The sequence below is a fragment of the Nonomuraea sp. NPDC049649 genome (assembly GCF_040675175.1).
Lineage (GTDB): Bacteria > Actinomycetota > Actinomycetes > Streptosporangiales > Streptosporangiaceae > Nonomuraea.
The window spans coordinates 1-227,466 of record NZ_JBFAOH010000006.1 but is presented as its reverse complement, the minus strand read 5'-3'; the positions used below and the strand labels follow the sequence as shown (position 1 = coordinate 227,466).

General features: G+C 71.5%; 205 protein-coding genes, 1 tRNA gene, 1 other RNA gene and 2 pseudogenes (1 of these 209 only partly in view). 132 read left to right on the top strand and 77 right to left on the bottom strand.

The genetic code is table 11. From position 1 onward, the window contains the following. The 3 genes in view from AB0J42_RS11480 to AB0J42_RS11470 are tightly spaced (at most 8 nt apart) and all read right to left on the bottom strand, a layout consistent with a single transcriptional unit that may run on beyond the window. Window positions 1-80: the start of a DivIVA domain-containing protein gene (locus AB0J42_RS11480; RefSeq protein ID WP_364291695.1), read on the bottom strand. Its footprint begins 559 nt before the window's first position; only the first 80 of its 639 coding nucleotides appear in the window; the start codon lies at window positions 78-80; the stop codon falls past the left edge of the window. Between the two features lie 8 nt (window positions 81-88). After that, window positions 89-1,210 (bottom strand): globin domain-containing protein, encoded by a 1,122-nt coding sequence (locus AB0J42_RS11475; RefSeq protein WP_364291692.1) that lies wholly within the window; start codon window positions 1,208-1,210, stop codon window positions 89-91. Continuing rightward, complete coding sequence (locus AB0J42_RS11470; RefSeq protein ID WP_364291689.1) at window positions 1,211-1,594, bottom strand: group 1 truncated hemoglobin; 384 nt, start codon at window positions 1,592-1,594, stop codon at window positions 1,211-1,213. Window positions 1,595-2,098: 504 nt separating this feature from the next. Here AB0J42_RS11470 and AB0J42_RS11465 point away from each other — a divergent pair. The 5 genes from AB0J42_RS11465 to AB0J42_RS11445 all read left to right on the top strand — a co-directional run bounded on the left by AB0J42_RS11465 (window position 2,099) and on the right by AB0J42_RS11445 (window position 6,928). Next, window positions 2,099-3,121 carry a DUF4331 family protein gene (locus tag AB0J42_RS11465; RefSeq protein WP_364291686.1) on the top strand — a complete coding sequence of 341 codons (1,023 nt, stop codon included), beginning with the start codon at window positions 2,099-2,101 and terminating at the stop codon, window positions 3,119-3,121. 265 nt (window positions 3,122-3,386) lie between these two features. Next, window positions 3,387-4,355 (top strand): YafY family protein, encoded by a 969-nt coding sequence (locus AB0J42_RS11460; protein WP_364291683.1) that lies wholly within the window; start codon window positions 3,387-3,389, stop codon window positions 4,353-4,355. Between the two features lie 58 nt (window positions 4,356-4,413). Beyond that, window positions 4,414-4,917, top strand: coding sequence for a VOC family protein (locus AB0J42_RS11455; protein ID WP_364291680.1), 504 nt, complete (start codon window positions 4,414-4,416; stop codon window positions 4,915-4,917). 553 nt (window positions 4,918-5,470) lie between these two features. Beyond that, on the top strand, window positions 5,471-6,115 hold the full coding sequence (locus AB0J42_RS11450; RefSeq protein WP_364291826.1) for a phosphotransferase: 645 nt from the start codon (window positions 5,471-5,473) through the stop codon (window positions 6,113-6,115). Between the two features lie 9 nt (window positions 6,116-6,124). Beyond that, window positions 6,125-6,928 carry an alpha/beta hydrolase gene (locus AB0J42_RS11445; protein ID WP_364291677.1) on the top strand — a complete coding sequence of 268 codons (804 nt, stop codon included), beginning with the start codon at window positions 6,125-6,127 and terminating at the stop codon, window positions 6,926-6,928. On the opposite strand, the gene AB0J42_RS11440 is transcribed toward AB0J42_RS11445, so the two are convergent. Together AB0J42_RS11440 and AB0J42_RS11435 are read right to left on the bottom strand one after the other, a co-directional pair. Then, window positions 6,906-7,361, bottom strand: coding sequence for a hotdog domain-containing protein (locus AB0J42_RS11440; RefSeq protein ID WP_364291674.1), 456 nt, complete (start codon window positions 7,359-7,361; stop codon window positions 6,906-6,908). The two genes, AB0J42_RS11445 and AB0J42_RS11440, sit on opposite strands and share 23 nt — an antisense overlap. After that, window positions 7,362-7,994: a TetR/AcrR family transcriptional regulator gene (locus AB0J42_RS11435; protein ID WP_364291671.1), complete on the bottom strand. Its 633-nt coding sequence runs from the start codon at window positions 7,992-7,994 to the stop codon at window positions 7,362-7,364. Between the two features lie 92 nt (window positions 7,995-8,086). Between AB0J42_RS11435 and AB0J42_RS11430 the strand changes: the two are divergent. From AB0J42_RS11430 to AB0J42_RS11415, 4 genes and pseudogenes are all read left to right on the top strand, one after another. Then, window positions 8,087-8,167: pseudogene (locus AB0J42_RS11430) on the top strand (hypothetical protein); the annotation flags it as partial. A gap of 202 nt (window positions 8,168-8,369) precedes the next feature. Further along, window positions 8,370-9,023, top strand: a complete 654-nt coding sequence (locus tag AB0J42_RS11425) for a hypothetical protein (protein ID WP_364291835.1) — start codon at window positions 8,370-8,372, stop codon at window positions 9,021-9,023. Between the two features lie 8 nt (window positions 9,024-9,031). Beyond that, window positions 9,032-9,649 carry a TetR/AcrR family transcriptional regulator gene (locus tag AB0J42_RS11420; RefSeq protein ID WP_364291668.1) on the top strand — a complete coding sequence of 206 codons (618 nt, stop codon included), beginning with the start codon at window positions 9,032-9,034 and terminating at the stop codon, window positions 9,647-9,649. Between the two features lie 61 nt (window positions 9,650-9,710). Next, entirely contained in the window at window positions 9,711-9,878 is a 168-nt protein-coding gene (locus AB0J42_RS11415) for a hypothetical protein (RefSeq protein WP_364291665.1), read from the top strand. 11 nt (window positions 9,879-9,889) lie between these two features. Here AB0J42_RS11415 and AB0J42_RS11410 read toward each other — a convergent pair whose 3' ends face one another. The 4 genes from AB0J42_RS11410 to AB0J42_RS11395 all read right to left on the bottom strand — a co-directional run bounded on the left by AB0J42_RS11410 (window position 9,890) and on the right by AB0J42_RS11395 (window position 13,509). Further along, a complete protein-coding gene (locus tag AB0J42_RS11410) occupies window positions 9,890-10,609 on the bottom strand; it encodes a DUF4097 family beta strand repeat-containing protein (RefSeq protein ID WP_364291662.1) in 720 nt (239 codons plus the stop codon). 168 nt (window positions 10,610-10,777) lie between these two features. Further along, entirely contained in the window at window positions 10,778-11,611 is an 834-nt protein-coding gene (locus AB0J42_RS11405; protein ID WP_364291659.1) for an LLM class flavin-dependent oxidoreductase, read from the bottom strand. An 83-nt stretch (window positions 11,612-11,694) separates the two neighbouring features. Further along, window positions 11,695-12,042 carry an STAS domain-containing protein gene (locus tag AB0J42_RS11400; protein WP_364291656.1) on the bottom strand — a complete coding sequence of 116 codons (348 nt, stop codon included), beginning with the start codon at window positions 12,040-12,042 and terminating at the stop codon, window positions 11,695-11,697. Between the two features lie 33 nt (window positions 12,043-12,075). After that, on the bottom strand, window positions 12,076-13,509 hold the full coding sequence (locus AB0J42_RS11395) for an LCP family protein (RefSeq protein WP_364291653.1): 1,434 nt from the start codon (window positions 13,507-13,509) through the stop codon (window positions 12,076-12,078). 77 nt (window positions 13,510-13,586) lie between these two features. Here AB0J42_RS11395 and AB0J42_RS11390 point away from each other — a divergent pair, with 77 nt between their 5' ends. Beyond that, the gene (locus AB0J42_RS11390; RefSeq protein WP_364291650.1) at window positions 13,587-14,603 is read left to right on the top strand and encodes a glycosyltransferase family 2 protein; all 1,017 of its coding nucleotides are present in this window, start codon (window positions 13,587-13,589) and stop codon (window positions 14,601-14,603) included. A 67-nt stretch (window positions 14,604-14,670) separates the two neighbouring features. Here the strand turns inward: AB0J42_RS11390 and AB0J42_RS11385 are convergent, their stop codons facing one another. After that, complete coding sequence (locus tag AB0J42_RS11385) at window positions 14,671-16,074, bottom strand: SDR family oxidoreductase (protein ID WP_364291647.1); 1,404 nt, start codon at window positions 16,072-16,074, stop codon at window positions 14,671-14,673. Window positions 16,075-16,168: 94 nt separating this feature from the next. Between AB0J42_RS11385 and AB0J42_RS11380 the strand changes: the two genes are divergently transcribed. The 6 genes from AB0J42_RS11380 to AB0J42_RS11355 all read left to right on the top strand — a co-directional run bounded on the left by AB0J42_RS11380 (window position 16,169) and on the right by AB0J42_RS11355 (window position 21,923). Then, window positions 16,169-17,602: a CDP-alcohol phosphatidyltransferase family protein gene (locus tag AB0J42_RS11380; RefSeq protein WP_364291644.1), complete on the top strand. Its 1,434-nt coding sequence runs from the start codon at window positions 16,169-16,171 to the stop codon at window positions 17,600-17,602. Next, window positions 17,599-18,222, top strand: coding sequence for a DUF5941 domain-containing protein (locus tag AB0J42_RS11375; RefSeq protein ID WP_364291641.1), 624 nt, complete (start codon window positions 17,599-17,601; stop codon window positions 18,220-18,222). The genes AB0J42_RS11380 and AB0J42_RS11375 overlap by 4 nt, the downstream gene beginning before the upstream one ends. Before the next feature lie 77 nt (window positions 18,223-18,299). Next, window positions 18,300-19,034 carry a phosphocholine cytidylyltransferase family protein gene (locus AB0J42_RS11370; RefSeq protein ID WP_364291638.1) on the top strand — a complete coding sequence of 245 codons (735 nt, stop codon included), beginning with the start codon at window positions 18,300-18,302 and terminating at the stop codon, window positions 19,032-19,034. An 11-nt stretch (window positions 19,035-19,045) separates the two neighbouring features. Further along, window positions 19,046-20,104, top strand: a complete 1,059-nt coding sequence (locus AB0J42_RS11365; protein ID WP_364291635.1) for an iron-containing alcohol dehydrogenase family protein — start codon at window positions 19,046-19,048, stop codon at window positions 20,102-20,104. After that, window positions 20,082-20,849 carry a CDP-alcohol phosphatidyltransferase family protein gene (locus AB0J42_RS11360; RefSeq protein ID WP_364291631.1) on the top strand — a complete coding sequence of 256 codons (768 nt, stop codon included), beginning with the start codon at window positions 20,082-20,084 and terminating at the stop codon, window positions 20,847-20,849. Before AB0J42_RS11365 ends, AB0J42_RS11360 begins: the two co-directional genes overlap by 23 nt. A gap of 189 nt (window positions 20,850-21,038) precedes the next feature. After that, the gene (locus AB0J42_RS11355) at window positions 21,039-21,923 is read left to right on the top strand and encodes a glycosyltransferase (RefSeq protein WP_364291628.1); all 885 of its coding nucleotides are present in this window, start codon (window positions 21,039-21,041) and stop codon (window positions 21,921-21,923) included. Between the two features lie 9 nt (window positions 21,924-21,932). On the opposite strand, the gene AB0J42_RS11350 is transcribed toward AB0J42_RS11355, so the two are convergent. The 5 genes from AB0J42_RS11350 to AB0J42_RS11330 all read right to left on the bottom strand — a co-directional run bounded on the left by AB0J42_RS11350 (window position 21,933) and on the right by AB0J42_RS11330 (window position 28,258). After that, window positions 21,933-22,646, bottom strand: a complete 714-nt coding sequence (locus AB0J42_RS11350) for an acetoacetate decarboxylase family protein (protein WP_364291625.1) — start codon at window positions 22,644-22,646, stop codon at window positions 21,933-21,935. 88 nt (window positions 22,647-22,734) lie between these two features. Beyond that, window positions 22,735-23,721, bottom strand: a complete 987-nt coding sequence (locus AB0J42_RS11345; RefSeq protein ID WP_364291622.1) for a glycosyltransferase — start codon at window positions 23,719-23,721, stop codon at window positions 22,735-22,737. 56 nt (window positions 23,722-23,777) lie between these two features. Beyond that, complete coding sequence (locus AB0J42_RS11340; RefSeq protein ID WP_364291619.1) at window positions 23,778-24,938, bottom strand: acyltransferase family protein; 1,161 nt, start codon at window positions 24,936-24,938, stop codon at window positions 23,778-23,780. A 152-nt stretch (window positions 24,939-25,090) separates the two neighbouring features. Next, window positions 25,091-26,722, bottom strand: a complete 1,632-nt coding sequence (locus tag AB0J42_RS11335; protein ID WP_364291616.1) for an LCP family protein — start codon at window positions 26,720-26,722, stop codon at window positions 25,091-25,093. A 141-nt stretch (window positions 26,723-26,863) separates the two neighbouring features. After that, window positions 26,864-28,258 (bottom strand): hypothetical protein, encoded by a 1,395-nt coding sequence (locus AB0J42_RS11330; protein ID WP_364291613.1) that lies wholly within the window; start codon window positions 28,256-28,258, stop codon window positions 26,864-26,866. Window positions 28,259-28,547: 289 nt separating this feature from the next. Between AB0J42_RS11330 and AB0J42_RS11325 the strand changes: the two genes are divergently transcribed. The 3 genes from AB0J42_RS11325 to AB0J42_RS11315 all read left to right on the top strand — a co-directional run bounded on the left by AB0J42_RS11325 (window position 28,548) and on the right by AB0J42_RS11315 (window position 32,619). Continuing rightward, a complete protein-coding gene (locus AB0J42_RS11325; RefSeq protein WP_364291610.1) occupies window positions 28,548-30,572 on the top strand; it encodes a hypothetical protein in 2,025 nt (674 codons plus the stop codon). Window positions 30,573-30,661: 89 nt separating this feature from the next. After that, complete coding sequence (locus tag AB0J42_RS11320; protein ID WP_364291607.1) at window positions 30,662-31,558, top strand: glycosyltransferase family 2 protein; 897 nt, start codon at window positions 30,662-30,664, stop codon at window positions 31,556-31,558. A 2-nt stretch (window positions 31,559-31,560) separates the two neighbouring features. After that, a complete protein-coding gene (locus AB0J42_RS11315; protein WP_364291604.1) occupies window positions 31,561-32,619 on the top strand; it encodes a glycosyltransferase family 4 protein in 1,059 nt (352 codons plus the stop codon). Here the strand turns inward: AB0J42_RS11315 and AB0J42_RS11310 are convergent. Genes AB0J42_RS11310 through AB0J42_RS11300 form a run of 3 tightly spaced genes read right to left on the bottom strand, consistent with a single transcriptional unit; the run spans window position 32,523 to window position 35,683 of the window. Next, the gene (locus AB0J42_RS11310; RefSeq protein WP_364291601.1) at window positions 32,523-33,479 is read right to left on the bottom strand and encodes a lysylphosphatidylglycerol synthase transmembrane domain-containing protein; all 957 of its coding nucleotides are present in this window, start codon (window positions 33,477-33,479) and stop codon (window positions 32,523-32,525) included. The two genes, AB0J42_RS11315 and AB0J42_RS11310, sit on opposite strands and share 97 nt — an antisense overlap. Window positions 33,480-33,507: 28 nt before the next feature. After that, entirely contained in the window at window positions 33,508-34,566 is a 1,059-nt protein-coding gene (locus AB0J42_RS11305; RefSeq protein ID WP_364291598.1) for a hypothetical protein, read from the bottom strand. 34 nt (window positions 34,567-34,600) lie between these two features. Further along, window positions 34,601-35,683 carry an SPFH domain-containing protein gene (locus tag AB0J42_RS11300; protein ID WP_364291595.1) on the bottom strand — a complete coding sequence of 361 codons (1,083 nt, stop codon included), beginning with the start codon at window positions 35,681-35,683 and terminating at the stop codon, window positions 34,601-34,603. A 94-nt stretch (window positions 35,684-35,777) separates the two neighbouring features. Here AB0J42_RS11300 and AB0J42_RS11295 point away from each other — a divergent pair, with 94 nt between their 5' ends. From AB0J42_RS11295 to AB0J42_RS11265, 7 genes are all read left to right on the top strand, one after another. Further along, a complete protein-coding gene (locus tag AB0J42_RS11295) occupies window positions 35,778-36,605 on the top strand; it encodes a class I SAM-dependent methyltransferase (protein ID WP_364291592.1) in 828 nt (275 codons plus the stop codon). Window positions 36,606-36,715: 110 nt separating this feature from the next. Beyond that, window positions 36,716-37,561: a lysylphosphatidylglycerol synthase domain-containing protein gene (locus AB0J42_RS11290; protein ID WP_364291589.1), complete on the top strand. Its 846-nt coding sequence runs from the start codon at window positions 36,716-36,718 to the stop codon at window positions 37,559-37,561. Window positions 37,562-37,641: 80 nt separating this feature from the next. Next, complete coding sequence (locus AB0J42_RS11285; RefSeq protein WP_364291587.1) at window positions 37,642-38,760, top strand: glycosyltransferase family 1 protein; 1,119 nt, start codon at window positions 37,642-37,644, stop codon at window positions 38,758-38,760. Window positions 38,761-38,779: 19 nt separating this feature from the next. After that, entirely contained in the window at window positions 38,780-39,871 is a 1,092-nt protein-coding gene (locus AB0J42_RS11280) for an NDP-sugar synthase (protein WP_364291584.1), read from the top strand. A gap of 453 nt (window positions 39,872-40,324) precedes the next feature. Beyond that, window positions 40,325-41,221 carry a DNA-3-methyladenine glycosylase 2 family protein gene (locus tag AB0J42_RS11275; RefSeq protein WP_364291581.1) on the top strand — a complete coding sequence of 299 codons (897 nt, stop codon included), beginning with the start codon at window positions 40,325-40,327 and terminating at the stop codon, window positions 41,219-41,221. Window positions 41,222-41,388: 167 nt separating this feature from the next. After that, on the top strand, window positions 41,389-43,965 hold the full coding sequence (locus AB0J42_RS11270; protein WP_364291578.1) for a bifunctional FO biosynthesis protein CofGH: 2,577 nt from the start codon (window positions 41,389-41,391) through the stop codon (window positions 43,963-43,965). A 61-nt stretch (window positions 43,966-44,026) separates the two neighbouring features. Continuing rightward, window positions 44,027-45,775, top strand: a complete 1,749-nt coding sequence (locus tag AB0J42_RS11265; RefSeq protein ID WP_364291575.1) for a substrate-binding and VWA domain-containing protein — start codon at window positions 44,027-44,029, stop codon at window positions 45,773-45,775. Window positions 45,776-45,818: 43 nt separating this feature from the next. Here the strand turns inward: AB0J42_RS11265 and AB0J42_RS11260 are convergent, their stop codons facing one another. The 3 genes from AB0J42_RS11260 to cofD all read right to left on the bottom strand — a co-directional run bounded on the left by AB0J42_RS11260 (window position 45,819) and on the right by cofD (window position 48,923). After that, window positions 45,819-46,571, bottom strand: a complete 753-nt coding sequence (locus AB0J42_RS11260) for a lytic polysaccharide monooxygenase (RefSeq protein WP_364291572.1) — start codon at window positions 46,569-46,571, stop codon at window positions 45,819-45,821. Between the two features lie 125 nt (window positions 46,572-46,696). Then, window positions 46,697-47,989, bottom strand: a complete 1,293-nt coding sequence (locus AB0J42_RS11255) for a coenzyme F420-0:L-glutamate ligase (protein ID WP_364291569.1) — start codon at window positions 47,987-47,989, stop codon at window positions 46,697-46,699. Next, complete coding sequence (cofD, locus tag AB0J42_RS11250) at window positions 47,979-48,923, bottom strand: 2-phospho-L-lactate transferase (RefSeq protein ID WP_364291566.1); 945 nt, start codon at window positions 48,921-48,923, stop codon at window positions 47,979-47,981. Before cofD ends, AB0J42_RS11255 begins: the two co-directional genes overlap by 11 nt. A gap of 148 nt (window positions 48,924-49,071) precedes the next feature. On the opposite strand from cofD, the gene AB0J42_RS11245 reads away from it, so the two are divergent. The 4 genes from AB0J42_RS11245 (at window position 49,072) to AB0J42_RS11230 (ending at window position 56,428) form a co-directional block, all read left to right on the top strand. Next, complete coding sequence (locus AB0J42_RS11245; RefSeq protein ID WP_364291563.1) at window positions 49,072-51,099, top strand: hypothetical protein; 2,028 nt, start codon at window positions 49,072-49,074, stop codon at window positions 51,097-51,099. A gap of 319 nt (window positions 51,100-51,418) precedes the next feature. Further along, window positions 51,419-51,679, top strand: coding sequence for a WhiB family transcriptional regulator (locus AB0J42_RS11240; RefSeq protein WP_049564653.1), 261 nt, complete (start codon window positions 51,419-51,421; stop codon window positions 51,677-51,679). Between the two features lie 114 nt (window positions 51,680-51,793). Then, window positions 51,794-55,006: a glycosyltransferase family 2 protein gene (locus AB0J42_RS11235; RefSeq protein WP_364291560.1), complete on the top strand. Its 3,213-nt coding sequence runs from the start codon at window positions 51,794-51,796 to the stop codon at window positions 55,004-55,006. 117 nt (window positions 55,007-55,123) lie between these two features. Next, on the top strand, window positions 55,124-56,428 hold the full coding sequence (locus AB0J42_RS11230) for a DUF5719 family protein (protein WP_364291557.1): 1,305 nt from the start codon (window positions 55,124-55,126) through the stop codon (window positions 56,426-56,428). Between the two features lie 49 nt (window positions 56,429-56,477). Here the strand turns inward: AB0J42_RS11230 and AB0J42_RS11225 are convergent, their stop codons facing one another. Further along, window positions 56,478-56,906 carry a metallopeptidase family protein gene (locus tag AB0J42_RS11225; RefSeq protein ID WP_364291554.1) on the bottom strand — a complete coding sequence of 143 codons (429 nt, stop codon included), beginning with the start codon at window positions 56,904-56,906 and terminating at the stop codon, window positions 56,478-56,480. A gap of 149 nt (window positions 56,907-57,055) precedes the next feature. Between AB0J42_RS11225 and AB0J42_RS11220 the strand changes: the two genes are divergently transcribed. From AB0J42_RS11220 to AB0J42_RS11200, 5 genes are read left to right on the top strand one after another with little or no spacing between them, the layout of a single operon-like run. Then, on the top strand, window positions 57,056-57,424 hold the full coding sequence (locus AB0J42_RS11220) for a DUF3499 domain-containing protein (protein WP_364291551.1): 369 nt from the start codon (window positions 57,056-57,058) through the stop codon (window positions 57,422-57,424). Window positions 57,425-57,465: 41 nt separating this feature from the next. After that, window positions 57,466-58,809 (top strand): phosphomannomutase/phosphoglucomutase, encoded by a 1,344-nt coding sequence (locus tag AB0J42_RS11215; RefSeq protein ID WP_364291548.1) that lies wholly within the window; start codon window positions 57,466-57,468, stop codon window positions 58,807-58,809. After that, window positions 58,806-58,973 carry a Trm112 family protein gene (locus tag AB0J42_RS11210; RefSeq protein WP_364291545.1) on the top strand — a complete coding sequence of 56 codons (168 nt, stop codon included), beginning with the start codon at window positions 58,806-58,808 and terminating at the stop codon, window positions 58,971-58,973. The genes AB0J42_RS11215 and AB0J42_RS11210 overlap by 4 nt, the downstream gene beginning before the upstream one ends. Further along, on the top strand, window positions 58,970-60,076 hold the full coding sequence (locus AB0J42_RS11205; protein WP_364291542.1) for an SIS domain-containing protein: 1,107 nt from the start codon (window positions 58,970-58,972) through the stop codon (window positions 60,074-60,076). The genes AB0J42_RS11210 and AB0J42_RS11205 overlap by 4 nt, the downstream gene beginning before the upstream one ends. 50 nt (window positions 60,077-60,126) lie before the next feature. Further along, window positions 60,127-61,053 (top strand): cation diffusion facilitator family transporter, encoded by a 927-nt coding sequence (locus AB0J42_RS11200; RefSeq protein ID WP_364291539.1) that lies wholly within the window; start codon window positions 60,127-60,129, stop codon window positions 61,051-61,053. Between the two features lie 4 nt (window positions 61,054-61,057). Here AB0J42_RS11200 and AB0J42_RS11195 read toward each other — a convergent pair whose 3' ends face one another. Together AB0J42_RS11195 and AB0J42_RS11190 are read right to left on the bottom strand one after the other, a co-directional pair. Next, entirely contained in the window at window positions 61,058-61,537 is a 480-nt protein-coding gene (locus AB0J42_RS11195; protein ID WP_364291536.1) for a GerMN domain-containing protein, read from the bottom strand. Further along, on the bottom strand, window positions 61,534-61,893 hold the full coding sequence (locus AB0J42_RS11190) for a MerR family transcriptional regulator (protein WP_364291533.1): 360 nt from the start codon (window positions 61,891-61,893) through the stop codon (window positions 61,534-61,536). Before AB0J42_RS11190 ends, AB0J42_RS11195 begins: the two co-directional genes overlap by 4 nt. Before the next feature lie 101 nt (window positions 61,894-61,994). Here AB0J42_RS11190 and ahcY point away from each other — a divergent pair, with 101 nt between their 5' ends. After that, complete coding sequence (ahcY, locus tag AB0J42_RS11185) at window positions 61,995-63,422, top strand: adenosylhomocysteinase (RefSeq protein ID WP_364291530.1); 1,428 nt, start codon at window positions 61,995-61,997, stop codon at window positions 63,420-63,422. A 64-nt stretch (window positions 63,423-63,486) separates the two neighbouring features. Next, the gene (locus tag AB0J42_RS11180) at window positions 63,487-64,722 is read left to right on the top strand and encodes an adenosylhomocysteinase (RefSeq protein WP_364291527.1); all 1,236 of its coding nucleotides are present in this window, start codon (window positions 63,487-63,489) and stop codon (window positions 64,720-64,722) included. On the opposite strand, the gene AB0J42_RS11175 is transcribed toward AB0J42_RS11180, so the two are convergent. Then, window positions 64,719-65,351 (bottom strand): DUF305 domain-containing protein, encoded by a 633-nt coding sequence (locus tag AB0J42_RS11175; RefSeq protein ID WP_364291524.1) that lies wholly within the window; start codon window positions 65,349-65,351, stop codon window positions 64,719-64,721. The genes AB0J42_RS11180 and AB0J42_RS11175 overlap by 4 nt on opposite strands. A gap of 167 nt (window positions 65,352-65,518) precedes the next feature. On the opposite strand from AB0J42_RS11175, the gene AB0J42_RS11170 reads away from it, so the two are divergent. After that, window positions 65,519-66,724, top strand: a complete 1,206-nt coding sequence (locus AB0J42_RS11170; RefSeq protein WP_364291521.1) for a hypothetical protein — start codon at window positions 65,519-65,521, stop codon at window positions 66,722-66,724. 33 nt (window positions 66,725-66,757) lie between these two features. After that, window positions 66,758-68,143: a hypothetical protein gene (locus AB0J42_RS11165; protein WP_364291518.1), complete on the top strand. Its 1,386-nt coding sequence runs from the start codon at window positions 66,758-66,760 to the stop codon at window positions 68,141-68,143. A gap of 1 nt (window position 68,144) precedes the next feature. Here the strand turns inward: AB0J42_RS11165 and AB0J42_RS11160 are convergent, their stop codons facing one another. Beyond that, window positions 68,145-69,113, bottom strand: a complete 969-nt coding sequence (locus tag AB0J42_RS11160; RefSeq protein ID WP_364291515.1) for an RDD family protein — start codon at window positions 69,111-69,113, stop codon at window positions 68,145-68,147. A gap of 51 nt (window positions 69,114-69,164) precedes the next feature. Here AB0J42_RS11160 and AB0J42_RS11155 point away from each other — a divergent pair, with 51 nt between their 5' ends. Further along, window positions 69,165-70,157, top strand: a complete 993-nt coding sequence (locus AB0J42_RS11155) for a stage II sporulation protein M (RefSeq protein ID WP_364291512.1) — start codon at window positions 69,165-69,167, stop codon at window positions 70,155-70,157. A 93-nt stretch (window positions 70,158-70,250) separates the two neighbouring features. On the opposite strand, the gene AB0J42_RS11150 is transcribed toward AB0J42_RS11155, so the two are convergent. The 5 genes from AB0J42_RS11150 to AB0J42_RS11130 all read right to left on the bottom strand — a co-directional run bounded on the left by AB0J42_RS11150 (window position 70,251) and on the right by AB0J42_RS11130 (window position 75,769). Beyond that, window positions 70,251-71,627 carry a DUF58 domain-containing protein gene (locus AB0J42_RS11150; protein ID WP_364291509.1) on the bottom strand — a complete coding sequence of 459 codons (1,377 nt, stop codon included), beginning with the start codon at window positions 71,625-71,627 and terminating at the stop codon, window positions 70,251-70,253. Beyond that, complete coding sequence (locus AB0J42_RS11145; protein WP_364291507.1) at window positions 71,627-72,589, bottom strand: MoxR family ATPase; 963 nt, start codon at window positions 72,587-72,589, stop codon at window positions 71,627-71,629. The genes AB0J42_RS11150 and AB0J42_RS11145 overlap by 1 nt, the downstream gene beginning before the upstream one ends. Beyond that, entirely contained in the window at window positions 72,579-73,736 is a 1,158-nt protein-coding gene (locus AB0J42_RS11140) for a DUF4350 domain-containing protein (RefSeq protein ID WP_364291504.1), read from the bottom strand. The genes AB0J42_RS11145 and AB0J42_RS11140 overlap by 11 nt, the downstream gene beginning before the upstream one ends. A 138-nt stretch (window positions 73,737-73,874) precedes the next feature. After that, entirely contained in the window at window positions 73,875-74,492 is a 618-nt protein-coding gene (locus tag AB0J42_RS11135; RefSeq protein WP_364291501.1) for a DUF4129 domain-containing protein, read from the bottom strand. Then, complete coding sequence (locus AB0J42_RS11130) at window positions 74,489-75,769, bottom strand: glycerophosphoryl diester phosphodiesterase membrane domain-containing protein (RefSeq protein WP_364291498.1); 1,281 nt, start codon at window positions 75,767-75,769, stop codon at window positions 74,489-74,491. Before AB0J42_RS11130 ends, AB0J42_RS11135 begins: the two co-directional genes overlap by 4 nt. A 287-nt stretch (window positions 75,770-76,056) precedes the next feature. Between AB0J42_RS11130 and mtrA the strand changes: the two genes are divergently transcribed. The 7 genes from mtrA to AB0J42_RS11095 all read left to right on the top strand — a co-directional run bounded on the left by mtrA (window position 76,057) and on the right by AB0J42_RS11095 (window position 83,442). Beyond that, window positions 76,057-76,734 (top strand): MtrAB system response regulator MtrA, encoded by a 678-nt coding sequence (gene mtrA / locus AB0J42_RS11125; RefSeq protein WP_090763607.1) that lies wholly within the window; start codon window positions 76,057-76,059, stop codon window positions 76,732-76,734. Between the two features lie 18 nt (window positions 76,735-76,752). Next, window positions 76,753-78,489: an MtrAB system histidine kinase MtrB gene (gene mtrB, locus AB0J42_RS11120; RefSeq protein WP_364291495.1), complete on the top strand. Its 1,737-nt coding sequence runs from the start codon at window positions 76,753-76,755 to the stop codon at window positions 78,487-78,489. Then, window positions 78,476-80,239, top strand: a complete 1,764-nt coding sequence (locus AB0J42_RS11115; protein ID WP_364291492.1) for an LpqB family beta-propeller domain-containing protein — start codon at window positions 78,476-78,478, stop codon at window positions 80,237-80,239. Before mtrB ends, AB0J42_RS11115 begins: the two co-directional genes overlap by 14 nt. Before the next feature lie 505 nt (window positions 80,240-80,744). After that, window positions 80,745-81,302: a phosphoribosyltransferase family protein gene (locus tag AB0J42_RS11110; protein WP_364291489.1), complete on the top strand. Its 558-nt coding sequence runs from the start codon at window positions 80,745-80,747 to the stop codon at window positions 81,300-81,302. Window positions 81,303-81,897: 595 nt separating this feature from the next. Continuing rightward, a complete protein-coding gene (gene raiA / locus AB0J42_RS11105; RefSeq protein ID WP_364291486.1) occupies window positions 81,898-82,569 on the top strand; it encodes a ribosome-associated translation inhibitor RaiA in 672 nt (223 codons plus the stop codon). Window positions 82,570-82,615: 46 nt separating this feature from the next. After that, a complete protein-coding gene (locus AB0J42_RS11100) occupies window positions 82,616-82,747 on the top strand; it encodes a hypothetical protein (RefSeq protein WP_364291484.1) in 132 nt (43 codons plus the stop codon). 47 nt (window positions 82,748-82,794) lie between these two features. After that, the gene (locus tag AB0J42_RS11095) at window positions 82,795-83,442 is read left to right on the top strand and encodes a response regulator transcription factor (protein ID WP_364291823.1); all 648 of its coding nucleotides are present in this window, start codon (window positions 82,795-82,797) and stop codon (window positions 83,440-83,442) included. Between the two features lie 209 nt (window positions 83,443-83,651). Here the strand turns inward: AB0J42_RS11095 and AB0J42_RS11090 are convergent, their stop codons facing one another. Further along, window positions 83,652-85,055 (bottom strand): crosslink repair DNA glycosylase YcaQ family protein, encoded by a 1,404-nt coding sequence (locus tag AB0J42_RS11090; RefSeq protein ID WP_364291481.1) that lies wholly within the window; start codon window positions 85,053-85,055, stop codon window positions 83,652-83,654. Window positions 85,056-85,228: 173 nt separating this feature from the next. Then, complete coding sequence (locus AB0J42_RS11085; RefSeq protein ID WP_364291478.1) at window positions 85,229-85,489, bottom strand: HGxxPAAW family protein; 261 nt, start codon at window positions 85,487-85,489, stop codon at window positions 85,229-85,231. Between the two features lie 225 nt (window positions 85,490-85,714). Here AB0J42_RS11085 and secA point away from each other — a divergent pair, with 225 nt between their 5' ends. Next, a complete protein-coding gene (gene secA, locus AB0J42_RS11080) occupies window positions 85,715-88,513 on the top strand; it encodes a preprotein translocase subunit SecA (protein WP_364291475.1) in 2,799 nt (932 codons plus the stop codon). Window positions 88,514-88,562: 49 nt separating this feature from the next. Here secA and AB0J42_RS11075 read toward each other — a convergent pair whose 3' ends face one another. The 3 genes from AB0J42_RS11075 to AB0J42_RS11065 form a co-directional block, all read right to left on the bottom strand. Beyond that, on the bottom strand, window positions 88,563-88,940 hold the full coding sequence (locus AB0J42_RS11075) for an Rv3235 family protein (protein ID WP_364291472.1): 378 nt from the start codon (window positions 88,938-88,940) through the stop codon (window positions 88,563-88,565). Between the two features lie 224 nt (window positions 88,941-89,164). Continuing rightward, window positions 89,165-90,493 carry a PTS transporter subunit EIIC gene (locus AB0J42_RS11070; RefSeq protein WP_364291469.1) on the bottom strand — a complete coding sequence of 443 codons (1,329 nt, stop codon included), beginning with the start codon at window positions 90,491-90,493 and terminating at the stop codon, window positions 89,165-89,167. A gap of 24 nt (window positions 90,494-90,517) precedes the next feature. After that, window positions 90,518-91,258: a GntR family transcriptional regulator gene (locus AB0J42_RS11065; RefSeq protein ID WP_364291466.1), complete on the bottom strand. Its 741-nt coding sequence runs from the start codon at window positions 91,256-91,258 to the stop codon at window positions 90,518-90,520. A gap of 103 nt (window positions 91,259-91,361) precedes the next feature. Here AB0J42_RS11065 and AB0J42_RS11060 point away from each other — a divergent pair, with 103 nt between their 5' ends. The 9 genes from AB0J42_RS11060 to AB0J42_RS11020 all read left to right on the top strand — a co-directional run bounded on the left by AB0J42_RS11060 (window position 91,362) and on the right by AB0J42_RS11020 (window position 97,637). Then, window positions 91,362-92,405, top strand: coding sequence for an SIS domain-containing protein (locus AB0J42_RS11060; protein WP_364291463.1), 1,044 nt, complete (start codon window positions 91,362-91,364; stop codon window positions 92,403-92,405). Window positions 92,406-92,453: 48 nt separating this feature from the next. Then, window positions 92,454-92,690, top strand: a complete 237-nt coding sequence (locus AB0J42_RS11055; RefSeq protein ID WP_364291460.1) for a PTS glucose/sucrose transporter subunit IIB — start codon at window positions 92,454-92,456, stop codon at window positions 92,688-92,690. Between the two features lie 11 nt (window positions 92,691-92,701). Continuing rightward, window positions 92,702-93,148: a PTS glucose transporter subunit IIA gene (locus AB0J42_RS11050; protein WP_364291457.1), complete on the top strand. Its 447-nt coding sequence runs from the start codon at window positions 92,702-92,704 to the stop codon at window positions 93,146-93,148. Between the two features lie 38 nt (window positions 93,149-93,186). Then, window positions 93,187-93,447, top strand: a complete 261-nt coding sequence (locus tag AB0J42_RS11045; RefSeq protein WP_364291454.1) for an HPr family phosphocarrier protein — start codon at window positions 93,187-93,189, stop codon at window positions 93,445-93,447. 119 nt (window positions 93,448-93,566) lie between these two features. Then, the gene (gene nagZ / locus AB0J42_RS11040; protein ID WP_364291451.1) at window positions 93,567-94,865 is read left to right on the top strand and encodes a beta-N-acetylhexosaminidase; all 1,299 of its coding nucleotides are present in this window, start codon (window positions 93,567-93,569) and stop codon (window positions 94,863-94,865) included. 152 nt (window positions 94,866-95,017) lie between these two features. Beyond that, a complete protein-coding gene (locus tag AB0J42_RS11035; protein WP_364291448.1) occupies window positions 95,018-95,662 on the top strand; it encodes an HAD family phosphatase in 645 nt (214 codons plus the stop codon). 31 nt (window positions 95,663-95,693) lie between these two features. Beyond that, a complete protein-coding gene (locus AB0J42_RS11030; RefSeq protein ID WP_364291445.1) occupies window positions 95,694-96,212 on the top strand; it encodes a hypothetical protein in 519 nt (172 codons plus the stop codon). An 8-nt stretch (window positions 96,213-96,220) separates the two neighbouring features. Further along, window positions 96,221-96,847: an HAD hydrolase-like protein gene (locus tag AB0J42_RS11025; RefSeq protein ID WP_364291442.1), complete on the top strand. Its 627-nt coding sequence runs from the start codon at window positions 96,221-96,223 to the stop codon at window positions 96,845-96,847. Window positions 96,848-96,929: 82 nt separating this feature from the next. After that, the gene (locus AB0J42_RS11020) at window positions 96,930-97,637 is read left to right on the top strand and encodes a haloacid dehalogenase-like hydrolase (protein WP_364291820.1); all 708 of its coding nucleotides are present in this window, start codon (window positions 96,930-96,932) and stop codon (window positions 97,635-97,637) included. A gap of 163 nt (window positions 97,638-97,800) precedes the next feature. On the opposite strand, the gene AB0J42_RS11015 is transcribed toward AB0J42_RS11020, so the two are convergent. Next, a complete protein-coding gene (locus tag AB0J42_RS11015; protein ID WP_364291439.1) occupies window positions 97,801-99,315 on the bottom strand; it encodes a penicillin-binding transpeptidase domain-containing protein in 1,515 nt (504 codons plus the stop codon). Between the two features lie 176 nt (window positions 99,316-99,491). Here AB0J42_RS11015 and AB0J42_RS11010 point away from each other — a divergent pair, with 176 nt between their 5' ends. The 3 genes from AB0J42_RS11010 to AB0J42_RS11000 are packed head-to-tail and all read left to right on the top strand — an operon-like array spanning window position 99,492 to window position 103,282. Next, a complete protein-coding gene (locus tag AB0J42_RS11010; RefSeq protein ID WP_364291436.1) occupies window positions 99,492-100,409 on the top strand; it encodes a LysR substrate-binding domain-containing protein in 918 nt (305 codons plus the stop codon). Next, window positions 100,406-101,263 (top strand): serine hydrolase, encoded by an 858-nt coding sequence (locus AB0J42_RS11005; RefSeq protein WP_364291433.1) that lies wholly within the window; start codon window positions 100,406-100,408, stop codon window positions 101,261-101,263. The genes AB0J42_RS11010 and AB0J42_RS11005 overlap by 4 nt, the downstream gene beginning before the upstream one ends. A gap of 57 nt (window positions 101,264-101,320) precedes the next feature. Next, on the top strand, window positions 101,321-103,282 hold the full coding sequence (locus AB0J42_RS11000; RefSeq protein WP_364291430.1) for an acetoacetate--CoA ligase: 1,962 nt from the start codon (window positions 101,321-101,323) through the stop codon (window positions 103,280-103,282). Here AB0J42_RS11000 and AB0J42_RS10995 read toward each other — a convergent pair. Continuing rightward, window positions 103,272-103,832, bottom strand: a complete 561-nt coding sequence (locus tag AB0J42_RS10995) for an NAD(P)H-dependent oxidoreductase (protein ID WP_364291427.1) — start codon at window positions 103,830-103,832, stop codon at window positions 103,272-103,274. The genes AB0J42_RS11000 and AB0J42_RS10995 overlap by 11 nt on opposite strands. A 291-nt stretch (window positions 103,833-104,123) precedes the next feature. Between AB0J42_RS10995 and AB0J42_RS10990 the strand changes: the two genes are divergently transcribed. Further along, complete coding sequence (locus tag AB0J42_RS10990; RefSeq protein ID WP_364291424.1) at window positions 104,124-105,071, top strand: AraC family transcriptional regulator; 948 nt, start codon at window positions 104,124-104,126, stop codon at window positions 105,069-105,071. Window positions 105,072-105,147: 76 nt separating this feature from the next. Then, the gene (locus tag AB0J42_RS10985) at window positions 105,148-105,777 is read left to right on the top strand and encodes a GNAT family N-acetyltransferase (protein WP_364291421.1); all 630 of its coding nucleotides are present in this window, start codon (window positions 105,148-105,150) and stop codon (window positions 105,775-105,777) included. Window positions 105,778-105,791: 14 nt separating this feature from the next. Here AB0J42_RS10985 and AB0J42_RS10980 read toward each other — a convergent pair whose 3' ends face one another. The 4 genes from AB0J42_RS10980 to AB0J42_RS10965 form a co-directional block, all read right to left on the bottom strand. Next, window positions 105,792-107,273 carry an NADH-ubiquinone oxidoreductase-F iron-sulfur binding region domain-containing protein gene (locus AB0J42_RS10980; protein WP_364291418.1) on the bottom strand — a complete coding sequence of 494 codons (1,482 nt, stop codon included), beginning with the start codon at window positions 107,271-107,273 and terminating at the stop codon, window positions 105,792-105,794. A 28-nt stretch (window positions 107,274-107,301) separates the two neighbouring features. Beyond that, window positions 107,302-108,081: a hypothetical protein gene (locus AB0J42_RS10975; protein ID WP_364291415.1), complete on the bottom strand. Its 780-nt coding sequence runs from the start codon at window positions 108,079-108,081 to the stop codon at window positions 107,302-107,304. 78 nt (window positions 108,082-108,159) lie between these two features. Further along, window positions 108,160-109,662: a DUF1996 domain-containing protein gene (locus tag AB0J42_RS10970; RefSeq protein WP_364291412.1), complete on the bottom strand. Its 1,503-nt coding sequence runs from the start codon at window positions 109,660-109,662 to the stop codon at window positions 108,160-108,162. Next, complete coding sequence (locus tag AB0J42_RS10965) at window positions 109,659-110,291, bottom strand: DUF4142 domain-containing protein (protein ID WP_364291409.1); 633 nt, start codon at window positions 110,289-110,291, stop codon at window positions 109,659-109,661. Before AB0J42_RS10965 ends, AB0J42_RS10970 begins: the two co-directional genes overlap by 4 nt. Before the next feature lie 129 nt (window positions 110,292-110,420). Between AB0J42_RS10965 and AB0J42_RS10960 the strand changes: the two genes are divergently transcribed. The 3 genes from AB0J42_RS10960 (at window position 110,421) to AB0J42_RS10950 (ending at window position 116,349) form a co-directional block, all read left to right on the top strand. Continuing rightward, window positions 110,421-110,966 (top strand): sigma-70 family RNA polymerase sigma factor, encoded by a 546-nt coding sequence (locus AB0J42_RS10960; protein ID WP_364291406.1) that lies wholly within the window; start codon window positions 110,421-110,423, stop codon window positions 110,964-110,966. After that, the gene (locus AB0J42_RS10955; RefSeq protein ID WP_364291403.1) at window positions 110,966-111,163 is read left to right on the top strand and encodes a zf-HC2 domain-containing protein; all 198 of its coding nucleotides are present in this window, start codon (window positions 110,966-110,968) and stop codon (window positions 111,161-111,163) included. The genes AB0J42_RS10960 and AB0J42_RS10955 overlap by 1 nt, the downstream gene beginning before the upstream one ends. Before the next feature lie 311 nt (window positions 111,164-111,474). Continuing rightward, a complete protein-coding gene (locus AB0J42_RS10950) occupies window positions 111,475-116,349 on the top strand; it encodes an NAD-glutamate dehydrogenase (RefSeq protein WP_364291400.1) in 4,875 nt (1,624 codons plus the stop codon). Between the two features lie 40 nt (window positions 116,350-116,389). On the opposite strand, the gene AB0J42_RS10945 is transcribed toward AB0J42_RS10950, so the two are convergent. Beyond that, window positions 116,390-117,400: a hypothetical protein gene (locus AB0J42_RS10945; protein ID WP_364291397.1), complete on the bottom strand. Its 1,011-nt coding sequence runs from the start codon at window positions 117,398-117,400 to the stop codon at window positions 116,390-116,392. Window positions 117,401-117,447: 47 nt separating this feature from the next. Between AB0J42_RS10945 and prfB the strand changes: the two genes are divergently transcribed. After that, window positions 117,448-118,563, top strand: coding sequence for a peptide chain release factor 2 (prfB, locus tag AB0J42_RS10940; protein ID WP_364291394.1), 1,116 nt, complete (start codon window positions 117,448-117,450; stop codon window positions 118,561-118,563). Window positions 118,564-118,566: 3 nt separating this feature from the next. Here prfB and AB0J42_RS10935 read toward each other — a convergent pair whose 3' ends face one another. Further along, the gene (locus tag AB0J42_RS10935; RefSeq protein ID WP_364291391.1) at window positions 118,567-118,758 is read right to left on the bottom strand and encodes a hypothetical protein; all 192 of its coding nucleotides are present in this window, start codon (window positions 118,756-118,758) and stop codon (window positions 118,567-118,569) included. Between the two features lie 203 nt (window positions 118,759-118,961). Between AB0J42_RS10935 and ftsE the strand changes: the two genes are divergently transcribed. The 5 genes from ftsE to ssrA all read left to right on the top strand — a co-directional run bounded on the left by ftsE (window position 118,962) and on the right by ssrA (window position 123,599). After that, a complete protein-coding gene (gene ftsE / locus AB0J42_RS10930; protein ID WP_364291388.1) occupies window positions 118,962-119,651 on the top strand; it encodes a cell division ATP-binding protein FtsE in 690 nt (229 codons plus the stop codon). Between the two features lie 21 nt (window positions 119,652-119,672). Then, entirely contained in the window at window positions 119,673-120,581 is a 909-nt protein-coding gene (gene ftsX, locus AB0J42_RS10925) for a permease-like cell division protein FtsX (RefSeq protein ID WP_364291385.1), read from the top strand. Window positions 120,582-120,604: 23 nt separating this feature from the next. After that, window positions 120,605-121,072, top strand: coding sequence for an SsrA-binding protein SmpB (smpB, locus tag AB0J42_RS10920; RefSeq protein WP_364291382.1), 468 nt, complete (start codon window positions 120,605-120,607; stop codon window positions 121,070-121,072). Window positions 121,073-121,116: 44 nt separating this feature from the next. Then, window positions 121,117-122,925, top strand: coding sequence for a penicillin-binding transpeptidase domain-containing protein (locus AB0J42_RS10915; RefSeq protein WP_364291379.1), 1,809 nt, complete (start codon window positions 121,117-121,119; stop codon window positions 122,923-122,925). A 290-nt stretch (window positions 122,926-123,215) separates the two neighbouring features. Continuing rightward, window positions 123,216-123,599: a transfer-messenger RNA gene (gene ssrA, locus AB0J42_RS10910) on the top strand. Between the two features lie 69 nt (window positions 123,600-123,668). On the opposite strand, the gene AB0J42_RS10905 is transcribed toward ssrA, so the two are convergent. Continuing rightward, window positions 123,669-124,037: a peptidase inhibitor family I36 protein gene (locus AB0J42_RS10905; protein ID WP_364291376.1), complete on the bottom strand. Its 369-nt coding sequence runs from the start codon at window positions 124,035-124,037 to the stop codon at window positions 123,669-123,671. A gap of 167 nt (window positions 124,038-124,204) precedes the next feature. Next, window positions 124,205-124,822 (bottom strand): class I SAM-dependent methyltransferase, encoded by a 618-nt coding sequence (locus AB0J42_RS10900; protein WP_364291373.1) that lies wholly within the window; start codon window positions 124,820-124,822, stop codon window positions 124,205-124,207. Window positions 124,823-124,909: 87 nt separating this feature from the next. Between AB0J42_RS10900 and AB0J42_RS10895 the strand changes: the two genes are divergently transcribed. From AB0J42_RS10895 to AB0J42_RS10875, 5 genes are read left to right on the top strand one after another with little or no spacing between them, the layout of a single operon-like run. Further along, window positions 124,910-126,682, top strand: coding sequence for a serine/threonine-protein kinase (locus AB0J42_RS10895; RefSeq protein ID WP_364291370.1), 1,773 nt, complete (start codon window positions 124,910-124,912; stop codon window positions 126,680-126,682). 4 nt (window positions 126,683-126,686) lie between these two features. Next, the gene (locus AB0J42_RS10890; protein ID WP_364291367.1) at window positions 126,687-129,362 is read left to right on the top strand and encodes a BTAD domain-containing putative transcriptional regulator; all 2,676 of its coding nucleotides are present in this window, start codon (window positions 126,687-126,689) and stop codon (window positions 129,360-129,362) included. 60 nt (window positions 129,363-129,422) lie between these two features. Next, window positions 129,423-130,070: a hypothetical protein gene (locus AB0J42_RS10885; protein WP_364291817.1), complete on the top strand. Its 648-nt coding sequence runs from the start codon at window positions 129,423-129,425 to the stop codon at window positions 130,068-130,070. Continuing rightward, window positions 130,054-130,635 carry an OmpA family protein gene (locus tag AB0J42_RS10880; RefSeq protein WP_364291364.1) on the top strand — a complete coding sequence of 194 codons (582 nt, stop codon included), beginning with the start codon at window positions 130,054-130,056 and terminating at the stop codon, window positions 130,633-130,635. The genes AB0J42_RS10885 and AB0J42_RS10880 overlap by 17 nt, the downstream gene beginning before the upstream one ends. Before the next feature lie 2 nt (window positions 130,636-130,637). Continuing rightward, complete coding sequence (locus AB0J42_RS10875) at window positions 130,638-131,228, top strand: hypothetical protein (protein ID WP_364291361.1); 591 nt, start codon at window positions 130,638-130,640, stop codon at window positions 131,226-131,228. Between the two features lie 59 nt (window positions 131,229-131,287). Here AB0J42_RS10875 and AB0J42_RS10870 read toward each other — a convergent pair whose 3' ends face one another. Then, window positions 131,288-131,923 carry a TetR/AcrR family transcriptional regulator gene (locus tag AB0J42_RS10870; RefSeq protein ID WP_364291358.1) on the bottom strand — a complete coding sequence of 212 codons (636 nt, stop codon included), beginning with the start codon at window positions 131,921-131,923 and terminating at the stop codon, window positions 131,288-131,290. Between the two features lie 110 nt (window positions 131,924-132,033). Between AB0J42_RS10870 and AB0J42_RS10865 the strand changes: the two genes are divergently transcribed. Beyond that, complete coding sequence (locus AB0J42_RS10865) at window positions 132,034-133,077, top strand: medium chain dehydrogenase/reductase family protein (RefSeq protein WP_364291355.1); 1,044 nt, start codon at window positions 132,034-132,036, stop codon at window positions 133,075-133,077. A gap of 40 nt (window positions 133,078-133,117) precedes the next feature. Further along, window positions 133,118-133,714, top strand: coding sequence for an ABC transporter permease (locus AB0J42_RS10860; protein WP_364291352.1), 597 nt, complete (start codon window positions 133,118-133,120; stop codon window positions 133,712-133,714). 428 nt (window positions 133,715-134,142) lie between these two features. On the opposite strand, the gene AB0J42_RS10855 is transcribed toward AB0J42_RS10860, so the two are convergent. Continuing rightward, window positions 134,143-135,210: a trypsin-like peptidase domain-containing protein gene (locus tag AB0J42_RS10855; protein ID WP_364291349.1), complete on the bottom strand. Its 1,068-nt coding sequence runs from the start codon at window positions 135,208-135,210 to the stop codon at window positions 134,143-134,145. A 124-nt stretch (window positions 135,211-135,334) separates the two neighbouring features. On the opposite strand from AB0J42_RS10855, the gene AB0J42_RS10850 reads away from it, so the two are divergent. Beyond that, window positions 135,335-135,823 carry a hypothetical protein gene (locus AB0J42_RS10850; RefSeq protein WP_364291346.1) on the top strand — a complete coding sequence of 163 codons (489 nt, stop codon included), beginning with the start codon at window positions 135,335-135,337 and terminating at the stop codon, window positions 135,821-135,823. 90 nt (window positions 135,824-135,913) lie between these two features. Further along, window positions 135,914-138,091: an acyl-CoA dehydrogenase gene (locus tag AB0J42_RS10845; protein WP_364291343.1), complete on the top strand. Its 2,178-nt coding sequence runs from the start codon at window positions 135,914-135,916 to the stop codon at window positions 138,089-138,091. Between the two features lie 7 nt (window positions 138,092-138,098). On the opposite strand, the gene AB0J42_RS10840 is transcribed toward AB0J42_RS10845, so the two are convergent. After that, entirely contained in the window at window positions 138,099-139,910 is a 1,812-nt protein-coding gene (locus AB0J42_RS10840) for a hypothetical protein (protein WP_364291340.1), read from the bottom strand. 106 nt (window positions 139,911-140,016) lie between these two features. Between AB0J42_RS10840 and AB0J42_RS10835 the strand changes: the two genes are divergently transcribed. From AB0J42_RS10835 to AB0J42_RS10815, 5 genes are all read left to right on the top strand, one after another. After that, window positions 140,017-141,801, top strand: coding sequence for a hypothetical protein (locus AB0J42_RS10835; protein WP_364291337.1), 1,785 nt, complete (start codon window positions 140,017-140,019; stop codon window positions 141,799-141,801). A 128-nt stretch (window positions 141,802-141,929) separates the two neighbouring features. Then, complete coding sequence (locus AB0J42_RS10830) at window positions 141,930-142,064, top strand: hypothetical protein (RefSeq protein WP_364291334.1); 135 nt, start codon at window positions 141,930-141,932, stop codon at window positions 142,062-142,064. A 12-nt stretch (window positions 142,065-142,076) separates the two neighbouring features. Beyond that, window positions 142,077-142,871 carry a glycosyltransferase gene (locus tag AB0J42_RS10825; RefSeq protein WP_364291331.1) on the top strand — a complete coding sequence of 265 codons (795 nt, stop codon included), beginning with the start codon at window positions 142,077-142,079 and terminating at the stop codon, window positions 142,869-142,871. A gap of 7 nt (window positions 142,872-142,878) precedes the next feature. Then, entirely contained in the window at window positions 142,879-144,000 is a 1,122-nt protein-coding gene (locus AB0J42_RS10820) for a glycosyltransferase family 4 protein (protein WP_364291328.1), read from the top strand. Beyond that, window positions 143,997-148,067 carry an alpha-(1->3)-arabinofuranosyltransferase family protein gene (locus AB0J42_RS10815; protein ID WP_364291325.1) on the top strand — a complete coding sequence of 1,357 codons (4,071 nt, stop codon included), beginning with the start codon at window positions 143,997-143,999 and terminating at the stop codon, window positions 148,065-148,067. Before AB0J42_RS10820 ends, AB0J42_RS10815 begins: the two co-directional genes overlap by 4 nt. Here the strand turns inward: AB0J42_RS10815 and AB0J42_RS10810 are convergent. Continuing rightward, entirely contained in the window at window positions 147,991-149,142 is a 1,152-nt protein-coding gene (locus tag AB0J42_RS10810; RefSeq protein WP_364291322.1) for an acyltransferase, read from the bottom strand. The two genes, AB0J42_RS10815 and AB0J42_RS10810, sit on opposite strands and share 77 nt — an antisense overlap. A gap of 155 nt (window positions 149,143-149,297) precedes the next feature. Here AB0J42_RS10810 and AB0J42_RS10805 point away from each other — a divergent pair, with 155 nt between their 5' ends. Next, window positions 149,298-150,206, top strand: coding sequence for a DUF3068 domain-containing protein (locus tag AB0J42_RS10805; protein WP_364291319.1), 909 nt, complete (start codon window positions 149,298-149,300; stop codon window positions 150,204-150,206). Between the two features lie 165 nt (window positions 150,207-150,371). Beyond that, window positions 150,372-151,478 carry a nitronate monooxygenase family protein gene (locus AB0J42_RS10800; protein ID WP_364291316.1) on the top strand — a complete coding sequence of 369 codons (1,107 nt, stop codon included), beginning with the start codon at window positions 150,372-150,374 and terminating at the stop codon, window positions 151,476-151,478. Here AB0J42_RS10800 and AB0J42_RS10795 read toward each other — a convergent pair. Beyond that, window positions 151,475-152,284, bottom strand: a complete 810-nt coding sequence (locus AB0J42_RS10795) for a crotonase/enoyl-CoA hydratase family protein (RefSeq protein ID WP_364291313.1) — start codon at window positions 152,282-152,284, stop codon at window positions 151,475-151,477. The two genes, AB0J42_RS10800 and AB0J42_RS10795, sit on opposite strands and share 4 nt — an antisense overlap. A gap of 124 nt (window positions 152,285-152,408) precedes the next feature. Here AB0J42_RS10795 and AB0J42_RS10790 point away from each other — a divergent pair, with 124 nt between their 5' ends. Genes AB0J42_RS10790 through AB0J42_RS10770 form a run of 5 tightly spaced genes read left to right on the top strand, consistent with a single transcriptional unit; the run spans window position 152,409 to window position 158,625 of the window. Then, window positions 152,409-153,956, top strand: a complete 1,548-nt coding sequence (locus AB0J42_RS10790; protein WP_364291310.1) for an acyl-CoA synthetase — start codon at window positions 152,409-152,411, stop codon at window positions 153,954-153,956. A gap of 18 nt (window positions 153,957-153,974) precedes the next feature. Beyond that, window positions 153,975-154,868: an OB-fold domain-containing protein gene (locus AB0J42_RS10785; RefSeq protein ID WP_364291307.1), complete on the top strand. Its 894-nt coding sequence runs from the start codon at window positions 153,975-153,977 to the stop codon at window positions 154,866-154,868. 1 nt (window position 154,869) lies between these two features. Beyond that, window positions 154,870-155,889: a thiolase domain-containing protein gene (locus AB0J42_RS10780; RefSeq protein ID WP_364291304.1), complete on the top strand. Its 1,020-nt coding sequence runs from the start codon at window positions 154,870-154,872 to the stop codon at window positions 155,887-155,889. Further along, window positions 155,890-157,038 (top strand): thiolase domain-containing protein, encoded by a 1,149-nt coding sequence (locus AB0J42_RS10775; protein WP_364291301.1) that lies wholly within the window; start codon window positions 155,890-155,892, stop codon window positions 157,036-157,038. Then, complete coding sequence (locus AB0J42_RS10770; RefSeq protein ID WP_364291299.1) at window positions 157,039-158,625, top strand: acyl-CoA synthetase; 1,587 nt, start codon at window positions 157,039-157,041, stop codon at window positions 158,623-158,625. Between the two features lie 32 nt (window positions 158,626-158,657). Here AB0J42_RS10770 and AB0J42_RS10765 read toward each other — a convergent pair whose 3' ends face one another. The 3 genes from AB0J42_RS10765 to AB0J42_RS10755 all read right to left on the bottom strand — a co-directional run bounded on the left by AB0J42_RS10765 (window position 158,658) and on the right by AB0J42_RS10755 (window position 166,411). Then, on the bottom strand, window positions 158,658-164,780 hold the full coding sequence (locus tag AB0J42_RS10765; protein WP_364291296.1) for a hypothetical protein: 6,123 nt from the start codon (window positions 164,778-164,780) through the stop codon (window positions 158,658-158,660). Window positions 164,781-164,893: 113 nt separating this feature from the next. Next, complete coding sequence (locus AB0J42_RS10760) at window positions 164,894-165,520, bottom strand: LysE family translocator (protein WP_364291293.1); 627 nt, start codon at window positions 165,518-165,520, stop codon at window positions 164,894-164,896. 21 nt (window positions 165,521-165,541) lie between these two features. Further along, the gene (locus tag AB0J42_RS10755; RefSeq protein WP_364291290.1) at window positions 165,542-166,411 is read right to left on the bottom strand and encodes a LysR family transcriptional regulator; all 870 of its coding nucleotides are present in this window, start codon (window positions 166,409-166,411) and stop codon (window positions 165,542-165,544) included. Between the two features lie 95 nt (window positions 166,412-166,506). Here AB0J42_RS10755 and AB0J42_RS10750 point away from each other — a divergent pair, with 95 nt between their 5' ends. Continuing rightward, window positions 166,507-167,031 (top strand): cysteine dioxygenase family protein, encoded by a 525-nt coding sequence (locus AB0J42_RS10750; RefSeq protein WP_364291287.1) that lies wholly within the window; start codon window positions 166,507-166,509, stop codon window positions 167,029-167,031. Window positions 167,032-167,037: 6 nt separating this feature from the next. Here AB0J42_RS10750 and AB0J42_RS10745 read toward each other — a convergent pair whose 3' ends face one another. Then, the gene (locus AB0J42_RS10745; protein ID WP_364291284.1) at window positions 167,038-167,355 is read right to left on the bottom strand and encodes a hypothetical protein; all 318 of its coding nucleotides are present in this window, start codon (window positions 167,353-167,355) and stop codon (window positions 167,038-167,040) included. A gap of 141 nt (window positions 167,356-167,496) precedes the next feature. Between AB0J42_RS10745 and AB0J42_RS10740 the strand changes: the two genes are divergently transcribed. From AB0J42_RS10740 to AB0J42_RS10730, 3 genes are all read left to right on the top strand, one after another. Further along, on the top strand, window positions 167,497-168,054 hold the full coding sequence (locus AB0J42_RS10740; RefSeq protein ID WP_364291282.1) for a winged helix-turn-helix transcriptional regulator: 558 nt from the start codon (window positions 167,497-167,499) through the stop codon (window positions 168,052-168,054). Between the two features lie 64 nt (window positions 168,055-168,118). Beyond that, a complete protein-coding gene (locus AB0J42_RS10735; protein WP_364291280.1) occupies window positions 168,119-168,715 on the top strand; it encodes a hypothetical protein in 597 nt (198 codons plus the stop codon). A 24-nt stretch (window positions 168,716-168,739) separates the two neighbouring features. Then, window positions 168,740-169,042 carry a hypothetical protein gene (locus tag AB0J42_RS10730; RefSeq protein WP_364291278.1) on the top strand — a complete coding sequence of 101 codons (303 nt, stop codon included), beginning with the start codon at window positions 168,740-168,742 and terminating at the stop codon, window positions 169,040-169,042. A 115-nt stretch (window positions 169,043-169,157) separates the two neighbouring features. Here the strand turns inward: AB0J42_RS10730 and AB0J42_RS10725 are convergent, their stop codons facing one another. Next, on the bottom strand, window positions 169,158-170,498 hold the full coding sequence (locus tag AB0J42_RS10725; protein ID WP_364291275.1) for a dipeptidase: 1,341 nt from the start codon (window positions 170,496-170,498) through the stop codon (window positions 169,158-169,160). A 232-nt stretch (window positions 170,499-170,730) separates the two neighbouring features. Here AB0J42_RS10725 and AB0J42_RS10720 point away from each other — a divergent pair, with 232 nt between their 5' ends. Both AB0J42_RS10720 and AB0J42_RS10715 read left to right on the top strand, forming a co-directional pair. Next, window positions 170,731-172,113, top strand: a complete 1,383-nt coding sequence (locus tag AB0J42_RS10720; protein ID WP_364291273.1) for an aspartate aminotransferase family protein — start codon at window positions 170,731-170,733, stop codon at window positions 172,111-172,113. A 121-nt stretch (window positions 172,114-172,234) separates the two neighbouring features. Next, entirely contained in the window at window positions 172,235-172,603 is a 369-nt protein-coding gene (locus AB0J42_RS10715) for a VOC family protein (protein ID WP_364291271.1), read from the top strand. On the opposite strand, the gene AB0J42_RS10710 is transcribed toward AB0J42_RS10715, so the two are convergent. The 5 genes from AB0J42_RS10710 to AB0J42_RS10690 form a co-directional block, all read right to left on the bottom strand. Continuing rightward, window positions 172,560-173,936: a sel1 repeat family protein gene (locus AB0J42_RS10710; protein WP_364291269.1), complete on the bottom strand. Its 1,377-nt coding sequence runs from the start codon at window positions 173,934-173,936 to the stop codon at window positions 172,560-172,562. The genes AB0J42_RS10715 and AB0J42_RS10710 overlap by 44 nt on opposite strands. A 101-nt stretch (window positions 173,937-174,037) precedes the next feature. Next, the gene (locus AB0J42_RS10705) at window positions 174,038-174,901 is read right to left on the bottom strand and encodes a sulfite exporter TauE/SafE family protein (protein WP_364291266.1); all 864 of its coding nucleotides are present in this window, start codon (window positions 174,899-174,901) and stop codon (window positions 174,038-174,040) included. Between the two features lie 96 nt (window positions 174,902-174,997). Then, window positions 174,998-175,369 carry a VOC family protein gene (locus AB0J42_RS10700; RefSeq protein WP_364291264.1) on the bottom strand — a complete coding sequence of 124 codons (372 nt, stop codon included), beginning with the start codon at window positions 175,367-175,369 and terminating at the stop codon, window positions 174,998-175,000. Window position 175,370: 1 nt separating this feature from the next. After that, window positions 175,371-176,018 carry a response regulator transcription factor gene (locus AB0J42_RS10695; RefSeq protein WP_364291262.1) on the bottom strand — a complete coding sequence of 216 codons (648 nt, stop codon included), beginning with the start codon at window positions 176,016-176,018 and terminating at the stop codon, window positions 175,371-175,373. Continuing rightward, window positions 176,015-177,124, bottom strand: coding sequence for a sensor histidine kinase (locus AB0J42_RS10690; RefSeq protein WP_364291260.1), 1,110 nt, complete (start codon window positions 177,122-177,124; stop codon window positions 176,015-176,017). The genes AB0J42_RS10695 and AB0J42_RS10690 overlap by 4 nt, the downstream gene beginning before the upstream one ends. A 94-nt stretch (window positions 177,125-177,218) precedes the next feature. Here AB0J42_RS10690 and ggt point away from each other — a divergent pair, with 94 nt between their 5' ends. After that, window positions 177,219-179,213, top strand: coding sequence for a gamma-glutamyltransferase (ggt, locus tag AB0J42_RS10685; RefSeq protein ID WP_364291257.1), 1,995 nt, complete (start codon window positions 177,219-177,221; stop codon window positions 179,211-179,213). 59 nt (window positions 179,214-179,272) lie between these two features. Here ggt and AB0J42_RS10680 read toward each other — a convergent pair whose 3' ends face one another. Next, window positions 179,273-179,449 carry a hypothetical protein gene (locus tag AB0J42_RS10680; protein ID WP_364291254.1) on the bottom strand — a complete coding sequence of 59 codons (177 nt, stop codon included), beginning with the start codon at window positions 179,447-179,449 and terminating at the stop codon, window positions 179,273-179,275. Window positions 179,450-179,555: 106 nt separating this feature from the next. Here AB0J42_RS10680 and AB0J42_RS10675 point away from each other — a divergent pair, with 106 nt between their 5' ends. Continuing rightward, window positions 179,556-180,338, top strand: a complete 783-nt coding sequence (locus tag AB0J42_RS10675) for an SURF1 family protein (protein WP_364291252.1) — start codon at window positions 179,556-179,558, stop codon at window positions 180,336-180,338. A gap of 2 nt (window positions 180,339-180,340) precedes the next feature. Beyond that, window positions 180,341-180,649 (top strand): DUF3817 domain-containing protein, encoded by a 309-nt coding sequence (locus AB0J42_RS10670; RefSeq protein ID WP_364291249.1) that lies wholly within the window; start codon window positions 180,341-180,343, stop codon window positions 180,647-180,649. 19 nt (window positions 180,650-180,668) lie between these two features. On the opposite strand, the gene AB0J42_RS10665 is transcribed toward AB0J42_RS10670, so the two are convergent. The 3 genes from AB0J42_RS10665 to AB0J42_RS10655 all read right to left on the bottom strand — a co-directional run bounded on the left by AB0J42_RS10665 (window position 180,669) and on the right by AB0J42_RS10655 (window position 182,921). After that, complete coding sequence (locus AB0J42_RS10665) at window positions 180,669-180,860, bottom strand: hypothetical protein (protein WP_364291246.1); 192 nt, start codon at window positions 180,858-180,860, stop codon at window positions 180,669-180,671. Between the two features lie 104 nt (window positions 180,861-180,964). Beyond that, window positions 180,965-182,086 (bottom strand): protein kinase, encoded by a 1,122-nt coding sequence (locus AB0J42_RS10660; protein ID WP_364291243.1) that lies wholly within the window; start codon window positions 182,084-182,086, stop codon window positions 180,965-180,967. Then, window positions 182,079-182,921 (bottom strand): arylamine N-acetyltransferase, encoded by an 843-nt coding sequence (locus AB0J42_RS10655; protein WP_364291240.1) that lies wholly within the window; start codon window positions 182,919-182,921, stop codon window positions 182,079-182,081. Before AB0J42_RS10655 ends, AB0J42_RS10660 begins: the two co-directional genes overlap by 8 nt. Before the next feature lie 143 nt (window positions 182,922-183,064). Here AB0J42_RS10655 and AB0J42_RS10650 point away from each other — a divergent pair, with 143 nt between their 5' ends. From AB0J42_RS10650 to AB0J42_RS10625, 6 genes are all read left to right on the top strand, one after another. Then, window positions 183,065-183,349, top strand: coding sequence for a hypothetical protein (locus tag AB0J42_RS10650; RefSeq protein ID WP_364291237.1), 285 nt, complete (start codon window positions 183,065-183,067; stop codon window positions 183,347-183,349). 365 nt (window positions 183,350-183,714) lie between these two features. Continuing rightward, on the top strand, window positions 183,715-184,752 hold the full coding sequence (locus tag AB0J42_RS10645; RefSeq protein ID WP_364291234.1) for a DUF4173 domain-containing protein: 1,038 nt from the start codon (window positions 183,715-183,717) through the stop codon (window positions 184,750-184,752). 15 nt (window positions 184,753-184,767) lie between these two features. Further along, a complete protein-coding gene (locus AB0J42_RS10640) occupies window positions 184,768-186,303 on the top strand; it encodes an amidohydrolase family protein (protein ID WP_364291814.1) in 1,536 nt (511 codons plus the stop codon). A gap of 29 nt (window positions 186,304-186,332) precedes the next feature. Then, a complete protein-coding gene (locus tag AB0J42_RS10635) occupies window positions 186,333-187,421 on the top strand; it encodes an alanine racemase (RefSeq protein WP_364291231.1) in 1,089 nt (362 codons plus the stop codon). Continuing rightward, window positions 187,418-187,798: a Rid family detoxifying hydrolase gene (locus AB0J42_RS10630; protein WP_364291228.1), complete on the top strand. Its 381-nt coding sequence runs from the start codon at window positions 187,418-187,420 to the stop codon at window positions 187,796-187,798. Before AB0J42_RS10635 ends, AB0J42_RS10630 begins: the two co-directional genes overlap by 4 nt. A gap of 13 nt (window positions 187,799-187,811) precedes the next feature. Then, window positions 187,812-189,008 carry a hypothetical protein gene (locus tag AB0J42_RS10625; RefSeq protein ID WP_364291225.1) on the top strand — a complete coding sequence of 399 codons (1,197 nt, stop codon included), beginning with the start codon at window positions 187,812-187,814 and terminating at the stop codon, window positions 189,006-189,008. Between the two features lie 9 nt (window positions 189,009-189,017). Here AB0J42_RS10625 and AB0J42_RS10620 read toward each other — a convergent pair whose 3' ends face one another. Continuing rightward, window positions 189,018-189,635: a LysE family translocator gene (locus AB0J42_RS10620; protein ID WP_364291222.1), complete on the bottom strand. Its 618-nt coding sequence runs from the start codon at window positions 189,633-189,635 to the stop codon at window positions 189,018-189,020. 103 nt (window positions 189,636-189,738) lie between these two features. Between AB0J42_RS10620 and AB0J42_RS10615 the strand changes: the two genes are divergently transcribed. Then, a complete protein-coding gene (locus tag AB0J42_RS10615; protein ID WP_364291811.1) occupies window positions 189,739-192,477 on the top strand; it encodes an AAA family ATPase in 2,739 nt (912 codons plus the stop codon). Here AB0J42_RS10615 and AB0J42_RS10610 read toward each other — a convergent pair. Next, window positions 192,467-192,844, bottom strand: coding sequence for a response regulator (locus tag AB0J42_RS10610; RefSeq protein ID WP_364291219.1), 378 nt, complete (start codon window positions 192,842-192,844; stop codon window positions 192,467-192,469). The two genes, AB0J42_RS10615 and AB0J42_RS10610, sit on opposite strands and share 11 nt — an antisense overlap. 115 nt (window positions 192,845-192,959) lie before the next feature. Between AB0J42_RS10610 and AB0J42_RS10605 the strand changes: the two genes are divergently transcribed. Next, window positions 192,960-193,031, top strand: a tRNA-Arg gene (locus AB0J42_RS10605). A 238-nt stretch (window positions 193,032-193,269) separates the two neighbouring features. Here AB0J42_RS10605 and AB0J42_RS10600 read toward each other — a convergent pair. Next, window positions 193,270-193,398 (bottom strand): hypothetical protein, encoded by a 129-nt coding sequence (locus AB0J42_RS10600; RefSeq protein WP_364291216.1) that lies wholly within the window; start codon window positions 193,396-193,398, stop codon window positions 193,270-193,272. 207 nt (window positions 193,399-193,605) lie between these two features. Between AB0J42_RS10600 and AB0J42_RS10595 the strand changes: the two genes are divergently transcribed. From AB0J42_RS10595 to AB0J42_RS10560, 8 genes are all read left to right on the top strand, one after another. Continuing rightward, window positions 193,606-195,555: a hypothetical protein gene (locus AB0J42_RS10595; protein ID WP_364291213.1), complete on the top strand. Its 1,950-nt coding sequence runs from the start codon at window positions 193,606-193,608 to the stop codon at window positions 195,553-195,555. Then, on the top strand, window positions 195,552-196,112 hold the full coding sequence (locus AB0J42_RS10590; RefSeq protein ID WP_364291210.1) for a hypothetical protein: 561 nt from the start codon (window positions 195,552-195,554) through the stop codon (window positions 196,110-196,112). The genes AB0J42_RS10595 and AB0J42_RS10590 overlap by 4 nt, the downstream gene beginning before the upstream one ends. A 4-nt stretch (window positions 196,113-196,116) precedes the next feature. Next, window positions 196,117-196,419 carry a hypothetical protein gene (locus AB0J42_RS10585; protein ID WP_364291207.1) on the top strand — a complete coding sequence of 101 codons (303 nt, stop codon included), beginning with the start codon at window positions 196,117-196,119 and terminating at the stop codon, window positions 196,417-196,419. Between the two features lie 270 nt (window positions 196,420-196,689). Further along, a complete protein-coding gene (locus AB0J42_RS10580; RefSeq protein WP_364291204.1) occupies window positions 196,690-197,496 on the top strand; it encodes an LLM class flavin-dependent oxidoreductase in 807 nt (268 codons plus the stop codon). Window positions 197,497-197,587: 91 nt separating this feature from the next. After that, window positions 197,588-198,145 (top strand): dihydrofolate reductase family protein, encoded by a 558-nt coding sequence (locus AB0J42_RS10575; RefSeq protein ID WP_364291201.1) that lies wholly within the window; start codon window positions 197,588-197,590, stop codon window positions 198,143-198,145. Between the two features lie 487 nt (window positions 198,146-198,632). After that, the gene (locus AB0J42_RS10570; RefSeq protein ID WP_364291198.1) at window positions 198,633-198,983 is read left to right on the top strand and encodes a type II toxin-antitoxin system RelE/ParE family toxin; all 351 of its coding nucleotides are present in this window, start codon (window positions 198,633-198,635) and stop codon (window positions 198,981-198,983) included. A gap of 2 nt (window positions 198,984-198,985) precedes the next feature. Further along, window positions 198,986-199,333 carry a helix-turn-helix domain-containing protein gene (locus AB0J42_RS10565; RefSeq protein ID WP_364291195.1) on the top strand — a complete coding sequence of 116 codons (348 nt, stop codon included), beginning with the start codon at window positions 198,986-198,988 and terminating at the stop codon, window positions 199,331-199,333. Window positions 199,334-199,487: 154 nt separating this feature from the next. After that, window positions 199,488-200,756 (top strand): glycosyltransferase, encoded by a 1,269-nt coding sequence (locus AB0J42_RS10560; protein WP_364291192.1) that lies wholly within the window; start codon window positions 199,488-199,490, stop codon window positions 200,754-200,756. Between the two features lie 484 nt (window positions 200,757-201,240). On the opposite strand, the gene AB0J42_RS10555 is transcribed toward AB0J42_RS10560, so the two are convergent. The 4 genes from AB0J42_RS10555 to AB0J42_RS10540 form a co-directional block, all read right to left on the bottom strand. After that, entirely contained in the window at window positions 201,241-201,633 is a 393-nt protein-coding gene (locus tag AB0J42_RS10555; protein ID WP_364291189.1) for a TraR/DksA C4-type zinc finger protein, read from the bottom strand. Between the two features lie 35 nt (window positions 201,634-201,668). Continuing rightward, window positions 201,669-202,766, bottom strand: coding sequence for a winged helix DNA-binding domain-containing protein (locus AB0J42_RS10550; RefSeq protein WP_364291186.1), 1,098 nt, complete (start codon window positions 202,764-202,766; stop codon window positions 201,669-201,671). Window positions 202,767-202,957: 191 nt separating this feature from the next. Beyond that, on the bottom strand, window positions 202,958-204,811 hold the full coding sequence (locus tag AB0J42_RS10545; RefSeq protein ID WP_364291183.1) for an N-6 DNA methylase: 1,854 nt from the start codon (window positions 204,809-204,811) through the stop codon (window positions 202,958-202,960). Window positions 204,812-204,872: 61 nt separating this feature from the next. After that, window positions 204,873-206,588: a serine/threonine-protein kinase gene (locus AB0J42_RS10540; RefSeq protein ID WP_364291180.1), complete on the bottom strand. Its 1,716-nt coding sequence runs from the start codon at window positions 206,586-206,588 to the stop codon at window positions 204,873-204,875. A gap of 195 nt (window positions 206,589-206,783) precedes the next feature. Here AB0J42_RS10540 and AB0J42_RS10535 point away from each other — a divergent pair, with 195 nt between their 5' ends. The 4 genes from AB0J42_RS10535 (at window position 206,784) to AB0J42_RS10520 (ending at window position 210,346) form a co-directional block, all read left to right on the top strand. Further along, the gene (locus AB0J42_RS10535) at window positions 206,784-207,422 is read left to right on the top strand and encodes a DUF4352 domain-containing protein (RefSeq protein WP_364291177.1); all 639 of its coding nucleotides are present in this window, start codon (window positions 206,784-206,786) and stop codon (window positions 207,420-207,422) included. 340 nt (window positions 207,423-207,762) lie between these two features. Further along, window positions 207,763-209,136: a methyl-accepting chemotaxis protein gene (locus tag AB0J42_RS10530; protein WP_364291174.1), complete on the top strand. Its 1,374-nt coding sequence runs from the start codon at window positions 207,763-207,765 to the stop codon at window positions 209,134-209,136. Continuing rightward, complete coding sequence (locus AB0J42_RS10525) at window positions 209,133-209,678, top strand: hypothetical protein (protein ID WP_364291171.1); 546 nt, start codon at window positions 209,133-209,135, stop codon at window positions 209,676-209,678. Before AB0J42_RS10530 ends, AB0J42_RS10525 begins: the two co-directional genes overlap by 4 nt. Continuing rightward, entirely contained in the window at window positions 209,675-210,346 is a 672-nt protein-coding gene (locus AB0J42_RS10520) for a VWA domain-containing protein (RefSeq protein WP_364291168.1), read from the top strand. The genes AB0J42_RS10525 and AB0J42_RS10520 overlap by 4 nt, the downstream gene beginning before the upstream one ends. 51 nt (window positions 210,347-210,397) lie before the next feature. On the opposite strand, the pseudogene AB0J42_RS10515 reads toward AB0J42_RS10520, so the two are convergent. Further along, window positions 210,398-211,495, bottom strand: a pseudogene (locus tag AB0J42_RS10515) (transposase); the annotation flags it as partial. Between the two features lie 104 nt (window positions 211,496-211,599). On the opposite strand from AB0J42_RS10515, the gene AB0J42_RS10510 reads away from it, so the two are divergent. The 7 genes from AB0J42_RS10510 (at window position 211,600) to AB0J42_RS10480 (ending at window position 219,661) form a co-directional block, all read left to right on the top strand. After that, window positions 211,600-212,478: a protein phosphatase 2C domain-containing protein gene (locus AB0J42_RS10510; protein ID WP_364291165.1), complete on the top strand. Its 879-nt coding sequence runs from the start codon at window positions 211,600-211,602 to the stop codon at window positions 212,476-212,478. Between the two features lie 84 nt (window positions 212,479-212,562). Next, entirely contained in the window at window positions 212,563-213,963 is a 1,401-nt protein-coding gene (locus AB0J42_RS10505) for a hypothetical protein (RefSeq protein WP_364291162.1), read from the top strand. After that, entirely contained in the window at window positions 213,960-215,285 is a 1,326-nt protein-coding gene (brxD, locus tag AB0J42_RS10500) for a BREX system ATP-binding protein BrxD (RefSeq protein WP_364291159.1), read from the top strand. Before AB0J42_RS10505 ends, brxD begins: the two co-directional genes overlap by 4 nt. Beyond that, window positions 215,282-217,411, top strand: a complete 2,130-nt coding sequence (locus AB0J42_RS10495) for a DEAD/DEAH box helicase (protein WP_364291156.1) — start codon at window positions 215,282-215,284, stop codon at window positions 217,409-217,411. Before brxD ends, AB0J42_RS10495 begins: the two co-directional genes overlap by 4 nt. A gap of 37 nt (window positions 217,412-217,448) precedes the next feature. Next, window positions 217,449-218,198 (top strand): DUF899 domain-containing protein, encoded by a 750-nt coding sequence (locus tag AB0J42_RS10490; protein ID WP_364291153.1) that lies wholly within the window; start codon window positions 217,449-217,451, stop codon window positions 218,196-218,198. A gap of 111 nt (window positions 218,199-218,309) precedes the next feature. Then, entirely contained in the window at window positions 218,310-218,762 is a 453-nt protein-coding gene (locus tag AB0J42_RS10485) for a VOC family protein (protein ID WP_364291150.1), read from the top strand. 14 nt (window positions 218,763-218,776) lie between these two features. Next, the gene (locus AB0J42_RS10480) at window positions 218,777-219,661 is read left to right on the top strand and encodes a pyridoxamine 5'-phosphate oxidase family protein (RefSeq protein ID WP_364291147.1); all 885 of its coding nucleotides are present in this window, start codon (window positions 218,777-218,779) and stop codon (window positions 219,659-219,661) included. Here AB0J42_RS10480 and AB0J42_RS10475 read toward each other — a convergent pair. Beyond that, entirely contained in the window at window positions 219,639-220,634 is a 996-nt protein-coding gene (locus AB0J42_RS10475) for a CHAT domain-containing protein (RefSeq protein WP_364291145.1), read from the bottom strand. The two genes, AB0J42_RS10480 and AB0J42_RS10475, sit on opposite strands and share 23 nt — an antisense overlap. 287 nt (window positions 220,635-220,921) lie before the next feature. Between AB0J42_RS10475 and AB0J42_RS10470 the strand changes: the two genes are divergently transcribed. Both AB0J42_RS10470 and AB0J42_RS10465 read left to right on the top strand, forming a co-directional pair. Further along, window positions 220,922-221,188, top strand: coding sequence for a hypothetical protein (locus AB0J42_RS10470; RefSeq protein WP_364291143.1), 267 nt, complete (start codon window positions 220,922-220,924; stop codon window positions 221,186-221,188). Between the two features lie 72 nt (window positions 221,189-221,260). Continuing rightward, window positions 221,261-221,485 carry a hypothetical protein gene (locus AB0J42_RS10465; RefSeq protein ID WP_364291141.1) on the top strand — a complete coding sequence of 75 codons (225 nt, stop codon included), beginning with the start codon at window positions 221,261-221,263 and terminating at the stop codon, window positions 221,483-221,485. 175 nt (window positions 221,486-221,660) lie between these two features. Here AB0J42_RS10465 and AB0J42_RS10460 read toward each other — a convergent pair whose 3' ends face one another. The 3 genes from AB0J42_RS10460 to AB0J42_RS10450 all read right to left on the bottom strand — a co-directional run bounded on the left by AB0J42_RS10460 (window position 221,661) and on the right by AB0J42_RS10450 (window position 224,669). Next, the gene (locus AB0J42_RS10460) at window positions 221,661-223,073 is read right to left on the bottom strand and encodes a CATRA conflict system CASPASE/TPR repeat-associated protein (RefSeq protein WP_364291139.1); all 1,413 of its coding nucleotides are present in this window, start codon (window positions 223,071-223,073) and stop codon (window positions 221,661-221,663) included. Continuing rightward, window positions 223,060-223,380: a CATRA system-associated protein gene (locus AB0J42_RS10455; protein ID WP_364291137.1), complete on the bottom strand. Its 321-nt coding sequence runs from the start codon at window positions 223,378-223,380 to the stop codon at window positions 223,060-223,062. The genes AB0J42_RS10460 and AB0J42_RS10455 overlap by 14 nt, the downstream gene beginning before the upstream one ends. 68 nt (window positions 223,381-223,448) lie before the next feature. Continuing rightward, window positions 223,449-224,669 carry an NAD(P)/FAD-dependent oxidoreductase gene (locus AB0J42_RS10450; protein WP_364291135.1) on the bottom strand — a complete coding sequence of 407 codons (1,221 nt, stop codon included), beginning with the start codon at window positions 224,667-224,669 and terminating at the stop codon, window positions 223,449-223,451. A gap of 431 nt (window positions 224,670-225,100) precedes the next feature. On the opposite strand from AB0J42_RS10450, the gene AB0J42_RS10445 reads away from it, so the two are divergent. Further along, a complete protein-coding gene (locus tag AB0J42_RS10445) occupies window positions 225,101-226,222 on the top strand; it encodes a serine hydrolase domain-containing protein (RefSeq protein ID WP_364291133.1) in 1,122 nt (373 codons plus the stop codon). A 184-nt stretch (window positions 226,223-226,406) separates the two neighbouring features. Continuing rightward, a complete protein-coding gene (locus tag AB0J42_RS10440; protein WP_364291131.1) occupies window positions 226,407-227,423 on the top strand; it encodes a glycoside hydrolase family 11 protein in 1,017 nt (338 codons plus the stop codon). Window positions 227,424-227,466: the final 43 nt, after the last annotated feature.

The window sequence follows — 227,466 nt, the reverse complement described above, 5'->3', positions numbered from 1 at the left end:
GTGCGCGAGAACTCCTGCTTGCGGATCCGGTCCGGGGTGAGAGGCTGGCGTTCGCGGTCCGGGTGATCCCCCCAAGACATCTCTGCCGTCATGACTCTCCGCCTTTGTCGCTGGTGAACTCGTCGAAGTGGATCTGCTCGGAGGGCACGCCCGCGTCCAGCAGTCGTCCGACAGTGCTCTGAGCCATCTCCGTGGAGCCGCAGACGAAGACCTGCTGGCCACGCCATGCCTGCAGCGCGACGTCCACGGCGTTGCCGCGGGTGCCGCGGTAGTAGGGGTCGTGGGAGACGGCCGGGACGACGGTCAGCCAGGGATGCTCCGCCGCCATCTTGGACAGCGACTCGAGGTCGTACAGCTCCCGGGAGGTCCGGGCGCCGACGACGAGGTCGACCTTCCGTGAGGCGCCCTCGTGCATCACCTGTTCCACCAGTGCCTTCAGCGGTGCGAGGCCCGTGCCGCCCGCGATGAGCAGCAGGTCGCCGGGCGTGTCGGGGGAGAGCTTCAGCTTGTCGCCGACCGGCGCTCCCACGCGCAGTACGTCGCCGCGCCGCGCGCCCATGACCAGGGCGGCGCTCAGCACACCGCCGTCGACCATGCGTACGTGCAGGTCGATGGTGTTGTCCGGGCGCGGCGCGTTGGCGAAGGAGTAGAAACGCCAGACGCGCGGCCGCCTGGGGTGCGAGATCGACGCCGACTGGCCGGGACGGAAGGCGTACTGGTAGTTCAGCCGCGCCCGGATGACCGCGATGCCGAGGGCGGGGGTCTCGTGGCTGATGATCTCACCCTCCCACCAGGGCGGGGTGGTCTTGGACGCGTCCGCGGCGGCGTCCGACATCACCTGGGCCACCAGGCCGTACGCCTTCGTCCAGTCCTCGGCGAGGGCGGGCGTCCAGCGGTCGGCCAGGAAGTGCTCCAGGGTGGCGAGCAGCGCCCTGCCGACGGCCGGGTAGTGCTCCGCGACGACGGCGAACTTGCGATGGTCCCGGCCGAGCTGCTGCAGGTACGGGACCAGTTCCTCCACCCGGTCGACGTTGCTGACGATGCGCCCCAGCGCGTTGACGAGCCGGTCGCGCTGGCTCGCCATCGACACGGGGAACATGTCCCTCGTCTCCGGGCTGATCAGAAACAGGGCCGAGTAGAAGTACAGCGGCACCTGGTCGCCTGACCGGGCGACGAGGCGCCAGCTGTCCTTGAGAGCTTGCGCGTTCACTCAGTCGGCCGTCTCTACGGGCCCGGCCACAATGGACGACTTGACCTTGTTCAAGGTCAGCTCGACGTGCCGCAGAATCTCGTCCCCCACGCCGGCTCCCCGCAGCACCGAGAGCAGGATCTCGCCGACCTTCGCGTAGTGGTCGGCGGTGATGCCCATGCCGCGGTGCGCCTCTGCCAGGTCGCGGCCCTCGTACGGCTCGGGACCGTCGAGGACGGAGCACAGCAGCACCACCATGTGCCGCTTCAACCTCGGCATGTCGACCCCGGCGAAATAGGGCTTGAGGTCGGCGTCGTCGAGGACTCGCACATAGAAAAGGTCGACGACGTCGCGAACAGCCGACGCGCCGCCGACCTGGTCATAGTAGGACGGCGAGATTGTCACAAATCCTCCAAGTGAGCCCACGCGTAGGAGGACCGGCTGCGGTGTTCCTGGTTCGCAGCGGTCACGACGCGAGGCATGGTGAATGGACGCACCCTGGCGCTCTGGACGCCGAAAGCCCGGGCGCCCGCGAGAGGGTGAGGTGGGTGATGGTCGTGGGGTTTTCGGCCGTCACCCTTTCCTTCGTGCCAGAGCAAAAGGCACCGAGCCGGATGTCGTGACGCAGGGTCACGGCCTGTCACGGCCTCAGGTGCCTGGGCCTATCTAACCACGACACTAACGTCCCATGAACCCCATTCTGCCCTTTTTTGACTCCATTTTCTCACGACCCGCCAACCTCTGCTGTCCGACCTGGGGCGGGGCGACGGGCGTCCCGGCTCCGGGGGCTTTCGCTCCCGCGGCACCCCGCGCCAGAACCCCCATCTCGCGCCTAACCTGCGCAAACGAGGTTCATGCGGCGCGCCTCAGGGAACGGGCCGTTCGAGCGAGCGACAGAAGGACCTGATCATGTCGAACCACTTCACCGGCCTCAGCCTCGGACCGCCACTCGGCGACCAGCGCCTCGACCTGTGCGACCTGTACGCTTTCCAGGCGCCCGGCGACGCGAGCAGGACCGTCCTGATCCTCAACGCCAACCCCAACGCGGACGCCCTGCACCCCGACGCCGTCTACCGCATGAACATCGACAACGACGGCGACTACCTGCCCGACATCGCCTTCAGCTGGGCCTTCAGCTCACCCGGGTCGGACGGCTCCCAGACCTTCAGCGTGTTCAAGGCGACCGGCGCGGAGGCCCGCAACCCCGAGGCCACCGGCACCAGAATCGTGTCGGACGCCGCCGTCTCCTTCGGCCCCCAGGCCAACGTGATCAGTACGGGCGACTACAAGATCGCCGCCGGCAGCCGCAGCGACGCCTTCTTCTTCGACTTCGACGGCATCAAGAACCTCTTCGACACCAGCGGCAAACGCAACTTCACCGCCCCCCACCTGGGCGGCAAGTCCCCGTGGACAGGAGTCGACTCCAACACCCGCGCCAACGTCTTCTCCATGGCCATCGAACTGCCGACCGCCGAGCTGTCGCCCCAGCCCGAGCTGAGCATCTGGGGCCGGTGCAGCGTCCTGCGCGACGGCGAACTCGTCCACGCGGACCGCGCCGGGCACCCGTCGATGAGCAGCTTCTTCAACACCGACGACACGAAACCCGAGTACAACGCCGGCGAACCGGCCGACGACCGGGAGAAGTGGACAGACCAGTTCGTCCACCTCCTGGGCCACACCGGCGGCTACTCCCGCGAGGAGGCGATCGCCGCGATCGAGCAGCACGGCCTCCTGCCGGACGTCCTGCACTTCGACCCGTCCAAACCCGCCTCCTACCCCAACGGCCGCACCTTCAAGGAAGACGTCATCGACATCCGCGTCGCCTTCCTCACCAAGAACGAGGCCCCACCCACCGGCCTGTCACCCCACACCGACACCCTCGACCACTTCCCCTACCTGGGGAACCCGCACCCGGCAGCCGCTTCGAGTTGAGGAAGCTGCGGCCGTCCATCAATCCGAGCGCCTGGTCGTACTCCATCCCCAGGCGTCACTCACCGATGGCCTCTAGTCGTGCGGATGTCATGATCTCGGAGATTTCCGCCAGAACCGAGTGCAGCTTGGCGCGGGGGTCAGCGGCGGGCGCGGGATCAGTGCCTCGTGATGCGGGGTGGACATCGCCGGCCTCCAAGCTGTGGCTTCGCCACTGGTACCACAACCGCGGACGCGTGGGTTCCTGGTTAGGCGGCAAGCTTGCGGTATGTCGGACACCACCGCACGTGCGCTCGCCCTCCTCAACCTGCTTCAGACGCACCGCCACTGGACGGGGCCCGAGCTGGCGGAACGGCTCGGTGTGTCGGAGCGTACGGTGCGACGGGACGTGGAGCGCCTGCGTGACCTCGGCTACCGGATCGAGTCGGTGCCGGGCCTGGCCGGGGGTTACCGGCTGGAGCGCGGGGGTGTGATGCCGCCGCTGCTGCTCACCGACGAGGAGGCCGTCGCGATGGCGGCGGGCCTGCGGCTGGCGGCGACGCGGCAGCTCACCGACGGCACGGAGACGACGATCCGGGCGCTGGCCAAGCTCGAAAAGGTTCTGCCCGCCGTGCTGCGGGAACGGGTGAACGCGCTGGCCGCCGCGGTGCGCCCCGCCGGGGCCGGACCCGGGTCAGGAGTGTCCCCGGCCGTCCTCACCGCACTGGCGCTGGCCTGCCGGGACCACGAGCGGGTCCGCTTCACCCACACCTCGGGATCCGGGCCGTCGCCGCGCCGGGTCGAGCCGCACCACCTCGCGCCGTCCGAGCGGCACTGGTACCTCCTCTGCTGGGACCTCGACCGCGACGACTGGCGCACGTTCCGCATCGACCGGATCGCCGACGTCCACCCCACCGGGGTGTTCTTCGAGCCGAGGCCGCTGTCGCAGCGGCAGGTCGAGAGGTTCCTCGCCGTAGCCAGGTCATGGGCCAAGGAGGCGTACGACGCGACGGCGACGATCGACCTGCCGATCGACCGGCTGCGCCACCTGTTCGGCGAGTGGGCCCAGGGCGCCGAACCCGTGGACGCCGGCACCACCCGCTGGCCGGTCGGCGGCGCCGACTTCCGGGAGACCATGTACGCCCTGTCATGGATCCCGCCAGGCGTCCCGTACAGCGTCGACCTCCCCGACCCCGCCCGCACGGAGCTGCGCGAGACGCTGGAACGGATGCTGCGCGCCCTTGAGGACAGAAGCTGACCGGATCTGCTGCCAGCATGCGTGCACCGCCCACCAGGAAGGGGACCGCATGCCAGGCATGAACACCGTGAACCCATTCATCATCACCGACCGAGCCGCCGAGCTCATCGACTTCCTCATCGACGTGTTCGGCGCCACCGACGTGCCCGAGGCCCGCACGCTCGACCGGGACGGGCTCATCCTCCACGCCGAGCTCCGCGTCGGCGACTCGCTGCTGATGCTCGCCGACCGCAAGCCCGACTGGCCGTTCACCCCGGCCCTCACCCGCGTGTACGTGGACGACGCGGCGGCGACCCTCACCCGCGCGGAGTCCCGTGGAGCCCGCATCGTGACCCGCCCCACCGACTTCTTCGGCGACACCCTCGCCCGCTTCCAGGACCCCTCGGCGAACCTCTGGTGGGTCTGGCAGCACAACCCCCAGCCCCCTCAGGACTGGCCCGAATCAGAAGGCGACGACTGGTCCGGCTTCGCCACCCCCGAACTCCACTACATCCACGGAACCCTGCTGGAAGCGATGCGCACCCTCCAGGACCCGAGAGATCACCGAACCGGCCAGATCTGAACGGCCGGCGGAAGGTCCTCGATGCCGCCGCCCTCCGGGATCATGCCCCAGAGGAAGGGGACCAGGTAGCGGGGCGGCTCGCCGACGAACGCGGTACAAGCATGGTCTTCGCCGCAGGGGCGCTCCGCGCCTCCAGCTCAGGCTGTTCTATGCGGGGGCAAGCCCCCGCACCCCCAGGCGAGGGGCCCGCCCCTCGCGCTCCCCGGCCTTGACCGTCATCAACACCCCGGTCACTAGGGACCCCACGACCTCAATAAACACAACGCTACGCCGCATACCGCGCCGAGAAGGAGAAGGAGGAACAGTGATGAGCGTAGGTGAGGTCGCGGCCGGCTTCGAAGATGGCGGCAGCTCCCGGGCGACGGCCTCCCCGATGGTGCCGAACGAGACGTCCGTGACCTGCCCTCCGCCGGGTCCGGGGTGCTCCTTGCTAGGCACGGCCGGCGTGGCGGGGCATGGCCGCTGGGCCGAGGTGTGCCAGGTCAAATGACGTAGCGCGTCGGAAAACGGGTTGCGGGTCAAGATCCGGGCGGGGAGGCTGCCTCGGGTGAGGATGCACGACGGCCAGCTGACGGTGTCCCCCGAGACGGTGCGTACGCTGCTCGACGAGCAGTTCCCCGAGTGGCGCGGCCTGGAGGTCAGGAGTGTCGACTCCGCGGGGACGGTCAACGCCATCTTCCGGATCGGCGACCGGTGGACGGCCCGGTTCCCGCTGCAGCCGGGGGACGTCGAGGCGACGCGGCTGAAGCTTCAGGCGGAGGCGCGGGCGGGCCGGGAGCTGGCGGGACGGACGCGGTTCCGCACGCCGGAGCCCGTGGCGCTGGGGGAGCCGGGGGCGGGATACCCGCTGCCGTGGTCGGTGCAGACGTGGCTGCCCGGGGTGGTGGCCGGTGACGAGGACCCGGGGGAGTCGGAGGCGTTCGCGCGCGACCTGGCCGAGCTGATCAGGGAACTGCGCGCCGTCGAGACGCGGGGGCGGACGTTCGCCGGGGGTGGGCGGGGTGGGGATCTGAAATCCCACGACGGGTGGATGGAGACCTGTTTCAAGAAAAGCGAGGGGCTCCTCGACGTCGGCGGGTTCGGGCCGGCCGACCCCGCGCTGGATCTCGTGAGCGCGTGGCACCTGCTGGAGGAGGGGCCGCCGGACGCTGGATCGGCTGAGCCGTCAGTCGTAGTACCGTCCAGCTTTTCCGGATAAAGGAGGATCATGGTGGGCACGGTTCGTTCCAAGGACGGCACGGTCATCGCCTTCGAGGTGGTGGGTGAGGGGCAGCCGTTGATCATTGTGGACGGCGCCACCGCTCATCGCGCGGTCAACCCGCTGGGGGCCGAGGTGGGGGAGTTGCTGCGTGACGGGTTTCGTACGTACACCTATGACCGGCGAGGGCGCGGTCAGAGCGGCGACACCGCCCCGTACGCGAAGGAGCGCGAGATCGAGGATCTCGCGGCCCTGATCGCCGAGGCCGGAGAGCCCGCCGTGGTCTGCGGATTCTCCTCGGGAGCGGCGCTGGCCCTGGACGCGGCGGCGGCCGGGCTGCCGATCAGCCGGGTGGCGGTCTGGGAGCCGCCGTTCATCGTGGACGACACCCGGCCGCCGCTGCCGCCCGACTATGTCGAGCGGCTGGACGAGGCGGTCGCGCAGGGGCGGCCCGGTGACGCGGTGGCGCTGTTCTTCACCGTCGCGGTCGGGATGCCCGCCGAGATGGTGGAGGGGATGCGGCAGAGCCCGTTCTGGGCCGCCGTCGAGGAGGTCGCGCACACGATCGCCTACGACGGGCGGTTCGTGGCGGACGCGATGGCGGGCACGCCGCTCGACAAGGGCCGGTGGGCGGCGGTCGACGTGCCCGTGCTGGCCCTGCACGGCGACGGCACCGACCCGTCGCTGATGGTCGGCGCCCGGGCCGTCGCCGAGTTGCTGCCGACCGCGACGCTGCAGGTCGTCAAGGGGGAGCAGCACACCGTCGCGGCCGAGGTGCTCGCCCCCGTGCTCAGGGAGTTCGCCCGGCGCTGAGCGCTGTGGCGCGGAGGAGGAGGGGTTCGGCGGCGGCGCGGGTCTCCTCGCTGATGGGGGCGGGGCGGAGCGTCGCCGGGTGGAGGTTGACGTTGGCGCGGTAGCCCTCGGCGTGCGTGACCTGGTGGTCGGCGGAGAGGATGAGGAACCCGTACACCACGCTGCTCCGCCCCACCCGCTCGATCCAGAGGCGCACCGCCAGCTCGCCCGCCCCCATGACGGGCACGGCATAGGAGATCTTGAACTCGCGCACGGCCAGGAACACGTCCTTGAACGCCGACGTGGCCGGGTCCGGCGACCACCCGAGCCTGGTCCAGTACGCCGCGATCGCGCGCTCCACCAGCAGGGCGTAGCGCGAGTTGTGCAGCAGGCCCATCGCGTCGAGGTCGTCGAAGTGGACCTGGACGCGCTCGTAATGTCCCTCGTCGGGCATTCAGTCCTCCGGTAGCAGGGAAGGGTCGGGGCTAAGAGCGCGCAGCCGCTGCAGCACGGCGCGGCGGGCGTGCTCGACGGCGCGCTGGTCGTCGAGCAGCCGGGAGTGGGTGACGGCCAGCTCGCCGAGGGCTTCCATCTCGTACGCGAGCTGGTCGGGATCGACGTCGGCCCGGAGCTCGCCGCACGAGATCGCCTCGGCGGCGAGGCGCCGGACGAACGCCAGCCAGTCACGCATCGCCTTGGAGACCCGTTCGCGCACCTCCCCGGGACGGTCGTCGAACTCGGTCCGCACCGCCAGGAAGAAGCACCCGCCGGGGAGCACCCGGTCGGCGTAGAAGCGCAGCCGGGCCTCGTGCAGCGCGAACAGCCTCCGCACGCCCGCCGGGGCGCGCAGCGCCGGGGTGATGATCTGCTCGGTCCACTGACGGACGGCCCAGTCGACGGCGTCGAGCTGGAGCTGCTCCTTGTCGCGCCAGTGGGCGAAGAACCCTGACTTGCTGATGCCCAGCGCGGCGGCGAGTCGGCCGAGCGAGAGCCCGTCGAGGCCCTCCACGGAGGCGAGGCTCACGGCCTGGCCGAGGATCGCCTCCCGGCTCCTCTGTCCGCGCAGCAGGCGTCCGTCGTGCGTCATGCCGTCAGAGTATATGAACGACCGGTCGTTTATCTACTCTTGAGCGGTCGCTCAAATCCCGGTTACCGTTGAGCAGTCGCTCAAAATGAGAGGTGATCTCGGTGGCGGAGGCGGTCGTGGTCGGGGGCGGCATCGGCGGGCTGGCGGCGGCGGTCGCCCTGCACCGGGTCGGGTGGCGGGTGACCGTGCTGGAACGGGCCCCCGAGTTCACCGAGATCGCGCCGGGCTGGCGGTCTGGCCCAACGCCATGCGCGCCCTCGCCGCGCTCAGGCCGGCCGGTGCGGTGCGTGATGTCGCCGGAGTCGAGACCGTCGGCGGGGTGCGGGACCGCGCCGGGCGGTGGCTCTCCCGTACGGACAACGCCCCGGTGGGGGGATGCGGCGCGGGTGGCCGTGGGCGCGGGAGGTGTACGCGGTCTCGGGGTGGGTCGGGTTCGGCGCGGTCTTCTACCTCTTGGTTCACGGGTACGTGGAGCCGCTCCATGTCGTGCTGGCCGTGATGGTGGTTCCGATGTTTCTGGCCGCGGTGCGGAGAAGGCCGGTCACGCCTCGGTGGGGACGCCTTGAGGAGGGGCCCGAGCGGGAGCGGCGGCGGGCGCTGACCGGGCAGTTGCTCATGGTGATCACCGGGGTGGGGCTGTTCGCGGGCGGGGTGGCGGTGTCGGCCGTCGGGCTTACGGAGGTCTTCGTCGCGAGCGACCTGGCCTACCTGGGCACCGGTCCGGACGAGCTGCGGGCGTCGAACGCGCGGCTGCTGCCGTTCATCGCGCACGACAGGGCCGGGTTCGGCGGGGCGCTCATGGCGGCCGCCGCGGCGATCACGCTGCTGAGCGCCTGGGGGTGGCGGCGCGGCGAGCGGTGGGTCTGGTGGTCGCTCGGGGCCGCCGCCGTCGCCGGGTTCCTGCCCGCGGTCGCCGCCCATGCCGCCATCGGGTATCTGGATCTCTGGCATCTGGCGCCGGTCTTCGTGGGGATGGCGCTCACCGCCGCCGCCCTCACCCTCTCTCGCCCGTACCTGTGTGCCCGATGATGGTCGGCATGGCCGACACCCGACAGCGCCTGCTCGACGGCGCGATCGCGACGCTGCGCGAGCGCGGCATCACCGGAGTCTCCGCACGCACCATCGCCGCCACCGCCGGCGTCAACCAGGCGCTGGTCTTCTACCACTTCGGCAGCGTGCCGGAACTGCTCAAGCAGGCGTGCCTGGCCGAGACCGAGGCCAGGGTGGCGCCGTTCCTGGCCCGGATGGAGCAGGTCGGCAGCCTGCGCGAACTGCTCGACCTGGGCCGGGAAATCCACGCCGAGGAACGGGCCGCGGGGAACGTCGCCGTGCTCGCCCAGTTCCTGGCGGGCGCGCAGGCTGACCCGGACCTGGCGGAGACCACCGCGGCCGCGCTGAACCTGTGGATCGGCGGGCTGGAACGGACGCTGGAACGGCTGCTGTCCGGGTCGCCGGTCGCCGAACTGGCCGAGGTCGAGGGGCTGGCGCGGGCCGTGGCGGCGGCGTTCATCGGGCTGGAGCTGTTCGAGGGGGTCGACCCGGCCGGCGGGCGGGCGGCGCTGGACGCGCTGGAGCGGCTGGCGGTGCTGGCCGAGGTGGTGGACGAGCTCGGGCCGATGGCTCGCCGGGCGCTGCGGGCGAAACTCCGCCGTTAAACCGGGGTGGTGGGGGATACGGGGAAAAGGTCGGCAAAGACGTTGATCTAGGGAGATGTGCATGTTGCGTCGGAGGAGTCACAGGGCGATGCTCGCCGCCGCCGCGATGGTGGCCGTGCTCGGAGTGACCGGTGCCTGCGGGGGCGACGACGGCGGCGACGACGACCCGGACGTCGTCAACACCAACCAGCAGAACGACGACCACGACGACAACCACGACGACGACTGACGGCCGGGCGTTTAGCTGGTACGGATGCGGACATTTCCTGATCCGCTTCTGGCGATGATCGTCCGGTCGCTCTTGGCGCTCTTCAGCTCGGAGCGCTGCGACCCCTCGGCTGACTCGGCGGTGATCGCGTACTTCTCGCGCGGCACCGCCAGCGTCACCCCGCCCTCGCCCGACTGCGCGTCCAGCTTGTCGGGTGCGGCGGTGAAGGCCAGCGAGATGGAGCCGCTCGACGTGCGGGCCCGGACGTCGGCCGACTTCAGAGCCTTGCCCTTGATGGACGCGTCGCGGGCCAGGAGGCGGAGCCTGCCCGACGTGCCCTCCAGACTGATGGGGCCGTCGGCCGACACCTCCGCGTCCTGGTCCAGGTTCTTCAGGATGACGCCGTCCGCGGCGTTGACCACGAGCTTCGTCCCCGGCGGCACCCGTACGCGGTAGCGGGCGCCGCAGGTGCCGAAGACCATCGTGCAGTCGGCGCTCAGCCGGAGCGTGCCGTCCCGGAGCGACCAGGAGGCGTTGCCGTCCCGGGCCGCCTTGCCCTCCAGCCAGCGGTCCACCCGGACCTCGCCTTCCTTGCCGGGCAGGATGCGCAGGCCGCCCACGGAGGCTCTGATGGTCAGGGTCTCTCCGGAGTGCGGGAACGCCTTTCTGGCGTGCGTCTCGGTCTCGTCGAACGTCGCGCCGCAACCTGCGAGAGCGGCGATCATCGCTGTCGCTGCCACTATCCGCTTCATGCCTCCGATCGTGGCCGCGCGCCGGTCCACGGGGATCGGCCATCCGGCCGACCCGCGTCCGCCGTTCGGCCAGTCCTTCGTGCAGGAAGGGTTGGACCGGGGGCATCCCCCACCACCGGTAGGGGTGGAATCGGGCGTTTCTCTTCTTTGCGTGTTTCTCGTACGAGGTCAGAGTGCGGAGAGAAGAGCTGTCACGTGGGGGAGGGGGTCGGGTGTGACGGGGCGGACCAGGACCGTGTTGGCGCCTGCCGACCACAGGGCCTTGACGTGGGCCGCAGCCTCCTCGGCGGTGCCTGAGGCCATCGCCACCTCCTGCGGGGATACGCCCAGGAACTCGGCCTGACCGGCCAGAACATGGTCCGGGAAGCCCGATCCGATGTGCAGGTGTGTGAAGACGACGAGTTCGTGGTCGCCGGGGGCGGCGATCTGGTCGAGCGCCTGCCGGACCCGGTCGGGGCCGAAGCCCTCGGGCAGGACGGTGCCCTGGGCCACCCGTCCCGACAGGGCCAGCGAGCGTGGCCGGACGACGCCCGCGAGCACCGGCGGGACCTCGCGCGGTGGGTGTACCAGCGACAGCCCATCCAGCCGGACCGACCGGCCCGTCATGGTGACCGTCTCGCCCCGCAGCAGAGCCCGTACGGCGGTGATCGTCTCTTCCAGGAGGGCGAGCGGCGACGGCGCGGCGGCCCCCGCCTGGGCCATCCACGCCGGCACCCCGTGACCGATCCCGGCGGCCAGGCGGCCGGGATGCAGCCGGGCCAGGTTGGCCAGCTCCATCGCCAGCAGCATCGGGTTGCGCAGCGGCGCGGGGGCGATGCCGATGCCGACCCGCAGCCGGGAGGTGACGGCCAGGGCGGTCGCGGCCGAGGAGATGCCGCCGGTCCAGCCCAGGTCCTCCACCACCCAGAGGTCGTCCAGCCGGTCCAGGTCGTCGAGCGCCCGCGCCACCGGCACGAGCTGCTCGGGCGGCAGGTCCCTGTCGAAGATCACACCAAGTCTCACGGATCAAGAGTAGGCCCGCACCAGGCCTTGGTGGGTGCTGCGCGTCGGCGAGCGAGGGGGTCGGGTCGGTTCAGGAGTCTGGGTCAGGCGGCGGTGCTGAGGGCTGCTTGGGCGTCCGCGAGGGAAGGGCTGGTCTCGAAGTGGTGGTCCAGGTTGGTGATGGTCAGCAGGTGGCTGATCATGCCTTCCTGGAGGACGAGGATCAGTCGTCCGCCGGTGCGGCGGGCGTGGTTGAGCGTCGAGACCAGCACGCCCAGACCCACCGAGTCGCAGAACGGCACCTCCGTCAGGTCGAGCACGAGCCGGAGCGGGCCGGGAGTGGACAGGACGGGCTCTAACTCGGCGCGGAGGCGGGGAGCGCTCGTCACGTCGAGGTCGCCGCAGAGGCGCAGAACCGTGCAGAGATCCTCCTGCCAGCACCTGACCACCATGGGTAAAAGTTGCCCTGCCGACCGATCGTTAATCTACTTCTTGCAGATGTTCTGGGTCGCGGTTTGCGCGAGCGGGGTACCGGTGGGCTTCGCCGAGGGCGACGACTTGGGCTTGGCCACCTTGGGCTGGTCGGTGCCGAGGACGACCTCGATGCCCTCGATGTCGACCTGGCGCAGGTCGGACTTGGGGATGACGGCCGCAACCGTGCGCGCCGCGGCCTCCTGGCCGGGGCCGTAGCGCACCACCGTCTTCTTGTGGTCCTTGCGCGCGGTGTTGCCCGCCTCCTCCGGCACCTTGAACCCGTACTGGATGAGGGCGTTCCGCGTCCGGGCGCCGAGCCCGGTGATCAGGGTGCCGTTGAGCACCTTGAGCGTGACCTGGTCGGGCGGCAGCGTCGGCGGCGTGGACGGCGACTTCGACGGGCTCGCCTTGGGGCTGGGCTTGACCAGGTCCTGGTCGGCTTCGATGGCCCGGAACAGTTCGCGTGCCTTCTGCTTGTCCCACAGCACCGCCGACTCTCCGGTGGGCGTGCGGTAGTCGACGTCGGCCAGCGGCACGTCGGCGAACTGCACGTTGTCGAGCTTGACGTCCCTGAGCTGGGAGGCCAGGCCGAGCAGGCCGTCGTCGGGGTCCACCTTGATGGTGCGGAGCGTGGTGTTGACGAACGACGCGAGTTTGGCCGGGTTGGCGAGCGTGTCGGCGCTCAGCGCCCGGTTCATCAGGGCCGAGATCACCTGCTGCTGGCGGTCTATCCGGTCGAGGTCGGAGCGGGCGGTGGCACGGGTCCGGGCGTAGCCGAGGGCCTGGGCGCCCTGCAGTTCGTGGGTGCCGGCGTCGAGTTCGAGCCCGGTCTTCGGGTCGTTGATCGCGACGGGGGTGCAGACGGTGACCCCGCCGAGCGAGTCGACCACGTCGATGAAGCCCAGCACGTTGACCTCGATGTACCGGTTGATCTTGAGGCCGGTGACCTGCTGGACGGTCTGCACGGTCAGCTTCGGCCCGCCGAGCTGATAGGCCGCGTTGATCTTGTGTTCGCCCTCGCCGGGGATCGTCGTCCAGGTGTCGCGGGGCAGGCTCACCACCGTGATCCGGCTGTGGTCCTCCGACAGGCGGATCACCATCATGGTGTCGGTGCGCTGGCCCGCCTCGCGGCCGAGCTTCAGCTCGTTCTGCTTCTTACGGGTGAGGTCGTCGCGCTTGTCGACCCCCACGAGCAGGATGTTCTCCGCCCCGCGCGGCGCGGACTCCGCCACGCCCGCGTCGACCGTGCCGATCTGCCGGGGCGTCGCCCACACCACGCCGGTGCCGACGAGGACCGCCGTGGACAGGAGACCTGCGATGACCGCGTTGCGCCGCCGCGCCCGGGCGCTCCTGCGCGGCCTGCGTCTGGCACCGGCGAGCCTGACGCCGCCGTAGGCGTCGCCGCCCACGATCACCCCGGCGTCCTCCTCGCTCGGGTCGCGCATGCCGGTCCCCCTCCGTGCTGAGGATTGGGCTTTCGATTGCCGTCCTCCCGTGGTCGTACAGTAGCGTGAGCCCCGCCATGAAGCAGTTCCCCGACTCGCCGCACGCGCCAGCGGAGACGCGTGGCTGGCCCCCCATCTCCGTCGTCATGCCGGTCCTGAACGAGGAGCGCCATCTCCGCGAAGCCGTCGACCAGGTCCTCGCCCAGCAGTACCCCGGCGAGATCGAAGTCGTCCTCGCCATCGGACCGTCGCAAGACCGCACACAAGAGGTCGCCGACGAGATCGCCGCCGCCGACCGCCGGGTGATCGTCGTCCCCAACCCCACCGGCCGCACGCCCAACGCGCTCAACGCCGCCATCGCCGCCTCCCGCAACGGCATCATCGCCAGGGTCGACGGCCACGCCATGCTCCCGCCCGACTACCTGCGGGTAGCGGTCGAGACCCTGTACGAGACAGGAGCCGACAACGTCGGCGGCGTGATGGCAGCCGAGGGCATCACCCCCTTCGAGAAGGCCGTCGCCTGCGCGATGACCTCCAAGATCGGCGTGGGCGCCGCGGCCTTCCACGTCGGCGGCACCGCCGGGCCCGCCGACACCGTCTACCTCGGCGTGTTCCGGCGCTCCGCGCTGGACCGGGTCGGCGGCTACGACGAACACTTCCAGCGCGCCCAAGACTGGGAGATGAACCACCGCATCCGCCAGACCGGCGGCCTGGTCTGGTTCCAGCCGCGGATGCGCGTCTCCTACCGGCCCCGGCCCAACGTCAAGGCACTGGCCAAGCAGTACTTCCACTACGGCCGATGGCGCCGGGTGGTGGCGCGCACCCACGAAGGCACCATCAACCTGCGCTACCTCGCGCCGCCGGCCGCCGTGCTCGCCATCCTGCTCGGGCTGGTGGTCTCGCCGTTCTTCCCGCTCGGGCTGATCATCCCCGGCGGGTACGTCGCGGCCATCCTGGCGGGGTCGGCGGTGACCGGCAGCGGGCTGCCCTGGGCGGCGAGGATCCGGCTGCCGCTGGTGTACGCGACCATGCACATGTCCTGGGGCTGGGGCTTCCTCACCAGCCCCCGCAAACTGGCCCACCCCTCACGCTGACCTGCGACCCCGCGCCGCCTCGCCCCGCACGGCGAGGCGGCGCACCTGTGCCGGTGCCGTTCTTCGATCAGGCTTCCACGACCTGGCCGGTCAGTCCGGAGACGATCGCGTCCAGGCAAGCCCGGGCGGTCGTGTCTGTCCTTCCGTACTCCGCGTCGGTGGGTGGGTCTGCCTCATGCTTCGTGTCCGCTCGCGGCTGGTCCGGGGGTTCGGCGTTCGCCGGGCTCGTGGGGGAGGGGAACATAGGCGCGAGGACGGCGTTGACGCGGATTCCGTCGGGTGCCCATTCGGCGGCGAGCGCGCGCGCCAGCTCGGCGGTGGCGGCTCTGGCTGGGGCGGCGAGGCTGCCGTCGCCCCCGCCGGACTGGAGGACGAGCGTGCCGCCGGTCTCACGCAGCACGGGGTAGGCCGCTCTGGCGACGTGGGCAGCCCCGAGGTAGGCGAGCGCCAGCGCGTCGGGGTCGGTCGTCACCAACTCGCCATGCTGGGGTGAGCCGGGGTCGCGGTGCTGGGTCGGGCCGGGATCGCCGCTTTCCACGGAGAAAGCTCCCGCGAGATGGATCACGCAGTCCACGGGGCCCGCTTCGGCAAGCGCCTTGGCCGCCTGCTCCTCCGTACGGGCGAGATCCGCGGGGAAGGACCGTACTGTCGCGCCGTGGCGGGACGCCAGGGCGGCGAGTTGTGCGCCGTCGCCGAAGACCGCGACCGTACGGCCGGAGAGAGCCTGCCGGTAGTCCGCCGGGGCGGGCGGCGCGTCGGCGGCGGCCTGGCGGAGCAGCCGGTCGGCGATGGCCAGGTCGATGGGGTGGGTGACCTTCATGTTGCGCTCGCTGCCCGGCACCAGGTGGATCGGGACGTCCGGCAGGTAACGCAGCACCACGCCGCAGTCGTCGGTCGCCTGGCGGGTGGCGAAATCGGGGTCGGCCATCGCCCGCCGGTACGCCTCGCGGATCACCGACAGGCGGAAGCCCTGAGGTGTCTGCGCCCGCCGCAGCCGCGACCGGTCCAGGACCTCGCGGACGATGTCGTCCTCAGCCACCAGCACGGTGTCGGAGCTGGGGATCGCCACCTCGACCGCCTCGTACGTCCGCAAAGCACGCACGCAGTCGGCGATGATCCGCGGTTCGAGCAGCGGGCGGACGGCGTCGTGCAGGAGCACGTCGCAGTCGCGGTCGCCGACCGCCTGGAGGGCCCGCCAGGTGCTCTCGGTCCGGGTGGCCCCGCCCTCGACGATCGCGGTCACCTTGCCGAACCCGCACCGCCGCACCAGCTCGCGCACCGGCTCCACGAACCCGGGCGTCATCAGCACGATCACCTCGTCGACGTCGGGTGAGGCGTCGAACACCGCGATCGTGTGTTCCAGGATCGTCCGCCCGGCGAGCTTGATGAGCTGCTTCGGCTCGCTGTGGCCGACCCGCTGACCGACGCCGCCCGCGAGCACCACACCGATGGAGGGCCGCCGAGAAATCATAGTTCGAGGGTAACGGTCCAGGTCCGTGCTATCGCGTGGACGGATCGCTACGCTGTGTCCACGCGCTCCCTCATCAAACGGGAGGATCCGCGCTTTGACCGACTCTCCCACGGCCCTCTCGGCGGTGCTGCTCGCCACGACCCCGGCGAGCCGGCTCGGCTGCGCCGAGGGCACGCTCCTCGACCGGCTCACCGGCCAGCTCGCGAGCACGCCCGTGACCGACGTTCAGGTGCTGACCTCGGCCGGCGGGCTCGCCGCCGACCTGCGCGGCCTCGCCAAGCTGGTGCGCGTCGCGACCGGGACGGTCGCCCTGCTCCCCGCCGACCTGATCGCCCACACCGAGGCGCTCGCGCTGCTGCTGGAACATCCGGCCCGTGACACGCGGGCGCTGGTCGCCGGCGAGGACGCGGCGGGCCCGATGCGGCCGCCGCTCCGGGTCGAGGGCGGGCGGATCACCGCGGCGGGCAGCTCGTTCCACACCGTGCCGGAGGCCAACGCCGCGTTCGCGGGCGTGCTGCAGACGGGCGAGGCCGACCTGGGGGCGCTCGCCGACGTCGCCGAGGAGCTGGCCGAGCTGGCGGAGTCGGGGCGGCTCGGCCCGGTCACGCCGGTGGAGGCGGCCGACCTGCTGCTGGTCGGGCTGGTCCGGTCGGGGGTGCGGGTGCGCGCCGCGGAGCTCGGGCCGCTGCACGCCGTGCGGGCCACCGGCCAGGCCTCCGCCGACGCCGCGATCGGGCGGCTGGCCGAGGTGGACGAGGACGAGGTACGGCTCGACGGCGCGGTCAAGTCCGACGACGGCTTCGTGACCTCGTACTTCGTCTCCCCCTGGACCCGCCACCTGATCAGGCCCGCGCACGCGCTCAACCTCACCCCGAACACCGTCACCGGCTTCTCCATCGGGCTGGCGGCGCTGGCGGCGGTCTGGTTCTCGGCCGGTACCCGGGGCGCGCTGGTGGCGGGCGCGGTGCTGTTCTTCCTGTCGTTCGCGCTCGACTGCCTCGACGGGCAGCTCGCGCGCTACACGCGCGGGTTCACGCCGCTCGGCGCGTGGGCCGACGGGATGGGCGACCGGCTCAAGGAGTACGCGGTCTATGTCGGGCTGGCGTTCGGGTACGCGGCGGCGCACGGCGGCGGCAACCCGGACGGGATCTGGTATCTCGCCGCCGGGGCCATGATCCTGCAGACGCTCCGCCACTCGATCCAGTTCTCGTACGCGGGGTCGGTGTACGACGCGGGCCAGGCCGCCCCGCCGACGGGCAGGCCGGGGCGGTCGCTGCTGGAGCCGGCCGACGACGGGCGGCGGCGTCCCCGGCAGGGGCTGCTCAGGGTCGCCCAGCGGGTGCGGCGCGGCTCGGCCGTCCACTGGCTGCGCAAGATGGTGGTGCTGCCGATCGGCGAGCGCACGGCGCTGATCGCGGTCACGGCGGCGCTGGCCGACGCCCGGGTGACGTTCCTGGCGCTGCTCGGCTGGGGCGGCCTGGCCGCCGTCTACCAGCTCGGCGGCCGGTTCATGAGGGCGGTGGAATGACTTCCCTGGAGATGGTCCCGGTGCCCCGCGGCAAGGTCGCCGCCTACCGCGACGACGGGCCGCTCTCGCGCGTCATGGGCATGCTGGTGGCCGGGCAGCTCCCGCCGCTGCCGCCGCTCGTCGCCGCCGCGTTCGTCACCGGGATCCTGCTGCTCATGGGGGTGGCGGGGGCCGGCGGGCTGGCGGTGTTCGCGCCGCTCGTGCCGCTGCTGCTGGCCGGGCCCGGCAGCTCACACCCGCACGACGGGCGGTTCGACTGGCTGGCGCCGCCGATCCTGCGCGCCATCGAGTACGCGTTCATCGCCGCCTGCGGCTTCGCCCACGGCGTGCCCCCGGTGCTGATCTTCCTGCTGCTCGGGGCCGCGGCCTTCCACCACTACGATCTGGTCTACCGGCTGCGCCAGCGCAGGTACCCGCCGCCCTGGCTGGCCACGCTCGGCCTCGGGTGGGAAGGTCGGATGCTGGTGCTCGGCCTGTTCGCGCTCATGGGCTGGGTGACGGCCGGGTTCGTGCTGCTCGGGGCCTACCTGTGGGGCGTGTTCGGCTGGGAGAGCCTCACCTGCTGGCTCGCCGCGCCCCGCATCGGGACGCGGGCGGCGGACACGGGAACGCAAGACTAACGGCGGATTACCCGCACGAGGCCCAAAGCCAACTAACCTTTGGGCCTACGTAGACATGCTCGACTGAGGAGTGCACGTTGCTGGGAATGGTGCTGGCCGCTGGAGCCGGACGACGCCTGCGGCCGTACACCGACACGCTGCCTAAGGCGCTCGTGCCGGTCGACGGCGAGACCACGATCCTCGACATCTCGCTGCGCAACCTGGCCGCCGTCGGCCTGCGCGAGGTCGTGGTCATCGTCGGTTACGCGGCGCAGGCCGTACACGACCGCAAGCGCGAGCTGGAGGAGCGCCACGGCGTCGAGCTCATCCTCGTGCACAACGACAAGGCCGAGGAGTGGAACAACGCCTACTCCCTGTGGTGCGCCCGCGACTACTTCTCCCGCGGCGCGCTGCTGGTCAACGGCGACACCGTGCACCCCGTCTCGGTCGAGAAGACCCTGCTGGCCGCGCCCGAGACCAGCGACATCCTGCTCGCCGTCGACAACGTGAAGAAGCTGGCCGACGAGGAGATGAAGGTCACGCTCGCCGAGAAGGGCGAGCTGCGCCGCATCACCAAGCTGATGGACCCGGCCGACGCCTACGGCGAGTACATCGGCGCCACGCTCATCCGCCCCGGCGCCGCCGAGCGGCTGGCCGACGCGCTCAAGACCACCTTCGAACGCGACCCGCAGCTCTATTACGAGGACGGCTACCAGGAGATGGTGGAGCGCGGCGAGACCATCCACGTCGCCCCCATCGGCGAGGTCGACTGGGTCGAAGTGGACAACCACGACGACCTGGTCAAGGCCCGCACCATCGCCGTCCGTTACTGAGAGGGGCCAGGATGCCGCTTCTTGCGAGGATGCTGCCCGCGCCGATCCAGATGGAGGTCAGGCGCGGCGCGGTCGCGGAGCTCGGCGCGCTGCTCGCCGACAGCAGGGTCGCCACCTCCGGCCGGGTGGCGGTCGCCGTCGGCCCCGGCCAGGGCGACCACATCGAGACCCTGATCACCCCCACACTGGGCGAGGCCGAGGTCTTCCGCGTCTCCGACGGGAGCGTGGAGGCCGCCGTCTCCCTCGGCGGCGACCTGCGGAAGGGCGCCTTCGAGGTGGTGGTGGGCGTGGGCGGCGGCAAGACCATCGACACGACCAAGTACGCCGCCTCGCTGGCCGGCATCCCGATGGTCGCGGTGGCCACCAACCTGTCCCACGACGGCATCTGCTCGCCGACGGCCTCCCTCGTGTACGAGGGGGGCAAGGGCACGTTCGGTGTGCCGATGCCGCTGGCGGTCCTGGTCGACCTCGACTTCGTCCACAAGGCGCCGCAGTCGCTGGTCCGCTCGGGCGTCGGCGACGTGCTCGCCAACCTGTCGGCGTGCGACGACTGGCACCTGGCCAACGTCGAGCTGGGCGAGCCGCTCGACGGGCTGGCCTGCTCGATGGCGCGCACGGCCGCCGAGGCGCTGCTCGGCCGGCCCGACTCGGTGGAGACCGACGCCTTCCTGACGGTTCTGGCCGAATCGCTGATCCTGTCGGGCATGTCGATGGTCGTCGCCGGGTCTTCGCGGCCCGCGAGCGGCGGCGACCATGAGATCATGCATGCCGTGGACCAGCTCTTCCCCGGCACCTCCAACCACGGCGAGCTCGCCGGGGTCGGCACCGCGTTCTGCTACTTCCTGAGAGAGGACGAGGACCGGCTCAAGCAGGTGATCCGCTGCCTGCGGCAGCACAGCCTGCCCGTGACGCCCGGTGATCTCGGGCTGACCACCCAGCAGTTCACCGAGGCGGTCTCGCTCGCGCCCGCCACCCGTCCCGGCCGTTACACGATCCTGGAACACCTGAACCTGGGGGACTCCGAGATCCGCGATCGGGTGGAGGACTATGTCCGGGCCTTCGGTAGCTGAGCTGCGCGGGGTCGCCCAGCCCCCCGGTCACCTGGAGCGCCGCAACGGCGAACACTGGGCAGGCGTGCTCTACATGCGCCGCCTGTCCATCTACTTCACCTGGCTGATGACCAGGACGCCCGTCACGCCCAACCAGCTCACCTACGTGATGACGGCGGCGGGCGTGGCGGCCGGGGTGGTCGTGGCGTTGCCGGGGCTGTGGGCGGCCGTGGCGGCCGCCTTACTGGTCCAGGTCTACCTGCTGCTCGACTGCTCCGACGGCGAGCTGGCCCGCTGGACGGGCAAGACCTCGCTGGCGGGCGTCTACCTCGACCGGGTCGGCGCCTACTTCACCGAGGCGGCGCTGCTGGCCGGGCTGGGGTGGCGGGCGTCGGAGGTGCTGCCCGACTGGTACACCGTGCTGGGTTTCGCGGCGGCGCTCGGCGCGATCCTCATCAAGGCGGAGTCCGACCTGGTGGAGGTGGCGCGGGCCAAGGGCGGCCTGCCGCCCGCTTCCGAGTCGGCGGCCGTGCAGTTCCGCTCGGGGCTGCTGGGGCTGGGCAGGAGGGTGCTGGCGGCGACCCGGTTCCACCGGATCGTGCAGCCGATCGAGCTGTCCCTGCTGGCGCTGGCGGCGGCGGTGATCGATGTGGTGCGGGGCGATCTGGCCGCCACCCGGGTGCTCGTGGTGGCCTGTGTGGTAGCGGCTGGGCTACAAGTCGTTCTGCATTTGGTCAGCATTCTCGCGTCGAGGCGGCTGGCGTGATGCGATTCTCGGAACCGGCGGGGCCGCTCGTCCGTCCTAGTGGTCAGACATTCGCGGTTCGGTGGGGGTTCACTACCGGTTCCGATACGCTTAGCCCCACAAATATCAGGAAATATTGCGACCCAGCAGACTCGGTGATCATGAAAGATTGCTCCGCCCGTGCTCTCAACGCGTCAGGACGATGATTCGTTGAAGATCTCGTGCGTCATCCTCACCATGGGTAACCGGGTCGCGGAGCTGGACCGGGCGGTCGAGTCCGCGCTCAACCAGATCGACGGCGACGTCGAGGTGGTGATCGTGGGCAACGGCGCGGACGTCCCCAAGCTGACCGCGACGCCCCCCGCTGGCTCGTCGGCGACGGTCAAGACGATTCGGCTCGACCACAATACGGGCATTCCCGCCGGCCGCAACCGAGGTGTCGAAGAGTGCACCGGTGACGTCGTGATGTTCCTCGACGACGACGGCTGGTACGCCAACCAGAAGGTGGCCGCGCACGTCCGCGACCGCTTCGCCACCGAGCCCGACCTGGCCGTCATCTCCTTCCGCGTGATGGACCCCGACGGCGGCATCGGCCAGCGCCGCCACGTCCCCCGCCTGCGGGCCGGCGACCCCGAGCGCAGTTCGCCGGTCACCACGTTCCTGGGCGGCGCCTCGGCTGTCCGCCGCTCCGCCTTCCTCCAGGTGGGCGGGCTGCCCGAGCGGTTCTTCTACGCCCACGAGGAGACCGACCTGGCCTGGCGGCTGCTCGGCGAGGGCTACCGCATCGAGTACGACGCCGAGACCGTCATGTACCACCCCCAGGTCCCGCCCACCCGCCACGCCGACTTCTTCCGGCTGAACGCGCGCAACCGGGTCTGGCTGGCCCGCCGCAACCTGCCGTGGCCGCTGGCGGTGCTCTACCTGCTCGACTGGGTGGTGCTGACGCTGATCAGGGAGCGGGGCTCCAAAGAGTCGCTCAAGGCCTGGTTCACCGGCTTCTTCGAGGGCCTGCGCACGCCCGCCGGCGAGCGCCGTCCGATGGCCTGGAAGACCGCCTGGCGCATGGTGAAGCTCGGCCGCCCGCCGATCGTCTGACGGCCCGCCCTAGACGAACTCGGCCTCGTCCAGCGTCATCATGGCGTGCGCGACCGTGCCCGTCATCAGCGGGCGCTTGGGCAGGCCCAGCTCACTCAGCTCCTTCGCGATCGGATGGTTGCCCAGCCGGATCAGCGCGCCGCCGGGACGCAGCCGCAGCCCCCGCGTCCGCAGCGCCCACGGGATCCGCCGGGTGCGGCCGTCGAGATGCGTGTAGGCGTCCAGCGACATCAGCGGGCCGGGGCCCGGCAGCGGGGTGCCCGGCTTGACCAGCATGTCCAGCACGAGCCGGCCGTCCCGGCGCAGGATGCAGCGCTTGTACGGGGAGTCCAGCCGCAGGTCGATCTCCGCCAGCTCCTTCGGCACACCCCAGAGCGTCCGCCCCGCCTCCAGCGTGAAGCCCTGGTCGACCGGCATCCAGTGGACGAACGCGGCCGCGTTCCGGAGATCGCCCAGCCCCACCGAGCCCGTCGCCCCCGGCCGCCGGATCAGGAACGCCATGCCGAACTCGTGGTAGGCGTCGAGATCGCCGTCGCGGTAGTCGGCGAAGACCAGCACGCACACGGCCTTGCCGGGCAGCACCTCGGCCACGTCCTGCCCCGAGTACGTGAGCACGGCCCGCGCGGCGTCGGCCCGGACCAGGTAGAGAGCGCCGCACACCATCACGTCCCTCACCCGGACGGGGAACCTCACCGTCCGGCCCTGGATCAGTTGCGATGCCATGTCTCCAGTACATCAACCTCGGAACGCGCCCGCCATCACCCGGCGGATGCGCTCTGTAACGGGAAGGACGGGGTGGGGGCCAACGCAATCACCCCGCCGATCGGCTCTGTACTGCGAAGGACGGGGTGGGGGCCGGGGCGTCTGCCCAGCTCTCCATGCGCGCGACGAACGCCGGTGCGTGGTCCGGCCAGTGGTGGTGGGCGCGGGCGTGGGCGTGGCCGCGCGCGCCGAGCGTGCGGCGCAGTTCCGGGCTCTCCTTCAAGTCCAGTACGGCGTCGAGTGCCGCCTCCACGTCCAGGGGGACCACGAAGCCGCAGCCGGCCCGGTCCACGACGGCGGCGCCCTGGGGCGTGGTGACGACCGGGAGGCCGCGGCCCAGGTAGTCGAGGACCTTGGTGGGCAGGCCGGTCACCTCGGGAGCGGCCAGCGACAGCCCCGCCAGGGCGCCCTCGGCCATGCGCAGCGCGTGCCGGAGCGGCACGTGGCCGAACCAGTCGAGCAGCCCGACCCGCTGGGCGTCGCGGAGCAGCGGGCGCGCCGCCGGGTCGGCGGGGCCGATGAGGTCCATCCGGATGCCGTGCGGGACCAGCCGCCGGGCCAGCCCGATCAGCTCGTGCACGCCCCGGCCGGCCGACAGCCGGCCGATGTGGACCACCCTCCTGTCGCCGGGCGGGGGAGGGGCGGGCGACACGAGGGTGGCTTCGGGCACCACGTCGGGTGTGATCACGTGGCATCTGCGGGCCGCCCGGGCCAGCCTGGCGCCGGTGACGTCTTCCCGTACGTCCCAGACGACCGGCGGGCGGCGGAACGGCAGCGCGCGGAGCAGCCGGTGGTCGTGCACAACCAGCAGGTCGGCGTCGCGCGCGCCGCGCCGCAGAGCCTTGCGGGCCCGGCCGGAGCCTGGGTCGCGGGCCACGTCGACGGCGGTGAGCCGCGGGGCCGGGGTCACGTTGTAGTGGGTGAACGGCGCGACGTAGGTCACCTCGTGGCCCGCGTCGAGCAGCGCCCCGATCTGCCGATGCATGATCCGGGCGTCCTCGGGATGATGGACGACGGTGGCAACGCATACCCGCATGCGTCGATGCTCCGGGTTTGCCGGGTCAGCGGCGTGAATGCGGGGGGAACGGCCGCTTAACTTCTGGAGGGGCGGCGATAGAGCCAGGTCAGGCGCGGCTCAAGCATCCACTTGAAGACCGTCCGGGTCTCCGGCAGGCAGAGCACGATCGCCAGCGCGAAGCAGCTGGCGCTGATCGCGAGCGCCCCGAGCGGGCCGTGCAGCCAAGGCAGGTTGAGCCAGCCCTGCTCCTTGGCGATCATCACCGGGACGCCGTGGAGCAGGTAGCAGTAGAGCGTGCGGGTGCCGAGATCGGAGTACCACGTCTCGCCCCGGGGCACCAGCGCCAGGATCGAGAAGATGAGCGCCAGGGCGCAGATCAGCAGCGCGGTGCGCAGCCCCAGCCCCATGTACCAGGACAGGTCCATCTTCTCGTAGCTGTTCTTGTAGTAGAACGGCGCGAGCTTGGTCCGGGGCGCGACGTAGATGGCCACGGCGGCCGCGGAGAGGATGACGAACACCCCGCAGATCTTGATCCAGAGCCGGTCGAGCATCTGGAAGTGCTCCGGCTGCATGACCAGGCCGATCACGAAGAACGGCATCAGGCCGAAGAACCGGTCCATGCTGAAGTCGCCGGAGAGGTTGGAGAACCCGGCGAACAGGTAGATCGCGATCGACACCGGGACCGGGTACTTCATCCGCTTCCACACCGGCGTCGACAGCCGCCAGAACAGCAGCGCGATCAGGTACCAGTTGAGCCAGGCCGGGTCCATGATCGTCAGGCTCCACTTCTGCCCGAGGGAGAAGCGCAGCGCCGCGTAGCCGACCTCGACGATCACATACGGCACGAGGAACGTGTCGACGAGCTTGTTGGTCTTGGCGTTCGAGTTCCAGAAGTTCCTGGACAGGTAGCCGCTGATCAGCACGAACGCCGGCATGTGGAAGGTGTAGATGAAGACGTAGAGCGCCCGGTTGGAGTGGGCGTCGAGCGTCGGCACCAGCGAGTGACCCACGACGACGAGCGAGATGAGCACGAACTTGACGTTGTCGAGGTACGGGTCGCGCTTGCGCTTCGGCGGCTGCTCCGCCTTGGGCTCCGGCGCGGGCGTGGCCTGGCCTTGGCCGCGCCCGGCGAAGAGGTTCTCGCCGGGGAGCGGCCAGCGGGCTCCCGTGTTCGCTGGACCTGCGCTCTCTTCGCCGGGAGCCTGGACCGGTGGGGAGAACTTGGTGTCAGACACAGGGACGTCGCTCAGCTTCGCTCGGGGGCCGGGGAACACGACAGGCGGCAAGGCCGCGGGGGCGAGCCGCGTCGCAGACCCGCACCACCCTAGCCGGGCGGTGCGGGTCCTGTCTCACAGCGTGACTGTTACACAGGGAACTTGCAGGTGACCTACACGCACACGTTCTTCTGCTGGGAGGCGGTGATCGTGTGCTTCTCCACGTCCTCCGAGAGCTTCGTCACCTTGACACCCTTGAAGTCGGTGCCGATGACGAGCTGGAGCACCGGCCCCTTCTTGGCGCCGGCGTTCTTCTTCGCGGCGGTGGGGGCGGTCTCCGGCACGTAGGGCTCGGTGGTGGTGGGCTTGACCTTGCCCGCCTCCACGCCGGGAGCGGGGTTGAGCTTCTTGCCCAGGACGTCGCCGTGGTCGGAGCCGGTGGCGGCGCCCTTCGGGAAGCGGATCTCGGTGGCGCCCACCGGCTGGCCGTCGGCCTCGGCGTAGTTGCCGAGCCCGGTGACCTGGAAGCCCTCCTGGGCGAGCTGGTCGGCGACCTCGCGCGCCTTGCCCGGCTCGCCGGTGGCGTTGAGCACCTGGACCCGCACCTGCTGGGGCTTGACGGTGACCTTCGGCTTGTCGGCCGCCGCGCTCGCCTCCGGCTCGGGGAGCTCGGTGTCGTTGATGATGGAGTTGAACAGCTCGGCCGAGGCCTTCGGCTGCCAGACGACGCGGTTCTCGTCCTCGGGGTCGGGCTGCCAGGGAACCGTGGTGAGCTTGACGCCCTTGGCGGTGAGGTCCTTGGCGCTGGTGGCGATGTCGATCAGCTTCTGCGGGTCGTTGGCCAGGTCGGGGTCCATGGTGACCGACTGGGCCGCCGCCTTGATGAAGCCGGTGAGCTTGACCGGGTCGGTGAGCAGGTCGCTGCTGGTGGCCTTGGCGATGACCTTGCTGAGGAAGATCTGCTGGCGCTTGATGCGCTGGATGTCACTGCCGTCGCCGTAGTTGCGCAGCCGCACGTAGCCGAGCGCCTTCTCGCCGTCGAGCAGGCTCTTGCCGGGGGGCAGGGTCAGCTTGGCCTTCTTGTCGTCGACGCCGTTCTGGAGACAGATCTCGATGCCGCCGAGCGCGTCGACGATGTTCTTGAAGCCGCTGAAGTCGACCTCGACGAAGTGGTTGATGCGGATGCCGGTCAGCGTCTCCAGGGTCGACATCGTGCAGGCGATGCCGCCGTGGTTGTACGCGGCGTTGATCATGTCGCGGTGCGGCGGCATCTCCTGCTTGGTCGTCTCGTTCTTGCACTTGGGGATCTCCACCATCGAGTCGCGCGGGAAGCTGACGAGCCGCGCCTGGTCGCGGTTGGGGGAGATGTGCAGGAGGATGATGGTGTCGGTGCGTTTGCCGCCGCCGTCGGCCAGCCGGGCCGTCTCCGCTCCGTACTTGGCGTTGCCGTCGCCCGCCCGGGTGTCGGAGCCGACCAGCAGCACGTTGAGCGCGCCGGTGTCGCGGGGGCGGGGGGTGATGATGTCTTCCTTGAAGTCCTTCTTGTTGATCGCGCCGAAGGCGTCGCGGTAGGCGACGTAACCGGTCAGCGATCCCACGACCATGAGGGCGGTGGCCGCGACGCTGATCCAGGCCAGCACGCGCATCTTGCCCCCGCCGCCGCCGTCGTCGCGGCCCCGGTGGCCGCGCGGGGGGTCCTTCGGGGGAGGCGGCGCCGAGGCGGCGAGCCTGCGGGCCATCCTGCTGCCGGGCTGAGGCGGGGCGGACCTGCGGTCCTCTACGGACACGCCTCTGTAGTCACTCATGCGCCCCCTAGCCTCGTCGCTTCATCACACGCCGGCTCGGTCGTTCTGCGCCATGAGACTAGGTGACTCACGGCGGCGCCGCAGCAGGGACCGGAGGAATCTGCTAGGACCCAGGCGTGATGATTTGAGGGCAAATCATACTCAGACCTGGACATTTCGTGGGGTGTCATCCGCCAACTCTTCGCTGTTTCCGCAGGCCAGCGCCGCCGCCAAACAGGCGAGCGGCACCGCCGGTAGGACATACCGGTAGTCGAACTCGGCCGCGGCCGCCGGTGTGATCAACAGCACGGCGGCCACCGACCAGGGTAGAAGCCAAAGGGCAGGACCGGAACCCCTGCGTCGGCCGTACCGGAACCTCCGCCAGGCGGCGGCGACCGGCGGCACCAGCAGAATCACGAGCAGCACCGTGCCGGGCATGCGGGCCACATCCTGATATACGCGCATCCACCCGGCGTACGGTTCGACGATCCAGGTGCCGATCGGGCCCTGCTCGTAGCGCTCCGCGAACTCCACCCCCACCCGCGCCGGATAGCGGCCCGGCGGCCCCGGCCGGGTCTCGGGGAACTGGTAGTAGTCGTAGATCTCCTGGTCGGGGTAGACCGGCCGGCCCCAGACGAACGAACGGCCCAGCTCCGTCAGCAAGGCACCGGCGTAGTCGAGCGGCTGCGTCCGGATCGCCAGCAGCGCGAACCGCATCGCCAGGTCGTCGGTCTCCTTCGTGAACGTGATCCCCGGCAACTGCACGATCGGCGCGTCCTTCGCCCAGACGTACTCCTGCGACGGCGGGCGCTCCTCCGCCGGGCGCGGATCGCACAGCACCCGCAGGTCCGGCGGCGCCGCCATCCTGTCGCAGTCGGCGAACGACATCGTGCGCGCGTACAGGAACACCCCGTTGGCGCCGATGATGCCGACCCGCTGGTAGGTGGCGTAGAACCAGCCCCCGTACGCCAGAACCGGCACCAGCGCCGCCACCAGCATCACCCACGCCGGCTTGACCCGGCGGCGCAGCAGCAGCCACGCGGCCACCAGCACGATCAGCGGCAGCCCCACGGTCCTGGTCAGCGCGGCGGCGGCCAGCAGCAGCCCGATCGGCACCGCCCGGGGACGATCCGACAGCCCCAGCGCGACGGCGGCGACCACCAGGAACATGAAGAGCGTGTCGGAGACCAGCAGGTGCTCCAGATGAATCTGGTACGGCTCCAGCAGCACCGGGACGGCGGCCAGGGTCGCGATCCAGCGGCGGGTGCGCCGCACCGCCACCCCGTAGATCAGCGCCCCGGTCGCCAGGCCCAGCAGATGCTGCGCCGCCGCCACCGCCGCGAACGAGTGCAGCGGCTCCAGCAGCTTCATGAACATCGAGTAGCCCGCCGGGCGCACCAGGTCAGGCCGGGGGCGCAGGACCGTGACCACGTAGGTGTAGGTGTCGGGGAACCACAGCGCGGGGCGGTAGCCGAGCATCGTCACCACCCGCAGCGCGACGCCTAGCCCCAGGACCACCAGGAACCAGCCGTGCCGCGCGCCCCGATCTTTCACCACGCGGGTACGGTACCGGCCCTCGCCGCGAACGCGGATCTCGCCGTCCTGCCCGCCGTAGGAGGTTCCGCTCCAGAACCTCCAAGATCAAAATCTACAAGCTCTTTTGGGCAACCCCTCGGGCTGGGCGCCGTTAGCAAGCCTTCGGCCTGCCCGGCCCGCCGCAGCCCGGGGAAACCCGGTCCGGCAACCGCACCCGGGAAGCCTGCGGGTTTTTCAAGAGAGGTTTTGCGGACGATCTCGCTAGTGGGCGGCATGGCGGCGGGGTGAGGTTGGATACGCTCGCTCACCGATGAGGATCGCCTGGGACCCGACGCGGAGGCCGGCGGCGGGCCGGGTGCTCGCGGCGCTGTCGGTGCTGCCCGCGCTGGCCGTGGCGGGCTGGCTGCTGGCCGCGCTGCCGCTGCTCGGGCTGGGCGTCTACCGGCCGCTGGTGGCGGTGCCGCTGGGGCTGGCGGCGGCTGGGCTGCTGTGCTGGGCGGGGCTGCGCGGGCCGGTCAAGACGGTGGAGGCGACCGGGCGGCAGGTGGCGGCGGTGGTCGCGGTCGCGGCCGGGTCCGGCGTGTTCAACGCGATCATGCATGGGGAGCAGCTCGCCGTCCGGCGCGACCCGGCGACGTACGCGCAGTACGCGATCTGGCTGGCACGTGAGGGTTCGCTGCCGATCCCCACGCAGGTGGAGGCGTTCGGCGGCGCCGATCCGTGGCTGATCTTCAAGAGCGTCGGCTTCTACGCCTGGGACGGCGCGGTGGTGCCGCAGTTCATGCCGGGCGCCCCGCTGATCTACGCGCTGGGGGAGTGGCTGGGCGCGCTGTTCCTGACCCCGGCCGTGCTGGGGGCGCTGGCGGTGCTCACGCTGGCCGGGCTGGCGGCGCGGCTGGCCGGCGCGCGCTGGGCGCCGGTCGCGGCGCTGGCGTTCGCCTGCTGCATGCCGATCATCTACACCTCGCGGGCCACGTTCAGCGAGATCCCGTCGCTGCTGCTGCTGTTCGGCGGGCTGACGCTGGTGCACGACGCCCTGTACGGGCAGGGGCGCAGGCTCGGGGCGGCGCTGGGCGGGCTGACGCTCGGGCTGGCCGTGCTGGTGCGGGTGGACGCGCTGCGCGACGTGCTGCCGGTGCTGGCGTTCGCGGGCCTGCTCATCGCGATGGGCCGCCTGTCGCCGGGACGCCCGGGCAGGCTGGGGCCGCCGCTGCTGGCCGGGCTGGCCGCCGGGGTGGGGGTCGGGCTGGCCGGAGGTTACGGGCTGTCGCGGCCCTATCTCACGTACCTGTCGAGCTCGCTCCGCCCGCTGCTGCTGATCTGCGGCGTCGTCGTGGTGCTCACGCTCGCCATTACGGTGGCCGCGCCGCTGCTGGCGAGGCTCCGGCCGCCCCGATGGCTGCCGGTGGCCGGGGCGGCGCTGGTGGTGGTGACAGTGGCGGGGCTGGCCGCCCGGCCGTGGCTGCAGACCGTGCGGAGGATCCCCGACAACGTCGGCGACCAGCTCACCGCGACGTTCATCGAGCAGATCCAGAAGGCCAACGGCCTGCCCGTCGACGGCACCCGCCTGTACTTCGAGAAGACCCTGCACTGGGTGGCCTGGTACGTCGGCGTCCCGGTGCTGGTGCTCGCCACGCTGGCCGCCGCCGCGCTGACGCACCGGCTGCTGCGCGGCCGGAGCCTGCCGTGGCTGCTGCCGCTGGCGGTCGTCGGCTGGGCCACGATCACCGTGCTGCTCCGCCCGGCGATCACCCCCGACCACCCGTGGGCGGCGCGCCGGCTGGTGCCGGTGGTGCTCCCGGGCGTGATCCTGCTGGCGGTGTGGGGGGCGGAGCTGCTGCGCCGGTGGCGTCCCCGAGCGGGGGCGAGCAGGTGGCGGCGCTGGGCCGGGCCCGCCTGCGCGCTGCTGCTGATCGTGCCGCCCGCGGTGACGTCGATCGGCACCGCGTTCACGCCGGTCGGGCGGGGCGAGGCGGCCGCGGTGGCCGCGATGTGCGCGCGCATCCCGCCGGACGCCACGGTGCTCGTCGCCGAACGGGTCACCAGCGACCGGTTCACCCAGGTCGTCCGCGGCACCTGCGGCGTCCCGACGGCGGAGGTGAAGAGGCGCGTGGGCGACACGGCGTCGGAGTCCGACGTGCGGCGTCTCGCCGAGCGGGTGCGGGCCGCCGGGCGCACCCCGGTCGTGCTGGCCGCCGAAGAGGAGCAGGTGGCCCCGTACGGGACGCCCGTGCAGCTGATCGGGCTCGTCACCAGGCAGGACGAGCGGTCGCTGACCGAGCCGCCCGACGGCACCTGGTCGCTGCGGATCAACGTGTGGATGGCCCTGCCCTGACCGGGGATGTGCGCCCGGTCGCGGGCGGGGCAGAGTACTCTCGTCCCACGTGAGGACGCTCAAGGCCCCCGCAGCAAGGTGGATCCGCCGTGGATGAGGAAACCCCGTACGTCACCATCGTCCTGCCCTGTTACAACGAGCAGGACCATGTCATCGACGAGGTCGACCGCATCACCAAGGCGATGGACGCCAGCGGCTACACCTACGAGCTGGTCGCGGTCGACGACTGCTCGACCGACGAGACGCTGGCCAGGCTGAAGGAGGCCGCGCCGCTCTACCCCCACTTGCGGATCCGGGCCTTCCACCGCAACGGCGGCTCCGGCACCGTGCGCCGGATCGGCACGCAGGAGGCCAGGGGCGAGATCGTCGTCTGGACCGACGCCGACATGACCTACCCCAACGAGCGCATCCCCGAGCTGGTGCGGATCCTCGACAAGGACCCGACGATCGACCAGGTCGTGGGGGCGCGCACGAGCGAGGAGGGTTCCCACAAGCTGCTGCGGGTGCCCGCCAAGTGGGTCATCCGCAAGATCGCCGAGTGGCTGGCCGGGCAGCGGATCCCCGACCTGAACTCGGGCCTGCGGGCCTTCCGCAAGTCGGTGGCCAGGCCCTACCTGCGGCTGCTGCCGCCCGGGTTCTCCTGTGTCACCACGATCACGCTGTCGTTCCTGTCGAACCAGCACGACATCCACTACCTGCCGATCGACTACGCCAAGCGGGCCGGCAAGTCGAAGTTCGGCTTCGTCTCCGACGCCTACCGCTACATCCTCCAGGTGCTGCGGATGATCATGTACTTCAACCCGCTCAAGGTGCTCATGCCGCCCGCGCTCTGGCTGGTCGGCATCGGGTTCCTGAAGGGCGTGTGGGACATGATCCAGCACCCGTTCTACTTCCCCGCCAACACCGTCATGATCTTCCTGTCCGGGTTGCTGATCGGGTCGGTGGCGCTGCTGGCCGACCTGATCGTGCGGTCGCGGGGCGAGTGAGCGTGCGGATCGCCATCGTCGGCCCCACCTACCCCTACAAGGGCGGCGGGGCGCAGCACACCACCGAGCTGGCGCACCGGCTGGCCGGGCTCGGCCACGACGTGGTGATCGAGTCCTGGCGGGCGCAGTACCCGTCGTTCCTCTACCCGGGGCAGCAGACCATCGACGCGCCGGAAGGCGTCCCGTACTCCAAGGTGCTGCGCGAGCTCGACTGGCGCCGCCCCGACGGGTGGCTGGCGGCCGGTCGGCGGCTGCGCGCCGCCGACCTGGTGGTGCTGGCCGTGCTCAGCCCGGTGCAGGTGCCGCCCTACCTCGCCGTCCTGGCGGGGCTGCGCGACAGGGCCCGTACGGTCGCGCTCTGCCACAACGTGCTGCCCCACGAGCGCAAGCCGTACGACCGGCCGCTGATGAAGGCGCTGCTGCGGCGGGCCGGGGTGGTGCTCACCCATTCGGAGCAGCAGGCCGGGCTGGCCCGCGAGCTGACCACCAGGCCGGTCCGGGTGGCCGCGCTGCCGCCGCATCTGCCGTCCTCCAACGCCGTCCGGCCGGGCGGGGTGCACCGGCGGCTGCTGTTCTTCGGGATCGTGCGCCCGTACAAGGGTCTTGACCTGCTGCTGCGGGCGCTGCCCGCGGGGGTGTCGCTGACGGTGGCCGGCGAGTTCTGGGGCGGGCTGGACGAGACCAGGGCGCTGATCGATGAGCTCGGCATCGCCGGCCGGGTCGACCTGCGGCCCGGATACGTCGCCGCGGAGGACGTGCCGGGGCTGTTCGCCGAGGCCGACGCGCTCGTGCTGCCCTACCGCAGCGCCACCGCCAGCCAGAACGTGTGGCTCGCGCACGAGCACGGCGTGCCGGTGATCGCCACCCGGGTGGGGGCGCTCGCCGACCACGTCACCGACGGCGTCGACGGGCTGCTGGTCGAGCCGGGCAGCGTGGAGGCGCTGCGCGGCGCGATCGAGCGGTTCTACGCGTCCGGCGAGCCCGAGAGGTTGCGGTCGGGCGTCAAGGCGGTCGACCCCGAGCCGTTCTGGGCCTCGTACACCGCCACCTTGCTCGGCTGACGGCCCAGCAGGAACGCCAGCCCCGCCGCGGTCACGTCGGCGAGCGTGAACGCCAGCCTCGACACCACCGCCACCGCCAGCGCCGCGCCGGTGCCGATGATCGGATGGAGCACCAGCACCAGCGCGCCCTCCCGGACGCCCACCCCGGCCGGCACCAGGAACGCCAGCAGCCCGGTCGACCAGGCGAACGCGTAGGCGCCGGTGGCGACCACGTACAGGTCCCAGCGGCCCGCCAGCATCCACGTGTGGAGCCCGTACACCAGCCAGCCGAGCACCGTCCACGCCAGCGCGGCCAGCACCCGGCGGCCGGGCAGCACCGTGTCGAGCGTCTCGCGGCGGGCCAGCCGCAGCGCCACGTTGAGCCCCCAGGTGAGCACCTTCGGATGCATGCAGACGGCGATCACCGGCAGCAGGAGCAGCAGGTACCACGACTGCCGCACCGCCTCCTGGGTGGCCAGCGTGGCGGCGGCGATCGCGATGCCCACGCCCAGGTTGATCACCAGCGCCAGCGAGATGCAGGCGAAGGTGCGGCGCGGCGGGCTGCCGTGGTCGCGGCCCAGGTCCATCATCGCGGCGTAGGCCCAGATGGCGCCCGGGATGTACTTGCCGAGCTGGCCCACGAACATGATCCGGCCCGCCACCCGGACCGGCAGCGGCGAGCCCAGCCCGGCCAGCACCTGCCGCCAGGCGAGCAGCATGCAGAACTGGCCCAGCAGCACCGCGCCGAACGCCCCGGCGACCGCCCACGGCGAGATCCGGGCGACGGCCGCCGCCGTCTCGTCCCAGTTGGCGGCCAGGCCGTAACCCAGGAACCCGAGCGCGACCAGCGCCAGGACGACGCGCAGCAGGCGGCGGAACATCCCGACAGGCTACCGCGCGGGTGAAGCCTCACCGCATGAAGTACACCGCCACGAGCGTGAGCATCAGCACCGCCGCCAGCACCGCGAAGGTGATCTTCACGGCGCTGTACGGGCGCTCGCCCTGCACCACGCCGTCCACCCCGTTGATCAGCACCTGGTACGGCTTGCCCCCGTACAGGTAGGCGCCGACCCAGACCGGCAGCATCACCAGCTTGAACGTGACGTCCGCGTACCGGGTGTCGACGTGGTGCACGCGCTGCTCGTCGCCGCCGATGTCGCGCCTGCAGTCGTCCTCGATCACCTCGGCCATCTTGGCCTTCGCCTGCTCCAGGCCGGTCTCGGGGCCGGCGTCGTAGCGGAGGCTGTGGTGACCGGCCACGTAGGCGGGCGTGAACGCCACCGCGCGCTCCAGCGGCCACGGCGCCAGCGCCTCCAGCCGGGCGGCCGGCACGTGCTCAGTGGCCGGGACCAGCACGTCGTCGAACCACCGGGACACCGACCCGCTGGCCGAGTACCAGCGGGTCTTGCGCACCCGGCGGGTCTTGGTCTCGCCGTTCTCGACGTAGGTCTCGGTCTCGTAGTAGTACTCGCCGCGCTGGCCGGTGTAGCGGGAGTACGTGCTGGCGTCGAACGTCCAGTGCGGCAGGTAGGTGCTCTTCATGGACTCCGCCTCGGTGACCTTCTTGAGGCGGTTCGGGGCGAACCAGCGGGACTTCGTCCAGGTCTGGAGCGCGTCGCGGGCGGCCGACTTGTCCAGCGCGAACGGCACCACCGCCTCCGGCGCGATCTCGTCGCCGGTGCTGCCCGCCACCAGGGCGGTGCCGCAGAACTGGCAGTCCTTGGAGATCGCGTCGCTCTCGGTGCGGGCGCCGCAGCCGGGGCAGGTGAACTGGTTCGGCGCCAGGGACTGGACGCGGGGCTTGGCCAGGAACGCGTCGTAGGAGTGCTCCTGGACCTGCCGGGTGGGTGCGGCGACCTGCTGTTCGAAGCCGCAGTACGGGCAGCGCAGCACGGCGGTGCCCGGTGCGTACTGGACGCTCGCGCCGCAGCCCCCGCAGGGGTGGGTGGTGGGAGTGGGAGAGGTCATCGCCGATCTTCCGGGTCGCTCGTGACGGGCGGGGTCAGGACGGGGGAAGCGGCGGCGGGGTGCTGCGCAGCAGCGCGGCCAGCTCGGGGACGTCGCGGGCGGGCGCCCACTGGGCCATGCCCGCCCGCCAGACCAGCGCGTCCGGGGTGAGCCCGGCGGCGGCCAGCCCCGCCTCGTCGAACGGGCCGCGGCGCTCGCCGCCGACGCCGAGGAACCACTGGTGCTGCTGGGGGAGGGGCGGCGGCTGCTGCTGCGGGGCGGGCTGCTGCATGGGCTGCTGGCTCATGGCGGCGGCCATCTGCTGCCCGGCGGCGATGCCCATGCCGAGCCCCATGCCGTCGCCCGCGCCGCCCGCGTTCTCCAGCGCGTTCGCCGCCTGGAACCGCGTGTACTGGCCCATGTCGCCGACGATGCCCATCTGGGCGCGCTTGTCGAGCGCCTGCTCCACTTCCGGCGGGAACGAGATGTTCTCGATGGAGAAGTTCGTGATCTCCAGCCCGACCAGCGACAGGTCGGCGGAGAGGATGTCGGCCAGCCGCTGCCCCATCGCGTACTGGTCGGCGGCCATGTCGAGCACCGGCACCTGCGCCGCGCCGAGCGCGCCGGCCAGCCGGCCCACGATCATCTGCCGCAGGTAGCCCTCGACCTCCTCGGTGCGGAACTGCTGGTCGGTGCCCGCCAGCTCGCGCAGCAGCCCGGTCGGCTCGGTCACCCGGATCGAGTACGAGCCGAACGCGCGCAGCCGCACCGGCCCGAACTCCGGGTCACGCACCATGACCGGGTTCTGCGTGCCCCACTTGAAGTCGGTGAACTGCCGGGTGCTGACGAAGTACACCTCGGCCTTGAACGGCGAGTCGAAGCCGTACTTCCAGCCCTTGAGCGTCGACAGGATCGGCATGTTCCGGGTCTGCAGGGTGAACGTGCCGGGCGGGAACGCGTCCGCGATCTGCCCCTCGTTGACGAAGACCGCCACCTGGGACTCGCGGACGATCAGTTTCGCGCCCATCTTGATCTCGTTGTCGTGCCGGGGGAAGCGCCACACGATGGTGTCGCGGCTGTCGTCGAGCCACTCGATGATGTCGACGAACTCGCCACGGATCATGTTGAGGAAAGCCATAGAGCACCCGCTTACTGGTGGTTCGCAATGGCGGGCACGGTACCAAAGGCGGGTTGACGGCTGGTTGCAGCGGTCGCGGGTACTGTTGGGCGGCGTGGGAAAGCAACGGGTCGCGCAGCTGGCCTACTCGGAGCTCCAGTCCGCGATGCTGGACGAGGAGAAACGCCGCCGCAAGGCCGCGAAGATCATCGCGGTGCTGGAACACTTCCACGGGCCGCTCGGCGGGCTGACCGTCGCCGACATCGGCTGCTCCGCCGGGTTCATTGCCGACGAACTGGCCGCGGCCGGGGCCAAGCGCACCCTCGGCATCGACATCGACGTGCCGGGGCTGCGCCGGGCGGCCGACCGGTTCGGCGAGCGGGTGGCGTTCGTCTGCGGCGACGGCACCGCGCTGCCGTTCCCCGACGGGTCGATCGACGTGCTGGTGTTCAACCACATCTACGAGCACGTGGTCGACCCCGACGCGGTGGTCGCCGAGATGCGCCGGGTGCTCTCCGACGACGGCGTGCTCTACCTGGGGCTGGGCAACCGGCTGGGCGTGATGGAGCCGCACTACAAGCTGCCGTTTCTCTCCTACCTGCCGCCCGCGCTGGCCGACCGGTACGTGCGCGCGACCGGGCGGGCCGACCACTACTACGAGCGCTTCCGCACCCGGCGCGGGCTGCGCCGGATGCTCCGGGCCTTCCACCTGTGGGACTACACGCTCCCCGTCCTCGCGACGCCGGAGCGGTTCGCGGGCGGCGAGCTGTTCCCCGGCGTCCTGGGCCGCGTGGCCCGCGCCCTTCTGGCCCGCACGCCTCGCGCGGTGCTCCGGCTGCTGCTTCCCCTCGTTCCCACGTACCTCTGGGTGGCGACGAAGACGCCGCGCGCGCCCGCAGGGCCCACGCTCCCGCAGCCCCCGGAGAGGGTCCGGCCGCTGTGACACCCCCCGACGACGGCCCGGGCCCGCCGGCGGTTCCGGAGCCGGGTGTCGGACGGCCCCAGGAAGCGGGGACCGGCGGGCGCGCCGCGAGGCGTGGGTGGCGCAAGGCCGTGCGGGGCGGGTTCCTCGCCGTGGCGCTGGGGTTCGGCGCGTGGGCGGTGGCGTCGCGGTGGGACGAGGTCGCCGCCGGGTTCCGGGAGCTGACCCCCGCCATGGTGGCCGCGTCGCTCGCCGCCGTGGTGGGGGCGCTGCTGGGCGCCATGCTGACGTGGCGGACGCTGCTGGCGGACCTGGGGTCGCGGCTGCCGGTACGGAGCGCCGCCCGGGTCTTCTTCGTGGGCCAGCTCGGCAAGTACATCCCCGGCACCGTCTGGCCGCTGATCGCGCAGATGGAGATGGGCCGCGACCTGGGGGTGCCGCGGGCCAGAAGCGCGGCGGCGTTCTTCCTGATGATGCCGGTCCAGCTCGCCACCGGGCTGCTGGTGGCCTTCGGGACGCTGGGGTGGGACCGGTTCGGGTGGCTGCTGCTCCTGGTGCCGGTGCTGCTCGTGCTGCTGGAGCCCAGAGTGGTCAACGCGGTGATCGGCTACGGGCTGCGCCGGTTGAAACGGCCGCCGCTGGAAAGGCCGCTCACCCGTAAGGGGATGCTCGCCGCGCTCGGGTGGGCGCTGGTGGGCTGGGTCTGGTACGGGGTGCACCTGTACTTCGTCGCCCCGCAGGGCGGGCTGGTCTTCGCGATCGGGGCGTTCGCGCTGTCGTGGTGCCTGGGGATCATGACGTTCGTGGTGCCCGCCGGAGCCGGGGTCAGGGAGGTGGCGATGGTCGCGGTGCTGGCGCCGGTGATGGAGAGCGGCCCGGCCATCGCGGTCGCGCTCAGCTCCCGGGTGGTGATCATTCTGGGCGATCTGCTCTGCGCCGGTGCGGCGGGATTGTCGGCGCGGCGGCGCTCTGTGTGATTCAGCGCACAATTCCGGGGACCCTGGTCATAAGGTGGAAAGCAGAGCCCCACGTTGATCTTGAGGGGAGAAGATCACGTATGCCTCGAGTGCTCGTCGACGCCGCGGCGGTCCCCGCCGACCGCGGCGCTCTGATCAGGTACGTCGACGGATTAGTCGCCGCCCTCGACCGGGCGGGCGCCGACCTGGCGGTGGTCTGCCAGCGCGCCGACGCCGCCCGCTACCGGAGCCTGGCACCGTCGGCCCGGATCATCCCCGGTCCCGTCTCCATCACCAACCGCGCGGCCCGGCTCGCCTGGGAACAGACCGGCCTGCCGCTGCTGGCCCGCCAAGCAGGGGCCGACCTGATCCACGCCCCCTACTACTCGATCCCGCTCCGCTCCGGCCTGCCGACCGTGGTGACCGTGCACGACGTCACCTGGTTCACCGAGCCCGAGCAGCACAGCCCCGTCAAAGCGTCCTTCTTCCGCTCCGCCACCCGCACCGCCGTGCGCCACGCCAACCGGGTCATCGTGCCGTCCAAGGCGACCAGGGACGAGCTGGTGCGCGTCCTGGACGCCGACCCCACCCGGATCGACGTCGCCTACCACGGCGTCGACCAGAGCCAGTTCCACCCGCCCTCCGAAGAGGAGACCCGCCGGGCGGCCACCCGGTGCGGGCTGCACGACCGGCCCTACGTGGCGTTCCTCGGCGCGCTGGAGCCGCGCAAGAACGTGCCCAACCTGATCCGCGGCTTCGCCCGCGCCGTCAGAGACCTGGACAAGCCGCCCGCGCTGGTGCTCGGCGGCGGCATGCACGAAGACGACGTCGACGCCGCCTGCCGCGAGGTGGAGGCCACCGTCAAAGTGGTGCGGACCGGGTTCCTGCGCGCGCCCGACCTGGCCGGGTTCCTCGGCGGCGCGCTCGTGGTGGCGTTCCCGTCGCGGGGCGAGGGGTTCGGGCTGCCCGTGCTGGAGGCGATGGCCTGCGGCGCCCCCGTGCTCACCACCCACCGCACCTCGCTGCCCGAGGTCGGCGGCGACGCCGTCGCCTACACCGAGCCCGACGCCGGCAGCATCGCCCGCGCGCTCGCCGACCTGCTGGCCTCGCCCGGCCGCAGGCGGCGGCTCGGCGAGGCGGGGCTGGCCAGAGCCCGCGAATTCACCTGGGACGCCTCAGCCGAGGCGCATCTCAGCTCCTACCAGCGCACGATCGAATAGTTCGGTAGCCTGCCGGAACATGGACAGCTCTTTGCCGGACCTCGAGGCGATCCTCCTGGTCGGAGGGCGTGGCACGCGCCTGCGGCCGCTGACGCTCGGCACGCCGAAGCCGCTGCTGCCGACCGCTGGAGTGCCCTTCCTGGCCCACCAGCTCGCGCGTGCCCGCGCCTTCGGGGTGCGCCGCATCGTCTTCGCGACCTCGTACAAGGCGGCGATGTTCGAGCCGGTGTTCGGCGACGGGGCGGCGCTGGGGCTCTCGATCGAATACATGACCGAGGAGACGCCGCTCGGCACCGGCGGGGCGATCCGCAACGCCGCCGAAGCCCTCAACTCCGGGCCGTCCGACCCGGTGCTGGTGCTCAACGGCGACATCCTCTCCGGCCACGACATCGGCGAGCAGGTCCGCCTCCACCTCGCGCGGCGCGCCGATGTAACGCTCCACCTGACCGAGGTGGAGGACCCGGCCCGGTTCGGCTGCGTGCCCACCGACGACGAGGGGCGGGTCACCGCGTTCCTGGAGAAGACGCCGAACCCGGTCACCAACCGGATCAACGCCGGCTGCTACGTGTTCACCCGCTCCGTCATCGACCGGATCCCGCGCGACGAGGTCGTCTCGGTGGAACGCGAGACGTTCCCGGGGCTGATCGAGTCGGGGCGGCCCGTGCTCGGGTACGCCACCCGCACCTACTGGCTCGACGTCGGCACACCCGCCGCCTTCGTGCAGGGCTCGCGTGACCTGGTGCTCGGCCGGCTGGAGTCGCCGGCGCTGCCCGGGCCCACCGGCGAGTATCTGGCGCTGCCGGGGTCGTCGGTGTCGCCGGAGGCCAAGGCGCAGGGCGGCACGTCCGTGTGCGCCGGTGCGGTGATCGGGGCGGGCGCCACCGTGACCGGCTCGGTGCTGTGCGAGGACGCCGTGGTCGAACCCGGCGCGGTGGTCACCGACTCGGTCGTGGGCCGAGGCGCACGGGTACGCACGGGCGCGGTGGTCAACGACTCGGTCATCGGCGACGGCGCGGTCGTGGGGCCGGGCAACGAACTCTGCGACGGCGTACGCGTCTGGCCGGGCATCGAACTCCCGGAACGTGCCATCCGCCACTCCAGCGACGAGTAACCGGGTCGCGGTTTTTGGTACGCGCCGCACCCCTCCAGCGTCACCTCGTACGGCGCGCGTCCTGTCGGGCGCGCCTCGTACGCGGCCGTGGCCCCTGGCGCCACCCCACACCTTCAGCGTCACCCCCGTATGGCGCGCGTCCTCTCCGGTGCGCGCCGTACGCGGCCATGTCCCTTCAGGCCCCACCCCCTACCCTTCAGCGTCACCCCGTACGGCGCGCGTGTCCCCTCCGGTGCGGCCACCTCGGTAGATGGAGGGCGGCGCGATGGGTTGCGGGATGGAGGCTGGGGAGCGCGCGGCGCGGTGGGTTGCGGGGATGGGGGCTGGGGAGCGTGCCGCGCGGTGGGGCTGTGGGGATGGAGTCTGGGGAGCGTGCCGCGCGGTGGGCTGTGGGGATGGGGGTTGGGGAGCCGGGCGGCGCGGTGAGCTGCGGGGACGGGGCACACTGGACGGGTGAGGCAGCGTACCTGGGTCCCCGACGGGCCGCTCGACGTGAGCCTGGCGCTGGCGCCGCACAAGCGGGGCGGCGGCGACCCGGCGTGGCGGCAGACGCCTGACGGTGCGATCTGGCGCACCTGCCGTACTCCGGAGGGGCCCGCCACGATGCGGGTGTCGGTGGCGGGCGGGCGGGTGCGGGGGGACGCGTGGGGGCCGGGGGCCGAGTGGATGCTCGACGGGCTGCCCGCGCTGCTCGGCGCTGAGGACGACACGTCCGGGTTCGAGGCCAGGCACGACATTCTGCGCGAGGCCGTGCGGAGGCACGCCGGGCTGCGGATCGGCAGGACGGGCCGGGTCATGGAGGCCCTGGTCCCCGCCGTACTCGAGCAGAAGGTCGTGGGCCGGGAGGCGTGGCGGGCGTGGCGGTGGTTGCTGGCCCGCTATGGCGAGCCCGCGCCGGGCCCGGCGCCCGAGGGCATGCGGGTGGTGCCGGAGCCGTCGGTGTGGCGTCAGATCCCGGCCTGGCACTGGCACCGGTCGGGCGCGGAGACGGTCCGCGCCAAGACGATCGCGACCGCCGCCTGGCACGCGGCCAAGCTGGAGGCGGCGGCCACGAGTGAGGAGCTGGACCGGCTGCTGCGGGCGCTGCCGGGGATCGGGGTGTGGACGTCGGCCGAGGTGCGTCAGCGGGTCTTCGGCGATCCGGACGCGATCAGTGTCGGCGACTACCACCTGGCCACGATCGTGGGTTACGCGCTGACGGGGGAGAAGACCGACGACCCGGGCATGCTCCGCCTGCTGGAGCCGTACCGGGGGCATCGTCACCGGGCGAGCCTGTTCCTCACGCTCACCGGCCGCCGCCCGCCGGCCAGGGGTCCCCGGATGGCGGTCAGGGACTACCGGTCGTTCTGAGTCGGCGCCCGTTCCGCGAAGACGTTCTAGGCTCGGCGTCCGTTTCGCGAAGCGGGGGCCGGCGGTCGTTCTGAGCCGGCGTCCGTTGCGCGAAGCGGGGGCTGCTGAGAACCGCTTGACCGCACCTGGCGTCCGCTTTGCGAAGTTCCCCTGAGTAGGGTCTGCCTATGACCGTTGTCAGTGAGTCCGCCTTCCGCCGAGCTCTCGCCCGCGCCCGTGACGGCAAGGCGCTCGACCTCACCGAAGCCACCGTGCTCCTGCACGCGCGCGGCGAACAACTGGACGCCCTCCTCGGGCACGCCTCCCGGGTACGGGACGCGGGACTGGAGGCCGTCGGCCGCTCCGGGATCATCACCTACAGCCGGAAGGTGTTCATCCCGCTGACCCGGTTGTGCCGGGACCGCTGCGGCTACTGCACGTTCGCCACCGCCCCGAACAAGCTGCCCGCGGCGTTCCTGTCCCCGGACGAGGTGCTGGAGATCGCCCGCCAGGGCGCCGCGATGGGGTGCAAGGAGGCGCTGTTCACGCTCGGCGACCGGCCGGAGGACCGCTGGCGCCAGGCCCGGGAGTGGCTCGACGCGCACGGCTACGACGACACGCTCTCGTACGTGCGCGCGATGGCGATCAGGGTGCTGGAGGAGACCGGGCTGCTGCCGCACCTCAACCCGGGGGTGCTGACCTGGCGTGACCTGCAGCGGCTCAAGCCGGTGGCCCCGTCGATGGGCATGATGCTGGAGACCACGTCGCGCCGCCTGTTCGAGGAGAAGGGCCAGCCCCACTACGGGTCGCCGGACAAGGACCCGGCGGTGCGGCTGCGGGTGCTGGAGGACGCGGGGCGCAGCAACGTGCCGTTCACCACGGGCATCCTCATCGGCATCGGCGAGACGGTCGAGGACCGGGCCGAGTCGATCTTCGCGATCCGGCGGGTGGCCCGCGAGTACGGCGGCATCCAGGAAGTGATCGTGCAGAACTTCCGCGCCAAGCCCGACACGGCGATGCGCGGCCTGCCGGACGCCGACCTGGAGGAGCTGGCCGCGACCATCGCCGTGACGCGGCTCGTGCTGGGGCCGAAGGCGCGCGTCCAGGCGCCGCCGAACCTGGTCGGCGACGAGCACGCGCTGATGATCCGGGCCGGGATCGACGACTGGGGCGGCGTGTCGCCGCTGACCCCGGACCACGTGAACCCCGAGCTGCCGTGGCCGCAGATCGAGGCGCTGGCGGACCGTACCGCAGAGTCGGGGTTCCGGCTCAGGGAGCGGCTGACGATCTACCCCGAGTACGTCCGGGCGGGCGAGCCGTGGCTGGACCCGCGGGTGGCCGCGCACGTGGCCGCGCTGGCGGACCCGGAGACCGGGCTGGCCAGGGAGGGCGCGATCCCGGAGGGCCGCCCCTGGCAGGAGCCGGACGGCGGCTTCGCCCCGGGCGGGCGGGTGGACCTGCACGTCGAGGTGGACACCACGGGCCGCACCGGCGACCGGCGCGACGACTTCGACCACGTGTACGGCGACTGGGACGCGCTGCGCGACCGGCTCCCCACGGCGGGGAACACCGCCGGGACGCCCGCCGAGATCCGTCAGGCGCTGAACAAGGCCGCGAGCGACCCGGCCGGGCTCAGCGACGAGGAGGCGGTGGCGCTGCTGTCCGCCGACGGCGAGGCGCTGGACGAGCTGGCCGCCATCGCCGACGCGCTGCGCCGCGAGGCCGCGGGCGACGACGTGACGTACGTGGTCAACCGGAACATCAACTTCACCAACGTCTGCTACACCGGCTGCCGGTTCTGCGCCTTCGCCCAGCGGCGGACCGACGCCGACGCGTACACGCTGAGCCTGGAGCAGGTGGCCGACCGGGCGGAGGAGGCCTGGCAGGCGGGCGCGACCGAGGTGTGCATGCAGGGCGGCATCCACCCCGACCTGCCCGGCACCGCCTACTTCGACATCGCCAGGGCGGTCAAGGAGCGCACGCCGGACATGCACGTGCACGCGTTCTCGCCGATGGAGGTCATCAACGGCGCCAGCCGGGCGGACCTGTCGATCGAGGAGTGGCTGCACGGCGCCCGCGAGGCCGGGGTCGACTCGCTGCCCGGGACGGCCGCCGAGATCCTCGACGACGACGTCCGCTGGGTGCTCACCAAGGGCAAGCTGCCCGCCGCCGAGTGGATCGACGTCATCACCACCGCCCACCGGGTGGGCATCCCGACCACGGCCACGATGATGTACGGGCACGTGGACAACCACCTGCACTGGGTGCGGCACATCAAGCTGATCAGGCGGCTGCAGGAGGAGACGGGCGGCTTCTCCGAGTTCGTGCTGCTGCCGTTCGTGCACACCAGCGCGCCCATCTATCTGGCGGGCGTGGCCCGGCCCGGCCCCACCGCGCAGGAGAACCGCGCCGTGCACGCGCTGGCCCGGATCCTGCTGCACGGCGCGATCCGCAACATCCAGTGCTCCTGGGTCAAGCTCCAGGACGAGCTGTGCCGCCAGGTGCTCCAGGGCGGAGTGAACGACCTGGGCGGCACGCTCATGGAGGAGACGATCAGCCGGATGGCCGGCTCCGAGAACGGCTCGTACAAGACGATCAGCGAGCTGCGCGCGATGGTGGAGCCGACCGGGCGGCCGGTGCGGCAGCGCACCACCGAGTACGGGACGCCGAGCGAGGAGCGGCTGGCCGCGTCGGCGGCCAGCGACGGCGTGTGCCAGAGCGTGCGCAGGCTGCTGCCCACCCTCGATATAACCAGTTCTAGTTAGACTTGCGGGCGTCCTGAGAGGCACTGGGAGAATCGGCACCCCCTTCGGAGAGAGGTTCACCGTGCGTTTGGGCCGACACCGGGCCGCGCTGTCTCCCCAGCAGAGACGGAGCAGGGCGCTCCGGCGAGGCATGCTGGCCGGCGGCACCGTGGTCGCCGTGGTCGTGGCGTCGGTCGTCGTCTTCTTCGGCGGCGGTCCGGCGCTGTGCGCGACCCGGGAGCCTGTTCTGGTCAGCGTGGCGGCGGCGGTGGACGTCGCCCCCGCCGTCATGGAGGCGGCCGGGCGGTTCAACGAGACCAAGACCACGGCCGGCGGCCGGTGCGTGCTCGTCCAGGTGACCGAGCAGCCCCCGGCCACGGTGTTACGGACGCTCATCGGCGACAAGGTGGGCGTGCTGCGCGAACGGCCGGACGGCTGGGTGGCCGACTCGTCCGCCTGGATCCGGCTGGCGCGCAACCAGGGCGCCGAGGCGCTGCCGGGCGGAGAGACGGTGGTGGCCACCTCGCCGCTGGTGTTCGCCACCCGGTCGTCGCTGGCCGAGCGGTTCGCCATCGGCAAGACGGAGATGAACTGGCGGATGGTGTTCCCGGCCACCGCCCGCGGCCGGCTCGCGCCGACCGAGAACGAGCCCGACATCGTCCGCGTGCCCGACCCGTCGCTGGCGGGCGCCGGCATCGCCACCGTCGCCGCCGCCCGCGATGTGGTCGGTACGGGACCGGACGCGGACAAGGCGCTGACCGCGTTCGTCCGCTGGGCGCAGGCCGGGTCGGCGCCCGACTACCGGAGCATGCTGGCCGCGGTGGACGACCGCACGTTCTGGCAGCGGCCGGTGGTGATCGTGCCCGAGCAGTCGGTCTGGAGCCACAACCGCGTCCCGTCCGACGACCCCGTCGTCGCGCTGCATCCGCGTGAGGGCACGATCTCGCTCGACTACCCGTACGTGGTGACCGCCACCGACCCGAAGGTGGCCGCCGCGTCCAAGGCGTTCGCCGACTGGCTGGGCGGCGCCGAGGCCCAGGAGATCGTCCGCAGGAGCGGGTTCCGGTCGGGCGACGGCGCGCTCGGCCCGATCTCGCCCGGCCCGGAGATCCCGCAGGCGGCGCCCAAGGTGCGGCCCTCGGTGTCGCCGGAGGACATCGACGAGGCCCTGCTGGCCTGGAGCAGGCTCGCCCCGCCTACTAACATCCTGGTGCTGACCGACACCTCAAAGCACATGGCCGGGAAGCTCAACGGCACCACCAAGGTCGAGGTCGCGCTGGAGGCGGCCCGGATCGGGCTGCAGCTCTTCCCCGACTCCACGCACATGGGGCTGTGGGAGTTCGCGCACCGGCTGGGCGGCATCCACGGCTACCGCGAGCGGGTCGGCATCGGGCCGGTCGACGAGCCGGAGTCGGGCCAGGTGGTCCGGCGCGGCGAGCTGAACCGGCTCACCACCACGATCAAGGCCGACCCGCGCCGCGACAGCTCCCTCAACGACGCGATCCTCAGCGGGTTCCGCGAGGTCCGCGACGAGTACCGCGAGGACATGAACAACGTCCTCCTGGTGATCACCGCCGGGAAGGACGACGGCCGCGGCATCACGCTGCAGGGCCTGCTGCAGCGGCTGCGCGCCGAGTGGAAGCCGGACCAGCCCGTGCAGATCATCGTCATCGCCTTCGGCGACAAGGTGGACCGCGACGGCCTGGCCGCCGTCGCCGCGGCCACCAACGGGTCCCTGCACGTGGCCCGGGAGCCGGGCGAGATCATCGACGTGTTCCTCGCCGCCCTGGCGCGGCGGCTGTGCCACCCCACCTGCAAGCCGACGACATGAGGAAGGGGGCGCCCGGTGCGGGCGCCCCCTTTTTCTTGTTACGTCAGATGCGCTGCCAGAGGGCGGGGACGATCGGCGGCTCCCAGCCGGTGAGCGCGGTGTGCGCCTGGATGCAGCGGTAGGTGGCGCCGCCGTAGGTCACGGTGGAGCCGACCGCGTAGTGGGTGCCGGCCTTCCAGGTGCCGCCCGGGGCCGGGTTGGTGGGCGTCGGGCTCGGGTTGGTGGGCGTGGGGGTCGGAGTGGGGGTGGGGGTCGGGGTCGGAGTGGGGTTCGGGTTGCCGCTGCCGCCGCCGATCTGGAGGTCGAGGCAGGCGTAGAAGGCCATGGGCGTGTCGGCGATGTTCCAGATGGCCAGGACCTTCTGCTTGCCGCTGTAGCCCGCGAAGTTCACGGTGTGGTGGACCGTGGAGCCGGGCCGTCGGCCTCCGTCGTTGAAGACGGCGACGCGGTCGCTGCCGATGTAGTACTCCCAGGTGCTGGTGGCGTGGCTGGCGGTGAGCGTCCAGGTGAAGTCGACGGTGCTGCCGACCGAGGTGACCGGCCAGTTCTTGCTCTCGTCGCTGAGCTGGGCGAACCGGGGCACGCCGCCGTGGCAGTTGCGCTGGCCCTTGGGGCCCTCCACGCTCTGCGGCTCGTAGACGATGTCGCCGCAGCCGGTGACCTTGCCCTGCGCGCAGTGGGCCTGACGGCTGGGCGGCGAGCTGACGTACCCGTGGGCCAGGGCGGGGGCGGCGGAGACGACCGTGGTGGCGGAGGCGAGCGCCGCCACCGACAGGACCGTGAGCAACCTTCGCATCGAGAGGCTCCTTTACCTTGGGGGTTGGCCCAAATGTAAAGGAAAGTTTCCTAACAGTCTGCCCTTTCGTGACTTTCGATGAAAAGGTCAGTCAGAGAGAGGTACGCGCCCGCCGCCCTTCCGGATCACCGCGTCACGATGAAGTCCGCCGCGTCGCGCGGCGCCCGGTCACGCGGGGGAGCGGCGGCATGCCCGACCGCCACGCAGCCCATCGGGTCCCACGTCTCCGGCAGGTCCAGCACCTCCCGCACCACCGGGCGGCAGAACATGGTCGACGACACCCACGCCGACCCCAGCCCCTCCACGGCGAGCTGGACCAGGAAGTTCTGCACGCCCGCGCCCATCGCCACCACGAACATCTCCCGCTCGGCCGCGTTCCGCCGCTCGTCCGGGTACGTGTGCGAACCCTCCATCACCAGGCACGGCACCACCAGATAGGGGGCGTTGTAGAGCACGTCGCCGCGCCGGATGCGCTTGGCGATCGACTCCTCGCTGAACCCGTCGCCGCGCAGGTCGGCGATCCACGCCTGACGCATCGCGTCCAGCAGCCGCAGCCGCGTCTCCGCGGACTCCAGCAGCACGAACCGCCAGGGCGTCGTGTGGTGCGGCGCGGGCGCGGCGATGCCCGCCGCCACCGCCCTGCGCACCGCCTGCGGATCAACCGGCCGGTCCGAGAACTCCCTGATCGTCCGGCGGGCGAACACCACGTCGCGCGACCCGTACCGGAACATGTCCTCGTCGGCCGGCCGCACCAGCGGCCGGACCCCGGGACCGTCCTCCTCCGTCACCAGGTGGGACAGCCCGCGCACGACCGCCACCGGAATCCCGTCGAGCTTGCCCTTGACCAGCTCGGCGGCGGAGGCGATCTCGTCGGCCAGAGCCGTCACGGTGGCGTGCAGCGGGTTGCCGTGGGTGTCGGCGGCGCCGCGGAAGTCGGCCAGCGGGACCACCCCCGCCGCGCCGATCGCCACGTCGGTCAGCCCGTTCCGCCACGGCCGGCCGAACGTGTCGGAGACGATCACGCCGACCCGGCGGCCCAGCCCGGACCGGATCCGGCGCGCCGAGGCGTCCGGGTCCTCGGGGAGCAGCAGCACGGTGCCCGCGTCGGTGTTGGAGGCGTCGACCCCGGCCGCGGCCATGACGAAGCCGTGGCGGGTCTGCGTGATCACCGTGTCGCCGCGCCGGGCGACCATCCGCACGGTCTCGTCCTCGATCGCCTTGGCCCGGTCGGGGGCCTCGCGGACGCGGTCCTCCGCCTTGCTCACGATCTTGGAGGTGACCACGAGGATGTCGCCGTCGCGGATGTCGGCGCCCGCCAGCAGGGCGGCCAGGTCGTCGCCGGGACGGACCTCGCCGAGGCCGGTCACGCCGAACACCTCCACGCGCTCGGCGGCGGTACGGATCGAATCAGCGGTCATCGGCGAGCTCCAGTGCGAGGTCGAGCGCGGCGCGGGCGATCTGCGCCGTCGCGTCCTGGTCGGTCATGAGCAGGGGGCGGCTCAGCACCCGGACGCCCTCCAGGGCCACCCCGGAATCCGCCGGCGCCACCAGCCAGCCGTCGATCAGCGCCGGCCCGTACAGCTCCAGCACCGCCTGGGCGCTGGTCTCCACCCCGATCGCGCTCAGGCAGGCGTCGGCCATGCCGCGCACCGGGGCGCCGCCGATGATCGGCGAGACGCCCACCACGGTCTTCGGCTCCAGCGCCTCACGGATGCCCGGAACCTGGAGGATCGTCCCGATGCTGACCACCGGGTTGGACGGCGGCAGGAGCACCACGTCGGCGTCCGCGATCGCCTCCAGCACGCCCGGCGCCGGCTTCGCCGAGTCGACGCCGATCAGCGGGAACGACTCCGCCGGGACCGAGGCGCGCATCCGCACCCACCACTCCTGGAAGTGGACGGCGCGCCTGCCCCGCTCGTCATCGATGATCACGTGGGTCTCGCACCGGTCGTCGGTCATCGGCAGCAGCCGCACCCCCGGCTGCCAGCGGGTGCAGAGCGCCTGGGTGATCTGGGAGAGCGGATAGCCCGCCTCCAGCATCTGGGAGCGGACGATGTGGGTGGCGAAGTCGCGGTCGCCGAGCCCGAACCACTGCGGTTCGACCCCGTACGCGGCCAGTTCCTCCTTGACCACGTGCGTCTCGTCGGCCCGGCCCCAGCCCTGCTCCTCGTTGATGCCGCCGCCCAGGGTGTACATGACGGTGTCGAGATCGGGGCAGACCCGCAGGCCGAACAGCGTGATGTCGTCACCTGTGTTGCCGATCACGGTGATCTGGTCGTCGGGGGCGGTCGCGCGGAGTCCCCGCAGGAAGCGGGCGCCGCCGATACCGCCGGCGAGGGTCACGATGTGCATGCGGTCAGTCTCGCATCGAGCCTTTTCCGCCCTTCGGGCGAGCGGGGGGTGAGCGCTCATTGAGACCAAGGCGCGACCTGTGGCCGGAGCGGCCGTTGCGGCGATATGGCAAACTCCCTTCGGGCTAAAGGGTCTGTTAGGGGTACTTGTGAGCAAACTTGACGTCACCCGGCTGAGAGAGCCGGCCGCCTGGATCATGCTGGCCGCCGGGGGGCTGGACATCCTGCTCGCCCTCGGCCGGATCCTCGTCGGCTCGACCCGGGGCTTCACCATCACCGAGCGCGCGGCGTCGTACCTCGGCAGCCTCACCAGCCCCGTCGTGACCGCCCTGCTCGTCGGCGCTGTGCTGTTGCTCACCAAGACCAGCCCGCCGTCACCCAAGGCCAAGATCGTCTCGGTCGTGTCCGCGGCGTTCCTGGCGCTGGCCACCCTCTTCGGGACGCTGTCGCTGCTGTTCGGGCTCTTCGCGGACCGGGACGCGCGCGCCACGATCGAGTTCTTCCTCGGCGGCGTGCCCACGCTCGCGCTGACCGCCATCGCGCTGGTCTACCTGCTGCCGCAGGTCCTGCCCGCGCGCCGGCCCGCCGCCCCCGGCTACCCGCAGAGCTTCGCGCCGCAGCAGGGGTACGGGCCGCAGGGCTTCGGCCAGCCCGGGTACGGTCAGCAGCCGCCGCCCCAGCCCGGTTACGCCCAGCAGCCCCCCGCCCCCGGCCAGGCCCCCTACGGTCAGCAGCCGCCCTCGCAGGGGCCTGCGCCTGGGTACGGGGCGCAGCCTCCCTCGCAGGAGTACGCGCCGCAGCCGCCGTCCCAGGAGTACGCCGCTCCTCCGCAGGAGTACGCTCCCCAGCCGCCTTCTCAGGAGTACGCGCCGCAGCCCCCTTCCCAGGAGTACGCGCCGCAGCCTCCCTCCCAGGGCGGACCCGCCTTCGGGCAGCAGGCGCCCGAGGCACACCAGCAGCCCCCGGCCCCGCAGCCCGCCGCCCCCCAGCCGAGGGCCGCGCTCCCGGCCGCCCCCGCCCGCGAGGGCCAGGAGCAGGACCAGGGCTTCGCGCAGCCTCCCGCCCAGGACCCGTACGCCGCCCCCGCCCAGGCCCAGGACCAGTACGCGCCGCCCGCGCAGGCTAACGACCAGTACGCCCCGCCCACCCAGGAGCAGTACGCGCCTCCCGCGCAGAACCAGGACCCGTACGGCCAGCAGCCCGTCCAGGGGCAGGACTCCTTCGGTCAGCAGCCTCCGCAGGGTCAGGATTCGTACGGTCAGCCCATGCAGGGCGGTCAGCAGCCCGTCCCGGGTCCGGACGCGTACGGTCAGGGTCAGGACCCGTTCGGCCAGCAGCCTGTGCAGCAGCAGCCGTCCGGTCAGCAGCCGGTTCAGGGTCAGGACTCGTACGGTCAGCAGGCCCCGCAGGCGCAGGACCCGTTCGGACAGCAGCCCGCGCAGGACGTCTATGCCACGCCCGCGCAGGACCCCTACGCCCAGCAGCCCGCGTACAACTCGGGGGAGACCTCGCCGGACGCCGGGTTCCAGCCGCAGGAGTACCAGCCCGCCCCCTACGTCCCCGCGGACAGTCAGCCCGGCGTCGGTCACCAGCCCAACCCGTACGCCCCGGCGGACAGCCAGCCCAACGTGTACGGCTCGTACGGCGACGGCCAGGCGCAGGGGTTCGGGCAGTCCTACCCCTCGGGCGAGACCTCGCCGAACGTCCCGTACCCGCCGGCGGAGCAGCCCTACTACGAGCAGCAGCCGGCGTTCGGTCAGCAGCCCTCGTCGGCGGGCCAGCCGTTCACGGGGTACTCCGGTCACGACTTCGCCGCCCAGGAGCCGGACGCCCCGGTGGACCCGCGTTCGCAGCAGCTGCTCGACGCCTACCAGCAGGCGGAGTCGTACCAGTCGGGCATCGGCACCCAGCCCGACCTGCGCGTACCGGATTACACCAACCAGCCCAGACCGTACGACGACCCGTTCGGCCACCCGCAGCAGCCCCCCGCGCAGCAGCCGCAGCCGAACCCGTACCCGCAGCAGCAGCCCTACCAGCCCACCCACCAGGCGCCCGGCGGCTGGAGCGGCGAGCAGCCGCCGGCCGACTCGACGGTCAGGCTGGACCCGAACGACTACCGGGGCGACGACCCGATCGACCCGACTGCGATTTACACCCCCAACGAACCTCGCAGGTAAGAGACCCGCAAAGTACGGCTAGAGAAGAGGTGGCTGAAGGGCGGAGCTCTATCCCGCCCTGATACGGTTCCGACCGCTGCCAGCGTGAACACGCCCGTCCACGCCGGTAAGCGCAGCGGCGTAAACATGCTCGAAGCACACACGCGACGCTGGACCGGGGCGAGAGCAGGTCTTTCCCCGGATACCGGCATGCCGCTTGACGTCGCGTACGGCACACGCGTGTAATTACAACCATGTTGTTACGCCTTCCAGCGGGTGGGTACTAAGGAAGGCGTTCCATGGGGGGCTCCATTGCGGGCGGGCGGCAGGGAGGTGTGCAGTGACCGATCTGGTCATCGCACAAGATCAGCTTGACGCTGAAGAACTGGGCTGGCAGGAGCGCGCACTGTGCGCGCAGACTGATCCAGAGGCGTTCTTCCCGGAAAAGGGCGGCTCCACCCGAGAAGCCAAGAAGGTGTGCCGATCGTGCGAAGTTCGTGCCGAGTGCCTGGAATACGCGCTCGAACACGATGAGCGCTTCGGCATCTGGGGTGGGTTGTCCGAGCGGGAGCGCAGAAGGATCAAGCGCCAGGCCGTTTAGCCGATATGCGGTGCGAGGGGTCATGCGGGGTTCCCGCATGGCCCCTTTTCCATGTGGATGACCCGGTTCGCCGGTAAGGTAAGCGCGCCTGATCATCCGCCCCTTGGAGCATGATTGTCCCGTCCCTACGTCACCGTGGTCGTCGTCTCCCATGACGGCGCTCGCTGGCTCGGGGAGACCCTGAGTGGCCTGCTCGGGCAGAGTCACCGGCCGGACCGGGTCATCGGGGTCGACAACGGCAGCCGAGACGGCTCCGCCGACCTGCTCACCGACGCGCTCGGCCCCGCCGGCGTGCACCGGCTGCCCCGGTCGGCGAGCTTCGGCGAGGCCGTGACCGAGGCGCTGCGCAACGCGCCCCCCGCCGGCGAGAACGAGTGGATCTGGCTGCTGCACGACGACTGCGCCCCCGACCGGCGGGCGCTGGAGGCGCTGCTGCGCGCCGCGAGCCAGGACCGCAAAGCGGGCGTGCTGGGCCCGAAGCTGCGCGACTGGATCGACCGCCGGCGGCTGCTGGAGATCGGCGTGACCGTCGGGCTCACCGGCCGCCGCGACACCGGGCTCGAACCCCGCGAGTTCGACCAGGGCCAGCACGAAGGCACCCGCGAGACGCTGTCGGTGTCCACCGCCGGGATGCTCATCCGGCGCGACGTCTGGGAGGCGGCCGGCGGGCTCGACCCCTTCTTCCCGATCTTCCGGGACGACCTCGACCTGTGCTGGCGGGTCTGGAACACCGGCAACAAAGTGCTGCTCGTCACCGACGCGGTCGCCTGGCACGCCGAGGCGGCCGGTCGCCGGCGGCGGCGCATCACGGTCAGCGGCGACCACCCGCGCCGCCTCGACCGGCGCAACGCGATCTTCGTGGTGATGGCGAACCTGCCGTTCCCGACCATGCTGTGGGCGCTGGTCAGGAACCTCGTGGGCTCGTTCGTACGGGCGACGCTGCTCCTGGTGGGCAAGCAGCCCGCGAACGCGCTGGACGAACTGGTCGCGCTCGGGTCCATCCTGGTGCACCCCGGGCGGCTGCTGCGGGCGCGGCGGGCCAGGAGCGCGGGGCGCAGGAAAGGGTACGTCAAGGTCCGATGGCTGCTCACGCCCCGGGGCGCCGGGGTGCGGCGGGCGATCGACATGGTGCGCGGCTTCCTCAGCGGCGACCGGCCCGTCGAGTCCGCCGGGCGGCACCACCACGCCAACCCTGACGAGGACCCCGACGAGTTGCCGGAGGAGGGCCACGGCGCGGTCAGGCGCTTCCTCGGGCGGCCCGGAGTGCTGCTCGTCCTGGCACTCACGCTGGTCACGCTGGTGGCCGAGCGGTCGCTGCTCGGCGGAACCCGGTTCGGCGGCGGCGCCCTCGTCCCGGTGATCGGGGGCGCGGGCGACCTGTGGGCCTTCTACGCCGACGGCTCCACCGGCTGGACGCCGCCTTACGTCGCGGTGGTGGCGGCGCTGTCCACGCTGGCGTTCGGGCAGACGTGGCTGGTGGTGGCGGTCCTGCTGCTCGGCTCGGTCCCCCTGGCGGGCGCCGCCGCCTACCTGGCCACCCGCCGCCTGCCCACCCTCCGCTCCGCCGTTTCACGCCCTTCCGCCTCCTCTTCATCGGACGCGGACCGTCCTTCTCTCTTCGCGCCTTCTCCTGGTACGGATCGCCCTTCAGCTTCTGCCTTCACCCCTGCCTCGGCCACGGACGGCACCTCCCCCTCGGCGCGTGCGGCCATCGCGTCGGCGTTCGGCCGTTCTGCGAGGACGGGCGCGGTGGCTTCCGGCTCTTCCACGGGTGTGATCTCTTCACCGGTGGACGCAGGCTCCGAGCTCTTCGTCGCTCGTACAGACATTCCAGCGACCGAAGCCGCTGATCCGACTGGTGACCAGGTCTCCTCGCCGGATTCGAGCAGGATGGGGAGGCGGCGGGCCGGTCGGCGCGGACGGAACGCCGACCCCGCCACTGAAACCGAGGAGACCGACTCCGGCCTCGGCGGAAACCGGGCCGGGGTGGCTGTGCGGGTGTGGATCGCCGCCACGTACGCCCTGTTGCCGGTCGCGACGGGAGCTGTCGCGGCGGGGCGGCTGGGGACGGCGGTGGTGTTCGTGCTGCTGCCCGCGTACGCGGTGCTCGCCGGGCACATGCTGTTCGGCGACCCGCGCCCGGCGCGCCGCGCCGCGTGGGGTCTCGGCCTGCTGCTGGCGGTGGGGACCGCGTTCGTGCCGCTCGTCTACGCGCTGGCCGCCGTGCTGGGCGGGGCGACGGCCGGGCTGCTGCGCAAGAGGAGGCCCGGCGTCCTGACCTCCGTCGGCATCGCGCTCGGCGTGCCGGTCGCGCTGCTGCTGCCGTGGCTGGTGAGCCTGGTGCAGGACCCCGGCAGGCTCCTGCTGGAGGCGGGGCTGCACGGCCCGGCGCTGAGCGACGCCCGGCTCGCGCCGGAGTTCCTGCTGGCGCTGAACCCGGGCGGTCCCGGCGTGCCGCCGTTCTGGGTGACCGGCGGCCTGGTCGCGGCCGGGCTGGCGGCGCTGCTCGTGCGCGGACGCCGGAGGGCGGTGGCGGCGGGCTGGGCGGTGGCGCTGCTCGGCGTGCTGGTGGCGATCGTGGTCGCCCGGGTCAGCGTGTCGGGCGCGCCGGGCTGGCCGGGGGTGCCGCTGGCGCTGGCCGCCGCCGCGCTGCTCGTGGTCGCGGGCCTGAACGCCGGGAGACTCGCCGCAGCCGCGACGAAGCTCCGCCAGGCGCTGGCGCTGCTGGTCGCCGCCGTGGCGTTCGGCACGCCGGTGCTCGCCGCCGGTATCTGGATCGTCCAAGGAGTACGAGGCCCGCTCAGATCCGACGTGCCCGACCCGCTGCCCGCACTGGCGGCGGCCCACTCGGGCGGCGGCGAACGGACCCTGCTCATCAGGGGCTCGGAGTTCACCGTGCTGCCCGGCCGCGCCCCGCTCCTCGGCGAGTCAGAGCTGCCCGCCGACCCGGAGGGCAGCGCCCGCGTCCGCACCGCCGCGGAAGGTCTCGTCGGCGGCCGAGGCGGCACCGACGCCGCCACCCTCGCCGAACAGGGGATCGCCATGATCGGGGTAGCGTCCCCGGTGCCGCCCGGCGTCGCCGAGACCCTGGACTCCCAGCCGTCGTTGCAGCGCATGAGCCTGTCGGACGCCGGCGGTCTCTGGCGGGTGGTCGAACCCATCACCCCCGCCCAGCCCGGATCCAGGCACTTCCTCTACACCCCGTGGCTGTGGCTGCAGGGCGCGATGGTGCTGACCGTCCTCGTCCTCGCCTCCCCAGGCCGCCGCGACCCGGCAGAGGACCCCGAACCATCCCGCCCCTCCCCGGCCCTGGCAGGCGCCCGATGACCCCGCCACCCGGCAGCAGCCCTGGTACGGGGTCGCTTCGAAGTGCTGGCTCGTCCGTTCCTCGCAAGTCCCGATGACGGATGGGTGCGATGGGGAGCTGCGTCTGGGAGGTGCGGGGTGAGGAGGTTCGTCGGCGGCCGGTTCGGGCTGGTCACGTTGGTGGTGGCGGCGCTGGCCGGACTGTACGGGGTCGCGTACGTGACGAGGCCCGCCCCGGAACCGCACGCAGCGGCGCAGCCCAGGAAGGTGGCGGTGGAGGCGGCGACCGCGGTCTGCCCGGCCACGCGCGGCGAGGACGTGAGCGTCTACCTGCCCGGCACGCTGTCCCGGGAGCCGATGAAGGAGGGCGAACCGTACACCGTGACCGGGCCCGGCGGCCTGGAGGCCGGTTACGTCACGCGCGCCACTCGCGGGGCGGCACGCGGGCTGGCCGGGCTGCGGTGCGTCGAGCCCGCCGCCGAGAGCTGGCTGATCGGCCCCGGTCCCGCCCGCGCATCCGTCACGTTGCACCTGGTCAACGCCGACAAGGCGCCCGCCTTCGCCGACGTCGAGGTGTACGCGGCGGAGGGGCCGGTCTCCGGTGAGAAAGGGCTCGGGCTGGAGATCGCGCCCGGCGAGCACCGTGAGATCGACCTGCGCACGCTGGCCGACTCCGCCGACATCATGGCGGTGGGGGTGACCACGTTCACCGGGCGGGTGGCAGTCTCGGCCCGGGCGGTGCTGGAGACGGGCGGGGTGGACTGGCTCCCGCTGGCCACGCCACCCGCCACCGAGGTCGTGGTGCCCGCCGTCCCGGGCGGAGGCGGCAAGCGCGAGCTGCTGGTCGCGGCGCCGGGTGAGGATGACGCGACCGTGAACGTCAAGGCGGTGACGGAGGGCGCGGCGTACGCGATGCGCGGCCGGGAGTCCGTCGAGGTGCCCGCCGGGAGCGTGGTGCCGATCGACGTGACCACCGGCATCGGCGGCGAGTCGGCCGCTCTGGTGCTCACCTCGACGGCGCCGATCGTGGCGGGTGTGGTGATCACCGGTACGGGACAGCAGCCGGACGTGGCGTTCACCGCCGGTACCCCCTCGCTCGACCTGGGCAGCGCGGTGGCCGCCAACGGCCCGGGCTCCCGGCTCGTGCTGACCGCGCCGGAGGCCGAGGGGAAGGTGCGGGTGCAGGTGATGCCGGAGAGCGGCGAGGCGCCGGAGCCGGTCGAGGTGGCGGTGCCCGCGGGCCGGACCAGGAACGTGCCGCTGGAGGGCACCGGCTCGTACGCCGTGGTGGTCACTCCGGTCTCAGGCCGCGTGTACGGAGGACGAGTTACGGAGCAGAGACTCAAGAGCGGCCTCCTGATCACGGCTCAGCCTCTGGCCCCCGCCCGGCTCTGGACGGTGCTCCACCCCCTCACCGACACCCCGCGCGCCGTCCTCCCCTGACTCCACGCCGGCAGCGTGCGTCTGAAGAGAACCCGCGCTGGCCTCGGTGTCAGTGGCGGTCTTCGTAGCCCGGGTCGACGGTTTCGGGGGAGAGGCCGAGGAGGGAGGCGACCTGTTCCACCACCGTGTCGTGGACCAGGGCGCCCAGGGCGTCGCGGTCGCGGGCGCGGGCTTCCAGCGGGCGCCGGTAGAGGACGATGGAGGCGGGGTCGTGGCCGCGGGCGCTGTCGGCGCGGCCGAGCGGGATGGGGTCGGCGCCGAAGCCGGGGCCGTCGCCAAGCTCGCTGAGCGGCGGCACCTCCTCCACCGCGAACTCCACGGCCGACAGCTGCCGGTCCCACTTGGGCCGGAGCCGGTCGACCGCGTCGAGCACCAGGTCGTCGAAGCGCTCGCTGCGGGCCTTGGCCATCGGGACGTAGGAGGGGGCGAGCGGCCCGCGCAGGCCGCGGCCGTGCCTGTCGCGCCGTCGGAAAGTCACAGGGCCAAGTCTAAGGGGGTCCGCTGAAGAGCACAGGCATCGGTGCATGTGGGTGGAAAGCCTGCGACAGGTGTCCGAATTGTGGCGACACGCTCTTTAAGAGCGCTCAGATAGTGGCGTCCCGCCCCCTTACCAGATACGGTCCCTCCGTGAGCCCCGTCCGCCGCTGTTCCCGCACCGCCTGCAGTCAGCCTGCCGTCTTCACGCTCACGTACGTTTACGCCGACTCGACCGCAGTTCTCGGCCCCCTGGCGACGTACGCCGAGCCGCACTGTTACGACCTGTGTGCCGAACACGCCGAAAGGCTCACCGCCCCCAGGGGGTGGGAGGTGGTGCGCCTGCCCACCGACGGCGCCACGCCGAGCACCGACGATCTCGAGGCGCTGGCCAACGCGGTCCGCGAGGCGGGCAGGCCCAGCGGCTCCAGTGTGGGCGAGCCCGTCGGCCAGGGCGTGGAGGTCGGGCGGCGGGGGCACCTGCGGGTTCTGAGGTCCGCCCAGCAGCACCGCGACCGGTAGGCTCGGCTCTAGCCGGAGTGACGACCTAGGGGCGGAGCTGGATGGGCGACCTCGCCAAGATCTTCAAGGCTTACGACGTTCGCGGTTTGGTGCCCGACGAGTTCGACGAGCCGGTCGCCGAGGCGGTGGGGGCCGCGTTCGCCGAGGTGACGGGGGCCGCGTCCGCGGTGGTGGCCCATGACATGCGCGAGTCTTCGCCGGTGCTGGCCGACGCGTTCATCCGGGGCGCCCGTTCGCGCGGGGTGGACGTGGTCCACGCCGGGCTGGGCTCGACCGACCTGCTCTACTACGCCAGCGGCAGCCTGGGGCTGCCGGGGGTGATGTTCACCGCCAGCCACAACCCGGCCCAGTACAACGGGATGAAGATGTGCCGCGCGGGCGCGGTGCCGATCAGCGGCGACACCGGGCTGACGGAGATCCGCGACCGGGCGGCCGAGCTGATCGGCGTCCGGGGCACGCCCACCGGTTCGCTGATCGAGAAGGACCTGCTGCCCGGCTACGCCGACCATCTGCGCAAGCTGGTCGACCTGTCCGGCATCCGGCGGCTCAAGGTCGTGGTCGACGCGGGCAACGGCATGGGCGGTCACACCGTGCCGGAGGTCTTCGACGGGCTGCCGATCGACCTGACCCCGCTCTACTTCGAGCTCGACGGCTCGTTCCCCAACCACGACGCCAACCCGCTGGAGCCGGCCAACCTGGTCGACGTGCGGCGGGCGGTCGTGGAGACGGGCGCCGACATCGGGCTGGCCTTCGACGGCGACGCCGACCGGTGCTGGGTGATCGACGAGCGCGGCGAGTCCGTCTCGCCGTCCTCGATCACGGCCCTGGTGGCGGTGCGCGAGCTGGCCAAGCACCCGGGCGCGACGATCATCCACAACCTGATCACGTCGCTGAGCGTGCCGGAGATCGTCCGCGAGCACGGCGGCGAGCCGGTCCGCACCCGCGTCGGCCACTCCTTCATCAAGGCGGAGATGGCCCGCACCGGGGCGGTCTTCGGCGGCGAGCACTCCGCTCACTACTACTTCCGCGACTTCTGGTTCGCCGACTCGGGCATGCTGGCCGCGCTGCACGTGCTGGCCGCGCTCGGCGAACAGGACGAGCCGCTGTCGCGGGTGGTGTCGGCCTACTCCCGCTACCACTCCTCGGGCGAGATCAACAGCACGGTCGCCGACCAGGACGCGGCCCTGCGCCGCGTGCGCGAGGCGTTCGCCGGCCGGGGTGAGCCCGACGAGCTCGACGGGCTGACCGTGAACGGCGCCGGCTGGTGGTTCAACCTGCGCGCGTCCAACACCGAACCGCTGCTGAGGCTCAACGCGGAGGCGGCCGACCAGAGCACGATGACGGCGGTCCGGGACGAGGTTCTCGGCCTGCTGAGAGAGGTATGACAGTGAAGATCGACGACTGGCTGCTGGAGATCCTGGCATGCCCGGCGTGCAAGGCGTCCCTGCGGGTGCAGGACGACGAGCTGGCCTGCACCGGCTGCGGGCTGGTCTATCCCGTCCGTGACGACATTCCCGTCCTGCTCGTAGACGAGGCCAGGAAGCCGTGATCTGGGAGCCCGAGCGGCTCGACGATCAGCATCACCTGAGTGAGGCCGATCCCGGCGGCATGCTCCGCGCGGTCGCGGCCTCCGCCGCCCACGTGCGCACCGGCCACCGGTGCGCGGTCGAGGCCGGCGTGGACCGGCTCTCGGCGGCGATCCGGCCCCGGGCGGTCGTGGTCGCGGGCGTGGGCGGCTCCGCTCTCGCCGGTGACCTGCTGGCGGCGGTCTGCGGCCAGGGCGCTCCGATCCCCGTGGTGACGGTGCGCTCCTACCAATTGCCCGGCTGGGTGGGCGCGACCGACCTGGTGATCGCCGTGTCCTGGTCGGGCGAGACCGGTGAGACGCTCGCGATGGCGGGCGAGGCGGTGCGGCGCGGCTGCTCGCTCCTCGCGATCGGGCCCGCGGGCTCGCCGCTGGAGGCGGTGGCCGTCCAGTCGTCCTCGGTGTACGTGCCGATCCCGACGGAGGGCCGGCCCCGGGCGGACTTCTGGCTGGTGGCGACCCCGCTGGTGGTGGCCGCCGCAGCGCTGGGGCTGGGCCGGGCCGAGCCGACCGACTACGAGCGCGCCGCCAGGGTGCTGGAGGACCTCGCGCATCGCTGCCGGCCGTCCAGCGAGTCGTTCATCAACCCCGGCAAGTCGCTGGCGATGGAGCTGGCCGAGACCGTGCCGATGATCTGGGGGTCGTCTCCGCTGGCCGCCGTGGCGGCCGCGCGTCTCGCCGCCCGGCTCCACGAGAACGCCAAATATCCCGCCATGGCGGGCGAGCTGCCCGAGGCCTGCCACGACCAGCTGGCGGTGCTCGACGGGCCGCTGGCCCAGCGCGACATCTTCGCCGACACCGCCTCGCGCACGCTCCGGCTGGTGCTGCTGCGCGACCTCGAAGAGCATCCCGCCGTGACCGGCGCCCGGGAGGCCGCCGTACGGATCGCGCAGGATCGCAGCGTGCCCGTCACCGAGCTGGCGGCCGACGGCGCCCATCCGCTGGAACGGCTGGCCTCGCTGATCGGGCTGGCCGATTTCGCCGGCACCTATCTGGCGCTGGGGTATGGCGTGGATCCGACTCCGGTCGTGCCGATCACCGAGTTGAAGGCCCGGACTTCCCACTAGGATCTCATCCCGTCCGGGCGTGAATATAACCGTATGAGCGGAGACGACGGGTGAGCGCGAGCGGCGGAACCAAGGCGATTCTGGCGGCCCTGGCCGCCAACACGGCCATCGCGGTGGCCAAGTTCGTGGCGGCGGCCTTCACCGGGTCTTCGGCGATGCTGGCGGAGGGCATCCACTCCGTCGCGGACTCGGGCAACCAGGCACTGCTGCTGCTGGGCGGCAAGCGGGCGCAGCGGGCCCGGACCCGCGAGCATCCGTTCGGCTACGGGCGCGAGCGTTACTTCTACGCGTTCGTGGTGGCCGTGGTGCTGTTCGCGATCGGTGCGCTGTTCTCGCTGTACGAGGGATACCACAAGCTGACCCACGCCGAGCCGCTCACCTCGCCCGGCTGGGCGTTCGGCGTGCTGATCTTCGCGATCGGCGCGGAGGCGCTCTCGTTCCGTACGGCGATCAAGGAGGCCAACGCGGTCCGCGGCGACCAGGGCTGGATGGCGTTCATCCGCCGGTCCAAGGCGCCCGAGCTGCCCGTCATCCTCCTGGAGGACCTGGGGGCGCTGTTCGGCCTGATCTTCGCGCTGTTCGGCGTGACGATGGCCGTGGTGACGGGCAACCCCATCTGGGACGCCGTCGGCACCCTCATGATCGGCACGCTGCTCGCCATCATCTCCGTGATCCTGGCGGTGGAGACGAAGTCGCTGCTGCTCGGCGAGAGCGCCGCCCCGGAGATGGAGAAGCGCATCCGCGCCGCGCTCGACGCGACGCCGCAGGTCGACCGGGTCATCCACATGCGGACGCTGCACCTGGGCCCGGAGGAGCTGCTGGTCGCCGCGAAGATCGCGGTGACCAGCTCCGACACCGCGCCGGAGATCGCCGCGGGCATCGACGAGGCCGAGCGGCGCATCCGCGAGGCGGTGCCGATCGCCCGCGTCATCTACCTGGAACCGGACCTCGACCGGGCGCTCAGCAGCACGACCTGACCGGTCATTCGCGGCCGGTGATGCACGACGTGCCCCGGTCGGTCTGGTCGAACAGGCAGCGGCCGTTCTTGTCCAGCGTCACGACCTTCTTGACGCCGGGGAACTGCTTGAGCGTGACCTCGATCGTACGGAGGGCCCGGGCGTCGCCGCCGAGGCCCGAACCCCACACCGTGCGGCAGAAGCGGAGGGTAGCGGTGCCCTTGCGGATCCGCAGCGAGAAGTCGGCGCCGCAGTCGGAGCGGCCGCGGAGCTTGCCGGTCAGCTCGGAGTGCAGGCCGCGGCGCCGCTCGGCGGCGGTGGGGCCCTTGATCAGCTGCTCGACGGCGAAGCGGGCGACGCCGGCGTGCGGGGAGGTACGGGAGACCGGCACGACCTTGCCGGGGATGCCGTACCCCTGGGAGAAGTAGACCTTGACGGGGGCGGCCTGTGCGGGGGTGAGGGCCAGCCCCGCGGTCAGGGCGCCGGCCAGCAACAGCGGCTTCATGCTCTGTTCGACGTATCCGGGGCCGGCGGGGTTCGGAGCAGGCGCAGGGCCTTCTCCTTCTCGAAGTCCAGCGCGCGGCGCGGCACCTGGATGCGGCCGATCCGCACGCCCAGGTCGCGCACGGCCGCGGCGACCGCAGGCTCGCTGAGCGCGCGCAGCGCGAACGCCAGCTCGGCGGGCGAGACGTCGAACCGCTTCTCCAGCTCCACGCCCTGGGCGACGGCGGCCAGCTCCTCGGGGCCGAAGCGGCGGTGCGACCCCCGCCCCCGGACCGGTGGCAGCAGCCCCAGCGACTCCCGGTATCGGAGCATCCTGGGGGACATGCCGAGCCGCTTGGCCGCTTCCGTGATACGCATTCTTACATTCTTACGTCAACTTCGGGGTCCTCGGGGTGCGACCTCGGCGGAGCGACGCCTAGACTCGTCGGCGACCATACGATGACGCGAGGGGTAATCAGATGGACTTCAAGGTCGCCGACCTGTCTCTGGCCGAGTTCGGCCGCAAGGAGATCCGGCTCGCCGAGCACGAGATGCCGGGCCTCATGGCGGTGCGCGCGGAGTACGCCGACAGCAAGCCCCTGCGCGGCGCCAAGATCATGGGCTCGCTCCACATGACGATCCAGACCGCGGTCCTCATCGAGACGCTGGTCGCGCTCGGCGCCGAGGTGCGCTGGGTGAGCTGCAACATCTTCTCCACCCAGGACCACGCCGCCGCCGCGGCGGTCGTCGGCCCCGACGGCACGCCCGACGACCCCAAGGGCGTGCCCGTGTTCGCCTGGAAGGGCGAGACCCTCGAAGAGTACTGGTGGTGCACCGAGCAGGCCCTCAACTGGCCCGGCGGTGACGGCCCCAACATGATCCTCGACGACGGCGGCGACGCCACGCTCCTGGTCCACAAGGGCGCCGAGTACGAGAAGGCCGGGTTCGTGCCCGACGCCACCGCCGACGACCCCGAGGAGTGGCACGTCGTCATCGACCTGCTCAAGCGCACGGTCGGCGAAGAGAAGCGGTGGACCCGGATCGCCGAGAACATCAAGGGCGTCACCGAGGAGACCACCACCGGCGTGCACCGCCTCTACGAGATGCACCGGAACGGCCAGCTGCTGTTCCCGGCGATCAACGTCAACGACTCGGTCACCAAGTCGAAGTTCGACAACAAGTACGGCTGCCGCCACTCCGTCATCGACGGCCTCAACCGCGCCACCGACGTGCTCATCGGCGGCAAGGTCGCCGTGGTCTGCGGCTACGGCGACGTCGGCAAGGGCTGCGCCGACGCGCTGCGCGGCCAGGGCGCCCGGGTCATCGTCACCGAGATCGACCCCATCTGCGCCCTCCAGGCCGCGATGGACGGCTATCAGGTCACCACGCTGGAGGAGGTCGTCGGCATCGCCGACATCTTCGTGACCGCCACCGGCAACTTCAACATCATCACCGCCGAGCACATGGCGCAGATGAAGCACCAGGCGATCGTGTCCAACATCGGCCACTTCGACAACGAGATCGACATGGCCGGCCTGGCAAACACCCCCGGCATCGAGAAGCGCAACATCAAGCCGCAGGTCGACGAGTGGGTGTTCCCCGACGGCCACTCGATCATCGTGCTCGCCGAGGGCCGCCTGATGAACCTGGGCTGCGCCACCGGCCACCCGTCGTTCGTCATGTCGAACTCGTTCACCAACCAGGTGATCGCGCAGATCGAGCTGTTCACCAAGACGGCCGACTACCCGATCGGCGTCTACACGCTGCCCAAGCACCTCGACGAGAAGGTCGCCCGGCTGCACCTCGACGCCCTCGGCGTCAAGCTCACCGAGCTCACCAAGGAGCAGGCGGCCTACATCGGCGTCCACGTGGAGGGCCCGTACAAGTCCGACCACTACCGCTACTGATCTCCGCGTGTCCGATGCTCCGGAGGGGCGCCGCCTCTCCGGAGCCTTGTCGTACGAGGCTTGCATGGATCTGTGGGAGAGCGGCGAGCGGCACATCTCGTGGGCCGCGCGCTCGATGCCGGTGCTGACCGCGCTGGGCGAGCGGTTCGCCGCCGAGCGCCCGCTCGACGGGCTGCGGGTGGCCGCGTGCCTGCACGTGACGGCCGAGACCGCGGTGCTGATGGGGGCGCTCAAGGCGGGCGGCGCGGAGATCGCGCTGGCCGCCTCCAACCCGCTGTCCACGCAGGACGACGTGGCCGAGACGCTGCGCGGCTACGGCATCGCCGTGCACGCCAGGGCGGGGGTGGACCGGGCCACCTACTACCGGCACATCAACCAGGCCCTCGACGTCCGGCCCGACCTGGTGCTCGACGACGGCTGCGATCTGGTCAACATCCTGCACACCGAGCGCACCGACCTGCTCGACGGGGTGTCCGGCGGGTGCGAGGAGACCACCACCGGCATCATCCGGCTCCGCCAGATGGCCGCCGAGCGGGCGCTGCGCTTCCCGATGGTGGCGGTCAACGACACCCGGACGAAGCGGATGTTCGACAACCGCTACGGCACCGGCCAGTCGACCTTCGACGGCATCATGCGGGCCACCAACACCATGCTGGCCGGGCGCACGGTCGTGGTCGCCGGGTTCGGCTACTGCGGGCGCGGGGTCGCCGAGCGGGCCAAGGGGCTGGGCGCGCGGGTGATCGTGACGGAGATCGACGCGGTCAAGGCCCTCGACGCGACGCTCCACGGGTACGAGGTGCGCCCGATGGCGGAGGCGGCCCCGGCGGGCGACGTGTTCATCACCGTCACCGGCAACCGCGACGTGATCACCACCTCCCACGTCGCCGCCATGAAGGACGGGGCGATCCTGGCCAACGCCGGCCACTTCGACGTGGAGATCGACGTGCGGGCGCTGGAGGAGCTGGCGAGCGAGGTGCACCGCGGGATCCGGCCCAACACCGACGAGTACGTGATGCCCGACGGCCGCCGCCTGCTGCTGCTGGCCGAGGGCCGGGTGGTCAACCTCACCGCCGCCGAGGGGCATCCGGCCGCGGTGATGGACATGTCGTTCTCCGCTCAGGCGCTCGCCGTCGCCTGGCTCGCCCGCGAACGGGCGGGGCTGGAGCCGGGGGTGTACGACGTGCCGGCGGAGATCGATCACGAGGTGGCCAGGCTCAAGCTGGCGGCCGCCGGGATCGGCATCGACGCGCTGACCGGGGATCAGGAGGCCTATCTCCACTCCTGGCGGAGCGGGTCCTAGCCCACCGGCTGCATCTCGCGCATCCGCCGGATCTCCGCGAGCTGGGTGACGCCCACGTCGTTGGCGAACTCCTCGATCCGCAGGTGGGCGCCGTTCTTGAGCACCTCGGTGGACATCGCGATCGCGCCCTCGTGGTGCCTGATCATCAGCTCCAGGAACAGCCGGTCGAACTCCGGGCCGGAGGCCGCCGCCAGCCGGTCCATCTCCTCCTGCGTGGCCATGCCCGGCATGCCGTCGTGCGCGGCGTGGTGGCCGGGCACCCGCTGGCCCTGCTGCTGCAGCCAGGTGCGCATCCACTGGATCTCCGGGCCCTGGCTGTCCTTGATCCGGGACGCCAGGCTCTTGAGCCGGGCCGACTCCGCCCGGTTGGGGGCGAGGATGGCCATGTCGAGCGCCTGCCGGTGATGGAGGATCATGTCCTGCATGTAGGTGATGTCGGCGGCGTTGGCGCTCGCCTGGGGCACGGCGGTGGCGGCCTCTTCGGGGGAGAGCGTCCTGGCCTCCTCGCCGGGGCGGCCGGGGGCGATGACCGGAGCCGTCGAGTCGGCCCGCGGAGCCTGCGAGGCGTCGGACGTACAGCCGGAAAGGGCGATCACCGCGATGCCGGTGACGACGAGCGCGACGCGCACTCGGCCTCCTGACGGTTCTGGTTGGGAAACCTGCATTTTAGGAGTAAGAAAAGATCATTCATAGAGGTCAAAGTGCTCTAACATTTGACAATTTAGGTGCTGGTCGCGAGAGGGCTGAGGAGTGAAGATTTCACCATTTATGCCCTCTTTATAGGAGGTTCCCTCCCGTGCCGCCCACCCGCAGGTTCCTCGTCCTCGCGGGAGCCGCCCTGGCGTTAGCCCTGGCCGGACTCCCGGCGCAGGCGGCGGACATCCCGGCTCCCGGCGAAATCGTCATGAGCCCGAACATCGAGCACGTCACCAACGTGCCCAAGCCCGAAGCCCTGGCCGACATCAACACGGACATGGCTTTCCAGGGCGATTACGCCTATGTCGGCAACTATCACGGATTCTCGATCTACGACATCAGGAATCCGAAGCGGGCCAGGGTCGTCAGCTCGGTCGTCTGCCCCGGCGGCCAGATGGACGTGAGCGTCTACGGCGACCTGCTCTTCGGGTCCGTCGACTCCTCCCGCAGCGACGACTCGTGCGGCAGCACCGGGCAGAGCGCCTCCGTGAAGGAGTCGTGGGAGGGCGTGCGGATCTTCGACATCCGCGACAAGCGCAACCCCCGCTACATCAAGTCGGTCGAGACCAGCTGCGGCTCGCACACCCACACGCTCGTCCCCGACCGCCGCGGCAAGAACGTCTACCTCTACGTCTCCTCGTACAGCCCGAACGCGGCCTTCCCCGACTGCCGGCCGCCGCACGACCTGATCTCCATCATCAAGGTGCCGCTGCGGAACCCGCAGGCGGCGTCGGTGATCGCCACCCCGAACCTCTTCCCCGACGGCGGCTTCCCCGGCGTGCCCGGCCCGTTCCCCGACGGCAAGTCCGCCACCACCGGCTGCCACGACATCACCGCCTACCCGGAGAAGGGCATCGCCGCGGGCGCCTGCGGGCCGACCCGCGGCGCCAACGCGTACTACGACATCGTCCGCGACCGGATGGTCTTCCGCGGCTACTTCAAGATCCCGCGGCACCAGTCCGACACCGAGAACTGCGTCGCCCACAACGGCTCGCTGATCCCGGTCAAGGGCAAGGACATCATGGTCCAGGCCTGGTACCAGGGCGGCATCTCGGTCGTCGACTTCACCGACCCGGGCGACGTCCAGGAGATCGCCTACTTCGAACGCGGACCGGACACCACCCCGCTCTTCGGCGGCCACTGGTCGGCCTACTACTACAACGGCCACATCTACGGCTCGGACTTCCACCAAGGGCTCGACGTGCTCAAGCTCAACGACCGGCGGACGAACCAGGCCAACGGCGTGAAGTTCGACATCCTCAACGCCCAGACCCAGCAGTCCTACCCGGACCGCCGGCACCACTGACCCACCGTGCGAGATCGAGGAGGACTCTCCCGTATGAGCCGCAAATTACGCGCGCTGGCCGCGGCCGGCGCCGCCGCCGCGTTATGCCTGACGGCGCTGCCCGCCACCGCCGACGACATCCCGCCCGCGGACACGGTCGTCACCAGCCCGAACGTGACCCACGTACTCAACGTCCCCAAGCCGGCGCCCCTCGCCGGCACCATCAACACCGACATCGCCTTCCAGGGGCACTACGCCTACGTCGGCAACTACGGCGGCTTCTCCATCATCGACATCAGGAACCCGAAGCGGGCCAAGGTCGTCAGCTCCGTCGTCTGCCCCGGCGCCCAGATGGACGTCAGCGTCTACGGCGACCTGCTCTTCGCCGCCGTCGACAGCTCCCGCAGCGACGACTCGTGCGACAGCACCGGGCAGAGCGCCACGATCAAGGAATCCTGGGAAGGCGTCCGGATCTTCGACATCCGCGACAAGCGCAACCCCCGCTACATCAAGTCCGTCGAGACCGACTGCGGCTCCCACACGCTGACCCTGGTGCCCGGCCGGGGAGCGGACCGGCACAAGAACGTCTACCTCTACGTCTCCTCGTACCTGCCGGCCCCCGAGCTGCCCGACTGTCAGCCGCCGCACGACAAGATCTCCATCATCAAGGTGCCGCTGCGCGCCCCGGCCCAGGCGCACGTGGCCGCCACGCCGGTCGTCTTCCCCGACGGCGGCAACGAGACCCAGCCGGGACTGCTCGTGCCCACCACCGGCTGCCACGACATCACCGCCTACCCGGAGAAGGACATCGCGGCCGGGGCCTGCATGGGTGACGGCGTCCTGTTCGACATCCGCAACCGGCTCAGGCCTCGGGTCACCGCCAGGACCACGGACGAGAACTTCGCCTTCTGGCACTCGGCGACCTTCACCAACGACGCCAAGTCCGTCCTGTTCACCGACGAGCTCGGCGGCGGCGGCGCGGCCACCTGCAACGAGACCATCGGCCCCAACCGCGGCGCCGACGCCGTCTACCGCATCCACCGCGGCGAGCTCGTCTTCCAGGGCTACTTCAAGATCCCGCGGCACCAGGACGACAGCGAGAACTGCGTCGCGCACAACGGCTCGCTGATCCCGGTCAAGGGCAAGGACATCATGGTCCAGGCCTGGTACATGGGCGGCGTCTCGTTCGTCGACTTCACCGACCCGGCCAACCCGCGCGAGTTCGGCTACTTCGAGCGTGGCCCGAAGGCGAACGGCGGTGGCGGCGGCATCTGGTCCGCCTACTACTACAACGGGTACGTGTACGCGGCCGACTTCGACCACGGCCTCGACATCCTCAAGATCGACGACCCGCTGACCAACGGGGCGGCGCGCGTCCACAGCGACATCCTCAACGTCCAGACCCAGCAGTCCTACCGCGAGCGGGGCTACAAGCACTGACTCACTGAGGAGGCACGAACCCGCCGGGGCCGTCGCCGCTCCTCTCCTCCGCCACCGGCGGCCCCTGAGGAGGCGCGGTCGGCCCGGGTGGCGCCTGCACTGGTCCTGAGGGCGTCCGTGGCGGGCTGTACGGTCCGGTCTGGGGCGGTGCCGGGGCCGGGCCGTAGGAGGCGGTCTGGGCCGGTCCTGGGGCTGCCGAAGGGCCCTGCCAGGCGGGCTGGCCCGTCTGGCGCATCAGGCGGGCCTCGTCGCGGCGGCGGCGCTCGGCCAAGACGGCGCTGAGGTAGGCGTGCGGCGGCACCCCGGGAGGCGCGGCGGGCGACACGTACGACGCAACCTGGCCGGCGATCCGCACCCCCATCTCGTGCCGCATCTGCGGCGTGAGGTCGTGCCAGCGCAGAAGGTACTGCCGGGCCGCGGTCGCCACCTCCTCCGGCAGCTGCGACAGCTCCAGCGACGCCGCCCAGGACGCCAGCGGCGGCGGCATCGCGATGACGTCGGAGTCGTCCCGCGGCCCCCGCTCCGAGATCACGATCGTCCCGGCGAACAGGTCGCCCAGCCGCTTGCCCTGCTGCGACACGAGCGAGGAGATCAGCGCCGGAGCCCCGGAGAGCATCCAGAATTCCACCACCCCGGCCAGCCCGCGGAAGAGCGCCTGCCGGAACCGCTCAGGGCTGCCGTCGTCGCTCACGACCCGCAGCCCGAGCGCCAGCTTGCCGAGGCTGCGCCCCCGCGTCGCCGTCTCGAGGATCACCGGATAGCCGACCATGACCAGCACGACGAGGGAGATCACCACGGCCGTCAGCATCGCCACGTCGGTGAACGCCGCGAACCGCGTCACCACGAAGAGCCCGGCCACGAGCAGCACGATCTGGACGGCGAAGTCGATGAGGATCGCCAGGGCGCGCGACGGGAACTGCGCGACCCGTACCTCCAGGACGACGGCGTCGCCGGTCACAACCTCGGACATACGTGGAGCCTAACGGCAATGACCGCGTGCGTGAGCGGCCAGAATGGTCGGGTGGACATCGACGCGTTCGTCTCGGCTCACCGCCCGACGTGGGACAGGCTGGAACATCTGGTCAGGCACCGCTCCTCGCTGACGGGGGCCGAGGTGGACGAGCTGGTGGAGCTCTACCAGCGGGTGTCCACCCACCTGTCGATCGTACGGTCGTCCACGGCCGACGCGACGCTGGCCGGGAGGCTGTCGGCGCTGGTGGCCCGCGCCCGCTCGGCCATCACCGCCACCCACCGCCCGGCCTGGCGGGAGGTGGTCCGGTTCTTCACCGTGTCGTTCCCGGTGGTGGCCTACCGGGCGCGCTGGTGGTGGCTGGCCACGTCGCTGGCGTTCGTGGCGGTGGCCTGGGCGCTCGGCGCCTGGGTGGCCGGGAACCCGCAGGTGCAGGCCACGATCGCCACCGAGGAGGCGATCACCCAGCTGGTCGAGCACGACTTCGCCGACTACTACTCGGAGAACCCGGCGGCCTCGTTCGCCGGCCGCGTGTGGATCAACAACGCCTGGGTGTCGCTCCAGGCCATCGCGTACTCGGTCCTCCTGGGCCTGCCGATCCCGTACATCCTCTGGCAGAACGCCGCCAACGTCGGCATCTCCGGCGGCCTCATGGCCTCCCGGGACAAGCTGGACATCTTCTTCGGCCTCATCACCCCGCACGGCCTGCTGGAGCTCACGGCCGTGTTCCTGGCCGCCGCCGTGGGCATGCGGCTCGGCTGGACGGTCATCGCGCCCGGCCCGCGCCGGCGGGTCGAGGTCCTCGCCGAACAGGGCAGGGCGGTCATGGCGGTCGCGCTCGGGCTGATCGTGGTGCTGTTCGTGTCGGGGCTGATCGAGGCGTTCGTCACGCCGTCGGGGCTGCCCACCGCCGCCCGCGTCGGCATCGGGGTGCTCGCCGAAGTGATCTTCCTCGCGTACGTGGTCGTGCTCGGACGCCGGGCGGCCCGCGACGACCAGACCGGCGACCTGGAGAACGCCCCCGACGTGGCCCCGAGCGGCTAGAGCCGCCCGGCCGCCTTGAGAGGACACCCCGACCTGGCTCCGAGCTAGGGTCTCCCGAGGGTCTTGAGAGGACGCCCCCGACCTGGCCTCTAGCTAGAGTCGCCCGGCCGCCTTGAGCGCGAGGTAATGGTCGGCCAGCGCGGGCGCGATGTCGTCCGGCAGCGCGTCGACCACCTCGACGCCGTGACGGCGCAGCCGGGCCGTGATCCGCCGCCTTTCCAGCCGGGCACGCTCCGCTGCCGCCGCGTCGTACACCTCCTCGGCCGTGCCCCGCCGGGCGGCCATCGCCGCCACCCGCGGATCCGACACCCCCGCCACCAGCACGAGGTGGCGCGAGGAGAGCTGCGGCAGCACCGGCATCAGGCCCTCTTCCATCGCGGCGCCGTTCAGGTCGGTGAGGAGCACGACCAGGCAGCGCCGCTTGGCGCGGGCCAGGATCGCGGCCACCATGCCCTGCGCGTCGGCCTCCACCAGCTCGGCCTCGATCGGCGCCATCGCGTTGACCAGCGACGACAGCAGCTCGGTGCGGGAGGCGCCGCTCAGCCAGGCGCGCACCGACCGGTCGTAGGCCAGGAAGTCCACCCGGTCGCCCGCCCTGGCGGCGAGCGCCGCCAGCAGTAGCGCCGCGTCCATCGACCAGTCCAGCCGCGGCCAGCCCGGCTCGGGACGCGTGGCGGGGTTCACGAGCAGCCCGCCCTGGCCGTCCGCGGCCTGCCCGGCCAGCGGGATCGGCGCCGCGCCCACCCGGCCCGCCGAGGTGCGGCCGGTGTCGAGCACGATCAGCACCCGCCGGTCGCGCTCCGGCCGCCAGGTGCGCACCACCACGTCGTGGCGGCGCGCGGTGGCCCGCCAGTCGATCGAGCGCACGTCGTCGCCGATCACGTACTCGCGCAGCGAGTCGAACTCGGTGCCCTGCCCGCGCACCAGCGCCGGATGGCGGCCCTCCAGCTCGCGCAGCCTGGCCAGCCGGGCCGGCAGGTGCTTGCGCGACAGGAACGGCGGCAGCACCCGCACCGACCAGGGCGAACGGTGACTGCCCTGCCGGGCGGCCAGCCCCAGCGGCCCGCGCGAGCGGACGGTGACCGCCACCGGCTCGCGGTCGCCGCGCCTGGTCGGCGTGAGCGTCACCACCAGCTTGCGGCGCTCGCCGGGCGGCACGTCCAGCGCCAGCTCACGCGGCTCCGCCCCGGCCGAGGGCGGCCAGGCGTCGCGCAGCACGCCGCGGACCCGCCTGCGCCCCGGGTTCTCGACCGTCAGCTCCACCGTCGCCTGCTGCCCGAGCCGCACCAGCCGCTCACCCGACCGGTGGAAGCGCAACGGCCGCACCGAACCGGCCAGCGCCAGGTCCACGACGATCCCCACGGCCAGCACCAGGCACACCCCGGCCACCGCGGGGCCCGGCTGCGGCGCGAACAGCACCACCACGATCCCGAGCGCCGCGACCAGACCGGCGCGCCCCGTCAGCGCCATCAGCGCGGAACCGGGACCGAGGACAGGATGCCGTCGAGCAGGCCGTCGGCGGTCGCGCCCTCCAGCTCCGCCTCGGGCCGCAGCTGCACCCGGTGCCGGAGCGCCGGCCTGGCCAGCGCCTTGACGTCGTCCGGCGTCACGTACGGGCGGCCCGACAGCCACGCCCACGCCCGCGAGGCCGCCAGCAGCGCGGTCGCCCCGCGCGGCGAGACGCCGAGCTGGAGCGACGGCGAGTTCCGGGTGGCGCGGGCGACGTCCACGATGTAGCCGAGGACTTCGGGGGAGACGTGCACCTGCGCCGCCGCCGCCCGGCCCGCCGCCAGGTCGGCGGCCGACGCCACCGGCTTGACCTCCGACAGGTCACGCGGGTCGAACCCGGCCGCGTGCCGCTCCAGCACCGCGATCTCCTGGTCACGCGGCGGCAGCGGCACCGTCAGCTTCACCAGGAACCGGTCGAGCTGGGCCTCGGGAAGCTGGTACGTGCCCTCGTACTCCACGGGGTTCTGGGTCGCGCACACCACGAACGGGTCCGGCAGCGGGCGGGCCGCGCCCTCCACGCTCACCTGCCGCTCCTCCATCGCCTCCAGCAGCGCCGCCTGCGTCTTCGGCGGGGTCCGGTTGATCTCGTCGGCGAGCAGCAGGTTGGTGAAGACCGGGCCCTCGCGGAACTCGAACTCCGCCGTCTTCGCGTCGTAGATGAGCGAGCCCGTCACGTCACCCGGCATCAGGTCGGGGGTGAACTGCACCCGCTTGAAATCGAGCGACAGCGCCGCGGCGAGCGTACGCACCATCAGCGTCTTGGCCACGCCCGGCACGCCCTCCAGCAGCACGTGCCCCCTGCACAGCAGGGCGATGACGAGCCCGGTCACCACCGCGTCCTGCCCGACCACGGCCTTGGACACCTCGGCGCGGAGCGCGCTCAGCGCCTCCCTGGCCGCCTCCGCCGAATGCTCAGAGCTCACTGACCTTCCTTTCGATCTGGTCCACGTATCCGGCCAGGGCGACCATGCCCTCGTCGTCCTCCGGCGGCGGCCCGTACAGCGCGGCGCCGACCCGCTGCGGGTCCTCGCCCGTCCGTGCGGCGATCGCCGCCACCACCTCCTGGCCGTGCGCGCCCGGCCCCAGCCCGAGCCGGGGCGTCAGCCGGTCGATCGCGCCCGCCCGCAGCGCGTCGGCGGACCTGGCCCTGGCCTTCCTCGCGCGGTACAGCCTGCCCCGGCCCTCCACCGTCTCGGCGGCCCGCACCACCACCGGCAGCCGCTCCACCACGACGGGGCCGAGCCGCCTGCCGCGCCAGAACGCCACCAGCGCCACCGCCACGCACGCCATCACCAGCGACCAGCCGATGTTCGGCGGCAGCAGATCGTAGAACGACCGGCCCCCGGAGCCCGCCAGGTCACCGGGGGGCGGGTTCTCCGGGCGCACCAGCCACGTGACGGGCTTGCCGGTGTCGAGCAGGTTGATCGCCAGCGCGGCGTTGCCGTCCTCGGGCAGGCGCATGTTCGTCATGAACGTGGCGCTGCCGACGACCGTCGTGGTGCCCGTCCCGTGCGGGTAGCTGACGAGCGCCCAGCCCAGGCGCGACGGGTAGCAGCCCGAGCCGCCCGGCGGGATCCGGAACGCGACCCCGCCGATGTAGGCGCTGCCCGCGGCGGTCGCCGCCGGCAGCGAGCACTCCGGCGCGCGCGAGCGCTCCCGCACGGGCTCCGGCACCTCGCGGACCTGCGGCGCGAGCTCCGACAGGCTCCACCGGTCCACCAGCAGCCGGTCGCCCGGGAGTTCCGCCAGCTCGTGCTCGTCGACGTACACGGTGTCGGTGACGAACAGCAGCCGGTCGCCGCCCAGCGCCCTGGCCGCCTCCACCGAGTCCACCCGGTCCACCTGCACGCCCCTGGCCCGCAGCAGCTCGGCCAGCGCCTTGGAGCCCTGGAGCGAGGTGTCGGCCGGGTCGAGGTACCGCTCATTCCCATCCTCGGGCCCCAGCAGCACCACGGCGGTCGCGAGCGCCACCATGAGCAGCCCGAGCAGCACGAACAAGCGGCTGCCCCGCCACATCGACCGCGCCGTCGGCGAAACCGGCCGGCTCTCCGGCGCCTGCGCCTCAGTCACGACAACCCCCTCCGGCCCAGACGTACGCGCCGTAGCGGGCCTGGGTGTGAGGGCGGCACCGGCGTGAGACGTACTCGCCGTAGTGGGGTTGATGTGCGGTGAGGGGGTACGGAGCCATATCCGTGTCGTTCTGAAGGGTCATGGGGTGGCTCCGAGGGGGGCCGGGCGGGCGGCGGCGAGCCGGACGTCGAGGCTGGTCATGGACTCGTAGGCGGCCCGGGTGCCGGGGACGTCGCCGTAGGTGACGTCGTCGAAGGAGCGGGCGGCGGCGGCCAGGTCGGCGGCGAAGGGCGGGAGAGCACGCCCGGCCTCGGCGGCGAGCTCGTCGGCGGTGCGGCCGGGCATGCCGTCGACCAGGGCGCGGTCCTCCAGGTCGCGGGCGATGGCGCGCAGCCGCTCCTGGATCGCCTCCGTCCACCGGCCGTCGGCGGCGTGCTGCTCGGCCGCCTGCCGGTGCTCGGCCGCCGTCAGCCGCCGGGTGCCGAACAACTCGCCGGGCACGGCGGCCCGGAGCCGGCGGCCCCGGCGCACCTGCCAGTAGATCACCGCGGCGACGGTCAGGAGCAGCAGCAGGATGAGCACCGCGGCCACGATGCCGCCCGCGCTGCCGCCGCCGGCCGCCAGGTCCAGCAGGTCGCCGACGAACTCGTTGAAGTAGCGCAGCATCCGGTCGATGAACGACTCGCGCGCGTACTGGGATCTGAGGAGTTCGCGCGCCGCCTGCTCGGCGGCCTCCTCCCTGCCGATCGGGCTCACGACTCGGTGGAGTCGGTCGGTCGCCAGAGCTCGTCGGCCGACCCGTGCACCCAGCCTTGGCGCTGCTGCTCGATGGCCGCCGTCTGCAGGACGAGGTCGAAGGCCTCCGCCCGCATGCGGCGGTCCGCGTACAGGAGCCCGGCGACGCCCGCCTCGAACGGATAGGTGATCATGGCGCCGATCGTGGCGCCGAGGGCGACCAGGATGGAGCCCAGCACGATCGCGCCGAGCGCCCCCCGGCTGAGCGTCCCGACGATGGTGCCGATGAGCGTGAACGGCACCTGGAGGATGCTCGCGATCAGCCCGACGATGAGCGTGGTCAGGAACAGGATGCCCAGGACGCGCCAGAAGTCGCCGGTCACCAGGTTCCACGAGCGGCGCATCGCGTCGAGCGGCTTCCTGCCCTCCAGCACCACGGCGGCCGGCGCGAAGGCGAAGCGCGTGCGGAAGACCAGCACGTAGCCGATGTAGAGCACGAGCAGCAGCAGGAACAGCAGGATCATCCCGCCCGCCGCGGCGGGGGAGCCGGCGGCGTCCGCGCTGATGGCGACCACGAGCACCGCGACCATGACGGCCACCGGAGCCAGCATGATGAGGGCCATCAGCCCGACGACGCCGAACAGGGCGGGCAGCCGGCCCTTGGTCCGCTGCCACGCCTCCTGCGTGGTGATCTTGCCGCCGAACACGGCCCGGCCCAGGATGCGCGTCAGCACCCCGGTCAGCACGGTCACGGCCACGAAGCTGATCGCGTACGAGGCGAACGCGCCGCTGTACTGGGCCGCGAGCGAGCCGTAGAGGTCGGCCGGGTTCTCGGCGCCCGCCGCGGAGGGGTTCTCCATCAGCGGGCTCAGGGTGCCGAACAGGAAGCCCTGCGCGACGGCCAGCGGGATGGCGCCGAGCAGCGCCGCGATGGCCGACAGCCCGAGCACGGCCTTCGGGTTGGAGCGGATCAGCTTGATGGTGCCGTCGTAGATGTCGCCGAGGGCGAGCGGGCGCAGCGGGATGATGCCGGGCCGCAGCGCGGGCGGCGCTCCGTACGGGGCGTGACCGTACGGAGAAGGACCGTACGGGGGAGGACCGTGCGGCGGCTGGCCGTGCGGCGGCTGGCCGGGCGGAGGCGGCGGGGGACCCCAGGGCGGCTGCCCGCCCCCGGATGGCGGAGCGGAGTCGCCGCCAGGGGCGGTCCACGGGGAAGCGGAAGGCCCGCCGTAGGGCGGGGGCTGCTCCGCGGCCCAGCCTGGCGGCCTCTCTGACGTGGGACCCTGACCGTCTGACATATCCCAATCCTGGCACGCTGGGCGGGTGGGTGGCGTCCCGCCGTCGATCCGATCGTCTCTTGCCCCCCATTCCACGCCATTCTGTGTGTTCCTGCGCGTTTCGGCGTGGCGGATCCGGTCCAGGGTGGCCGAGAAGCCGCCTGTTACCGCAGACTGAAGGGGAGCGGTCGTGGTGCGAGCCTGGTATTCGCCTTCCGCGGGTCTCATGTCACACTCATGGGCCGAGCGGGGGTAACCTTCACCGACCGTGCAGGTATGTCCCAAAATGCGTAAACGAATGAGGGGCCATGAAAGGTCGCGTGCTGGTCGTCGACGACGATGCCGCTCTCGCCGAGATGCTGGGCATCGTGTTGCGTGGAGAGGGCTTCGAACCATCCTTTGTCAGTGACGGCGACAAGGCACTGGACGCGTTCCGTGACACGCGTCCGGATCTCGTCCTGCTCGACCTGATGCTGCCCGGCGCCGACGGCATCGACGTCGCCCGGAGGATCAGGGCGGAGTCCGGCGTGCCGATCGTCATGCTGACAGCCAAGAGCGACACCATCGACGTGGTGCTCGGGCTGGAGTCGGGCGCCGACGACTACATCGTCAAACCCTTCAAGCCGAAGGAACTGGTCGCGCGGGTCCGCGCGCGCCTGCGCCGCACCGACGAGCCGACCCCCGAGATCCTGCAGATAGGGGATATCACGATCGACGTGGCGGGCCACTCGGTCAAGCGCGGCGACGAGACCATCAACCTCACGCCGCTCGAGTTCGACCTGCTCGTCGCCCTGGCCCGCAAGCCGCGCCAGGTCTTCACCCGCGAGGTCCTGCTGGAGCAGGTCTGGGGCTACCGCCACGCGGCCGACACCCGCCTGGTGAACGTGCACGTCCAGCGCCTCCGCGCCAAGATCGAGAAGGACCCCGAGCACCCCGAGATCGTGGTGACGGTCCGCGGCGTCGGCTACAAGGCCGGCCCCGCCTAAATCAGGCAGCCCCCAGCCATGCCCCCGACGAATACCAGACGTTCGCGCCGCCGGACGTTCCGCCAGATCCTCGGCGGCGTCCGGCGGCGGGCTCGGCGTGCGGTGGGCACGGCACGGCGGATCTGGCGGCGCTCGCTCCAGCTCCAGGTCGTCACCAGCACCCTGGTGATCTCCCTGATCGTGGTGGTGGTGCTGGGCATCTTCCTGTCCGACCAGGTCAACAACTCGGTCATCGAGCGCCGCCAGCAGTCCGCCGCGAGCGAGGCCGCCGCTGACAGGCTCCAGATCACCGACGCGCTCTCCCGGCGCGACGACGACCAGGCCAAGTCCTCCGACCCGGGCAAGAGCGTGCCGCCCGACCCGCTCGACGAGGTGATGGACAACATCATCGGCACCGGCAGGGACGGCTGGAAGAAGCGCTACGAGGTGCTGATCCTCAACGTCGACCAGCCGGGCAGGTCACGCGCGTCGGGCAACGTCAGCCAGGCGAACATCCCCGAGGCGCTGCAGCAGATGCTGCGCCGCCAGGCGGAGAAGTTCATCGACCGGCCGCAGCGCTACACCGAGCCGATCAAATTCCCCGGCGAGAGCCACCCCCGCCAGACTCTGGTCATCGGCGCCATCATCCACGTCAACGGCAGCTACGAGGTCTACCACTTCTTCCCGTTCGACGAGGAAGAGCAGATGCTGTCGAACGTCCGGCTGGCCATCGTCGCGGTCGGCTTCGGGCTGGTGCTGCTGCTCGCCGCGATCGCGTACCTCGTCGCCCGCCAGGTCGTCACCCCGGTCCGGCTCGCCCGCCAGGCCGCCGAGCGGCTCGCCGCAGGCAAGCTCGACGAGCGGCTCAAGGTACGCGGCGAGGACGACCTGGCCAGGCTGGCCACCTCGTTCAACGAGATGGCCGCCAACCTCGCGCTCAAGATCCACCAGCTGGAGGAGCTGTCGCAGGTGCAGCGGCAGTTCGTCTCCGACGTCTCGCACGAGCTGCGCACCCCGCTGACCACCGTCCGGATGGCCGCCGACCTGCTGTACGACGCGCGCGAGGACTTCGAGCCGATGGCCGCCCGCTCCGCCGAGCTGATGCAGGCCCAGCTCGAACGGTTCGAGTCGATGCTCGCCGACCTGCTGGAGATCAGCCGGTACGACGCGGGCGCCGCCACCCTGGACCTCGACTCCGTCGACATCCGCGACGTGGTGCTGCGCGCCATCGCCGACTCCGAGGCGCTGGCCGAGCGCCACAGCACCCGCTTCGAGCTGCGGCTGCCGAACGAGCCGTGCATGGCCGAGGTCGACAACCGCCGGGTCGAGCGCATCCTGCGCAACCTGCTGTTCAACGCCATCGAGCACGGTGAGGGCCGCGACGTCGTGGTCACCGTCGGCGCCGACAGGGACTCGGTCGCGGTCGCGGTGCGCGACCACGGCATAGGGCTCAAGCCCGGCCATGACACGCTGGTGTTCGACCGGTTCTGGCGGGCCGACCCGTCGCGGGCCCGGACCATCGGCGGCACCGGGCTCGGCCTGGCGATCTCCCGCGAGGACGCCGGGCTGCACGGCGGCTGGCTGCAGGCGTGGGGCCAGCCGGGCGAGGGCTCGCAGTTCCGGCTCACGCTCCCCAGGAAGGCCGGGGCCGACCTCAAGGGCTCCCCGCTGCCGCTGGTCCCGCCCGAGATCGAGATGCGCCGCACCTGGCGCGGCGGGATGACCCCGGTCCTGCTGCCGGCGACGGGAGACGGAGGCGGGCATGAGGAGGGTTAGACCGCTCTGCAGCGCCGCCGCCTTCGCGCTCGCCCTGCTCCTGGCCGTCACCGGCTGCGCCGTCATCCCCGTGGGCGGGCCGTTCCCGGTGGACGAGGCGGGCAGCGGCGACTCCGTCAGCGTGCCGTTCCAGCGCATGGTCGCCGTCGCGCCGCAGCCCGACTGGGGGCCGCAGCAGGTCGTCGAGGGCATGCTGGCCGCGATGGCCGCCTACCACGACGACCCCTCCGTACTGCCTCAATACCTGACAGAGGAGGCCCGGCGGGTCTGGAAGCCGGACGGCGCGATCACCGTGATCGACAACTCGTTCCGCTTCGGCGACCTGGTCGAGAACAAGGACAAGCAGGAGACCATCGTCACCATCCAGGGCAACAAGACCGCCCAGATCAACGAGGACGACACGTACGTGCCCGTCAGCCCCTCGGACGACAACAAGATCAACCGCCCGGTCACCCTGGTCAAGGACGCCTCCGGCGCCTACAAGGTCAACGCCCTGCAGCAGGGCCTGCTGCTCACCGACGCCGACGTGCGCCGCGCGTACCGGCCCACCAACCTCTACTACCTCAACGGCACCTCCGGCGCCGACCCGCAGCCCGACAGACTGGTCGTCGACCGGGTGCGGCTGCGCATAGACGCCGACAAGAGCTTCGCCCAGACCATCATCGAACGCCTCATCGAAGGGCCGACCAGCGGGCTGCAGGGCGCGGTCGGCAACGAGTTCCCCGAGGGCGCCAGGGTGCGGTGGATCCGGTCCAGCGACGACCGCGTCGTCATCAACCTGGGCGGGCCCTTCGACCCGGGCCGGACCTTCACCCAGGGCCTCCAGGCCCAGCTCAGGGCCAGCCTCAGCGGCAACAACCTGGCCACCGGCCGCACCCTCGAAGTGCTGCTCGACGGCGAGCAGTTCTACTCGTCGAGCCCGCTCACCGTCCCGGCCACCCTGCCGGAGAGCTGGCTGGGCAACGACGACCGGCAGGTGTTCTACTCCAGCGGCGGCGCCGTCTTCAAGCTCGTCAACGACGGCGAGGGCCAACCGGTGGCCGGCCCCGCCGGGCAGCCCAACCACGGCTACACCGGCTTCGCCATGTCCAAGAACGGCGACCGGATCGCCGCCCGCTCCGCCGCCGGCGGCATCTGGGTGACCAGGCACGCCCTGGACGGCCGCTGGGAGGAGTCCATCCCCGGCGCCGACCTCACTGACCCGTCCTGGCACCGCGACGGCAGCCTGTGGACGTTCGACCGGCAGAACGGCGAGGTGATCCGCTCCCACCCGATCACCGGCGGCGGCCCCGAACGCGTCGCCGCCCCCGCACTCCAGGGGCTGAACGTCACCTCGCTGCGGATGGCCAGGAACGGCGTCCGCGTCGCGGTCACCGTCGGCTCCAGCCGGGTCCAGGTCGGCGCTCTCACGGGCGGCGGCGGCAACGCGATGCTCAGCAACTTCCAGACGCTCACCACCGTCTCCGGCAGCGACGAGATCCTCGACATCGCCTGGAGCGACGGCGGCCACCTCCTGGTCCTCGTCCAGACCAAGGCCGGCCAGGTCGTCAAGGAGATCAACGTCGGCGACGGCGAGACCGCCCAGCTCCCGACCACCAACAAGCGCCTGGAGCGCCTGGCCGCCCTCGGCGACATCATCCTCGCCACCACCGAGGACAGCAACGAGATCCTCGAATACAGCCGCGACAAGCAAACCTGGACCCCCAAGCCCGCCACCGCCGTAGACCACCCCCTCTTCGCCCTCGGCTGACCCCTCCCGCCTCCATCGGCCGGTCGCGTGTTCCGGGGGAGTGCCTGGGGGATGGTCGGTCGGCCTTTCCCCTGTGTGGTGCCGAGGTCGGTCGGTGCGCGGACCTCATGGGGTGTCACTGGAGGACGGCCGGGCACCCTTCCTCTGCGCTGTGCGGGGACGTCGGCTGATCTTTTGCAGTCGGCCACCCCCTCATTACGCCACGCCGACGTCGGCGGCTGGTGTCCTGAGAATGCGGTAGTTGTCGGTTTTTGTGGATCTTTGAGTGATCGGGCGGGCACGGAAAGTGTCGGTGGCGTTGGGCATGCTGGGGCGCGTGTTCGCTGCTCTGCTCGACGTCGTTCTGCCGCAGCCGTGCCTCGGCTGTGGCGTGCCCGGTACGCGGTTGTGTGAAGACTGTTTGGCGGGTGTCGCCGCGCCTGCTCCTCGCAGGCCCGCTCCTTGTCCCGACGGTCTGCCCGTGTGCTGGTCCGCTGCTCCGTACGAGGGGACGGTCCGAAGAGCGGTGATCGCCTACAAGGAACGTGGTGAAGCGGTCCTGGCGGCGCCTCTGGCCGATCTCCTGGCATTCACCCTGCTCGCCGCTCTCAACCGCGCCCGGCAGGCGAATGAGGGCCCGCTGGAGGGCATTCAGCCTGTGCTCGTGGTGCCGGTGCCGAGCAGGCGGGCCGCCGTCAGGGGACGCGGACACGATCACGTGAGCACGCTGGCGGATGGGGTGGTGCGCCGCCTGCGCCCGTACGGGGTCTCGGCCCGCCTCTGGCCCGCGCTGCGGCAACGACGGAAGGTGACCGACCAGGCGGGGCTCAGCTCATCCGACCGGGTGGCGAACCTGGCGGGATCCTTCTCCGTACCTGAGGGTGCAGCCCGTGACCAGGGAGGTGCCGCTCGTGTGCCGTCACCCGCCGACCGGGTGGTCATCGTGGACGACGTCGTCACCACGGGGGCCACGCTGGCGGACGCCGCGCGGGCGTTACGAGACGCGGGGGCGACGGTCCCGCTGGCCGTCACCGTCGCGGCGACACGCCGAATCTCACGGAATGATTACGGTCACCGTCAGTGAAGATGACACCCGCCTGCCAAAAGATCGCCTGTTACTACCACACAGGATCGGAGCGCAGCTCATGAGGTCACAGATCCCCTGCCTGCGACAGCGCGGCGGACCTGCCAAGACACCGGACCCGCCGCCACGGCCTGAGAAAATCACGGAAAGTGATCGTTTGAGCCGCCTCCCGGCTGACATTCGCCGCCGATCCGGATAGCGTCTGAACATGGCACCCGTTCGGGTCCGTGGTTGCGCAGAGCCGGGGCTCCCGGCTCCGCTAGCCGATGCCAGCCGCAGGCGAAACGGCCCACGTAAGGCGACTTTTCGTCGACCGATCACGGTGCGGCTTAGGGGTAAGTCCTGCCTTCCCGGAGGTCCAGATGTCCTCCGTAAGAGGAGAAGGGCGGTAGTGGCATCAGAGCTGCGAAACCCTCAGCAGGCGAATGTGGGGTCGAAGACCAGGTCGGCCGGGCGGGTGCCGCCTGCGTTCCCGGTGACGAGTAGTCGGAAGAGGGTAACGGTGAGAGAAAGGCAGACAGCAGAAGACCCCGCCCGGCACCAGGCGAGTCGTCGGGCGCTCTATCTCAGTCGTTAGACGAAGGGGGGCTGTTGCATGGACATCATCGTCAAGGGCCGGCACACGGGAGTGAGTGATCGGTTCCGAGACCAGGTGACGACCAAGCTGGCCAGGATCGAGCGTCTGGACAACAAACTCATCCGAGTCGATGTGGAGGTCTCGAAGGAGCGCAACCTGCGCGCCGCCGACCAGCGAGAGCGGGTCGAACTGACCATTCTCACCCGCGGCCCCGCGATCCGTGCTGAGGCCTGCGCCGACGACCGGTTCGCCGCCCTCGACATCGCGATGGACAAGCTGGAAGGGCGCCTCAGGAGGCTCGCCGACCGGCGCAAGGTCCATCACGGCAACCACAAGCCGCCCTCCCTGGCGGAGATCGCGTCGAGCCCCGAGCTGTTCGCGCCCGCACCGCGGAAAGCCGAGCCGCGCAGAGCGGAGCCGGCCCCCGAGGAGGCCGAGTTCGAAGACCGGCTGCCCGACGACAAGCAGTACGACGACATCGTCCCCATAGAGATGGACGGCGACGGCCCTCTGATCGTCCGGGAGAAGCACCACAAAGCAGAGCCCATGACCATCGACCAGGCCCTCCTCGAGATGGAACTGGTCGGACACGACTTCTATCTGTTCCGAGACAAGGAGAGCGGCCTGCCGTCCGTCGTCTACAAGCGCCGTGGGTACAACTACGGTGTGCTGCGGCTCGTAGAGCACTGACGGACCGCGAAAAGATCTTCTCGACCACCCGAGAACCGCGGCACACGTGCCATCATGGCGGTTCGACGGCTCTGGCCCCCGACGAGGAGGAGACGTGAGCGAGCTCAGTCAGGTGAAGATGGGCGAGCGCATCGAGGAGGACACCACGGTCGCGAGCCGCATCGAGGAGGCCGCGTGACGCACTCCGGCGAGGCGCGCGCCTCCGGCGGCGAGCCGATCCGCGTGATGATCGTGGACGATCACGAGCTGATCAGGCGCAGCCTGGCGTTGGCGCTGGCCGCGGAGCCTGACATCGAGGTGGTCGGGGAAGCGAGCGACGGGCAGGAGGCGGTCGAGCTGGCCGACCGCCTCATGCCCGACGTGGCGCTGATGGACGTCCGCATGCCGCGGCAGGACGGGATCGAGGCGACCAAGGGCATCAAGAGCTCCGTGCCGAGCACCCGCATCATCATGCTGACGGTGAGCGACGAGGAGGAGGACCTCTTCGAGGCGATCAAGGCGGGAGCGACGGGCTACCTGCTGAAGGACGTCCAGATCAACGACGTGCCCGCCGCGGTGCGCGGCGTGCACGAGGGTCAGTCGCTGATCAACCCGGCCATGGCGGCCAAGCTCATCAGCGAGTTCGCCAACATGAGCCGCAAGGAGACCGAACGCCCGCCGCAGCTGCCGGTGCCGCGGCTGACGGAGCGCGAGATGGAAGTCCTGCGGCTCGTCGCCAAGGGGATGAACAACCGGGAGATCGCCAAGCAGCTGTTCATCTCCGAGAACACGGTGAAGAACCACGTCCGCAACATCCTGGACAAGCTGCAACTGCACTCGCGGATGGAGGCCGTCGTCTACGCGGTCCGCGAACGCATGCTGGAGATCACCTGAGACGCCCGCCCGCCGCCCGCCACTCCGTTGAGAGGGCGGGCGGCCGGACCCGGGTCATCGAACCGACACCGAGTAAGGCTCCTACGGCGGGCGGGTCAGCGGCCCACGTCGAGTTGAACCTCGTAGCGCGCAGGTCAGCAGACCGACGCTGAATAGAGCGCTGGCGGCGCGGGGGCAGCGGCCCACGCCGGGGCGAGTTCTGGTGTTGGTTAATGGATCGGCGTTGCGTTGAGTGCTGCGGCGAGTTCTGGGGGGTCGGTGTGTTCGACTCGTACGTTGTCGCAGCCCACCCATGCGGCGGCCGACCAGAGGGCCTCGCGCATGGCCTCGACCCAGCGGGCGCTGGTCAGGCCCGGCTCCAGGCTGAGCTTCCTGGCCACCAGCGTGGTGCCTTCGCGGGCAGGGTCCACCCGGCCGATCAGGCGGCCACCGGCCAGCACCGGCATCGTGTAGTAGCCGTGGACGCGCTTGTGTTTCGGCACGTACAGCTCAAGCTGGTAGTTGAAGCCGAAGACGCGCTCGACGCGGCTGCGGTACCAGATCAGCGAGTCGAACGGGGAGACCAGCGTCGTGCGGTGACGCCCGCGCGGCTCCGACTCCAGGGCGGCCGGGTCGGCCCAGGCGTTGGCTCCGCCCGTACCAGTGCCGCGCGCCCGGGTGGTGGCCCCGCTCGTGCCGTTCCCGTACGCCTGGGTGCTGGCTCCGCCCGTGTCGTTCCCGCGCGCCCCGCCGGTGCCGTTGCCGTGCGCCCCGGTGTCGGCCCCGCTGGTGCCGGAGCCGGTGCCGGTGCCGGTGCCGGTGCCGGAGCCAGAGTCAGAGCGCGTGCCGGAGTTGGTGCCGTTGCCGCGGGTGCGGACTTCGGGCCAGCCGTGGACGCGGACCGGTGTCAGACCGGCGGCGCCGCTGGCCAGGGCCTCGTCGAGGATCGCGGCGTGGCTGCCGCGCAGGCGGAGGAAGTCGATCAGGTCGGAGCGGGTGGCGACGCCCAGGGAACGGCCCGCGATGGTGGCGAGCCGGGTGATGCACTCCTCGTCGGAGAGGTCCTCGGCCAGCAGGTCGGCGGGCACCACCCGTTCGGCCAGGTCGTAGACGCGGCGCCAGCCCACCCGGCGGGTGCAGACGATCTCGCCGATGTCGAGCAGCCATTCGAGGCCGATCTTGGCGTCGGACCAGTCCCACCACGGGCCGCCGTTCTTGGCGCCGCCGACGTCGGCGGTGGTGAGGGGGCCGCTGTCGCGGACTTGCTGGAGCAGGTCGCCGACGCTGTCGGGCACCTGGTGCCAGCGGTAGCGGCGCTCCCGGTAGGCGCGCCGCCGGAACGCGTAGAGCGGCCAGTGCTCGATCGGCAGGAGGCAGGCGGCGTGGCACCAGTATTCGAAGCTGCGGGCGGGAGAGTCCCAGTAGGCCCGCTCGACGGCGGGCCGGCCGACCGGGCCGAGCCGGGCGTAGGCGACGAGTTCGTGGGAGCGGGCGAGCACCGAGATGGTGTCGAGCTGGACGGCGCCGAGCCTGCGGAGCATGGCCGGCACCCCGCCCCGGCGGCTGTCGGAGCCGAGCAGCCCTTGGGCGCGCAGGATGATCCGGCGCGCCTCGTCGGGGGTCAGGTCGATCATGCGTGTGACTCCGTACGGGAGGGCATGGCCGGAATGCTAGCCACGGCCACCGACAAAAAAGCCGCCCGGGAATCAGTCGCGACCGGCTCGCGTTGAAACGCTGTGAGCCGGTTGTCATCGAGGATGTTCTCGGAGGGGCCGCCGCGAGGGGTGCCCGCTCCGAGGAGGGAACGTCAGCGGTGGTCTTCGGCGCGCAGCCCCGACCGGGGTGCGTCGATCACCACGTCCGTGAAGATGTCGAAGACGAGGGCGAGGATGCCGCCCACGACGAACACGCCGGCGCCGATCCAGACGACCATCCAGTTGTCCAGGGTCAGGCCCACACCGGCGATCACCGACCCGATCAGCATCACCGTCACGGCGAGCCACGAGGACGCGCGGCCGCCGTGGCTACCGAGATTTTCGGTCTGTTCCGACTTCTGGCCTTCGGCCATGACAAATCCCTCCTTGCCCGGATATCCCGGTTACCGGGGCGAACCGGTCCTTGACCGGCGTACCATCCGCCCTCTCAGTATTCTCCCAGACGACTCCTGTGCCCTTGTCGGCACGGTGGCTGTGTCTGGTGGGAGAACCGCCTACGATGGCACCGGGGAAGTTTTGTCTCGGCCTCTCCTCCTGGCGGCGCCGCCGGGGTAGACCTGCGAGGAGCTTTACATACAGTGGTAGCCATTCTCGACAAGATCCTACGCGCCGGCGAAGGCAAGACTCTGCGCAAGCTCAAGCGAATCGCAGACCAGGTCAACTCCATTGAAGACGACTTCACGAGCCTGACCGACGCCGAGCTGCGCGCCCTGACAGACGAGTTCAAAGAGCGCCATGCCGACGGTGAGTCGCTCGACGACCTGCTTCCCGAAGCGTTCGCGACCGTACGCGAGGCCGCACGCCGCGTGCTCGGCCAGCGTCACTTCGACGTGCAGATCATGGGCGGCGCCAACCTCCACATGGGCAACATCTCGGAGATGAAGACCGGTGAGGGCAAGACCCTCACCTGTACTCTCCCCGCCTACCTCAACGCCCTGTCCGGCAAGGGCGTCCACGTGATCACGGTCAACGACTACCTCGCCAAGCGCGACGCCGAGATCATGGGCCGTGTCCACCGCTTCCTCGGCCTCGAGGTCGGTGTGATCCTCTCCGGCCAGTCCCCCGACGAGCGCCGCAGGATGTACGCCGCCGACATCACGTACGGCACCAACAACGAGTTCGGCTTCGACTACCTCCGCGACAACATGGCGTGGACGCTCGACGAGTGCGTGCAGCGCGGCCACAACTACGCCATCGTCGACGAGGTCGACTCGATCCTCATCGACGAGGCCCGGACCCCGCTGATCATCTCCGGCCCCGGCGAGCAGTCCGGCAAGTGGTACCAGGAGTTCGCCAAGATCGTCCCGCGCCTGCGCCGCGGCGTCGAGGCGAAGAACCCGGGCGAGGAGAGCACCGGCGACTACATCGTCGACGAGAAGAAGCGCACGGTCGGCATCCTCGAGTCCGGTGTCGAGAAGGTCGAGGACTGGCTCGGCATCGACAACCTCTACAAGCCCGAGCACACCCACCTGGTCGGCTTCCTGAACAACGCCCTGAAGGCCAAGGAGCTGTTCAAGAAGGACAAGGACTACATCGTCTCCGACGGCGAGGTCCTCATCGTCGACGAGTTCACCGGCCGCGTCCTGCACGGCCGCCGCTACAACGAGGGCATGCACCAGGCCATCGAGGCCAAGGAAGGCGTGCCGATCAAGGACGAGAACCAGACTCTCGCCACGGTCACCCTGCAGAACTACTTCCGCCTCTACACCAAGCTCGCCGGCATGACCGGCACCGCGACCACCGAGGCCAACGAGTTCCACCAGACCTACAAGCTCGGCGTCGTCCCGATCCCGACCAACCGGCCGATGATCCGCAAGGACCAGCCGGACGTCGTCTACAAGACCGAGGACGCCAAGTTCAACGCGGTGGTCGAGGACATCAAGGAGCGCCACGAGCTCGGCCAGCCGGTCCTCGTCGGCACCACCTCGGTGGAGAAGTCCGAGCGGCTGTCGAAGGCGCTGCGCCGCCGCGGCATCCCGCACGAGGTGCTCAACGCGAAGAACCACGCGCGTGAGGCGTCGATCATCGCCGAGGCGGGCCGCAAGGGCGCCGTCACCGTCGCCACCAACATGGCCGGCCGAGGCACCGACATCATGCTCGGCGGCAACCCCGAGTTCCGCGCCGACCAGGAGCTGCGCCAGCGCGGCCTCGACCCGGTCGAGACGCCGGAGGAGTACGAGAAGGCCTACCCCGAGGCGCTGGAGAAGGCCAAGGCCGCGGTGAAGGCCGAGCACGAGGAGGTCACCGAGCTGGGCGGCCTCTACGTGCTGGGCACCGAGCGCCACGAGTCGCGCCGCATCGACAACCAGCTCCGCGGCCGTTCCGGCCGTCAGGGCGACCCGGGCGAGTCCCGCTTCTACCTGTCGCTCGGCGACGACCTGATGCGCCTGTTCAACTCGGCCCGGGTCGAGATGATCATGACGCGGCTCAACATCCCCGACGAGCAGCCGATCGAGTCCGGCATCGTCTCCAAGGCCATCGCCTCCGCCCAGCACCAGGTCGAGCAGCAGAACTTCGAGATCCGTAAGGAAGTTCTGAAGTACGACGAGGTGATGAACCGCCAGCGCAAGGTGATCTACGCCGAGCGCCGGCGCGTGCTGGAGGGCGCCGACCTGCACGAGCAGGTGCGCGGCTTCATCGAGAACGTCATCGACGGCTACGTCGACGGCGCCATCGCCGACGGCCTGCCGGAGGAGTGGGACCTCGAGAAGCTGTGGAAGGCCTTCAGCGGCCTCTACCCGATCTCCGTCAAGCTGGAGGACCTCCTGGAGGAGGTCGACGGCCAGCAGAACCTGAGCGACGATGTGATCAGGGAGCGCGTGAAGAAGGACGCGCTGGAGGCGTACGCCAGGCGTGAGGAGGAGTGGGGCCCCGAGGCCACCCGCGACCTGGAGCGGCGGGTCATCCTGTCCGTCCTCGACCGCAAGTGGCGCGAGCACCTCTACGAGATGGACTATCTCCGCGAGGGCATCGGCATGCGGGCGTACGCGCAGAAGGACCCGCAGATCGAGTACCAGCGCGAAGGCTACGAGATGTTCAACGCGATGCTCGAAGGCATCAAGGAGGACTCCGTAGGCTTCCTGTTCAACCTGGAGGTGGAGGTTCAGGAGAACCCCATCGTCGAGGAGCAGCAGGAAGACCCGATGCTGGCCGAGACGCGCTCCATCATCGCGCGCGGCCTGCGCGGCCCCGACCGTCCGGCGGAGCTCGAATACACCGCGCCCGGCGAGCAGGGCGAGGTCGAGCACACCCGGGTCCGCACCACTCCGGCCGAGCGCGCCGCCTACGGCAACGTCGAGCGCAATGCCCCGTGCCCGTGCGGCTCGGGCAAGAAGTACAAGCGCTGCCACGGCGACCCGAAGAACGCGAACAACTGACGCGCTGACGGAGCCCCCGCCCGGGAAACGGGCGGGGGCTCCCGCGTTCTCAGGCCGTCTCGAAGTCCGTGCAGAGCCACTGCACGCCCCGGCGTTCCAGGCGGAGCGCCAGTACGTGGTCGCGCTCGCCGCCGTGGACCATCAGACACATCTCCACGGCGCCGTCGCGGGGCTCCTTGACGTGGGGGACTCCGACGAAGGGCGGGCGCGGGGTGTCGATCATGCGGCCGGCCCGTACCAGCTCGCGGTAGGCCTGGTCGGTGAGCCGGTCGGCGACCGTCTCCGGAGGCCGCCGGCCGGACAGCACCTCGGCCAGCGCCTGGCCGAGGTGGCGGAGCCGGCGCTCGTCGGGGAGCGTCCCGGGCGGGCCGAAGACGAGGGGCGCGTCGAGCGCGAGCGAGCCGTGGACCTCGGGAAAGGGCGACATCGGAGCCTCCGGGGGTCGGGGGTGAGGGACGGTACTGAGAGGTTCCGGCCTCGGCCCGGGATACACGGGACGCCAACTTCCCCGCTTCCCGCCCCGGTTCGCGGTGGAAGGCGAAGAAGATCACCGCGAGTTGGAGTGGTCGCCTGCGGCGCGGCCCCGGGTTGCGGTCCTCGGGACGCGGCGCGTGGTCATGACCGAATCGGACCTCGGGACGCGCCGTGCGGTCATGACCGCATCGGGGTCGCCTCGCCCGAGTCCACGTCCGGTTCGGGCTCGCGGCCGGGGGTCATGATGTTCAGCCGCCGGATGAGGAAGCTGAAGACCAGGTAGTAGACGGCCCCGTACACCACGCCGAGCAGGAGGATGCCCGGCAGGTTCTGGGTGTTGGACTTGCTGGCGTTGAGCAGCAGGTCCAGCAGGCCCGCCGAGAAGCCGAAGCCGAGCTGCCCGCCGATCAGCGTGGTCAGCGCCATCGCCAGCCCGGTCAGCACGGCGTGCACGGCCAGCAGCAGCGGCGCGACGAAGATGAACGCGAACTCGATCGGCTCGGTGATTCCGGTGACGAACGAGGCCAGCGCCGCCGACAGCATGATGCCGCCGACCGTGGCCCGCCGGTGCGGGGGAGCGGCCCGCCACATGGCCAGCGCGGCGGCCGGCAGCGCGAACATCATGATGGGGAAGAACCCGGCCATGAACTGCCCCGACTCGGGCGCGCCGCCGAAGTAGCAGTTCCAGTCGCCGCTGAGCACCCGCCCGTCCACCTCGCAGGTGGGCACCACGTGCCAGACGATGGAGTTGGCGAAGTGGTGCAGCCCCAGCGGGATGAGCAGCCGGTTGATCAGCCCGTACAGGCCGGTGCCGAGCGGCCCGAGCGTGGTCAGCGCCTCCCCGGCGCTGCCGATCCACTCGCCGAGGATCGGCCAGACCCAGCCGATGAGCACGCCGAGTCCGAGCGCCACGAACGCGGTGAGGATGGGCACGAACCGCCGGCCGCCGAAGAACGCCAGCCACGCCGGCAGCTTGATCCGGTGGAACCGCTGCCACAGCAGCGCGCTGACCAGCCCCATCAGGATGCCGCCGAGCACCTTGGTGGGGTTCTGCAGGCCGTGGTCGATGATCTCGATGATGCCCTGGTCCTGGACCGCCCGCAGGGTCACGGTCTCGCGGATGGTCGACCCGGCGAACATCACCTTGCTCACCCGGTCGAACACCAGGTAGCCGACCATGGCGGCGAGCGCCGTGGTGCCGTCGGACTTGCGCGCGAAGCCGATGGCCACGCCGACGGCGAACAGCAGCGGAAGGTTCTCGAACAGGGCCTCGCCGGCCGCCGCCATCACGGCGGCGACCTCGGTCATCCAGGCGAAGCCCGGCACGTCGGCCAGCCCGCCGGGCTCGGCGCCGTTGGAGCCCAGCATGTCGGGCTGGCCGAAGCGGAGCAGCAGGGCGGCCACGGGGAGGGCGGCGATGGGCAGCATGAGCGAGCGTCCCAGCCTCTGCAGCACGTTCATCAGGCGGGAGAACGGCGAAGGCCGGGCGGCGGTGGTCTCGTTCACCGGGTGTTCCTCCGGGTCGGGCCCTCAACCCCGTCTTGCGGGCATTTCCAGTACGGTGCGTAGCTGGTAGCGGTCCGCCCGGTAGGTGGACACTCCCAGTTCGGCGCAGATTCCCCCGGAGAACGATCTGCGCTGGAGCAGCAGCACGGCGCCGCCGCGGGGCAGTTTGAGCAGGTCGGCGTCGCTCGGGTCGGCGATGCCGCCGTCGATGGTCAGCTCGCCCGCGTCCATGACCAGCCCGTAGCGCTGCTCCAGCAGCTCGTACAGCGACCTGTCGGTCAGGTCCTGGTCGGCGAGGTCGGGGGCGAGCTTGACCGGGATGTGGGCGCGTTCGATCGACAGCGGCTCCCCGTCGGCGGTGCGCAGCCGTTCGATGAAGTGGACGTCCTCGCCCGGCTGGATGCCGAGCTCCCTGGCCAGGTGGGCGCTGGCGCGCATGGTGCGCCGGTCGAGGTCGCGCGCGCCGGGCACCATGCCCCTGGAACGCATGTCCTCGGTGAACGAGGTGAGCTGGAGGGCCAGCTCGATCTTGGGCCGGGCGACGAAGGTGCCCTTGCCCGGCACCCGGTGCAGGCGGCCCTCGGAGACCAGGTGGTCGACCGCCTGGCGCACGGTCATCCGCGACAGGCCGAAACGCTGGCAGAGCTCGCGCTCGGACGGGATCGCGGCGCCGATGCTCAGCTCGTCGCTGTCGATCAGGTCGAGCAGGATCTCGCGGAGCTGGAAGTACTTGGGCACCGGGCTGTCCGGGTCGATCTGGGCCACGGGATCCTCCCCTCGCTCGGGCCTGTCTGATGAGTTATGGTTCTCACTGGTCTAGTCCGGACTAGACCACATGCCCCGAAACAGGGTCAAGTCTCCCCTAGGAATGAGCCCCCTGATGACCAAGATGCGCAGCGAGATCGCCGAGCAGCCGGAGGCGCTGCAGGCTACGCTCGACTCCCTGCTGCCGAGGATCGACGAGGTACGCGCGCTGGGCGAGCGGACCCGGCAACTGCTGTTCATCGCGCGTGGCACCTCCGACAACGCGGCAGTCTACGGCCGGTACCTGATGGAAGCGCACACCGGGCGGCTGTCCGGGCTCGCCGCCCCCTCCATCGCCACCGCCTACCGCAGCAAACTCGACCTCGAAGGCGTGCTGGCCGTCGGGATATCGCAGTCGGGCCGTACCGAGGAGATCGTGGAGACCCTCGCCTGGGCCAAAGACTGCGGAGCCGTCACCGTAGGCATCACCAACGGCGGCCCGGACAGCCCGCTCGCCGCCTCCGCCGACCTGGCCTGGTGCACCGTCGCCGGCAAAGAGGAGGCGGTCCCCGCAACCAAGACCTACACGACCGCGCTCGCCGCGCTGGCCGTGCTGGCGCTCGGGCTCGGCGCCGACGTGGACCGGGACGACCTGCTGCGGGTGCCCGAGGCCGTGGAGAAGCTGATCGCCGCGCCGGGCGACCTGGACGCGATCGTCGAAGGCCTTACGGACAAGCACGGCATGGTGGTCTCCGCCCGCGGCCTGGCCTTCTCCACCGCCCTGGAGACCGCGCTCAAGCTCAAGGAAGCCTGCTACCTGCACGCGATGGGCCTCTCGTACGCCGACCTGCTGCACGGCCCGATCGCCGTCGTCGACCGCGACACCCCGGCGCTGCTGATCGCCGCCGAGAGCGGCCCCACGCTGCAGGGCACGGTCGCGCTGGCCGAGCGGGTCGTCGCGGCGGGCGCCGCGGCGTTCACGATCGGTGGCGGCAGGGCCCTGGCGGAGGCGGGCACGGCCGCGATGAACGGCCCCGACCTGCCCGAATGGGTCGCCCCGATGGGCCTCGTCATCCCGGGGCAGCTGATCACCGAGGCGCTCGCCAGGAGGCTGGGCATCGACCCCGACGCGCCGCGCGGCCTGAACAAAGTGACCCAGACGGACTGACCCCCGCCTGAGTAGCCTGGTCGCACAGCGACGGACGAGGAGGGCCTGATGGCGGCTGACGTGCACGCGCTCATCGCCGGACTGGGCGGCGCCGGCAACATCATCGACGTCGAACCCTGCATCACCCGACTGCGCACGGAGGTCCACGACGCGTCCAAGGTCGACCAGGCGGCGCTCCGGGCCGCGGGCGCCCACGGGGTGATGTCCGCGGGGAACGTGGTCCAGGTCGTCGTCGGCCCGGAGGCGGACACGATCGCGAGCGACATCGGGGACCTCATCGGCTAGAAGGCGAGGCCATGACGACTGTTCTCGCCCCGGTGGAGGGCGCGGCGGTGGGGCTGTCCGCCGTGCCCGATCCGGTGTTCTCGGCCGGGATGGTGGGGCCGGGAGCGGCGATCGACCCCTGCAGGGGACCGGGCGCGGCGGTTGCCCCCATCAGTGGAAAAATCATGAAACTGCATCCGCATGCGTACGTCATCGTGGGAGATGACGGCAGAGGCGTGCTGGTGCATCTGGGCATCGACACGGTCCAGCTCAGAGGGAAGGGGTTCCGGCTGCTCGCGGCCGAGGGCGACCGGGTCCGCGCCGGCCAGCCGGTCGTGGCCTGGGATCCCGCCGAGATCGAAGCGGGCGGGCGCTCGCCCGTCTGCCCGGTGGTGGCGCTGGACGCGCTCGACGGCACGGTGACGGCCCTGGCCGAGGGCGCCGTACGGGCCGGCGACAAGCTGTTCCAGTGGACGTGAGGTCCGGCTGGTCCGGACCGGAGACTGAGGAGGAGCGGATGGGGGAGCGGAAGGCCAGGGTGGCGGCGGAGGTGGGGCTGCACGCCCGGCCCGCGGCCACGTTCGTGCAGACGGCGATGAAGGCCCCGATGGACATCACGGTGGCGCGGACGTCCGGCGGCGACCCGGTCAGCGGCAAGAGCATCCTGCAGATCCTGGCGCTCGACGTGCGCCAGGGCGAGGAGGTCGTGATCAAGGCCGAGGGCGAGGGATCGGAGGAGATCCTCGACCGGCTCGCGGAGATCGTCTCCACCCCGTAAGAAGGTGGGCGCTGCGCTGGCGGGATCTGGATGAGGGCGGTGTACGGGCGAGATCCGGATGAGGGGCGGGACCTGCACAAGTGGCGGTACCCCGGGGGGACCCGGATAGCGTGGGAAGCATGTTGCGACGGATCGGAACGGCAGGTCTCCTGGCGATGGCGCTCACGGCGTGCGCCGGCGGAGCGGCGAGCGTCGCGCCCGCCGCGAAGCCGCCCGCGTCCGAGGCGACCCCGGCGGAGCCCGCCGTCCAGCCCACGACGGCAGGCACCGCGGTCGAGGCCCCGACCCGCGACCCGGTGCAGCGGACGCTGGCGAAGATGACCGTGCGGGAGAAGGTCGGCCAGCTGTTCATGCCGGTCATCTACGGCACCGCGGCCGGCACCGTCTCCGGCGAGAACCAGGCCCGCTACGGCGCCCAGACCCCGGCCGAGGTCATCGGCAAGTACCACCTGGGCGGTGTCATCCTCTTCCCGGCCAACGTCAAGAACGTCCGCCAGGTCGTCGGGCTCACCAACGGGCTGCAGAAGTCGTCGGAGATCCCGCTGCTGATCGGCACCGACCAGGAGAACGGCCTGGTGTCGCGGATGTCCGCGGTCATGACCCGCTTCCCCGGCGCCGCCGAGATCGGCGCCACGGGCAAGCCCGCGCTGGCGCGCGACGTGGCCCGGGCCACCGGCGCGGAGCTGCGGGCGCTCGGCGTCAACCTCGACTTCGCGCCGGTGGCCGACGTCAACATCGACCCGAAGAACCCGGTGATCGGCAAGCGCGCGTACGGTGACGATCCCGGCGAGGTGGCCAAGATGGTCGGCGCGGCCGTCAAGGGCTTCGACCAGGCGGGCGTGGCCGCCACCGCCAAGCACTTCCCGGGCCACGGCGACACCCGCATCGACAGCCACACCGGCCTGCCCGTGATCAAGCACACCCGCGCGCAGTGGGAGCGGCTGGACGCGCCGCCGTTCAAGGCCGCCATCGCCGCCGGCGTCGACGCGATCATGACGGCGCACATCGTCTTCCCGAAGCTGGACCCGTCGGGCGACCCGGCCACGCTGTCCAAGCCGATCCTGACCGGGCTGCTCAGGAAGGAGCTCGGCTTCAAGGGCGTCATCTCCACCGACGCGCTCAACATGGCGGGCGCGAGGGTGAAGTACGACGACGGCGAGGTCGCGGTCCGCGCCGTGCTGGCCGGGGCCGACCTGCTGCTGATGCCGAACGACATGCCGGAGCAGTACAAGGCGGTGCTGAAGGCGGTCGAGTCGGGGCGGATCTCCCAGAAGCGGCTGGACCAGTCGGTCACCCGGATCCTCACCCTCAAGAAGGACCGCGGCCTGCTCGGCAAGACGCCGGTCGTCTCCGCGGAGAAGGCCGCCCAGGTGGTCCGCTCGGCCGAGCACCGCAAGGTCGCCGAGCGCGTCCGCTGAGCCCGTGACAGGGGTGAGTCCGGCCGCGGTCCGTCGCCGGGCGTGTCCACCGAGCCCGCGACAGGGGTAGGCCCGTCGCCGGGCGCGTCCGCCGAGCCCGTGACCCTCTACCCTGGATCTGGTTCCGTCACGGGAAGCGATGTGGAGGGTCTGTGGTCACCGGGCTGCTGATCGACTGGGGTGGCGTGCTGACCACCAGCATGAACGACGCCATCGCCCGATGGATCGCCGCCGACCGGATCGACGGCGATCACTACAAGGAGGTCATGCGCGAGCTGGTCGACGCCGCCTACAACGGCGAGGGGGAGAACCTCATCCACGGCCTGGAGCGCGGCGAGATCGACGGCAAGGCGTTCGAGCAGGATCTGGCGGCGCGGCTGCTGACGCTCGACGGGCTGCCGCCGGTCGCCGACGGCCTGCTGGAGCGCATGTTCGCCGGTTTCGAACGCGTCGAGGCGATGTACGACATGCTGCGCGAGGTGCGCGGCCACGGCGTCAAGACCTGCCTGCTCTCCAACTCCTGGGCCAACACCTACGAGCGCGACGGATGGGACGAGATCTTCGACGCGGTCGTCATCTCCGGCGAGGTCGGCATGCGCAAGCCGGAGCCGCGCATCTTCCACCACGCGCTCGGCCTGATCGGCAAGCCGGGCGAGTCGTGCGTGTTCATCGACGACATCAAGGCCAACATCCGGGCGGCCCGCGCGCTCGGCATCGCCGGGATCCACCACCGCGACGCGGACACCACCATCCTCGAGCTCGAGTCTCTCCTCCGGCTCCCGTTGCGGCGGGCATGATGGTGCCCGTGCGAACTGCGAAAGGTGCCTGATGCGCGTCTACCTGCCGTGCACGCTGCCCGCGCTGGCCAAGGCCGTCGAGGCCGGTGAGCTGGGCCCCGCCCCGCTGACCGGTTACGCGGTGACGCCCGCGCTGATCGAGTGGTACGCCTCCGGCGACACCGAGGAACTGGAGTACGTCGCGCTCACCGAGGCCGCCCGCGCCTCGCTGCGCATGCTCGCCGCCGACCTGGCCGACGGCGTGCCCGGCGGGCACCGCCGCGTCGTGGTGGCGGCCGAGGTGCCCGACAGCGCCGTCGAGGCGGGCGCCGCCCTGGAGGACAAGGGCCGCGTACGGGTGACCGCGCCGATCCCGATGGCCAAGGTGGCGGCCGTGCACGTCGACGACGAGTACGCGGTCGCGGACGTCAAGGCGGCCATCGCCGCGCTGCCCGACGCCGACAAGGGCGACGACGACGCCCGTTTCACGGTCGACGGCGCCGAGGCCCACGAGCTGATGTGGTACGCGACACAGGAGATCCCCGATCTGCTCCGCTCGTCACTAGGCTGAACGGCGATATGACTGAACACATCGTCTGGGACTGGAACGGCACGCTCCTGCACGACCTCGACGCCGTCGTCGGAGCCACCAACGAGGTCTTCAAACCGTACGAGCTGCCCCCGCTCGACGCCGACGCGTTCCGCGCCGTCTACACCAGGCCCATCTGGGTCGCGTACGAACGACTGCTCGGCAGGCCGCTGACCGAGGGCGAGTGGGAGCTGCTCGACAACGGCTTCCACGAGGCCTACTACAAGCTGAGCGGCGTCTGCGGGCTGGCCGTCGACGCCGAGGTGGCGCTGACGACCTGGGACGGCACCCAGTCGATCTGCTCGATGGCGCCGCACGCCCAGCTCGTGCCGCAGGTCGACTCGTTCGGGATCACCCGTCACTTCACCCGCGTCGACGGGCTGATCGGCATGACCGGCGGGGAGAAGGCGGCCCACATGGCGGCCCACATCGCCTCGATCGGCGTGCGCCCCCGCGACGTGCTGGTGATCGGCGACAGCGTGGACGACGCGGTGGCGGCCCGCCACGTCGGGGCCCGCGCGGTGCTCTACACCGGCGGCATGTCGAGCAGGGCGGAGCTGGAGTCGACCGGCTTCCCGGTCGTCGACACGCTGGCCGCGGCGCTCGACCATACCTGAACCGGACAGAGCGGTGCCCCGGCGGCGCCGTTGGCCGTAACCTGGCGGGGTTCGCTTTCAGGAGGCTGCCATCAACCGCTTGGTGCTGTGGAACGTCGACCTCACGCTGGTCGACGTGTCGATCGTGACCAGGGACGCCTACGTCGAGGCGTTCCGCGCCGTGACGGGGCGACCGCTGGTCAAGCTGGTGCCGCCGATGGGCCGGCCCGACTCCGAGATCATCTTCGAGACGCTGGCGGTCAACGGCGTCGTCGCCGAGGACGATCACCTGCCGCGCTTCCTCGACGCGCTGGCCGCGGCCTTCGCCGACCGGCGCAAGCGGATCGCCAAGGAGGGCCGGGCGATGGCCGGGGCCAAGGACGCGCTCCGGTCCGTGGCCCGGCTCGACGGCGTCACCCAGACGGTGCTGACCGGCACGATCAAGAGCAACGCGATGCTCAAGCTGCGGGCGTTCGGGCTGGACAAGTACGTCGACTTCGAGCTGGGCGGCTACGGCGAGGAGCCCTACTCGAAGGCCAGCCTGCTCCAGGTCGCCCAGGGCCGGGCGCGGGACCGTCTGGGCGTCCCGTTCACGGCGGACAACACGGTGCTGATCGGCGACTCGACCCGTGACGTGCAGACCGCCCGCATCGGCGGGGCCAAGATGATCGCGGTGGCTTCCGGCCGCTCGACGGCGGCCGACCTGCGCGAGGCAGGCGCCGACATCGTCCTCCCCGACCTCTCGAACGCCGCCGAGGTGGTGGCGGCCATCGCCACCCTGACCACCCCGCTCGATCGCAAGGCCGTCTGACCAGGCCGACCGCAAGCACCGGAAAGGCCCAGGGCGGCTCGCAGCAGCCCGGGGCGGGCGGGCATTGTGGTCGGGGTGGCCCGGGAGGAACAAGCAGGCGCAGGCTGGGTGGGGTGGCCCGGGATGGACAGGCAGGCGCAGGCTGGGGGTGGGCGCGGGTTGGTCAGGTGAGTTGGCGGAGGAAGCGGGCGGCGATGGGGGCGGCTACTGAGGCGCCGGCGCCTCCGCCTTCGACGACGACGGCGAAGGCGAGGTCGCCGCGGTAGCCGATGAACCAGGCGTGGGAGGGCGGCTCTTCGCCTGAGCCGTACTCGGCGGTGCCGGTCTTGCCGGCGGTGCCGGGCGGGAAGCGGACGGCGTGCGCGGTGCCGTCGGTGACGACGGCGGGCATGAGGTCGCGCAGGGCGGCCACCACGTCCTTCTCCAGCGGGCGCGGCCGGAGCGTGCGGTCGGGCACCATCTCCTCGGCCACCACGCGGGGCGGCCGCCAGGCGCCGGAGGAGATGGCGGCGGCCACCGAGGCCATGTTGAGCGGGCTGGCCAGCACCCGGCCCTGGCCGATGGAGGCGGAGGCGAGGTCGGTGTCGTCCTTCGGGGCGGGGAACTCGGCCCGGACCGCCGGCACCCCCGGTGCGATCTTCTCGCCGAAGCCGAAGCTCCGCGCCACCTCGGCCAGGCGTCCGGCGCCGAGCCGGGACACGGTGAGGTCGCCGAAGGTGGTGTTGCACGAGTGCGCGAAGGCGTCGCGGAACGACAGGGTGCCGAAGTCCTTGTATCCGGCGTTGCGGAACGGGAAGCCGCCGATGTTCTGCTGGGCCGGGCAGGACACCTGGGCGTCCGGTTCGGCCCCGCCGGCGACGAGCGCGGCGGCGGTGACGACCTTGAAGGTGGAGCCCGGCGGGTACTTGCCGAGCAGCGCCCGGTTGAACCCGCCCGGCTTGTTCACCACGGCCAGCACTTCCCCGGTGGAGGGCCGTAGTGCCACGAGCGCGGCCGGTTTGCCGACGTTCTCCAGCGCCGCGGCTCCGGCGGCGTGCACTTTCAGGTCGATCGTGAGGCGCACCGGTTCCTTCTCGCTGGTGCCCGACAGGGTCTCGATGGGCCTGCCGCCCTCGTACAGCCGGACGTGGTTCGTCGCGCCCTCGTGGAACCGGTCGGGGTAGGTCTCGCGCAGGCCCTCGACGAGCTGCTGCACGGAGCCGGGGGCGTCGGGGGTGTCGACGCGGGTGCCGTCGGCGGCGAGCACGGGCGTGGGCTCGTCCTTGACGCGGACGGCCCGGATCGTCCGGTCCGCGGTCAGGTCGGGGTGGAGGGTGGCCGGGCTCCAGTCGATCTTCCAGGTACGGTCCCGCTCGACGAACTTGAGTTCCCCCTCGTACCGGAAGTCGGCCGCGCCCTGCACGGCGGCGTGGAAGTGGACCGAGCCGGTGGAGGCGCCGCTCGCGGCGAAGACGCCGGTCGGGACGTGGCGCTCCAGGGCGATCCGCTCGGCCTTGAGGTCGGCGAGGAAGCGCCGGTGGATGCGCTCGAAGTCGGCGGGCGGGTCGGCGACGAGCTCCCGCATTTCCGCGTAGGCGCCGCCCTCCCACGCGCTGAGGTAGGCGTCGGCCACCTCTTCCGGCGAGCCGGTGGTGCGCAGCGCCCATACGGCCCCCGCCGCCGCGAGTACCGGCACCATGATCGCCGCGCCGATCCACGGCCATCGGCGTCTGCGCCGGAGAGGAGCCTCCGGCCGAAGTTGTGAAAGTTCCCCCAGTGGTGAAGACATGAGGCGAGGACAGCAGAGGCCGACACGACCTGTCCAATACCGATATATCCCATGCATTGATATGGGTCCCGATATAGTAGCTGGTCATGGACCTGGTCCGGCACCTCCGGTACTTCACCGTACTCGCGGAGGAGCTCCATTTCGGCAACGCCGCGATCCGGCTCGGCATGGCCCAGCCGCCGCTCAGCCAGCGCATCAAGCGCCTGGAGGAGGAGCTGGGCGTGCGGCTGTTCGACCGCGGCGGGCGCCAGGTCCGGCTGACCGACGCGGGCCTGCGGCTGCTCGGCGAGGCCAGGGAGATCGTCGACCGGGTCGACCGGCTGCACGAGCTGGCCAGGCACGGCGAGGGCGCCGTGCTGAAGGTCGGTGTCCCGCCCGACCTGGCCGCCGCCGTGATCGCCGCCCTGGTGGAGGGCTTCCGCGAGGCCAACCCGGAGGTACGGCTGTCGCCGTCGGAGATCTGGACGGCCGACCAGGTGACGGCGCTGACCGGCGGCACGATCGACGTGGGCCTGGTGCGCCACCCGGTGAACGCCCCCGGGCTCGGCTTCGGCCCGCTGCTGGTGCAGCCGCAGGGCGTGCTGCTGGCGGAGAGCGACCCGCTGGCCGGCTCGGGCGAGCTGCACCTGGCCGACCTCGCCGGGCGCGAGCTGGTGATGCCGCCCAAGGAAGGGGAGCCCGGGATGCACGCCGAGGCGCTGGCCGAGTGCCGCCGCCACGGCTACGTGCCCGGCCGGATCCACCAGGGCGCCGGGCTGGGGCTGGTGCTGGCCGGGATGGCGGTGGCGTTCGCGCCCAGGACGGAGGTGCCGGGCCTGGCCTGGCGCCCGCTGCTGGGCTCGCCCATCGCCTACCGCGTCTCCACGGCCTGGCGCGCCGAGACGGACGCGGTCAAGGACTTCTCCGCGCTGACCGTACGGATTCTGAAGGAGCGGGCGGGGATGACGGACGAGGCGGCGGCCCCCGTGCGGCGGGTCAGCCGGAGGCCGGGGATGCTGGCATGATCGGGCCGGTGTTCGGTGAGCTGTTCCGGGTGGCCGGGGTGACGGGCTGGCTGTTCGCCACCGACCTCGACTCCGGGCGGGAGGTCGGCCACGACCCCGACGAGTGGCTGCCGATCGCCTCGATGTTCAAGGTGGCGCTGCTGGTCGAGCTCTGCCGGCAGGCGGACGCCGGGCGGCTCGACCTGTCCGGCCGGGTGACCGTGAGAGGCGCCGAGCGGGTCTCCGGGCCGACCGGGCTGTCGGCCATGCTCGACGACGTCACCATGTCGCTGCGCGACCTGGCCTACCTGATGATCGCGGTGAGCGACAACACCGCCGCCGACGCGCTGCTGGCCAGGGTCGGCATGGACGCGGTCAACGCCATGCTGGAAGGCTTCGGGTTCGAGGCCACCCGGGTGCTGATGGGCGCTGGGGAGACCAACGCCAGCATGGCCGAGGACACCGGGCACGGCTGGCCGTACCTCGACCCGGAGGACCTGGCCCGGATGCGGGCGCTCGACCCCCGCCGCACCAACCGCAGCACGCCGCGCGAGCTGGCCCGCCTGCTCGGGCTGATCTGGCGCGACGAGGCCGCCTCGCCCGAGTGCTGCGCGTGGATGCGCGCCGTGCTCAACCTCCAGGTCTGGCCGCACCGGCTCGCCTCCGGTTTCCCGTACGACGACGTGGCGGTCAGCGGGAAGACCGGGACGCTGCCGACGATGCGCGGCGAGGCGGGCGTGGTCGAGTACCCCGACGGGGGGCGCTACGCGGTGGCGGTCGTCACCCGATCCTTCAGCCCCGCGCTCAACCAGCCGCGCGCCGACGCGGTGATCGGCACCGCCGCCCGTATGGCGGTGGACCACCTAAGGCGCTAGCAAGTTATGTGGGCTCGCGGGTATGAAACCCGCCCGGCCTGCCGACAGGATGGGGACATGGTTGCTGAAGGTGCACTTCTCTGGGAGCCGACCGGCGAGATCGTGGCCCGCGCCCATCTCACGCGGTATCTGGAGTGGCTGGGCCGCCCGGGTGCGGCCTACGAAGAGGTGTGGCAGTGGTCGGTCGACGACCCGGCCGCGTTCTGGTCGTCGGTCTGGGACTACTTCGGGGTGGTCGGCGAGCGCGGCGACGGGCCCGTCCTCTCCGGGACGATGCCGGACGCCACGTGGTTCACCGGATCCAGCCTCAACTACGCGGAGAACGCGCTGCGGCGCACCGACGGCACCGCGCTGGTGTTCGTCTCGGAGGACGGCGCCCGCCGGGAGATGTCGTACGCGGAGCTGCGCGAGGAGGTCGCCCGGGTCCGCGCCGGCCTGGTGCGGCTCGGCGTCGGGCGCGGCGACCGGGTGGCCGCCTACCTGCCGAACATCCCGCAGGCGCTGATCGCGTTCCTGGCGACCGCCTCGCTCGGCGCCATCTGGTCGGCGGGCTCGCCCGACTTCGGGGTGCCCAGCGTGATCGACCGGTTCAAGCAGATCGAGCCCAAGGTGCTCATCGCTGTCGACGGCTACCGCTACAACGGCAAGGACTTCGACCGCACGGCCGCGGTCAACGAGATCGCCGCCGGGCTGCCCAGCCTGCGCGCCACCGTCTGGATCCCGTACCTGGCCGCCGCGGCGGAGGGACGGCCGCCGCAGGAGGCCGAGCCCGCGACGCAGACCACGCGCGAGCTGCCGCACGGCGACGTGATCGGCTGGGAGGGGCTGCGGGCCGAGGAGGGGCCGCTGGAGTTCGAGCGGGTGCCGTTCGGCCACCCGCTCTGGATCCTCTACTCCAGCGGCACCACCGGGCTGCCCAAGCCGATCGTGCACGGCCACGGCGGGATCGTGCTGGAGCACCTCAAGTCGCTCTCCTTCCACCAGGACCTGGGCGAGGGCGATGTGTTCTTCTGGTACACCACCACCGGCTGGATGATGTGGAACTACCTCGTCGGCGCGCTGCTGGTGGGCGCCACCCCGGTGCTGTACGACGGCTCGGCCGGGTATCCGTCGCCCGCCGTGCTCTGGCGGATCGCCGCCGCCGAGGGGGTGACGTACTTCGGGACGGGCGCGCCGTACATCATGGCCTCGATGAAGGCCGGGGTCGTCCCCGAAGGGCTGGAACGGCTGCGCGGGGTCGGCTCGACCGGGTCGCCGCTGCCGCCCGAGGGGTTCGCCTGGGTGGCCGAGCAGCTGCCCGGGGTGCCGGTCGGGTCGTTCTCCGGCGGCACCGACGTGTGCACCGGGTTCGTCGGCGCCACCCCGCTCCACCCGATCAGGGCCGGGGTCATCCCGTGCCGGTCCCTCGGGGCGAAGGTGGAGTCCTTCGACCCCGAGGGCAGGCCGGTGGTGGGCGAGGTGGGCGAACTGGTCCTCACCGCGCCGATGCCGTCGATGCCGGTCATGTTCTGGAACGACCCCGGCGGCGAGCGCTACCGCGACAGCTACTTCGACGTCTACCCGGGCGTCTGGCGCCACGGCGACTGGATCAAGCTGAACGACGACGGCAGCTGCGTCATCTACGGCCGCTCCGACTCGACCCTCAACCGGGGCGGGGTGCGGATGGGCACCAGCGAGTTCTACCGGGTCGTGGAGCGGTTCGGCGAGGTGGCCGACAGCCTCGTCATCGACACCGGCCAGCTCGGCCAGGAGGGGCGGCTGCTGCTGTACGTGACGCTCGCCGAGGGGGCCGAGCTGACCCCCGAGCTGGAGCAGGAGCTCCGTACGACGCTGCGCAAGGAGTTGTCGCCCCGGCACGTGCCCGACGAGATCCACGCCGTCCCCGGCATCCCCCGCACGCTGTCCGGCAAGAAGCTCGAAGTCCCCGTACGCAAGATCCTGCTCGGCACCCCCGTCGAGCAGGCGGCCAACCCGGACGCGATGGCCAACCCCGAAGTGCTGCGCTACTTCACGCCCTGACCGGCCGGAGCGCCTTCGCCCAGGCGCCGACCTGGTCGAGCATGGTCGTGACCCGCTCCTCCTGATGCGGGCCGGGGCAGAACCTGCTCATGTCCTCGAAGTCGGTGTAGAGCGAGAGCGTGACCTGGGCGGGCACGTCGGCGACCTTGAGCCGGCCGAGCACCTGGCGCAGGTGCTCGGCCGCCCGGGCGCCGCCGTCGACGCCGTAGCTGACCAGCCCTGCCGCCTTGTCGGACCACTCGTGGTACAGGAAGTCGATGGCGTTCTTCAGCGCCCCGGTGATCGAATGGTTGTACTCCGGGGTGACGAACACGAAGCCGTCGAACTCCGTGATCCGGTCGGACCACGCCCTGGTGTGGGCTCGCTCGTACTGCTGGCCGGCGGCGGCGGGCAGCGTCTCGTCCAGGTGCGGCAGCGCGAAGTCCGCCAGGTCGACCAGCTGGTAGTCGGCGTCGCCGCGCTTGACCGCCAGGTCGTGCACCCACCGGGCGACGCTCTCCCCGGAACGGCCCGGCCGCGTGCTGCCGATGATGATGCCAATCTTGATCATGAAAAAACTCCTCAGAGAGTGATGATGATCTTTCCGCGGATCTGTCCCGCCTCGGACCTGCGGTGCAGGGGTAGTCAGCCCGGCCACGGGGACCGCGGCGCGGGCCTGGGGGCGTCCTCGATCCGGATCACGCCGGGGTCGCCGTACTCGTGGATGCGCGCGGCGCGCATCAGCGTCGTGACCAACAGGCACTCCTTTCGCCGCGAGCAACAGTAGGAGGGACGGGTGCGACTTCCAATGTGTCAAGATCCAGGTTTTTTACGTGAGCGTCTACGGGCTTAGACTCCCGGCGTGGACGTACTCAGTGATGTGATCGCGGGCATGCGCATCGGCCGGCCGCACTCGATGCGCGTCACCTGGCAGGCTCCGTGGGGGCAGCGCTTCGCCGTGATGCCGGGTTCGGCCGGGTTCCAGGTGATCCTTCAAGGGTCCTGCTGGCTGATCCCCGACACGGGGGAGCCGGTCCAGCTCCACGTGGGCGACGTGCTCTTCTTCCCGCACGGCCACGGCTACGCGCTGGCCGACTCGCCGTCCACCCCGATCCCCGACTGGGTCTGCGAGCCCGGCGACGACATCGAGCTGTTCGCCTCCGCCTCGGCGGGCGGGTCCGGCGCGGTCACGGCGACGCTCTGCGGCGGCTACCGGCTCGACCGGGCGAACGGTCACCCGATCCTGCGCGAGCTGCCGGAGACGATCCACCTGCCCGCGCGCCTGGGGGAGCGCCGGGAGCTGCGGGCGGCCGTCGACCTGCTCGCCGCCGAGATCGCGAACCCGGGGCTCGGCGCCGACACCGTCGTGGCGTCCCTGCTCGACACCCTGCTGCTCTACATCCTCCGCGCCTACCTGGACCTGGAGTCCGAGTACTGCGAGGCCGGCGGCTGGGCCGCCGCCCTCGCCGATCCCGGCATCAGCGCCGCCCTGGAGGCCGTCCACCGCGACCCGGCCCATCCGTGGACGGTCGCCTCGCTCGCCGGGCTGGCCGGGCTCTCGCGGGCCGCCTTCGCCCGCCGCTTCGCCGCGCTGGTGGGGCAGCCGCCGCTCGGCTACCTGACCTGGTGGCGGCTCAACCTCGCCTCGCGGCTGCTGCGCTCGACGGACGCGCCGCTGAGCGAGGTGGCCCGGCGGGTCGGGTACGGCTCGGAGTTCGCGTTCGCCAACGCGTTCAAGCGCGCGTTCGGTACGCCTCCGGGCAGGTTCCGGCGTGAGGCCTGCCCGCTGGCGCCTGCTCTCGCCCGATGACCACTTGTGTTCGGATACTTGACACTCAGAGAAAATGGCTCGCTAGCGCGATTTATTGGTGGGAATATGCGGCATCATGCGGAATTGGCCGTTTTTCCAGCTCTCCATCACCACACCGCGCCTCGAACTCCGCTACCCCTCGCTCGACGACCTGGACGAGCTCGCGGACCGCGCGGCCGAGGGCGTGCACGAGGCCGGCGTCATGCCGTTCGTGTTCCCCTGGTCGGAGGCGGCCCCGGCCGAGCGCGCCCGCAGCGTCGTCCAGTACCACTTCGCCAGGTGGGGTGAGCTGTCCCCGGACAAGTGGAGCCTCGACTTCGTGGTGCTCTTCGAAGGCCAGATCGTCGGCACGCAGGGGCTGACGGCCGAGGACTTCACGATCCTGCGCGAGGTGTCGTCGGGGTCCTGGCTGGGCCGCAGGTTCCACGGCATGGGCATCGGCACCGAGATGCGCGCCGCCGTCCTCCACCTGGCCTTCGCCGGGCTCGGCGCCGTGTACGCGACCACCTCGGCGTTCGAGGACAACCACTCCTCGATCGCGGTCACCCGGAAGCTCGGCTACCGCGACGACGGCATCACGCTGCACCGGCGGCAGGGCAGGCCGGTCGTCACGCGCAACTTCCGCCTGCCCCGCGCCGCATGGCCCCCTGCGGAGGGGATCGAGATCCACCACCTGGGCCCGTGCCTGCCGCTGCTCGGCCTGTAGTCACCCGTCCCCGATCACCGGGCCTCGGCCAGCCGCAGCGCCAGCGCCGGGCACATGTCCACGGCCCGGTTCGCCTCCTTGAGCATCCACCCGGGCACCGGCTTGAACGACGGGAACCCGTAGTCGTCCAGCTCCACGAACTCCGGCAGCAGGTGGGCGCAGAGCCCGTGCCCCTGGCAGCGGGTCCAGTCCACGTCCAGGCGGTACTCCGGCTCGTCCTCGCGCTCCGGCAGCGGCAGCACGCCGCGCACCGGCCGCCCGCACGAGCCGTGCTCCAGGTGGAGCGCGATGTCCTCCTCGAACGCGTCCAGCGACGACAGCACGAACCTGGCCGTGCCGTCCGGGTGGAAGCAGGCCCCCCGCCGCTCCACCACCCGCACCGAACGGCGCACCGCGTCGATCGAGCCGGTGCCCTCCGACAGCGCCGTCAGGCCCCTGGCCACGTCGGGCAGGCCCAGCCGGCACGGCCCGCACTGGCCGGACGACTGGGCCGCGAGATAGGCGGCCACCCGGGCCGCCTCGCCCACCGGGCAGGTCGACTCGCCGAGCGGCACCACGATGCCCGCCCCCAGGCTGCCGCCCGCCACCTTCATGCCCTCGCGCGAGACGATCGCCGACATCGCCGTGCGGGCGTCCAGCCAGGCGCCGTGGTAGCCGCCGATGAGCACGCCGTCGCCGATCTCCGCGTCGCACACGTCGAGCACGTCGATCAGCCGCGTGCCCGTCGGGGCCTCCACCACCGCCGGGTTCGCGGCCCCGCCGCTCACCGTCAGCAGGATGGTCCCGGGCTCCCGGCTGGTGCCGACCTTCGCGTACTGCTCGGCGCCGAGCTCGATCAGCACCGCGAGCTGCGCGAACGTCTCGGTGTTCGACAGCAGGGTGGGCAGGCCGTCCACGCCGCTGGTGCTCGCCCGCCGCTTGCGGCCGGGCGGCACCGGCTCCAGGCCGTTGACGGCGCGTACCAGCGCGCCGCCCTCGCCCGAGATGAACCGCTCCTGCAAGCCCACGACGCGGATCCCGATGCGGCTCTCGGCGGCGCCCGCCACGTTGGCGGCGCGCCGCTCGGCCACGGCGGCCTTGATCGACGACTCGGCCACCTCGCCCGCCACGGTGGCGACCACCACCTCGCGGGCGTTGAGCGCCTCCGCCGCCAGCACGGCGCCGTCCAGCACCAGATGCGGGTTGCGGACCAGCAGCATCGCGTCCTTGGAACTGGCGGGCTCCCCCTCGGCCCCGTTCACCAGGACGACGCACTCGCCCGAGCCGGCGGCGTCGGCGACCGCCCGCAGCTTGCGTGCGAACGGGAACGCCGCGCCGCCGCGCCCGCGCATGTCCACCGCCTCCACCTGGGCGATGATGTCGTCGAGCGTGCGGGGCACCTGGTCGCCGTGGAGCGTCCGGTGCGCCGGCAGATCCAGCCTCCTGGTGTGGTCGAGTCCGGCGGTGAGCCGGGCCGGCCCCAGCCGCAGCACACGCGGCACCGAGTGGGGGATCACGACTTCTCCTGGTCGATCATGGGCGGGATCATCCCGCCTCCCGGAACTTCCGCCGGGCCTCGGCGAGGCTCACCGGCGCGTTGACCCCCGCGGGCACCCCGACGGGTGCCTCACTGGCCTCGGGCGCGTCGACCCACTCCGCGACCTGCGGCGGTCTCAGCATCGTGGCCAGCAGTCTTACGAGCAGCGCCGACGCGACGGCGGCCAGGCTCGCGATGTACGACCAGGCGACCCAGGCCGCCGCGAACCGGCCCGCCGTCAGGCCGTGCAAGATGGCGACCGGCCAGGCCACGTAGGCCGAGGCGTGCATCAGCCGCCACACCCACGGCCTGCCGGTCACCGCGAATCTCCCCCGTACGATCCCCGTGATCACGACCACGACCATCGCGTCGAAGGCGAGCGTCCCGAACCCGACGTAGAGCCCCGCGACGGGGATCACGGCGGCGGCCGGCGGGACGTGCTTCAGCGAGATCATGAGCGCTACGTGCGTGAGCAGGAACGCCGTCCCGGCGAACGCGGCGGCCCGGTGCGCGAGCTGCGCACGGACCCGGTTCGCCGGGGACAGGAAAACCCGTTCGGTGGTGAGCAACCCCAGCGCGACCGTCGCCGTCAGGGATACCAGCGCCAGCACGCCCGCGTAGAACTCGAGGAAGCTCACCGCCCGGCCGATCATCTCCACGCCGCGGTCCGTCAGCGTCAGCGCGAACACTGACAGCAGGACCGCGGCGATCGACGCGCTCGCCCCCAGCCGGATGTTCCTGGTGTCCAGCTGAGTGGGGGCGTGCCGGGGGTGTCGTCTGTGGAGCATCCATTCCCTCCAAGGTCAGATGAGGGTGCGACTCGGGAGGGCCTCACTCTGCCTCGTTGCCGTTCCCGGGGACGGAGGTCAGCAACGGCGGCCTCGGTTGATGCAGTCGACGACCTGCGCCATGAGCCGGTCCGGCATCACGTTCACGAAGTCGCCGTGGTCGGTGACGGGGTTGTGCAACTGCTCTGGGAAGGCGTCGAGGGCGAACGAGGGCCCCCGCGGCACCGAGTAGGCCAGCGTCATCCGGAGCTGCGGCACCGCCCTGGTGCCCTGCGGGCACACGCCGTTCTGGTCGGGGAAGACGATGTGCGTGCGGTGGTTGGCGCTGTCGGTGTTCTGGCCGTCCCAGCAGCTCGGGAAGTCCATGATGCGCAGCACCTGGCTGCCGCGCGGGCAGAGCGGGTACTTGTCGGGGCTGATCCGGTTGGTGAAGCCGGAGCAGGACCAGCCGGCGCGGGCGTTGGCCGTGCCGTTGGTGGCGGCCTTGGCGTCACCGGTGATGATCCGCAGGAAGCGCGGCATCGCCACGACACGGGAACGCGGGTTGCCGCGGAACTGCAGGGTCACCGACCGCGGACGGAGCACCTTGCCGACGTTGCGGTCCGGGTCGTCCTTGTTGTCGTCGACCGTGCGGTCGCGCAGGACCGGCCAGAAGTACGTGGACTTGTCGCCCAGACGGCACGTGGTGTCCGCGGCCTCCAGGCTCTCGTCGGTCGAGAAGGCGTCTGTCGACAGGTTGCCCACGTAGTCGTGCAGGTGGTGTGCTCCATTGCGCACTCCGGGAGCGACGATGAAGTTGTCCGGGTTGAAGTGGCCCTCGCCGTTGGTGCCGCAGCGCGACACGAACGAGCCGCGTGAGCCGCCGCGGCCGGCGCGGGGGTCGGGCCGGCTGCGGCCGATCTGCCTGATGTCCACGAAGTCGGAGACGAACGGGCCGATGTCGTTGCAGTCCGACGCCTGGCCGCCGGTGGGCGAGGGCGACGGGGACGGCTGCCGGGGGTTGTTCCGGCCGCGGCGCGGGTCGCGGAAGCGGTCCCGGAAGCGGTCGCGGTCGCTGTCCCGGTCGCGGAAGCGGTCCCGGTCCTGGTCGCGCCGGCCGAAGGTCTCGGCCGTGGCCTCGGGGGCGGCGTCCGGGTCGCGGACGAGGGCGCCGCCCTGGTTCTGGCCCTGCTGGTTCTGCTGGGCCCCCTGCTCCTGGTCCTGGCGGCTGTCCTGGCGCCGGTCGTCCTGGTCCTGCCGGATGTCCCGGCGCTGGTTCTCCTGGTTCTGCTGAGCGTCGTCGTTCTGGCCCTGCCGGCCCTGGTCCTGCTGGTCCTGCCGGGCCCCCTGGTTCTGGTCCTGCTGGTCGTTCCCCTGACCCTGGTCACGGGGGTCGCGGTCCCGCTGCTGTGGCTGATCCTGGGGCTGGTCTTGAGGTCGGTCCTGAGGTTGGTCCTGCTGGGCGCCGGGGGGACGCTGGTCGGTGATCTCGCAGTCGGCCGCGAAAGCCGGTTGAGCGCCGCCGACGACCACTGCGGACACCAGCCCGCCGGCCACCACCGCTAAGGCGGACATGGCCGCGGCCATGCGTCTGGATCTCATGGTTGTCTCCTCGGGTCGACCGCCGCTGGGGCGGGTGCTGCGGGTGAGGGCGTCGGAGGCTCGGGGAGTTCGTCGTAGTTGACGAGCCCGGTGGACTCCAGCAGCGTCATGTGCCGCATGACCACCGTCACGGCCGTTCCCGAGAACTTCCTGACCTCGGCGTTGCGGGTGCCTGCCCTCACGTTCGCCACGAGGGCGAACACCTTGCCATGCGCCGCACGGAGCAGCCTGGCGAAGTCCCGATCGAAGGCCGGACCGGTCTCGGCGGCGAGCTGCGCCATCCACCGTTGCTGGTCAGGGCTGGGCCGATCGGGCAGCGGGACGTTCAGCCGGGCCGCCACCCGGCGTACCTGGGCGTCCAGCTTGAGGTGATCCTCTACGAGATGAGCCCCCACGTCTCTGACGCGCTGGGAGTCCCCGCGCTCTTTGGCCCACTGGCCGACGGGGATCTCCCAGAGGCCGGCTTGCCGCACCTTGACGAGGAAGTCGCGGTCCGCGGGCCCGAGCGGGCCCGAGGACGTCTGCGTCACCTCGGTGAGCGCGGCGGTGCTCGCCTGCGGCATGACCAGGAAGATCGTGACCGCTGCCGCGAGGGCGAAGGCGCCGAACATCACTACTTCGCCACGCAAAAGCCTGTGCATGGTGGGAGGTACGCGGACTTATCGCCGCCGGTTCACCCATCCCTAGGAATAGTCACAAATAACTGGAGTTATCGGAGTTGCTACCAACCTGATAACGAAGGTGTAAAGATGTGCCCCGTGCTAAGTCACCTCGACGGCAGGTTCGAGAGTGCTGATGCCGAGGCTGAGCACCGCATCGCGGTGCTGTATCAGGAGTTCGGCGGCCCTCTACTGCGCCACGTACGCAAGTCGACCGGTAACGATCTGCAGTGGGCTGAGGATGTGGTGCAGGAGACGCTGGTCCGTGCCTGGCGGAACTCGGCCAGACTGCAATGGGAACCGGGCCTCCTCTGGGCGTGGCTGCTCACCGTGGCCCGCCGGATCGTCATCGACGGACGTCGGCGAAAGAGTGTTCGGCCTCACGAGGTCGAACCGCCTGAAGTCGACATGATGGCGGTGCCCGACGGCTCCGACAGAGCGCTGTCCGCGATCGTCGTGGCGGACGCTCTGCGCAGGCTGTCGGACGAACACCGCCAAGTTATTGAGCAGACCTACCTACGGGACCGTACGATAAGTGAAGCGGCGGAGATTCTGGGGATTCCGCCGGGCACGGTGAAGTCCAGGCTCTACTACGGCATCAGGGCTCTCCGTGAACTGCTGCGGGACAAGGGGGTAGCCGGCTGATGCATGACGGGGTGGCCGCCTACGTCCTCGGCGTGCTCGATGAAGCGGAGCACGAGGCGTTCGAGCGCCACCTCGAGGTATGCGAGCAGTGCCAGGCCGAGCTCGTCGAACTGGCCGAAGTGCCGGTCCGGCTCGACGAGCTCAAGCAGGCGCCCTCCGCATCCGAAGACGACCCGCCGATGTCGATGTCGCGTTGACGTCATTGCCCTTTTCGGGTGGTATCGGTACGGCGAGGCGTGCGCCCGGTTGCGCCTGACCGGGGATGTGTGGGGGAGGTGTGCGGTGGCGTCGAGCACGCTGCGACCGGCCCCCACGACAGGCAGTCCGGTGAGGAGGGTCACTGGCTGCTGTCTCATTTCGGCGAGCCCGCTTTCAGCGCTTGCCGCTCTGGCGGCTACGGTGCCCGTAGCACACATGCACTACTCCCCTGCTGCGGGAACGCAGGGTAAGGCTGTGATCCGCCACGGCGCTCCCGCGCAGCGAACCCTCACTAAGGAGTGAGAGCTGAATGCCGCTCGATGAGGCCAAGGACGAGCTGCTCCAGCGCGCCGCGCAACGGTGCGCCGCGAGCGGCGACCGTATGAGCCCCGAGGAGGCACTGGCCTTCCTGCGCGTCTACTACCGGCACGTGGACGCCGACGACCTGCTGGATCGCAGCCCGGCGGACGTGTACGGTCCCGCGATGGCGCAGCGGAAGATGGCCGAGACCCGCCCCCAGGGCAGGCCCGTCGTCCGCGCCTTTACTCCCACTCTGGACCACGACGGCTGGGGCCTCGGCCGCTCGGTCGTCCAGGTGGTCACCGACGACATGCCGTTCCTGGTCGACTCGGTCACCATGGAGCTCGAACGGCACAGCATCGGGATCCACCTGGTGGTCCACCCGCAGATCCGGGTCCGCCGCGACCTGACCGGCAAGATGCTCCCCGGCGGCGAGGACGACGTGACCGGGATGGAGCTGGTCGAGTCGTGGATGCACTTCGAGATCGACCGCCAGCCCGACCCCGCGGCCCTCCGGTCCCTGGAGTCCGACCTGCGGCGGGTGCTCACCGACGTGCGTCACGCCGTCGAGGACCACACCAAGATGCGCGAGCTGGCGCTGCGCACCGCCGAGGAGCTGGCCGGGACCCCTCCGCCGTCGCTGCCGTCCGCGGAGGTCGAGGAGAGCGTCGACCTGCTCCGCTGGCTGGCCGACGGCCACTTCACGTTCCTCGGCTACCGCGAGTACCGGCTGGAGAGCGGCGAGCGGGGCGACACCCTCCGCACGCTGCCGGGCGCGGCGCTCGGCATACTGCGTGACGACAAGGTGCACTCCGAGAGCTTCTCCTCGCTCCCGGCCGAGCTGCGCGCCCGGGCCCGCGAGAAGCAGCTGCTCATCATCACCAAGGCCAACTCGCGCGCCACCGTGCACCGCGCCAGCTACCTCGACTACATCGGCGTCAAGCTCTTCTCCCCCGAGGGCGAGGTCATCGGCGAGCGCCGCTTCCTCGGCCTGTTCACGCACGTCGCCTACAACGAGTCGATCTCCCGCATCCCGGTGCTGCGCAGCAAGCTGGAGTCCGTGATAGAGGCCGCCGGGCTCACCTCGGAGAGCCACGACGGCAAGGACCTCATCGAGATACTGGAGACGTTCCCCCGCGACGAGCTGTTCCAGATCTCGGTCGGCCAGCTGCTGCCGATCGCGCTCGGCGTGCTGCGGCTGCGCGAGCGCAAGCAGGTCAAGCTGTTCCTGCGCCGCGACGACTACGGCCGCTACATCTCCTGCCTGATCTACCTGCCGCGCGACCGCTACACCACCAAGATCCGCCTGCGGATGCAGGACCTGCTGACGGAGGCGCTGGGCGGCAGGGGGCTCGACTACAGCGCGTCGATAGGGGATTCCGCGCTCGCCCGGCTGCACGTGGTCGTCCGCGGCGAGCGGGGCAGGCAGCTCCCGCAGCCGGCCGTGGACGTCGAGGAGCTGGAGGCGCGCCTGGCCGCCACCACCCGCTCCTGGGAGGACGACCTCGGCGCGGCCATCCGCGAGCTGACCTCCGAAGAAGAGGCCCCCGGGCTGGTCAAGCGCTACCACGACGCCTTCCCGGAGGGCTACAAGGCCGACTTCCCGGCCGAGGCGGCCGTGGCCGACCTGCGCCGCCTGGAGCGGCTCGAAGGCGCCGGCGACGACGAGATCGACCTCGACCTGTACGAGCCGCGCGACGCCGCGGACGGCGAGCTGCGGCTGAAGGTCTACCGGCTCGGGTCGCCCATCTCGCTGTCGAAGATCCTGCCGCTGATCCAGCGGCTCGGGGTCGAGGTGGTGGACGAGCGCCCGTACGAGATCGACCGCGACAACGACCCGGCCACCAGGAACGCCTGGGTCTACGACTTCGGGCTGCGCTGCACCCCGCCGGACGAGCTCGGCGCCGACGACTTCAGGCGGCTCTTCGAGGACGGGCTGCGGGCGCTCTGGCACGAGGTCGTGCCCGCCGACGACTTCAACCGGCTCATCCTGAAGGCCGGGCTGACCTCGGAGCAGGTCGAGATCCTCCGCGTGTACGCCAAGTACCTGCACCAGGCCGGCAGCGCCTTCTCCCAGCCCTACCTGGAGCGGGTCCTGCTCGGCAACGTGCGGCTCTCCCGGCTGCTGGTACGGCTCTTCGAGGCCCGCCTCGACCCGCACCTCCCCGACGCGGAGCGCGAGAGCCGGACCGGGGCGGTCAAGGAGGAGATCCTGGCCGCGCTGGAGGAGGTGGCCTCGCTGGACGAGGACCGCATACTCCGCGCGTACCTGGAGATGATCGAGGCGACCCTCCGGACCAACTACTACCAGCGCGTCGACGGGAAGCGGAAGCCCTACATCGCGCTCAAGTTCGACCCGCAGGCGATCAGCGTGCTGCCGCTGCCCCGGCCGCAGTACGAGGTCTTCGTGTACTCGCCCCGGGTGGAGGGCGTCCACCTGCGCTTCGGCAAGGTCGCCAGGGGCGGGCTGCGCTGGTCCGACCGGATGGAGGACTTCCGGACCGAGATCCTCGGCCTGGTCAAGGCCCAGATGGTGAAGAACACCGTCATCGTGCCGACCGGCTCCAAGGGCGGATTCGTCGTCAAGCGCCCGCCCGTGACCGGCTCCCGGGAGGACCTGCAGGCCGAGGGCATCGCGTGCTACCGGATGTTCATCTCCGGCCTGCTCGACGTCACCGACAACCTGGTCGACGGCGAGGTCGTGCCCCCGGCCGACACGGTCCGGCACGACGGCGACGACACCTACCTCGTGGTCGCCGCCGACAAGGGCACCGCGACCTTCTCCGACATCGCCAACGGGGTCGCCAAGGAGTACGGCTTCTGGCTCGGCGACGCCTTCGCCTCCGGCGGGTCCATCGGCTACGACCACAAGGGCATGGGCATCACCGCCCGCGGCGCCTGGGAGTCCGTCAAGCACCACTTCCGCACCATGGGCGTGAACGTGCAGACGACCGACTTCACCGCGGTCGGCATCGGCGACATGTCGGGCGACGTGTTCGGCAACGGCATGCTCCGCTCGCAGCACATCCGGCTGGTCGCCGCCTTCGACCACCGCCACGTCTTCGTCGACCCCAACCCGGACGCGGCCCGCTCCTACGCCGAGCGCCGCCGCCTGTTCGAGCTGCCGCGCAGCTCCTGGGCCGACTACGACCCGGCGCTGATCTCCAAGGGCGGCGGGGTGTTCTCCCGTACGGCCAAGTCCGTCGAGATCACGCCCGAGATGCGCGACGCGCTCGGCCTGCCCGCCGAGGTGTCCACGATGACGCCCGACGAGCTGATCGGCGCCGTCCTGTGCGCCCCGGTCGACCTGCTGTGGAACGGCGGCATCGGCACCTACGTCAAGGCGAGCACCGAGTCCCACGGCGATGTCGGCGACAAGGGCAACGACGCGGTCCGGGTCGACGCCGCGGACCTGCGCTGCAAGGTCGTGGGGGAGGGCGGCAACCTGGGCTTCACCCAGCTCGCCCGGATAGAGTTCGCGCTGAACGGCGGCCTCATCAACGCCGACTTCATCGACAACTCCGCCGGGGTCGACACCTCCGACCACGAGGTCAACATCAAGATCCTGCTCGACCAGGTGGTCCGCGACGGCGGGCTGACCGACGAGCAGCGCAACGAACTGTTCACCTCGATGACCGACGAGGTGGCCGAACTGGTGCTGCGCGACAACTACGCGCAGAACGTGGTGCTGGCCGCCGCCCGCGCGCAGGCCGTCGAGATGCTCCACATCCACGCCCGCTACCTGCGCCGGCTGGAGCGCGAGGGGCAGATCAACCGGGAGCTGGAGTTCCTGCCGTCGGACAAGGCGCTCGCCGAGCGGCGCCAGGCCCGGCTCGGGCTGACCGCGCCCGAGTTCGCCGTCCTGCTCGCCTACACCAAGCTCGTCGCCGACGCCGAGCTGCTCGACAGCGACCTCGCCGACGACCCGTACCTCGAACCGCGGCTCGTGTCGTACTTCCCGACGGCGCTGCGCGAGCGGTTCCGGACGTACATGGACGCGCACCCGCTGCGGCGCGAGATCATCATCACCGGCATCGTGAACGACCTGGTCAACGCGATGGGGACCACGTTCCTGTTCCGGGTCGGCGAGGAGACCGGCGCGTCGGTGCCGGACATCGCCCGCGCCTACCTCGTCACCCGGGAGGTCTTCGACCTCGCCAGCTTCTACACCAAGGTGGAGGAGCTGGACAACCAGGTCGACACCGCCACCCAGATCGCCATGCTCCTGGAGGCGCGGAAGCTCGCCGAGCGGGGCACCCGGTGGCTGCTCACCAACCGCCGCCCGCCGCTCGACCTGGCCGGCTCCGTCGGCTTCTTCGTCAAGGGCGTCGACGGCCTGCTCGGGCACCTGCCGAAGCTCCTCACCGGCCCCGACCTGGCCGCCTTCGAGGACCGCCGCGACTCCTTCGTGGCCCGCGGCGTGCCCGCCGGCCTGGCCGAGCGGGTCGCGGCGATGGTGCCCGCGTACTCCACCTTCGACCTGGTGGAGATCTCCGCGGCCACCGGCCGCCCGGTCCACGAGGTCGCCGAGGTCTACTTCGACCTGGCCGACCGCCTCCAGCTGTCCCGCCTGCGGGAACGCGTCATCGCGCTGCCCCGCGACAACCGCTGGAACGCGATGGCCCGGGCCGCGCTCCGCGACGACCTGTACGCCGCGCACGCCTCGCTCACCCGCGACGTGCTGGTCCACAGCGACTCCGGGCTGCCCCCGGAGGAGCGGCTGGCCCGGTGGTCGGCGGCCAACTCGGCGGCGGTCCGGCGCAGCAGGCAGACGCTCTCGGAGATCTGGGAGAGCGACCACTTCGACCTGGCCACGCTGTCGGTGGCGCTCCGCGCGGTCCGCACCCTGGTCGCGTCGAGCACCCTCCCGCGCAAGGAGGGCTGACGCCCGGGGCGGCACCGGGTGACCGGTGCCGCCCCCCAGGTCACTGACCGGTCGCCTTGACCAGCGCGCCCGCGTGGCCGACGACCTCCGCGGCGGCCGGGGCCGACGACGGCGGGACCGCGATCACGTACGTGTGGATCTCGGTGAGCCGCAGGTTGCGGCGGAGCACCGGCGCCGAGATCGACCAGCGCGCCGACTCGGGGACCGGTATGTAGTCGTCCTCCGCCGTCTTCGTCGTCGTGGTGGTGAGGCGGGAGAGCGCGTACTGGATGACGGCGCCGCCGTCGGCGGTGCGCAGCGCGTAGAGAGGGTAGTCGCCGGCCTGGAAGATCGAGTCGTACGCGAAGCCGTTCTTCTTGGCCTTCTCCCGGGCGGCGGTGATCTGCTCGGCCACGTCGGTGGTGTAGGGGCCGTCGGCGATGAGGCCGGCCGCGGCGCCGTCGGTGCCGGTCTCGGCCACCGTGGCGTGCAGCGGGCCGATGAGCTGGGGCCGGATGGTGATGCTCCGGTCGTCGTCGGCGACCGCGGTCGCGTACCCCTCGGCATCGAGTGCGATCTCCGGCAGGCCACCGGGGCCGAGCAGCCGGGTGGCGGAGCTGAGCCGCCAGTCGTCGTTCTTGGCGAAGGTCAGCAGGGTCGGCTCGCCGTCGCGGTCGGCCAGCGCCGAGAACCACGGGGACGCGGTGCCCTGCGGGAAGCGCGGCACGTACAGCGTGGGCGGGCCCCACGTGTGACGGGGCGGCCGGCCGGCGCTGGACAGGTAGGCGACGGCGGTCAGCCTCGCCTCCGCGTCTCGTACGTACTCCATGGCGAGCCGCAGGTCACCGGAGGCGCGCAGCACCGGGTCGGTGGCGGCGAAGGTGGCGAACACCTCGGCCGCCTCCTCCAGCGTCACCTCCGGCTCGGCGGGGACGCTCGCCGCGGGCGAGGCGCTCGGCGCGGTCGCCGAAGGGGCCGACGGAGGACCGCCGGCAGAGCCGCTGCAGCCGGACGCCCCCGCCAGCAGGACGGCGGCGAGCGCCAGCGCCTTCCGCCGACCGTGTACACGCACCCGGCCATGTTATTCGGCTGTCCGCCGGTCGCGTACTCTAAGGAGGCGTGGCAGACATCGATCCAGCAGATGAGATCAGCGAGCTCGCCGGCACACTCCGCAGCATCCAGGACGTGCTCGACCTCGATTCCGTGCGCAAGCAGATCGAGGAGCTGGAGACCCAGGTTGCCGCGCCCGACCTGTGGGACGACCCCGACAACGCGCAGAAGGTCACCAGCAAGCTCTCCCACCTCCAGGGGGAGCTCAACCGGGTGGAGGGGCTGAGCCGCCGGCTCGACGACCTTCCGATCCTGTTCGAGCTCGCGGCCGAGGAGGGCGACGCCGACGCGCGCGCCGAGGCCGAGAAGGAGCTGGACGCGCTGCGCTCCGACATAGGAGCGCTGGAGGTCCGCACCCTCCTGTCGGGCGAGTACGACTCGCGCGAGGCCCTGATCACCATCAACGCCCAGGCGGGCGGCGTCGACGCGGCCGACTGGGCGGAGATGCTCCTGCGCATGTACCTCCGCTGGGCCGAGCGGAAGGGCTACCCCACGGAGGTCTACGAGACCTCCTACGCGGAGGAGGCCGGCATCAAGTCCGCCACCTTCACCATCAAGGCGCCCTACGCCTACGGCACGCTCCGCGGCGAGCACGGCACCCACCGGCTGGTCCGCATCAGCCCCTTCGACAACCAGGGGCGGCGCCAGACCTCGTTCGCGGGCGTCGACGTGGTGCCGGTCGTGGAGCAGACCGACCACATCGACATCAGCGAGGACGAGATCCGCGTCGACGTCTACCGCTCGTCGGGCCCCGGCGGGCAGGGCGTCAACACCACCGACTCGGCGGTGCGCATCACCCACCTGCCGACCGGCATCGTCGTCTCCTGCCAGAACGAGCGCTCCCAGCTGCAGAACCGCGCCACGGCCATGAACGTCCTGCAGGCCAAGCTGCTGGAGCGCAAGCGGCAGGAAGAGGCCGAGAAGATGTCGGAGCTGCGCGGGGCGTCGACCACGTCCTGGGGCACCCAGATCCGCAACTACGTCCTGCACCCGTACCAGATCGTGAAGGACCTGCGGACGAACACCGAGGCCGGCAACCCGTCGGCGGTGCTCGACGGCGAGATCGACCAGTTCATCGAGTCGGAGATCCGCTGGATGCGGCGCCAGGAGTCAGAAGTCCACTAGGCGTCAGAAGTTCACCAGGTGCTCGAGCATCAGGCTCGCGAAGAGGGCCACGACGAGCACGATCGCGATCATCGTGGGCGTGAGGCCGGCGAAACCGTGGCCGTGCAGACGTTCGCGGCTGGCCCGGCAGACGGCGCAGCGGCCCTCGATGACGGGGTGGGCGCAGTGCGCGCATACGAGGTGTTGGCAACTCATGTCGACCCCAAGTCTAGCCGCACAATCGTTTTGTTTCCGTTATGGACGTTCCATGCCAGTCTTCCCCCTAGACTGTGCTCCAGCCAATCGGAACGTCGATCCATGGTAAAGAACAGGCGTCCCCGATCGGCGATCGGCGGAAGTGGGCATATGCCACCCTCGCGTCCGCCCTGACCCCTAGACTGGCATGCCGTGATGCTCTCGTGATCCATTTCGATAATGTCACCAAGGTCTACGCGAACCAGAACCGGCCCGCCCTCGACCACGTCTCCGTGGACGTGGACAAGGGCGAGTTCGTGTTCCTCGTCGGCTCCTCGGGATCGGGCAAGTCCACCTTCCTGCGCCTGATCCTCAAGGAGGAGCGGCCCAACTCCGGCGCGATCCACGTCGCCGGCAAGGATCTGTCCCGCCTGTCCAACTTCAAGGTGCCTCACCTGCGCCGCCGCATCGGCTGCGTGTTCCAGGACTTCAGGCTGCTCCCGAACAAGAACGTCTACGAGAACGTGGCGTTCGCGCTCGAGGTCATCGGCAAGCCCCGGCGGTTCATCCGCAAGGTGGTCCCGGAGGTCATCGAGCTGGTCGGCCTGGAGGGCAAGGCCCACCGCATGCCCAACGAGCTGTCCGGCGGCGAGCAGCAGCGCGTCGCCATGGCCCGCGCGTTCGTCAACCGGCCCATGATCCTGCTGGCCGACGAGCCGACGGGCAACATCGACCCCGCGACGAGCATCGGCATCATGAAGGTGCTCGACCGGATCAACCGGACCGGCACTACGGTCGTCATGGCCACGCACGACGCGGCCATCGTCGACTCCATGCGCAAACGCGTCGTGGAGCTGGAGGACGGCAAGATCGTCCGCGACCAGTCGCGTGGCGTGTACGGCCAGGCGTACTGATAGGGAGCAGCAGAGAGAACCATGCGGGCGAACTTCATCTTCTCCGAGGTCTGGATCGGCCTCCGTCGCAACCTGACCATGACGATCGCGGTGGTCATCACCGTGGCTGTCGGCATGGCGATGCTGGGCGTCGGTTTGATGATCAACGCCCAGGTCGGCATGATGACCTCGTACTGGTACGACAAGGTCGAAGTATCCGTCTTCCTCTGCACCAAGAACAGCGACATGCCCGCCTGCAAGGGCAAGGCCGTCACCCAGGCCCAGACGCAGGCGCTGAAGAAGCAGATCGAGGGCCTGCCAGGGGTCGAGCAGGTCTTCTACGAGGACCAGGCCACCGCGTACAAGAACTTCCAGGAGGCCTACGCCAACCAGAAGGCCTTGGTGGACGCCACCAAGGTCGAGGACATGCCGACCTCCTTCCGGGTCAAGCTGGTCAACCCCGACAACTACCAGCCCGTGATCCAGGCCCTGGAGGGCCAGCCGGGCGTCTCGGGGGTGGTCAACCAGAAGGACCTGATCAGCCAGTTCTTCACCATGCTCGACAAGGTGCGCTGGGGGGCCATCGTGGTGGCCGTGGTCCTGGTGCTGGCGGCGGCCCTGTTGATCGGCAACACGGTGCGGCTGTCGGCCTTCAACCGGCGCCGTGAGACGGGCATCATGCGCCTGGTCGGCGCCTCCAACCTCTACATCCAGCTGCCGTTCATCATGGAAGGCATGATCGCGGGCCTGATCGGCGGCGTGGCGGCCGCGATCATGCTGATCGTGACCAAGGTCCTGCTCTTCGACGAGGTCGCGCAGTTCCTGTCGTCCGGCGGGGCGGTCATCGGCTGGGACGACCTCGCCTCGGTGATCACCCTGACTATGATCATCGGCGTGGTGATCTGTGTTCTGGCATCGTTCGTCACGCTTCGCCGTTACCTCAGGGTCTGAGAAAACGCCGGTAAGGTCGAAGCATGCCACGTGAGACCGGGCGGAAGCTCATCGCCCAGAACAAACGTGCCCGGCACGATTACCACATCGAAGACACTTTCGAGGCGGGGCTGGTGCTGCAGGGCACGGAGGTGAAGTCGTTGCGCGAGGGCCGAGCCTCGCTGGTCGACGGCTACGCCAGCATCGACGGCGGCGAAGCGTGGCTGATCAACGTCCACATCCCCGAGTACGCACAGGGCACCTGGACCAACCACGCCGCTCGCCGCAAGCGCAAACTGCTGCTCCACCGTAAAGAGATCGACAAGCTCGCCGCCCGGGTCAAGGAAGGCGGGCTGACGATCGTGCCGCTCAAGCTCTACTTCAAGGACGGCAAGGCCAAGATCGAGATCGGTCTCGCCCGCGGCAAGAAGGACTGGGACAAGCGGCAGGCGCTTGCCGAGAAGCAGGCCAAGCGGGAGATGGCGCGGGCGATCCGCCACCGTAACCGATGAGCCGACCCCGACGTATTCTCGCCGCGACCGTCATGCTGACCGTCGTGAGCACGACCCTGACCGGCTGCCTGGAGGAGGCGTCGCCGCACGACGCGGTGCGCGACTTCCTGGTCGGCTGGCAGTCCAACGACTACGAGCTGGCCGCCTCCCGCGCCGACGGCGACCCCGCCGCGGTGCGCAAGGCGCTCGCCGACGCCAAGCTGCAGCTCGACGCTGCCTCGTTCCGGTTCCGGATCAAGAGCCTGACCGTGGAGGGCGACACCTCGCGGGCCGAGTTCGGCGTCGAGGTCGACCTGGGCGACAACAACCCGCTGTGGACGTACGACAGCGTGCTGCCGCTCCGCATGCGCGACGGCGTCTGGAAGGTGGAGTGGTCGCCGTCGGTGCTGCACCCCCAGCTCAAGGAGGGGCAGCGGTTCGCCGTCAAGGCCGAGCCGAAGCCGCGCCAGCCCGTCGTCGACCGCGCCAGCGAGCCTCTCCAGCAGGACATGTTCCTGTACGTGAGCGGGGTCGTGCCCGCGCAGCTCGGCGACCGTGCCGAGGAGGTCGTCAAGCAGCTCTCGGAGATCACCGGTTACGCGCAGGACCGGCTGCTCAGCCGGATCCGCTCCGCGCCGCCGAACGAGACCGTGCCGCTGATCACCTTCGGCCGCACCCGCTACCAGTCGGTCAAGCAGAAGCTCGACGCCATCCCCGAGGTCAAGACCGTCGCGGAGAAGCAGCCCGTCGACCCCGCCGACCCCAAGCAGATCGTCGGCAAGGTCAGCGCGCTCACGCCCGAGACCGAGCAGAAGCTCGGCGGCCCCCAGCGGGCGGGCGACTCGATCGGCCAGAGCGGCCTCCAGCAGGCCTACCAGGGCTACCTGACCGGCTCCACCGAGACCCAGGTCATCATCCTCGACCTGGAGACGGGCGAGGAGGTGGCGTCGCTGCAGCAGTGGCCCGGCCGGCAGAACCGCTCGGTCCGGACCACGATCGACAGCGGCGTGCAGGCCGCCGCCGAACGCGCCGTCTCCAGCACCCGCACCAGCGCCCTGGTCGCGGTCGACCGCAGGACCGGCGAGATCCGGGCCGTGTCCACCCGCGGCCTGCACCAGGAGAAGGACGCGCTGGCCGGACGGTTCCCGGCGGGCACCACGTTCTCCATCGTCGCGGCCGACGCCATCCTCAAGGCCGGGGTGCAGACCAAGCAGAAGCTTCCCTGCCCGGCGGAGCGCACGGTCGGCGGCGCCCGGTTCGTCCACGCGAGCGAGGTCACCGGCTCCTCCCGCTCCTTCCAGGAGAACTTCGCCCAGGGCTGCGTCACCGCGCTGGCCTCCCTCGCCCGCCGGGTGAGCGGCGAAGACCTGACCCGCAGCGCCAAGACCTTCGGCATCGGCCAGCCGTGGCGGCTGCCGCTCAAGTCGTTCAGCGGCTCGCTGCCGTCCTTCAGCAGCGACGCCGACAAGGCCAAGGCCATCGCCGGCCAGAACGTCCAGGTGAGCCCGCTCAGCATGGCCCTCGTCGCGGCGGCCGTGTCGTCCGGCACCTGGCGGCCGCCGGTGCTGGTCACCTCCCCGGACGCCCCCGACGCGGCGGCCGAGGCCGAGCCCGCGCCGCAGCCCCCGCCCCAGCAGCTCGACCCGGCGGTCCGCAAGGCGCTGACGGCCATGATGAAGGCGGGCGCCCAGGGCACCCCCGCCCAGGCCGGCCGCGGACGCGTGTACGGCGTGACCTCGGCGGCGACCGGCAAGGAGAACAACGCCTGGTTCGTCGGCTGGCAGGGCGACCTGGCCATCTCCGTGTTCACCAGGAACTACGACCCCGCGGCCGTGGCCGGCAGCTTCTTCGCCGCCCTCGGCGACTCTCCGTGATTTTCTCGTGACCTGAAGCAACCATCGGGCGGGCCGGTCGCGTCTTACTGAGTGACCGGTCCCGCTCGGGGGGTTGCGGGACCAGTCGCCGTGATGAGATCAGGACTTCATCTCGGGGGAAGTCCTGCCGTCATTGACCGGCTCGACCCTGCCGGTCGCCCCCGGGGGCGTGATGCTGCTGTGCTGCGCTCCCGGGGGCCCCTGGGAATGAAGTTGGCATCCGGGGCGTTGTCAGAGGTAACCTTCGTGGTGCTCGGTCTCGTGCGCGAGACCGTGTTGACAACTCCACAGGGGGTGACTGGCTTCGACTTTGACCTTACAAGTCAGGTGAAGCGGGCCGAGGACTGCGGACATAACCTCGTTAATCCTGTGACCGCGAAAAATAAGTGCCAATAAGAAGCACGCTGAGGTCAGCCAGGGTTCCCTGGCTCTCGCTGCCTAAGTAGCGAAACCTCTGTCAGCCCGGGAGCGCCTTCGGCCCGGGATCTGGCATCGCTAGAAGGCTCCACCGATCGGCCCGGCCACGGGGATGATCGGGAAACCAAACAGTGGCTGAGCCCGTCGGCGACTTGCCTGCGTGATCGCCGGGGCTGAGAAAAGCACAGCAGGCTGCGCCCGGAGAAGCCCTGTCTTGGGGTTGAAGGACGCGGGTTCGATTCCCGCCACCTCCACTGTGATCGCCGGAAGGGCGGTCGGTCGGCTCTCGCCGCACCGGCCGCCCTTCCGGCGTTTCCGGCCCCGGATCAGCAGCGCGGCGCGATCGCGTCGATCTTGCCGCCGAAGTCGCCCTTGTAGTTCTTGCGGTAGTCGCCGCTCAGCACGCGCCGGGTCTCCTTGCGGGTGGGCACCCGGATCCAGTTGATGAAGCAGCCGTTGGCGGTGGCGAGGAAGGAGCCCACGTTGTCGTGCAGGTTCCGCGGCACGTCGACGTACCCGTTGCCGGGCCGCCAGCACCACCTGTTGCCGCTGTAGTTGCTGCCGCTCCACAGGCAGATGTCGCCGGCGGCGGCGGACGCCGAGGTCGCCGAGACCGGCGCCGCGCCTGCCAGGACCGCGAACCCGACGGCGGCGGCGACGGTCACGGCGCGCTTGGCGGATGTCCTGAGGTTCATGACGAAGTCCCCTCGCTCTTCGCTGCCGGACCCGTTCCGGCGGCGGCTCGGTGACATTCTGTAGCGAAGCGATCGCTCTTCGCTTCCGCCTGCCGGTGACAAGAGCGGTGACTTACGGTCGGCCAGAACTGACCCGCGGGCCAGCGATCAGACGCGGCGTCACGTACTCAGCAGCGGGCCAGCAGGAAGGCCTGGCCGGCGGTCTCGTCCGGATGCCGCTCGCGCTCCAGCCGGGCGGTGACCGTGAAGCCCGCCGCGGCCAGTTCCTCCGCCACCTGGTCAGGCCGGAGACGGTGGAAGTCGAGCCGGACCCGATGACCGAACGCCTCGTTGAAGCGGAGCGGCTCGTCACCCACCTGGAACCCCAGCAGCAGCAGGCCGCCGGGGGCGAGGACGCGGCGGAACTCCCGGAACACCTCAGGGCGGCGGCCCGGCTCGACGTGGATGACCGAATACCAGGAGACGACGCCGCCGAGCGAGCCGTCCGGAACGTCGAGGGCGGTCATCGTGCCCTGCTCGAACCGGATCCCCGGGTGGGCGGCGCGGGCCAGCTCGACCATCCGCGGCGACAGGTCGACGCCGTGCACGTCCACCCCGAGGTCGCGCAGGATCGCCGTGATCCAGCCGGGACCGGACCCCACGTCGGCCACCGGGCCGCTCACCAGCTCGGCGAAGTGCGTCAGGAACGCGTGCTCCAAGGTCCGGGCGGGAGGAGCGGCCTGGAAGTGCTCGATGTAGGCGGGGGCGATGGCGTCGTAGGCGGCGCGGGTGGCGGTTTCGGTCATGGCGCTCGATGCTAGACGTCTCCACCTCGGCCGGGGTGATCGTGCTCGCCGAGCGGGATGAATCGGACCTGACTAAGGTGTCTGCGTGTGAGTGATCAGGTCATCGGCGGGTACGCGCTCCGGCGCGTCCTCGGTCGCGGCGGGATGGGCGAGGTCCACCTGGCCAAGACGCCCACCGGCGGGCTGGCCGCCGTCAAGGTCATCCGCCCGGAGCTGGCCCGTGACCCCGCCTTCCGCCGCAGGTTCGAACGGGAGGTGGCGGCGGCGCGCCGGGTCGCCCGGTTCTGCACCGCGCCGGTGCTCGACGCGGGCCTCGACGGCGACGTCGCCTACCTCGTCACCGAGTACGTGAAAGGCCCCGACCTGGCGCAGGCCGTGCGCGACCAAGGGCCGCTGTCCGGAGGCAACCTGGACGCGCTGGCCGTCGGCATCGCCACCGCGCTCAGCGCCATCCACGCCGCCGGAGTGATCCACCGCGACCTCAAACCGTCGAACGTGCTGCTGTCCCCGCTCGGGCCGCGGGTCATCGACTTCGGCATCGCCCAGCTCGTCGGGACCGACACCAGCCAGGCCATCCTCGGCACACCCGCGTTCATGGCACCTGAGCAGGCCCGTGGCGAGACCGTGGGGCCGTTCACGGACGTGTTCGCCTGGGGCGGGGTGATCGCGTTCGCCGGCACGGGGCGGCTGCCGTTCGGCGGCGGGTCCCCGGGCGAGGTGATCCACCGCATCACCCACGAGGGGCCGCACCTGGACGGGCTCGACGGCGGCGTCCGAGGGCTGGTGGAACAGGCCCTTGCCAAGGACCCCCGGTCCCGGCCGTCGGTGTCCCGCCTCCTGGCCGAGCTGCTGGGCGGTGGCCAGGTCAGCCCGGCCTCGGCCACCGAAGCCGTCGAACGCACCTGGACCGTCCCGCTGTCCACATCGGACCTCAGGCCATCCCGTGAACAGGACGGTGAGGTGTTCCCGGACAGTGGGTGGGCTGGGGATGTCCGGCATGCCCAAGACGATCAGGCGCTGCCCGGCGGGTGGGGGAGAGCCGGTGGGGATGCCGGGCCTCTTATGCCGTCTGACGGCGGGGCTGCTCGTCAGGGGCAGGTGGGGCCGGATGGGCAGTGGCGGCCCAGCTTGGGGAGTGGTCCCGTTCCTGGTCGTCCTGCCGATGTTCAGGCGGGTTCGTTCCAGGGTTCCGCCGGGGGAGGGCGGGCGGACTCGGGCGGGCGTTCCCGGAGGAAGCTGGGGTGGGTGGTCGGCGGGGTGCTGGCCGTGGCGCTGGCCGGTGCGGGGGTTGCTGCCGCTGCAAACGCGCTGGGGGCGGAGACGTGGCCGTACGAGAGCGACTTCGGTGACGCGTGGGAGGTCGGGGCGTCGGAGGCGGGGACGGCGGAGCGGGACGGGTCCGGCTACGTGCTGGCGGTGGAGGACGGGTGGCGGCTGTGGAAGTCGGCGCCGCGGCGGGAGCCCGGCGGCGGGGTGGTCGTCAGCGCGCGGGCGGGGCTGGTGGACGGTGCGGGGGAGTACGGGGTCTGGTGCCGGGGGGCGTCGGGTGATCGGTACGAGTTCGCGGTCGGGGGCGGGCAGGTGACGATCGTCAAGCGCCGCGCCGGGCAGGAGGGCGTGGTTCTGTATGGGCCGGAGAAGGCGGAGTCGGCGGCCACGGACCGGATCGTGGCGGAGTGCGCCGGCGACGGCGGCGCGGTGACGTTGCGGATGTGGCTGAACGAGCATCTGGTGGCCGAGGCGACGGACGCGAGGGAGCCGTTCGGGCCCGGCCTGGCCGGGGTGCACGCCGCGCCGGAGGCCGGGAAGGCGGTGCGGGTGCGGTTCGAGTCGTTCGCGCTGCGGCCGGTGCGGGGCTGAGGCTATGGGGGTGCGGTTCCGGCTGCTGGGCCCGCTCCGGGTGGAGGACGGCCCGGAGCCCGGCCCGGCCAAGCATCGGGCGCTGCTCGCGGCGCTGCTGCTGTCGGCGGGCACGGCGGTGCCGGTCGAGCGGCTGATCTCCATGCTGTGGGGGGACCGGCCGCCCGCGTCCGCCGAGTCGGTGCTGCGGGTGTACGTGAGCGCGTTGCGCAAACTGGTCGGCGGGATCACCACGGTGCCGGGCGGCTACCTGCTGGAGGTGGAGCGGGACGCGGTCGACTGCCACCGGTTCGAGCGGCTCGTCGGGGAGGCCAGGCAGGTCCGGGAGGCGGGCGGGTACACGGAGGCCGCCGCCGGGTTACGAGATGCGCTGGCGCTGTGGCGGGGGGAGGCTCTGGCGGGCGTCGACAGTGCCGAACTGCGTCGTTCGTACGCCGTACCGCTCGAAGAGCTGCGCCTGACCGCGCTCGAAGAGCGCGTGGACCTGGACCTGCGGCTGGGGCGCGGCGGCGAGGTGGTCGGCGAGCTGCGGGCGCTGGTGAACTCCCATCCGCTGCGGGAGCGGGCGTGGGCGCAGCTGATGGCCGCTCTGCACCAGGCGGGGCGGCGGTCCGAGGCGCTGGCCGCCTACCAGGAGGCGCGGCGGGTGCTGGTGGACGAGCTGGGGCTGGAGCCGGGCGCGGAGCTGCGGGAGGCGCACGAGCGGGTGCTGGCAGGCGAGGTGGTGGCGCCCGTCGGCGTCCCCTTGTCGCAGAAAGTCCCCCTCAATGAGACCCCGCCCGACATTTCAGACTTCACCGGAAGACAGGCCGTCCTGGCGTGGATCCTCCGCGAAGCAAGAGGCGCGCTCGACGCGAACAACGCAGAACCCCTCGGCACGGCAGGGGCCGGTGCGGCGGGCTTCGGTGGTGCGGCGAAGTCCGGAGCAGTGGGCGCCCGCGAGGTGGGGGGCGGGGCGCCGGTGCACCTGGTGGTGCATGGGCCTGCTGGGTGTGGGAAGTCCGCTGTTGCGGTGCGGGCGGCGAATCTGCTGGAGGCCGGTGACGGGAGGCTGTTCGCGGTGCTCGGGGATCGGGCGCCGGGGGCTGTGCTGGAGGATCTGCTGCGGTCGCTGGGATGGCCTGACGGGGCGGTGCCGCCGACGCTGGATGAGCGGGTGAGGCTGTATCGGCGGCTCACTTCTGCTCGGCGGCTGGTCGTGGTGCTGGATGACGCGACGGGGGAGACGCAGGTGCGGCCTCTGCTGCCGACCGGGCCCGGCAGCGTGACGATCGTGACCAGCCGCTCGCCGCTGGCCGGGCTGGAGGCGGCCAGGCCGTACGAGCTGGGCGTGCTGGAGCCGGACGAGGCGCTGGAGATGCTGGCCGCGGTGGGCGGGCGCGACCGGGTGGCGGCCGAGCCGGAGGCGGCCCGGGAGATCGTCCGGCTCTGCGGCGGGCTGCCGCTGGCGCTGCGGATCGCCGGGTCGCGGCTGGCCAGGAAGACCGCCTGGACGGTGGCCCACCTGGCCGGTCGGCTCGGGGACGAGCGGCGCAGGCTGGACGAGCTGAGCGCGGGCGATCTGGCCGTGCGGGGCAGTCTGGCGCTCGGGTACCGGGGGCTGGCGGAGCCGGAGCGGCGGCTGCTGTGCGGGCTCGGCGCGTTCACCGCACCCGACTTCGCGCCGTGGGTACTGGGCGAGGAGCTGGAGCCGCTGGCCGAGGCCGGTCTGCTGCAGTCGCGCGGGCTGGACGAGGCGGGCCAGGAACGCTACGGCTGGCACGACCTGACCAGGCTGTTCGCGGCCGAGCGGCTGGCGGAGGAGGGCGGCCCGGGCCCGGTGCTGGCGGCCAGGGCGGCGGACATCCTCGACCGGGCCAGGCGGGCCAGGGCCACGCTGCTGCCCGCCGAGCCGGGCTCCGGCCAGACGCTCGTCCGCACGGCCGAGCAGATCCTGGAGACGGGCCGGTTGCGACAGGAGGCGCGCTGGCTGAGCGCGGAGCGCCGGTTCCTGGTCGCGACGGTCGGCGACTTCTTCCGTGCGGGTCTGTACGAGGCGGGTCTGTACGAGGCGGCGTGGCGGCTGGCGTTCTACCTGACGCCGCTGTTCGAGCTGGCGGGCCACCACGACGACTGGCACGCCACGACCGCGACCGGGCTGGACGCGGCCAGGATGTCGGGCCACCGGCAGGGGGAGGCGCTGCTGCTGCGCGGCCTGGCCGACCTGCACCGGGCGGAGGGCCGGAACGACGCCGCGGCGGCGGCGCTCCGGGCCGCCCAGCCGCTGGTGGAGGGGCTGGAGCTGGCCCGTGTCACGCTCCGGCTCGGCCTGGTGGAACCCCGTCCGGCCGAGGCGGAGCGGCTGCTGCGGCGGGCGCTGCACGTCTTCGGCGAGGCGGGCGATCAGCGGGGCAGGGCCGACGGGCTGCGGGCGCTGGGTGCGCTGCTGTCCCGCCGGGAGCCGCTGGAGGAGAGCCTGGCCGCCTACCGGGAGCTGGGCGACCCGCGCGGTGAGGCCGAGGCCCTGCTCGTCCTGGGCGAGGCGTACCTCGATATGGGCGAGACTGATGGTGCGGTTGAGACACTGACGCGCGCTATGGGAGAGTTTGACCAGATCGGCGACGAGCACGGCCGCGCGGCGGCCGAACGGCTCGTACGAGGGGCGCACGCGGGGGAGAGCAGCCCGCTATACGGATCCTGAAGGTCGCCCCGCTAGCGTTCGGGCCTGATCCTTGAACCCCCGGAAGGTGACCCAGTGACCATGCGCAAGACGTTCGTGCTGGCTGTGGCGGCCGTCGCGCTGACCGGCTGCGGGATGGTGCCGACCGTGATCGGCGGCGGCGGCCAGGAGAAGCAGGCCGCGACCCAGCCCGCCGCGGCGACCTCGACGTCCCCGAGCGTCCCGGCCGACGACGCGGCGTCCGACACCGCGCTCACCGATCAGGACGCGGCTCCCACTCCCGAGGCGGCCGAGAGCGCGCCGCCCCAGGCGGACAGCGTGATCGCGACCCACACGGCCAAGGTCCGAGGCTCCAGCGGCGAAGTCACCACAGTCAAGATCGACATCACCGAGCTGCGGCGCCAGGGCAGGACCGCGGTGCTCCGGTGGACGATAACCACCCTGGAAGGCCGGTTCAACCTCCACAGCGGCCTGGGCCGGGGCGCTCTGGACTACTCGGTGTCCGCCGTCAGCCTGGTCGACCCGGTCAACGCCAAGCGGTACCGGGTGGCCCGCAACGGCTCCGGCGACAGGGCCGCGTGCATCTGCTCGGCGACCCAGGGCGCGTTCATGGAGAAGGGCGAGCGGACCGACCTGTACGCGTTCTACGCCGCCCCGCCGCCCGACGTCACCAAGCTCACCGTCGAGATGCCGCGCGTCGGAGTGATCACCGATGTTCCTGTCTCTTAGTCTCGCCTTCACGCTGGCGCTGTCGCCGACCCCGCCGCCGGAGTCGGCGACCGGTGTGGTCGAGGACCTGGTGCTCCCGGTCGAGGACATCATCGCCGAAGTCGAGTCGCTCGACGGGAGCGAGAGCGAGTCGCAGCAGGGCGACGAGGTGACGGTGGCGCTGACCAGCGACGTGCTGTTCGCCCTGGACAAGTGGCAGCTCAACGCCAAGGCGAAGCAGCGCCTCAAGGAGGTCGCCGACCAGATCAACACCGACGGCGCCGGCGGCGTGGTGCGGATCGAGGGCCACACGGACGACCAGGGCACCGACGCCTACAACCGCACCCTGTCGCAGCGCCGGGCGGACGCGGTCAAGCAGGTGATGGAGGGCATGCTCACGCTCCCTGGCGTGCGCCTGGAGGCCCGGGGCTTCGGAGAGAGCCGCCCCAAGCTGCCCAACATGGCCGAAGGTAAGCCGCTGCCGAAGAACCGCGCCAAGAACCGCCGGGTCGAAATCGTGTACACGATCAAGCAAGGAGGGGTTCAGGCCACTGGCGGGACTCTGAGCCCGGAAGGTGCGCAGTGAGAATGAGGAAGACGTTCACACTGGCTGTGGCGGGAGTCGCGCTGGCCGGTTGCGGGATGCTGCCGAACGTGACCGGCGGCGGCGGCGCGGAAAAGCAGGTTGTCACCCAGAGCGCACCGGCGGAGAGCGGACCTGAGACCTCCGCCCCGGCCGAGCAGCGGACCGCGCCGCCTCAGGGCGACCAGGTGATCGCCACCCGCGAGGCCAAGGTGCAGGGCAGCGATGGGGCGACCAGGGTGCGTGTGGAGGTCACCGCGCTGCTGCGCCAGGGCAAGACCGTGACGCTCAACTGGACCCTCACCACGCTGGAAGGCAAGTTCGCCCTGCACAACGGCCTGGGCCGCGGCGTTCTCGACTTCACCGTGTCCGGTGTCAGCCTGGTCGATCCGGTCAACGCCAAGCGTTATCGGGTGGCCCGCAACGGCACCGACGCCAACGCCAAGTGCGTCTGCTCGGGCACCCAGGGCGAGTTCCTGGAGAAGGACGAGAGCGCCAGCCTGTACGCGGTCTTCGCCGCGCCGCCCGCCGACGTCACCAAGGTCAACATCGAGATGCCGACGATCGGCATGCTCATCGACGTCCCGATCTCCTGACTGATCGCGGTCGCCGGCGCGGCACCCCGGGTGCCGGTGAATGACGGATGCGCCGTGGTTCAGGTGTTCTTGAGGCGCGCCAGGGCGGCGATGATGCGGTCGGCGATGTCCTCAGGCCAGGGGAACTCGCGGATCACGGCGCGCTGGTGGGCCAGGCCGTGCAGGCCCAGCCATAGGGCGACCGCGTCGCTGAACAGGTCGGTGCTGGTGGATCGACCGGCTGCGACGCAGTCGCCGAGGGCGTCGATGAGGACCTGGAGGGCGTCCATGCCCAGCCCGTCCATGTCGGCCTCGCTGATCGAGCCTTCCATGTTCGGCGTCCACAGGCCGCCGAACATGATGCGGTAGCGCCCGGGGTGGGTCCGGGCCAGGTCGAGGTAGGCGTGGCAGGCGGCGAGCAGCCGTTCTGCGGGGTCCTCGCCCGCGTCCGCCACTGCCGCGCGCATGGCGGTGGTGAGCTGGGCGAACTCCTGGCGGACCACGGCCAGCATGATGGCCTGCGAGTCCGCGAAGTGCGCGTAGATCGAGGGCGCCGCGCACCCGATCCGGCGGGCGATCGAGCGCAGGGTGATGGCGCGTTCGTCGCCCTGCTCGTCGAGTAGTTCCACCGCCGCCGTGATGATCTCGTCGCGCAGCTTGCGCCCCTCGCCGCGGCGGTTGCGCCTCCGTGCGGGCGCCGGTTCGTTGTCCTTCATCTCCGTAACGATACACCTCAAAGTTTAAGGATGTTAGGTGTTGTGCTCCTGTAGTTACTCCTGTTAGCTTACATGCGTTAGCAAACATGCGAAGTCTTCAGGGGTACGTCATGAACAGCTCTGTCGCCACCCGCGCCACGGAGGTCGTCCTGCCAGGCCCGGTCGAGCCGGACGGCCTGCGTTTACGGGTCAGCGACCTCCCGGCCCCGGCCGAGGGCCAGGTCCTCCTGCGCATGGACGCCACCGGGGTGTCCTTCGCCGAGCAGCAGATGCGCCTGGGCAAGTACTACGACCAGCCGGCGTACCCGTTCGTGCCCGGCTACGACGTGGTGGGCACGGTCACCGCCACCGGCCCGGGGGTGGACCCGGCGATGACCGGCCGTCGCTTCGCCGCGGTCATCAAGGTCGGCGGGTGGGCCAGTCACCTGCTCGTCGAGGCCGGCGACCTGGTGCCGGTGCCGGACGAGGTCGACCCGGCGGCGGCGCTGGCCGTGGCCGTCAACGGCGTCACCGCCTGGCAGATGCTGCACCGCAAGGCCAAGGTCCGGGCCGGCGCGACCGTGGTGGTGCTCGGAGCCAACGGCGGCGTCGGATCCATCCTCGTACAGCTGGCCCGGCACGCCGGGATCACGGTGATCGGCACGGCGTCGGCACGCCACCACGAGACCGTGCGCGAGCTGGGCGCGACCCCCGTCGACTACCGCGACCCGGACATGTACCAGCAGATCCGCGAGCTCGCCCCCGGCGGCGTGGACGCCGTCTTCGACCACGTCGGCGGACCCGGGCTGGTGGAGTCGTGGCGGCTGCTGCGGCGCGGCGGCACGCTGGTCAACTACGGGGCGGCATCGGGCAAGAACGACAAGGGCAACGCCCTGCTGCCGACGGTCAAGCTGTTCGGCCGGCTGCTGGCCTGGAACCACCTGCCCAACGGCAAGAACGCGCACTTCTACAACTTCTGGGCGGGCCGGCGCCGCCTGGCGGACTTCCGGGCCCGGCTCAGCCAGGACCTCACCGAAGTCCTGCGGCTGGTGGCCGCCGGAGCCGTGGTCCCGCGGATCGCGGCGCGGATCCCGCTCACCGAGACCGCCGCCGCGCTCACTCTCGCCGAGTCCCGCACCGTCCTCGGCAAGGTCGTCATCGTCCCCGAGCCGTAAGACGGCCCACCCTCACTTCACCCTTCCGGAGGTCCACACCATGAACGTCGCCGCACCCGCCACGCCGATACCCGCCACCGAGCTTCCGTCCGCGAACAAGGCCGACAACCGTCCCGGCTACATCGGCTTCGCCGCGGCCTTCCTCTTCGGGCACGGCACCGCCGCGCTCTCCAAGGGCGCCGACCCGGTGCTCTCCCTGCCCGCCTGGGTCCCGCTCACCCTGCTCGGGGTCGGCATCGTCACCGGCCTGGTCCTGATCATGAAGGCGGGCGCCCGCGCCGGGCGGGGCGCCGACCGGTCGGAGCAACTGGCCGAGAAGCTGGTCGGCACCTCCTGGGTCACCGGTTTCGTCGCGCTCGCCCTGGCCATCACCGGCGTCGCCACCGCCTTCGACCTGCCCGAACTCCAGGACGTGCTCTGGCCCGCCGGGTCCGTCCTCGTCGTCGGCCTGATCAACCTCGCCGAAGGCGCCGTCCGCCGCAACACCCTGCACTACGGCCTCGGCACCTGGCTCACCCTCATCGCCTCCGCCTCGCTCTTCCTCGACACCCCCGGCGTGTACGGGGTGCTGGCCGTCGCGGGCGGCGCCGGCTACCTCGTGGCCGCGGCGCTGGAACCCCGCCGCCTGGCCGCCTGATCAGATCCCATCGTCCTGAGGAAGGCCATCATGACCGGCGCCGCACTCGACGCCCTCGGCGACGGAGCCGATCGCGCCGGGTCGGCGGAGGCCGTGATCTCCGTACGCGACCTGATCCCGGCATCACGTGGAGCAGGAGGAACCGTTGCTGTTTCCCGGAGACGCGGGGGCGACACGAGGGCGGCGCGGGGCGACGCGGGGCGACGCGGGGGTGACGCGAGGGCGGCGCGGGGCGGCGCGGGGCGACGCGGGGGCGGTGCGGGGGTGACGCGAGGTGACGCGGGGGCGACGCGAGGTGACGCGAGGTGACGCGAGGGCGACGCGGGGTGGCGCGGGGGTGACGCGAGGGCGATGCGGGGGGCGGCGCGGAGGCGGTGCGGGGGCGACGTGGGGGCAGGGTCAGGTCGCACTCGCCGTGCTGCGACCGCTTACTCGCCCTTGAGTTCGCTCAGCGTCGCGGTGACCTTCCGCGTCTGGCCGCCGCGGGCGAACTCGACCTCGACCTTGTCACCCGGCTTGTACTGGGTGAGGAGTTCGGTGAGGTCGGCGATGGTGGGGGTGGGGGTGCCGGCGACCGAGAGGATGACGTCGCCCTCGCGGATGCCCGCCTTGGCCGCGCCGCCGCCTCGCTGCACGGAACGGACGCCGACGCCCGCGGGGGCACCGTCGTCGCCGATCACCGTGGAGCCGACGATGCCCAGCGCCGCGCGGTGACTGTTGATCACCCGGCCGTGCTGGACGATCTGCGAGGCGATGTCCGTGGCGACGTTGCTGGGGATGGCGAAGCCGATGCCGGGGGCGGCGCCGCCGCCCAGCGACGGGTTGGTGGCCGCGAGCGTGGGGATGCCGATCACGTGGCCGGACATGTCGACCAGGGCGCCGCCGCTGTTGCCGGGGTTGATCGCGGCGGAGGTCTGGATGGCGCTGGTGATGGTCGCGCCGGGGGAGCCTTCGTCCTGCGGTTCGGTGACCGTGCGGCCGGTGGCGGAGACGATGCCGTTGGTGACGCTGCCCGACAGGCCCAGCGGGTTGCCCATGGCGAGCACGAGCTGGCCCACGCGGAGCTTGGACGAGTCGCCGAACTTGGCGGGGCGCAGCGTCCGCGGGTCCTCCACCTTGATCACGGCGAGATCGCCGATGGGGAAGGACTCGACCAGCCTCGCGGTCCGGGAGCCGCCGCCGGTGGCAAGCGTGACCTGCATCTCGGTCGCCTCGCCGATGACGTGCGCGTTGGTCACGATGTGGCCTTTGTCGTCGTACACGACTCCGGAGCCGAGGCCGGTCGGCGTGGTGATCTGGACGATCGACGGCAGCACCTGGGAGATGACCCGCTCGTAGGTCTGCTCCAGCTCCAGGCCGGGGGCGGAGCCGGGCGTGGCGGGGGCGGTGGTGGTGGTGGGTGTGGCGGCCGGCGACGCCGCGCCGGGTGTGCCGGACAGGTCGGCACAGCCGGTGACCAGGATCGCGGCGGCCAGCGCGGCGGCGAGCTTGCGCATGCCCGGTAATGTGCCCAGCCGGGCTTGAAAGATACGCTCCCCGGATTCCGGGCGGGAGCAGAATGAAGTTCTGCTGACCGTATAGCGGAAATGTCGCCTTACCTGGTGACGTAGCCTCAGGGGCATGGCGGACGTCGGCGATGAGAACAACAGCAACGATGCTCCCACCGCTCCCTTCCCGAAGATCGTCCCGTCTGACGACGACACCGTCGTCTTCCGCTGGGACCGCCTGCCGGGAGCCCCTGAGGCCGGCCCGGAGTCCCCGCGGGAGGACAGCGCTGCCACCGTGCCCGCTTTCAAGGCGGTGACCCCGAAGCCCGCCGCCACCCCGCCGCCCGAGATCTCCGGGCCGGTGCGGGTGGGGACGGGGCCGGAGCCGGAGCCGCCCGAGTCGCCCCCGCCGGCGGTGCCCGCGCCGCGGCCATCGCCCAAGGGCGGGCTGCTCAGTCTGATCGGGGACATCCCGATGCGGGTGGTCTACCTGCTGGGCGCGATCGTCGCCACGGTGGCGGCTGTCCTGCTGGTGTTCCTGATCTTCTCCGGTGACGTGCCGAACAAGGCGGGGAACGACGAGGAGATCGTCCCGGTCCCTGCCGTCTCGGCCGATCCTTGATCGATTTGGGGAAATTCCGTCCCCTCTAGGCCAGAAGCCTCCTCTAGAATATGGTTCTGTCATCGACGGAATCCGCCGGGAGGATGAGCTATGGCGATCGGGCTGAGCGAGGAACACGAGGCGCTCCACGAGTCGGTGAGCGGCTGGGCGGAGCGCAGCGTCCCCGCCGACACGTTGCGCTCGGCCACCGACGAACGGCCCGCCTTCTGGCCGGGCCTGGCCGAACAGGGCCTGCTCGGCCTCCACCTCCCGGAGGAGGCGGGCGGTTCCGGCTACGGACTGCTGGAGGCCGCCGTGGCCGTCGAGGCGCTGGCCGAGCGGATGGCGCCCGGCCCGTACGTGCCGACCGTGCTGGCCAGCGCGGTGATCCACGCCTCCAAGCGTCACGACCTGCTGCCCGGCCTGGCCGACGGCACCCGCACCGGCGCGCTGGCCCTCACGGGCGCGCTGACCGGCACCCGGGCGGGCGACGGCACGCTGACGGTGTCCGGCGCGGCCGAGCCGGTGCTCGGCGGCGCGATGGCCGACGTGCTCGTGCTGCCCGTCGCCACCGACGACGGCGAGCTGTGGGTGGCGGTCGACGCCACCGCCGCCACCGTGACCTCGCTCGAGTCGCTCGACATCACCAGGTCCGTGGCCAAGGTCGAGTTGGACGGCGTCGCCGTGCCCGCCGACCGGGTGCTCGACGGGGTGGAGAGCGCCGACGTCCGCAACATCGCCGCGATCCTGCTCGGCGCCGAGGCCGCCGGCCTCGCCTCCTGGTGCGTCACCAGCGCCGCCGAGTACGCGAAGGTACGGGTGCAGTTCGGCCGCCCGATCGGCCAGTTCCAGGGCATCAAGCACAAGCTGTCACGCATGCTGGTCGCGCTGGAGCAGGCCCGCGCCACGGTCTGGGACGCCACCCGCGCCACCGGCCAGGAGCTCGACTACGCCGCCGCGATCGCCGGGGTGATGGCCCCCGACGCCGCCGTGCAGTGCGCCAAGGACGCCATCCAGACCTTCGGCGGCATCGGCTACACCTTCGAGCACGACGTCCACCTCTACTACCGGCGCGCCCTCACCCTGCGCGCGCTGCTCGGCGGCTCCGCCGAGTGGGCCGCCCGGGTCACCGACCTGGCCGTGCGCGGCGTCACCCGCGAGATGGAGCTCGACCTGCCCGAGGACGCCGAGCCGCTGCGCGAGGCGCTGCGCGCCGAGATCGCGGAGATCGCCGCCCTGGAGGGCGTCGAGCAGAGGCGCGCCCTGGCCGACCGCGGCTTCGTCATGCCGCACCTGCCCAAGCCGTGGGGCCGCGGCGCGAGCCCGCTGGAGCAGGTGCTCATCGCGCAGGAGCTGAAGGCCGCCAAGGTCAAGCTCCCCGCCCTGATCATCGGCGCCTGGGTGGTGCCGTCCATCGCCGTCTACGGTACGCGCGAGCAGCAGGAACGCTTCCTGCCCAAGACGCTCAGCGGCGAGATGATCTGGTGCCAGCTCTTCTCCGAGCCCGGCGCCGGGTCCGACCTGGCCTCCCTGCAGATGAAGGCGGAGAAGGTCGAGGGCGGCTGGCGGCTCAACGGCCAGAAGATCTGGACGTCGATCGCGCACGTCGCCGAGTGGGGCATCTGCATCGCCCGCAACTCCAGCGAGGGCTCCAAGCACGAGGGCATCACGTACTTCCTCGTCGACATGAAGGCCCCCGGCGTCACCGTCCGCCCGCTCATCGAGATGACCGGCGAGAACATGTTCAACGAGGTCTTCCTGGACGACGTGTTCGTCCCCGACGACCTGGTGGTCGGCGAGGTCGGCGACGGCTGGCGGGTCGCCCGGAACACGCTCTCCAACGAGCGCGTCTCGCTCTCCTCGGGCTCCGGCGGCACCGGCGCGTCCGTGCCCGACCTGCTCGGGCTCGTCCAGCGGCTGGGCCGCGACCTCACGCCGGTCGAGGCGGACACGCTCGCCCGCGTCATCTGCGAGGGCCACTCCATCAACGCGCTCTCGCTGCGGGTCACGCTCAAGCAACTCGCCGGGAACGAGCCGGGCGCCGACGCGTCCGTGCGGAAGCTGCTGTCCACCTCGCACGCCCAGCACGTCTCCGAGACCGCGGTGAGCCTGCTCGGCGCCCAGGCCACGCTGGCCGCCGACATGAAGCTCGGCGACCCCGGCTACTGGAACCGCGCCGTGCTCGCCACCCGGGCGATGACCATCTACGGCGGCACCACCGAGGTGCAGCTCAACATCATCGGCGAGCGCATGCTGGGCCTCCCCAGGGACCCCGAACCGGGCAAGTAGCCGCCTCTCACGGCAGCACCGGCCGGGCCGGGACCGGCGTCCCGTCCTCGGCCGGCGCCGGCTTCCCGGCCCTGATCTCGCCGACGCACGCGGTCGTCCCGCCCGTCGTCCGCAGCCCCAGCTCGGCGCCCTCGCCGTGCAGGGTGGCGTACGTCGCGCCGAGGTCCCGGCCCGCCCGGATCTCCGCCGTCCCCACGCCCAGCCGGACGACGAGCGCGGCCTCCGCCGCGTTCAGGTACGAGACCTGCACCGTCCACTCGCCGCCCGGCAGCGCCCCGGGCAGCGGGAAGACGACCTCCTCGGCGCCGACGGGCGTGCAGGACTCGCCGCCCGGCACGATCACGCCCTCGATCTCCACCGGGACGAGCCGCCCCAGATCGTCGAAGACGAGCGGGGCGACGACCGGGCCCGACAGCTTCTCCGTCCAGCTCACCCGGCCGGGCGCGAGCGGGCCGAGGATTCTGGACGTTCGCGCGTACTGGAAGAAGAAGCCCGGGTTGGCGACCTTGTCCGGTACGGGAGTGTCCAGCACGACCGAGCCCTGGGGGACGCGGGTCAGCGCGGTCGTGGCCGTCACCACGTAACTCTTGACGTTCCGGCCGAGCGGCAGCGCGGTGAAGGCCGTCACCGACCAGACCGCGCCCGCCGCGCAGACCGCCGCCAGCGGCACCCAGGCCAGGCGCCACCGGGGCGGCGGGCGCAGCCACGGGCGCTCCTCGCCCAGCACCGGGATGAACGCCAGGCCGAGCACGATCGCGGCGACCACCGAGGTGGACGCGATGTACCGGAGCTCGAAACCGCTCAGATCGGGCCCCAGCGCCTCCACCCGCCCCAGCAGGACCGGGACGACGTCCGCCAGCAGGAAATAGCCGAGCAGCGTCAGCCAGGCCAGCCACGCCCGCCTCCGATACCGCACCGAGAACCCCACCACCGCCGCCCCGGCCGCCAGAGAGGCCCAGATCAGCGGCTCCGGGGTCGCCGCCAGCGCGTAGTCCTCGCCGATCGGCTGCCACCGCCACGGGCCGCCCAGCGACGTGGGCACCAGCGAGCCCGAGAACATCCGCCACGTGGCCGCCGCCGCCAGCCCGGCGTCCGGCAGGGCGGGCCGCACCGTGTCGTTCGTGAGCTGCACCGACGTGAACAGCTGGTGGAAGAAGACCACCGAGTACGCCGCGAGCACGCCGCCGTACAGCAGCCACACGCGCGCCATCCGGTCCCGCGCCAGCCAGCCCAGGGTCAGCACGAAAGCCAGCACCAGGATGAACGGCGACTTCACGTAGAACGCCATCGCGAACACCGTCCAGCCCACCGCCGCCATCGCGTGCCGCCACCGCCGCGTGCGGGTGTAGTGGACGTGCGAGGCCAGCGCCATCGGCAGCGCCACCTGGAACGGCATCGCCCCCAGCACCACCGACCACCACGACAGCGACGGGATCGTCATCGGCGTCAGCAGGAAGAACCCCAGCGGCACCAGGATCGCCGGGCGCGACCCGAACAGCACCCGCAGCAGCCGCAGCAGCGCCAGCCCCGCCGCCGCCAGCAGGCACATCGTGACCAGATGAGCCAGCGCGTCGTCGTACTCGCCCAGCCGGGCCATCGACCACTGGACCGCGAACGGGCCGGGGGCCAGGTGGCCGTAGTCGACCCGCATCAGGTATTCCCAGGTCAGCTGCTGTTCCAGGCCCCTGGCCATGAACATGAAGTCGTCCTGGCGGAAAAACGTCCGGCGGACCAGCTCGTACTTCCACACCAATTGGGCGGCCACCATCAGCAGCCCCGCGGCGAGCACCCAGTCCCCGCGCTCACCTCTCGCGACCACGGCCGCCCCTCCTGACTCCCGCCCCACGCGACAGCATGACGGAAAGGTCCCCTACGTGGCGAGATGCAGGGAAAAAGCAGTCATTGAGGTGTGATGTCATAGCTGGATGTCACACCAGGCCAGAGCCGCACTGGCCGGCGGCGCCCTCGGTCTCGCCCTCGGGATCCTCGCCCTCGGGCCCGCCCTGGGCTGGGGATTCGTCCTGCTGCAGGACATGGTCTTCGTCCCCGACCCGGCGTTCTCCCTCTTCACCTTCGGGCTCGCGGGGGGCGCGCCGCGCGTCGTCCCCAGCGACGCCGTGGTGACGGCGCTCTCCCAGGTGCTCCCCGGGGAACTGGTCCAGAAGCTCATCCTTCTGTCGATCTTCGTCCTGGGTGCGTCGGGCGCCGCCATCCTCGTCCCCGCCCCCTTGGCGCCCCGCCTGGTCGCTGCCTCCTTCTACATCTGGAACCCGTTCGTCGCCGAACGCCTCCTGATCGGCCAGTGGGCACTCCTCCTGGGCTACGCGGGCCTTCCCTGGGTCGTCCACGCCATCTCCCAGGGCCGCCGCCTCGCCGTCTCCCTCCTCCCCGCCGCAACGGGCGGCTTCGCGGCGATGCTGGTCACCACCGTCACAGCCCTCCCTGTGGCCGCCTTCCTTGATCGCGAGGCCCGAGGAAAGAGCCAGGACGGAGATTCGAGGAAGGCCGATGGTAAGGACTCGGGGACGAGCCTGCCCACGCGCGGAGTGCGGGCGGAGGATGTCCGAGATTCAGAGGAGGGCCTGCCTGGGCGCGGAGTGGGGGCAGGGGGCGATGGTGTAGTCGCCCGGCGGTCTTCTCTCAAGCGCTGGGGGGCGTTGTCCGGGTGGGGGAGGGGGTTGCGGGTTGGGGTGGTGCTGGTCGGGTTCTGTTCGCCTTGGCTGGTGGCGGCGGCGCTGAGGCCTGCGGGGCTTGAAGGGGATCCGGTGGGGGTGGAGGCGTTCGCGTCGCGGGCCGATACGCCGTTCGGGGCGGTGGGGAGTCTGCTGTCCCTGGGTGGGATCTGGAATGCGAACGCGGTTCCTGCCGGGTACGACGGGGTGGTGGGGGCGACGGCGCGGTTGTTGCTCTCGGTGGTGGGGATCGCGGGGTTCTGGTGGCTGGGGCGGCGGCTGGCTTATCGGAACGGGCTCGTGGTGGCGGGGGTGGTCGGGTTCGTGATCGGTGCCGCCGGGGTTACCGAGGCCGGGCGGGCGGTGCTGAAGTGGCTGGTCGGGGTCTGGGGCGGGTTCGCGGTGTTCCGGGACGCGCAGCAGTATGTGGCGCCGGTCGCGTTGATGGCGGCGGTGGGGCTGGGGTTGCTGGCGGCGGCTGCTGTCCGGGAGCGTCCGGTCGAAGTGGAGGGCCGGGCGAAGCAGCGGGTGGGGTCGTCCGCGGGCAGGCGGTGGGTGGCTGCTCTGGTCGTGGTGCCGGTGGCGGTGTTGCCGACGATGGCGTGGGGGTGTCTGGGGGCGCTGGAGGCGGTGGCGTATCCGCGGTCGTGGTACGAGGCGCGCGAGGTGTTGCGGGAGGACCCGGGGGCGGGGGATGTGCTGGTGCTGCCGTTCGAGTCGTACCGGAGGTTCGGGTGGAACGGGCATCGGGCGGTGCTGGATCCGGCGCAGCGGTTCTTCGCGGTGCCGGGGCGGCGGGTGGTGACGAACGACCTGGTGCGGGTGGGGGAGCTGGTCGTGCGGAGTGAGGATCCGCGGGCCGCGGAGGTAGAACGTGTACTAGAAGCGGGGTCGCCGGACCTGGCCCACATGGGGTTCCGGTACGTGATTGTTGACGCGGGGACCGTTGAGGAGCGGAAGCGGTTCGCGAGTTGGCTGGCGGATGCCGAGGTGGTGGTCGAGTCCGCGGAGCTGAGTCTGTACAGGTGGGAGCGCTGAGCTGACATCCCGATATGGTGGGTCATCAGGGGATATGTAAAAGTTGGGTCTAGCTACTAGCGAGTAGCAGTAATTGGTTCTAGGTTGGTCCCCAAGCCCCGGACCCCTGCCGCACCAGGAGGAACTCCGTGATCAGGATCCTGTTAGCTGCGATCATCGGCGTCGCCGTGGCCGCACTGGTGACGACGATCACCACGGTCTCCCTCACCGGTTCCACCGCGACGCCCGTCAATCAGCCGCTCTACAACTACGGCACGCGGTAACGGAGCGCCGCGATGCCGCCCTCCTCCTCAGGGGACGCGAGGGCGAGCCGGCGACCACTGCTTGAGATCGTCGTTCCCGCCTATAACGAGGAACGGCGACTTCCCGGGGGGCTCCTGCAGCTGTGCGCGAAGCTTGCCCGCCTGCCGTTCCCGACCGCAGTCATCGTCGTCGACAACAACAGCACGGACGGCACCGCCGACGTCGTCCGGGCCTGGCCGGAAGGTGAGGTCCCGGTCCGGCTGGTGAGCTGCCCGGTGCCCGGGAAGGGAGCCGCGGTCCGCGCCGGGCTGCTGGAGACGAGTGCCCCCTTCGTGGGGTTCTGCGACGCCGACATGGCGACCGACCTGGCCGCCGTCGATGTCGCGTTCGGCCTGCTCCTGTCCGGCGAGCGGGTGGTGATCGGCTCGCGCGCTCACGCGTACTCGAAAGTCGAGAACCGCCACAGCCGGATCCGCGAGATCGGCGCCTTCGGGTTCCGCGCGCTGGCCAGGGTGCTGGTGAACGGGGTGAGCGACACCCAGTGCGGGTTCAAGTTCTTCGACGCGCCGCTGGCCCGCGAGGTGGCGGCCGAGCTGCGGACCCCCGGGTTCGCGTTCGACGTGGAGTTGCTGGCGCGCTGCGCCGCCCGCGGCACGCGGGTGGTGGAGATCCCGGTGAGCTGGCACGACGTGCCCGGCTCGCGGTTCTCGCCGGCCCGGCACAGCTTCGGCATCATGCTGGAGCTGGGCAGGATCTGGCTGCGGCTGCGCGCGGCCCCGCCCGCGCCCATGTGGGAACCCCCGCTCGATCCCGTCGGATACCCGTAGCCGGCCGATGAAGATCGCCGTCGTCAACTGGCGCGACCCCTGGCATCCCGACTCCGGCGGCGCCGAGACCTACGCCTGGGAGATGGCGCGCCGGATGGTCCGCGCGGGCCACGAGGTGTGGTTCGTCACCGCGCGGGCGCCCGGCCAGTCGCGCTCGGAGACCCGTGAGGGAGTACGGGTGCGCCGGATGGGCGGGGTGTTCACCGTCTATCCGCTGGTGCTGCTCTGGCTGCTGGTCAGGCGCGGCCGGTTCGACGGGGTGCTCGACTGCCAGAACGGCATCCCGTTCTTCACGCCGTGGGTGCTGCCGCGCCGTACCCGGGTGCTGCTGGTGGTGCATCACGTGCACGACCGGCAGTTCGGCCTGCACCTGCCGTGGTGGCTGGCCGCGGTGGGGCGGTTCCTGGAGGGGCCGGTGTCGCGCTGGACCTACCGGCGGCACGCCGGGGTGGCGGTGTCGCCGTCCACCGTGCGCGCGATGCGGGAGCGGCTGCGCTGGACCGGCCCGGTTCACGTGGTGCACAACGGGGTGAACGCGACCCCGCCGCCCGAGACCGGGAAGAGCCCGGTGCCGCGGGTGGTCTGCGTCGGCAGGCTGGTCGCGCACAAGCGGGTGGACCTGCTGCTGGAGGCGGCGGCGGAGCTGCGCGAGCGGTGGCCCGGCCTGGTGGTGGACGTCATCGGCCGCGGCCCGGAGGAGGCCGCGCTCCGCGCCCGGCTGCCGGAGGGCGTCACGCTCCACGGCTACCTGCCGGAGGAGGAGAAGGCGCGGCTGGTCGCCTCGGCCTGGGTCCACGTCTCCGCCTCGCAGGGCGAGGGCTGGGGCCTGTGCGTGGTGGAGGCGGCCGCGCTCGGCGTGCCGACCGTCGCGTTCGACGTGGACGGGCTGCGGGACGCGGTACGGGACGGGGAGACGGGCTGGCTGGTGCCCGAGGGCGGATCGCCGGCGTCGGACCTGGCCAAGGGGCTCGGCGCGGCCCTGGACGAGCTGGCAGAGGCAGGCCCAGACGCCTATAACATGAAATGTCGGAAATGGGCCGGACGGTTCTCCTGGGACGCCAGTGCCGACCGCCTCATGGCGTTGCTCACCACGACGCTCACAGGGTCGCTGACAAGGGAGGAGCGGTGACGGACCAGGCCCGGCACCGCTTCTGGCTGCTCCTGTGCTGCGCCGGCTTCGCGATCCTGTCCTTCACCACCAAGCCCGGCCACCTCATCCCCGACACCAAGCTCGACCTGGCGCTCGACCCGATCGGCTGGCTGGAGCGCGCCACCCACCTGTGGGACCTGCAGCACTTCGGCCAGCTCCAGAACCAGGCGGCCGGCTACCTGTTCCCGATGGGCCCGTTCTTCGCCCTCGGCGAGCTGGCGGGTCTCGACGCCTGGATCACCCAGCGGCTCTGGCTGACGGTGCTGTTCTGCGCGGCGTTCCTGGGCGCGGAGCGGCTGGCCGGCAAGCTCGGCGTCGGCACCCCGGGCACCAGGATCGCGGGCGCTCTCGCGTACGCGCTCGCCCCCCGCGCGCTGTCGATCGTCGGCGAGATCTCCGTCGAGTGGCTGCCCGCCGCGATGCTGCCGTGGATCCTGATCCCGCTGCTCACCGCCGCCGAGACCGGGCAGCGGGCCAGGGCGGCGGTGCGGTCGGGGCTGGCCGTGGCGCTCTGCGGCGGGGTGAACGCGGTCGCCGTGCTGGCCGTGCTGGTCGCCCCGGTGCTCTACATCCTCACCCGGCCGCGCCCGGTGCCGCGCTGGCGGCTGCTCGGCTGGTGGACGGGCGCGGTCGCGGTGGCCACCCTCTTCTGGTCGCTGCCGCTGCTGCTGGCAGGCCGGTACGCGTTCTCGTTCCTGCCCTACACCGAGACCTCCGCGGCGACGACGCAGGTCACCTCGCTGACGAACGTGATCCGGGGCGCCTCCGACTGGGTGCGTTTCCTGCCGCTCAGCGGCGTGTTCGAGCAGCCGCCGGGGTTCGCGATCGCGACCTCCGGCGCGATGGTCGCGGTCACCGGCCTCATCGCCGCGCTCGGCCTGGCCGGGCTGGCCCGCCGCGACCTGCCCGCCAAGGGCTTCCTCGTCACACTCTTCCTGGTCGGCACGGCGGCGGTGGCGGCCGGGCACATCAGCGCGCTGGAGCCGGCCGTGGCCGAGCCGGTCCGGTGGCTGCTGGACGGCCCGCTCGCGCCGCTGCGCAACCTGCGCAAGTTCGACCCGCTGGTCCGGCTGGCGCTCGTGTTCGGGCTGGCCCATCTGCTGGCGAGCGTGCTGGGCCGGGCCCGGCTGCCGCTGCGGACGGTGGCGGTGACCGCGTTCGCCGCGCTGGTACTGCCCGTCTTCAACCAGGGGCTGGCGTACCCGGGCGTCTTCAAGGAGGTGCCGGACCACTGGCGGCAGGCCGCCGCCTGGCTGGACGAGAACGCGGGCGACGCCGGCGTGCTGGTGGTGCCCGGTGCGGCGTTCGGCGAGTACGTGTGGGGCCGGCCGATGGACGAGCCGCTCCAGCCGCTGTCCAGCGTGCGGTGGACGGCCCGGCAGATCACCCCGCCCGGCTCGGTGGGGCTGAGCAGGCTGCTGGACGCCATCGACCAGCGGCTGGCCGCCGGGCACGGCTCGCCCGGCCTGACGGAGGTGCTGCGCCGCATGGGCGTCCGGTACGTGGTCGCCAGGAACGACCTGATCCGGGAGGACCTCAAGGGCGCCTGGCCGGCCAGGATCCACGAGGCGCTGACCGAGTCGCCCGGCATCACGAAGGTCCGCTCGTTCGGGGAGCCGGTCGGCGACGTGCTCGGCGACGACGCCGTGGACCTGCTCGACGGCGCGTTCCCCGCGCTCGACCTGTACGAGGTCGAGGACCCGGTGGATCTGGTCACCGCCCAGGACGCGGAGTCGGCGCTGCGGGTCCGCGGCGGCCCCGACTCGCTGCTCGCGATGGGCGACCTCGGGCTGCTCGGCGACGGGCCGATCCTGATGAACGACGACGCCCGCGAGGCGGAGGCGCCGGTCGTGGTGAGCGACGCGCTGCGGCTGCGCGAACGGCACTTCGGGGAGCTGCGCTCCAACATCAGCCCGACCCTCACCGCCGACGAGCGCGCGAACTTCACCGGCGTGCTGGCGCTGGACCTGCTGGAGGACGGCTGGCTGGACGACACCGCCACCGCCGAGTACCGCGGTATCGCGCGAGTCTCCGCCTCCTCCTCGGCCGCCGACGCGGGCGCGCCCGCCGGGGTGAGCGACCCGTCGCGCGGCCCCTGGTCGGCGATGGACGGCGACTCCGGCACCGCCTGGGAGACCGACGGCGCGACCTCGCCCGAGGGCCAGTGGCTCCAGGTCGACCTGCCCTCGCGGCGGGAGGTGCCGCGGGTGCAGGTGATGTTCGCCGGCGAGTTCCTGCTCGGCCAGTCGGTGGGCCGGGTAGCGGTGGAGACCGAGGCGGGCCGCCGGGAGCAGGACGTCGAGCGGACCACGGACCCGCAGTGGCTGACCCTGCCCGAGGGGCCGACCTCGTGGATCCGGATCACGATCCTCTCCGTGCGGCCCGGCGACTGGGCCTACGGCCAGCGCGCCGGGATCGTCGAGCTGAACGTGCCGGGGGTGACGGCGGGCCGCACGATCCGGCTGCCCGGCTCCGGCGACGTGTACGTGATGGACCGCGGACTGGACGCCCGCCCCGGCTGCATGCGCGGCCTGAACCGGTGGGTCTGCAATCCGCCGCGGCTCGCCCGTACCGGAGAGGAGAGTAGCGGCCTCGACCGGACCTTCACCGCGGACGAGGAGCGGGCCGTCACGCTGCGCGGCTCGGCCGTGCTGCGCGACAGCGAGCTCGTCGACCGCTACACCCGGGTCGGCGGCGCGGTGACGCGCGTGTCGGGCACCTCGCAGCTCGGCGAGGACGCGGTGGTCTCGCCCCGGGCGGCGTTCGACGGCGACCTGACGACCACCTGGGTCCCGGCCGACGACGACCGGGAGCCCGCGCTCACCGTCGCCTGGAAGGGCCGGAAGAAGATCTCCGCCATCCAGGTCGGCAGGCCGGGCAGCGACACCGACCCGCTCGACGTGGTGATCACCGGTGACGACGGCGTTTCCCGGGGCGGCCGGGTGGACGAGCGGGGCCACGTAGAGTTCGAGCCGATCGTCACCTCCCAGCTGCGGATCCGCTTCCACCCGATGTCGCGGCGGGTGCAGGTCACGGAGCTGTCCATCCCGGGCGTCGCGAAGGCCGGCACCCCCGGCGACATCCCGCTCCGCCTCGGCTGCGGCGCCGGGCCGCGGGTCGAGGTGAACGGCACCACCGTCGAGACCCGTGTCTCCGGCAGCCACCGGGACCTGCTGGAAGGGCGGCCGGTGCAGATCCTCGGGTGCGAGAAGGCGGAGCTGCGGGCCGGCGACAACCGGATCAGGGTGGCCGGGTGGGACCCGTTCCAGGTGGAGAACCTGGCCCTGGGCGTCCTGCCGGGGAAGGCCCGGCAGGCGCACGCCTCCGCCGCGCCCGGCACCTGGACGCAGGCCGAGCGCGAGGTGCGGGTGAACGCCCCCCGCGACTCCTTCCTCGTGGTCGCCGAGAACTTCAACGCGGGCTGGCGGGCCACGATCGGCGACCGCACGCTCCGGCCGGTCCGGATCGACGGCTGGAAGCAGGGCTGGGAGCTGCCCGCCGGCACCGCGGGCACGGTCAAGCTGGTGTACCTGCCCGACGGCCCGCACTGGCTCGCGCTCGCGGCCGGGCTGGGCGGGATCGCGCTGCTGGCGCTGATCTCCGTCGTGCCGCTCGGCCCGCGCCCCGAGCACGTGCGCACGACCGCGCCGGCGGACCGGTCGCGGCTGTCGCGCTGGCGGGCGCCGTACGCGACCGTGGCGGGACTGGCGTTCGGCTACTGGATCGCGGGCGCGCCCGGCATGCTCGCCCTGGTCGCCGCCGGGGCGCTGACGCTCTGGCTGCGCGGCCGGTGGCGGGGCGCGTACTGGCTGACGGCGGCGGCGTTCTGCGCCGCCGCGGGCACGCAGGCCGTCGCGCTGACCCTGCGCGGGTACGGGATCGAGATCGGAGTGCTGATGGACCTGCTGATGGACCCCGTGCCGCAGCTCGCGGCCTGCGCGGCGGTGGGCGCCCTGTTCGGGCAGCTCGTCACGCGGCGGGAGCCGCCGGCTGAGGAGCCGGAGCCTCGGGCGGCCGGGCAGCTGACCGGCGCCGGCCGAGCGTGAGCGCGACATGCTCGATCAGGTGATAGCTCGCGACGCTGAGCAGCAGCGACACCACGAACGACACCACGGCCAGGCTGGTGAAGTCGCCGGTGAACGGCGGGTCTCCGGTGATCTTCCGGTGCAGGGTGATGACCGGCGCGTGCCACAGGAAGAAGCTGTACGAGATACGCCCCAGATAGGCGAAGACCGGGTTGCCGAGCACCCGGTGGCGGAGCGAGCCGGGGTCGGGCGCGAGGGCGAACGGCGCCACCACGAGGACGGACACGGCCGTCTCCAGGGCCATCCTGAACAGCGACTCGCCGAGGGTCGGCAGGGTGAGCGTGCGCGGCCCGGCCAGCGGCGTGGACAGCACCGCGTACAGCAGGAGGGCGAGCACCAGCAGCTGGGGGGCGAGCGAGCCGACCAGCCTGCTGCCGCCGAGCCAGACCGACAGCACCGCCATCGCCATGCCGCACGCGAAGAACACCAGGTGGTAGGGGAGCCAGAGCGCCAGGTCCGGGATCTCCAGCACCCGGGCGGCCAGCACCGAGGCGACCGAGACCACCGGCAGCACCGCGATGCCGCCGAGCAGCCGGACCGGCACGTCCGGGCCTCTGACCGACCACCGGTGCAGCGCCCAGGCGAGCACCGGCAGCAGCAGGTAGAAGGCCATCTCGATGGGGAGCGTCCACATCTGGTAGAGGCCTTCGGCGCTGTGCAGGCCGGGGACGTAGTTCTGCAGCAGGAGCAGCCAGACCACCCAGCCGGTCCAGTCGAGCGGGGTCCACGCCCACAGCGCCAGCGAGGCGACCAGCCAGTAGACGGGCAGCACGCGCAGCGCCCGGCGCCACAGGTAGAGCCCGGCGCCGGGGAGCGGGCCGCCCTCGATCGCGGCCTTGGCCCACGGCCGGTACAGCAGCAGGCCCGACAGCAGGAAGAAGACGGGCACCGCCATGCCGAGGCGGGACAGCAGCCAGGCGTACATGCCCTCGCCGTACATGACGCCAGTGTTGCTGGCCACGTGGAGCAGCCAGACGCCGAGCGCGGCCAGGGCCCGGATGCCGTCGAGAGCGGCGTCTCTCCTCAGTGGTCTCACCCCCGGTGTCTCTTCGACCAGGCCACGATAGAACATGTTTCTATCGATTTGGTTGCGGCTCCGGGGCGGCCGGTGACGGCGATCACCCACTGTCATACTTTGATCCAGGTCAGACGAAACAGACGACAACGCGTTCTAGTTTTGCGGAGGTCTCGATGGGTCGTATTTCAACGCTCGTCCTCATCGGGCTCGGCGCGTTTTTCATCGCGCTCGCCCCGCTGCTGAAATTCTGGGCGGCCGGGCAGATCATCTCCGCTCCGGCCAACCAGTTCGGCATCTCCCATCTGGAGGCGAAGGGCGCGCAGTACTTCTCGCGCCAGGACCTCAAGGTGCTCGACGCCGACCTGGAGATCATCGTCACCACCCGCGGTGACGTGAAGGACGCGACCGGCGACCGGGTCGTCTGGGACGAGGCCACCGTCGTCAACGACGTGACCAACAGCCGCCGCTCGGTGGACATCACCGACCGGCGCAGCGCCTTCGACAAGTACACCGGCGAGGCCGTGAACTGCTGCGGCGTCAACGTCGCCAAGGAGCCCGTCGAGATGGAGGGCCAGATCTACAAGTGGCCCTTCGACGTGGAGAAGAAGACGTACAAGGTCTTCAACGCCACCGCCAGGCAGGCCTTCGACGCGGAGTTCGTGCGCGAGGAGAAGGTCGGCGGGCTCGACGCGTACGTGTTCGAGCAGATCGTGCCGGCCACCAAGACCGACACGCAGACCATCCCCGCCGACATCCTGGGCGTCGAGGACGCGACCGGAGACGTGCAGGTCGACCGCTGGTACGAGGGCAAGACCACCTTCTGGGTGGAGCCCGTCACCGGCTCGCCGGTCAAGCAGGAGGTCGAGCGGAACGAGGTGCTCAAGACGCAGGACGGCGTCGAGCGCGCCAAGGCCCTGGTCGCCACCGCCAAGATGACCGACGAGACGGTCGGCGAGCTGGTGGCCAACGCCCGCGACGCCAAGAGCCAGATCACCCTCCTGCGCAACACGATCCCGCTGATCCTGCTCATCATCGGCGTCGCGCTGGTCCTGGCCGGCGTGGTGGCCGCCCGCCGCCCCTGAACATTCCCGCCCAGGGCCCGCCGCGCGCGGGCCCTTTTTCTTTTCAGGGACCGTTACAACAGTAAATTGAAACGTGTTCCAATAAAAAGTTACTCACCAGTACAGGCCAAACGTCTATTGGTAGAACGTGTTGCAGTTGAGGGTTCTCGGCCGTATCGTCAGGACATGCGGACCCGTGTGACGGACATGTTCGGAATCGACCTCCCGATCTTCGCGTTCAGCCACTGCCGCGACGTGGTGGCCGCCGTCAGCAAAGCAGGCGGAATGGGCGTGCTCGGCGCCCTCTACTTCACCCCCGAAGAGCTCGAACAGGAGCTCGCCTGGATCGACGACCACGTGGACGGCAAGCCGTACGGGGTGGACGTCGTCATGCCCGCCTCCTATGAAGGCGCCGACTTCCCGGCCGAGGAACTGGTCGGCCGCCTCCAGACGATGATCCCGGAGGGGCACCGGCAGTTCGTCGAGAGCCTGCTGTCCGAGCACGGCGTGCCGCGGCTGTCGGACGACGCCGACGCCGGCCGGGTGCTGCTCGGCTGGACCGACGCCACCGCCCGGCCGCAGGTCGAGGTCGCGCTCCGGCACCCGATCACGCTGCTGGCCAACGCCCTCGGCCCGCCGCCCGCCGACGTGGTGGAGCAGGCGCACGCGCACGGCGTCAAGGTCGCCGCCCTCGCCTCCACCCCGCGCCACGCGCTCAAGCAGGTCGAGGTCGGCGTGGACGTGGTCGTGGCGCAGGGCACCGAGGCGGGCGGCCACACCGGCGAGATCACCACGATGGTGCTCATCCCGCAGGTCGTGGACGCCGTGGACGTGCCCGTGCTGGCGGCGGGCGGCATCGGCAACGGCCGCCAGATGGCCGCGGGCATGGCGCTGGGCGCGGAGGGCGTCTGGACCGGCTCGCTCTGGCTCACGGTCGAGGAGGCCGACACCCCGGAGATGGCCCGCCGCCGCATCCTCGCCGCCACCTCTCGCGACACGGTCCGCTCCCGCAGCTGGACGGGGAAGCCCGCCCGGCTGCTCAAGAACGAGTGGACCGACGCCTGGGAGTCCCAGGAGTCGCCCGGGACGCTGCCGATGCCGCTGCAGTTCATGCTGGTCTCGGACGCGCTGCGGCGCATCGGCCGCTCCGAGGCCGCCGAGCTGGCCACGTTCCCGGCGGGCCAGATCATCGGCATCACCAACCAGGTCCGCTCCACCAAGGACGTCGTCTACTCCCTGGTGGAGGAGTTCGGCGAGGCGCTCGAACGGCTGGACCGCATCACCCGCGACTAGCGGCCGTGGTAGACCGGGGGGCGCTTCTCCCGGAAGGCGCGGGTGCCCTCCTTGGCGTCCTCCGACCCGATCACCGGCCAGCCGAGCTCGTCCGACACCTTCAGCGCCTCCGCCTCGGCGAGGCCCTGGGTGTCGCGGTAGGTGCGCAGGATCGCCTGGACCGCCAGCGGTCCCGCCGCCGCCACCTCGGCGGCCAGCTCGCGGGCGGCCTCCAGCGCGTGGCCGTCCGGCACCACCCGGTTGACCAGGCCCATCGACAGCGCCTCCGCGGCGGTGACGGCGCGGCCCGTGAGGAGGAGGTCCATCGCGTGGCAGTACGGGATCTGGCGCGGCAGGCGGACGGCGCTGCCGCCCATCGGGAAGAGCGCGCGCCTGGCCTCGAACAGGCCGAGCGTGGCCGACTCCGTCACGATCCGCAGGTCGGTGCCGACCAGCAGCTCGGTGCCGCCCGCCACCGCGTAGCCCTCGACCGCGCTGATGACCGGCTTGGTCGGCAGGTCCTCGCGGAGCAGGCCCTTCCAGTGGTAGTTCGCGATCCGCTCGCCGCGCGCCACCACCTCGGGGTCCGACGGGGGTGTGGCCATCGCCTTGAGGTCGGCGCCGGAGCAGAACGTGCCCTCCGCGCCGGTCAGGATCGCCACCCTGACCTCCGGCTCGGCCGACACGTACGCCCAGGCGCTCGCCATGCCGATGAGCATGTCCGAGGAGAGCGCGTTGCGGGCCTCTGGGCGGTTCATGGTCACGACCACCACGTGGTGGTCGCGTTCCACGCGGCAGTGGGGGGTGCTGATCGGCAGAAGCTCCACTCGCTCCTCCTTGAAATCAAGCGCTTGCTCACACCTTAGACGCGGGTTACGCTGCCCGAAAGAAATGAGAACATGTTCTTATTTCGCCGGTTCGGGGCCTCGTACGACCTGGTGAGGAGTACCGATGGGCACGCTCGGCTTCTGGCGGCTGGCGCAGGCGGACCCCGGCTGGATCGCGGCCGTGGACCCCGACGGCACCGAGCACCGGGCCGGTGACCTGCTCGCCCGGGCCAACCGCCTCGTGCACGGCCTGCGCGCTTTAGGGATGCGGACCGGCGACGGCCTCTGCGGGCTGGTGCCCAACGGCGCCGACGGGCTCGTGCTCTATCTCGCGGCCCTCCAGGCGGGCTGGTACTACACCCCGATCAACTGGCACCTGACCGGCCCGGAGATCGCGTACATCCTCGAAGACAGCGAGGCCCGGGCGTTCGTCGCCCACCCCCGGTACGCGGAGGAGGCGGTCCGCGCGGCCGAGGCCGTCGCTCCTGAACGGCGCTTCGCCGTCGCCGGAGACCTGCCCGGGTTCCGCCCGCTGGACGAGCTGACCGAGGGCTTACCGGACACCCCGCCGGACGACCGCACGGCGGGCGCCACCATGCACTACACCTCCGGCACCACCGGCAAGCCCAAGGGCGTGCGCCGCCCGCTCACCGGCCTCGACCCCGACGAGGGGGCGGAGCTGCTGGCGTTCCTGCTCACCCTGTTCGGCGTCACCCCCGGGCAGCCCAACGCCCACCTGGTCACCGCGCCCAGCTACCACACCGCCGTCAGCCAGTTCGGCGGCACGGCCCTGCACATGGGCCACACCCTCGTCTACATGGACCGCTGGGACGCCGAGGAGATGCTCCGGCTCTGCGAGCGCCACCGGGTCACCAGCTCCCACCTCGTGCCCACCCACTTCAAGCGCCTGCTCGCCCTCCCGGAGGAGACGCGGGGCAAGTACGACCTGTCCTCGCTCCGGTGGATGATCCACGCCGCCGCCCCCTGCCCGGTGCCGGTCAAATGGGACATGCTCCGCTGGTGGGGCGACGTGGTCTACGAGTACTACGCGGCCACCGAGGGCGGCGGCACGATCGCCACGCCTGAGGACTGGAAGGCGCACCCCGGCACGGTCGGCAGCGCCTGGCCCATCACCGAACTGCTCATCGCCGACGAGTCGGGCGAACCGCTGCCCGCCGGCACCCCCGGCACCATCTACATGAAGATGCTCGGCGCCTCCTTCGAGTACAAGGGCGACCCGGCCAAGACCGCGGCGAACCGGCTCAAGGACTTCTTCACCGTCGGCGACATCGGCTACCTGGACGAGGACGGCTTCCTGTACCTCTGCGACCGCAAGGCCGACATGATCATCTCCGGCGGCGCGAACATCTACCCGGCCGAGATCGAGAACGAGATCATGATCCACCCCAAGGTCGCCGACGTCGCCGTGTTCGGCGTCCCCGACGACGAGTGGGGCGAGCAGATCAAGGCCGTCGTCGAGCCCGCCCCCGGCGCCGCCCCGGGCCCCGAGCTGGCCGCGGAGCTCCTCGCCTCGCTGGAAGGCCGCCTGGCCAGGATGAAGTGGCCCAGGTCGATCGACTTCATCGCCGAGATGCCCCGCGAGCCCAACGGCAAGCTGCTCAAGCGCAAGCTGCGCGACCCGTACTGGGAGGGCCGCGACCGAGCCATCTGACCACCCCCAGGAGGGCGCATGTCCGATCCGCTGACCGCGGAGCACGTGCTGGAGTTCCCCGGCGGCTACACCCGCTCGACCGGGCCGGTGATCGGCCGGTTCCTCACCGAGCTGCGTGCCGGCCGGATCGTCGGGGTCCGCACCGCCGAGGGGCGGGTGCTCGTCCCCCCTCTTGAGTACGATCCAGCCACCGGCGACGCGGTCACCGGCGAGTACGTCGAGGTCGGCCCGGCCGGGACCGTCACCGCCTGCGCCTGGGTGACCGAACCCCGCCCGGAACACCCGCTCGACCGCCCCTTCGCCTGGGCCATGATCAAACTGGACGGCGCCGACACCGCGCTCGTGCACGCCGTCGACGCGGGCCACCCCAAGGCGATCCGCCCCGGCACCCGGGTCTGGCCGGTGTGGCGGGGCGAACGCCGCGGCGACATCACCGACATCTCCTGCTTCGCCCCCGAGGTCACCAGGATCGTCTCTCCGGTGCGCGCCTCGTACACCCTCAAAGCCGGCGGCGCGCTCGGCGTCTTCCTCGACGGCGTCAGGCGCGGCGTCTTCGTCGGCGGGCGCTGCGCGAGCTGCGGAAAGGTGTACGTGCCGTACCGGCTGTCCTGCCCCGAGTGCGGCATCGCCATCGGCGAGCAGGTCGAACTGCCCGGCACCGGCACCGTCACCACCTTCGCGATCAACAACCTGCCCGACCCGCGCGCCCCCGAAGTGCCCTTCGTCTCCGCGTACGTGCTGCTCGACGGCGCCGACGTGCCCGTGATCGCGCTCGTCGGCGGGATCCCCGCGCACGAGGTGCGGCAGGGCATGCGGGTGCGCGCCGAATGGGTGCCCGAGAGCGAGCGGACCGCGTCCATGGCGAACATCCGGTGGTTCGCGCCCACCGGCGAACCCGATGTGGAGCTGTGAAGTGAGACAGGTCGCGATCGTCGCCTTCGCCCAGACCCGGCACACCGGCCACGACACCGGGCTGGCCGAGCCCGAGCTGATCCTGCCCGTCATCGAGGAGGTCAAGGAACGCACCGGGCTGAAACGGTTCGGCTTCACCTGCTCCGGAAGCTGCGACTACCTCGCCGGGGCGCCCTTCTCGTTCGTCTCCGCGCTGGACGCCGTCGGCGCCTGGCCGCCGATCTCCGAGAGCCACGTCGAGATGGACGGCGCCTGGGCCCTGTACGAGGCGTGGGTCCGGCTCCAGCACGGCGACGTCGACACCGCGCTCGTCTACGGCTTCGGCAAATCCACCCAGGGCGACCTGCGGGGCCTCATGACCCTGCAGCTCGACCCGTACTATCTGGCCCCGCTCGGCCTGGACCAGCTCTCGTACGCGGCGCTGCAGGCGTCGGCGCTCGGCGCCGGACGCGACGAGCTGGACGCCATCGCCCGCCGCAGCCGCGCAGACGGGCGGCGCAACCCGTACGCGCTGGACCTGCCGGACGAACTGCCCGACGGGTACGCGGTCGAACCGCTCAAGGCGTCGGACGTCGCGCCCGTCACCGACGGGGCCGCGGCCGTCGTGCTCGCCGCCGGCGACCGCGCCCGCGAGCTCTGCGCCGGCCCCGCCTGGATCAGCGGCATCGCACACCGCATCGAACCGCACTACCTCGGCCTGCGCGACCTCACCCGCTCGCCCTCGGCGGCCGACGCGGCACGCGCGGCGGGCGTCGGCAAGGGACCGGTCGACGTCGCCGAACTCCACACCCAGTTCACCCACGAGGAACCGATCCTCCGCCGCGCCCTGGAACTCCCGGACGACACCCTCGTCAACCCGTCCGGCGGCCCGCTCGCCGCCAACCCGGTCATGGCCACCGGCCTCATCCGCATCGGCGAGGCGGCCCGCCGCATCCACGACGGCGCCGCCCGCCGCGCCGTCGGCCACGCCGCGAGCGGCCCCTGCCTGCAGCACAACCTCGTCACCGTACTGGAGGCCTAGATGGCTGAGCGCTGCGCCGTCATCGGCGTCGGGCAGACGCACTACACGACCAAGCGCAGGGACGTGTCGATCGCCGGGCTGGTGCGCGAGGCGGCGCTGCGGGCGCTGGACGACGCCGGGCTGACGTTCAAGGACATCGACGCGGTCGTCATCGGCAAGGCGCCCGACCTGTTCGAAGGCGTCATGATGCCCGAGGCGTACCTGGCCGACGCGCTCGGCGCCGCCGGCAAGCCGATGATGCGCGTCCACACCGCGGGCAGCGTCGGCGGCTCCACCGCGCTCGTCGGCGCCGGGCTCATCCAGGGCGGCGTGCACGAGCGGGTGCTGGTCGTCGCCTTCGAGAAGCAGTCGGAGTCCAACGCCACCTGGGCGCTCTCCACCCACCTGCCGTTCAGCTCCTCGCTGGTGGTCGGCGCGGGCGGCTACTTCGCCCCGCACATCAGGGAGTACATGCGCAGAAGCGGCGCCCCGGACCACATCGGCGTCCTCGTCGCCGTCAAGGACCGGCTCAACGCGCTCCGGAACCCGTACGCGCACCTCAAGATCCCCGGCATCGACCGGGCGATGGTCGAGTCCACGCCCATGCTCTGGGAACCGATCCGCTACCTGGAGTCCTGCCCGTCCAGCGACGGCGCCTGCGCGATCGTGCTGGCCTCCGAACGGGCCGCCACCGGCACCCCCGCCTGGGTGCACGGCACCGCCATGCGCTCCGAACCGCTCTTCCGGGCCGGCCGCGACACCGTCAACCCGCAGGCCGGCAAGGACTGCGCCGCCGACGTCTACCGGCAGGCCGGCGTCACCGACCCGCGCCGCCAGCTCGACGTCGCCGAGGTGTACGTGCCGTTCTCCTGGTACGAGCCGATGTGGCTGGAGAACCTCGGCTTCGCCGCCGAAGGCGAGGGCTGGAAGGTCACCGAGTCCGGCGCCACCGAACTCGGCGGCGACATCCCGTGGAACCCCTCCGGCGGCGTCCTCTCCAGCAACCCGATCGGCGCGTCCGGGCTGATCCGCTTCGCCGAGGCCGCCCTCCAGGTCCGCGGCACGGCAGGCGAGCACCAGGTCGACGGGGCGCGGCTCGCGCTCGGGCACGCGTACGGAGGAGGTGCCCAGTTCTTCGCCATGTGGATCGTCGGACGGGAGAAGCCTTAAATGGAGTTCAACCACGCTGACTTGTTCGAAGGGCTCGCGGACGCGATCGGGGACCGCACCGCCGTCGTCTGCGGCACGGACCGCCGCACCTACGCCCAGCTCGACGCCGAGGCCAACCGCCTCGCCCACCACCTCGAAAGCCGCGGCATCGGCCCCGGCGACCACGTCGGCATCCACCTGTACAACGGCGTCGAGTACGTCGCCGCCCTCCTGGCCACCCTCAAGATCCGCGCCGTCCCGGTCAACGTCAACTACCGGTACGTGGAGGCCGAACTGCTCTACCTCTACCGGGACTCCGACATCCGGGCGCTGCTGTACGACGCCGAGTTCGAGCCGCGGGTGGCCGCCGTCGCCGGGCAGGCCCCCGAGTTAGGCCACCTCATCACCGTGGACGGGCCGCCCGGCATCCCCGGCGCTCTCTCGTACCAGGAAGCCCTGAACGGCGGGAGCCCCGAGCGCGGCTTCGGCCCCCGGTCCGGGCAGGACGTCTACATCATCTACACCGGCGGCACCACCGGCATGCCCAAGGGCGCCATGTGGCACGTCGAGGACCTGTTCATGGCCTTCGGCGCCGGCAACCCGACCGGCGAGCCCCGCACCTCCCCGCAGCAGGTGATCGACGAGGCCGTCAAGGCCGGCCCGATCGCGATGATGGCCGCCGCGCCGCTCATGCACGGCGCCGCCCAGATGGGCACGTTCATCGCGTTCTGGCTGGGCGCGATGATGGTGTACGTGCGGACGTTCGACGCCGACGAGGTGTGGCGGGCCGTCGAACGGGAGCGGGTGCTCACCATGAACATCACCGGCGACGCGATGGCCAGGCCGCTCGCCGAAGCCCTGGAGCGCGGCTCCTACGACGTGTCGTCGCTGTTCGTGCTCAGCTCGACGGGCGCGATCCTGAGCGGCGCCGTCCGCGACCGGCTGCAGGAACTCCTGCCCCACGTGCTCATCCGCGACAACTTCGGCTCCACCGAGGCCGGCTACACCGCCGACGGCGTCGACGGCGCCCGCCCCGAGACCGGCCTGCGCTACACCCCCAACCCGTACGCCCGGCTCGTCGTCCTCGACGACCGGCTGCACCCCGTCCGGCCCGGCTCCGGCGACCTCGGCACCGTCGCCAAGGCCGGCCACATCGCGTTCGGCTACTACAACGACCCCGACAAGACCGCCCGCACCTTCATCACCACCGAGGACGGCACCCGCTGGCTGCTCACCGGCGACCTCGCCACCGTCGAGGAGGACGGCACCATCGTCGTGCACGGCCGCGGCTCGCAGTGCGTCAACACCGGCGGCGAGAAGGTGTTCCCCGAGGAGGTGGAGGCGGTGCTCAAGGGCCACCCCGCCGTCTTCGACGCCGTCGTCACCGGCGTCCCCGACGAACGCTGGGGGAGCCGGGTGGCCGCCGTGGTCGAGCCGCGCCCCGGCGCCGAGGTCACCGCCGGAGACCTCGACGCCCACTGCCGCGAACAGCTGTCGGGCTACAAGGTGCCCCGCTCGTACGCGTTCGTGCCGCGCGTGGAGCGCTCACCGTCCGGCAAGGCCGACTACCGCTGGGCCAGAGAGACGGTCCTGGCGGCGGAGACCTGACCAGCGCGGGGCCGGCGCGGGCCCCGCGCTGGTCAGCCGGCCCGGAACCAGCGCAGGGTGATGAGGTCGCGCTCCACCAGCGCGACCTCGTCCGGACGGCCCGCGCGCTCGTGCAGCTCCAGCCGGGCCCGGAGCACGTCGCGGTGCATCTCGACCAGTTCCTCGTCGTCCTCGTGGGCCAGCAGTTCGCGCAGCCGCCCGTCCGCCGAGCGCAGCGCCGCGTCGGCCGCCTCGCCGCGGCCCAGCCGCAGCTCGCAGAGGCCGAGCTGGTAGTGCGCCACCGCGCTCAGGTAGCCGTCCGCGATCATCCGCGTGCTCCGGTGCAGCACCGCGCTCGCCTCCGGCGCCCGGCCCGCCGCCATCAGCGCGTCGCCCAGCATGAGCATCGCCCGCGCCAGGTGGCCGCCCAGCAGCGGGTTCCCCGTCGCCTGCCGTTCCAGCGCCGCCACCGCCTCACGCAGCGGCGCCACCTCGTCCTCGTACCGCTCCTGCGACGCCAGCGCCGCCGCCAGCGACAGGTTCGCGCCCGCCCGGCCCGCGTGCACGCCCTCAGCGGCCACCCCCGCCGCGATCAGCTCGTCGTACAGCCTGATAGCCTCCCGCGCCTGCGCCTCCGCCTTCGGCCCGTCGTCCAGGTGCAGCATGGTGAGCAGCTCCGCGCTCTGCGCCAGCGAGTCCGCGAGCACCGCCCGGTACGTCAGATCGTCCGGCTCCCGCCTGGCGTCCACGATCAGCTCCTCCACCAGCGGGGCCGCCTCCCCGAGCGCGCCGCACATCAGGTGGCAGCGGACCAGCCGCTGCTTGGCCAGCGCCTGCTTGAGCCGCGCCGACGCACATGCCGCGTACCCCTCGACGGCGAGCGCCGCGTACTCCACCGCCTCGCCCGCCCGCCCGTCCGCCAGCAGGTCGTCCACGATCACCACCGCCGCCTCGGCCTCCGCCAGCCGCCGCGCGGCGGTACGGGGGAGCGCCCGATACTGGTTGACCGCCTCCACCAGGTGGGCCAGCGCCTCCCGCGTCCGGCCCATGCGGCGCAGCACCATCCCGCGCACCTCGTCCGCCTTCGCCCGCGCCGCGGGCCCGCCCTCGGGCGTCCGCTCCTGCTCGGCCACCGACCAGGCGACCGCCTCCAGCGCCGCCTGCGGCCGGTCCACCGCGGCCAGCGCCGCCCCCAGGTTCGCGTACGCCAGCGCGGCGACGGCCGGCTCGTCCAGCTCGTCACAGAGGTCGGCGGCCCGCTCCAGCTGCGTCAGCGCCTCCACCGGGCGGCGCGCTCCCAGCAGCGTGTCCCCGTACAGCGCCAGCGTCCTGGCCAGCACCGCCCGCTCCGCCGAGCCCGCCAGCAGATCGGCGGCCCGTTCCAGCGTGGCCGGCACCGCCCGGGCCAGCTCGTGCTCGATCCCGCCCAGCGCGGCCAGCGCCACCCCCAGCCGCTCCCGGCACCCCACCTCGTCCACCGCGAGCCCCTGGAACACCCGCACCGCCGCCTCGGCCGCCGCCGCCTCACCCGTGAGTGCCGCGTACCGCTCCAGGCAGTCGCCCAGCGACCTGTGCAGTCCGGGGCAGGCGCTGACCGGCACCTCGCGCGTGAACGCCTCCGCGAACCCGGTCAGCGGCCCCAGCAGCTCCGCCCGGCCGTCCAGATGCTCGCCGAGCTCATCGAGCAGGGTTCGCAGCGCGTACGCGGGCGGCAACGGCCGGATCTCCAGCGCCCGCCCCAGGAACGGCACCGGATCCCGCTGCGCCTCACCCAGCGCCAGCAGCGCCAGCAGATGCGTCGCCGCCGGCTCCGGCGCCAGCGGCCCATGGTTGTCCAGCAGCCCCGCGATCAGCGTCGTCCCCCGCACCAGGTCCAGCCCCGCCGCCTCGTCCTGGCCCGCCCGCATCCGGCACAGCCCGCGGAGCTGCAGACACGTCCCCGTCAGCAGCCGCCCCGCCACCGTCGCCGCCTCGGGCAACGCCTCGACCGCCTTCTCCGCCGCCTCCAGCGCGCCCTCGTAGTCGCCCCGCGCGAACCTGGTCCCGCCCGCCAGCCGCAACGCCACAGCCAGCGGAGTCGCCTCCCGCGCCACCCCGGCAGCCTGCTCGGCGACCTCCTCCGCCTCTTCCCACCGCCCCAGGCCGCTCAACGCGCAGGCCGCCAGCAGCAACCGCTCCCCTTCATCCACCCCCGCCCCGGCCAGCAGATGCGGCACCGCCTGCCCGGCCCGCCCCAACCCCAGCAACGCCTTGCCCAGCGCCGCCTCGACCGCACCCCACAACTGATCAGTCGCTCGGGGGTGGGTGGGGTCTTCTCCCATCTGTACGGTCTGCTGAAGGAGCAGGTCGGCGGCCCGTGCGGCGAGCACCACGGCATCCCTCGCCCGCCCCGCCCCCGCCCACACCCACGCCAGCCGCACCTGAGCGCCGACGAGAGCCGCGACATCCGACTCCCGGCGCGCAACCAGCGCCGCCAGCGCCTCCTCCGCACGATCCGCGCTCTCCCCGGACCGCGCCACCATCCCGGCCAGCGACAGCCCGTCCAGCACCCACGCGCCGGACACCTCGTGCGGCGCGAGGTCACCGGCCGCTTCGTGCCGCCCGGCCACCATCCCGGCCTCAGCCGACGCCAGCCCCGCCCGCACCCGCGCGACACGCTCCCCGGCCCCGCCGTGCTGACGCGGTTGTCCGGCATGGGCCGCCCCCGAATCCTCCCCGCTTGAGATCGCCTGCCCCAGCAGCACCCGTAACCGCCGGATCCACCCCGTAACGTCCCGCCGTAACCGCTCGTCGTCCTCGCCCGCCCCCTGGAGCAGCCCCGCCGCCGCCTCGAACTGCGCCAGCCCGTCCACGAGCCGCCTCAGCTCCACCAGGCACACCCCGAGCAGCCCCCGGCATCCGGCCACCAGCCGCTCATGACCGCCGCCGAGCCCGTCCGCCACCCGGACGGCCTCCAGCAGCACATCCAGCGCACCCTCGGACCTCTGGCTCAGCAACAGGTATTCGCCCAGGTCCCGCAGCCGCCCCGCCAGCTCCTCCCGATGCCGCCCCGGCTCCAGGACGACCAGCGCCCGCAGGTTGTCCACCGCCTCCTCAGCCGCCCGTACTGCGGCCTCCAGCTCCCCCCGCTCCCCGTGCACCCGCGAGACCAGCCCGGCCGCAGCCGCCAGCACCGCACGGAGCCCCGGCTCCTCGGCGGCGATCCCCCGCAGCCGCCCGACCGCCTCACCCGCGACCACCACGGCCGCGTCCCCCTGCCCCTGCCGTTCCAGCCAGAGCCCCAGCCCGTACAGCCGCCGGCACACCTCCTGATCAGTGACGGCGGCCCCGCGCACGGCCCCGGCCACGCCCGCCGCCAGCCAGGCCCCCAGCTCCAGCAGCCGCTCCTCGTCCAGCTCATCCAGCGGCCCCAACGCCCCGCCACCCCCTGGAGATCCTCCGGGAAGCAACCCGGCACCCCGTCCTCGCGCGTACGGAGGCGCACCTCCGTGCGGCGCCGCCGGGTCGCCCCCGTCCGAACGCTCGCCCCCGGTTCCGTACGGCGACGCCGGAGCGCCCCCCTCCAACAGCTCGCCCAAGGTTCCGTACGGCGGCGGTGAGGCACCTCCGTCCTGCGGCACGCCCTCGTCTTCGCCCGGCCCCGGAAGCACGGACAGGACCGCGTCCATGTCCCCGGCCACCTGCCCGTCCCCGCCCGCGGCCAGGAACGCCTTCACCGCCTCCCGCAGCCGCCCCGCCCCCGCGAGCGCGCACGCCAGGTTGTACTGGGCCCGCTCCCCGTGCGCCCCGTACCGAGGGTCCTCCTCCGCCAGGATCCGGAACCGCGCCACCGCCTCCCGCGCGGGCCTGACCGCGAGCTCCGGCACCCCCGACAGCAGCAGGCACGCCGCCTGGTTGTACAGCGCCTCCGCATGCCCCTGCGCCTGCTCGTACGGGGGAGCGGCCGCGAAGATCTCAGCCGCCTCTCCCGCCGCAGCCACCGCTTCGGGCAGCCTCCCCGCCGCCGCCAGCCAAGCCGACGACGCGGAGAGCGCGGTGGCCAGATCGGCCCGCTTCCCGCCGCGCAGCCGCTCCACCAGCATCTCCGCCAGCGTCACCTTCAGCGCCCGCACCCCGGGATGCCCCGCCTCCCAAGGCGGCAGCGCCGCCACCGCCTCGGCCACCTCCGGCTCATCCCGCAGCAGCCGCAGCACGGCGTTGAGCCGGTCACCGAGCTGCTCGCCGGGCCCCATCGCGGCCTCCACGAGCATCCTGTCCAGCCGCTGCACGACCAGCGCCCGCAGCGCCGCCCGCACCTGATCGTGATCGGCGCCCACCCGCAGCACGTCGAGCATCCGCGCCAGATGCGCCGCCGTCCGCCCCGGATGATCGTGGATGGCGATGACCAGCGACTCCAGCTCCGCCGTCTCCGCCAGCAACTGTCCAGCCACCAGGTCAGGCACGTCCATCACCAGCCGCCCCTCCCAACCGGCCGCCGACCGTCCACGGTGTGGTTCGTTCCGGGCGCCGGATGCTCGGGGGTGTGGCTCGCCTTCCGGTCCGGACGCGCGGCGATGTGGTTCGCTTTCCGGATGGTGCTCTTCACGGTGGGTGCCCTGAGGCCCCGGATCATCACTGGAGAACAGCCCGGCCACCCATGCCGCCACCTCGGCCCGGCGCTCCTCCGCCAGGTCAGGCAGGACGGACAGCAGCACCCGCAGCTCTTTCGGCGACGGCGCGGCCAGCACGGCCACCGCCACGGCGTCGTCCCGCGCCTCCGGCCACCGCTCCCGTTCCCGGCTCAGGAACCGGCCGATCAGCTCGTTGCCCGGCCCCACCTCGTGACCGCGTACCCGCATGAGAGCCGCCACATGAACCCGGAGCGGGACCGCGTACAGAGGATCGTCCAGCGGAAACGGCCGGATCCGCGCGAGCCCATCAGGGGAGAAGGCACGGATCGCGGCGGCGGCGTGCTCGGCACGCTCCGGCAGCGTCAGCGGATGATCTTCAAGCCGTACGACGGCCCGCACGAGACGCTTGACCCGCCCACCGGCGGCGGTGTCCAGCCGACGCCACCACGCAGCAGAAGGCGGCGCGGGACCCGCGGAGGCCCGCGCGACCAGCAGCAGCCGGACCGGCGGATTGTGCCGATGGGAGGCCAGCCGCCGCACCAGCTCCGCGGCCAGCGCCGCCGACGGCTCCGGGAAGTCGAGCACGAGCAAGGTGGGCCGCATCGCGTCGAACCTGACGGCCGGATCCGCCAGCGGCGCCACCAGGGACGGCTCCGGCAGAAGCCCGGCATCCCACCCCGCCGCGGCCAGCTCCGCGCACAACTCCACCGCCAGCCTGCTCTTCCCCGACCCGCCCGGCCCCGTGATCAGCGCCGCCGACAGCGGTTCAGGCCCGGCGGCCCAGTCCCGCAGCGCCCCCAGCTCGGCCTTCCTCCCCACGAACGGCACCACCGCGTGCCGCGCTGCGGGCAACGACCAGTCCGGGCACCCCTCCGGCGGCTCTGCCACGGCCGGCTCCAGCAGCTCGGGCAGCAGCACAACCCGCTCATCCCCGGCCACGTCCTCCAGCTCTGCCTCACCCACCCGAGCCCGGAACGCCTCGTCCAGCAGCAACCCTTCAACCGGCACCACATCGCCGAACGGAGACCCCACAACACCGACCAGGTGCCCCGTAGGCTCAGCCAGAAGCACCGCCCCGGCCCGCCCCGTCCCGGCCATCTCGACATTCAGGTACGCAGGCCCGGTCCCAGCGTCCACCACCGCCGAACCTCCGGCACCCGCCCCGACGACGACACACGGCACCCCGTCACCGGCCACCCGCCCCCACCGAACCTGCCCCCGCGGCTCCACCCAAGGCGCCTCCACCCCGCGTCCCACCGTCCGCGCCAGGTCCGCAGCCCCGCGGCCTTCCGGCGCGGATCCGTCCGGCTCAGGAACACGGAGCAAGGCCGCCGTCACAGGCCCACGACCGCGCCACACCGGCTCGGCCGCCGTCCACACCCCAGCACCGCGTACGAGACACGGCACGGCGGGGTCGGCCAGGTGGCCCGAGGTCAGCACCAGACCGGGGGCGACCACGTAGCCGGAGCCGGTGACGCCGGCGAGACCGTCATGGCCGGAGTACACCTCGACGACCCGCTCGGAGGCGGCCCGCGAGAGATGGGAGCCGGGTAATGGCCTGTCCATGGCCTAGTCGCCGTGTCCTGGAATGCCCTGTGCGGCGTCGCCGCCGCCCTGTCTCAGGGAGAATTCCGCCACCCGTTCACTATCGCACCCCGGGCACGAATTTTCCGGCCTTGTTAGGCCTTCTCCCCCGTAAGCCAGGCTGCCAGCCCCAAGTAGACGAGCCCGCTGCCGATGTCGATCCGCCGCCGGGCCCGCAGGGAGCGCCGTACGCGGGTGGCCAGCGCCGACGACAGCAGCGCGTACGTACCGTCGGACGCCAGGCCGAGCACCATCCAGAGCAGCCCGAGCAGCAGCATCTGCGGCGCGACGGCCCCGGCCGCCGGGTCGGTGAACTGCGGCAGGAACGCCAGGAAGAAGATCGCCGTCTTCGGGTTGAGCACGTTGACCACGAACCCCTCCCAGAACATCCGCCTCTTCGACTGCACGGGCGGCTCGGCCGTCTCCTCGGCGGGCGGCTTGGACAGGAGCTTGCGGACGCCGAGCCAGACGAGGTAGGCGACTCCGGCGTACTTGACGATGGTGAAGGCGGTCGCCGAGGCGGCGAGGACGGCGCTGATGCCGAGGGTGGCGGCGACCACGTGCACCACCGACCCGGCATGGACGCCGAGCACCGAGACCAGCCCGGCCGCGCGGCCCTGGGCGACGCTGCGCGTGACGACGAAGAGCACGGCCGGCCCGGGCACGAGCAGGATCGCGAGGGTGGCCGCGGAGAAGAGGGCGAGTGTGGTCAGGTCCGGCATGAAGTCATCGTACGGAGCCCGTCAAAGGCTTTCCCGGAGCGCTTCCATCATCGCCTCGGTCGCGGGCGGGTGCGGCGGCTGTCCGTAGACGGCGGCGTACACGCGCCTGACAGAGCCGGGGACGGGGCGCGCGGTCACGTCCGGGTGGCGGTGCGCGCGCAGCGCCAGCCCCGGCAGCACGGTGACGCCCATCCCGGCGGCGACCAGCGCCTGCACCGCCACGATGTCGTCGCTGGTGAACGAGACGCGGGGCTCGAACCCCGCCTCCGCGCACAGGTCGAGCAGGTGGCTCCGGCACCGGTCGCACCCGGCGATCCAGGAGGACTCGGCGTGGGCGGCCAGGTCGTCCGCGCCGGCGTCGTCGCCAGGGGTGATCAGGTAGCTCGGGTCGTCCAGCAGGTGGACCGTCTGGACGCCGGGGTCGTCGGGCGGCGACTCGTCGTACCGGAACATGACCGCGACGTCCACCCGCCCGGCGCGCAGGAGCTTGAGCGCCTCGGGCGGCTCTATCTCGGTGAGCTGGAAGCGCAGCCCGGGATGCTCCCGCCGGAGCAGGGTGGCAGCCCGCGGGATGAACGTGCCGAGCGCCGACGGGAACGCCGCCACCCGCACCCGCCCCGACTGCAGTCCCACGTGCGCGGCCAGTTCCTCGGCCGCCGCGTCGAGCCGCCCGATGATGTCGCTCGCCCGCTCGGCCAGCAGCCGGCCGGCCTCGGTCAGCCGGATGCCCCTCCCGGCCCGCTGGATCAGCCTGGCGCCGGTCTCGGCCTCCAGCCGGGCGAGGTGGTGGCTGACGGACGGCTGCGCGTAGTGCAGCTCCCGCGCGGCCGCGGTGAGAGATCCGGTACGGGCGACCGCCAGCAGGACGCGGAGCCGGGTGACATCCAGCATTCATCGATCGTATCTATGGATTTGAACGAAAACTCCTGTTGGACCTATCGATGCCGATGCAGCACGGTAGGAGAAAGCCGACTTCGGGAGTTGCCATGGACACCGTCACGACGTCGCGGCCTGGCCTGGCCGAGCTGGTGGAAGGCATCGGCGCGATCACCGCCCGCCGTCTCCCCGCCCGCGAGACCGCCCTCGCCGTCGCGGACCTGCTGCGCGAGCGGCTGCCCGGGACGGACATCCTGACCGAGGAGGAGCGGCAGGGCTCGCCCGATAGTTACGTGACCCAGGTGCTGCACGCGCAGGACGACTTCTCGATCGTGGGCGTGGTGTGGCGGCCGGGCCAGGTGACGCCCGTCCACGACCACATCTCGTGGTGCACCTTCGCCGTGCTCAGCGGCAACGAGCACGAGACCCTCTACCGCGACGAGGGCGGCCGGCTCAGGGAGATCGGCCACGCCGACAACCGGCCCGGCGACGTCAGCGGCTTCGCCCCGCCGGGCGACATCCACCTGGTCCGCAACACCAGCTCCGAGACCGGGGTGTCGATCCACGTGTACGGGGCGGACATCGGCAAGCTGGGCACCAGCGTCCGCCGCGTCTACGACCTGCCGGTCGCATAGGAGTGATCAGGCCCGCGCGGCGAGCGCCGCGGGCAGCCGGTTCTCGAAGTCGAGCACCCCCACCCAGCTCGGCCGGACCGCGATGCGGGCCATGCGGACGCCGGGCACGTCCATCTCGGCCACGTTCCGGGCGCCCTGCTCGGGCCCGGCATAGCGGTGGTGGGACAGCGCGTACTCCGGCACGATGCCGTCCTGCTCGGTGACCTCGGCCCGGCCGCGCAGCAGCAGCACCTCGGGCGGCATCGCGTCGGTGTCGATGGTGATCGCCACATCGGGCCTGCCCCTCAGCGCCCGGAGCCGGGCGGCCCCGGCGAAGGTGGCCATCACAGTTCCTCTCCGTCCCAGTGGAACATCGTCGAGAAGACCCGCGGCGTCCCGTCGGCGGCCACATACGCGACCCTCGACGACCCCTGCGGCGTCGCCCGCGCCCTCGACCACATCGGGGAACGCTGGGCCCTGCTGATCGTGCGCGAACTGCTGCTGGGCCCCAAACGCTTCACCGATCTGCGCGCCGGCCTCCCCGCCGCCAGCCAGAACGTCCTCTCCCAGCGCCTGCGCGAACTGGAGGCGTCGGGCGTGCTGCGCCGCCGCAGACTCCCGCCCCCCGCCGCCAGCCAGGTCTACGAACTGACGGACCTGGGCCACGACCTGGAGCCGGTAGTGCAGGCCCTCGCCCGCTGGGGCGCCCGACTTCCGCTCATCTCGACGAATCCCCTGAGCCCCGACGCCCTGATGCACGCCTTGAAGTCCACCTTCCACCCCGAAACGGCAGGCGACTTCGAAGGCGCCGTCGAACTCCGCCTGGGCGACCAGCACTTCCTGGCCACGGTCTCAGCAGGCCACCTCATCGTGACCCGGCCCCCCGAAACCGCCGGCGCTCAGGCGACCCTGCACACCGACACCGAAACCCTCCGCGCCGTGGTGTTCATGGGCGAGCCCTGTGACAACCTGCGCATCGAAGGCGACCGGCAACTAGCCGAACGGTTCGTACGACTGTTTTCTCGCCCACCGAGAAACTCATAGTAATTTTGCTAACACTGAGCGCGACAGTAGCCGCTTGCGTAAACTGCAAGCTATGTTTCAGGTTATGAAACAGCCGCCTCCTATCCTGCTGCCCCTCCTTCGTTCCCCCTTCCAAGGAGAGCTCCTCGCCTGGCTCTTCCTGCATCCGGAGAGCGAGTACGCGCAGACGGATCTGGCGCGGCGGTTCGACGTCTCGCTTCCGACCGTGAGTCGTGAGGTGAGCAGGCTGGCCAATGCGGGCCTGGTCGCCGAGAGAAGGCACGGCAACCTGCGGCTGGTCCGGGCGGAGACGGACACGGCCATCGCCCGGCCTCTGACTGAACTGTTGGCCCTCACCTACGGCCCTCTAGCCGTACTCGGCGAGCACCTTGCGGAAGTCGAGGCTGTAGAGGAGGCGTACATCTACGGTTCCTGGGCGGCTCGATACGAAGGTCAGCCCGGCCATGTGCCGAACGATGTGGATGTGCTCGTCATAGGCGCTGCGGATGAAGACGATCTCTACGACGCGGCCAGGGCGTCAGAACGCAGGCTCGGCAGGGAAGTCAACATCCGCCGGTTGAGCCGGGACGAATGGGTGTCCGCAGAGCACGACCCCTTCCTGGAGACGATCAGATCCAGGCCACTCGTACGCATCAAACTGGAAAGCGGGGAGAGCCGGTGAGATGGGAGCAAGGCCGGGCGGCTCTTGACACTGCTCTACGACGCGGCTCGCAAAGCGCTCTGCGCGGTTCTGGAGAATCAGGGGCTGAGGGCGACGAGCCGCGGCGGGCACCTCGCGGTCTACGAGGCCATCGTCGCGCAGCTTGATCCACCACTGGGAAAGAGCCTGCGTCCCTTCGACCGGATGCGGCGGCGGCGCAACGAGGCGGAGTACCCTCGGCCGGGCGTGGCCCGGTTCAGCGGCGACGAGGTCCTGGCTGATCTGGCGAAGGTCGAGGTGATCAACGATCTCGCCGTGAAGGTGCTCGACCAGATGTCTCCCTACTGACGGCAGCCACCGCACGCCAGCTTTGGTTCAGCGCCTTGGGAGGGACGAGCAGGCTTCGCGGTCGCCCTCGCGCGAGCGTTCGGCTTTCACGAGGGCGACTGCGCGGACCCGCCGGTTACGACTGGGCGAGTTCCTGGAGGAAGAGGGCCTCGGTCGTGACCACCCGGCGCAGCTCCTCCAGGTCCACCCGCTCGTTGGGCGCGTGGATGGCGGCGTCCTCGTCCTCCGCGCCGAAGAGCAGGATCTCCGCCGCGGGGAACTGCTTGAGCAGCGTGTTGACCAGCGGGATCGACCCGCCGGCGCCCACGTCGCGCGGCGGCCGGCCGAAGGCGCGCTCCATCGCGCGGTTGAGGGCGGCGCGCGCCGAGCCGCCGGAGTCGGCCTGGAAGCCGGAGCCGACCGTGAAGTCGCCGAACGACACCTGCACGCCCCACGGCGCCACCTGCCGCAGGAACTCCACCACCGCGTCGACCGTGGTCTTGGGGTCGCCCGCCGGGGGCACCCGCACGGTCACCCGGGCCCGCGCCACCGCCTGCACGGCGTTGACGGCGCCGGACACCGACGGCACGTCCAGCCCGGTGACGGTGATCGCGTAGGAGGACCAGAGGCGGTCGGCGAGTGAGCCGGAGCCGACCAGGGACACCCCGTCGACCACGCCCGCGGTCTTGCGGAACTCCTCCTCCGTCGGCCCCTGCCCGAGGAAGGTGCCCCGGGGCAGGCCCGGCACCCGGACGTCGCCGTTCTCGTCGTGCAGCGCGGCGCACATGCGCATCAGCGCGGCCAGCGCGTCGGGCGCGGCACCGCCGAAGGAGCCGCTGTGGACGGGCTCGCGGAGGGTGCGGACCTCCATGGTGAAGGCGGCCATGCCGCGCAGCGAGGTGGTCACGGCCGGGTCGCCGACGCGGGGGTTGCCGGTGTCGGCGACCACGATGGCGTCGGCCCGCAGCAGGTCGGGGTTGCGCTCGACGAAGGCCTCCAGCCGTTCGCCCGCGTACTCCTCCTGGCCCTCGATGATGACCTTGATGCCGACGGGGAAGCGGCCCTGGAAGACGCGGAGCGCGGCGACGTGGGACATGACGCCGGACTTGTCGTCGGCGACGCCGCGGCCGTAGAGGCAGCCGTCGATCAGCGTGGGCTCGAACGGCGGCGTGCGCCAGGCGGCCGGGTCGCCCGCGGGCTGCACGTCGTAGTGCGCGTACAGCAGGACGGTGGGCGTGCCGGGCGGCGCGGGAGCCTCCGCGTAGACGGCCGGGAAGCTGCCCTCGACCGGGACGCGCTGCACGCGCGGCAGGCCGGTGCTGCGCAGCAGCTCCTCCACCGCGGCGGCGGCGGCGTGCACGGGCTCCTCGGGGTGGCCGGGGAAGGCCACCGACGGGATGGCGGCCAGCCGCTTGAGCTCCTCGACGGTCTGCGGCATGCCGGCCGCCACGGCGCTCTCGATCTGCTCAGGAGTCACGGGATGGTCCCCCGGGGTCGTTCTCGGATGTCGCGGTCCATTGCAGCACACCGGAACCCCCGTCCGGTGAAGGGGTGCGGTGGCGCAGCCATCGTATCTGCGGATTTCGCGGTTGTTATCGAAAAGTTCTGCGGATCCGTTTCCGAGTATCTGGAGTCGCGACGCAATCACTTGGCAAAGTAGCTGGTGAGGTTGCACACTGGTGTGCAGATCGACTTAAGGGAAGATAGACATGACGCAGCCTGAGCATGACGTCCTGAACGCAGCGCGGGACAACCTGTGGTTGCACTTCACCAGGCACAGCGCCTACCAAGAGTCCGAGGTCCCCACCATCGTCCGCGGTGAGGGCGCCTACATCTACGACATCCACGGCAAGCGCTACCTCGACGGACTGGCGGGTCTCTTCGTCGTCCAGGTCGGTCACGGACGCGCCGAGCTGGCCGAGGCCGCCGCCAAGCAGTCGCAGGAGCTGGCGTACTTCCCGCTCTGGTCCTACGCCCACCCCAAGGCGGCCGAGCTGGCCGAGCGCCTGGCGCGGCTCGCACCCGGCGACCTCAACCGCGTCTTCTTCACCACCAGCGGCAGCGAGGCCGTCGAGAGTGCGTGGAAGCTCGCCAAGCAGTACTTCAAGCTCGTCGGCAAGCCCCTCAAGCACAAGGTCATCAGCCGCCAGATCGCCTACCACGGCACCACGCAGGGCGCCCTGTCGATCACCGGGATCCCCGCGTTCAAGCAGATGTTCGAGCCCCTGGTGCCGGGCTCGATCCGGGTCCCCAACACCAACCACTACCGCGCCGACGAGACCACCGGCGTCCCCGGCATGACGCCCGAGGAGTACGGCTACTGGGCCGCCGAGCGGGTGGCCCGCGCCATCGAGATGGAGGGCCCGGAGACGGTGGCCGCCGTCTTCGCCGAGCCCGTGCAGAACGCGGGCGGCTGCTTCCCGCCGCCCCCCGGCTACTTCCAGAGGCTGCGCGAGATCTGCGACGAGTACGACGTGCTGCTCGTCTCCGACGAGGTCATCTGCGCCTTCGGCCGCCTCGGCACCATGTTCGGCGGCGAGAAGTTCGACTACGTTCCCGACATCATCACCTGCGCCAAGGGCATGACCAGCGGCTACTCGCCGATCGGCGCGATGATCGCGCACGACCGGCTGTTCGAGCCGTTCAAGGACGGCGACGAGGTCTTCGCCCACGGTTACACCTTCGGCGGCCACCCGGTCTCGGCCGCCGTCGCGATGGCCAACCTCGACATCTTCGAGCGCGAGGACCTGCTGGGCCACGTCACGAAGAACGAGCCGCTCTTCAGGGCCACGCTGGAGGAGCTGAGCGACCTGCCCATCGTGGGCGACGTCCGCGGCTCCGGCTACTTCTACGGCATCGAGCTGGTCAAGGACAAGGAGACCAAGGAGACGTTCAACGACGAGGAGTCGGAGCGGCTGCTGCGCGGGTTCCTGTCGCAGGCGCTGTTCGACGAGGGCCTCTACTGCCGCGCCGACGACCGCGGCGACCCCGTCATCCAGCTCGCCCCGCCGCTGATCGCCGGGCCGAAGGAGTTCGAGGAGATCGGCGGGATCCTCCGCAGCGTGCTGACGGAGGCGTGGAACCGCCTCTGATCTCGTGAGAAATATCCGGTACGGGTCCCGTACCGGATATTTTTCTGCCCTCGGCGCTGCGGCCTCCCGATTCTGTCGGTGGGCAGTGATACATCACTGTCCGACACCACGAGGAGGGATCATGGCGATCACCGTCAGCCAGGTCAGTCTGTACGTGCGAGACCAGCAGCGGGCGCTCGACTTCTGGAGCCGCAAGATGGGCTTCACCGTCACGAAGGACATGGCCTACGGCGAGAACCGGTGGATCGAGGTCGAGCCGCCCGGCGGCGGCACCCGCCTGGTCCTCTACAAGGCGGGCCCCGGCTGGCCCGAGCCCGCCAAGGACCAGCCCGGCTACGTGCTCTTCGAGGACGACGACATCCAGGCCGCCTACGAACGGCTCAGCGCCGCCGGAGTCCACTTCACCATGCCGCCCAAGCAGGAGCAGTGGGGCTGGTCGGCCGTCTTCACTGATGATGAGGGACACCTGTTCCATCTCGGGCAGCGCTAGACAGCCCGAGGCGGCCGCGCAGCTCGCGCGCCGTCGCCAGCACGTGCTCGACCTCCACCGGGCTGGGCCACGGCGCGCTGCCGGGCCGCAGCAGCGTGCCGCGCACCGACGCCAGGTGCTCCACCGCGCTCGTGTGCAGCCCGCTCCGCGCCACCAGCCAGGGGATCACCTCGCCGTGGTCGAGCAGCGGCCGGGTCACCAGGTCCCACGTGCCGAGCAGCTCGGTCAGCTGCCCCACGTCCAGCGCCACCCCGCCCCTGCGGTCGGTCGCCAGCGCGGCCAGCTCCGCCCGCGCGGCCAGCTCCGGCTCGGCCGGGCGGTCCCACACCGGCGGCGGCGGGTCGGTCAGCCACTCCTCGGCCTCGGCGCCCCGCCCGGCCGCCGACAGCAGCCCGGCCAGCTCGACCGCCGCCCGGTGGTGACCGGCCAGCGCCGCCTGCCGGAACCAGTGCCGGCCGCCCTTCAGGTCGCCGAACTCGGCGATCAGCAGCAGCCCGAAGTTGAACGCCGACTCCGGGTCGCCCGCCGCCGCGCCCCGGCCGAACCAGTGGCTCGCGCCCTTGGCGTCGCCCAGCTCCACGCAGACGAACCCGGCCATCCGCTGGCCCTCCAGCCGCCCCGCGTACGCCGCCTGCTCGTACCACCCCCGGGCGGTGCGCAGGTCGCGGCGGGCCAGCGCGATGGCGCCCAGCCGCGCCGCCGCGCCCGGATGCTCGCTCTTGGCGGCCAGCCGGTAGTAGGCCTCGGCACCCTCCGGGTCGCGCCCCGCCTGGAGGAGCAGCCCCAGGCAGTAGGCGGCGCCGGCGTGGCCGCCCCGGCAGGCCGTCTCCCACCAGCGCACGGTCTCCTCGTCGTCGCCCGCCGAGTAGGCCAGGAAGCCGAGGTCGTGCGCGGACGCGGCGTCGCCGTCCGCCGCCGCCTGCCGGTGCCACTCCCGCGCCGCGCCCAGCTCGCCGGTGTCCTCGCAGATCAGTGCCAGCCTGCGCGCCGCCGGCCGGCTGCCCGACCGGGCCGCCCGCTCGAACCACATCCTGGCCCTGCCGGGGTCGCCGCGCTGCTCCTGCAGCAGCGTCGCCAGATTGAGCGCCGCCTCGGCGTCGCCGGCCGCCGCCGCCCGCTCGTACCAGCCGAGCGCCTCGTCGAGCGTGCCGTGCTTCTCGTGCCAGAGGCCCAGGTTGTAGGCGCTGTCGACGTTCCCGGACCCGGCCGCGCACTCCCACCAGTGACGGGCCGCGCCGCGGTCACCGCGCTGGGCGTAGAGCCTGCCGAGCCGGTGCGCGGCCTGGGCGTCGCCCTTCCGCGCGGCCATCAGCAGCTCCGCCTCGTCACCCACGCGCGGCGCCGGAACGGCAGGCCTCGTCGCATCACCTTGCCAGAGCATGCTCAGCAGAGTGGCACGTGATCGCCCGATCGCGAACCGTAATCGCCGAGCCCTCAAGAAAACCTGATGAAGCCTGTGTACATGCCCATGCCGCAGGAGTAGCGGAGCGTGCCGGGCCGCTGCGGCGGCAGCCTCAGGGTCGCGGGCAGCGCGAGGTCCTTCCCGGCGATGGCCACCGTCTCCGTGCACCCCCGGTCGACCAGCTTGAACACCACCTCGACCGGCACCCCGGCGGGCGCCTCCACCGCCGCCGGCCGGTACCCGTCGCGCAGCGCCCAGATCGTCACCACCGGGCTCAGGTTCGCCGTGGTGTCCGCGGTCGCGGGCAGCCAGCCTCCCAGGCTCACCCCCGTACCGGCCGTCCACAGCCCCGCCGCGACCGCCAGCACCGCCGCCGCCTTCACCAGCCGCGTACGGGTGACGCGCCGCACCAGCCAGCCCAGCAAGCCCAGCACGGGCGCGGTGCCGGCCACGAACCCCGCCATCACCGCCGCCCCCGCGAACGGCGAACCGCTGGAGATCGCGACCAGCTCCATGCCGATCGTCACCCCGCACGGCACCAGGATCGTGGCCGCCCCGAGCAGCGGCGGGCCCAGCCCGGCGAACCGGTGGCGCGTCGGCTCGCACCCGCACCGGCGGTAGAGCCGCACCGCGAACGCGATCACCATGAGGCCCGCCGCCACCAGCAGCACCGCCCGCGCCTGCGGCGGCGGCTTCACCGCCGACCCGGCGAGCCCGAGCAGCGCCCCCACCACCGTGTACGACGCCAGCCGCCCCGCCAGGAACCACCCGAGCGCCGCCCGGTCACGCGCCCCGGCCAGCCCGACCAGCAGCCCGCCCTGCACGGCCGTGCACGACGCGGTGCCCGCTACGAGACCGGCGACGAGGCCGCTGCCGAACAGCGCCGCCGCCTCCATGCTCGTCCTCTCCGCCGAAGGGTCCTACACGGAAGGTAACCGTCCCGGCCGGATGCGGCCAGTGATACTTCTTTCACCCTCCGTGCCGTTTCCGTGTCAGAAGACGCAGAACTCGTTGCCCTCCGGGTCGGCGAGGACCGTCCACTCCTCACGCCGCTCCAGCACCGCCGCCCCGAGGCCCACCAGCCGCGCGACCTCGGCCTCCCGGTCCTCGGCCTGAAGGTCGAGATGGAGCCGGTTCTTCGCCGCCTTGCCCTCGGGCACCCGCTGGAACCAGAGCCGCGGCGGCCCGCCCTCCACCAGGACCGTGGGGTCGTCCTCGGGGTCGTGGATCCCGTGGGCGCGCAGCCGGGCCAGCTCGGCGTCGTCGTACGGGGCGACCTGGTAGCCGTCGAGCGCGGCGGCCCAGAAACGGGCGAGGGAGGCGGGATGGGCGCAGTCGATCACCACGTCGCGGAGCGCGGCCATCTCAGAGCCACCCCGGCTTCACCAGGCCGGACTCGTAGGCGATCACCACGAGCTGGGCGCGGTCGCGGGCGTGGAGTTTCGTCATGGCCCGGCTGACGTGGGTCTTGGCCGTGGCGGGTGACATGAACAGCTTGGCGGCGATCTCGTCGTTGGTGAGGCCGCCGCCGACCAGGGTCAGGACCTCGCGTTCCCGGTCGGTGAGCTGGTTCAGGCTCTCGGCGGCCAAGGGCTCTTTGGCGCGTGACGCGTACTCGGCGATGAGGCGGCGGGTGACGCTCGGCGAGAGCAGCGCCTCGCCGGCCGCGACCACCCGGACGGCCTGGAGGAGCTCCGCGGGCTCGGTGTCCTTGACGAGGAACCCGCTGGCCCCGCCGCGCAGCGCCTCGAACACGTACTCGTCCAGCTCGAACGTGGTCAGGATGATGATGCGCGGCCCCTCCGGCATGCGCCGGGTGGCGGTGAGGCCGTCCATCCCGGGCATGCGGATGTCCATGAGCACCACGTCCGGGCTGTGCTCCTGCGCCTGCCGGACCGCCTCCGCGCCGTCGGACGCCTCGGCCACCACGACCATGTCGGGCTGGGCGTCGAGCAGGGCCTTGAAGCCCGCCCGTACCAGCGCCTGGTCGTCGGCGAGCAGCACTTTGATCATGCGTTCTCCTGAGGTAGAGGGAGGCGGGCCGAGACCCGGAAGCCGCGGCCGTGCGGCCCGGCCGTGAGCGTGCCGCCCAGGGCGGCGGCGCGCTCACGCATGCCGGGGATGCCGTTGCCGCTGCCCTCTCCGGCCAGCTCGGGCGGTGTGGTGGAGCCGGTGTCGGTGACGTCGATGACCAGCTCGCGGGGCCCGTAGCCGAGCCGGACCGTCACGGCGGCGCCGGGGGCGTGCCGGGCGGCGTTGGTCAGCGACTCCTGGACGATCCGGTAGGCGGCCCGCTCGACCTGCGGCGGAAGCGGCCGGGAGCCGTCGCGTTCCAGCTTGACGTCCAGGCCGGAGCGCTCGATCAGCTCGTCGAGGCGGTCGAGCCCGGCGGTGGGGGAGCGGGGCGCACCGTCGCGCAGCACGTTCAGCACCGAGCGCATCTCGCCCAGCACCTCCTTGGAGGCGGTCTTGATGGTGGCCAGCGCGGTACGGGCCTGCTCGGGGTTGTCGTCGATGAGGTGCAGCGCGGTGGAGGCCTGCACGTGGATCAGCGAGATGTTGTGCGCGAGCACGTCGTGCAGCTCCTGCGCCATGGTCAGCCGCTCCTCGCTGGCCTGCCGCCGGGTCTCCTCCTCGGCCGCCCGCTGCTGCTGGGCGCGCCGCTCCCTGACGATCCTGGTCAGCTCCGCCATCACCATGACGAGCAGGACGAACGCGGTCACCGCCAGGTCGTGGAAGAGCCCGGTCATCCCCCCGGACCAGAGGTGGCTGTAGCTGATGAAGACCACGATGGTCACCCCGGCCATGATCCACGCCTGGATCCGCAGGCCCAGGGTGACCATGGAGAACAGCAGGATGATCGCCGCCAGGTAGCCGGGCCCGAACGGGTAGCCCAGCCAGGTGTAGAGGTAGGTGGCCGCGAGCGTGACGACCGCCGCGCCGACCGGGTACTTCCGCCGGACCAGCACGCCCACCGGCCCCACCAGCAGCAGCGCGACCGCCACCGCGTCCACCGGCTCGCGGTCGGGCTGCCCCATGGACGCGCTGAACGAGAGCCCGACCTGGGCCGCCGCCACCGCCAGCGCGTAGAGAAGATCCAGCCCCCACTTCCTGCCCACGCCACCACGCTAGGCCCGGGCCCGGGCGCTCGCATCCTCCGCCTGTCGCAGGGGGCCCTACCACGCACGGGGTACCTGAGTCATCGTGGAGACCATGCGCCGAGCGATCGTTCCCGCTGCAGCCGTCCTCGTCATGCTGACGCCCGCCGCCCCCGCCCTGGCCACCCCGCCCGCACATCACAGACCCCAGAAGGTCCCCGTCACCGAGGGGTATGAAGGCGGGGTTTCCCAGAAGGTCCCTGTCACCGAGGGGTACGAAGGCGCGGTCCCCCAGAAGGTCCCTGTCACCGAGGGGTACGAAGGCGCGGTCCCCCGGAAGGTCCCTGTCACCGAGGGGTACGGAGGCGAGGTCCCCCGGAAGGTCCCGGTCACCGAGAGGTACGGAGGCGAGGTCCCCCGGAAGGACCCGGTCACCGAGAGGTACGGGGGCGAGGTCCCCCGGAAGGACCCGGTCGCCGAGGGGTACGGGGGCGCGGTCGCCACCGTAGACCTGGATGCCTCGAAAGCCGCCGTCGGCGTGCTCAAGAAGGGCGGCAACGCCATCGACGCCGCGGTGGCCGCCGGCGCGGTGCTGGGCGTGACCGAGCCCTACTCCGCCGGCCTGGCCGGCGGAGGCTTCATGGTCTACTACGACGCCGAGCGCCGGAAGGTGCACACCATCGACGGCCGCGAGGCGGCGCCCCGGGCCATGACGGCCACCTCGCTGGAGGGCATCCCGTTCGAGGAGGCGGTCACCAGCGGGCTGTCGGCGGGCGTGCCCGGCGCGCTCGCCCAGTGGGACCTGGCGCTGCGGAAATTCGGCACGCTCTCGCTGAGGCAGGCTCTCCAGCCGGCCGTCAAGGTCGCCTCCAGGGGGTTCGTGGTCGACCAGACCTTCCACGATCAGACCGCGCAGAACGCCGGCCGGTTCAAGGACTTCACCTCCACGGCGAAGCTCTACCTCCCCAACGGCGCGCCGCCGCCCGTCGGCTCCGTCTTCAAAAACCCCGAGCTCGCCGCCACCTACCGCGAGCTGGGCAGGCGCGGCATCGGCTGGCTGTACGGGGGACAACTCGGCAAGGAGGTGGTGGCCACGGTCAAACGGCCCCCGGTCGCCCCCGGCGTCGCCAGGAACGTCAGGCCCGGCCTGATGGAGCTGCGTGACCTGCGCGACTACCGCGCGCTGCTCCGCGAGCCGGCCAAGTCCGGCTTCAAGGGGATGACGGTGTACGGCATGGCGCCGCCGTCGTCGGGCGGCTCGACCGTGGGGGAGGCGCTCAAGATCCTCGACTCGCTGCCCGGGGTCGGCGTGCACGAGTACCTGGAGGCGTCCCGGCTGGCCTTCGCCGACCGCAACGCCTACGTCGGCGACGTGCCGGGCGTGCCGCTGAAGGAGCTGCTGTCGGACGGCTTCGCCAAGGAGCGCGCCTGCCGGATCGGCGAGCGCGCGATGGCGCATCCGGCCGCACCAGGAAACCCTGACGGCTCGTACGAGACCTGCCCGGCACCGTCGGGCACCGCCGCGGAGACCGCGGCCGAGGGCCCGGAGACCACCCACCTGGTGGTGGCCGACCGGTGGGGCAACGTCGTCGCCTACAACCTGACGATCGAGTCGACCGGCGGCAACGGCATCGTGGTGCCGGGCCGCGGTTTCCTGCTCAACAACGAGCTGACCGACTTCACCTTCGGCCCCGCGCCCGGCGACCCGAACCTGCCCGGGCCCGGCAAGCGGCCGCGCTCGTCGATGGCGCCGACGCTCGTGTTCGACCACGGCAGACCGGTCATGGCGCTCGGCACGCCGGGCGGCTCCACGATCATCACGACCGTGCTGCAGATCCTGGTCAACCGGTACGAGTTCGGCATGTCGCTGCCCGAGGCGCTCGCCGCTCCCCGGGCCACCCAGCGCAACACCGCGCAGACCCAGGCCGAGCAGGGCTTCCTCGACGCGTACGAGGAAGAGCTGGAGGCCAGAGGCCACGACCTGGTGCTGAACCCGGAGATCGGCGCCGCGACCGCGCTGGAGTTCCTCGGCCGGGGCCGCGTCCAGGCGGTCGCCGAGCCGTCCAGGCGCGGCGGCGGCAGCGCCCTGGCCGTGTGCCCGTGCCGCTGATCACCGGGCAGGACGAGAACCCGCCACGTCCCGTGGCGGGTGAGCCCCTGTGACGCCGTCTAGCGGAGCAGGAGGAAGGCCGCCACGCCGATGACGACGACGGCGACGACCACCGCGATGATCGGCAGAACGGGCGACTTCTTGGCTTCGGCGGCGGCCGACTCCTGCTCGGACCGCTGCGCGAACGCGCGGAACTGCTGGGTGTTGCCCGCCGGATCGATATGCTGATCGGACATGGGCGCCAGCCTAGCCTGATCGGTTGCCGTATTTGCACGCTTTACGAGGTTCTATTTCCGGCGGGCTGGTTACGGAACCGGTCGCTCGGGCGGATAGTTTGAATCCATGCTCAAGACCCTGCTGTCGCCGCGCCTGCTGGGGCTGCACCTGCTCACGATCGGGGTCGTGATCGCGTTCATCATGCTCGGGCGCTGGCAGCTCGGCGTGTTCAACGACTCCGGCAAGCCGGTGCTGGCGACGGACCCCGACCCGGTGTCCGTCACCGAGCTGGCCACCCTCAGCGCGCAGATGCGGGCCGACGCCGTGGGCCGCAGGGTCACCGTGGAAGGCGTCTACGACGCGGGCCGCCAGCTCCTGGTCGCCGACCGGCGGCCCGACGTCGACATGCCCGGCGGCAACGTGTCACGCGGCGAGGGCTACTGGGTGCTGACCCCGATCCGGCTCGACGACGGCACGCTGATGCCGGTGGTGCGCGGCTGGGTGGCCGACGCCGCCGACCCCGCCGTCGCGGACGTGCCGGAGGGCAGGCTGAGCGTGCCGGGCCGGCTCCGTCCCCAGCAGGGCAGCGACGCCGTCCAGCGCAGGGCCGAGGGTCTGCCGCCCGGCCAGGTGCAGACGGTGTCGACCGGCGAGCTGGTCAACCTGTGGCAGGGCGAGCGGGTCCGCACCGGCTACGTCGTGGCCGAGCCGCCGTCGGGGGCGCTGACCCAGGTCGCCTCGAAGCCGCCGATGGCCGGCGGCGAAGTCACCTGGCGGAACCTCGCCTACGCCGCCAACTGGTGGATCTTCGCGGGGTTCGCCGTGTTCATGTGGTTCCACTTCGTACGCGACGCCGTACGAGCGGATCGGGACCGTGAGAAGTCCCCCGAGATGGTTCTGGAAGGTTAACGGTGGAATCGGCTCTCAAGCCCTTCCGGGTGCTCGCCTACGTCGTCGGCGTGATGCTGCTCGTGCTCTGCGTCGGCATGGTGCTGCGCTACGGCTTCGACATCCCCGGCCCGTCGAAGGTGATCTCGCCCATCCACGGCGGCCTCTACATGCTCTACCTGGTCGCGGTGATGAACCTGGGCATGAAGGCGCGCTGGACGTGGCCCTACATGCTGGGCGTCATGCTCGGCGGGACCGTGCCGTTCCTGTCGTTCTACGTCGAGAACCGGGTCACCCGGCGGATGACGGCGGCGACGGCGGCGGAGGCCTGACAGCCCCCGCCGGATCGCCTCATCGGCCGATGCCGCGCCTGCGCGCCCTCTTGAGCCGCTCGCGCTGCGACGGGTCGAGCATGAAGTAACCGACCACGGGGGCTCCGATCACGCCGAGGACGACGAGCAGGGTCAGCCAGCCGGGCAGGAAGATCCACGAGAACAGCACGGCGAGACCTGCGCCGATGGCGTACTTCTGGATTGGCGACATCCTCAACATCCTCCGAACGCGGAGCGCACGCCCCGCCTCTCCTGCATTCTGCGTCGTGCGGACAACGATCGGGACCCCGGCGGGGTTCCCGGTCACGATATATCTCAACTGGTGAGCACGCCAAGGAGCTGCCGCCGCAGCGCCTCCGGCGTAGGCCGCTCGGCGGCCACCCCCGACAGCAGCCCCACCAAGTACGGTCCCAGCGGCCCCGCACGCAGCAGCGACGCGCCCGGCGCGGGCGGCCTGCCCTCCACGGCCAGGAACAGCGTGGCCCCGAGCGCCCACAGATCGCCCGCCCGCCCCGGCACGCCCTCCGGCGGCGCGTAGCCGGGCGGCGGCACCGGCACCGGCGGCGGGATCAGCGACGCCCGCCCCTCCCCGTCGATCAGCACGCTGCCCGGCTGCACCCCGCCGTGATGCTCGCCGCGCGCGTGCAAGGCGGCCAGCCGGTCGAGCACCGCCAGCCCCACCGCCGCCGCCCGCGCGGGCGGCAGCGGGCCGTCGACGGCGACCACCCGGTCAAGGGAGCGGTCCAGAGCGAGCCGCCGCAGCGTCCACTCCACCGTCTCCACCGGCGGCGCGGCCGGCGTCAGCATCGCCCCGATCAACGCCCGGAACGGGTCCACCGGCTCGGCCGGCGAATGGCCCGGCGGCCTGCCCTCCACCGCGAAGTGCAGCGTGGCGGCCAGCGACCACAGATCGGCCCGCGGCCGCATCCCCAGCGACGGCAGCCCGAACCCCGTCAGCAGCGCCCGCCCGGCCGGCGACAGCAGCACGTTGCCCGGCTGCACCCGGCCGTGCACGATCCCCGCCGCGTGCGCCGCCGTCAGCGCCGACAGCAGGTGCACCCCCACCCGGGCCGCCTGCCGGACCGGCAGCGGCCCCCGCCCGCGCACCGCCTGCTCCAGCGACGCCCCCTCCGCGAACGCCATCACCAGCCACGGCTCGCCGTCCGCCATCGGCACGTCCAGCACCGGCACGATCGCCGGATGCACGAAACCCGCCGCCCGCCGCGCCTCCAGCACCGCCTCGTCGAGCCGCCCGCCCGGGGCGCGCAGCCGCCGCACCACCACGTCACGGTGCTCCACCTCGTCGAAGGCCAGCAGCAGCTCACCCCCGCCGAGGGGGTTCAGCAGCCGATAGCGCCCCGCGAGCTTGCCGGCCTCTCCCATCGCCCCGCGCACCACCGATACGCCTCCCGACGAGCTGTGTACCCCGTCAGGCAAGCCACGCCTCATGCGCGGCGTGCAACCTGGCCCACAGCTTCTCCTTCTCCCTGTCGCTCACGTCGTCCAGCGGCAGGCGGAAGAGGTCGGCCAGCGCCGCGAAGTAGTCGCGCGGGCTGTCCAGCGTCACCCGCTCGGCCCCCACGCCCAGCCGCGACAGCACCAGCCCGCGCAACTGGTCGACGCCGCGGGCGTCCCGCCGCTGCACCACCGCGGTCCGCACGAACCCCGACTCCGGCGACGTGGACAGCTGCTGGTGCATGGCCGCGAACTCCGCCATCACCGCCGGAGCGGGCGCGAAGTCCATGCCCTGGAACGAGCCGCCCGGGTCGTGCTCCAGCCGCCATCCGCCCGGGGCCACCTCCGACGGGCGCAGACCGTACTCATGAGGCCCCTGCCGGTAGGAGCCGGCGACCAGCGGGAGCGGCTCGTGCAGCCCGTCGCCCAGCCCCACGTCCACCAGCCACACGCCGCCCGGGTTGGCCTCGCCCGGCAGCCCGGAGACCGTCAGCACCAGATGGTTGCCGTCGACGCCCGGCTCGGCGCCGCGCAGCTGCACCCCGCCCACGTGCCGCGTCACCGCGTACCCCAGCTTCGCCAGCAGCTCCGAGAACGCGCCGTTCAGGTGGTAGCAGTAGCCGCCCCGGCCGCCGATGATCCGGGCCGCCGACTCCAGCGGGTCCACCGTGGTGGGCCGGCCCAGCCAGATCTCCAGATTCTCGTACGCGACCCGCTCCACGTGCGCGGTGTGCAGGGCGCGCAGCGCGTCGGCGGAGGGCGCGGCGCTCTCCAGCCCGGGCAGTCCGAGGCGGCGTAGGTACGCAGGGATGTCCACCGTGCAAGTCTGCACCGGATGCGCATGGGTTGGGGAGTGCCGTCCGTCTGAAGTCGATCAGCTGGGAAAGGTTTCCGCCGCACGCGGTCTTGGTAGTCACATGGCTACAGTCAGTAGTCATCAACCGTCTGACAGGAGATACTGTGCGCTTCAACACTGCGGGTCTCGCCGGCGGCCTGCTCGCCGCCGCGGCGCTGTTCTTCGCTCTCGCGCCCGCCGCGTCGGCGACGACGAGCCATGACCCCCGCGACGACCGTCAGTGGAGCCAGTCGAGGCACCACCACGTCCATCCCTCCCGGGCCCACCGCGCCCGGCACAAGCACCACGGCCACCGGCACAAGCATCACAGCCACCGGCACAAGCACTACAGCCCCCGGCACAAGCACCACGGCCACCGGCACAACTGGCGCCACCACCGGGGCTGGTAAGACGCCCTGAGCACGGCCGGCGGCCTGGCGGGAGCACGACCCCGCCAGGCCGCCGGTACTTCTAGCAAGTCCGCCCGGCCGCCGACTCCGGCGGATCCCCCCGTGGTGGGCCGGCTCTCCAGGTTTTCGTACGCGCCCGGTCTGCACCGGATGTGCACGGATTGGGGAGTGCCGTCTGCACACCCCGCTCCTAGGCTCTCGGATGTGACGCAGCGGCGACGCATCCTCGTGGTGGAAGACGACCAGACCATCGCGCTGGCCGTACGGGACCGGCTGGCGGCCGAGGGATTCCAGGTCAGAACGGCCGCCGACGGGCAGGCCGGGCTCGCCGAGTTCGGCCGGGCCGAACCCGACCTGGTGATCCGGTGCGGCGGCGGATCCTCCCGGCCGCCGCGGGGCTGGGCATCACGGCGGTGCTGCTGGCGGTGTTCGGGCTGCTGTTCTCGTCGGCGGACCCGGTGTTCGCCGCCTACGTGACGCGGCTGACCACCGCGCCGGAGTGGGCCGAGTCGCTGCCGCTGCGGATCGTCCTGTTCGCGGTGTTCGCGGCGCTGGCGGCGGCGGTGGTGCTGGTGGCGCTCCGCCCGGTGGCCGACCCGGTGGGGCCGGACCTGAAGGTGCCGGTGAACCGGGCGGTCTGGCTGGTGCCGCTCACCGCCGTGAACCTGCTGTTCGCGGCGTTCGTCGCGGTGCAGATCACGGCGCTGTTCGGCGGTGACGCCTGGGTGCTGGAGACGGCGGGGCTCACCTACGCCGAGTACGCCCGCCAGGGCTTCTTCCAGCTCGTCGCGGTCAGCGTGGTGGTGCTCGGCATCGTCGCGGTGGCCGCGAGCGTGATCAGGACCGAGCGGCGGGAGCGCTGGGTGCTCGCCGGACAGCTCGGCGTGCTCTGCGCGCTGACGATGGTGGTGCTGTTCTCCGCGCTGCACCGGCTGGACCTCTACACGGACGCCTACGGGCTGTCGCGGCTGCGGCTGTCGGTGGAGGCGGCGGTGTACTGGCTGGGCGCGCTGTTCGCGCTGGTGCTGCTGGCCGGCGCGGGCCGTCTCGCGGGGCGCGGATCGGCGTGGCTGCCGCGTACGGTCGTGCTGGTGACGGGGCTGGCCCTGGGCGTCTTCGCGGTGGTGAACCCGGACCTGCGGGTGGCCGAATCCCAGGTCGCGGTCCGCGGCGTGCAGAAGCTCGACTCCGACTATTTGGGCGACCTCGGCGCGGAGGCGGTCCCGGCGCTGAACCGGCTGCCGGAGCCGCTGCGCAGCTGCGTGCTCGCCGACGTGGTGGCGGCCAACGAGCTGAGCCGCCCCGACCCGTGGAACGGCTGGAACCTGGCCAGGGCCGAGGCCCGCGCCCTGCTCGCCGAACACCCGGTCGCGGAGGGCGGGACGTGCCCGGGTCACCGATGATTGAATCGCAGGGTGATGTTCGATGTGATCATCCGCGGCGGGAGGGTGCTCGACGGCACCGGCGCTCCTCCGTACCGGGCGGACGTGGGCGTCAGCGGTGACCGGGTCGCCGCGGTCGGGCGGCTCGACGCGGCCGGTGCGCTGTCCGAGATCGACGCGGCCGGGCGGCTGGTGGCCCCCGGGTTCGTCGACTGCCACGTGCACGGCGACGCGGCGGTGTTCGACCCGGCCGTGCAGCTCGCCGCGCTCCGGCAGGGCGTGACCACGTTCGTGCTCGGCCAGGACGGGCTGTCGTTCGCGCCCGGCTCGGCCGAGACGGTGGCGTACGCGTCCCGCTACTTCGCGGCGGTCAACGGCGCGCTCGGCGAGGGCCCGCTGACCGTGGCCGATCTGCTCGACGGCTATGACCGCGCGGTCGCGCTGAACACCGCCTACCTGCTGCCGCACGGCACGATCCGCTACGACGTGATGGGCCACTCGCCCGCGCACGCCTCCCGCGACGACCTGGCGCTCATGCTGGCGGCGATCGAGCGCGGCCTGTCCGAGGGCGCGGCCGGGCTGTCGAGCGGGCTGGAGTACCTGCCGGGCCGGTACGCCACCACCGAGGAGCTGGCCGAGCTCTGCCGCCCGCTCGGCGGTCTCCCGTACGTCACCCACATGCGCGCCTACGGCCCGAGGGCCGGGGAGGGCCTCGCCGAGGTGGTCGAGATCGCCGAACGCTCCGGCGCCGCGGTGCACGTCTCCCACCTGCACGGCCCGGCCGGCCTGCTGCTGCCGCTGCTCGACCGTACGCTCGACGCGGGGGTGGACCTGACCTTCGACACCTACCCCTACCTGCGCAGCAGCACGATCCTGGCGATGGTGGCGCTGCCGCCGCGGGTGCCCGCCGCCGACACCGAGCGGGCCCTGGAGATGCTCCGCTCCGGTGAGCTGGACTCCTGGTGGCCGGAGCTGGAGCGGACCTGGCCGAGGCTGACGATTTCGCACGCGCCCGGCATGGAATGGTCCGAGGGCCTGACGATGGTCGCCGCCGCCGAACGGGCGGGGGTGACGCCGGCCGAGTTCTGCTGCCGCCTGCTGGTGGAGACCCGGCTGGAGGCCGGGTGCGTGGCGGCCCGTCCCGACGAGGGACCGGAGGGGGAGGAGTCGGTGCGTCGCGTGTTGCGCCACCCGTCCCACACGGGCGGCTCCGACGGCATCTATGTGGGCGGTCATCCGCACCCGCGCGGTTTCGGGGCGTTCGCCCGGTTCCTCGGCCGCCACGTGCGCGAGCTCGGCGACTGGACGTGGGAGCAGGCGGTGGTCCACCTGGCGTCGCATCCGGCGCGGCGCTTCGGGTTCGCCGACCGGGGGCTGCTGCGGCCCGGGTTCGCCGCCGATGTGGTGGTGTTCGACCCGCGCACCGTCGCCGACCAGGCCACCTACGAGGCGCCGCGGACGCTCGCCACCGGGGTGGAGGACGTGCTGGTGTCGGGGGAGCGGGTGCTCGCGGCGGGCGAGCCGACCGGGGCGACGCCGGGCAGGGCGCTCCGGTCAAGATCCGCAGGATAAGGTCGGAACCGGGCAGAGGGGGGAGTGCGGTGCCTGAGACGCTGGGGCGTTCGGTGTTCGACGGGGAGCTGGGCTTCCCGCTGATGGTCGTGCACCGCGACGCGCTGGACCACAACATCGCCACCCTGGCCGCCTTCGCCCGCGACCACGGGCTGGAGCTCGCGCCGCACGCCAAGACCCACATGTCGCCCGAGATCGCGGCCCGCCAGCTCGGCGCGGGCGCGTGGGGGCTGACCGTGGCCACGCCGGCCCAGGCGCGGACGGTGCGCGGGTTCGGCGTCCGCCGCATTCTGGTGGCCAACCAGGTCGTGGACCCGGCCGGGCTGCGCTGGGCCGCCGCCGAGCTCGACGCCGACCCGGACTTCACGCTGCTGTCGTTCGCCGACTCTCAGGCGGGGGTCGACATCCTCGCCGCGCACGCGGGCTCGCGGCCGTTCCCGGTGCTGGCCGAGCTGGGCCACCCGGGCGGACGGGCGGGCTGCCGTACGGTCGAGGAACTGCTGGAGCTGGCCCGCTACGTGGAGCGGACCGACGGGGTGGAGCTGGCCGGGGTCGCCGGGTACGAAGGAGCGCTCGGCACCGCCCAGGAAGTCCGGAAATATCTGGATCTGTTGCAGGAGGCGGTCGAACACCTCCGCGTCCGCACCCCGATCCTCACCGTCGGCGGCAGCCAGTGGTTCGACGTGATCGGCCGCCACCTGGCCGCCACCCAGGCCCGAGTCCTCCTGCGCAGCGGCGCCTACGTCACCCACGACGACGGCTTCTACCGCGAGCGCACCCCGTACAACCGGATGGACGGCGAGCTGCGCCCCGCACTAGAAGTGTGGGCGCACGTCCTGTCCACCCCCGAGCCCGGCCTCGCCGTGGTCGGCATGGGCAAGCGCGACGCCCCGTACGACGAAGGGCTGCCCGTGCCCAGGCGGGCCGGCGTCACCGTCGTCAAGATGCAGGACCAGCACACGCTCGTCCGGGCCGACGGGCTCCGGCCCGGCGACCTGCTCGCGTTCGGCATCTCCCACCCGTGCACCGCCTTCGACAAGTGGCGCGAGCTGCCCCTGGTCGACCGCGACTACCGGGTTGCCGGCACCATCACCACCCACTTCCAGGAGCAGCCGTGAAGAAAGAGCTGAGAACCACCGAGGGCGCCGCCCCCGTCGGCGCGTACTCGCAGGGGCTCGTGGTGGGCGACTTCGTCTACACCTCCGGCATGGGCCCGCTCGACCCGCAGACCGGCGAGATCGCCGGCGACGACATCGTCACCCAGACCCACCAGGTGATGCGGAACCTCGGCGCCATCCTGGCCGCGCACGGCCTCGGCTACGACGACGTCGTCAAGGCCACCGTCCACCTCCAGCACCTCAAGCGCGACTTCGCCGCGTACAACGAGGTCTACAAGTCCTACTTCACCGCTCCGTACCCCGTACGCACCACCGTCGGGTCGGAGCTGCTCGACATCCTGGTGGAGATCGACTTCGTCGCGCACAAGAGCGCCTAGAGGGAAGCCAGCCGTGGACAGTTCGGTGTTCGCCTTCGTCGAGGATCTGCGCGGCGAGGGCGTCGAGCGGGTGCTCGACAGGATCAGCGAGTACGGCGCGGCCGGCGTCACGGTCGGCGCCGTCCATCACGCCGCCCGCGACATCACCCCGCACGGGCTGTCCCGGCTGACCGTGCGCCACGACGGCGCGCACTTCACCCCGCCCGGCGACCTCTTCTCCGGGCTGCGGCTGCGGCCGCCGGCCGGCTACGAGGACGCCTTCGACGGGCTGCGCGAGGCGTGCGAGCAGCGCGGGCTCAAGCTGCACGGCTGGGCCGTGTTCCTGCACAACGCCACGCTCGGCGCCGAGCACCCCGACGTGACCGTCCGCGACTGCTTCGGCGACCGCGGCTCGCCCGCCGACCTGTGCCCGGCCCACCCCGACGTGCGGGCGTACGCGGTCGCGCTCGCCAGGGCGGTGGCCCGGCTCGGCGTCGACTCCGTGGTGGCCGAGTCGCTGCACTTCAGGCCGCTGCGGGCGGAGCGCTCGTTCGTGCCGCTGGGGCCGATGGACGCCTACCTGTTCGGGCTCTGCTTCTGCGACTACTGCCTGCACCGGGCCGCCGACCTGGGCGTGGACGTCGAGGTGGCGCGCGAGGAGTGCGCCAGGATCCTCGGCGGCGTGCTCGGCGGCGACCCGCCCGCCCAGGGCGAGGTCACCAGGGCCGCGCTGACCGCGTACGCCGGGCCCGACGTGGTCGCCTACGCCCGCGCCCGCTCCGAGACCGTCACCACGCTCGCCTCCGACGTGGCGACGGCCGTCGGCGAGGAGGGGTCGAGGCTGGTCTTCGCCGACGCCACCGGCGGCGTCAAGGGCTACACCGACGGGCTGCCCACCCCTGGGCTGGCCGCGCACGACGCCTGGCAGCTCGGCGTCGACCTGGTGGCGCTCGGCGACCTGGTGCCCGCCTTCGCGGTGTACGCCTACGCGCGCGACGCCGCCCGGGTGGCCGACGACGTCGGCGCCTACCTGCGCTCGGTCGGCAAGGACCGCGAGGTCCGGGTCGTGCTCCGCCCCGGGCATCCCGACAGCGACTCCACCGACCGGCTGGTCGCCAAGACGCGGGCGGCCAGGGCGGCGGGCGCCGCCGCGGTCGACTTCTACGCCTACGGGCTCATGCCGCTGCCGGTGCTCGACCGCATCCCGGCCGCCCTCGCCGAGGCGCGCTGACTCGTACGATCAACGTCTCCCGGCGAACGCGGCGGCCACGCCCAGGCCGAGGTAGATGACGCCGCTGGCGTACCGCAGGGCCCGCGCTCCGCGGACGAGCCGGCGGCCCAGCGCGCCCGCCGCGACCGCGTACACCACGTCCGAGATCAGCCCGAGCACCAGCAGCGTGAGCCCGAGCACCACCACCTGCAGCGCCGGCGCCCCCGCCGACGGGTCCACGAACTGCGGCAGGAACGCCAGGAAGAACAGCGTCACCTTGGGGTTCAGCACGTTGACCAGCACGCCCTCCAGGAACACCTGGCGGAGCGGCTGCCGGGGCGGCTCCTGCGCCGTCTCGTCCTCTTTCGAGGTGAACGCCCGGAAGGCCAGATAGCCGAGGTACGCCACCCCCGCCCACTTCACGACCGCGAAGAGCGTCGCCGACCGCGAGATCACATACGACAGTCCGGCGGCGGCCGCGGCGATGTGCACCAGCGTGCCCGCCTCCACCCCGAACGCGCTCGCCAGCCCCGCCGCCCTGCCCTGGGCGAGCCCCCGGGCGGTGATGTAGAGGTGGTTCGGCCCCGGGATCAGCACCAGGCCCAGCGAGGCGGCGGCGAACAGCAGATAGGTCGTGGGGGAGATCATGCCTCCGACTGTACGAGCCGCTCCGGCCCCCTTATAAGGGCCAATCGTCCCGGCTGTTCGTGGGCCGATTCCTGTCGCACCCGCGTGACATAGTGACTGCGTGATGCCTTCCCTCGTCGGCCGCGCGACCGAGCTGGACCGGCTCGTCCGCGTGGTCGAAGCGGCCGCCTCCGGCACCGCCGGGGTCGCGCTCGTCGGCGGCGACGCCGGCATCGGCAAGACCCGCCTCGCCACCGAGCTGATCACCGAGGCCCGCGCCCGCGGCTTCCACGCGCTGGTCGGCCAGTGCGCCGAGCTCGGCGACACCCTGCCCTACCTCCCGCTCGCCGACGCCCTGCGCGGCGCCGAGCCCGCCGTCGCCACGGCCGCCGCCGCCCACCCGCTGCTCGGCCAGCTCCTGCCCGGCACCGAGACCGTCCCGCAGGCCGGCCTCACCCAGCAGCGGCTGTTCGGCTCGCTGCTCGCGCTGCTCAACGAGATCCAGCCGGTGCTCTTCGTCATCGAGGACCTCCACTGGGCCGACCGGTCCACCCGCGACCTGCTCGTCTTCCTCAGCCGCATGGTGCAGACCGAGCGCGTCTGCGTCGTCGGCACCTACCGCACCGACGACCTCCACCGCCGCCACCCGCTCCGGCCCGTCCTGGCCGAGCTGAAGCGCCTGCCGGCCGTCACCACCGTCGAGCTGGGCCCGCTCGCCGCCGACGAGATGTCCGCGTACGTGTCCACGCTCGGCTCCGTCGGCGCCCGCGACCTCGACCTCATCGTCGCCCGCGCCGACGGCAACCCCTTCTACGCCGAGGAGCTGTTCGCCGCCCTGGCCGAGGGCGAGAGCCTGCCCGACGGGCTGGCCAGCCTGCTGCTCTCCCGGGTCGAGGTGCTCTCCCCGGCCGGGCAGCAGGTGCTGCGCGCCGCCGCCGTGGCGGGCCGCCGCGTCGAGGACGAGCTGCTGCGGGAGGTCTCCGGGCTGCCGGTCGCCGAGTTCGAGGAGGCGGTCCGGGAGATCGTCTCGCGCGGGCTGCTCCGCGTCCGCGGCCACGGCTACGCCTTCCGCCACGCCCTGCTCCAGGAGGCCGTCTACGGCGACCTGCTGCCCGGCGAGCGCACCCGCCTGCACGCCGCCTTCGCCCGCCTGCTCACCTCGCCCGCCGAGCTGGCCCACCACCACCTCGCCGGCCACGACCTGGCCGGCGCGCTGGCCGCCTCCGCCGAAGCCGGGCGCCAGGCCGAACGCCTCGGCGCCCCCGCAGAGGCCCACCGCCACTACGACCGCGCGCTCGGCCTGTGGGACCGCGTCCCCGGCGCCGCCGGCCTGGCCGGCGAGACCCGCGAGACGCTCGCCTTCCGCAGCGCCGTCGCCGCCGCCGACAGCGGCGACAACCAGCGCGCCGTCACCGCCCTGCGCGCCCTGCCCCAGACCTCCGAGGTGAGCGAACGCCTCGCCTACTACCTCGCCGAACTCGGCGACAAACCGGCCGCCGTCGTCGCCGCCGAACACGCCGTCGAGACCGCGCCCGGCCAGGTCGCGCTGGCCCGGGCCCTGGCCACGCTCGCCCGCGCCCTCATGTGGACCCCGCGCCACGCCGAGGTCGAAGAGCTCGGCCGGCGCGCACTCGACACCGCCCGCGCCGCCGGCGCCAAGGACGCCGAGACCAGCGCCCAGCTCACCCTCGCCCTCCACACCGAGGTCCACCACGGCCTCGCCAAGGCCCACGACCTGGTCCGGCTCGCCACCACCGGCGGCCACAGCGGCGACCTCGCCATGGACCTGCGCGCCCACTTCCACCACGCCCGCATCCACTACGACCAGGGCCTCATGGCCGATGCCGCCGTCGTCGCCGACGCCGGCATCCGCCTCGCCTACGAGACCGGCCTCAACTGGAGCACCTACGGCACCGAGCTGCGCTTCCTCCGCTTCCTCATCCACTACGCCTCCGGCGACTGGGACGAGGCCGAGAAGGTCGCCTCCGGCTTCGGCGCCCGCGTCGGCACCACGCCGGAGGCCACGCTGTCGTCGTTCGCCCTGTTCATCGAGGTCGGCCGGGGCAGCCCCACCGTGGAAAGCCGCCTGGAATGGCTGAGCCCCTTCAGCCACGACCCGTTCATCGCCTACATGTACCGCGGCCTGGCCGCCGAACACGCCCTCTGGCAGGGCGACCCCGCCGCCGCCCTCGACCACGTACACGCCGCCCTCGACGCCCTGCTGCTCCCCGGCGACGCCGCCGCCATCCGCATCTCCGCCACCGGCCTGTGGGCCCTCGCCGACCTCGGCACCACCGACGGCGCCGACGACCTCTTCGCCACCGCCCGCCACGCCGCCGAATCCGGCGTCATCGGCGAACGCGCCCAGCTCGGCCCCGAAGGCCAGGCCTGGGCCCTGCGCGCCGAGGCCGAATGGCACCGCGTCCACGGCCGCCCCGACCCCGAACTGTGGCATCAGGTCGCCGAAGCCTTCGCCTTCTTCCCGTACGAAGAAGCCCGCGCCCGCTGGCGCCTCGCCGAAGCCCACCTCGCCGCCGGCGACCGCGACGCCGCCCACACCGCCTGGGCCCGCGCCGACACCATCGCCACCCGGCTACGCGCCGAACCCCTCCGCCGCGCCCTCACCGAACTCGCCCGCCGCGCCCGCCTCACCAGCGGCACCACCGACGGCCCCCTTACCGCCCGCGAACGGGAAGTCCTCGCCCTCGTCGCCGAAGGCCACACCAACAAGGAGATCGCCGCCCGCCTCTACATCGCCCAGAAGACGGTCAGCGTGCACGTCTCCAACATCCTCGCCAAACTCGGCGTCTCCACCCGCACCCAGGCGGCGGCCACCGCCCGCCGTCACGGCCTCATCCCGTGACGAGGTCCCGCACCACCTCGATCAGCTCGGCCGGGTCGAACGGCTTCGTCAGATACGCGTCCACCCCGATCTCCCGGCCCCGGCGCTTGTCGTCGTCCTGCGCCCTCGCCGTGATCAGCACCACCTTGATGTGCCGGGTCGCCTCGTCGTCCCGCAGCCGCTGCGCCGTCGTCCACCCGTCCAGCTGCGGCATCATCACATCCAGCGTGACCACATCCGGCCGCACGTCCAGCACCCGATCCAGACAATCCTGCCCATCAGTGGCCGTCGCCACCTCGAACCCCTCAAGGTTCAGATTGACGGCGATGAGCTGACGAATGACCTCGTCATCGTCTACGACCAGAACTTTGCCAAGAACGTCACCCACGGCGGTCAAGCTAGCGGTAGCGGGACTGTCACGTGCGGTTTTCACCGGATGTGTTGGCGGACGGTTATCTGGTGCAGAGTGGGTCCCGGATACTGGTAGCCTTGGTTCTCGTTGAGCCCCCTTAGCTCAGGGGATAGAGCACCGGCCTCCGGAGCCGGGTGCGCAGGTTCGAATCCTGCAGGGGGCACTTTGCGATGTTTCAGGATATCCTCGAACCCCTGGTTCGGGGGTTTCATCTTGTTGGGGTTTGCCTGGGTGGGTAGTCGCGGTCAGGGGTGATCCTCACCTCGTCGGCCGAACCACAGTCGGCATCTTGGAGACACCGCCAAGAATGTCGGTCAGCGTGGAGGCTGGAACGCCGTGGATGGCGACCGCTTGGCGGAAGACGTCGCGGACGATCGGGCTGGTGACGTGGGCGTGCATGATCATCGACAGGAGTCGCGGGAGTGGTCGCCCAGCCAGGAAAGGATCTCGGCGTCGGTGCCGCCGGCCAGGCGGTAGTGGGTGAAGTCGGCCTGCCGGGTCTCGTTCGGCAGCTCTGCTGGGAAGCGCATGTAAGACGAGCGAGGCCGCTTCTTCGGTTCGGCACCACTAGGTCGGGCGGGTCAGGTAGCGGCTGATCGTGGCCCGCACACTGTCCGCGGGTGGCGGTGCCCCATGCCATACCGGTCTCAGCATGACGTCTCTGCGAAACGCGGGGCCGGGGATACGCTGGCTTCGCAGACTGTGTGCGTCCTGCCGTTCGTGCTGGAGGCCCCGCATTGAGCTACCCCGAGGAGTACTCCGGCATCGACCCCGGCCTGATGGCGCTCTTCGAGCCGGCACTCGGCCGTACGGGCTCGGCGATCGAGAGCAGCGAGCCGCAGGTCCGGCGCACCCTGCAACAGTTCGACCTGGACACCTCCCACCTGAACGCCTTTCGGGAGGCGGCCAATTGGATCAGCGCCAAACGACCTGAGTTGCGGCGGCGCCTGGAGACCATCAGGGCTGAGCGGTCGGAATGGGGCGCCCCCGGTCAGGCCGTCAACGGGATGACCGACTTTGACGAGACTCTCTACAACAAGGCCTCCAACGACCCGGACGTCTACGCCGCCGCCAGCCACTTGGCGAAGTATGACTCCGAAGGCAAGATGGTCAAGTCCGCCCTTGACGCTCTGGCCAAGCAGGCGACGGAATCGGAGTTCGCCACCAAGCTCATGCACGCCTTGGGCTCGGAAAAGTACCTCGCGCTCATGCGAAAAGCGATCTCCACGAAAGATCAGCATCTCCAGACCTCACTGAGTAAGGCGCTCGGTGCAGCCAGTTCCCGCCTGGATGACGGCTGGCGGAAGAAGCTCACGGCCGGCCTCGACCGCGAGAACTATTTCGCACTCGCCCGCGCGCTCAAGCACGGAACGTACGACCATGACTTCCTCCTAGACGTGGCCAGGAAAGTGGACGCGGCCTCGCGCGCCGACCCAGAACCCAGCTTCGGGGCGGGGCGACACGTGAGAACGGCCTTACCCGAGTCGATGCACCGGCACGCGATGCTCGACGTATTCGAAGCGCTGGGCCGCCACCCGAAAGCGGCTCAGGAGTTCTTCGCGTACGACGCGACGGCGCTCAAGTACTACGTGACAGAGAAGCCGTTGAGAGACGGCGGTAAGGCGTTGGGCATGGCGCTGGAAGCGGCCACGATGACGTACCGCGACCATGCGGGCACTCCGATGGATCCCTCCCGCGGCTACCTGTCCGCCAAGATCTCCTCGGAGTTCATCCATCTCCAGCATGAACGACTCAAGGCAGACAAGCACCCGAAATCCCTGGTGGCAGCCGACTCCATCGGACGCATCCTGGCGGCGTACATTCCTGACGTCAACCGCATAGCGGGCGCGTCAGGTCCCGAAACACCTGGCGTCTTCCGAGAGGACTACTTGAATCTCCCTGGGCGGGAGGACTGGGGCGCACGCTTCAACAAGACCGAACTCCATGGCGTGATGAAGGAAGCGTTCAAAGAGGACGGGAACGCCTTCGGGGTCGTGAGCGCCGCGCAGACGGCATGGGCCAGCAAACTCTTCGATCAAGGTGCCGGGCAGTTGGCCGCGGAACACGGCACCGGCAGCTTGAACACCGCGGCCAATGAGGTCGGCGCCGGCTTTGGGCTCATCACCGACGCTGCAGGTCTCGCCGGCATTGAGAAAGGACAGGAACTCGACGAGACGCAGAAGCGGAACATGAAGATCCTCATGGCCGTGATCAACACCGGACTTGCGATCCCGCAAGCAGCGGGATGGCCGATCGGAGCCGGTGCGGTGGGCGCCTGGACCGGCATGATCGAAGACAGCGTCGGAGGAAACGCCGAGAAAGATGCCATCTTCGCCGCCAACGCCACCGTCGACCAGACGCAATTCCTCGTCCATCAACTCGCCGCTCAGGCCATGTTCAACCATGGTCTCTTCGGCTCGGCCGACCCACCGGCGAAATCCCACCCATGGGCCTCACTCACCGACCTGGAACCCGGCGACGACCCGCGCAAGGCGCCGAACAACTTCCTGAAGGAGGACGGCAAGACGCTGATGACGATGGAGGAGATGCTCGCGGGTGACGGCCGCCGCTACGACGCCTATCGCAATTGGCTCTATTTACGTCCAGAGGACAACCCATGGCTATCACTCGAGGTGCAGAACAAGCTCGACGCCGCTTACAAGCACGGCTTCCAGCAGTACCCATGATCAAGACCGGAACGGCACTCGCATGCGCCCTGATCACCGTGGGCGCCTGCACAGGAAGCTCAGAGCAGGTCGACCTGACCGCGCTACCTTCCGCGTATAGCGCGCCCTTCATCTGCGACCACGTACCTAAAATCGCGGTGGAGCGGATGACGGGGATCACCGACCCGCTCACCACCGGAGCAGTCGAACTCGCCAGCGGCGACCCTCTACGCCCCGCCACCGGCGCCTGCGCCGCCTACCAGCGAACCGGCGAACGCTCGACTGTGCTCCGTATCACGCAGGACGTCGGCGGCTCACGCGGTCACGTCGAAAGTTATCTCCGCGAAGGCATGGGCAAGCAACTCCCCGAAATCGTTCCTGGCGGCATCGGCTACTACGCCAGCTACCCCAACGAAGAGGCCCACGTGGCCGCGATGTTGGTGAAAGGCAAGGCAAGGCTGGCGATAGAACTCGTGAAAGGTGTCAAGGGCCGCGACAACGTCGCCGACGTCGTCGCCCTGATGAAGCTCATCGCCCCCAAACTCATCGACACCGCCGACACCGACGAGGACGGCTGACCAGATGCCCGATATGGTGCCCAACCCGCTCTATGAAGCGTTACGCGAAGCCGAACGGAAACTCACCCCGCTCATCCAGAACGCGACCCAGGCCATCGAGCAGTCCTACAAGGAGTTCCACTCCGGCAAGATCTGGACCGGCCCCACAGCCAAACTCTTCGACGCCCACCTCGAGCTCCACCGCACCCGCGTCGTCCGCGCTGCCACCGACATTCTGGAAGACCTCCGCGAGAGGATGGCCGCCCTGCCGCGCCAGGTGGACGAGAAGCAGGCGCAGGCCCTCAGCAGACAGTACGACCTACCGTAACGATCACAGCGTCTCTGAGACGAGACCATGGCACCTGGTCTCATGTGCGCCAGGAATCAATGTCACCCAATGCAACCGCTCTAGCACTTTCCCGACCCTGGGGACCGGGTTACGTTCATGCTGTGTGACCTGTAGTTCCGGCGCGATCGGCGAGGTGCGGCGTCGTCTGACCTGACTTTTTGCTTGTCCTGAAATCGGGTGACCTTGCCATCCTGCGACACGTTGAGGCGATACGACGGAACTGTCGGTGCCGGGTGCTTGGCTGGAGGCATGCGTTACGGCATCGACGTTGCGATCCTCGGTGAGCTGGCGGAGCCGGCGCATCTGGTCGCGCTGGCGCAGGAGGCGGAGGCGGCCGGGTGGGACGCCGTGCTGGTATGGGATCACCTGGCCTTCGCGTGGGGCACGCGGTCGGCCGATCCGTGGGTTGCGCTGGCCGCAGCCGCTCAGGTGACCTCACGCATCAGGCTGGGGACAGCGGTGACCCCCGTGACCCGGCATCGGCCCGAGACGCTGGCTCAGACCGTGGCGACCTTCGACCGGCTGAGCGGGGGACGCACGATCCTGGGTGCCGGGCTGGGTGGCGTGATGCGGGAGTTCACCGCTTTCGGGTCGGCTCGTCCCGGCGGGCCGGTGCTGGATGAGGCCCTGGGCGTGATGGCCTCGTTGTGGTCGGGCGATGAGGTGCATCACCACGGCGTTCACTACACCGTCGACGGGGTGCGTCTCGCGCCTCTGCCCCTTCAGCGGCCCCGGGTTCCGGTGTGGGTCGGCGGCACGGCTCCGGGCGCGCTTCGGCGTGCTGCCCGCTGGGACGGCTGGATCGTCGCCGGTGACGGCCAGGAGGGGCGCATGACGCTCTCGCCCGACGCGTTGGCCGCTCAGGTCAGCGAGTTGCGCCGGCACAGGTCAGGCGCCGATGACTTCGACGTGGCCGTCATCGGAGTGAGTGAGCCGGGCTCGCCGATGACGGCTTATGCGGAGGCGGGGGCCACGTGGTGGCTGGAGCACCTGCACGGCTACCGGGGGTCGGTGGAGCACCTGATGGAACGGGTCAAGGCGGGCCCGATCACGTGACGGCCGTGTGAAGTGCAGGCGGGCCGATGATTTCCGGGGCGTGCGGAGGTCATAGTTCGCAGACTGGCTCGCTCGTACCCGGAGGAGACACATGGCCAAGCTCATCTACTCGATGATCACCTCGCTCGACGGCTACGCGGAGGCTGCGGAGGGGGACCTCGGCGTCGGGGCGGAGGATCAGGAGGTGCACACCTTCGTCGGCGACCTCTTCCGTCCTGTGCGCACGTATCTCTACGGCCGGCGGATGTACGAGACGATGGTCTTCTGGGAGACCGCGCACACCCGGCCCGATCTGCCGCCGCACATCCTGCAGTACGCCCGCGACTGGCAGGCCGCGGAGAAGGTCGTCTACTCCACGACGCTGGAGTCGGTGTCCAGCGCGAAGACCCGGATCGAGCGGACCTTCGACCCGGACGCGGTGCGCAAGCTCAAGGCCGAGTCCGACCACGACCTCACCGTCGACGGCCCGAACCTCGCGGCCCAGGCGATCGCGGCCGGGCTGGTGGACGAGTACCACCTGTTCATCACCACGAGCGTGGTCGGCGGCGGCAAGCGGTTCTTCCCCGACGGCGTGCGCCTCGATCTCGAACTGGTCGATCAGCGTACTTTCGACACTGGACTCATCTACGCGCGCTACCGGACCCGCTGAGGAGGCCTGCTCATGAGGAACCTTCGCGATACTTTCGCAGGGCGTGAATCCTCTTGATCGCCTGCACGTTGATGCGCGATCCACTGTCGTGTACTTCCAGGTCGCGTCACCCGATGTCGTTCCAGCTCGGGTGAAGGCCCTGAAATGATCATGGTGGACTCGCGCGCTGTCCTTCCTCCTTGTTATCGAACCGCTGCTCGATGGTGCCGCCGTCTGGCAGTTCCTTGTTGCTTCAGGCGGTGGTCCATGTCTCGATCTGAACGAGCACCGGATCTTGGGGATGGCCGCGTGTGGTCTGCCGGTCGGGACCTGGGCGAACAATGAGGCCCGTAGGGGCATAGCTGCACGCGGTGAGCCGAGCCCCGCACCTGCAGAGGAAAGCCCGCTCAAGTTGTTCAATCTCGTGTCGCGTCTCATCCGAACGGGAGTAGCCTGCGGACCTAGTTAAGGCTAGCCTTGAATCGGGGAGGGTCTCTTGGCTTGGACGGTGAAGGTCACAGACGAGTACGCCACCTGGTTCAGGGTGCTCCTCAAGGAGGATCTCGACTCAGCGGTTCAGGTCGCTCAGGCCGTAGCAGCTCTTCGGGAGGAGGGGCCGACGCTGGGAAGGCCGCTCGTCGACCGGCTCAAGGAAAGCTTCCTGCACCATCTCAAGGAACTACGCCCGGGATCGCGTGGACGATCGGAGATCAGAATCATCTTCGCCTTCGACCCGACTCGGTCGGCGCTGCTGTTGCTGGGCGGCGACAAAGCGGGCAACTGGGAACGGTGGTACAAGGAGAACATCCCCCTGGCCGAACAGCTCTACATCGACTACACCTGTGACGACGAGGAGTGAACATGCCGAAGAAGACGCCGGGGGACTGGGCCGACCTGGAGCGGGAACTGCACGAGGCCGGTGTCTCCCCTTCCGTCATCGAGGAGGGTGCCAGAAAGCTCCTCGCGGAGGCGCGCGGCCATCAGCTCGCCGAGGCCCGCAAGCAGCTCGGGCTCGGCCAGAAGGATGTCGCAAGCGCCATGGGTGTGAGCGTTGCCCGTGTCTCGCAAATCGAGCATGGCGACGTCACTTCCCTTGAGGTCATCGCCCGCTACGTGGAGGCGCTCGGGGCCCGTTTGGATCTGGTCGTCGATTTTGGTGATCGGACGATGCGCTTGCCTGTCAGCGAGAAATCGCTGGATGCCGCTTGAGACGCCTTGGTTCTGCCTCTGTATCGAGGTCCGTGATGGTGTCACCCTCGGTCCGCTGGCACAGTGGTTCGGCTCCGGTCCTATCCCGAGCGGATGTCCGTCACTGATGGCCAAGACTCCGCGCTGCTCGCCACTACCAGCGTAGGAAGCACACGTGACTACTCGATCGTTCCTGTTCGCCCTGTGGGCCGGCGGCGGCGCCGTGCCCCCGGCCCTCTCGGTCATCCGCGCCCTGCGCGAACGCGGGCACCACGTCCGGGCCCTGGCCGACAAGTCGCTGCACGACGAGGTGGCCGCGGCCGGAGGGGTGCCGATCGGGTGGACGACCGCGCCGCAGGGCGACCCGTCCGACCCGCAAGCGGACCTCATCCGGGACTTCGAGGCCCGCACGCCCCTCGGCGAGTTCGCCCGGCTGCGCGACCGCATCGCCTGCGGCCCCGCGGCCGACTACGCCCGCGACACCCTGGCCGAGCTCCGCGCCAACCCCGCCGATGTGCTGGTCGCCGAACACATCCTGCTCGGCGTGCTCACCGCCGGCGAGGCCGCGGGCGTCCCCGTGGCTTCCCTCGTCACCACCCTCTACCCGCTGCCCGCAGCGGGAGCGCCGCCGTTCGGCCCGGCGTTCACCCCGGCCACCGGCCCGATCGGCCGCCTCCGCGACCACCTCGTCGGCAAGCTGGTCACCAAACCGTGGGCGAAGGGCCTGCCCGCGCTCAACCGCGCCCGCACCGACAACGGCCTGCCTCCGGTGAAGTCGGTCCTCGACGCCTTCGACCGCGTCGACCGCTGCCTCGTACTCTCCCCTCGTACGCTCGACTACCCGGGACGCCGCTTCCCCGCGCACGTCCGCCACGTCGGCCCCCGCCTCGACGACCCCGCCTGGGCCGGGCAGCAGCCGCTGGAACTGCCGCCGGGCGACGCGCCGCTCGCCCTGGTCGGCCTCAGCTCCTCCTACATGAAGCAGCGCGAGCTGCTGAACAAGATCGCCGAAGCCCTCGGCGGGCTTCCGGTACGCGCGCTCCTGACGACCGGCCCGGCCATCGACCCGGCCACCATCCGCGCCCCGCGCAACGTCCTGGTCACCGCGGCGGCCCCGCACACCGCCGCGCTACGCAACGCCGCGGTGACGATCACCCACGCCGGTCACGGGACGGCCGTGAAATCCCTGGCCGCCGGTGTGCCCCTGGTGTGCATCCCGCAGGGGCGGGACCAGTTCGAGGTGGCGCGGCACCTCGAGTTCGCCGGGGCGGGGATCACCGTGAGCAAGCGCGCCGCACCCCGCACCATCGCCCGCGCGATCGGCCGCGTCCTGCACGATCCCTCGTACGGACGAGCAGCCCGCCGCCTGGCCGACGAGATCGCCGCCGAGACGGCCGACGACCGCGCGGTCTCCGAGCTGGAGAGCCTCGCCGGACGTCCGTAGGGCTTTCCGTACGGTTTCCGCGCCCTGTCCTGGTTGCCGATTGCGTCGATCGTCCGGTCGACGGACGCTTAAGGCACGCCCGTCGTGTCGCGGAGGCTCGTCCAAACATGCCAAGATGCCTTGCCATCGCCAGATGCGCGCGCTCCGCGGGTCGTACTGCCAGGGGGGACCGCGGGCGCCTCACTCCATGAACGCATCGGGAACGGAGGTCCCCTAGAAAGCAAGGCAGGCGGGTGGCTGGGTTCGGCTCCCTCTGAGCGCTATGCAATGTTCAGGGAAGCCACATACAAGCACTTTCCGTCGCCGATAGAGCAAGGAACGCACACAGGCTGCGACCCCTGGCCTCCACGTCTATGCATCCATGAGCTGCACCGACACCCACGTCTACTCCTTGACGCGGAATACCGACAAGGGAGAAGCGTTCCTGCTGTGGCGCCGTATCGGCGACCCCTCCAAATACGACCGCCCCTGATTGATCGATGCCTCATCGAGGGCGGCGGCGGGAGGCGCACTTGACGCAGGTCTTGATGGCCGGGAGGAGTTTGAGGCGCTCGAAGGGGATGGGTTGGCCGCAGATCTCGCAGGTCCCGTAGGTGCCGTCGCGTAGCCGTTCGAAGGCGCGGTCGAGTTCGGCGAGGTGGGTGCGGGCCTGGTCGAGGAGGGACTGGACGTGGGCGCGCTCGAACGCCGTGGACGTGCCCTCGGGGTCGTGTTCGTCGTCGGCGGTGGTCTGGGCCGACGCGGTGACGAGTTCTTCCCGGTCGCGGCCCAGCAGGGCGATGCGGTCGGTGGTTCTGCGGCGGTCGGCGTCGAGCAGGTCGCGGATGGTCGCCTGCTCGGAGGGGGAAAGCGCGGCGTCCCGATGGTCTTCGGTCATGACGGCTCCTCACCTTCCCCATCAGGGTATGTCCATCACGGCCAGCGCACTTCGGGGGTGCGCTCCATGAACTGGCCGTACCGCTCGAACGCCTGCTCAACCTCCGCCCGCTGGAGCGGTACGAGGGGCTGAACGGTGATCCGTACCCGAGTCTTCGTGAGGGTGCGTTTCCAGGTGGCCACGACCTGCCCGGCGCGGACCACGGTGGACTGGAAGACCCCGTTGCTGCCGGGGATGATGGCTGCCTTGTGCTCGTCGGGGACCATGAGCGAGCGGTCCTTGTAGCCCAGCAGGTATTCGTCGAACCCCGGCAGCACCAGCATCTCGTCGTCGGCCGGGGGAGGGGCGGTGTCGAGAAGCGCTGCGTCGAGGTACGACTCCACCCCGTCGACGGTCACCCGGGCCAGCGCGTCACCGGCCACGGCGATGCCGCGTTTCGCGTCGGCGGCGGTCAGCCCGGTCCAGCCCGCGAAGTCCTGCCGGGTGGTGGGCCCGCGACCGCGGAAGTAGCGCAGCGCGATGGTGCCCAGCGCCTCGTCGCGCTCCGGCCGGTGCGGGTCGGGAACCCACTCGTCGAGCAGTACGAAGCTCTGCTCGTTGCCGATGTTGGGCGCGATGCACAGCAGGCCCCGCTGGCTGGCGTACCACAGCAGGTGGTAGCCGCGCTGGCCACTGGTGTCGATGCCCTTCTCGGCCAGCACGGCCAGGCACTCCGACCGGCTCAGCCGCCCGCCGCCGGTCAGGGCCGCGCCCAGCACCTCCATGGCCTGGACGGCGGTCTCCTCTGACAGGCCGAGTTGTTCGCGTCGCCTGGCCGCGCCGGCCAGCACCCGGACACCCATCAGTTCGACCATCCAGCGGGCGTCGCGGGGCGGCACGAAGTGGATGGTGCCGCGCATCGGCCACGTGCGCAGCGCCTCCCGCCGTTCCAGCGCGGCGGTGACGTCGGCGGCGGTCCATCCGGGCAGCCTCACCCCGAACGACCACAGACCACTGGCCAGGTCCTGCGCCTGCATCGCCCCAAGCCAGCACACCACCTCGGCCATGCCCGTCGCTCGCCCGGCACCGGACGAGGCTCGCAGCAGCAGACTGGACATCCGCAGGCCGAGCGCCTGCTGAGAAGTGAGTTCCACCGGTCGACCGTATCCTCGGCCACCGACAATTCCACGATGTGATCGCTTGCCAAGGGCGCGGCCTATCGGGCCTGGCTGAGGAGCCGGGCGGTGCCACCACTCGCTCACGAACATCGGACGAGTGGCTTGGGCCTTGTCCCCGCCGATGACCACATATCGGCGAAATGTCCGGTCTGCAAGTCCGTCAACTGCTACGCCGGTGGGGGAGTGAGGTCGCCTCTGCCGAGCGCCTTCAGGAGTGAGGCGGCAGCTGCCTGGCCGGCGTTGCTGACGTTGCGGAGCTCGTCCTCGAAGTCGAAGATCTTCCTGAAGGACTCGCCGTACCGCCGCTGCTCCTCGACGGGCATGCGCGGCACGACGGCGCGGCGAGGATCGAATCTGCTCGCCCCCGAGTGGGTGCCGGTGCCCGTGGGTGTGGACAGGGCTCTGAGGAAGCCCGCGAGGAAGTACGCGTCGATCCGCTGGGCGTCGGGTCGCAGCAGGGTGAGCCGGGAGCCCAGCAGCACCCCTTGCTCCGTGACCACTCTTACGGCGAGCTCTCCTGATCGGGCCGCGACGACGACGTCACCCGGCTCGATGGGGACGCGGTCTTCCGGGTGGGTGCGGTGCCGGGGCGGGGTCCCGGAGAAGAGGTCTTGGTCGGTCAGGACGAGGTCGCCGGAGCCTGAGATCTCGAAGCGGCCGGCGTTGAGCACCCGGATCGCGCCGACCCGCTCCATCTCGGCGAGGTCGACCATGGGCATCGCTCCGGCCGTGGCGGGAACTGCCTGAGGGATCAGCGTCGACAACCGTTCGACTCGCTGGAGCAGGTGCTCCCGCACGGTGGGGAAGTCGTGCGCCGACGGCTGGTCGGCAGGGCTGACATGCGCGGCGGGGGTGACGTCGACGTTCTCGTCCACCAGCTCGATGATGGGCACCGGCCGCACCGCGCCCGAACCGTCGGCGGCCCGTTCGGGATCCACCTGGAACTCACGCCAGCGATCGACGATCTCGCCGAAGTTCTCCGGCTCGGCTTCGGCCATCAGGACGTGTGAGGGGATCGGGCCGCCCTCGGCCGGCTTCCGCAGAATCCAGAGGTGCAGGGGGAGGCCCGTGCCCGCGCCCATCCTGGGCGGCAGCCCGATGACCGCCTGCAGCGCCCCCTGCCGGAGCAGGTTGCTCCGGATGCGGCGGCCCGAGCGGCGGCTGGCGGCGATGGCGGGCATCAGCATGACGGCGATGCCGCCGGGTTTCAGATGCGACAGGGCGTGCTGGACCCAGGCGAGCTCGGATTCCGCCTTCGGCGGCATGCCGTACTCCCAGCGTGGGTCGCTGACCAGGTCGTCGTATCCCCAGTTACGGTCGTTGAACGGTGGGTGGCAGAGGACGGCGTCGACGGCGACTCCCGGCCAGGCGTCGTGACGGAGAGAGTCGCCGATCTGGACGGATCCCTCGATCCCCGCCAGTGCCAGGCGGGTCCGGGCGAGCCGGGCCACCGAGTCGTCGGCTTCCTGGCCGTACACCTGCTCCGCCTCGCGGATCGTGGTGAGGAGCACCCCGAGGCCGCACGCGGGGTCGAGGACAGATTGGACGCCGGGCCCGGCCAGCCTCGCCATGAAGTCCGCGATCTCGGCCGGCGTCTCGAAGAGGCGGCGAGAGTGGACCTCGGCGTAGCGGTCGAGGAGGAAGGCGCCGGCCTCGACGCTTCCCAGCTCTTCCGCGAGTTGCTGGAGGAGCTGCCAGGCCGGGGAGGGCACGAGCCGGCGCTCTCCTTGGCCTCTCAGCAGCTCGGTCGCCTCGGCGACGACCTCGCCGAGGCGCAGGTCGTCGGCGGCGTTCCTGATCTGCTGCCAGGCGCGTTCCCGGAGCGGTACTTCCTCGACCTTGCCCTGCTGGAGGAGCCACTCCTCCACCGCCTTGAGGGAGAACGCGGGGCTGGTCGCGGTGCCTCCGACAGGCGGGGGGAAGTCCTCGTACCGTCGTCGCCAGTTGCTCACGGCCGCACGGCCGACTCCGACCATCCGGGCGATGTCGGCCGCTGTGACGGTCGCCTCGTCTCCCGCCAACGTCGGCCTCCTCGTGTTCCAGTCTGGAAGGTAACCCTCGGAAAGGGTGCGTGTAAGTCATTCACAGCTTAGCCGCTCGCTTGTAGCCCCTGAGGTCCATCGAGGCGATGACCCGGTCGTAGCCCGGGGCATCCTGAGAGTGGACGCTGAGCACGTAGAAGGCCACCTGCGACGTCGGCAGGTACCAGACCTTCATCGTGTAGTCGAAGTTGACCTCACAGGCGATCCGCCACTCGCGGTAGTACGCCTTCCGGCCGTCACCCATCCTGGCCAGCCCGGAGTCGACGAGCCAGGAGGTGTACGGATCGATGCCGTAATAGAGCCCGGCCTCTCCTCCGGGGTCCGCGTACTCGCCGTAGGGGTTCCGGGTCACGCCTCCACCGGCCAGGCAGGGCACGTGCTGACCCCACATGAAGCCGTACTCGTCGTCCTCGATGCCGAAGCCCGGCCAGGCGTCCTGCGACGACTTCAGCCGGATCGCCATGGAATCGGGTCTGCAGATGAAATCCCATGGACCGTCGGCTCCCCCGGAACGAGGCGACTCCACGCAGGCGGTGTTCGCGTCCGCGGTCGTCATCCGCCAGCCCTTGGGCAGAGTCAGCTTGATGCCCTTGAACGACACCCTCTGGCCGGTGGGCTTCGGCTTCTTCCGGGTGGGCGCCGGAGTGACGCTCACCGTCGTCGCGGGAACCGGGGAGACAGGGGCAGGCGGCCGAGAGGTGGGCGTCGCCGTCGCCGCGGCAGGCATGGAACGTTCCGATCCTGACGCGGCGATGATGGCGGTCATGGCGATCAAGGTGACCGCGGCCGCGGTGGCCACGTACGCGTGGATCCAGGACGGCCGCGACCCTCGGGCCGGCCCTCCGGGGGCGGCGCCGGGTTCCGGCCAGTCCGGAGCCTCATGCCGGGGCAGCACCCAGGTGCGCTGGATGAGCGAGGTGACGTCGTCCTGGCGCTGCTCGGAGTCCTCGCCGCGCCAGGTCTCCGTCACCGCGGCGAGCACCTCGTCGGCGGTGGGGCGTTCGGCCGGGTCCTTGGACAGCGCGCGTCGTACGAGGTCGCGCAGGCCTTCGGGCACGGCCTGGACGTCGGGGGTCTCCTCGCGCACCCGGTAGGCCATGACTTCGGGACGGCCGGTGCCGTACGGCGGCTCACCCGTGGCCGCGTACAGCACGAGCAGGGCCCAGCCGTAGATGTCGGCGGGCGCGCCGGACGGGCCGTCGCCGTACTCTTCCGGGCTGATCCAGCCGGGCGAGCCGACCAGCGTGCCTGTACGGGTCATCGAGGTGGAGTCGAGAACCTTGGCGATGCCGAAGTCGATGAGCCGCGGCCCTTCCGGTGAAAGGATCACGTTCGACGGCTTGAGGTCGCGGTGCACGACCCCGGCGGCGTGCATGCTCACGAGTGCCTCGGCCACGCCCAAGGCCAGGCCGTAGACGACGCTCTCCGCCGGCGGCCCCTCTGCCTGCACCTGCTGCTCCAGCGTGGGGCCGGGGATGAACTCCGTGGCGAGCCAGGGGCGTTCGGTGCCGGGATCGCTGTCGAGCATCCGGGCGAGGCAGGCGCCGTCGACCCGGCTCAGGACGGAGGTCTCGCGGCTGAAGCGGCGCCGGAACTCGATGTCGACCGACAGAGCCTCGTGGACGAGCTTGACGGCGACACGCCGCCCGGACGCGTCGACGGCCGCATAGACCACCCCCATGCCTCCCGCGCCGAGGCGGCCGACGACGCGGTAGGGGCCGATCCGCTGTGGATCGCCCGTCAACAGCGGCTGCAACGCGCCCTCCGTGGGTGATCTCGCATACGCGCCGCCTGGCATGGTCGCTGCCAGCGGCGCCGACAGAAACATGACACAAGGAAGCATTGCTTGCAACCCACATTTAAGTTGTGTGCGCGGTTCACAGTGTGCTCTACTGGTCTCGTTGTAGTTCACGTCGGCCACGGGTGCCGACCGCGACGAAGTGAGTCGTCCATGCACACCAACCCCCAGCAGCCGCCGCACGGCTATCCGCCGCCCTATCCACAGCCCGTGATCGTCCAGAAGCGAGGCGGCGGCTGCCTGAAAGCTCTGCTGATCGGCGTCGTCGTCCTCGTGGGCTTGGCCGCCCTCGGCGCGCTCCTCGGCGGCGGCCCCGACGAGAGCGGCGTGACCACCGTCGCCTCCGCCCCGGACGAGCCGGATGAGCCGGATGAGAAGAAGAAGCCGAAGCAGGCGGGCATCGGCGATGTCGTGAAGGACGGGAAGTTCTCCTTCAAGGTCACCAAGGTCGAGAAGGGGCTGTCCCAGGTCGGCGAAGGATTCACGGTCTCCAAGGCCCAGGGGCAGTACGTCCTGATCCACCTGACCGTGAAGAACATCGGCGACGAGGCCCAGATGTTCCACGACTCGTCGCAGAAGCTCATCGATGCCAAGGGGCGCCAGTTCGACGCCGACTCCGGTGCCGCCGTACTCGGATTGAGGGACTCCAACGCCTTCCTCAACAACATCAATCCCGGCAACGCCGTCAAGGGAATCCTGCTTTTCGATGTTCCTAAGAACGTCAAATTGCGGGCCGTCGAACTGCACGATTCGGTCTTTTCGGACGGTGTCACCGTCGCCCTCACTCGATAACGGTTCAGCACATCCGTTGACACCAGTATCAGAAGCCGCAAAAATCACGCAGATTTCCAGCTATGGACCGGTCCATCCGGAACAGCCTTTTATGCCACCCCAAACATGACCGAAAGGACATGGGTCTTCCGTGACGGACCAGGAACTCGCCTCCGAATTACGGGAGCTCGCCCAGTGCCCCGAACTGCGACCACGCGCAGGGCAGCTTCGTGAACTGGCCGAAGCCATCGTGACTCCCGACGAGTCCGAGCGATGGTGCGAGGTGGATCTGTTCGCCGCCTTCCCACCCCGAGAATCGGTCAGCGCGGCCGTGTCCGAGGCACGCCGGCCCGGACACGGAATGCTCAAGTTTCTTGAGCTCGTTCAGCCCGTTCTGGTCTTCATCCCCATCTGCGTCACCTGGTTCGGGCTGAAGAACGCCACCACGGCATACGGCGAGACCCTCGCGGCGGGCGGGGCCGAGGCGGCGCGCCGGCCGTTCCTGGAGATGTGGCAGCAGGGCTTCGACGGAAGGCTCCCGACCTGGTTCCAGTTCGACGGTGTCGCCGCGGCGACGCTGCTGGCCATCGGCGCGCTCATAGCCGTCACCCTCGGCGAGCGGATGCTGCGGCGCAGGATCGAGCAGCAGGCCGAGGAGCAGGTGGATGTCCTCCGCTCCCGGCTGCTGGCCGCGCTGACCCGGGCGAGTTTGGTGCTCGCCCAGGTCCGGCTGTCCTCTCCGGCCAGGTTCCAGGCCGAGCTGACCAAGAGCGCGGCCGACATGCACAAGCTGGGCGAGACGACCAGTGCGGTCTACACGAAGGTCGTGGAGGCGCTCGACCTGTCGCTCGAAGCCGCTGGAGAGGCCTCGGACACGCTGGCGGCGGGCGTCGCCGACATGAGGGACTCGATCACGACCCTCGACAAGCAGGTGGCCACGATCACTTCCGCTGCCGAGACCCTGCTCCGGGCGGTCGAGCGGACCGCGTACGCCATCGACTCGGTCGGTGAGAAGACCGACGAGGCGGTCGACCGGGTGGGTGACCGGCTCGGCACCGTGATCCTCGACTCCACCGCCGCCGTACGCAAGTCGGTCGACGAGCTGGCGACGCTGACCGCGCGGACCGTGAGCGACATGACGGCCTCCGCCGGCAAGGTCGCCGACGACCTGGCGTCCTCGGCGGGGCAGGCGGTGCGGGAGCTGGCTGAGTCGACCGAGCAGGCGGTACGCGACACGGCGGCGAGCCTGAACGTGCGGGTCGGTGAGCTCGTGAGCGTCACCGCGGATCTCGGTTCCGCCGTGGGCCGGGTGGAGACCGCCACCGGCGAGAGCGGCGACCGGATCAGCCGGGCCCTGACCGACGCGAACGGCACCATCGCCGCCAGTCTCGGCAGCGCGGGCACCGAGGTCAGGGAAGCCCTCGACGACTGGGCCGGGACCGCGAGCGCGCACGCCGCCCGCATCGAGATGGTCTCGGACACCGCCGGACGCACCGTACGGCTGCTGGAAGAGACGCGGGACGCGCTGGACAGGCTTCCCGCCGACCTCGCGCGGGCACTCCAGGAGGTCCCGGCAGCCGTCCGCGAGGTCACCGCTCCCGAGATCGCCGGCCTCCAGGCCGCGATCGCCCGGCTCGACGACGCGGTGAGGCAGGTCGCCGCCGCGGTGACCGCCGCCGGCGCCACGACCTCCCCGCCCTCGGACACCGGGGCGACGCCGGGAGTCAGGCCGTGAGCGCCCGTCGGGGTTCGGTCGCACCGCTGCTCCTCGCGGGATGGCTGTTCGCCGACCTTCTGCTGGCGCTCACGATCATCATGCTGGGAGCGCAGGCGCCGCCGCCCGTCCCGGCCAGACCCCTCGCGGGCAAGGGGACCGCGTCGCCGTCGCCGAGCCCGTCCCCGTCGGCCTGCGTGACGCGGGCCGCCGGGGTCGCAGCCAAGCCCACCAAGATCTCCTTCCGGGTGCGCCCCGCCGCCTCCGACCGGGAACTGCTCGGCCAGGTGAGGCGGGAACTGCGCAAGCACAGGAAGCGGCTGGCCGGACGGCACGCCGGCATGGTGCTGACCTTCGGCGCCGCAGGCGGCGCGGGGGACGGCGTGCACCTGGCGACGCGGGTCAACACGGCCGCGGTCAAGGCGTTTCCGCGCATCTTCCGTACCGCCGCGACCCGGAACTTCCATGACCTGGCAGCCCCGAGCGGGTCGATCTCCATGGAGATCTACTTCGTCTCCGACGGCTGCTCCTCCACCCCCCGAGAACTGAGGACCACCCGATGAGCGAACAGGTACTCCCCTTCTATCTGGTCTGCGACGAGTCGTACTCCATGCAGGGCCCGCCGCTCGACGCCATCAACCAGGAGCTCCCTCTGATCTACCAGGAGATCGCCAGCAACCCGGTCGTCGCGGACCGGGCCAGGCTCGGCATCATCGGCTTCAGCAGCACCGCCGAGGTGCTGCTCCCGCTGGCCGACCTCAACGACGTGCACTCCATCCCGCAGCTCGCCCCGCGCGGCGCGACCAGCTACGGAGCCGCGTTCTCCCTGCTCAAGCAGACCATCGAGCAGGACATCACGGCATTGAAGCAGTCCGGGCACACGCCCTACCGGCCCACGGTGTTCTTCCTCACCGACGGGCTCCCCACCGACCAGTGGCAGGCCGAGTACAAGAGCCTGGTGAGCAGCGACTTCAAGGCCCACCCGACCATCCTGGCGTTCGGTTTCGGCGAGGCGGACGCGACGACGCTGCAGCAGGTCGCCACGTTCCGGGCGTTCATCGCCGACGGCGACATGGCGCCCACGCAGGCGCTCCGGGAGTTCGCGCGGCAGCTGCTCAACTCCGTGGTCCAGTCGGCCGTGGCTTCGTCCGCCAATCCGTCGGGCGCAGCCCAGCTCGTCGTCCCCGACCAGGTGCCGGGGTACACGGTCCTCGCTCCCGACCCCATCTGACAGAAGGAACCGCACGTGACTCCTCCGCTCCCTGAAGGAAGCGGCTTCTCGCTAAGCCGCTTCCGCGGCCTGGCGAAGGGCAAGCCCTGCCCTCATGATGTTGATCGCCGCGTTCACGTCGGCGTGCGCGGCATGCCCGCACCCCGTACATCGGAATTCGGCCTGGGTGACGCGGTTCTCCGCAGCGCAGTGCCCGCATCGAGCGCAGGTGCGAGAGGTTTCGGCGGGGTTCACCGCGATCAGCTCTCGACCGGCGCTTTCAGCCTTGTACGACAGGATCGTCAGAAACACCCCCCAACCCGCATCCATAATCGAACGGTTCAGACCGGCTTTCGCCGCGACGTTGCGCGCGGGGGCGTCCAGCGTGCCGGACGCCGAGCGGGTCATGTTCGTAATGCGCAGGTCTTCGTGAGCCATCACGTCGTAGGCGCGGATCAGCGCGTTCGCGGCCTTATGCGCGTGATCGAGCCGCTGGCGGCGGACTTTGCCGTGCAGCGCGGCGACCCGCGCCACCTGCTTGCGGCGGCGCTTGGACCCGCGTTTCTTGCGGGAGAGGTCCCGCTGCGCGTCCGCCAGGCGGCCCGCGGTGGCGGCCAGATAGCGCGGGTTCGCCACGTGCACACCGTCGCTGGTGGTGACCAGCGAGGCGACACCCAGGTCGATCCCGGCCACCGCGCCGGCGGCGGGCAGAGGTGTGGCGGGCACCTCGTCGCACGACAGCACCAGGAACCAGCGGGAGCCCTCCCGCTTCACGGCGATCGTCTTCACCCGGCCGCGCACGGCCCGGTGCCGGTGGACGCGGACGTGCCCGACGCCCTGAAGCCGGACGTAGGTGGCCGAGGGATGGGCGGGCTGGGAGTCCCACCGGCAGCCGTCGCCGTCCTTGGGCCACTCCACCGTGTCGAACCGGCCCCGGCCCTTGAATCGCGGGAACCCCGGCGCGCGCCCGGCCTTGACGCGGTCGAAGAACGCGTCGAAGGCCTTGTCGAGCCGCCGCAGGGTGGCCTGTTGGGAGGAGAACGACCAGCGGCCCTGCCCGTCCGGGTCATCTCTGCGGATGTGTTTCAGCTCGGCCGACTGGTCGCCGTAGCGGACGCTCACGCCCGCGCGGGCGTAGGCGGTACGGCGATGTTCCAGGGCGGCGTTGTAGAGCTGCCGGTGCCTGACAGGTCAGGGCACGCTCGGGCCTTGGCGGCCCTGCTGCTCCCGATTCCTTCGTCGCCTCAAGGCAACGGTCCCCTCAGGAGAATCTGATGGAACAGGTTCAGGAGGTGTCGGCGGCCGAAACAGCGGAGGCCGTGCCCGGGATACCCGAACCACTCGTCATCGGCCGCACGCCCAGGCTGCTCTCCCGGCCGGGGCCGCTGCCGTCGGTGCGGAGGCCGGACACGGAGATCGACGGCTGCGCCCTGCCCGGCCTGGAGGTACGCGCCGCGTCCGTAAGAGGAGACGCGCATCGCTACTACGGCACGCCGCGGCAGGACGCGATGGGGCTCTGGCACGACGGCGACCGGAGGCTGGTCGCCTGCGTGGCCGATGGCCTGGGGAGCAAGGAATTCTCACACGTCGGAGCGTCCGCGGCCTGCGAGGTCGCGCACACCAGCCTTCCCGACTTCCTTGTCTGTGACGAGCCGGTGACGGGTGCCCGGCGCCTCATCGAGAACGTCGCCGGCACCATCGGCGGCCGGGCGGACAGCCTCAGGGTCGCGCCGGGCGAGCTGTCGACGACGTTCCTCGCCGCCGTCGTCGAGGAAGTGCCTGAGAGGTCCGTGCACCGCGCCGTCATCATGCGGGTCGGCGACTGCACCGCCTGGCGGCTGCACGGGGGCGTGTGGGTGTCCTGCTTCCAAGACGACGAACCGGAGGCCGCGGTCGCGTCCTCGGCGACCGCTGCCCTGCCGCGGGACGTGGCGGAGGTCGAGGTCGCCCACGCCGACCTGTACCCGGGCGACATGCTGCTGCTGTGCACGGACGGTGTTGCGAGGCCGATGAGCGCGCCGCAGGTGAGCACGCAGTTGTCGGACTGGTGGCGTGCGGGTCCGCCGTCGCTGCCCGAGTTCTTCTGGCAGATGAGTTTCCGGGCCAGGACGCACGACGACGATCGGACCGCCGTCTGCATCTGGAGGGTCTGAGTGGCCTTCACCCCCCATCCGCTCGACCGGCAGCGCGGGTCATTGCCCCTTGAGCCCGAGCCCTTGGACAAAGGCGGCCAGGGCGTGGTCATCCGTGTCCTCGGGCCGGAGAACCTCGTCTACAAGGAGTACATGCCGCAGGCCGGTCACGTGAACGCCAAGGCATTGGCGGCACTCGTCGACTTCGGCCATCAGCGGACGGGAGAGGTGGGCTCCCTGCTGGCCCAGTGCGCCTGGCCCGTCGCGAGGGTGGTGCACGAAGGCCGGGTGACCGGCTTCCTCATGCCGCACGTACCCCAGGAGTTCTACGGCCCGATCGGTGGCAAGAGCAAGCTGGTCGAGCTGCAGTATCTGCTGTACGAGCCGAACTGGGCGTGGCTTGACCTGCACCAGCCGGACATCAGGGGCCGTCTCGAGGTCGCGACTCAGTCGGCCAAGCTGATCGACCTGCTGCACGTGCACGGCTGGGTGGTCGGGGACATGTCCTTCCGGAACCTGCTGTGGCGGCCGGGCGCTCCGTACAAGGTGTTCCTGCTCGACTGCGACGGGCTGCGCAGGCACGGGGAGGAGCCGGTGCTCCGCCAGGCGCACACCCCCGACTGGGACGACCCGCACCAGCCGTCCAGCGGCCCGGAGCTGGACACGGACCGCTACAAGCTCGCGCTGCTGGTCGGCCGGGTGCTGTCGCGGACCGCGTCGGTACGGCCGGGTCAGGAGCCGGCGTTGCTTCCCGGCCTGCCGGATCAGGTGGTCACGGCGGTCCGGGAGCTCTTCGCCCGTGCGCACGGTCCCCGAGGCAGTCGTCCCAGCGCGGCCGAGTGGGTGCAGGCGCTGGTCGGCCGCAAACGCATCGCGGTGACCCGCCCGTCCCGCCCGGAGCAGTCGGCTCCCGCCGGGCCGCTCGCCCCGATCCATCGGTCCGGTACGGGCCGGCACAGTGTGACCGTCAGCAGACCTGCGCAGGGAAGCCGCCCCGTCCTCGCGCAGCCGTCGTCGCAGCCGTCTTCGGAGCGGAGATGGACCCCCGTCCGCCCTGCCGGCGGGCGGATGGCTCCCGTGACGAAACCGCCCCAGGGCACACCGCCCGTACCCGCACCGCCGAGACCGCAGTCTGTCCCGCCCATGCCCCCACCTCTGTCCGCAGGGGCATCCCCGTCGCCGGCGACGACGCTGGGACGGCGAGTGATCGCGTCGGATGCGTATGCCGAGCAACGCCGGCTGGCCCCGCGAGGCGGCGCCGTCGACGACGACGCGGTCGCCCGCCTCATCGACCACCTGGAGGCGCGCAACGGGCGGGACTCGGTGGCGAATGTGGCGGCGCTGCTCGGCGACCCCGCCGACCGGGCGGTCCTGCTCATGCGGGCTGTGAAGAACCTGCTCAACGTGGAGCAGACCGAAGTGATCACGCTGAAGGACGGCGACCGTACGGTCGAGCTGAACGAGGTGCTGCTGCGAGAGCAGTTCCTCGAGGAGGGTGAGCCGTGAGACCGAAGGTGAGCCGGGCGAGGCGCCGGCAGATCATCGAGGCCCTGGGCCGTGGGACGGTGCCGCGCAGCGGGCTGGACCTGTTCGCGGTCGGCATGGAGAGGTTCGAGCAGGCGCTCGACGAGGAGCTGGCCGCGGTCACGGCGGGCAGCGCGGGGTTCAAGGCGGTCCGCGGCGAGTACGGCTCCGGTAAGACGTTCTTCGCCCGCTGGCTGGCCGAGCGGGCCAAGCGGCGGAGGATGGCCACCAGCGAGATCCAGATCTCCGACCGGGCCACGCCGCTGCATCGGCTGGAGACCGTCTACCGGTCGCTGATCGGCGCGTTGAGCACGGCGACCTCGCCGCCGAGCGCGTTGCGGGACATCGTGGACACCTGGCTTCTCGCCCTCGAGGACGATGCCGGCGTGGCGAAGGACGACCGGAGGGCGATGACGGCGGCGGTCGAGGAGCTGATCGAGAGACGGCTGGCGGAGACCGCCAAGAACGCTCCCGCGTTCGCGACCGCGCTGCGTTTCTACCGCCGGGCCCGGCTGGCGGGCGACCACGCCACCGCCGACGGCCTGCTCGCCTGGGTAGGCGGCGAACCGAACGTCGCGGCGAGCATCCGCCGCTATGCCGGGCTCAAGGGCGACCTGGACTCGACCGCCGCCCTCCACTTCCTGCAAGGCCTGCTCGTGGTGCTGCGCGACTGCGGCTATCCGGGGCTGCTCGTCGTGCTCGACGAGGTCGAGACACTGCAGCGGATGCGGAGCGACAACCGTGAGCGGAGCCTGAACGCCCTCCGGCAGCTCATCGACGAGATCGACAAGGGCCGCTTTCCCGGTCTCTACCTCGTCATCACCGGCACCCCGGCCTTCTACGACGGGCAGCAGGGCGTTCAGCGGCTCACTCCGCTCGCGCAGCGCCTCCACACCGACTTCCAGACCGATCCCCGGTTCGACACCGCACGGGCGGTGCAGATCCGGCTCACCGGCTTCGACCGGGACAAGCTGGTCGAGCTGGGCGGCGCCGTACGCGATCTCTACGCCCAGGGCAACCCTGCCGAGCAGCGGATCAGAGCCCTCGTCGACGACGCCTACATCAAGGATCTGGCCACGTCGGTCGCCGGGCACCTGGGGGTCGGGGTGGCGCCGCGCATCTTCCTCCGCAAGCTCGTCGCCGACGTGCTGCACCGCGTCTCGGACCACGAGGACTTCGACCCGCGCAGGGACTACCGGCAGGTCAGGGTCACGGAAAGTGAACTCAGCGAGGACGAGCTGAACGCGTTCCGCCGGAGCAGGGCCGCGGCCTCCGCCGACGACGTGGAGCTCGATCTGCCGTGACCTCACAACCGGCCGCACCGGCGCTCGCGCTCCATCCGACCATCGCCTACCACCTCACGAACACGATGGGCTGGCCACGGCTGCGACCGTTGCAGGCGGAGGCGCTCGGCCCCGTCGGCGAGGGCCAGGACACACTGCTGATCGCGCCGACCGCGGGCGGCAAGACGGAGGCGGCGGTGTTCCCGCTCCTGTCCGCCATGGAGGAGCGGACCTGGACCGGGCTGTCCGTGCTCTACGTCTGCCCGCTCAAGGCCCTGCTCAACAACCTGCTGCCGCGCCTGCAGACGTACGCGGGCTGGCTCGGCAGACGGGTGGAGCTCTGGCACGGCGACGTGTCAGGGTCGCGCCGCAAGGCGATCCTCCGTGATCCGCCGGACATCCTGCTGACCACCCCGGAAAGCCTGGAGTCCATGCTGATCAGCAACGGGGTGGACCATCGGCGCCTGCTCGCCGACCTGCGTGCGGTGGTGGTGGACGAGGTGCACGCGTTCGCCCGGGACGACCGCGGCTGGCATCTGCTGTTCGTCCTGGAGCGGCTGACCCGGCTGTCGGGCCGCCCGCTGCAGCGGATCGGCCTCTCCGCGACGGTGGGCAATCCCGCCGAGCTTCTCACCTGGCTCCAGGGCTCCAGCGCCGGGCAACGCCCCGCGCAGGTCCTCGCCCCCGAATCGTCCGCCTCGGCCGCCGAACCCGACGTCGAGCTGGACTACGTGGGCTCGATCCAGAACGCGGCCCGGATGATATCCGCCCTGCACGAGGGTGAGAAGCGGCTGGTGTTCTGCGACTCGCGGCGGATGGTCGAGGAGCTCGCACAGGCGTTGCGGGGATACGGCGTCACCACGTTCGTGTCCCACGCCTCACTGTCCCTGGACGAGCGCCGCCGCGCGGAGGAGGCGTTCGCCCAGGCCCGCGACTGCGTCATCGTCTCCACCTCCACGCTGGAACTCGGCATCGACGTGGGCGACCTCGACCGCGTGGTGCAGATCAACGCGCCGTGGTCGGTGGCCTCGTTCCTGCAGCGGCTCGGCCGTACGGGGCGCAGGGCGGGCACCCGCCGCAACTGCCTGCTGCTCACGCTCACCGACGACGACCTGCTCGCGGCTGCCGGCCTCCTGGTGCTGTGGGGCAAGGGGCGGGTCGAACCCGTCGAGCCGCCCCCGGAGCCGCGGCACATCGTCGCCCAGCAACTCCTCGCCCTCGCACTGCAGGAAGGGAGGGTCGGCGACGCGCTCTGGCCGGACTGGTGGAACGGCCTCGGCCCTTTCGGAGACCCGGAGTCCCGGCAGACGCTGGACCATCTGATCGCCGAGGGCTTCCTGGAACGCGACGGCGGCGGGCTGCTCGTCGGGCCCGAAGCGGAACGACGGTTCGGCCGCCGGCACTTCATGGATCTGACCGCGGTCTTCACCGCGCCGCCGGAGTTCACGGTGTTCCACGGCCGTGCGGAGATCGGACGGACCGATCCCGCCGTGCTGACCAGCGCGTCACCCGGGCAGCGGCTGCTGCTGCTCGCCGGCCGCACCTGGCAGGTGGACTGGATCGACTGGAGGCGCCGGCGCTGCTTCGTGCTGCCGGTGGAGGGGACGGGCGGCGAGGCCCGCTGGGCGTCGTCGGCGTCAGGCGGGGTCTCCTACGCACTCGCCCGCGCCATGCGGGAGGTCGTCCTCGGCGACGATCCACCGGTGCGGCTCACGCGCCGGGCCGTCGCGGTGCTGTCCAGGCTGCGCGACGAGCGCGGCGGCACGGTCCACCAGGATGGCACGGTGATCGCCCGGGAGGACGACGACCTCCGCTGGTGGACCTGGGCAGGTCACCGGGCCAACGCGACCTTGAAGAGCAGCCTCGGCCCGATCGCGGACCCTCTCCAGCGCGGCGACGACCTGTTCATCAGGCTGCGCGCCGACATGCAGCCCGGCATGTGGCGGCACGCCATCCAGGGCCTCGACACCCGGCTCCGCCTTCCGGAAGCGGACGACAAGGCGTTGCGCGGTCTCAAGTTCACCGAGGTGCTGCCGCGTGACGCAGCACATCAGACCCTTGCCGCCCGCCTGGCCGACCTCCCCGCCGCCGCCTCCGTACTCCGCGAACCCGTGCGGTTCACGAGCCTGCCATCGCCGGATGGGTAGGGGGCGTACGACGGCACGAGACATCACGGAGAACGCCATGAAAAGCCGACCACCCGTCGTCGATATGGACACCTGGCAGGCCAAGCGCGACGAGTTGCTGGTCCGGGAGAAGGCCCACACCCACGAGGGCGACGCCATCGCCGCCGCCCGCCGCCGTCTGCCGATGGTGGAGGTCGACGGTACGGTCGAGGTCGTCGGGAAAGACGGCCCGGTCCCGTTCCTGGATCTGTTCCAGGGCCGCGACGAGCTCATCGTCTACAAGCACATGTGGTACGACGGCGCGCCGCCTCAGGGGCAGTGCGAGGGCTGCACCACCGTCGCCTGGCATGCGAAGGACGCCGTCTACCTGAACGCCCGCGGCGTCTCGTTCGCGATCGTGACCACGGGCGCGTGGGACGAGGTGGCCGACTTCGTCGCGTTCATGGGCTACACCCAGCCGTGGTATTCGGTGCGTGACGTGCCGGAGCCGGTCGGCGGGGAGATGGGGTACCTGTCCTGCTTCCTGCGCGAGGGCGACCGCGTCTTCCTCACCTACTCGACGACGGGCCGCGGCATCGAGGCGGCCAACGGGTCCTTCGGCCTGCTCGACATGACGCCGTACGGCCGCGGCGAGGCGTGGGAGGACAGGCCGGAGGGCCGGCCCGAGGGCGGCGAGCCGTGCTGGTACTGGCGCTCGGACGCGGGCGGGAACGCCACCTGGGGCCCGACCAGCCGCCCGGTGCCGCAGTGGACCCGCCCGCAGGCGACGCCGGTGGAGACTCTGGGCCGGCGCGGCTCCTATCACTAGGGACCCGCCCCTGAGCTAACTATCTAAAAGGGCTTAGCTGGTTGACGATCTCCTGTCTAACCGTCTATCGTCGGAAAGCCAGTTAGTTCAGACGGGTTTGCGAGGTGTGTCATGGAGATCAAGGCTCTGCGTACGGGACACGTGGGCTTGAACGTGACCGATCTGGATCGGTCCCTGCCCTTCTACCTGCGTGTCTTCGGGTTCCAGGTGCAGGCCGAAGGTGAGGAGCCCGGCCGTCGCTGGGCGTTCCTCGGACGGGACGGGCAGCTGGTGCTCACCCTGTGGCAGCAGAGCGACGCCGCCTTCGCCACCCGCGCCGCGGGCCTGCACCACCTGTCCTTCCAGGTCGAGTCGGTCGACGAGGTGAAGGCCGCCGAACGGGTGCTGCGCGAGCTCGGCGCCGGGTTCGCCCATGACGGCGTCGTCCCGCACGGCGAGGGGGTCTCGTCCGGCGGGATCTTCTTCACCGACCCCGACGGGATCCGCCTGGAGATCTACGCGCCCACCGGCGCCGACACCGCGCCCGCCCCCAGCGGTGCGGCTCCGACCTGCGGTTTCTTCTAGGAAAGGAGGCCGCTGTGTATCACGAGGGCGAACGGGCCGCCCAGCGGCGCGCCGGGCTGCTGGATCAGGGCGCGTTCTCCGCCCGTGCGATCCGCGCAGAGATGCCCGAGGTGGCGCGCCGATTCCTCCTCCAGCAGCCGCTGGTGGTGCTCGGCGCCGCCGACGGGCAGGGGCGGATGTGGGCCACGATGCTGACTGGGCAGCCGGGCTTCCTGCGCGCCGACGACGCCCGGACCGTCACGGTCGACGCCCGGCCCGGAAAGGACGACCCGCTTCACGACCGGCTCGCTGCGCCCGCCCCGGTCGGCATGCTCGCCATCCAGCCGTCCCGGCACCGCCGGATGCGGCTGAACGGCCAGGCGGTCCCGGCCGGGCGCGGCCTGCGCGTCACGCTCGACCAGGTCTACTCCAACTGCCCCAAGTACATCCAGAAGCGCGAACCGCGCTGGGAACCGGCCACCCCGGGCCCGCCGCGACGGTCCCGCGAGCTGACCGAAGACCAGCGGCGGTGGATCGGCGGCGCCGACACGTTCTTCATCGCCACCGCCGACGGCGCGGGTAACGCCGACGCGTCCCACCGCGGCGGCGACCCGGGCTTCGTGGACGTGCTGTCACCGACCGTGCTGCGCTGGCCCGACTACGTGGGGAACGCCATGTTCAACACCCTGGGAAACCTGGAGGTCAACCCCCGGGCGGGGCTGCTGTTCCCCGGCTGGCGCGACGGCTCGGTCCTGCACGTCACCGGCACGGCCCGCGTCGCCTGGGCGCCGGACGGCGAACGGTCGGTCGAGTTCACCGCCACCGGCGTCGTCGAGATCGCCGGGGCCAGCCCGCTGCGGTGGAGCGACCCCGTCCTGTCCCGCTTCAACCCCCGCCTCACGGCGGGCCGTGCAGGATGAAGGAGCCCCAGATGGCCGGGTCCGGATAGTCCGAGCGGCCCCTGAGCAGCGCGGCCCGGAGCGCGTCCGCGACGGACTCGCTCCGCCGCAGCTCCTCGTGGAAGAGGGCGGCGATCCTGGCCGATGGGACGGGCGGCACGTTCCGGAGCATGGCGACGACGCGTTCGGCGCCGGAGACGAAGAAGGCGCGGACCAGCCCGCGCACGCCCTCCGGGGTGATCATGCCGCTCCCGGAGTGGCAGCAGGTCAGCACCACGAGGCGGGCCCGGAGGGATTCGTCCGCGATCATGTCGGAGGTGAGCTGGCCGTCGTCGCCCGCGGCCGGGCTGAGCGCGATGGTGCCCGGCGGCCGGTCCAGCCGCAGGTGCGCGTCGAGGTAGGCGTGGGCGAAGACGTGGACCAGGTCGGCGCCGCGCAGCCGCTCCAGGACGGCGCCTACCGTGCAGGCCTCACCGGACAGCGGTTCCACCTCGTACAGGTCCGTGACCCGCGCGGTCTCCCGCACGTCGAGCGGCGCCGCGTCCGCGTGGCCGCCGGTGGAGAGGGGCAGCCGCGCGCCCTCGGGAGCGCTGATGATCAGCGGCGCTCCGGCGGGGCCCGGCAGCGGGTCGGCGGCGAGCAGTTCCAGGCCGTGCAGCGACTGCGCGAAGGTCACCGGATGACGCTCGATCAGCTGCACGCCCTCGTCGAGGCTGAACGCCGCGAACGGCATCCCCCACAGGATCCAGTCCGGCAGCACGATCACGGGCCGGCCGGGGGCGAGCTCGTCGCGGAACGGGCGCAGCAGCAGCGGGCCGAGGTCCGGGATGTCCCGGCTGTGGGTGACCATCGGGCCGGACTCCAGCGCGGCCACCACGTCGGCCCCCGGGACCCGCTGGTGGGAACGCTCGCCGCCGGGGCTGACCATCCAGGCGTGGATCGCCCGTAAATGGCGCAGCGTGGCCAGCGGATCGACGCCGACCGGCACCCGCATGAAGGTTCAGGCGGATGAGGTTCGACAGCGCGACGGCGACGCCGCGGGTGTCGTCGACCTCGCGCTTGAGCGCGAGGCTCTCGGTCAGGTGGGCGGAGGCCTGGTCGAAGTCGTCCTCGGCCATGCGTACGAGCGCGAGAAGGTTGAGCGCCTGGGCGCGTCCCCGCCGGTCCATCGGCTCGGCCTCGGCGAACCAGCGGTCGAGATGGTCGGCGGCCTCGGGATAGCGCGCGGCGGCCCGCGCGATCTCCGCGGCGAGGATGAGCCCCTGACGGCGCAGCACCGGGATGCCCCGGGCCATCCGCAGCGCCGTGCCGATCGCGGCGGCGGCCTCGTCGTGCCGGCCGGTCATGCTGAGCGTCAGGCCCAGGTTGCCGAACACCTCCGCGGTGTCGTCCGACGGCCCGCCGGGCACCCGGCCGAGATGGTCCTCGGCGGTGCGCCCCCACTCCACCGCCCGCTCCGGCTGGGAGAGGTTCAGGCTGACCCGGCTGAGCTGCGAGGCGGCGAGTGCGGCCAGCTTGTGCTCGCCGGCCTCGACGGACCGGAGGTAGGCCTCGTCGAGCGCGTCGAAGGCCTCGTCCAGCATCCCCGCCTGCAACGCCGCCTCTCCCAGGGTGGTCAGCATGGCCCACCGGGTCGGCGGGGCGGGCGGCTCCCGGTCGCCGAGCAGGACGAGGGCGCGCCTGGCGTCCTCCGCCCCTTCGGCCGGCCGGCCGCCGAGGATCCGCGCCTCCGCACGCTGGGCCAGCGCGGACGCGAGCATCAGCTCGTCGCCGAGCCGCTCGGCGAGCGCGATCCGGCGCTCGGCGCACTCGGCCTCCTTCGCCCCGCGCTGGAACATCGAGTAGACGCACGCCAGGAGGAACAGCGCCGCGTCGAGCTCCCGCGGGTCGTCCGACCGCTCGGCCGTCCCCACCGCGACGCGGGCGTGGACCAGCGCGGTCCGGTAGTTCCCGCTCCGCATCGCGTCCTGCGTGAGGGCGCGCAGCCGGCGGGAGACGGTGCCCATCATGACGGGGCCCATCATGGTCTGCCTTCCTTCCCGCGCGGCACCAGCACGCGCAGCACGACGAGGGTGATCCCCGACCCGGCGATCCAGGCCAGGACGGCCTCCAGAGGAGGCGGCGGGGGTACGGCACGGCTGAGCGACAGGGCCGACCAGCCGAGCCAGGCTGCCGCCCCGCCGAGCAGGGCGCAGGACATCCGGTCGAAGGCGTCCAGTTCCCCGGCCCGCTCGGTGACCGCGGGCAGGGCGAGGGCCAGCGCGGCGAGCGCCGCGACGAGCGGGGCGTCCAGCCGGTCCGGCAGCGGCACCTGGTACTCCAGCGCCTGGATGACGGCGAGGGCCATGAGCAGGGCACCCAGGAAGGAGGTCTGCAGCACGGTCAGGCGGCGCGCCCGCCCGGCGATCCGCTCGCCGATCACGGTGCGGGCGCTCCGGCCGACCTCCGCCGCGCTTTCGCGGGTGGCCCGCAGGTAGCCGATGTCCACGTCCAGCTGCTCCTGGAGGACGCGGGCCAGCACCGCGTCGCTCTCCAGGAACCGCCGCCCGCGCGGCAGGGCGTCCGTCATCCGCCCGGTCGCGACGCCCACGCTGATCCGCATCCGGCTCAGGTCGCGGAGCGCGGCGACCAGCCCGGCGGTGCCGCCGACGGCCTGGGCCAGCCGCGCCTGCCCCGCCGACAGCTCCGCCGTGCCGATCGCCGGCGCGTCGATCAGCCCGACCAGGTGATCGGTGGCGTCGTCCACCGTACGGCTGACCTGGCGATACCGGGACGACCGGTGCAGCACCCAGGAGGCGTGCCGCACCTTCGCCGCGCCGAGCAGGTAACGGGCGAACGGGCGCAGCTCCACCCGCCCGGGGACCTGCCACACCCACGCGTACATGTCCTGCTCGCGCCGCCTGCCGGTCAGCATGACCAGCCGCCGCGTCGGCGGGCGGTCGTCGTGCCGCCGCTCCGCCAGCTCCCACACCGCGACGCCCTCGTCGAACGGGCGGGCGGGACCCCTGACCTGCTCCTCGGGGAGTTCGGCGCGGACGACGCCGGGAACGATCCGGTCGCACACCCCGGCGTAGACGCGCACGGTGCCGAGCGTCCCGGCGGCGCCGGCGGGCCACTCCGCGTCGAGCTCGGCCCACGGCCGCCCGCCCTCGGGGGCGAGCACCGCCATCAGCCCCACCACGTCGTGTTCGCGGTAGAGCACGGCCTGGTAGACGCCGGGCCGGTCGATCGTACCGGTGGCCAGCAGGGTGAAGTCGTCGCCCGGCGCGAGGGCGGCGGGGACCCGCGCCGGCGTGCCCGCCACCAGCTCGGTCACCTCGCCCAGCGCCGCGAAGGACGCCCACAGCCGCCCGGCCGGCGCCCGCCAGCCGGCGCCGCTCTCTCCTGCGGTGCAGTACGCGTGGACGACGAGGGCCTGCTCAGCGATCGTCATCGGACGGGGTCTCCGGGTGCGAGGCGATGGCCGCCCCGATGCGCTCGATGGTCTGGTTGACCACCTGAGGAGCCGCTTCGGGCACCTCGTCGCCGGGGCTGATGGGGGAGGGGCCCAGCGACGGCCCCGCCAGCTCGACCCGGCTCAGCGCGAGCCGGGCTTCCGGCACGTCACCGCGGGCGAGAGCGTCCTCCAGGAGGGTGAGCTGGGCGTGCACCTCCGCCCACCCGCCGGGGGAGAGGCGCCAGGCGCTCACCCTGCCCAGCAGTTCATCGGTGTCGGCCAGGGTCTCCTCGAAGGTCGGCACGGGGGAGCCTCCGTTCGTGGAACGTGTCAATCAACCCATACGAGTCGGGCCGCCCATCGTTACGAGCGTCACTGGGAGACGCTGGCGGCGCTGTGGGGCGGACCGGCGTAGCGCCAGAAGAAGTTGATCAGCACGTTCATCCGGTTCCGCCCGCCCAGCAGGTAACGCACGTGGATGAAGATCCACGCCAGCCAGGCGGCGAGCCCGTGCGCGGTCAGCCCGTTGGGGAGCTGCAGCACGGCCTCGGCCTTGCCCACGGTGGCCATGATGCCCGGGTCCCGGTACCGGAACGGCGCCGCCGGCCTGCCCTGGACAGCCGCCGCGATCTGCCTGCCCGCGTGCTCGCCCATCTGGATCGCCGGCTGGGCGAGCTGCGCCTGCGGCGCGGGCGGCCCCGCCAGGTCGCCGGCCACGAATATCTCCGGGTGCTCCGCCACGTTCAGCGCCTCCGTGAGCACGATCCTGCCGCCCTTGCCCTGCGGCAGCCCCCAGTCGGCGACCTGCTGGGGCGCGGCCACGCCGAGCGCCCACACGGTCAGGTCGCTCGGCAGCCGCGTCCCGTCGCTCAGCACCACCGCGTCCGGCTCCACCGCCGCCACCGTCGACCCCAGCCGGAGCCGCACCCCTCTCTTGCTCAGCGCCCGCGCCGCCGCGCTCCGCAGCCGGGGCTTGTACGGGGAGAGCACGTAGTCGAACCGCTCCACCAGCGTCACGCTCGTCTGGTCCGGCCGGATCTCGGGAAACGTCAGCGGCAGCGTGCGCCGGCGCAGCTCGGCCAGGGTGCCCGCCATCTCCACCCCGGTCGCGCCGGCGCCCACCACGACGACGTGCGTGCCCTCCCGGCGGCCGGTCGCCGTCTCCTCCAGCAGCCGCCCCAGCCGGTCGCGCATCTCGGTCGCGTCGCGTAGCGAGTAGATCGGGTGCGCGTTCTCCTGGGCCCCTTCGACGCCGAGCCAGTTGGTGGTCACGCCGGTGGCGATGACGAGATAGTCGTAGTCCAGCCCGCTGCCGTCCTCGAACTCCACCCGCCGCTCGCCGGGCAGCACCTTGCTCAGCACGGCCTTCCGCGTCCGCACGTTCGGCCACCTGGCGGCGAAGGTCCGGACCGGGTAGGACACGTCGGACGCCCCCATCCCGGCCGTGGCGACCTGGTAGAGCAGGGGCTGGAACGTCGCGTACGCGTTCCGGTCGACGAGCGTGACCAGCACTCCCGTACGAGCCAAGGTCCTCGTCGCGGCCAGCCCCGCGAACCCCGCGCCCACCACCACGACCCGAGTTCTCTGCGCCATGACTCCGGTTCTTCCCCGAGAAGTCCGGACAGAACGGCCGATCCGGAAGTGCGGCAGGATGACCGGATGCGCAACGTCAGGCGGTGGAACCGGTGAGCAGCCTGCACCGGGCGGTGAAGGGCAAGTGGGATCATCCCTCGCCGCTGGTGTGGCCGCCGCCGGTCACGTATCCGCAGATGCGGGAGCTCGCCGCCGAGGCTCGGAGTACCGCCGCCACCTGCTGCTGCGCTACAGCGTCGTCTGGCGGAAACCGGAGCGGTAGCGCGGATCTCCAGCGCTCCTCCTGCTGCTCTGCAGCGTCCTCTGGCGGAAGCCGGCGCGGTAGCGCCTGCGCTACCGCACATCTCCAGCGCGCGGGATCGATCGGCCGGGCGGCCGGCGGGAGGGTGGAACCCGTCACTGAACAACCGATTTCGACGGGGATGACCTCTATGTTCACGAAGATCGCCGCTGCCGCGCTCGCCGCCCTCACCCTGACGCCTGCCGCCGCCGCGCAGGCCGCCCCGCCACGCGACGTCCTGCAGCGGGAGCTGGACTCGCTGGTGGAGAAGTACGACTTCCCGGGCGCGCTCGGCACCGTGCGCGACAGCCGCGGCCGGGTCCGCCACTACACGGCCGGCGTGGGGGACCTCAAGACGGGGGCGAAGGTGCCCGCCGACGCCTACGTGCGCGTCGGCAGCAACACCAAGACGTACGTGGCGGTGGTCGCGCTGCAGCTCGCCGGGGAGGGCAGGCTCGACCTGGACGCCCCGGTGGAGAAGTACCTGCCGAAGGTCATCCGCGGCAACGGCAACGACGGCCGGAAGATCACCACCAGGATGCTGCTCAACCACACCAGCGGGCTGCCGAACTACACCGCGGACATGCCCTCCATCCTGGAGCTGCGCGACCGCTACCAGGAGCCGTACGAGCTGCTCCAGCAGGGGCTGGCGCACCGGCCCACGTTCCCTCCCGGCAAGGGCTGGGCCTACAGCAACACCGGCTACGTCGCGCTCGGCCTGCTCATCCAGCGGGTCACCGGCCGCCCGGTGCAGGAGGAGATCACCCGGCGCATCATCCGGCCGCTCGGCCTGAAGCACACCTACTGGCCCGGCGCTGGGGACCAGGGCATCCGGAAGCCGCACCCCCGGGGCTACCACTTCAGTGAGCCCGGCGGCACCGCCGTCGACGTCACCGAGCTCGACCCGAGCTGGGGCTGGGCGGCCGGCCAGCTCATCGCCACGCCGGGCGACGTCAACCGCTTCTTCGTCGCCCTCCTGGACGGGAAGCTGCTCAAGCCCGAGCAGCTCAGGCAGCTGAAGAAGACGGTCAAGCCGAAGGACTTCCTGCCCGGCTTCGAGTACGGCCTGGGCATCTTCAAGATCAAGCTGTCGTGCGGCGGGCACGCCTGGGGCCACGGCGGCGACATCGACGGCTACGAGACCCGCAACGGCGTCACCGAGGACGGCCGCGCCGTCTCGTTCGCCGTCACCGCCCTGCCGCACCCCACCGACGAGGAGGCGGCGCTCGCCACCTTCAAGGTGGTCGACCGCGCCATCTGCGCCACCCGCTGATCGTTTTCGTGTCGTACATGAAAGTTTCACAGCCCCATATCAAGCGATTCTGAGGGGGGCAACGGCGTTGTGCTGGCCAATCCTCACTCAACCCTTGACCGATAATTTCGGGAACCGTTGACAACTTTCGGGGGCGGATGAACACTGTCGCCAATTCGTCGCCCTCCCGAGGAGGAAGCAGGCAATGAACAGCGCCCCCGCCCCCCCGACGTACCGCAGACGCGGCGGCCTCAGATCCTTCATCCGCCGCGCCTGCACCGTAGCCGCAGCGCTGATCACCGCGATGGCGCTGCCCGGCGTCGCGCACGCCGTCCCCGTCAACTCCAACCAGACCGGCAACCACGACGGGTACTTCTACTCGTTCTGGACGGACGCCCAGGGCACGGTCTCGATGGACCTGGGGTCCGGCGGCAACTACAGCACCTCCTGGCAGAACACCGGGAACTTCGTCGCCGGCAAGGGCTGGAACCCCGGTGGCCGCAGGACGGTCAGCTACTCCGGCAGCTTCAACCCGTCCGGCAACGCCTACCTGACCCTGTACGGCTGGACCCGGAACCCGCTCGTCGAGTACTACATCGTCGACAACTGGGGCACCTACCGTCCCACCGGCAACTACAAGGGCACCGTCACCAGCGACGGCGGCACGTACGACATCTACGAGACGACGCGCTACAACGCCCCCTCCATCGAGGGCACCCGGACCTTCCAGCAGTACTGGAGCGTCCGCCAGCAGAAGCGGACCGGCGGCACCATCAACGCCGGCAACCACTTCGACGCCTGGGCCCGCCACGGCATGAACCTCGGCAACCACGACTACATGATCATGGCGACCGAGGGCTACCAGAGCAGCGGCAACTCCAACATCACCATCGGCGGCGGCGGTAACCCCGGCAACGGCGGCAACCCCGGCGACGGCGGCAACCCGGGCAACCCCGGCGGCTGCAACGCGACCCTCTCCGCGGGCAGCCAGTGGAGCGACCGCTACAACCTGAACGTCTCGGTCAGCGGCTCCAGCAACTGGACCGTCACGATGAACGTGCCGTCCCCGGCCCGGATCATCGCCACCTGGAACATCAGCGCGAACTACCCCAGCCAGCAGGTCCTGACAGCCAGACCGAACGGCAACGGCAACAACTGGGGGGTGACCATCCAGCACAACGGCAACTGGACCTGGCCGACGGTCTCCTGTAGCGCGAACTGACCCGTACCCGATCCACGTCCACGGCGCGGCGGCCTCACGGCCG

Excerpts from the sequence above, each read along its gene's own strand:
- AB0J42_RS10935 (WP_364291391.1), bottom strand. The coding sequence starts at position 118,758 with ATGAGTTGCCAACACCTCGTATGCGCGCACTGCGCCCACCCCGTCATC.
- AB0J42_RS11210 (WP_364291545.1), top strand. The coding sequence starts at position 58,806 with ATGACAGTGAAGATCGACGACTGGCTGCTGGAGATCCTGGCATGCCCG.
- AB0J42_RS11000 (WP_364291430.1), top strand. The coding sequence starts at position 101,321 with ATGGTTGCTGAAGGTGCACTTCTCTGGGAGCCGACCGGCGAGATCGTG.
- AB0J42_RS10720 (WP_364291273.1), top strand. The coding sequence starts at position 170,731 with ATGACGCAGCCTGAGCATGACGTCCTGAACGCAGCGCGGGACAACCTG.
- AB0J42_RS11415 (WP_364291665.1), top strand. The coding sequence starts at position 9,711 with ATGTTGCGTCGGAGGAGTCACAGGGCGATGCTCGCCGCCGCCGCGATG.
- AB0J42_RS11215 (WP_364291548.1), top strand. The coding sequence starts at position 57,466 with ATGGGCGACCTCGCCAAGATCTTCAAGGCTTACGACGTTCGCGGTTTG.
- AB0J42_RS11270 (WP_364291578.1), top strand. The coding sequence starts at position 41,389 with ATGACCGTTGTCAGTGAGTCCGCCTTCCGCCGAGCTCTCGCCCGCGCC.
- AB0J42_RS10465 (WP_364291141.1), top strand. The coding sequence starts at position 221,261 with ATGGCCCACCGGGTCGGCGGGGCGGGCGGCTCCCGGTCGCCGAGCAGG.
- AB0J42_RS11460 (WP_364291683.1), top strand. The coding sequence starts at position 3,387 with ATGTCGGACACCACCGCACGTGCGCTCGCCCTCCTCAACCTGCTTCAG.
- AB0J42_RS10970 (WP_364291412.1), bottom strand. The coding sequence starts at position 109,662 with ATGAGATCCAGACGCATGGCCGCGGCCATGTCCGCCTTAGCGGTGGTG.
- AB0J42_RS10790 (WP_364291310.1), top strand. The coding sequence starts at position 152,409 with ATGGGCACGCTCGGCTTCTGGCGGCTGGCGCAGGCGGACCCCGGCTGG.
- AB0J42_RS10850 (WP_364291346.1), top strand. The coding sequence starts at position 135,335 with ATGGCGGACGTCGGCGATGAGAACAACAGCAACGATGCTCCCACCGCT.
- AB0J42_RS11030 (WP_364291445.1), top strand. The coding sequence starts at position 95,694 with ATGCGCGTCTACCTGCCGTGCACGCTGCCCGCGCTGGCCAAGGCCGTC.
- AB0J42_RS10880 (WP_364291364.1), top strand. The coding sequence starts at position 130,054 with ATGTTCCTGTCTCTTAGTCTCGCCTTCACGCTGGCGCTGTCGCCGACC.
- AB0J42_RS10860 (WP_364291352.1), top strand. The coding sequence starts at position 133,118 with ATGAACGTCGCCGCACCCGCCACGCCGATACCCGCCACCGAGCTTCCG.
- AB0J42_RS10805 (WP_364291319.1), top strand. The coding sequence starts at position 149,298 with ATGGGTCGTATTTCAACGCTCGTCCTCATCGGGCTCGGCGCGTTTTTC.
- AB0J42_RS11325 (WP_364291610.1), top strand. The coding sequence starts at position 28,548 with ATGAGGATCGCCTGGGACCCGACGCGGAGGCCGGCGGCGGGCCGGGTG.
- AB0J42_RS11090 (WP_364291481.1), bottom strand. The coding sequence starts at position 85,055 with ATGATCGACCTGACCCCCGACGAGGCGCGCCGGATCATCCTGCGCGCC.
- AB0J42_RS10765 (WP_364291296.1), bottom strand. The coding sequence starts at position 164,780 with ATGGACAGGCCATTACCCGGCTCCCATCTCTCGCGGGCCGCCTCCGAG.
- AB0J42_RS10820 (WP_364291328.1), top strand. The coding sequence starts at position 142,879 with ATGAAGATCGCCGTCGTCAACTGGCGCGACCCCTGGCATCCCGACTCC.
- AB0J42_RS11425 (WP_364291835.1), top strand. The coding sequence starts at position 8,370 with ATGCGGCGCGGGTGGCCGTGGGCGCGGGAGGTGTACGCGGTCTCGGGG.
- AB0J42_RS10580 (WP_364291204.1), top strand. The coding sequence starts at position 196,690 with ATGCGTTACGGCATCGACGTTGCGATCCTCGGTGAGCTGGCGGAGCCG.
- AB0J42_RS10700 (WP_364291264.1), bottom strand. The coding sequence starts at position 175,369 with ATGGCCGCGCTCCGCGACGTGGTGATCGACTGCGCCCATCCCGCCTCC.
- AB0J42_RS11055 (WP_364291460.1), top strand. The coding sequence starts at position 92,454 with ATGGCGGCTGACGTGCACGCGCTCATCGCCGGACTGGGCGGCGCCGGC.
- AB0J42_RS10470 (WP_364291143.1), top strand. The coding sequence starts at position 220,922 with ATGCCCCGGGCCATCCGCAGCGCCGTGCCGATCGCGGCGGCGGCCTCG.
- AB0J42_RS10955 (WP_364291403.1), top strand. The coding sequence starts at position 110,966 with ATGCATGACGGGGTGGCCGCCTACGTCCTCGGCGTGCTCGATGAAGCG.
- AB0J42_RS10900 (WP_364291373.1), bottom strand. The coding sequence starts at position 124,822 with ATGACCGAAACCGCCACCCGCGCCGCCTACGACGCCATCGCCCCCGCC.
- AB0J42_RS10535 (WP_364291177.1), top strand. The coding sequence starts at position 206,784 with ATGCACACCAACCCCCAGCAGCCGCCGCACGGCTATCCGCCGCCCTAT.
- AB0J42_RS10675 (WP_364291252.1), top strand. The coding sequence starts at position 179,556 with ATGCTCAAGACCCTGCTGTCGCCGCGCCTGCTGGGGCTGCACCTGCTC.
- AB0J42_RS11190 (WP_364291533.1), bottom strand. The coding sequence starts at position 61,893 with ATGCGTATCACGGAAGCGGCCAAGCGGCTCGGCATGTCCCCCAGGATG.
- AB0J42_RS10770 (WP_364291299.1), top strand. The coding sequence starts at position 157,039 with ATGGAGTTCAACCACGCTGACTTGTTCGAAGGGCTCGCGGACGCGATC.
- AB0J42_RS11160 (WP_364291515.1), bottom strand. The coding sequence starts at position 69,113 with ATGTCCGAGGTTGTGACCGGCGACGCCGTCGTCCTGGAGGTACGGGTC.
- AB0J42_RS11075 (WP_364291472.1), bottom strand. The coding sequence starts at position 88,940 with ATGTCGCCCTTTCCCGAGGTCCACGGCTCGCTCGCGCTCGACGCGCCC.
- AB0J42_RS11085 (WP_364291478.1), bottom strand. The coding sequence starts at position 85,489 with ATGGCCGAAGGCCAGAAGTCGGAACAGACCGAAAATCTCGGTAGCCAC.
- AB0J42_RS10620 (WP_364291222.1), bottom strand. The coding sequence starts at position 189,635 with ATGATCTCCCCCACGACCTATCTGCTGTTCGCCGCCGCCTCGCTGGGC.
- AB0J42_RS10665 (WP_364291246.1), bottom strand. The coding sequence starts at position 180,860 with ATGTCGCCAATCCAGAAGTACGCCATCGGCGCAGGTCTCGCCGTGCTG.
- AB0J42_RS11130 (WP_364291498.1), bottom strand. The coding sequence starts at position 75,769 with ATGTCAGACGGTCAGGGTCCCACGTCAGAGAGGCCGCCAGGCTGGGCC.
- AB0J42_RS11420 (WP_364291668.1), top strand. The coding sequence starts at position 9,032 with ATGGCCGACACCCGACAGCGCCTGCTCGACGGCGCGATCGCGACGCTG.
- AB0J42_RS10705 (WP_364291266.1), bottom strand. The coding sequence starts at position 174,901 with ATGGAGGCGGCGGCGCTGTTCGGCAGCGGCCTCGTCGCCGGTCTCGTA.
- AB0J42_RS11375 (WP_364291641.1), top strand. The coding sequence starts at position 17,599 with ATGACTTCCCTGGAGATGGTCCCGGTGCCCCGCGGCAAGGTCGCCGCC.
- AB0J42_RS11350 (WP_364291625.1), bottom strand. The coding sequence starts at position 22,646 with ATGGCATCGCAACTGATCCAGGGCCGGACGGTGAGGTTCCCCGTCCGG.
- AB0J42_RS11010 (WP_364291436.1), top strand. The coding sequence starts at position 99,492 with ATGGACCTGGTCCGGCACCTCCGGTACTTCACCGTACTCGCGGAGGAG.
- AB0J42_RS11395 (WP_364291653.1), bottom strand. The coding sequence starts at position 13,509 with ATGCGCGACCCGAGCGAGGAGGACGCCGGGGTGATCGTGGGCGGCGAC.
- AB0J42_RS10865 (WP_364291355.1), top strand. The coding sequence starts at position 132,034 with ATGAACAGCTCTGTCGCCACCCGCGCCACGGAGGTCGTCCTGCCAGGC.
- AB0J42_RS10750 (WP_364291287.1), top strand. The coding sequence starts at position 166,507 with ATGGACACCGTCACGACGTCGCGGCCTGGCCTGGCCGAGCTGGTGGAA.
- AB0J42_RS10905 (WP_364291376.1), bottom strand. The coding sequence starts at position 124,037 with ATGAACCTCAGGACATCCGCCAAGCGCGCCGTGACCGTCGCCGCCGCC.
- raiA (WP_364291486.1), top strand. The coding sequence starts at position 81,898 with ATGGACATCATCGTCAAGGGCCGGCACACGGGAGTGAGTGATCGGTTC.
- AB0J42_RS10800 (WP_364291316.1), top strand. The coding sequence starts at position 150,372 with ATGCGGACCCGTGTGACGGACATGTTCGGAATCGACCTCCCGATCTTC.
- AB0J42_RS10565 (WP_364291195.1), top strand. The coding sequence starts at position 198,986 with ATGCCGAAGAAGACGCCGGGGGACTGGGCCGACCTGGAGCGGGAACTG.
- AB0J42_RS11385 (WP_364291647.1), bottom strand. The coding sequence starts at position 16,074 with ATGATTTCTCGGCGGCCCTCCATCGGTGTGGTGCTCGCGGGCGGCGTC.
- AB0J42_RS11255 (WP_364291569.1), bottom strand. The coding sequence starts at position 47,989 with ATGACCGCTGATTCGATCCGTACCGCCGCCGAGCGCGTGGAGGTGTTC.
- ahcY (WP_364291530.1), top strand. The coding sequence starts at position 61,995 with ATGGACTTCAAGGTCGCCGACCTGTCTCTGGCCGAGTTCGGCCGCAAG.
- AB0J42_RS11285 (WP_364291587.1), top strand. The coding sequence starts at position 37,642 with ATGCCTCGAGTGCTCGTCGACGCCGCGGCGGTCCCCGCCGACCGCGGC.
- AB0J42_RS11455 (WP_364291680.1), top strand. The coding sequence starts at position 4,414 with ATGAACACCGTGAACCCATTCATCATCACCGACCGAGCCGCCGAGCTC.
- AB0J42_RS10985 (WP_364291421.1), top strand. The coding sequence starts at position 105,148 with ATGCGGAATTGGCCGTTTTTCCAGCTCTCCATCACCACACCGCGCCTC.
- AB0J42_RS11180 (WP_364291527.1), top strand. The coding sequence starts at position 63,487 with ATGGATCTGTGGGAGAGCGGCGAGCGGCACATCTCGTGGGCCGCGCGC.
- cofD (WP_364291566.1), bottom strand. The coding sequence starts at position 48,923 with ATGCACATCGTGACCCTCGCCGGCGGTATCGGCGGCGCCCGCTTCCTG.
- AB0J42_RS10615 (WP_364291811.1), top strand. The coding sequence starts at position 189,739 with ATGCCTTCCCTCGTCGGCCGCGCGACCGAGCTGGACCGGCTCGTCCGC.
- AB0J42_RS10460 (WP_364291139.1), bottom strand. The coding sequence starts at position 223,073 with ATGACGATCGCTGAGCAGGCCCTCGTCGTCCACGCGTACTGCACCGCA.
- AB0J42_RS10890 (WP_364291367.1), top strand. The coding sequence starts at position 126,687 with ATGGGGGTGCGGTTCCGGCTGCTGGGCCCGCTCCGGGTGGAGGACGGC.
- AB0J42_RS10510 (WP_364291165.1), top strand. The coding sequence starts at position 211,600 with ATGGAACAGGTTCAGGAGGTGTCGGCGGCCGAAACAGCGGAGGCCGTG.
- AB0J42_RS10475 (WP_364291145.1), bottom strand. The coding sequence starts at position 220,634 with ATGCGGGTGCCGGTCGGCGTCGATCCGCTGGCCACGCTGCGCCATTTA.
- AB0J42_RS10845 (WP_364291343.1), top strand. The coding sequence starts at position 135,914 with ATGGCGATCGGGCTGAGCGAGGAACACGAGGCGCTCCACGAGTCGGTG.
- AB0J42_RS10785 (WP_364291307.1), top strand. The coding sequence starts at position 153,975 with ATGTCCGATCCGCTGACCGCGGAGCACGTGCTGGAGTTCCCCGGCGGC.
- AB0J42_RS11005 (WP_364291433.1), top strand. The coding sequence starts at position 100,406 with ATGATCGGGCCGGTGTTCGGTGAGCTGTTCCGGGTGGCCGGGGTGACG.
- AB0J42_RS11260 (WP_364291572.1), bottom strand. The coding sequence starts at position 46,571 with ATGCGAAGGTTGCTCACGGTCCTGTCGGTGGCGGCGCTCGCCTCCGCC.
- AB0J42_RS10440 (WP_364291131.1), top strand. The coding sequence starts at position 226,407 with ATGAACAGCGCCCCCGCCCCCCCGACGTACCGCAGACGCGGCGGCCTC.
- AB0J42_RS11050 (WP_364291457.1), top strand. The coding sequence starts at position 92,702 with ATGACGACTGTTCTCGCCCCGGTGGAGGGCGCGGCGGTGGGGCTGTCC.
- AB0J42_RS11450 (WP_364291826.1), top strand. The coding sequence starts at position 5,471 with ATGCACGACGGCCAGCTGACGGTGTCCCCCGAGACGGTGCGTACGCTG.
- mtrB (WP_364291495.1), top strand. The coding sequence starts at position 76,753 with ATGCCCCCGACGAATACCAGACGTTCGCGCCGCCGGACGTTCCGCCAG.
- AB0J42_RS10870 (WP_364291358.1), bottom strand. The coding sequence starts at position 131,923 with ATGAAGGACAACGAACCGGCGCCCGCACGGAGGCGCAACCGCCGCGGC.
- AB0J42_RS10585 (WP_364291207.1), top strand. The coding sequence starts at position 196,117 with ATGCCCGATATGGTGCCCAACCCGCTCTATGAAGCGTTACGCGAAGCC.
- AB0J42_RS10950 (WP_364291400.1), top strand. The coding sequence starts at position 111,475 with ATGCCGCTCGATGAGGCCAAGGACGAGCTGCTCCAGCGCGCCGCGCAA.
- AB0J42_RS10875 (WP_364291361.1), top strand. The coding sequence starts at position 130,638 with ATGAGGAAGACGTTCACACTGGCTGTGGCGGGAGTCGCGCTGGCCGGT.
- AB0J42_RS11410 (WP_364291662.1), bottom strand. The coding sequence starts at position 10,609 with ATGAAGCGGATAGTGGCAGCGACAGCGATGATCGCCGCTCTCGCAGGT.
- AB0J42_RS10600 (WP_364291216.1), bottom strand. The coding sequence starts at position 193,398 with ATGCGCTTCCCAGCAGAGCTGCCGAACGAGACCCGGCAGGCCGACTTC.
- AB0J42_RS11300 (WP_364291595.1), bottom strand. The coding sequence starts at position 35,683 with ATGGCTTTCCTCAACATGATCCGTGGCGAGTTCGTCGACATCATCGAG.
- AB0J42_RS11045 (WP_364291454.1), top strand. The coding sequence starts at position 93,187 with ATGGGGGAGCGGAAGGCCAGGGTGGCGGCGGAGGTGGGGCTGCACGCC.
- AB0J42_RS10485 (WP_364291150.1), top strand. The coding sequence starts at position 218,310 with ATGGAGATCAAGGCTCTGCGTACGGGACACGTGGGCTTGAACGTGACC.
- AB0J42_RS11095 (WP_364291823.1), top strand. The coding sequence starts at position 82,795 with ATGATCGTGGACGATCACGAGCTGATCAGGCGCAGCCTGGCGTTGGCG.
- AB0J42_RS11365 (WP_364291635.1), top strand. The coding sequence starts at position 19,046 with ATGCCGCTTCTTGCGAGGATGCTGCCCGCGCCGATCCAGATGGAGGTC.
- mtrA (WP_090763607.1), top strand. The coding sequence starts at position 76,057 with ATGAAAGGTCGCGTGCTGGTCGTCGACGACGATGCCGCTCTCGCCGAG.
- AB0J42_RS10695 (WP_364291262.1), bottom strand. The coding sequence starts at position 176,018 with ATGATCAAAGTGCTGCTCGCCGACGACCAGGCGCTGGTACGGGCGGGC.
- AB0J42_RS10995 (WP_364291427.1), bottom strand. The coding sequence starts at position 103,832 with ATGATCAAGATTGGCATCATCATCGGCAGCACGCGGCCGGGCCGTTCC.
- AB0J42_RS11165 (WP_364291518.1), top strand. The coding sequence starts at position 66,758 with ATGAGCCGCAAATTACGCGCGCTGGCCGCGGCCGGCGCCGCCGCCGCG.
- AB0J42_RS10520 (WP_364291168.1), top strand. The coding sequence starts at position 209,675 with ATGAGCGAACAGGTACTCCCCTTCTATCTGGTCTGCGACGAGTCGTAC.
- AB0J42_RS11015 (WP_364291439.1), bottom strand. The coding sequence starts at position 99,315 with ATGGTGCCGGTACTCGCGGCGGCGGGGGCCGTATGGGCGCTGCGCACC.
- AB0J42_RS10490 (WP_364291153.1), top strand. The coding sequence starts at position 217,449 with ATGAAAAGCCGACCACCCGTCGTCGATATGGACACCTGGCAGGCCAAG.
- AB0J42_RS10575 (WP_364291201.1), top strand. The coding sequence starts at position 197,588 with ATGGCCAAGCTCATCTACTCGATGATCACCTCGCTCGACGGCTACGCG.
- smpB (WP_364291382.1), top strand. The coding sequence starts at position 120,605 with ATGCCACGTGAGACCGGGCGGAAGCTCATCGCCCAGAACAAACGTGCC.
- ftsX (WP_364291385.1), top strand. The coding sequence starts at position 119,673 with ATGCGGGCGAACTTCATCTTCTCCGAGGTCTGGATCGGCCTCCGTCGC.
- AB0J42_RS11335 (WP_364291616.1), bottom strand. The coding sequence starts at position 26,722 with ATGAGTGACTACAGAGGCGTGTCCGTAGAGGACCGCAGGTCCGCCCCG.
- AB0J42_RS11115 (WP_364291492.1), top strand. The coding sequence starts at position 78,476 with ATGAGGAGGGTTAGACCGCTCTGCAGCGCCGCCGCCTTCGCGCTCGCC.
- AB0J42_RS11390 (WP_364291650.1), top strand. The coding sequence starts at position 13,587 with ATGAAGCAGTTCCCCGACTCGCCGCACGCGCCAGCGGAGACGCGTGGC.
- AB0J42_RS10555 (WP_364291189.1), bottom strand. The coding sequence starts at position 201,633 with ATGACCGAAGACCATCGGGACGCCGCGCTTTCCCCCTCCGAGCAGGCG.
- AB0J42_RS10745 (WP_364291284.1), bottom strand. The coding sequence starts at position 167,355 with ATGGCCACCTTCGCCGGGGCCGCCCGGCTCCGGGCGCTGAGGGGCAGG.
- nagZ (WP_364291451.1), top strand. The coding sequence starts at position 93,567 with ATGTTGCGACGGATCGGAACGGCAGGTCTCCTGGCGATGGCGCTCACG.
- AB0J42_RS11400 (WP_364291656.1), bottom strand. The coding sequence starts at position 12,042 with ATGGTGGTCAGGTGCTGGCAGGAGGATCTCTGCACGGTTCTGCGCCTC.
- AB0J42_RS10755 (WP_364291290.1), bottom strand. The coding sequence starts at position 166,411 with ATGCTGGATGTCACCCGGCTCCGCGTCCTGCTGGCGGTCGCCCGTACC.
- AB0J42_RS11435 (WP_364291671.1), bottom strand. The coding sequence starts at position 7,994 with ATGACGCACGACGGACGCCTGCTGCGCGGACAGAGGAGCCGGGAGGCG.
- AB0J42_RS11465 (WP_364291686.1), top strand. The coding sequence starts at position 2,099 with ATGTCGAACCACTTCACCGGCCTCAGCCTCGGACCGCCACTCGGCGAC.
- AB0J42_RS11310 (WP_364291601.1), bottom strand. The coding sequence starts at position 33,479 with ATGTTCCGCCGCCTGCTGCGCGTCGTCCTGGCGCTGGTCGCGCTCGGG.
- AB0J42_RS10680 (WP_364291254.1), bottom strand. The coding sequence starts at position 179,449 with ATGTCCGATCAGCATATCGATCCGGCGGGCAACACCCAGCAGTTCCGC.
- AB0J42_RS10715 (WP_364291271.1), top strand. The coding sequence starts at position 172,235 with ATGGCGATCACCGTCAGCCAGGTCAGTCTGTACGTGCGAGACCAGCAG.
- AB0J42_RS10530 (WP_364291174.1), top strand. The coding sequence starts at position 207,763 with ATGCTCAAGTTTCTTGAGCTCGTTCAGCCCGTTCTGGTCTTCATCCCC.
- AB0J42_RS11150 (WP_364291509.1), bottom strand. The coding sequence starts at position 71,627 with ATGGCGCTGACGGGGCGCGCCGGTCTGGTCGCGGCGCTCGGGATCGTG.
- AB0J42_RS11025 (WP_364291442.1), top strand. The coding sequence starts at position 96,221 with ATGACTGAACACATCGTCTGGGACTGGAACGGCACGCTCCTGCACGAC.
- AB0J42_RS11440 (WP_364291674.1), bottom strand. The coding sequence starts at position 7,361 with ATGCCCGACGAGGGACATTACGAGCGCGTCCAGGTCCACTTCGACGAC.
- AB0J42_RS11360 (WP_364291631.1), top strand. The coding sequence starts at position 20,082 with ATGTCCGGGCCTTCGGTAGCTGAGCTGCGCGGGGTCGCCCAGCCCCCC.
- AB0J42_RS10450 (WP_364291135.1), bottom strand. The coding sequence starts at position 224,669 with ATGGCGCAGAGAACTCGGGTCGTGGTGGTGGGCGCGGGGTTCGCGGGG.
- AB0J42_RS10775 (WP_364291301.1), top strand. The coding sequence starts at position 155,890 with ATGGCTGAGCGCTGCGCCGTCATCGGCGTCGGGCAGACGCACTACACG.
- AB0J42_RS10760 (WP_364291293.1), bottom strand. The coding sequence starts at position 165,520 with ATGCCGGACCTGACCACACTCGCCCTCTTCTCCGCGGCCACCCTCGCG.
- AB0J42_RS10445 (WP_364291133.1), top strand. The coding sequence starts at position 225,101 with ATGTTCACGAAGATCGCCGCTGCCGCGCTCGCCGCCCTCACCCTGACG.
- AB0J42_RS11305 (WP_364291598.1), bottom strand. The coding sequence starts at position 34,566 with ATGACCTCTCCCACTCCCACCACCCACCCCTGCGGGGGCTGCGGCGCG.
- AB0J42_RS10590 (WP_364291210.1), top strand. The coding sequence starts at position 195,552 with ATGATCAAGACCGGAACGGCACTCGCATGCGCCCTGATCACCGTGGGC.
- AB0J42_RS11280 (WP_364291584.1), top strand. The coding sequence starts at position 38,780 with ATGGACAGCTCTTTGCCGGACCTCGAGGCGATCCTCCTGGTCGGAGGG.
- AB0J42_RS10735 (WP_364291280.1), top strand. The coding sequence starts at position 168,119 with ATGAAACAGCCGCCTCCTATCCTGCTGCCCCTCCTTCGTTCCCCCTTC.
- AB0J42_RS10885 (WP_364291817.1), top strand. The coding sequence starts at position 129,423 with ATGCGCAAGACGTTCGTGCTGGCTGTGGCGGCCGTCGCGCTGACCGGC.
- AB0J42_RS10640 (WP_364291814.1), top strand. The coding sequence starts at position 184,768 with ATGTTCGATGTGATCATCCGCGGCGGGAGGGTGCTCGACGGCACCGGC.
- AB0J42_RS10855 (WP_364291349.1), bottom strand. The coding sequence starts at position 135,210 with ATGCGCAAGCTCGCCGCCGCGCTGGCCGCCGCGATCCTGGTCACCGGC.
- AB0J42_RS11195 (WP_364291536.1), bottom strand. The coding sequence starts at position 61,537 with ATGAAGCCGCTGTTGCTGGCCGGCGCCCTGACCGCGGGGCTGGCCCTC.
- AB0J42_RS11345 (WP_364291622.1), bottom strand. The coding sequence starts at position 23,721 with ATGCGGGTATGCGTTGCCACCGTCGTCCATCATCCCGAGGACGCCCGG.
- ggt (WP_364291257.1), top strand. The coding sequence starts at position 177,219 with ATGCGCCGAGCGATCGTTCCCGCTGCAGCCGTCCTCGTCATGCTGACG.
- AB0J42_RS10835 (WP_364291337.1), top strand. The coding sequence starts at position 140,017 with ATGTCACACCAGGCCAGAGCCGCACTGGCCGGCGGCGCCCTCGGTCTC.
- AB0J42_RS11445 (WP_364291677.1), top strand. The coding sequence starts at position 6,125 with ATGGTGGGCACGGTTCGTTCCAAGGACGGCACGGTCATCGCCTTCGAG.
- AB0J42_RS10975 (WP_364291415.1), bottom strand. The coding sequence starts at position 108,081 with ATGCTCCACAGACGACACCCCCGGCACGCCCCCACTCAGCTGGACACC.
- AB0J42_RS11060 (WP_364291463.1), top strand. The coding sequence starts at position 91,362 with ATGAGCCCCCTGATGACCAAGATGCGCAGCGAGATCGCCGAGCAGCCG.
- AB0J42_RS10825 (WP_364291331.1), top strand. The coding sequence starts at position 142,077 with ATGCCGCCCTCCTCCTCAGGGGACGCGAGGGCGAGCCGGCGACCACTG.